Source organism: Porphyrobacter sp. AAP60 (assembly GCF_001296025.1).
Lineage (GTDB): Bacteria > Pseudomonadota > Alphaproteobacteria > Sphingomonadales > Sphingomonadaceae > Erythrobacter.
In genome coordinates this window covers 1-196,233 of sequence record NZ_LJHV01000011.1, presented here as the reverse complement: position 1 = coordinate 196,233, position 196,233 = coordinate 1, and the positions used below count along the sequence as shown (strand labels likewise).

Below are 196,233 nucleotides of genomic sequence, written 5' to 3'. Positions count from 1 at the left end.
CCCCAGCCATTATCGGCGGGGATCGCGAAATAATGGTCGGAGACATTGGCCCCGCCGGTCATCACGCGGGTATCGTCAGCGATCGCGATCTTCTGGTGGTTGCGGACAAGATAGCGCCGGGTCAGCCGGGGTGAGAAAATCGCAAAGCTGCCACCGGCCTGTGTCAGCGGCTCGAAGAACTCTTCTCCGGCATCATTGCCGAAATCATCGACCATCAGTTCAACCGCGACCCCGCGCTGCGCTGCCTCCACCAGGGCATCACGCACAGCGGTGCCCGCTGTGTCGCTGTCGAACAGGTAATAGAACACCTTGAGGCTGGTCTGCGCCGATCCGATCAGATCGATCAGCGCCTTCAGCCTGTCCCGCCCGTGCGGGTAGAAATCGAAACTGTGCCCCGCTGCCTCGACGGTAAAAGGATCGAGATCGGCGTAATCCGGCGCGTTGTCTTTTGCCGGGTCATCGGCGGGGGCGGGGTTTCGGGCGGCGTCCATGGCGCTTCTTAGCGCGAAGCAGGCCTCCCGCGAAAGGGCTTCGCGGCGAATAGCGGCCGACTGCGACAAACCGCAGCGGTCAGACCGCTTTGGCGGGTATGGTCAATTGCCTCCGAACGAAGCCAGCGATGCGGAATCGAGATGCTGGAGAATGCGTTCCAGCGCTGCAATGTTGCTTGCGTCTTCGGCAGTATCAAGCGCGTCATGCAGCACCGCGCGGATATCGTCAGCCTCGACCAGCTCCATTTCCCAACCCGGATACAAACGTTCCCGCTCTTCGATGCCCATGTCCAGCGAGACGACATCATGGTGCCGCGCATCGCCGTGAAGGCTCGCGATCAGTTTCTTCACTTCGGCCGGCGGGCCCTCGATCCATTGGAAGAAGACACCGCTGCTGAACACCAGCACCCCGGTGATGCCGCGCGCAACGTTGCGGCGTTGAGAAAACGCGACGATGCGCCCGACCGCGAGATCGTCGACACCTTCAGCGGCCCGGCTGCAGTACACAAAATGCTGAAGCGTGATTGCAGCATCTTCCAGGTCAGGTGCACCGGGAAAGCCGGGTTCGTCAAACATCGGTAAACTCGATTTGTATTTGCCGGGCAGGGAGTGCCCTTGGCCGAATGAAAAGCAAGTTAGAGCATCTGCCGCGACATTGTAAGGCAGGGTCGGGGTAAGGCAGGGTCGGGCAAGGAAGATGCGCGCTGCGCCGCAATCCTTGACTTTCCGCCCCCCCGTGCGTAGCTGCGCGCTTCCCTTTCATAGTGATTCCCGAAAAGGCCGCCCATGGCACGCGTTACCGTTGAAGATTGCGTCGACAAGGTTCCCAACCGGTTCGACCTCGTGCTGCTCGCGGCGCAGCGTGCGCGCGAGATTTCGGGTGGCAGCGAACTGACCATTGATCGCGATCGGGACAAGAACCCGGTCGTGGCCCTGCGCGAAATCGCGGAAGAAACCGTCAGCCCGGTCTCGCTGCACGAATCCGTTGTGGTCGGCCTGCAGAAAATCCTGCCCGATGACGAAGACGAGGCCGATGAAATCGGCTCGCTCAGCCAGTCGGCCGAAGCGCTGCGGATCACCGCATCGGCGCCCGCCCGTACCACTTCGCTGGGCAGCGATTACGACGGCTGAGTATTCGGTTCACGAATTCGGCCTGATTCAAGGGGCGGTCCAGACCGGCGTTTGCCGGCTCCAGACCGCCCCTTGATCGTTCCAGCCCCCTGCTTGACCGGTTCTTGACCCCGCCTTGCCTGCGCTTGCCAACGCACAGAGGTCCGCTATCCCAGAGGCTGTAACGTTACGGTCACATGAAAAGCGGCACGGCGAATGGCATCGATTGCGGTCTACAGCGTCAAGGGCGGGGTCGGAAAAACCACGCTGGCGGTCAACCTCGCGTGGTGTTCGGCCAGCATCTCGCGCCGCAAAACCCTGCTGTGGGATCTGGACGCGGCCAATGGTTCGGGCTTCCTCCTCGGGATCGATCCGAAGCGGAAACATAGCGCGGACAGTGTCTTCGGCGACGGGGGGGATCCGGGCAAGCTGATCCAGACCACAGCCTATGCCGGCCTCGACCTGCTGCCGGCCGACGAAAGCATCCGCGCCATCGACCGCACGCTTGACCGGTTGGGCAAGAAGAAACGACTGGCGAAACTGACTGCGGCGCTCAACAAGGATTACGACCGGATCATCTTTGATTGTCCGCCGGTTCTCAACGAGTTAAGTACCCAGATCATTCGCGCTGCCGACCTGGTGATCGTCCCCCTGCCCCCCTCCCCGCTATCGGCTCGCGCGTTTGAAGTCGTGGTCGAAGAAGTGCGCGGGACCGGCAAAGGGCACCCCCCGATCCTGCCCGTGCTCGCCATGCTTGATTTGCGAAGGGGCCTGCACAAACAGGTGCGCGAGGCGAACCCGACGTGGCCGGTCATCCCGCTCGCCAGCGCGGTCGAACAGTGTGCGGTGGAACGCAAACCTGTGGGTGCCTTTGCGCCGCGATCCCCCGCAGCGCGGGCGATTGCCCAATTGTGGACGGCGATCGAACGCAAACTCGCGGCGAAATAAGCTGCTTTTGCAGCTGCGAAGAAACCGCTTATACTCGCGATTGAGACGAGGCATCGGGGGCGCATGCGATGAACGGGTTCGGCGAAAGCATCGGCACAGCAATCGAAGGCGGCTTGCTTGGCCGCGCGGTAGAGCCCGGCGCGGGCGAGGCTGATGGTCACGCCAAGGGCCCTGTCAGCTGCGCCAATTGCAGCACCCAATTTGTGGGCCACTATTGCCCGGAATGCGGCCAGAAGGCCCACCTCCACCGCAGCATGGCCGCGATCGGCCACGATATCATGCATGGTGTGCTGCACCTTGATGGCAAGCTGTGGGAGACGCTGCCACTGCTGGCGTTCAAGCCGGGCAAGCTGACCCGCCGCTATATCGACGGAGAGCGCGCCAGGTTTGTCAGCCCGATGTCGATGTTCCTGTTTACCGTGTTTGCGATGTTCGCGGTGTTTCAGCTGGTTGGCCTGTCAGCGCCAACCGATCTCGCGTCCGACTACTTTGCGCAGGGCGACGAAAATCCTTTCGAGACCGACGTGCGCAAGCAGATAGAGACACTCGAGAAGGAGCAGGCCTACCTGCCCGCCAACAGCGCGCGACGCACCGAGATCGAGAACGAGCTCAAGGGGCTCAATTTCGTCCTGACACAGGCGGGCAGCACATCGGGTCAGTCCGACAATCGCATCAACATCCAGGGTGGCGATCACTGGATCGACAAATATGTCCTTGCAAAATGGAAGAACAACCCGGGCCTGATGCTCTACAAGTTGCAGGCCAACGGTTACAAATTCAGTTGGTTGCTGATCCCGCTATCGGTGCCCTTCCTATGGCTGATGTTCGCGTGGAGGCGGCAGTACAAGGCCTATGACCACGCAGTGTTCGTGACCTATTCGCTGAGTTTCATGTCACTGCTGTTCATCGTGATGTCGATCCTCAGCACGATTCCGGGTGGCGGCGGCTGGGCAGCAATGCTGTTCATGATCGCTGCCCCCCTGCACCTCTATAAACAGCTGCGTTATGCCTATGGCCTGACACGCTTTTCCGCGATGTGGCGGTTTTTTGTCCTGCAGGTCTGCATCATGATCGTGCTGATGCTGTTCTTGCAGGCGTTGCTGGTGCTCGGCGCATTCTAGACTTTCCGGCGCACAAGAAGGGGCGCCGGAATTGCTCCCGACGCCCTTTCTTAATGCATGGCAGCGTCGTTAGGCGCCTTGTGGCGCTTCATCGCCCCCGGAACCTGTGGCCGAGCCGCCGAAACGCTTGCCCGCCTTGGGGATCGACGATCCCTGCACCGGCTGCGTCAGCACCGGGCCGCGCGGAGTATCAGCACGATCAATCTTGCCGCTTTCGAGCAAGGTCTTGATTTCGTCACCCGTCAGCGTCTCGTATTCGAGCAGCGCCTGCGCGAGCAGGTGGAGCTGATCCTCGTTGGTCTTGAGGATATCGGTTGCGCGGGCATGCGCGCCTTCGACCAAGCCCTTGATCTCGTTATCGATCAACTCGTTGGTCTGGCCCGAACGGAACGTCCGTTGTGACGCGCCCATGCCGAGATAGCCTTCCGACTGTTCCTCGTACTGAAGCGGGCCAAGCTTTTCCGACATGCCCCACTGCGTCACCATGCTGCGCGCCAGACTGGTGGCATACTGGATATCCGACGATGCGCCGGAACTGACCTTGTCGTGGCCGAAGATGATCTCTTCCGCCACACGCCCACCCATGCTGACCGAGAGGTTCGCGTGCATCTTATCGCGGTGGTAGGAATAGCTGTCCCGTTCCGGCAGGCGCATCACCATGCCCAGCGCGCGGCCGCGCGGGATGATGGTGGCCTTGTGGATCGGATCGGACGCCTCTTCGTGCACCGAGACGATCGCATGGCCGGCCTCGTGATAGGCGGTCATCTTCTTCTCGTCGTCGGTCATCACCATGGAGCGGCGTTCCGCGCCCATCATGACCTTGTCCTTGGCGTCTTCGAATTCCTGCATCGCCACCAACCGCTTGTTACGGCGGGCTGCAAGCAAGGCGGCTTCGTTGACGAGGTTGGCAAGGTCTGCACCCGAGAAGCCCGGTGTACCGCGTGCAATAACCCGCGGGTTCACATCAGGGGCCAGCGGCACCTTCTTCATGTGCACGCCGAGGATCTTCTCGCGCCCGTCGATATCGGGGATCGGCACGACCACCTGACGATCGAACCGGCCCGGACGCAGCAACGCCGGATCAAGCACATCGGGGCGGTTGGTGGCGGCGATGATGATGATGCCTTCGTTGGCTTCAAACCCATCCATTTCAACCAGCAACTGGTTCAGCGTCTGTTCGCGTTCGTCGTTCGAATTGCCCAGTCCATTACCGCGCGAACGGCCCACGGCATCGATTTCGTCGATGAAGACGATGCACGGCGCATTTTTCTTGGCCTGTTCGAACATGTCGCGCACGCGGCTGGCGCCGACGCCGACAAACATTTCGACAAAGTCAGAGCCTGAGATGGTGAAGAAGGGCACGCCAGCTTCACCCGCAATGGCGCGGGCCAGCAGGGTCTTGCCGGTACCGGGCGAACCCACCAGTAGCGCGCCCTTGGGAATCTGCCCGCCAAGCTTGGAAAAGCGCTGCGGATCGCGCAGGAATTCTACGATTTCCTGCAATTCCTCGCGCGCCTCGTCGATCCCGGCGACATCATCGAATGTGACCTTGCCCGAACGTTCGGTCAGCAGCTTGGCCTTGGACTTGCCGAAGCCCATCGCGCCGCCGCCGCCGCCCTTCTGCATCTGGCGCAGCGCGAAAAAGGCAATACCGAGGATCAGCAGGAACGGCAGCGAATTGAGCAGGATGAACAGGAACACGTTCTGCCCTTCGCGCTGCTTGCCGGTGAAGCGCACGTCGTTGTCTTCCATCAGCTTGGTGATGTCGGTGTCGTTGGGCACTGGCACCGTGCTGAAGGCATCGCCGTTCTTCATCGTCCCGGTGATCAGCTCATCGCTCATCTGCACCTCCTGCACCTGGCCCTCGGCCACGGCAGTGCGGAAATCGGAATAGCGGATTCCGGCGCCAGTGGTCTGGCCCGCATTGCTGAACATGGTGACGACCAGCAGGAGCGCGAGAAAAATCCCGCCCCAGATCATCAGCTGCTTGACCCAGGGGTTGGGGCCATCGCCCGGCTGTTGGGGATCGTTCTGCTCGCTCATCGCACAAGATTCCTTTCGTCAGGCGTCAATGTAGGGCGGCGAGGATGAATCGCAAGATAATGCACGGCTTTCGCCATACTGGCATTTTTCGAACAGCATGATGCGAATTATCGATCCTTCGCAGCCATGGCAGGCGAGCCATAGGCGGCAAGGAACACATCCACCGCGCCGTGGATACGATGGCGGCTTTGCTCTGGCGTGACCACTGCGCCAAAGCGGCGTTCGAGATCGCCCATGCCCTTGCACATCGAAACGAACTGTTCGGCGGCCAACATCGGATCGTCGATCACCAGATCGCCATTTTGAGTCGCCGCCGCCAGCCACGCACCAAAACCCTGCTTCATCCGCCAAGGCCCGGCTTCAAGGAATGCGACGCCGACGGCAGGCTCGATCTCGGTTTCGGCCGCGATGCGGCGCTCGAACTGGATCATTTCCGGCCGGAACAGGAACGCGAAAATCGCCTCACCAATCGCGGTGAGGCGTTCGCGAATCGTGCCCTGCGGCATCGCTTCCAGCGAAAAATGTCCGCGCATCTTTTCGCATTCACATTCGACCGCAGCAGCAAACAACGCACGTTTGTCACCAAACTGGTTATAGATCGTTACCTTGGACACGCCTGCATCGGCGGCGACCTGTTCGATCGCCGTGGCGGCATAGCCATTGAGGAAAAACAGGTGCGCGGCGGTTTCGACAATCGCCTGCCGCTTGGCCGCATCAAGCGGACGGCCCGCCTTGCGGACGGCCGGACTTTTTTTCTTGCTGGCGGATGAACCGCATATTGACAAAGTGAACGGCTCCGTTCAATTAAACGCTACCGTTCAATATTGGGCTGCTCTGGCGCTTTTTGCAACCCTGCCCGCGTGCAAAGGTAACTCATCCGTGATCTGGATTGCCATCAGGATGCTCACCGGCGATGCCCAGAAGTTCTACGGGCTGTTGTTCGGCATCGGCTTTTCCACCCTCCTGATCACGCAACAGATGACGATCTTCGTCAATCTGGTCGAGCGCGGGGCGAGCGGCGTCTATAACGCGCCCGAGGCCGAAGTGTGGGTAATGGACCCGGTCAGCCGCACCACCGATGTGAGCTACGCCATGCCCGGCACCGCACTCGACAAGGTGCGAGCGGTCGAAGGCGTGGAATGGGCCGTGCCGCACCTGCGTGCACAGGCCACGGTGCGCACCAAGGAAGGCGATCTGGAGGGTGTTGGCGTGATCGGCGTTGATGATGCGACTCTGATCGGCTTGCCCGCTCGTATGGCACAGGGCGACAAAGCAGTGCTGTTTGCGCCCGATGCAGTGGTGGTGGACGATACGGGCGCGCTGCGTTTCTTCCCGCCAGAGGTCAACCCGATCGGCGAGCGGCTGGAACTGAACGATCAGCGCGCCGTCGTGCGCGGCATTGCCGATGCGATCCCCAGCTTCACCAGCACCGTGGTGCTATACACCCGTTATTCCAACGCGCTGAACTTTGTGCCGGGCACGCGCAACCGCCTGTCCTTCGTGCTCGTTGGCGTGGCCGATGGCCAGACGCCCGAAGACGTGGCTGACAGGATCGAGGCTGAAACCGGGCTGAAGGCCGAAACCCGCGAGCAATTCGCGCGCGCCGGCGTCGATTTCATCATCGAGAACACCGGCATCCCTACCAATTTCGGGATCACCGTGTTGCTGGGTTTTGTCGTAGGCATCGCGATTGTCGGGCTGACTTTCAGCTTGTTTCTGCGTGACAACATCAAGCAATTCGGCGCCTTGAAGGCGATTGGCGTGACCAATGCCAAGATCGTGCAGATGGTCGGCGCGCAGGCAGGGATGGTTGGCCTGATCGGCTATGCGCTTGGCGTGATCGGCACGGTTGCCTTTATCAAGGGCTTCGGCGCCAATCCGTTCTTCAAGGGCTTTTACATCCCCTGGCAGATCCCGCTGATCAGCTTCGCCGCCGTGGTGATCATTCTGTCCATCACCGGTCTGATCGCGATCCGCAGCGTGCTGAAGACCGAACCTGCATCGGTGTTCAGATGAGCGAGAGAACCATCATGGACACCAAGGCCATCGGCGGCTGCGCGCCCGAAGCGGCGATCTGCGCGCGCGGCATCGCCCGCGATTTCGAAGCCGGGCAAAGCACCATCCGCGTGCTCCACGGGATCGATACAGATATTCGCTCCGGCGAGATGACTTATGTCGTGGGCGAAAGCGGATCGGGCAAGACCACGCTGATCTCGATCATGTGCGGCATCCTGTGGCCGACCGAAGGCGAGGTAAAGGTGTTCGGCACCGATATCTACAAGCTGTCGGACACGGATCTGGTCAACTTCCGGCTCAACAACATCGGCTTCATTTTCCAGCAGTATAACCTCATCCCCTCGATCGATGTCGCCAGCAACGCCGCCGTGCCGCTGATCGCGCAAGGCGTTCCGCGCGAGGAAGCGCGCGAGCGGGCCAAGGTGCTGCTCGACAAGCTGAACATCGGCAATCAGGCAGACAAGCTGCCGCGCCAGCTTTCGGGCGGGCAGCAGCAGCGTGTCGCCATCGCCCGCGCGCTGGTGCACGAACCGCGCCTTGTGGTGTGCGACGAACCCACCGCAGCGCTCGATGCCTCGTCGGGCCGCCGGGTAATGGATCTGCTGCGCGAAGTTGCAGTGGCGCCAGATCGCGCCTGCATCATCGTGACCCACGATAACCGCATCTTCGATCTGGCTGACCGGATCATCGTGCTGGAAGATGGCCGCGTGACCCATGACGGCAAGGAAATGCCCGATGATCACTGACGCCCCCTCCCACTACCCTTCCCTCCCGAAAAGTCCGAGGACACCATGCTGCGCAATCTAAGCTTTGCCCGCCAGATCCTGCCGGTCGCCGCGCTGATCGGCGTAGCCCTTGGCGCTTGGCTGATATTCTTCGGCCTGCCTGATCGCTCCACTTCAGAGCCTGCCGAACAACCGCCCAAGGCGGTCGGCAAGCTGGCCGAAGGGCCGCGCGTGGCGGGTGCCGGTATTGTCGAACCATCCAGCGAGGTGATCGACATCGGCTCGGCGCTGTCGGGCCTCGTCACCGATGTGCGGGTCCAGCCCGGCGACAGGGTGGGCAAAGGCGAGGTGTTGTTCACCGTCGATGCCCGCGCCGCGCGTGCCAGCCTTGATCAGGCGGGCGCCGCTATCGGCGAAGCCCGCGCCGCGATAGCCGAGGCGAACGCGGCGCAATCCACCGCGCGCCAGCAGCTGGCGCTCTATCGCAATCTCGACGACCCGGCCGCTGTCAGCCGCGCCGAAGTGATCCGGGCCGAGGGTGAGGAAGCCGCCGCGACTAGTCGCCTCGGCCTTGCCCGTGCGCGCCTCGCCGCGGCGCAATCCGCTGCTGCTGCCGCCCGCACCGAGATTGAACGGTTGGTAATCCGCGCGCCGATTGCGGGCGAAATCCTCGCCGTGAACATCCGCCCAGGCGAATTCGTCGCCACGCAAGGGGGCGGCAACAGCCAACCCTTCATCCAAATGGGCGAAACCAATCCGCTGCACGTGCGCGTGGATATCGACGAGAACGAAGTCGCCCGCGTGGCACTGGGCGAACCAGCAGTGATTTCACCGCGCGGCGCCGCCGAACTCCACGTCAACGCCACCTTCGTCCGCGCCGAACCGCAGGTGGTGCCCAAGCGATCGCTCACCAATTCTGCTGCCGAACGCGTCGATGTGCGGGTTTTGCAGCTGATTTATGCCCTGCCGCAAAGCGATGCCTTCCGCGTCGGCCAGCAGATCGATGCCTTCATCCCCGCCAAGGCAGCGGCTGCCAAGAAGGGGGGCTGAGGCCATGCGCCGTCCGCTTCTCATCACTTCGCTGCTGGCGCTCACGCTTGGCGCCTGCTCCGCCAACCCCGCGCCGGATATCGCCACGCCTGCGCCGCCCGTGCCCGACGCGTTCTTTTTCGCGCCTGACACAGGAACGCAGTCCAGCCTCGCCGCGCTGATGCCCGCAAGTGATCCGGCCTACCTTTCCTTATCGCAAGCCGCCATCGCGGACGCGCCAAGCCTTGCCGAAGCTGCCGCCCGGATCGAGGCCGCTCGCGCCGGTGCCCGCCGCGCCGGGGCCGAACGCCTGCCCAACATCACCGCCGATACCAGCATTCGCCAGAACCGCATCAACACCGCGCAATTCGGTGCAGCGGGCGCGCAGGGTTTCATCCCCGAAGAGCAGACATCTTACGGCGCGAACATCACTGCCAGCTGGGATCCCGACATCTTCGGGCGGCTGAGGGCGCAGGAACGCGCCGCAATTGCCCGGATTGATGCCGCGTCCACACAGGCGCAGGGCGTGCGGCTGGCGCTGCTGGCGGAGATCGCCGCCAGCGTAACCGATTGGCGCGTGATCGAGGCGCGCTCTGCCGCGATCAACGATGATGCCGCCGCCGCGCAGGAACTCGCCAGGCTTGCCCGGTCGCGGGAGGATGCGGGCATCGCCCCCGGCTTCGACCGCGTACGGGCCGAAGCGACCGCCAGTTCTTCGCAGGTGCGCCTTGCCGCGCTGGAAAGCGAACGGGCGCGCTTGATCGGGCGTCTGGTCACGCTGACCGCGCAGGATGCCGCGACTGTGCGCACCGCGCTCGCTGCGGCAGCGCCGAAGCTGGCTCCCGCTGCCGCGCCCCCTTCGCTGCCTTCCGAACTGCTCGCCAACCGGCCCGACGTGGCCGCTGCGGCCGCAAACCTTGCCGCCAGCGATGCCGATCTGGCCGCCGCCGCCCGCGCCCGCTTCCCGCGCATTACCCTGTCGGGTGTGATCGGGCTGCTGGCATTCAGCCCCGGCGATTTCTTCGATACGGATTCTATCGTCGGCACGCTGACTGCCGGGATCGCCGGGCCACTGCTCGATTTCGGACGGGTGGGCGCTGGCATCGATGCCGCAGCGGCAGACAAGCGCGCCGCCTTTGCCACATATCGCGGCGCGGTATTCCAGGCGCTGGGCGATGCCGAGGCGGCTTATGGCGTGGTCAACGCTGCCGACCGGGAAGCGCAGCTTTCCGTCAACGAGCGCGACCTGTTGCAGCGCGCCGCCAGCCTTGCCGATACACGTTACCGCGCAGGCCTCGCCAGTTTCCTCGAAGTGCTCGAAGCGCGCCGCGCTGCCGATGCCAGCGGTGAACGCGCCGCCGCCGCACTGGGCCGCGCCAGCCGCGCGCGGATCGTGCTGTGGCAGGCGCTGGGCGGCGAGGTCAGCTCAGGCGCGGCGCTGGATCAGGGCTGACCGTTCACACCGGCACACGACTTCATCGCGCTGGTTCCACATTTCGTGAACCCAGGTGACAATCCCCGCATCGGGGCGCGATTTGCTTTCCCGCAGTTCCTTGACCTCGGAATAAGCGCGCAGGGTGTCACCGATGAACACCGGCTTGGGCGTCACTACCTTGTCAAAGCCGAGGTTGGCGACCAGCGTACCCAATGTAGTGTCCCCGACCGAAAGCCCGACCAGCAGGCTGAAGGTGAAGGTGGAATTGACCAGAATCTGCCCGAAGCCGCTGGCCTTGGCTGCCTCGACATCCAGATGCAGCGGCTGCGGATTGTGGGTCATGGTTGAAAACAGCAGGTTGTCGGTCTCGGTCACGGTGCGGCGGATTTCGTGTTCGATCCGCTCACCCACCACCCATTCATCGAAGAACTTGCCAGCCATTATGCCTCCTCGGCCCAGCGCGCGACCACATCTGCGCCATCATCCGCGCCGGAACGCACCGCACCGGGCGTGCGGCTGAACCGCGGAGCAGGTGCGGTGTGCCATATCCCGTCATGCTCCACATAGGCGCCCCGCGCCTTCATATGCGGGTGATCGCGCGCCTCCTCGATCCCCAGCACGGGGGCGAAACAGGCATCGGTGCCTTCGAGCAGATCGCACCATTCGGCTTGAGTTTTCGTGATGAACAGCGCAGCGAGTTTCGCGGCGTGGTCATCCCAGTTGGCGGGGTTCATCTGCCCCTGCGCCAGTTCGGCAGGAGCGCCGGTTTTCGCCAACAGTTCGGCATAGAACTGCGGCTCGATCGACCCCAGCGAGATTTCCTTGCCGTCCGCGCAGGTGAAGCAGCGGTAGAAATGCGCCGCCCCGCCCAGCATCCCCTTGCCGCGGTCGGTGGAAAGGTGCGGCATATTGCGCACCCCGAAGAAGAAGCTCATCAGGCTGGTTGCCCCGTCGACGATTGCAGCATCGACCACCTGACCCTTGCCCGACTTTTCGCGCTCATACAGCGCCGCCATGATCCCGAAAGCGCAATACATCGATCCGCCCCCGAAATCGCCGACAAGGTTCTGCGGCGGCGTAGCGGGCTCGCCCGGCTTGCCCACTGCAGCCAGCGCGCCAGTGATGGCGATATAGTTGATGTCGTGGCCTGCTGCGTGCGCGAGCGGGCCTTCCTGTCCCCACCCGGTCATGCGGGCATAGACAAGGCGCGGGTTGGCACCGAGGAGTTCTTCCGGCCCCAGCCCCAGCCGCTCCATAACACCGGGGCGGAACCCTTCAATCAGCACGTCAGCGTTCGCAGCAGCGGCGCGCACGGCGGTTTTGCCTTCGTCGCTTTTGAGATCAACCGCCAGCCGGTGCCGCGCGCGTTCGACCACCGGGTTGCTTGACACCGCACCCGGGCGGTCAATCCGCACTACTTCAGCGCCCAGATCCGCCAGCAGCATGGCGACGTGCGGCCCCGGCCCGATCCCGCTGAACTCCAGAACCCTGAGGCCGGCGAGCGGCCCGTTTAAGTTGGTCATGCGTCTCTCCCTTTGCCCCACGCTTTATGCGCGGGCGCGGCGGACTGGCAAGGGGCGGCAGACTGTCGATTCTGCGGCTCGCTTCAGGCCGAACGGGGCGTTGCGAGGACGATTGTGCATTGCACCAATAGGGGGTGCTTGCTAGGCGATTTCCCTTACCGTGGGGTCGCTCCACTGGGGGATTTTCGTGAAAGTTGCCATTTTCGGACTGGGTTACGTCGGCTCTACCGCCGCAGGTTGCATCGCCAGCCAAGGGCATACGATCATCGGGGTCGATGTCAGCGACGCCAAGGTCGCTGCCCTCAATGAAGGGCGTGCGCCGGTGTATGAACCTGGGCTCGACGATCTGATCGCCGCCGCCCACGCCGATGGCCGGGTCAAAGCCGTGACCAAACTGACCGACGAGCTTGACGATGCCGACATCGCCATCGTCTGCGTCGGCACGCCAAGCGGCGTCGATGGCGCGCACAACATGAGCTATATTGCGCAGGTCACGCGATCGATTGCCGCCGCCATCAAGCCTGGCCGCAAGGTGCCGCTGACGCTGGCCTACCGCTCGACCATGCGGCCCGGCAGCTGCGAAAACATCATCTGGCCGATCATCCAGAGCCATCTGGGCGATGCGGCAGAAAGCGCCGTCGAGCTGGTGTACAATCCCGAATTCCTGCGCGAAGCCAGCGCCATCGAGGACTTCTTCAACCCGCCCAAGATCGTGATCGGCACGCTGGGCGGGCGGCCTTCGGCCAACATGGCGAAGCTCAACGAAGGGATCGAGGCTCCGGTATTCGAAGTGGGCCTGCGCGAGGCGGAGATCACCAAATTCGTCGATAACTCCTGGCACGCGGTCAAGGTCGCCTTTGCCAATGAAATCGGACGCGTGTGCCAGAACCTGGGCATTTCCGCGAAAGAAGTGCACGCGATCTTCAAGAGCGACACCAAGCTCAATCTCAGCGCCTATTATACCCGTCCCGGCGGTGCGTTCGGCGGGAGCTGTCTGCCCAAGGATGTGCGTGCGCTGCAATACATCGCCGCTGACACGGGCTCTGCCACACACCTCGTGGACTCGCTGATCCGCTCCAACGAGGCGCACAAGCACCACCAGTTCCTCTCTGCCACTAACGGGCTGGAGCCTGGTGCCAAGGTGCTGCTCGTCGGCCTTGCCTTCAAGCTGGAGACCGATGATCTGCGCGAAAGCCCCGCGGTCGATATGGCGCGCAAGCTGCTCGAAGCAGGATACGATCTCGACATCTACGACCCCAAGGTCGCGCCCGACAATCTGGTCGGCCAGAACCTCGGCTATGCCTATTCGGTGCTGCCGCGGATCGACGGGCTGATGGTGACCAAAGAGACCGCCGAAAGCCGTGATTATTCCCGCATTATCGCCACCAACCGCCTGATCGACGCGCTCGGCGTCGATGCGGCCAAGGTCGTCGACACCAGCACCATAGCCTGAGGATGAACGCCGCGCTCGCCGCCACCATCACCGCCGAAGAAGGCATCCCAGCGGTCATCGAAGGTGAACCGCTGAAGGGTCGCCATGTTCTGATTGTGGTAGAAAACCTGCCCCTGCCGTTCGATCGGCGGGTGTGGCAGGAAGCGCGCACGCTGAAGGCGGCAGGCGCGCATGTTTCGATCATCTGCCCCACCGGCAAGGGGTACGAGAGCCGTTTCGAGGTGATCGACGGCATCGAGATCCACCGCCACCCCCTGCCGCTGGAGGCCAAGGGTGCGATCGGTTTTCTCGCCGAATATGGCGCGGCGCTGTTCTGGGAAACGCTGCTGGCGTGGCGCATCCACCGCAAACGCCGGATCGATGTGATCCAGGGCTGCAATCCGCCCGATCTGATCTTCCTTGTGGCCCTGCCCTTCAAACTGTTTGGCGTGCGCTACATCTTTGATCACCACGACATCAATCCCGAGCTTTACGAAGCCAAGTTCAACAAGCGCGGGTTCTTCTGGTGGCTGATGGTGCTGTTCGAAAAGCTGACCTTCATGGCGGCGGATGTGTCGATCGCAACCAACCATTCCTATCGCAAGATTGCCATCGAACGCGGCGGCATGGCGCCTGATCGGGTGCATGTCGTGCGCTCTGGCCCTGATCTTTCGAAGCTGAAACGCGTGCCTCCCGCAGAAAACTGGAAGAACGGCCGCGCCCACATGGTCGGCTATGTCGGGGTGATGGGCGAGCAGGAGGGGATCGACCTGCTGATCGACGCGGTGGAGCATCTGGTGCGCAACACAGGCCGGGAGGATATCCAGTTCGTGCTAGTGGGCGGCGGGCCCGCGCTGGCGGATCTGAAGGCGCTCACCGAAGCTCGGGGCCTCGCGGACTTCATCACCTTCACCGGCCGTGCGCCCGATGCCGATCTGTTCGAGGTGCTGTCGACCATGGATCTCGGCGTGAACCCCGACCGGGTCAACGCGATGAACGACAAGTCGACCATGAACAAGATCATGGAGTATATGAGCCTCGGCAAGGCGATGGTGCAGTTCGATGTCACCGAAGGGCGGTTTTCGGCGCAGGACGCCTCGCTCTATGCCCAAGCCAACAATCCGGTCGATCTGGCCGAAAAAATCGCGGCGCTGGTGGATGATCCCCAAGCGCGCGAAGCAATGGGTGCCTTTGGCCGCGAACGCGTTATCAATGAACTCAACTGGCAGCACCAGATCACTCCGCTGCTGGCCGCCTACACGCAGGCGCTGGCACGCTAACCGCCCGCAAACAGGCTGGTTATGGTAAAAAACATGACAAGCCTAACGCGATTTTAAGGCTCTGCCGCCAATGTCCCGTCTGCGATGAGCGGGACAATCACTTCATGAACGCACCTTTCGATGCCAGTACGGCGCTTGGTAAAGACGCCCTCGGCAATCCTGCGCCAGATCATCAGGTCGCGGTAATCGGGCTCGGCTATATCGGCCTTCCGACCGCCGCACTGCTCGCCTCTTATGGCTGGAGCGTTTGCGGCGTCGACGTATCACAGCGCGTCGTGGATACCGTAAACGCGGGCGGAGTGCATATCGAGGAACGCGATCTCGACAAGCTGGTGCATGACGCCATCACCGCACAAACGCTGGTCGCCTCCACCGAGGTGCCGACCGCCAGTTTCTACATGATCGCTGTGCCCACCCCGCTGGGGCCGGATAATGCGCCCGACATTTCCTATGTCGAAGCCGCCGCCCGCGCGATTGCACCCAAGATTCTTCCCGGCGCCTGCGTCATCGTGGAGAGCACCTCGCCGGTTGGCACCACCGAAAGGGTTGCCGCAATCATCTCTGAATTGCGCCCGGACCTTGCGGTGCCGCGCGATGGTTGCGCGGACGATGCTGACATCGCGCTCGCCTATTGCCCCGAACGGGTGTTGCCGGGCCGGATCGTCAACGAACTGGTTCACAATGATCGCGTGATCGGCGGCGTGACACCCGCCTGCGCCGAGCGCGCGGCAGTGCTTTATACCAGCTTCGTGCGCGGCGATTGCCTGTATACCACAGCCCGCGTGGCCGAGACCGTCAAGCTGGTTGAAAACAGCTTCCGCGATGTGAACATCGCATTTGCCAACGAACTTTCGATGATCGCCGATATCATCGATGTCGATGTGTGGGACGTGATCCGGCTCGCCAACCGCCACCCGCGCGTCAACATCCTGCAACCCGGCCCTGGCGTGGGTGGGCATTGCATCGCTGTCGATCCCTGGTTTCTGGTGGCGGGCGCACCGGACACCGCACGGCTGGTGCGCACCGCGCGCGAGGTCAATGATCACAAGGCGGTGCATACCGAAGGCAAGGTACGCGCGCTGCTGGAAGCCGCGCCCGAAGGCAAGGTCGCGCTGCTCGGTCTCGCCTTCAAACCCGATATCGACGATTTCCGCGAAAGCCCCGCGCTGGAGATTGCCGAAGCGCTATCCCGCACTCACGGCAATCGCATGCTGGTGGTGGAACCCTTTACCGAAGACCTACCCAGGGGGTTTGCAGGATCCGGCGCACAACTGGTCACGCTTGACGCGGCGCTGCGTCAGGCCGAAATTGTCGTGGTGCTGGTCGATCACACTGCTTTCAAACACCTCTCGCCTGCCGATCTGGCGGGCAAGCTGGTGTTCGATACACGCGGCATGCTGCGGCGATGAGCAAAGCGGGCGCGCAGCCGCGCATCCTCATCACATTCGGCACCCGGCCCGAAGCGATCAAGATGTTCCCGCTGGTGGCTGCATTGCAAGACACTGGGCGGTTTGATGTAAAAGTGGTCGTGACCGCCCAACATCGCGAATTGCTCGATTCGGTTCTGGCACTAGCCTCGCTCAGACCCGATCTAGACCTCGACCTGATGCAGCCCAGCCAGTCGCTTGATGCGCTGTCGGCCCGCATTCTGACGCGGTTTGGCGAGGCTTTGGACGCTTTGAAGCCTGATCGGGTGCTGGTTCATGGCGATACGCTCACCACCATGATGGCGACCCTGGCATGCTATTTCCGGCGGATTCCGGTCGGTCATGTCGAAGCCGGTTTGCGCAGCGGCGACATCTATTCGCCTTGGCCGGAGGAAGTGAATCGCAAGGTAACCGGCGCGGTCGCCGATCTGCATTTCGCTCCGACCGAGACCGCAGCGGCGGCATTGCGTGCTGAAAACGTTGATGAAAGTGCGATCCATGTGACGGGCAACACCGTGATCGATGCGCTCCTGTTCGCGCGCAACCGGATTGCCGCAGACCCAGGCTTGGCGCCGACGATTTTGTCTTTGAAAAAACGCTTCGCGGGCAAACGGATCATTGCAGTCACTGCTCACCGGCGCGAGAATTTCGGCGAAGGGATGCGCCAGATCGCCGCTGCCCTGGCCACTCTGGCTGAACGCGAGGATGTGGCGATCATCTATCCACTTCATCCCAACCCCTCTGTCGCGCAGGTGATGCGGCCGGCGCTGGAGGGCAAGCCCAACATCGCTCTGATCGAACCGCTCGATTACCTCAATTTCGTCGCGATGATGGAGGCGAGCACTTTGATGCTGACCGATTCTGGCGGCATCCAGGAGGAGGCTCCCAGTCATCAATTACGGACTACCCGCTCAGGAACCAGACGATGCTCGCCTTTGCAGGCCTCGCGCTGCTGCTCCTCGCCCGCATCGCAAGCGATGGCAGGAGAGCGCAACAATGATCGCACGCCTGGTCTGGTTCATCGCCTTGGCGGCTCTGGCCGTAATTACGACAGCACTGCAAATCGACAAACAGTCGGACATTACGCCCTCGCTCGCAGCGACCGTGCCGCCGCCCCTGCGCAATTACGCCCAGACCCGTGTCACATTGGCGGCGCTGGAAGCGGGCGATCCGGCAATAGCACTGGCAGAGGCAGAGGTGCTGGTGCAGCGCCGCCCTGTTCCGGCTGAATATCTAAGCCTGCTGGCCATCGCACAGGCGCGCGCCGGGCAGGCAGAACGGGCCGCGCTCACCATCCAGATTGCCGGACAACGCGGCTGGCGTGAGCCGCTTGCACAGGAATCCGTATTGCGGCTTGCGCTGGCAGCTGGAGATAAGCCCGAGGCCGCCCGGCGGTACGCAGCGCTGATGCTTCACAGCGCCGCGTCCAATGACGTACTGCAGGAACTGGGAGAGCAAGTGCTTGACGAGGCAGGAGGCCCCGGGCGCCAGACGATGATCGATATCGTCAGCGCGGCAGAACGTTGGCAGTCCCGGTTTCTGCGGCGCGGGCAAGTGGTGATCAAACCCGATGCCTTTGCGGAAATCATCGCTGGAAGTGTTGCGCAGGGGAAAGCCTTCGATTGTCCGGCGCTGGAGCAGGCAGTCAGGGCGCTCGCTCGGCGCGATCAGGAAGCGGCGCGCTCCCTTGCACCGACAATCGAAAATTGTCGGCGAAACTAAAGGGTGCGGATCACTCCCGAGAAGTCCAACGCTGCATTTTCCTTGGCAAAGGCTTCATAGATAGCGCGGGCGTGTTCGCCCAGTTCAACCTTCGCGCCCGCTTTCGACGCTGCTTCCATCGCCAGCCGCAGGTCTTTCAGCATCAGTCCGGCGGCGAAGCCGCCCTGATAGGCGTTGTCGGCGGGTGTGGTCGGGCCGACACCGGGAACCGGGCAATAGGATGTCATTGACCAGTTCTGCCCGCTTGAGACGCTGGAAATGTCGTAAAATGTCTGCGCGTCCAGCCCCAGCTTCTCGGCCATGGCGAAAGCCTCGCAGGTGCCGATCATGTGGACTGCCAGCAGCATGTTGTTGCAGATCTTGGCGGCCTGACCGTTGCCTGCATCGCCTGCGTGGATCACCGCCTTGCCCATTGCTGCAAGGATTGGCTGCGCGCGGGCAAAAGCTTCAGCGGTGCCGCCGACCATGAAGGTGAGTGTGCCACCATTGGCCGCTGCGATCCCGCCAGATACAGGGGCATCGACCATCTGATAGCCGTGCGCCTCGGTCACTTCGATCACTTCGCGCGCGGTGGCGACGTCGATGGTCGAGCAATCGAGCAGGATCGCGCCTTCGGGCGCATGGCCGATCACGTCGTCCCAGTAGACCTGTTTGACGATCGCGCCATTGGGCAGCATCGAGACGACCGCTTCGGCGATGGCACAGGCTTCCTTGGCAGTAGCGAAGGTCTCGCAGCCAGCCTCGCGCGCTGCGGCGAGCGCGGGTTCGGAAAGGTCGAAGGCGCGGACTTCGTGGCCAGCCTTGACCAGGTTGGCAGCCATCCCGCCGCCCATGTTGCCGAGCCCGATAAAGGCGATTTTCATGTTACTCTCCGTTCATCATCGCGACCGGCCGAAGGTCGCGTGGCAATCCATGGCGCTTGGTTATCTATCTGTCGTACCATGGATTGCGCCGTCACTGCGTTCCTCGCAATGACGAGTTTTGGCAGGCCTACCGCCCCTTCCACTGCCCTTCCCGCTTTTCAATGAAGGCGGCCATGCCCTCGGCCTTATCCTCGCTCGCGGTGAGGATCTGGAAGATCCGGCGCTCGACGATCAGCCCTTGATCCAGCGTCATTTCAAACGCCGAATTCACCATTTCCTTGTTCGCAATCACGGCCATCGGCGGCATCCCCGCAATAGTTGCGGCGGCCTTGAGCGTTTCGGCAATCAGCTCCTCATGCGGCACCACGCGGGCGACGAGATTGCTGCGCTCGGCTTCGTCCGCCGCCATCATCCGCCCGGTCAGGCACATTTCCATCGACTTCGACTTGCCGATCGCGCGGGTCAGCCGCTGCGATCCGCCCATGCCCGGCGCGACGCCCAGCTTGATTTCGGGCTGGCCGAATTTCGCCTTGTCGGACGCGATGATGAAATCCGCCATCATCGCCAATTCGCACCCCCCGCCCAGCGCAAAGCCGTTGACCGCCGCGATCCACGGCTTGCGGGTCTTCTTGACGATCTCGGCCGTCCACGGGCTGAAGAAATCGTCGAGGAAGAAATCGGCGGCCGCTTTCTCGCTCATTTCCTTGATGTCGGCCCCGGCGGCAAACGCCTTGTCGCCGCTGCCGGTCAAGATCGCGCAAAGCTGCGAGCCGTCCGCCTGATAGGCGGCGAAAGCGTGGATCAACTCCTCCAGCACCTTGGAATTCAAGGCGTTCAACGCCTGCGGACGGTTGATCGTCAGCAGCGTGACGCCCCTATGCCCTTGCGCATTGGCTTCAGCGGTGATGGTTTCGTAAGTCATAGGGGCTTCCATTCCTCATCAGCGGGCAAGGGCGCGAAGATCGCGTCGAGCAAATTTTCGGTCACCTCCTCGGGCGAGGCCGGGTTCCATTTGGGATCGCCAGTCTTGTCAGTGATCACCGCGCGCACGCCTTCGGCAAAGTCCGGGCGGGTCAACACGCGGCTGGCGATGCGGTATTCCATCCGCATATTGTCGGCAAAGTCGCTCAGTACCGCGCTCTCGGCGAGCTGCCGCAGTGCTACCTTGCAGGTTTGCGGGCTCTTGGTGCCAAGGGTGTCGCGTTCCTTCGCCGCCCAATCGTCGCCCCCATCCGCAGCCGCTTCGAGGCTGGCGAGGATGTCTTCATAAGCGTCCGAGGCGAAATGCTTCGCAACCTTGTCAGCATTGGCTTCGATCCGCGCCTTGGGCGGGGTGCCGACCGGTTCGCTGAGGATGCCGGCGATCCGGTCCGGGTGATCGTGGATCCGCGCCTTGATGTCTTCGAGTATTTCGTGCGGCACGTAATGCGTGGCGAGACCCGTCCACAGGCACTCCGCCCCATCGAGCCGGGCACCTGTCAGCGCCAGGAACTGCCCAAGCCTGCGCCCCAACCGCGACAAGTACCAACCGCCGCCGACATCGGGGAACAGGCCAATCCCGGTTTCCGGCATGGCGAACCGGGTGTTCTCGGTCGCCACACGGTATTTGGCGGGCTGCGAGATGCCCACGCCGCCGCCCATCGTGATACCATCCATGAAAGCCACAATCGGCTTTGCATAGCTGAACATCTGGTGGTTGAGCTGGTATTCGTCGTGGAAGAACTTGCGGCCCGACACGCCGTCATCATTCAGTGCCGAATCGCGTAGGAAGGCGATGTCTCCCCCCGCGCAGAAGCCGCGCCCTTCGTTGTGATCGAGGATCACCGCCTTGATGGCGTCGTCCTGCGCCCATTCGGTCAGCGCCGCGCTCATCGCATGGCACATGTCGAGTGTGAGCGCATGCAGCGCCTTGGGCCGGTTGAGGCTGATATGGCCAATCGGGCCGTTGGTGGAAATCAGGACGTCGTCAGTCATTGTGCTTTCCTTGGCCGCCGTCACTGTCGCAGCAGGTCGCGGCCGACCACCATGCGCATGATCTGGTTGGTGCCTTCAAGGATAGAATGCACCCTCAAGTCACGCCAGAAGCGTTCGATCGGGTAGTCCTGCAAATAGCCGTAACCGCCGAACAATTGCAGCGCGCGGTCGACCACGGCGCTGCCATTATCGGTCGCCAGCCGCTTTGCCATGGCGGAGAAACGCGTTTTGTCAGGCGCGTTATCGGTCACCTTCGCCGCCGCCAGATAAAGCAGCGCGCGCGCCGCCTCCAGATCGGTGGCCATGTCAGCAAGCATGAACTGGGTGTTCTGGAATTCGGCGACGGCTTGGCCGAACTGCTTGCGATCCTTGGTATATTGGATCGCTTCATCAAGGCACCGTTGTGCGCCGCCCAGCGAACACGCGCCGATGTTCAGCCGCCCGCCATCCAGCCCCATCATCGCAATGCGGAAACCTTCGCCCTCACCGCCGACGAGGTTTTCTACCGGCACGCGCACATCTTCAAGGATCAGCTGTGCGGTCGGCTGGGAATGCCAGCCAAGCTTCTTCTCGTTCGCGCCGAAGCTGACGCCGGGCATGTCCTTTTCGATCACCACGCAGGAAATGCCTTTCGGGCCATCCTCGCCAGTGCGCACCATCACTGCGTAAATCTCGTTCGCGCCCGCGCCGGAGATGAATTGCTTGGTACCGTTGATCACGAAGTGATCGCCGTCGCGCCGCGCTGTGGTGCGCAGCGCCGAGGCGTCCGAACCACTCGACGGTTCGGTCAGGCAATAGCTGGCGATGTGCTCCATCGTGATCAGTTGCGGCAGGTATTTCGCCTTTACTGCATCGCCGCCAAAGCGGTCGATCATCCATGCGGCCATGTTATGGATCGAGATGAAGGCGCTGGTGGAAGGGCAGCCATAGGCCATCGCCTCCATGATCAGCGCTGCTTCGAGCCGCCCCAATCCGATTCCGCCCGATTCTTCGGAGACATAGATTGCGCCAAAGCCGAGTTCGGCGCTGCGCTGGATCGTATCGCGCGGGAAGATATGTTTCTCGTCCCATTCCGCCGCATGGGGCGTGATCTGGTCGGTGGTGAACCGCTGGGCGACCTCCTGGATCGCGAGCTGATCGTCGGTAAGCTGAAATTGTCCTTGCATGGCGACGTGCTCTAGCGGGTGTGGCGGGGTTGGAAAAGGGCGGCGCGCACCGATCGTCTATGGAATATTGCTAGTGCGGCTGCCAGCTGCGAAACCAAACGGGCCATCCGGATCGTATCTGCCCACATGGAACGCCGCATGCCGACGCTGATTTTCGTTTATAACGCCGATGGTGGCCCGCTGAATGCGCTGCGTGACATGGTGCATAAAATCATCTCGCCAGCGACCTACCCCTGTTCGCTTTGTGCGCTCACCTACGGCCCCTTTGCGATGCGGCGGGGGTGGCGCAACTTTCTGGACTCGCTGGGTTGCGCAAAGCTGTTTCTCTACCGCGATGAGATGCGTGACCTGCCTCACATAGACGATCTCGCATTGCCCGTAATCCTGCTGGCGCGCGGGCCGGGACAGCCAGAGGTGCTGGTTGATGCAGACGAACTGAGCGGGCTGGACGATTGCGATGCTCTGATAGCGTTCGTGGAGCATAGGCTGGAAGTAGTGTGCTTCGCCTGATCCGGGACGCAGGCAGATGCCCCGTCAGCGGGTAATCACGGCTTCCGCCTCGATCTCGACACGCCATTCAGGTCGTGCGAGCCATGCGACGCCGGCCATGGTGGAGGCAGGCCGGGCCACCCCGAAAAAGCGGGCATGCACTGCCCCGACCGCGTCCTGATCATCGGGATCGGTCAGCAACATCCGGGTGCGCACGACATCGCCAGCGCTGCCGCCAAGTTCTTCAATTGCCGCAAGGATGATCTTGCAACACCGGATCGCCTGCGCGGCTGCGTCGCCGGGCGTGGTGGTGCCGTCAGGTTCGACCGGGCCGGTGCCCGCCACGATAATGCGATCACCGTGACGCACCGCGCGGGCAAAGCCGAAGGTCGCCTCGAAAGGCGAACCCGAAGTCGCCCGCGCCTTGTCGTTCATCCGCAGGTTATCTCGATAATTTTCATGCCCGCGTCATAGCGGACGTTTACCCGATCTTCGCGGTAATCCATCGTCCAGGCCGAATTGGGCGGACCCCACCTCAAGGTGCGCGCACCGCTGTCCTTCAGCACCGCAGTGCCCATCGCCTGCGTGGCATCGTGGCCGATATGGTATTGGGCCGGGGCTGCATCGCAGGTCATCGCCATCGGCGGCGCACCCGTCTGACCGGGGCCGGCATTTTCCCCCGTCGTGGCGCATCCAGCCAGCCCGACGGCCGCTGCAGCAGCAATTGCGTGCTTCATGGCATCCTCCTTCATTCACACCGATGTTCGGCGACATGGATCAAGGTATCAGGCAGCCGCGCTGCGTCCAGCCCTGTCAGCCGCCGTGCTTGTCAAGCTCGTCGCCGGTGACAGTCACGACATGCAGCAGATTGGTCGCACCCGGTGTGCCAAACGGCACTCCTGCCAGCACGATCAGTTTGGCCCCGCCCTGCGCAAAACCATGGCGCAGCGCCATGCGGCGGCCCTTGCCGATCATCTCTTCAAAGCTGCCGATATCCTTGGTGGTCACGGCGTGTGCGCCCCACAACAATGCCACCCGCCGCGCCGTGCGGACCGACGGGGTGAGCACCATCATCGGCGTGGCCGGCCGTTCGCGGGCAACCCGCCGCGCGGTCGAACCGCTGGCGGTGAACACGGTGATCGCGCTGATCGGCACGGTATCGGCAATGGTCATGCAGGCATGCGCCAGTGCGTCGGAGGTTGTGGCATCGGGCGGGGTTTCAAGGAACCGCACCCGCGCCTTGTAGCCTTCGTCGCGCTCTACCTGCACCGCGATCCGGTCCATCATGGCGACCGATTCTTCCGGCCACGCGCCCGCCGCGCTTTCGGCTGACAGCATGACCGCGTCCGCGCCGTCATACACCGCGTTGGCGACGTCGGAGACTTCGGCGCGGGTCGGACTGGGGCTGTCGATCATCGACTCGAGCATCTGCGTCGCCACGATCACCGGCTTGCCCGCCCTGCGCGCGGCATTGACGATGCGCTTCTGCAGCGGCGGCACTTCGTAAGGTTCAAGTTCGACACCCAGATCGCCGCGCGCCACCATGATCCCGTCGGCCAGTTCGATGATCTCATCCAGGCGGTGGACCGCCTGCGGCTTTTCGATCTTGGCACAAATCGCCACCTCGCGGTTGCTGATCAGCTTGCGCGCTTCGGCAATGTCCTCTGGCCGCTGCACGAAGCTGAGCGCGATCCAGTCCGCCCCGTGTTCGGTGGCGAAGGCGAGATCGCGGCGGTCTTTTTCAGTCAGCGCGGGGATCGGCACCTCGGCATCAGGAACGTTCACGCCCTTGCGGTCGGAAATCACCCCGCCTACCTCGGCGCTGCACAGGATGCGGGCATCATCCGCCTCCAGCACTTTCAGGCGGATCTTGCCGTCATTGATCAGCAACCGCTGCCCGCGTTCCAGAATGCCGAACAATTCGGGGTGTGGCAGGCACACGCGGTTTTCATCGCCCGGCGTCTCGTCACGGTCGAGCACGAAGTGGCCTGAATGGCGAATCACCGCCTGCCCTTGCGCAAAGGTGCCGACACGCAGCTTTGGCCCCTGCAAATCGGCGAGGATCGCGATCGGCCGCCCGAACTGCTTTTCCAGCGCGCGGATCGCGTGGATCGCCGCCTCGTGATCGGCATGCGCGCCGTGGCTCATGTTGAGGCGGAAGGCATCCGCGCCCGCACGCACCAACCGATCCAGCATCTCGGGCGAGCGGCTGGCGGGGCCGATGGTGGCGAGAATTTTGACCTTGCGGCCGCGCGGGTCGATCCTTGACTGGTCGCGTCGTGACATTTGTGGCTATCCCTGATTGGCTTGGCCTATGGCACAGCCGGATTTCAACTCAAGGAAAAGCCGTGATGAATAGCAATGCCGATCCGCTCGATTCGCTTGATGATGCTCAGGCTGCCGCCGCTTTCCGCCGGCTGGTGCGGCATTTGCGCCACCGACACGATGCGCAGAACATCGAATTGATGGGCCTCGCCGGCTTCTGCCGCAACTGCCTGGCCGACTGGATCCGCGATGCAGGCTACGAAGGCGACAAGGAGGCGGCGCGCGAAGTGATCCACGGAATGCCGAGCGGCGAATGGAAGGCGACCCGCCAGAGCACCGCATCTGAGGAACAGCTTGCCCGGATGGAAGCGAGTGTCGCGAAGAACGCACAGGAATAATTTTCGCAGGCGGTTCTATCGGACGGCATGGCTGGCTATCGCACCCGCCAACCGATTCTGATTCCCGATGGAGACCCCCGATGAGCGAAGATACAAACGCAACCGATGACCGCCTGCGCCTGCTGATCGAGCGGATCGAGCGTCTTGAAGAGGAAAAGAAGGGCATCGCCGACGACATCCGCGATGTTTACATGGAAGCCAAGGCGGTCGGTTACGATCCCAAAATCATGCGCCAGATCGTGCGCCTGCGCAAAATGAAGCCCGATGACCGCAGCGAACAGGACATGCTGCTGGATACCTACAAGAACGCGCTCGGCATGGCGTAACCACCCGGGCCGCGCGCCTGTCATTGAAATATCATCCGGCTGTGTTATCTTACTAACACAGTAGCAGGAGAACACCCATGGCATCCCCTTGGAAAGACGCGCGCGGCGTTATTGTCACCACTACGCCCACGATCGAAGGCCGCCCGATCCAGGATTATCTCGGCATCGTCACTGGCGAGGTGATCGTTGGGGCCAACATCTTTCGCGACATGTTTGCCAATATCCGCGACATCGTTGGCGGGCGTTCGGGATCGTATGAACGGATTCTCGCTGACGCGCGCAAGCAGGCGATCGAGGAATTGCAGGCCGAAGCCGCAGCGCTGGGCGGCAATGCGGTGGTGGGCATCGATCTCGATTACGAAGTGATCGGCCCCAACGGATCGATGCTGATGGTCAGCGCCAGCGGCACGGCGGTAAAGGCCTAGGCCCTCACCACCAGCCGTAATCGCTCGCCAGAAACAGCGCATTGTAGGCCGCATGGTGCGCCATCGCTGCGCCCAGCCCCAATCGGGTGCGGGTATAGGCCAGTAGCAGCCCTCCGATGGTCTGCGGCAGCACCGCCAGCAGACCGAGCGGGTGGGTAAGCGGTTCGTAATTACCCAGATGGATCAGGCCGAACGCCAGCGACGATCCCCACACGAACCAGTGAAAACGGCGCGTGAACCACGCAGGGACGGCCGTATCGGTATCGCGGGTGCACAGCCAATGGATCATCCCGGCAAAGGCCAGCACGATCCCCGCCAGCGTCAGCGGCATGGTGTATTCTGCTGCGGCGAACACACTCGCCGTCAGCAACCCCATCGCCGCCATCCCATAGGCGCCGAACCTGAGCGCAGCCAACCGCCCGGTCAGCCAGCCCCGGAACGCCAGTTCTTCCATGATCGGCGCAAAGATCAGGAAATCGATCAAGTCTTCGGCCAGAGTCGATTCGTATTCGATCGGATCGGGCAGGAATGCGGCGCTTTCGTCCCAAGCTCCGATCAGGGCGTAAGCCAAGGTGTCGATAGCCATGTCGAGCGCAAACAACGCCAGCAGCACAAGCGCGGCAGGCCGCCCCCACGCCATCGGCTGGATCACATAGGATGGGCGCATGGCAAAGCGGGCGATGTCGGCCAACCGCTCGCGCAGGCCCATTACGCCCACACGCGCCCTTGCATCGTCCGCGCCCATCGGAGTAAGGCGCGCGCCTGTATTTCCAACATTTCCGGTGAAGTCGTCCAATGGCAGGCCATTCCAAGTTCAAGAACATCATGCACCGCAAGGGTGCGCAGGACAAGAAACGCTCGGCTATGTTCTCCAAGCTGAGCCGCGAAATTACCGTGGCGGCCAAGATGGGCATGCCCGATCCCGACATGAACCCGCGCCTGCGCCTCGCGGTCAACGCTGCCAAGGCGCAGTCGATGCCCAAGGACAATATCCAGCGGGCAATCGACAAGGCGAGCATGGCGGGCGGCGAGGATTACGCCGAAATCCGCTACGAAGGCTATGGCCCCGGCGGGGTCGCGCTGATTGTCGAGGCGCTGACCGATAACCGCAACCGCACCGCCACCAATGTGCGCACCGCCTTCAGCAAAAACGGCGGGAACCTTGGCTCCGAAGGGTCGGTCAGCCACGGGTTCGAACGGCGCGGGTTGATCGAATATCCCGCTTCGGCTGGCGACGAGGAAGCGATGCTCGAAGCCGCGATCGAAGCCGGCGCGGATGATGTGGAATCCTCCGAAGATGGCCACACCATCTGGACCGCTGACGATGCGCTGCATGGGGTCGCGACCGCGCTCGAGGTGACACTCGGCGAAGCGGAAAACGTCAAGCTGGCGTGGAAGCCGGTACTGACGGTCGATGTCGATGAAGACACCGCCGGCACGCTGATGAAGCTGATCGATGCGCTCGACGATGATGACGATGTGCAGACCGTGTGGGGCAATTACGAAATCTCCGACGAAGTCATGGAGAAGCTCGGCTGAAAAAGCGCGAATGGCTGCTGGCACTGATGCTCGGGGCTGCGTTCCTGATCGCGATGCTGTGGCGGTTCGGGTTCAGGATCGGGCTGTGATCGAATGATCATCCTCGGCCTTGATCCCTCGCTGTCCTGCACCGGCTGGGGCGTGATCCGAAGCGAAGGTGCGCGGATCAGCCATGTGGCCAACGGCCAGATCAAGACCGACGCGGTTGCGCCGATGGCGGCTCGGCTGGCGGCATTGCAGATTGGGCTGGCCGCCGTGATCGCCGCCCACCGGCCTGACCGCGCAGCGGCAGAGGAAATCTTCGTCAACAAGAACCCCCAATCCACCCTGAAGCTGGCGCAAGCCCGCGGCGCAGTGCTGGCGGCGTGCGGGGCGGCGGGGCTAAGCGTCAACGAACACGCGGCGCGGCTGGTCAAAAAAGCCGTCACCGGCACAGGCGCGGCGGAAAAGGCGCAGGTCGCCGCGATGGTAAAGGTGCTGATGCCGGGCGTAGCGATTGCTGGAAGCGACGCTGCCGATGCACTGGCGGTGGCGATTGCCGACGCACACCTTGCACCCTGGAGTTGAACGGAGATTAGTGTGATCCACCTCTACGGCATCCCCAATTGCGACACGGTGAAGAAGGCGCGGGTCTGGCTTGATGCACAGGGCCACGCCTACACCTTCCACGATTACAAGAAGGAAGGTGCCGATCCGGCGAAAGTCGCCGCCTGGATTGCTGCCGCCGGGCTTGATGTGGTGGTCAACCGCAAGGGCACCACCTATCGCAAGCTGTCTGACGCAGACAAAGCGCTGGCGACTGATAGTCACACCGCTGTCGCTTTGCTCGTTCAGCAACCGAGCATTATCAAGCGGCCAATCGTCGAATTTTCCGGTGGCATTCTGGTCGGTTTCAAGGAAGACGAATGGTCCGCAGTCTTGCTCTGATCGCGCTTATGGCGCTGGTGACAACTCCGGTGGCGGCACAGGAAAGCGGCATGCTGATCATCGCTCACCGCGGCGCGAGTGCAGAGCGGCCCGAACACACACTCGCCGCCTATGAATTGGCGATCGATCATGGGGCGGATTACATCGAGCCCGATCTGGTCGCGACCAAGGATCTCGTGCTGGTTGCGCGCCACGAAAACGAACTTTCCGGCACCACCGATGTGGCGAGTCGCGAGGAATTCGAAGACCGCCGCCGCGACAAGACGATTGATGGGCAGAAGGTGGCAGGCTGGTTCGCCGAGGACTTTACCCTGGCCGAACTGCGCACCCTGCGCGCCAAGGAACGCATTCCGTCGCTGCGGCCCGCCAATGCGCGCTACGACGGGCTGTATCAGGTGCCGACCTTGGCGGAAATAGTGAAGCTGGTGCGCGCCAAAGAAGCGGCGACGGCGCGCAAGATCGGGCTTTATCCCGAACTCAAGCACCCAGAATTCCTGTTGCAGAACGCCGGGATCGACATGGTCGATCTGCTGCTGCGGGAATTGCGTACACTCGGCATCACGCCAACCGATCCGGTATTCATCCAGAGCTTCGAGATCGCGCCGCTCCAGCGTTTGAAGCAACGCGGCGGAGGGTTCAGGCTGGTGCAGCTGGTCGCCCCTATCGGCGGCCCGGCGGACGAACCGGCGATGCGCTATGCCGAGATGGTGACGCCGACCGGGCTGGCGGAGATCGCGAAATATGCCGATGCGGTCGGGGCACATACCGCACTGGTTCTCACACCAGAAGGGGCACCCACGGCACTGGTGGCAGACGCGAAAGCGGCAGGGCTAGCAGTGCACGCATGGACAGTGCGACCGGAGAACGAATTCCTGCCGGTGGCCTTGCGCACGGGCGAAGACCCCAAGGGCAAGGGCTGCGGCGATGTGAAACTGGCGCAGATGCTGATGGCCGCAGGTGTGGCCGGAGTGTTCAGTGACGGGCCGCTGAAGGGGCGGAGCTGTCTCTAAACCCGCCGCGCGCTCAGAATATAATTCAGCGCCATGTCATCCGACAGGTGCAAGCCCTTGCCCGGTCGCCATGCGATCCCGCGCTTGGCCGTCACCGCCAGCCCCGCATCTCCCAGCAGCGCTTCCAATTCGTCGGGCGTAATGAAATCCTCCCAATGATGCGTGCCCTTGGGGACATAGCCGACTGCTTCTGCCGCGCCGACCAGAAGCACACGCGAAGCCGCAGTGCGGTTGGGTGTCGACATGACCAGCAAGCCATCCGGCGCCAGCCGCGCCGCCACATCCCTTAGGAAAGCAGGCTTGTCGGCCACGTGTTCGATCACTTCGACAGTGGTGACCAGATCGAAGGTGCCGATATCCAGTCCGGCAACCTCGCCCGCCATGTATCGGATATCGAGCCCCACGCCCTCCGCATGAGCGGCCGCCGCCGCCACATTTTCTGCCGCCGCATCAACACCCGTCACGCTCGCACCCAGCCGCGCCAATGGCTCGCACACCAGCCCTGCCCCGCAGCCAATGTCGAGCGCGCTCTTGCCCGCCAACGGCTTCGCTGAAGCACCAGCGCCCGTCCAATGCGCGTCTATCGCTTCCCGGATAAACGCCATCCGCACCGGGTTCACCTGATGCAAGCTCGCCATCGGCCCTTTCGGATTCCACCAGTCGCGTGCCAGCTTTGCGAAAAAATCTGCCTCTTCGGGGCGAATTGTAACATTCGGAATGTTTGCGTTTCCCATGAACCCCTCCTAACAGCCGCCGCGAACACTCACCAGCAGGAGCTGCATCTTGGCCCGCATTGTGATGAAATTCGGCGGCACATCGATGGCCGGGACGGAGCGTATCCGCCGGGTGGCCAATATTGTGCGCGCACAGGCCGCACCCAAACCCGACGGCACTCGGGATTCCGTCGCGGTGGTGGTCAGCGCGATGGCGGGCGAGACGGACCGGCTCGTGAATTTCTGCCGCGAAGCGAACCCGCTCTATGATCCGGCCGAATATGACGTGGTCGTCGCCAGCGGCGAACAGGTCACCAGCGGGCTGCTGGCGCTCACGCTTCAGGCGCTGGGCTGCAAGGCGCGCAGCTGGCTGGGCTGGCAATTGCCGATCCAGACCATCGAAGCCCACGCCAAGGCCAGGATCGACGTGATTGACGCGCCTGCGCTGATCGCCTCGCTTGAAGCGGGCGAGATTGCAGTGATCCCCGGCTTTCAGGGCATTTCTGACGATGGCCGTATCACCACACTGGGGCGCGGCGGTTCGGATACCTCGGCGGTGGCGGTGGCAGCAGCGATCAAGGCAGACCGGTGCGACATCTACACCGATGTCGACGGCGTCTATACCACCGATCCCCGCATTGTCGCCAAGGCGCGCAAGCAGAAGGCGGTGACTTACGAGGAAATGCTCGAACTTGCATCGGTGGGCGCCAAGGTGCTCCAGACCCGCTCTGTCGGCCTTGCCATGAAGGAAAAGGTGCGGGTGCAGGTGCTTTCGAGTTTTATCGGCGAAGGCGCACCGCCTGCCGATGATCTGCCGGGGACGATGATCGTCTCGGAACAGGAAATGGACGAATTGGTGGAGAACGGCCTGATGGAACGCCAGCTTGTAACCGGCATCGCGCATGACAAGAACGAAGCCAAGGTGATCCTCACCCGCGTGCCCGACCGGCCCGGCGCGGTGGCGAACATCTTCGAACCGCTCGCCGCGGCCAGCATCAATGTCGACATGATCATCCAGAACGTGGGCCGCGACAAGGGTGAGACCGACGTGACCTTCACCGTGCCGCAATCCGATCTTGCCCGCGCGCAGGCTCTGCTGGAAGATCGCCGCGATGCCATCGGCTTCAACCGCATCATCACCGACAGCAAGATTGCCAAGATCAGCGTCGTGGGCGTCGGCATGAAGAGCCACGCCGGTGTGGCCAGCACGATGTTCCGCGCGCTTTCGGATCGCGGCATCAACATTCAGGCGATCTCGACCAGCGAGATCAAGGTCAGCGTGATGATCGACGAGGACGAGACCGAACTCGCCGTGCGGGTGCTGCACACGGCTTACGGGCTGGATGCGGTTAGCTGAAAAGTAGCCCGCTTCGCCGGTATTAACCATTTCCGGTGACGCGGGCTTAACCTTTGGAGCCAGACTGTGCGTGCTCTCATCCACGAGAGCGAAAGGCGCAGATCATGGCCATAAAGGCCCACCTCGGCTCCCCGGCTGCAAGCGATAGCCAGCGTGCCACCCCCCGCCGCGCCCTGCGGCTGGAGGCCAGCGGGCTGGGCCCGGACGGCGCAGAAGCCAATGTCACTATCCACAATATCTCGGCCGCCGGGTTGCTGCTGGAAACCGGGCTGGCGTTGAACACCGGCGAACAGCTGGCGATCGACCTGCCCGAAGCCGGGATCGTGACAGCAGTGATCGTGTGGCGGAGCGAGCGGTTGTTTGGCTGCGCGTTCGAACAGGCGCTTGGCCCGGCAGCACTGGCCGCGGCGCAGCTTCAGGGGCTGGCGCCTTCCAGTCCCGGCCATGCCGCATTGCGCGGCGCAGGAACGCACGAGGCGCTTGGCCCCAAGCTCAACCGGCTGCGGCGCGAGGCCGGATTGACGCTAGCCGATGTCGCGGCGGCGCTGGGCGTCAGCAAGCCAACGGTGTGGGCGTGGGAAAAGGGCAAGGCGCGCCCCCTGCCGGAACGGCTGGAAGCCATCGCCGCCGCGCTCGGCAGCGCGCCCGAACAGCTTGCCGAATCTACCAGCGCCGCCGGCGATGCGAGCACCGTGATCGAGGAATGTCGCAGCCGGATCGCCGCAGCGTGCGGCACTCCGGCGGCTTCTGTGAAGATAATGATCGAACTGTAACATCAATCCAACACCTAGCTGAATATGCAAACCATCGCCCAAAAAGCACCACTAATCGCGCTGCGATCATCGGATTTATGGTAAACGAAGCCTTAGTTGATTCGTTTTTTAGTCTTGTTAGTTAAGTTGCTTTACTCAAAACCTCACAAATATCCGCAGAAATTCGGGAATTTTCCTGTATTGTTGCGGCTGAGTTAGTCGGCAACTTATAGCGACGCGAAATGGATGGACACCATGCGGGACGGTTCGGGGCACGATCAGTATGAAATTGGGTTTGAGCGACGTTGAAGGCCGCGTTTTGAACGGCCTGCTGGAAGAAGCTTCGGGTGACATTGTAGTGCGGCTGGATCGGCGTGGTTTCATCGTCCACGCATCTGCCAATATCGCGGAACTGGGTCTGGATTTTTCCGAAGCTCTGCTGCTCCCGCACATTACCGATCTGGCCGGGCGTGATCATGCCGCGTTCGTAGCCGAACATGTCACCGCCACGCTGGGCGGGCGCACGCAGGGCGGCTGGATCGAGTTTCCGGTAATCACCCACCATGATCACGAAGCTGGCCGGGAAAGCCCTTGCCAGCGCTGGTATGCGCTCAGCCTGCGCCCGATGTTTGACGCGGGCGGCGCGGCGGAAGGCGCGCTATGCCTGCTGCGATCAGTGCAGCAATTGCGCAGTCTCGAAGGCGAATTGCACGCCCGCGCAGTCACCGATCCGCTGACCGGGCTTGCCAACCGTCAGGCCTTCTGCGCCAGCCTCAGGCGGCAACTTGCAACCGGCGGCGGACAGATGGTGGCCGTCATGGCGGTGGACGGGATGCGGGCGCTGATGCTGCGTTATGGCCAGCGCACTGCGGACGAAGTGATGTGGGGGTTCGCCAAGTTCCTCGAAACCATGGCCCAGACACTGACAACGCCGGGGCACGAAGTCGCGCAGCTCGATGGCGAACGCTTTGGCGTGCTGCTGCCCGATATGACATCGCGCCACGCCCGCGAATGGGCCGAGGATGTGGTGGCAACCTTTTCCGCGTTGGCCGCGCCCGTATCGGCCAAGTCCCAGCAGCTCACTGCCAGCGCCGGGCTGGCGCGGGTGGAATGCACCGTCGACTGGACTCTGCGCGAGGCGGAGCTGGGCCTTGTCATGGCGCGGGCAGGCGGCGGGCGACAGGTTGCGGTGTCCACCCACCGGCGCGCAGCATAACACGCCGGTAGACTTGGCTCGCGGGGCAGCTAAACCGCTCCCATGAGCCACATTGCCACCATCCTGCTGCTCGGTTCGGGCGAGCTGGGCCGCGAATTCGTCATCTCCGCCAAGCGCCTCGGCGCGCGGGTGATTGCCTGTGATAGCTATGACAACGCCCCCGCGATGCAGGTGGCCGATGGCCGCGAGGTGTTCTCCATGCTCGACGGCGACGCGTTGCGGGCGGCGGCGGAAAAGCATCGCCCCGATCTGATCGTCCCCGAAATCGAAGCGATCCGCACCGAGGTTCTGGCCGATCTGGAGGTTGAAGGTTTCACCATCGTGCCATCTGCCCGCGCCGCGCAACTGACCATGAACCGCGATGCGATCCGCGATCTGGCGGCGGGTGAATTGGGTCTCGTCACTTCGCAATATGGCTATGCGACAAGTTTTGCCGAGGCGCAGGAAGTGGCCGCGCGCATCGGCTATCCGCTGGTGATGAAGCCGGTCATGTCCTCATCGGGCAAGGGCCAGAGCAAGGTTGACGATGCCGAGGCTTTGGAGGCGGCGTGGGAATATGCCGTTGCCAATATGCGCGGCGACCGGGCGCGGGTGATCTGCGAACAGTTCATCGCCTTCGACTATGAAATCACCCTGCTGACCGTTCGCCATGCTGCCAAAGACGGGGGCGGCATCAGCTTCTGCCCGCCGATCGGCCACCGGCAGGAACGCGGCGATTACCGCGAAAGCTGGCAGCCTGCCGCGATGTCCAACGCCGCGCTCGCCGCCGCGCAGGATATGGCCGCCAAGGTCGTCATGGCGCTGCAAGGCGAAGGGCGCGGCTGGGGGCTCTACGGCGTGGAGTTCTTCGTGAAGGGGGACGAAGTGATCTTCTCCGAACTTTCCCCCCGCCCGCATGATACCGGCATGGTAACGCTGGCGTCGCAAGACCTCACCGAGTTCGATCTTCACGCCCGCGCCATCCTTGGACTGCCGGTGCCGGGCAGCATCACCGCCCGGCCCGCCGCGTCAGCCGTGATCCTCGCCGACCGCGACAGCGAAAGCTTCTCCTTCGAAGGCCTGGCCGATGCTCTAGCCTTTTCGCCTGATGTCGATGTGCGGATTTTCGGCAAGCCCGTTACCCGTCCTTACCGCCGCATGGGCGTGGCGTTGGCCCGCTCTGCTGACGCATCTGCTGCCGTCGCGCTCGCCAAACAGGCAGCCGACGCTGTGCGGATTGTCTATTCGCCCGGTTCGGACTAAGCGCCGCCGCCATGACCCATTATCCCAACACCGCTGCCATGATGCAGCGCGGCACTGATTTCCTCGGCTGCGACACCGCGATTTTGTGCGGCGCGATGAGCTGGGTGAGCGAGCGCAATCTGGTTGCCGCGATTTCCAATGCAGGTGGTTTCGGCGTGATTGCCTGCGGGGCGATGACGCCCGAACTGCTCGACACCGAAATCGCCGCGACCAAGGCGCTTACGTCGAAGCCCTTCGGCGTGAACCTCATCACCATGCACCCCGCGCTGTTCGACCTGATTGCGGTGTGCCGCAAGCATGGCGTAACCCATGTTGTGCTGGCTGGCGGGATTCCGCCCAAGGGTTCGGTCGAAGCCATTAAAGATGGCGGCGATACCAGGGTGATCTGCTTTGCCCCCACCCTCGCGCTCGCCAAGAAGCTGCTGCGGTCCGGCGCGGATGCCATGGTGATCGAAGGGATGGAAGCAGGCGGCCATATCGGCCCGGTCTCGACGTCAGTCCTGGCGCAGGAAATTCTGCCAGAATTGGCAAGCGAACACCTGATCTTCGTCGCCGGCGGGATTGGCCGGGGCGAGGCGATTGCCAGTTATCTGGAAATGGGCGCGGCGGGTGTGCAGCTTGGCACGCGCTTCGCCTGCGCGACCGAAAGCATCGCCCACCCCGATTTCAAGAAAGCCTTCTTCCGCGCTTCGGCCCGCGAGGCCATTGCATCAGTGCAGGTCGATCCGCGCCTGCCGGTGATCCCGGTGCGCGCCCTGAAGAACAAGGGCACCGAAGAGTTCACCGCGAAGCAGCGCGAAGTCGCCGCGCTGCTCGATGCGGGCGAAGTCGACATGCTTGAGGCGCAATTGCAGATCGAACATTACTGGGCAGGCGCGCTGCGCCGTGCGGTGATCGAAGGCGACGTTGAAAACGGCAGTGTGATGGCCGGGCAATCGGTCGGCATGGTCAAGGCCGAGGAACCCGCCGCGAAGATCATTGCCGAGTTGATGGGCCAGTGCGAGGCGGCGCTCGCCAAGTAAGATGGCCGCACCGCTGATCCTTACGCTCGCCTGCGCCGACCGGCCCGGTATCACGGCGCGGGTCACCGGCTTCCTGTTCGAGCGCAATTGCAATATCCTTGACGCGCAGCAGTTCAATGATCGGGCTGAAGCGGGGGGAACCGACCGGTTCTTCATGCGCGTGGTGTTCGATCCCGATGGCTCGACCGCCGAAGGCTTGCGCACCGATTTTGCCGCGCTGGCGGATGACTATGCGTTTGAATGGAAGATGGTGCGCGAAGATCGCCCGCGTCGCACTATCATCCTAGTCAGCAAGTTCGATCATTGTCTGGTCGATCTGCTGTACCGCTGCCGCACGGGCGAGTTGCCGATCGATCCGGTGGCGATAGTCTCGAACCACCCGCGTGACGCTGCGATAAGGGTGGATATTGGCGATGTCCCGTTCCACCACATTCCGGTGACGCCAGACACCAAGCCGCAGGCCGAGGCGGCCTTCCGCGCTTTGGCGGCAGAGACCGACGCCGAACTGATCGTTCTCGCACGATACATGCAGGTGTTCTCGGACGAACAATCCGCCCATTTTGCGGGGCGCTGCATCAATATCCACCACTCCTTCCTGCCCGGTTTCAAGGGTGCGCGTCCTTACCATCAGGCGCACGAACGCGGGGTCAAGATCATTGGCGCGACTGCGCATTTCGTCACCGCCGATCTCGATGAAGGCCCGATCATCCATCAGGATGTGGAACGCATCACCCACGCCGATAGCCCGGCCGATCTGGTGCGCAAGGGCCGCGACATCGAACGCCGCGTGCTCGCGGAAGCGGTGCGCCTGTTCGCGCAGGAGCGAGTATTGATGAACGGCACGCGGACGGTTGTGTTCAGGGGTTAATTCAGGCGGGAGACGGCGCATGATCAAGGCTTTTGCAGGGGCGGCGCTGGCGGTGCTGGCGGTGCCCGCAGCGGCGCAGGATACAGTCGCCTATGAGCCTGATTGCGCCACTATCGGCGCCTTCCTCGATAGTGCTGTTGCTCAGGGCCGCACGGTCGGCGCTTCGGCGCTGGTGTGGAAAGATGGGGCCGAACGCTGTTTCGAAAACGCAGGCGATGCCGACCGCGAGGCAGCACGCCCGATTGCGCGCGACACGCTGTTCCAGATTTTCTCGATGACCAAGCCGGTAACCGGCGTGGCGCTGATGCAATTGTGGGAACAGGGCAAATTCGGGCTCGATGATCCTCTCGAATGGCACCTGCCCGAATATGCTGCCTTGAAGGTCGCCGATGGTGCAAATCCCGATGGTACGCCGATCCTGCGTGATCCAAGCCGCAAGGTGACGGTGCGCGATGTGCTGCGCCACACGGCGGGTTTCACCTATGGCGCGGATGGCGAGCCCGAAAACACCGCTGACCGGATTTGGGCGGAACTGCAGCCGCTGTCGTCCACCAACACGCTGGCGCAGTTCTCGCAAAAAATGGCGCAGGTGCCGCTGCTGTTCGACCCCGGCACGCATTGGAACTACAGTGCCGGGGTGGATGTTCAGGCGCGGCTGGTCGAGGTCTTGTCGGGGCAGCCGTTCGCCGAATATGTCGCGCAGCATATCTTCCAGCCGCTGGGCATGGCCGACACGGGCTGGAAGCGCAGCGCCGCGGATCGCCTGCGTTTGGCGCGCATCTACGAAGGCGAGAATGGCGCGCTGGCACCGTGGCCGGAGGACAAGCTGATCGATGCCAATTTCATGGGCCGCCCGATGACAATGGGCGGATCGGGCATCGTCACCACAGTCGATGATTACATGAAATTCGCGCGGATGCTGCTGGGGGAAGGTTCGCTGGACGGCACCCGCATCCTCAAGCCTTCGACCATCCGGCTGATGGCGACTGACCAGCTCGATCCGCGCATCGCGCCCGCCAACCGGTCATGGCTGGTGGGCAAGGGCAGCGGCGGGTTCGGCTTCGATGTCTTCGTGCGCACGGGCAAACCGCAGACGCCGCAAGAGAACCGCGGCAGCGTTGGGGAGTTCTACTGGGACGGGTTCCCCTCGATGCTGTTCTGGGTCGATCCGGCGCAGGACATGGCGGTAATCCTCGCCACCCAGAAAGTGCCATTCGACAATGATCTGCACCGCGATTTCCGCATCGCTGTTTACGGCGCGGATTATGTCGGTCCGCAAGGGGACTGAGGGGAGGGCGCGGTTACCGCAGCGCCACCTTTTTCGCCCCTTCGATCGCCTTGTCTTCATTGGCACGCTTGATCACGTAGGCGCGGATCGCTTCGATCTCGTCTTTCGACAGCGAGCCTGCAAAGCTCGCCATGCCGTTGTCCTTCAGCATCCCGCCTTCGACCACCGCATTCCAAGCGCTCGCGCTTTCGAGAGATCCGGCACGGCGCAGATCGGGCAGCACGGTGGAACCCACCGCACCAGGCGCATGGCACACCGCGCAATAGCGGCCATATTTGGCCTGACCCACCGCGATCACCTCGGCCGCAGCCGTGCTTGGCGGCGGATCGAGCGGGAGCTTTTCCACCACCACTTCATCGGGCAGCTTGGCCGTGCCGCCCAGCTTGAAAACCAGCAACCGGCTGACATTGCGCACCGGCGCCTTGCGGTTGATGAGATCGCCATCGACGCTGAGCGCATAGGCCCCGCCCCAGCCCGCCAACACCGCGACATATTGCTCCCCGCCCACGGTATAGGTGACCGGCGGCGCGACCACCCCGGTCTGCGCGGCAAAGCTCCACAGCTTCTTGCCTGTGCCTGCGTCATAGGCGTTGAATTCGCTGCCGGTGGTGCCCTGGAACACAAGGCCGCCGCCCGTGGCCAGCAAACCGCCATTCCACGGGCCGGGATGCTCGACCGTCCAGCGCGCCTTCTGCGCCACCGGATCCCACGCCACCAACATGCCCTTCAGGGTGCCAGCCACTTGCTTGCGGAAGCCTTCGTCCGCAGGGACATCGCCCGCACCCAGATCAAACCCGACATTGAAACCGCGCGCGGTATCGGGCTTCCAGCCGGCTTCCGGTGCGTAGAGCATTCCGGCCTCGAACGCAGGGATGTAGACCAGCCCCTCGCCGGGGTGGAACGCCATCGGGTGCCAGTTATGCCCGCCCAACGCGCCCGGAGTGACCAGCGCAGGCTTGCCGGTCTTGTCCACCCGCGTTTCGGAATTTTCGATCGGACGGCCTGTTACCGGATCAATGCCGGTGGCCCAGTTGACGCTGACATAGGGCTTGGCGCTGATGAACTTGCCGGTTTCCCGGTCGATCACATAGAAGAACCCGTTCTTGGGCGCCTGCATCAGCACCTTGCGCACCGCGCCATCGATTTCCATGTCGGCCAGCATGATGTGCTGGGTGGCGGTGAAATCCCACGTTTCGCCCGGTGTGGTCTGGTAATGCCAGACATATTCGCCGGTAGATGGCCGCACTGCGACGATGCTGGAAAGGTAAAGGTTATCGCCCTCGCCCGTGCCATCAGCACCGGGCGAACGATAGGCGCGGTTCCATGGAGAGCCATTGCCCACCCCGATATACAGCAGATCGAGATCGGGATCATAGGCCATCGAATCCCACACCGTCCCGCCGCCGCCAATCGCATCGGATGCGCCCAGCACATCCATGTTCCAGGTTTCGGCGGCTTTTTGCAGATAGGCGGGCGCGTCTTTCGGATCGCCGCCTTCGGGCACAGTGTACAACTTCCACAGCTGCTCGCCGCTGTTCGCGTCATAGGCCGCAACGAACCCGCGCACCCCGAACTCCGCCCCGCCATTGCCGATGATCACCTTGCCATCGATCACCCGCGGCGCGCCGGTGATGGTGTAGCTTTTAGACTGATCGACGGTGACTTTTTCCCATGCAACCGCGCCGCTGTCCCGGTCGAGCGCAATCAACCGCCCGTCCAGCGTGCCGAGGAACAGCTTGTCATCCCACGCCGCCAGCCCGCGATTGACGGTATCGCAGCAAGCCTTGACCGCAGTTTCGCCGGGCACCTTGGGATCATATTCCCATAAGGCTGTGCCGGTGGCGGCATCAAAAGCCTTCACCTTGCTCCACGCGGTCGTGATATACAGCTTGCCGTCCATCACCAGCGGGGTCGCTTCCTGCCCGCGTGCGGTGTCCATATCGGCAAACCACGCAAGGCCGAGATCGCCCACGGTCTGGGTGTTTACCGCATCAAGCGGGGAATAGCGTTGTTCGGAATAGGTTCGCCCGTGGCTGATCCAGTTGGCGCTATCGCCATCTGCCCCCACCAGCATCGCGGCGGTAATCCCTTCTCCGCCCGCGCCCGAATCGCCGAAAATCTGGCTGCAATTCGCCAGCATCCCGGCCGAAAGCAAAAGGGCAGCACTGCCCACCCACCGCGTAAGGTCCATTGATCCCGCTCTCCCCGTTTTGTTTTGCGGGCATGTTGGCGTGTCATTCGCCGCTTGTCCATGCCTCCCGGTCATGGCTATCTGTGTGCTGCGGTAGGGGCCGACAGGAGAGTATCAAATGTGCGATGAGAGCAAATTGGCCGATTGGGCCCGCCAGACCATCAACCGCCGCCAGTTTGGCGCGCTGTCAGGCGTTGCTGCCCTTGCTGCCTGCGCGCCGGGTGAAAGCACCGGTAGCGCGCGGGCCGCAACCGCAGGCCTCAAGGAACGGGGGGTCAATTTCGCTACCGCAGACGGTACGCTCGACGGGTTCTTCGTCCAGCCTGAAACCGGCAGCCACGCCGCCGTGATCCTGTGGCCCGATATCGCCAGCATCCGCGAGGCAAAGCGCAACATCGCCCGCAAGCTCGCGGGCGCAGGCTATGCCGTGCTGGTGGTGAACCCCTATTACCGCGACGTGACCGGCGAACAGTTTGCCGATTTCGCCGCCTTCATTGCGGATGGCGGGTTCCAGAAAGTCGGCCCGTGGCGCGGCAAGCTGGATGCCGAAGCGATCATGCGCGACACGACCGCAATCGTCGACTGGCTTGACCGGCAGGAAGGCGTCAGCCAGGCGATGGGGATCGGCACGCAGGGCTATTGCATGGGCGGGCCGTTCACCATCTGGGCAGCAGCGGCAAAGCCTGCGCGCGTCAAGGCGGCGGCCAGCTTCCACGGCGGCGGGCTGGTGCGGGCCGATAACCCGATGAGCCCGCACGCGCTGCTGGGCAAGGTCGATGCCAGCCTGCTGATCGCTGTGGCACAGGATGATGATGCCAAGGCACCGGCAGACAAGACGACCTTTGCCGCTGCGGCCAAGGCAGCCGATGTTCCCGCAACCGTCACCGTCTATCCCGGCGACCACGGCTGGATGGTGCCCGATAGCCCGGCCTATGATGCCACCGCCGCCGCTCGCGGCGAGGCCGATCTGAAGGCGCTTTACGCCGCCGCGCTGGCTTAGCTCTCACGACCGCCGCCGAGCGGGCCGCCATTACGAACACAATGGAGGTCCGGTTCTGGGCCGATGCAGTGGTGCTTTGAATGGCCGAAAGTGGGTTGATTCCCTCCGCGCGCGCAGCGTTAGTCCCATCAAACTGTTGCCCAGCACATGATTCATCGGCATTCCGCGCTGATGAAGCTGATGCGTAATCCGATCCGGCTGGTTCCGAGTCTGTTTCTGCTCGCAATCGCCATCGGAACAGTGCTGCTAAGCCTGCCGATCGCGACCGCTGACGGCACCCGCGCATCTGTTCTCACCGCTCTCTTCACAGCCACTTCTGCCGTTGCGGTGACGGGGTTGGTGGTGGTCGATACCGGCAGCTACTGGTCGCCGTTCGGGCAAGTGGCGATCCTGCTGATGTTCCAGATCGGCGGGTTGGGGATCATGACAGCGGCGACCCTGTTCGGCCTTATCGCGGGGCGCGGCTTCGGCCTGCATGACCGTATGGCGACACAGGTTGAACGCGGGCGGCTGGAGACCGGCGACGCGCTGTCAGTGCTCAAACTGGTATTCGCCATCACGATTGCAGTGGAGGCGGTGGTTGCAACTATCCTCGCGCTGCGGATGATGACGAGCTACGACATGAGTGCAGGCACCGCCCTGTGGCACGGCGTGTTTCATGCGGTCAGCGCGTTCAACAATGCCGGCTTTTCCACCCACTCCGACAGCGTCATGGGGTATCAGTCCGATCCGGTCATTCTGGTGCCGATCATGCTGGCCGTGATTCTGACGGCATTGGGCTTTCCGGTGATGCAGGATTTGCGCGACAAGCGGTTCGCGTGGAAGCGCTGGTCGCTGCATTCCAAGGTTACGGTCTACGGCACCGTCGCTCTGCTCGCACTGGGGTTCGTCGCGATCCTAGCGATGGAGTGGACGAACGCCGGAACGCTCGGCCCGATGAGCGTAGGCAGCAAACTGCTCAATGCCGCGTTCCATTCTGTGATGCCGCGCACCGCGGGGTTCAACAGCGTGGATGTGGGCGCGTTCCATGATCAGACGCTGATGATGAATTACCTGCTGATGTTCATCGGCGGCGGCAGCGCGGGCACGGCGGGCGGGATCAAAGTGACCACCTTTATCGTGCTGTTCGCGATTGTGCTGTCCGAAGTGCTTGGCCGCCGCGATGCCGGGTTGTTCGACCGCCGCTTCGGCAGCGAGGTCGAACGGCAGGCGCTGACAGTCACGGTGTTGGCCGCCAGCCTGATCTTCGCAGCGACAACCTATATTGCGTCGATTACGTCGCTGGCCCTGCCGAAAATCCTGTTCGAGTGCATTTCCGCTTTTTCTACTGTGGGCCTTTCCACCGGCATCACCGCCGACCTGCCCCCATCCGCGCAGGTGGTGATCGTGCTGCTGATGTTCATCGGCCGGGTGGGAACCATCACCGTTGCCACCGCGCTTGCTGTAGGACGGCCAGCGCGGCCTTATCGCTATGCCAAGGAGAACCTCATTGTCGGCTGACAAGCGCAAACCCGTTCTGGTTGTCGGATTGGGCCGTTTCGGCGGCGCAGTCGCTCGCACGCTCACCAGCATGGGCAGTGAAGTGCTGGGAGTCGATAGCAACCCGGCGCTGGTGCAGGAATATGCGGCCGACCTGACCAAGGTGGTCGAAGCCGATTGCACCGATGGCGATGTGCTGCGCCAGCTGGGCGTGGCTGATTTCGAGGCGGCAGTGGTCGCCATAGGCAGCGATATCGAAGCCAGCGTGCTCACGGTGCTGGCACTGGCCGATCTGGGCCTCACCAATATCTGGGCCAAGGCGAGCAATGCGAAGCACGCCCGCATCCTCGAACGTATCGGCGCAACGCATGTGGTGTTCCCTGAACAGCGGATGGGCGAACGGGTCGCGCATCTGCTCAATGAACGGCTGCTTGATTTCATCGCCTTCGACGACGAATTCGCGATCGCGCGCTTATGTGCGCCCGATCCAATTGTCGGCCTGCCCTTGGTGACCAGTGCGTGCCGCAAGAAATACGATGTAACCGTCGTCGGTGTGAAGCGGACGGGCGAGGCGTTCATACACGCCGTCCCCGACACGATCATCTTCCCCGACGATGAATTGGTCGTGTCAGGCCGGATCAAGGATATCGAGCGGTTTTCGGCGATCTGATCCGGCATGGGCGGCTGTGTCGCAAGACACTTTCGCCAATGTCTGGTTCGGGCTCGATAGCCGAAGCGCCACTTTCGGCGGCGTGTTCGGCAAAGCTGCCGCTTACGGCCGGGCGCACGGACGAATCAGCGCGGGCTACGCCTTACGCGCTTTGGCCCGTTCATTCTCGGCGCCAAACCGCCCGTGCTTGCGATAGCGCAGCATCCACTTGTCGAGAAACAGGCCCAGCGGCTTGGGCTCGATCCCCAGCTCGGCAAAGCCCTGTGCGCCGGGTGCCACTGTGCTGCCGGGCTTAAGCAGCGCCCATTGGTCGCGGCTCATCGGGGTTCCGGGCATGGCCGCAAAAGCCGCGCTGAGGCCATCGGGCATGGCGATGAACCGCCGGCTGCGCCCTTGCGCCTGCGCGATACGCTCGTGAATATCCATCATCGAAAGCTGTTCCGGGCCGCCCAGTTCATAGGTGTGCCCGCCGTGCTTTTCAGGGTGCTCCAGCGCGGTAGCGACCGCTTCAGCCACATCGTCGGCATAGACCAGCTGCAGTTTCGCCTCAGGCCCGAACACCGGCAGCACCGGCAATGTTGCAATCATCCCGCCAAACAGGTTGAGGAAATTGTCATCCTTGCCGAACACTATCGAAGGCCGCAGGATCGTCGCCTTGGCAAAGCCTTCGCGCACGCGGCTCTCGCCCAGCGCCTTGGACTTGGCATAGGGAATCGGCGATGCGGCATCGGCCCCGATCGCACTGATGTGCACCAGCGCGGCAACACCTGCAGCGGCGGCGAGGCGGGCGATGGTGCCGGGGGCCTCGCCCATCACGGCATTCAGATCGCCATCAAAGGCACCGACCAGATTGACCACGTGGCTCGCCCCGTCCAGCGCCGCGGCGACATGCGCCTCATTCGTGATGTCGCACGGCAGGAATTGCAGCTGACCGAGATTGGCAAGCGGTTTGAGCCCTTGCGCCTTGTAGGGAGCCCTGCTCGCCAGCCGCAGCCGCGCGCCGCGCTCCAACAGGGCTTGCGCGACATAGTTGCCGATATAGCCACTGCCGCCAAACAGGGTGACAAGCTGGCCGGAAAGCGGGGAGGATCTGGGCATGGGTTCGGGTGCTCTTGATGGCTGTCTCAGTGCGGGCAAAGTGCTGGCCGCGCTTTGCGGCAATGCGCGCGGACAGGCAAGAGGGGCGATGCAGTCCGGCAACGGCAGCGCGTGGTTTGGCGGGCATGGGACGATGATTTTGCCGGTGTTGGAGGATAATCTTCGCTGGCCTGACGCAGATGTCGCCCAGACCCCTGCCAGACCCTGCTAGCCCCCCTCTAAACCCCCTCTAGACCCCTGCCAGGCCCAATCCAGACTGGCTCCTGACTCCCATTTTGATCGGGTCGCAATTCGTCGCAAGGTAGTGATTGACAGCGCCCCCTCCCCCCCGCTATTGGCCCGCCCCTACCCAGCTTCCGGCAGCGATGACCGGTTGCACCGTGCCCAGATGGCGGAATTGGTAGACGCACCAGCTTCAGGTGCTGGCGCTCGCAAGGGCGTGGAGGTTCGAGTCCTCTTCTGGGCACCAGTTACCCAACCGCGAACGTTCGCTAAAGGTTGGAAAAATAGCAGAAATCTGGTAAAAGCGAGCCACGGGACACCGCCGTGGTTCGCCCTTGTTCGCCAGAAATCGGGCGCTTCTGGGGGCCACGTTGGGGGCCAAGCGCAGACCCTCAAAAAAGTGGCCCCCAGCTATGCCTCTTTCCGACGTTAAGATCCGAGCAGCCAAGCCTGGCGACAAGCCCAAGAAGCTTGGCGATTCTGGTGGTCTCTTCTTGTTGGTGCAGCCGTCGGGAGGAAAGCTCTGGCGCTTTAAGTATCGCTTCGACGGCAAGGAGAAGAAGCTCAGCTTCGGCCGCTATCCCGACGTGTCGCTGCAGGAAACTCGTAAACGGAGGGACGAAGCGCGCGTCATTCTTGCGAACGGTAGTGATCCTACAGAAGCGAGAAAAGATGCTGAGCGCGAGGCGATTGAGCGTAGCGCCAACAGCTTTGAACATGTCGCCGAAGAGTATCTCGAAAAAATTGCTGCAGAGGGCCGTGAGGCGGTCACGATCAAAAAAAGCCGCTGGCTGTTGTCGCTACTGATCCCAACGATTGGAGCGATGCCGATCTCAGAAATTAAGCCAGCACAGCTCCTAGCGGCCCTGAAGACAGTCGAAGCCAAGGGGCACTACGAGACGGCCATGGGTTTGAACAACCATTTGTAAGCTGCGAAGCCACGGACAGACAAAATCTGGTCGAAAGCCGGATCGATCCTCCGAAAGGTCGAACGCACCCGAGCTACGTAAACTGCGACAGACTGATCAAATACTTCGCCATCAAGCCAATCTGCAAGGTGCGCGCGTGTCAAAGCCCTGCCCTTCGCCACCACCAATGCGTGCACGATCTGGTGCTGGACTCTTGGCAGCGTCATTGCCGTTCTTTCAAAAACGAGCACGCCCTTGTCTTCAAGAGTGACATTTCCGAAACTGATCGGATGATCTTGAAACGACGATATGCCACAATGCGGGCATTTCTGAACTATCATCACATCTTCTCCTCAGAGCAGCCGAAGCCATCAACTGTGGCACATCAACGCATTTTCCTGTCGCGGCACTCTAAGCCCAATTGCGCGACCTAGTTGGCAGACGTGGGCAAGGAACGTCCCGGCGCTTGAGCGATGGAGGCGCAAAGCAGAATGACCAAAGTCGCCTACCTGTGCCTACGTCACCGGCGCAAGCTGCGCAGCGCCGAGGATGCGCTCAGCCGTCGGTTGAGCGCTAGGGACTGGTGCCGGTTTTTCGAGCGAGATTGCGATCACGCTTCCGGCGGCAATGTCTTTGCGCATCTTGTCGGTAATCTCGACCACGAAGACCGAGCCTCCAATACCCTGCCCCAGCGAGCGCGGATCTCCGTCAGGACCGATCACCCACAATTCAGGCACGAGGCCTTGGTCCGCAATCTCTGCAATGCGCGCGGTAAGCTTTCCGTCTTGCCCCTGGTAGATCACGCTCAGCAGGGGGGCGCCGTCCGCCTGGCTTACCTGTGCCACGCGAATGGCCGATGTGGCCACCTCGGCTTGTGCCTGAACCAAAGCGAGCCTCTCGCTGAATTCCTGCACCCGGCCCCGTTCGCTTATGTAGAGCCCGCCAAGCACCACCGCCGCCAATGATGCGGCCATCGTGCCAAGTCGCCACCCGGAAGCTGGCCGGAATGCGGATGCAGGCGCGCCGGCATCATTGGCAGGCAAAGGGAGGACGCGCGCTTCGCGCTCGCCTGGAAAAGTGGCCTCCATCCGGTGCCACAGGTCTTCCGGCGACCAGCCCTTGTCCGCGGGAGCCGTGCTGGCCCAGTCATGGCCAACCGCCTCCCACCGTGCCACGCGGGCTGCAAAATCCCTATCAATGGCGATGCGCGCTTCGGCCGCTGCGTGCGCATCGGCGTCCAGCAAGCCGAGAGCATATTCGGCCGCCAGCGTCTCCGGATCGTTCCCAGCGTCAGCGTCGTCAGTCATGGATCATTCTTTCACGCATGATGCGAAGCCCCCTGCGAATCCGCGTCTTGACCGTACCCAGCGGCAAACCTGTCGAATTTGCCACTTCGGAATAGGTCATCCCACGCAAATAAGCGCTGCGGATCAGATTGGCATCGGCTGTCGCCAGATTCTCCACCTGCTGTCTGGCAATATCCGATTGTTCTACCCGGATCAGCATTTCTTCTGCAGTCTCACTTTGGTCAGCGACGAAGATGAGTTCGTCGTCACCGGTTGTCCGTCGGCGCCTCTGGGCTCTGATCCAGTCGATTGCGCTGTTGCGCGCAATCCTGGTCAGCCACGCCATCGGTGTACCTCTTGTCTGATCGTAACTGGCCGCCCGGTTCCAGGCTTTTAGATAGACTTCATGCACTACGTCTTCGCTGGCTTCCCGGTTTTGAATAAAACTGAAACAGAGAGAATAAAGCTCACGTGACGTCCGCACGTATAGCTTATGCATGGCAGCTTTATCACCCCCAGCCATCGCAAGAAGGATGTGAACTAGTTCACTATTTTGTGGATCGTTGGCCATGCGCGCCGTCATTCTCCAGCTTCGGCAGACCGCGATCTAGGAAGGCGGTAGCAACTTAAGCAAGTTCAAAAAAATATTTCAACCAACCCAAAACCGGACGCGATCCGCGAGCGTAGGGCCTCGGCACAGTAACGTGCACCGCCGCTCTATCGATGCATTGCGCAAGGAGAATTCGGGTGAAAATGAAACACGCACTGCCCCTGACTGCAGGGGTCATGATGGCGTTGGCAGGGGGCGCGTTCTATATGACCGGCGCCGGTCTTACCGCTGCTGACCACCTTGATCCGCCCGGGCGCACAAATCCGGCAAACGACACAACGCCTGACAAGGCAGCAGATATCGCCGACGTCTTCGCTTGGCATACTGCAACCGATATCAACCTCGTGCTGACCTTCGCGGGCCCGCAGGCGACGGATCTGCCGGCGGTTTATGATCCCGATGTGCTCTACACGATCAATGTGTCGAATGCCGCACCGCGCACAACGCCCAACATTCCCGTCGAGGTCCGCTTCGGCCGGGGTTCCGGCAGCAATACCTTCGGCGTTCAGGTCAGCGGCCTTCCCGGCGTGACCGGAACAATCGAAGGGGCGGTGGAAACCAATCTCGTCAAGGACGGCGTAACTGTGCGGGCCGGCCTGTTCGACGATCCGTTCTTTTTCGATCTTCAGGGCTTCCGCGACACGCTTTCTACCGGAACTTTGAGCTTCAACAACCAGCGCGATTTCTTCGCCGGACAGAACCTGACGGCAATCGTCATCACGATCCCGCGTGACCGGATCGAAAACGGATCAAACCTGGTGGACGTATGGGCCACCACTGCGCGTTTTGGAGGCCAATTGTGATGACGACGAACTTTTCAGCATCGCTGCGCAAAAAGCTGGCAACTGCCCCTCTGATCGTGACGCTCGGCTTACTTGCGGCTTGCGGGAACGACGAGAAGACTCCGCCCCCTGTTTCAGAGGCACCGGCCCCGATGCCAAGCCCGACGCCGAGCCCAGCGCCCTCGCCGACCAGCTTTGACGTCGGGCCTTGCCTCAATCAGGTTGTGCCGGGCACCGGCGGGGTCACGGTAGCAGGCGCAGTGGTTCCCGATACCTTGACGCTCAACCTTGCTGCCAACGCAGGGTTCCCCAATGGTCGGCGGTTGCCCGATCCGGTTATCGATGTGACCTTGGCGGTGATTTTCCTTGATCTCAGCACGAACGGCCCGGGCACATTGGCCGGTTTGCCGCTGAACCCGGCGCGCAATGATGTGCCGTTTCCGGCAGGCTTCCCCTTCCTTGCACCCGCGCAAGGAACGCAGGTGTTGACCTCGCCGGGTTCGGGCTTCGCGTTCCGCAGCGACGCGGCCAGCGCCTACACGCGGGTCGATCGCATGGGGATGCCGGCGGTTTCGACCGCGCTGATCGGTTCGGCCCAAAAGAACGCCTATAATGATGCCAATCCGGCCGACGATGCCAACGGCGATTTCGTGCCGGAATTGAGCGCGCAGTTGACCGGGCTGACCAACGCTCTGGCGGACGATCTGGTCGGGGCCGGGCTGACACCCTGTGCCCGCCCCCTGTAAAAGTCCGTCCGGTGTAAAAAATAGCCGGGGGAGCCCCCTTTCCCGGCAGCTGGGCAGGCCTGACAACGTTGGGCCTGCCCGGCTCTCATGAATGCAGCAAGGACGACATGACCAGACTGCTTCGTTGGCCGTTTATCGCAATGCTGGCCCTGCTGGCGGTTACGCTGCTGCAATGGATGATCCAGCGCGGCAACGGCGTCCCAGCGGCCGTTTTTGCCATGGAGCGGCCAGCCTACGGCCCGGCGACCTACACCGACCTGCTGACCGTTGCGGATCAGCGCCTCGCTCTGTCGCAGGCTCGCGTCGAACGCACCCCGAATGAATGGCTGCCTCGCGCAGGCGCGGGCGGGGCAGCACTTTCGCTGTTTCGCCTGACGGGCGAGATTGCCTATCTCGACATGGCCGAGCAGGAGATCACCGCGGTGCGGGATCTTGCCAAACCGCCCTCCGGCGTGCCCGAATTGCGGGCCGAAGTTGCGCTGGCGCAACACGATCTGGTTGGCGCGGCGCGTGAGCTCGACATCCTTTCGCGCGCCGCCGTGAAGCCCGAGAAGCCGACCCTGTCGGAAGCCGCTGCCATGCGCGGCGATCTGGCACTTTACGCAGGCGATCATGCTCATGCCGCACGCCTTTATCACGAGGCAGCACAGATCGATCCGCATGTCAGCGTCGCACTGCGTATCGCCAACCTTCAGCGCGTCTCCGGCGAATTCGAAGCCGCAATCGCTACGCTGGCTGAAGCCACGCGGACCGAGAAACACACTCCTGTTGTACTGTCCGGCATCGCACTCCAGACCGGGATGATCGCAAGCGCCCGTGGTGATTATGATGGGGCGAAAGACTGGTACGACCGCGCGGAGGCGCTGTTTCCGGGACACTGGCTCACCGCGCTCTACCGCGCCGAGGCGCGCCTTGCCAATGGCCACACGGACAGCGCCATTGCCGAGCTTGAAAGAGTGGCGCGCGATCATGACCGACCCGAAGCTATGGACATGCTTGCGCTTGTCTGGCGGGTTCGCGGAGATATCGCGCAAAGCCGCGCCTGGACGGAAAAATCGGGTGCAATCTGGCAGGCGTGGGTTGGCAAATACCCCGCGGCCTTCGCTGCCCATGCCGCAGAGCATGAACTGGTTTTCGGCAATGCCGCAGAGGCCCTGCGTTTGGCCCGGATTAATACCCAGGCCCGTCCCTACGGAGAGGCACGGCTGCTGCTCGCCCGGGCGCTTATGGCGAATGATCAGGCTCGCGCGGCGCTGAAAGAGATCGGCCTTGCCGAGCGGTCCGGCTGGCGATCCGCGCAGCTCTTCGCCGTCAAGGCGCAAGCGCTCATGATCCTTGGCGAAACGCAAGCGTCTGAAGTTGCCGACAAACAGGCGCGCGCGATCAACCCCAGAATCGATGACCCGATAACGAGGCTGATATGGCTCGCGCACGGCTGATCATGATCGTCACGGCATGGCTGCTCGCTGCTGTCGCGCTGACCGGCGCGGCAAGGGCGCATCAGGCACCGAACAGCGAGGCCTATCTTGATTTTCAGACCGACCACGTCGAACTTGAGGTCGTAATCCCCGCGGCCGAATATGCCTATGCCAGCGGCAACCGTGTCGCGGATGATGACGCTGCATGGGCACAGGCGCGGCGCTATCTCGGCGAAACCGTCTCGGCCAGCAGCGCAGCGGGCGGCTGGCGCACGCAGGTGAACAGCGTCACGTTCGTTAATAGCGACGCCACCACGGACCTTGTCGCGACGCTCTCCCTGATGCCGCAACAGGCCTCGGACCTCAGCGACTTCACGCTTCGCTGGCGCGCCGTCATCGGGGTGGTGCCCGACCATTTCGTGCTTGTCATGCTACGCCGCGATCCGGCGAGCAAGCTGGGCGATGAGCCCGACGTCGTCGGCACCCTTCGTGGAGATCGCAATGCATTGGCGATCAATCGCGGCGCCGCGCGCAGCTGGATGCCTTTTGCCAACGCGGTCAGCCTCGGCGCCGGGCATATCCTTGGCGGGATCGATCACCTCGCATTCTTGCTTGCCTTGCTGCTTCCCTTGCCGCTGGTGGCGCGCGGCGGGCGCTGGCGCGAAGCGCGCAAGGCCAAACCGGCCATTCGATCGGCGGCGATCCTGATTTCGGGCTTCACGCTGGGGCACAGCGCCACCCTGATCGCGGCAACGCTGGGCGGGCTGACCCTACCCGGCGCGCTGGTCGAAACGCTGATTGCGGTCTCTGTGTTGATTGCTGCGATCCACGCGATCCGCCCGATCTTCCCGCGCCGAGAGGCTCTGTTCGCCACGCTGTTCGGGCTGATCCATGGCCTGGGTTTTGCCGGGTTCCTGAGTTCGACCGATCTGTCCGTCGCGCGCAATATCGTCACGCTGCTCGGCTTCAATATCGGGATTGAGCTGGTCCAGATCGCCATCGCGCTCCTGATCGTCCCGGCGCTGGTCACCATCGCCGCCACACCCGCCTATCAGCGGCTGCGTGCCGGATTGGCACTGCTTTGTTGCGTCATCGCGGCGGTCTGGGTTGCCGACCGCTATGTCGGCCTCGATGAGCAATTTGTGGCACCGTTCGAAGCCGTCGTCGAAGCAGGCCTGATGCTGGTGTTTTTTACCGTGCTCGTCGCCGGATTGGGTCTGTTCGCGCGTCGCTCCTTTGTGCCGAAAATCCGCCCGGCCTGACCCTATTTCCCCCTTTCGCAGAGGATATTCCATGCCTGCAAACACCGCACCGGCACATGCCCGACATCTGGCAATTGGGCTGGCTGGGACAGCGCTGTGCACGTTCGCCTCTGCCGCAGCAGCACAAACCGCACCCGAGCCCGAACCCGCAGACAAGCAGAGCGGTGAGCCCCAACAGATCATCGTCTACGGCCGCGGGCTGGAGGAAATCGGCATTGCCCGGTCCGGATCGCAGGGCACGGTCGGCTATGCCGATTTCGACGCGATCCCGATTTCCCGGGTCGGCGAATTGCTGGAAAACGTGCCCGGCCTGATCGCCACGCAGCATTCTGGCAGCGGCAAGGCCAACCAGTTCTTCCTGCGCGGATTCAATCTCGATCACGGCACGGATTTTGCCGGTTTTGTCGATAGTGTGCCGATCAACATGCGCTCGCACGGTCACGGGCAAGGCTATCTCGATTTCAACTTTCTGATTCCCGAAACGGTCGAGCGGATTGATTTCCGCAAGGGGCCCTATTTCGCGGATGTCGGCGATTTCAGCGCGGCCGGCACCGCCGCCTTCAAGACCGCCGACACCTTGCGCCCCTTCGCCGAGGTACAGGCGGGCGAATTCGGCTTTGTCCGGGGTGTCGCAGGCGGCAGCACCGAACTTGCGGGCGGCGACCTGCTCATCGTGGGCGATGCGCAATTTTATGATGGCCCTTGGGTGCTCGACGAAAATCTCGAGCGTTTCGCTGGCTTGGTAAAGTATTCCTTCGGCGGCGAGGCGAGCCGCTTTTCGCTCCAGGTCAACGCCTATGATGCGCGCTGGACCTCAACCGATCAGGTGCCGGAACGCGCGGTAGCCAGCGGGCTTATCGACCGCTTCGGCAATATCGACGATGATCTTGGCGGAAGCACCACCCGCCTCGGCTTTGTGTTCGGCGGGGCAGTCGGCGACACTTCATTTTCGGCCTATGCCACGCGGTACGAATTCGCGCTGGTGTCCAACTTCACCTACTTACTCGAAGACCCGGTGCGCGGTGACGAATTCGTCCAGCGCGACAAACGCTGGGTGCTTGGCGGCGGGGTGTCGCACAAGATCGAACGCGGGCCGGTCGCCATCAATATCGGCGCCGATCTACGCCATGACGCAATTGACGAGGTCGGGCTGTTCCGCAGTGTTGATGCGGTCCCGGTAGAGACCGTGCGGCTCGACGCGATCGACCAGACCGGGCTGGGCGTCTATGTCGATAGCCAGATCGCGATTGCGCCGGGTGTACGCGGCTTTGCCGGCCTCAGATTTGACTACCAGACTGTCGACGTGCGGTCTGATCTCGCCGCCAATTCGGGCAACGCCGACGATGACCTTTTCGCCCCGAAGTTCGGACTGGCATGGCAGGCATCCAAGATCATCGAGCTTTACGCCAACTATGGTCAGTCCTTCCATTCCAATGACGCACGCGGGGCGACCATCGCGGTCGATCCGGTCAGTGGCGGTCCGGCGGAGCGGGTGCCGTTGCTGGTCAGGGCCGAGGGAGCCGAATTGGGCGCACGACTGGAGACCGCGACGCTTGATGCTACGGTGGTCGGCTTCTGGCTCGAACTCGATTCCGAACTGGTCTTCATCGGTGATGGCGGCACGACTGAGCCCAATGACGGATCGCGGCGCTACGGGGTCGAGGCCAATCTGTTCTGGCGCCCTGTGCCCGGCGTGGTGATCGATGCCGCCTATTCCTATACCGATGCCAAATTCGTCGGGCAGGGGGCGGGCGCCGATGCCATTCCCGGCGCGGTTCCGGACGTTATCGCGGCAGGGATCGCAGTGAGCCCCACGCCCGACCTCACCGTTACCGCCCGCCTGCGCCATTTCGGTAACGCGCCGCTGATCGAGGACCGATCGGTCAGCTCGGATGCGACCACGCTGGTCAATCTGGCAGGCTATTACGATCTCGGCGCGATGCGATTGGGGGTCGAAGTTTTCAATCTGTTCGATAGCCGAGACGCCGACATCACCTATTTTTATGAATCCCGCCTCCCAGGCGAAGCGAACGGCATTGAAGATCGCCATTTCCACCCGGTCGAACCGCGTCAGGTCCGGGCGAGCCTGAGATACACTTTTTAATTTGGCTTTCCGCAGTCTCCACAAGCTTCAAATAATAATTGCCAAGCGGAATGTGTCGGTGCCTGAGAGCCTTCATGACCCTCAGGGCTTCCTATCTATTGAATCCACTTGACGGTTGTTTATCGAGAGAGGGCGGGTTTCAGGAAAAGCGGCCATTTGCGTCCCATCGGACGAACGGCGATTTGTGGGTCGAGAGCTGCCGTTGCTGAATGGTTGATCGAACGGCTGCTTTCCGCCTTTCGCCACTTGGAAACCGCCGCTCAGTAACCTGCCTAATTGAAGTCATGCCGGCACCGTTTTCAGAGGGCCGACAAAGCAATCCGCCACATGTTTTGGTTCCCATCTTCGGACTCGAAGGGGCACCACTTTCCGATCCATGACGGGCCATTTCCGGTCAAAAGCTGCAGTGGTGAGGGATGGGATAGATCCGCCTACCCCTCGATCAGCACGAACGGCGCCCAGATGGCGGGATTGGCGCCCTCAGGCACATTTGCAATTCCACCGATTAGCGCCATTTGCGCCTGACGCAGAGAATCCGCAGGCGGGACGCCAGCCAGCACGCCCTCGACGGTCGCGGTACTGAGGTGGGTCGCTGCATCATCGCGCACCCGCCAGTGCGAAAGCATGAGTTCGCGCGCGCCGCTTCCCAGAAATGCATTGGCAAGACCGGTATAGGCTGGCGCAGTTTCATTGCTGCCCGCAGCGCTGTTGCAGGCTGAAAGGATCACGAAATCTGCACGCAATCCCATCGCGCCAATCTCGCTGGCCAGTAAAAGCCCGTCATTGTCGGAGTTTTCGATCTCTGATGGCGGCGTGAGCACCAGTGCCGGTTCGTTCAGCCCGGCTATCTCGCCGTCCATGACGCCATGCGTTGCAAACAGCAAAACGCCATAGCGATCGGCACTGGCTTGCCGCACCCGCAATTCCGTGGCCTCGTCCCCGACCAGCGCCAGACTGCTGGAAAAAGCCCCGAATGCCGCCACCCGGGCAACCTCTTCGACAGAGCCCGGCAAGGGGCCAAGTGATCGCAAGCTGTCGATGGCGACTGCACCGCTGCGAAACAGGCTGACAGATCCACCGGCAGGGTCTGCCACACCGCTGAGCGTAGGGGCGCCGACCCCCAGAAATCCCCGCGCCGTGGCTGGAGCGCCGCGCGTTTTAAAGGCGGTGGACGGGGTGAGCGCAATGGAAAAGGCATGGCGCCGGACCAGCCAGTCCATATCCTTGTAATCCGCCTGTTCGGGAGGAGGTGCGTCAGGCAACAGCACAGCGAAGGGCAGGCGCGACAAGGCGTCGCTCGTTACCACCGTGACCCGGCTCCGTCCGGCCAATGCCGCAGCAGCGCCTGGGGGAAGCACGATGCCGTGAAGCGCGGCGGCATTGCGCGCAAATCTTGCCGGATCGGCAGGCGCCCTTCCATCGAGAACAGATCTCAGTTCGGACACAAGGCCACGCACTTGCGGGCGGCCGCTTGTGCTTGAAGCCATGACAGCGGCATCAGCCGTGATCACCATCGTAAAGGTACGACTGCGGCTCGGCATCGTGATGAGGATCGCCTCATCCGCTTGCAATTGCTCCTGCATTTCGGCCACCGTCGGCGCGGAGGGGCGGACCCACTGGCCAAAATCGGGGATCGCGGACACCAGCTCGCCCCGCAACTGCGTGAGCGAGGCGGAAAGCCGGGCAATGTCGTCTGCGCGCTCTGCTGCCGCTTCGATCCGGTCGCTCGCCAGCAGGGCGGCGCGTTCGCGGTAAAAGATGCGAAGCTGCTTGCTGCCAAGTCCAAATTCTTCGACCTTGGCCTTCAGTCCGGGGGCGTCATCGACACTGTCCTTCAGAGCCAGCAACTGGCGCGCGCGCGCATTGACGCCCCATCCGGCCAGCTCGAAAGCGCGCAGCGCGTCATCGGGCCGATCAGCCTCGAACGCGGCTTCGACCATGTGCATGACGGATTCGTAATAACTGGCTAGATCCGGACCCAGCTCGAACCGTTCGGAATCGGCGACCAGTTCGGCTTCCAGCGAAGCGGCCGCCATCGACGCTGTGGCCCAGCCCCTGTCCAGCTGCCCCGCCTTGATCGCAAACAGCCCGCGTTGAAGTTCCAGCACATTGTCCGGCATTGCGTCGCCAGCTTTGGCACGGCGGGCGACGATCATATCCAGCGTGGCCAATGCAGCAGGGTGATCGCCAGCCTCGTCCTGCCGCAGCGCCAACACGGTCAGACCTTTGGACGCGCGGCTATCTTCATCTGGAAGCGATGCGGCCAATTCTGCAGCGCGCCGGGCAAGGTCGAGCGCGCGCGGCGCCATGCCTGCCTCATGGGCTGAATTGGATGCACTCACGAGCTGATTGATGGCGTTACCGGGATCGGTTGCCCGCAACTCGTCATGGCTCGACATATTGAGCGCGATGGCTTCCTCAAACCGGCCAAGCCGCGCCAGAATGACACCGAGATTGTGCACGGCAACACCGGTAGTGCGGTTGGTGGGGCCGAGCCTTGTGGCCAGAATGTCCACCGCCCGGCGCGCAGGCTCCTCGGCCTCGGCAAATCGGTCTGATTGCAACAGAACCTTGGCAAGGGTGCCGTGGGCGAAACCGATGAAGGGATGGTTTTCCGGTAGTAAGCGGATCGCGGTGGAAACCCCGCGCTGCGCCAACTCCAGCGCCTCGCTTTGGCGTCCCGCATCGGACAGCATGTTCGCACCGCTCGACATGGCGACGAACAGCGTGGCATCCCGCAATTCGCCAGTCACCAGCCCGTCGATCGAGGGCCCAACCAGATCGGCGGCCTCATTGAAACGTCCCGCAGTGTACAATGCATTGGCGTAATTGAGATACCCCAAACCCAGCAACTTCGCCTGTTCGGGCGGCAGCCCGGCAGGATCGGCGCCATACAACCGCTTGCGGATGGCCAGCGACTGTTCCTGCAAGGGCAGTTCCAGATCCCACTGCCCTAGCGCGCCCTGAAAGGTGGCGATGTTGGCCAGCGTATCGGCCATCGCTTCACCGTCCAGTTCGCCTGCCGCCTCCAGCCGGCGCCGCGCATCCAGCGAGGCATCAAGCGCGCCCTGCATATCCTGCCGGTAATAGCGGGTATCACCGATGCGGTTGAGCGCCTGTGCCTGGTCGGTAACCTGGCCACCTGTTGCTTCAAGCGCAGCAAGATAGGCCTGCCACGCCGCTTCGGCCTCGGCTGCCTTGGCCAGTGGGTCGATTGCTTCGGCGGCAGCGCGCAATGAAGCAGGATCGGCCAGATTTGCGGTCGCCTCTGCCTGCTGGGCATGGCTGGTGCCGACCATCGCCATCTGCCCGGCGAGACATGACAGCACGACCAGTCCGGTTTTCAAGTTCATGAAGAAAATCCCCCCGCTTGCGCAAGCTTAGGGATTGGTCATTCGATCACAAGATAGAAACGCGCAGACTGTTGGCCGGGGTTGGTGAGGCGGATCGTGTGTCGCTGGGTGAATATCGGAATCCATTGGCAGCTGACTGTCGCTGCGCGATCGGTGCAGACCGGTTTTGCGGAACTATCGGTTACCTGCAAAAGCAGCGCTGAACCGGCAGGCGCGGTCAGGGCGATCGAGGCTTTCTGACCCGAAAGGAATGACTGTTCAAGGCTAAGTCCCTCGCCAGCCGCCAGCACTCCCTGGCGGTATCCGGGCCCCAGCGTGCGCCCCCGCATCGGTGGCGGCACAGGGCTTTGGCTTTGCCATTGTGCCAGCTGTGCAGCGCTCGAGGCGTCCAGCGGACGGGCGCCCAGAGCGGCGATTGTGGCAAGGGACTGCGCAAGGCCTGCCGCGTTGCGCGTCTCGGCTGCGATATCGGCCTGCGCCAGCGCCTCAGCCAGCTGCACGGAAGCGGCGGCGCCGGCCGGAGGCGCAGGGCGCAGGGGTGTGAGCGCTCCGGGCGTATTGGTGCAGGCCGACACTGCGAAAACCACCACCAAGGCAAGCATCCCGATGCGCATCAACCCTCCTCCGGCAGCAGTATGAAATGCGCGCCCGGTTCACTTGGCAACAATTTGAGAACAAGGCCATGGCGCTGCGCAATCGCCTGCGCCAGGGCAAGCCCCAGCCCTGCCCCCGGCTGGTCGCCGCCCGTCACTGCGTTTCCGCGGTAGAACCGCTCGAACACGCGCGTGCGGTCTGCTGGTGCAATGCCGGGGCCGTTATCGGCGATGCTCAGCCGGGGCCCCGGTTCAAGCACCACTCGGATCGTTCCGCCGGGGCGATTGTACTTGAAAGCATTGTCGAGCAGGTTGGTCACCACCCTGCCCAATTGCGCCTCGTCTCCGGGTAAAGTGATATCCGGAGCAATATCCCAGCTGAAGGCATATCCTGCATCCTCGGCGGTATCCTGATACAATTCGCAAATTCCGCGGGTCAGCGCGCTGAGGTCAACCGGTCGCAATCCCTTGCGCTGGCCGCGATGCGCCTTGCTGGCGGCGATATCCAGCAACGCCTCCAGCGTGCCGACCAGCCGCCTGATATCGCCGCGCGCTGCAACCAGATGATCGCCCGCCTGCCGGTTGTTGCTGGCTGCCAGCGCCTTCACCAGCCGCGCATCAAGGTGCGAGAGGGGCGTGCGGATTTCATGGGCGACCTGCTCGGACGTTTCGCGATATGCTGTCATCAGCTGCCGGTCCCGCTCCAGCGCGAGCGCCGCCTGACGCGCGATCTCGTCGATCTCGTCCTTGCGTTCGGCGGTCGCCAGCGCGGCGAGCGCCTGATCGTCGCCATTGCGGAACGCGGCCCCTACGCTCGCCACCCGGTGGCGCACACGCGCGCCCGCGACCTGCGCAAACAGGGCGATGCAAGCAACAAACACCGCCCCGCCCAGCACGAACACCAGTCCGACCCGTGACAGCAATGCCCCCCGCCCCACCGGTTCATGCGCAACCAGCAGGCGCAGATTGCCCGCCAGCATGGTCGCGCGCGCTTCGGCCCTGGTTTGTTGGCCAATGCGGATCGGGCCGCGCTCCGAAATCGCCGGGTCGAGATCGGGCCAGGCGGCAAGATCGCCAGCTATGCGTACGCCTTCGCCATCAATCAGCAGGTAATGCGCGCGCGCGCCGTCTTTCGGCATGACGGCGAGGCGATCATCAATGCGGCGGGCCAATTCGTCTGCGCCGCCGCTCGCGTGGATATCGACAAGCCCGGCCAGATCGACATCGACCCCTTCAGCCAGCGATGCCGCGATGGTTTCGTCGATCGTCCGGTCGGTCACCCACCACAGGCCCAGCAGCAGTGCGGCCGACAACGCTGCGGAAAGCACAGTGATGTGAGTGAAGATCGAACGGCGCAATATCAGGGCGCCTGATCTTCGGTCCGCGGCTCGGCCCGGCCTTCGAGCAGCCGGTAACCCGATCCCCACACCGTTTCCAGCGCCGGGCTATCGAAGCCCTCTTCCAGCTTGCGCCGCAGCCGCCCGATATTCACGTCTACCACATTGGTTTGCGGGTCGAACGCCATATTCCAGACATCGAACAACAGCATTTCGCGGGTTATCACTTCGCCTGCATTTTCCATGAAATAGCGAAACAGTTCAAACTCGCGCGGGGACAATGCGAGGTGCCGGTTGCTGCGGAATGCGGTGCGCGCCTTCACGTGGCACTCGAAAGCGCCGTACAGGATCACCGCACTGTGTTCGCGCCCCGATGCGCGGCGATGCAGCGCGCGAATGCGAGCCAGCAGTTCCAGAGCCTCGAACGGTTTGGCAAGGTAATCGTCCGCGCCGGCCTCAAGCCCCTCGGCCCGGTCGCTGGTGCGTCCCAGTGCGCTCAGCATCAGTACCGGCGTGCTCACCCCGCTATCGCGTAGCCGGGCGACCAGCGCGAGGCCGTCGCTATCGCCCAGCATCCGGTCCATGATAATCACGTCGAAGGCTTCGATCCCGGCTCGGCGCAATCCACTCTGCCCGTCGGTCTCGACCGCGATGATATCGCCCTGCTGCCAGCCCAGCTCACATAGCTCGGCCGCAGCGCGTGGATCGTCCTCGATGTACAGAACTTTCATGACGGATCGGATCGCACCTCTGATTGCCGGTCGGGCGGCCATTAATGTCTGAAGGTGCGCAACGCGCGCCGCAAGTCCTTAACAATGGTCATAACAGGCATTGTCATCATTCTGACGGCGATTGTTGCTGGATCGGGTGTTAGCCGGGTGGGATCATGACACAGGCGGCCTGCCGGTCTGCAACGACGAAGGACAAAAATGATGCGCGAACACCTGCCGTTGCTTGCCGCCTTGCTGATCGCGGCACCGGCCGGTGCGGCAGATAGTGCAGCATCGGGCCTCACCTTACCCGAACAGGAATTCAACCCCGCACTGGTCTGCCCCGATGGCAGCCCGGGCGCGTGTGACAGCGAGGATATTCTGAACGCTGTCGAATTCGGCGCCAACTATGCCGCGGCCATGGAAACCCGGTGTTTCTTTATGACCCAGGCGCCCTGTCGTCCGATTTCCGCAGGGCGGATTTTCGGCGCGCGGCAGGGAGAGCCCGTGATCTGGCAATACATGGAATTGTCGCCTTCCGATGGCCCGCTCACCCACATGCTGGTGATTGCCGAAGATAGCGGCGCGGGCGAACCCTATGTGCTTGCCGCGCGCCAGACCGTTGGATCCTATGCGCCGCCGATGCTGGTGGAAAACGGCACCGAAGGTCTGATCATTCACGCACGCGGCCGCAGCGCGGGCGGGACTGACGGGCGCAGCGATCTCATTCTGTCGCGCCATGCGGCGGGTTGGACCGCCTTCAACATTCACGATCTGCTGGACGAGGCGCAGCGCATGATGCCGCAGGGCTTCACGCTGACGCCATCGGCTGACATGGATTTTTCCGCGATGATCCTTACCGTCGCCGTCAGCCGCGAGGGCGATGATCCCTGCTGTCCGGCCGGCGGGACAGCCCTGATCGTGCTCGACATGCCCGAAGGCAACCTGATCCGCGTCAGCCGGATCGTGTTGAGGGAAACCCGCCCGGTCGCCGCCCACTCGCTGACGCCAGACGGCACGGCTGATGCGGAGCGAGATTAACGGAATTTGGGCGCCTTGCTGTAGGTTATGGCAGCACGGAAGACCGCCGGATCGAACTGGATCGGGCGTGTCGAAGTGCCGCGGTCGCTTCTCTTGCGCCCCTGATATTCGTATTCCTCTTCCCACGCCTTCACTTCGCCGGTGCCGGTCACGAAGCTCACATAGAAGGTCGATCCCGGCTTCTGCGGCGACAGCACGGCGCTGCTCGCCTTCGCATCGAGCAGGAAGACCTTAGGATATCGCGGATCGAGCGAAGGCGCGGCCTTGGCCTCGAACCTTGTCGCACCCAGATTTATCAATGCTGATGTCACGTTTGCAGCGCTCGCGCCCGCCGGGATCATCACCGCAAGGCGGCCATCGCGCAGCACGCCGATCCGGCCCGCCGCATATTTTTCGCAGGTTCCCGCCAGCACCCCGTTCTTGACGATCTGCGCCAAGGGATCGCGGTAGCCGACCACGGTTGTGGACGCATCCGGATTGGCCCCGGTCAAGTCCATCTCGCCGCCATAGCCCTTTGGCTTGGCATAGGCGGCTTCGATCGAAGACGCCATTGTCGCCGACAGAAGCGAGCGTGCGCGATTCCCCGGGCTGGAGGGATTGCACTGGGTGGCAATCATCGCTGCTTCCTGTTGCATTGCTGCCTGCTGCAAACGCGGGTCGTTGCTACCCGCAAGCGCCTTCCACTGCGCGGCGGCGCGTTGCCGGAACACAGGTGTGTTGGCGGCACGGCATGGGGCATCCGGGCTCAGAAAATGATGGGCCGCCAGCATCCGTGCGCCCTCGGCGTTGAAGTAATCGACCACCCGGACAGCGGCGGGATTGGCGGCGAGCGCCGCGCATTCGCCCGCAAAACCCGGTGCCTGCCCGTTCGAGATGCTTTCGAACAACGGCTGGTTGAACGTGTTCAGCAGGCGCAGTTTCATTTCCCGATAGGTGTATTGGCCTTCAAGCGTGAAGGCATCGCACTTGCGTTCGATATGTTCGGCCTGCGCAATGAGGGTCATCACCTGCACTTCGGGTGATGGGGCCGCGCTCTGGGCGATGGCAGGCGCGGCAGCCGGACTGGCGGAAAGTGCAAGTACCCCCGCCAGCGCCGTTATCTGGCGGCGAATACGCACACGGCTTGGCATCATCTGTCTGATCCTTTTGCGTCAATATACATGGTTCGGCCCACTGGTTTGGTTTCATCGAAAGCGATGCGGTCGACAGTCAGCCCGCCTCCCTGTCCGAGTGCGAAATCGATCTGGACCACGCCGCCCGTGGCGCAGCAATTGCCATCATCGGTGCGCCAGACAGGGGAACTGGCGTGCATCTCGCGGAAATTGAAATTGACGCGGCTGCGGATTTCAAACCCGTCAGGCAGCATCGCGTTCACCGCGTCGTACCACGACTCCAAATCCGGCTTGGCCCAACCGCCGCGGGTTCGCAGCACCAGAACATCGGCATTGCCCGCACCGTTACCGCCGGTCACACCCGGCACATGGATCAGCACGCCATCATCGCTGTTCTGCACGATGTCGGGCGGGCCGAACCAGCCTTCGGTCTGCGCTGCTGCAATCAATGCCGGGCGGGGCGATCCGCCAAGTTCAAACAGCGCGATCATCTGCACCGCAGGCCCATCAATCGGGGACAACAGCGTCAGTTGCCAGACAACCGGGCGGCCTCGTTCGAGGCTGGAAATCGTCCCGCTTGCCTGCACCCAGCAACGCGCCTCTGTTTCGAAAAGGCATTGCTTCGACAGCAGCACCATGGCGGCAGGCGTGCGGGCAATGGCTGCCTCCATTTCGGCCACAGTGCATCCGCTTTCATAGGCCCCGTTGGGGCACACGGACACAGTGGGCGGGCCAGTCTCGACCTCGGCCCGCTCCGGCGCGGGCTGCACCGCAGCGGCAGGGCTCAACGCCGGCACAAAGGCAAGAACCAGAGAAAGGGTTCCGGCGGTCAGTTCAATCATCCGGTGCAGGAAAATGCTCATTTGCAAATCCCCAGCGACATCAGAAAATCATGCGCGGCGTCCGGCTGGCTGGTGATGAAGGCGGCGTATTGCGCGTCAGCGTATGCCTCTCCCTCCGCCGTCAGGGCAGGCAAATCGTCGACATCATCCCAGCGTTTGGCGAGAGCGCGGGCTTTCTGGCGCAGTTTTGCCGCCTGTTTGCGGGCGGCAGGCGCGGATAAGGCCTTGCCGATGCCGCGCTTCAAATCAGGGGTGTTGGCGCTGAGCATGAAATATTCCCAGCGGTCCCACATCGCCGCGCAACTCAGATATTCGCCCGGGGTCTGGGGCGTAACCCCGGTGGCGCGGCCTTCCTCGAAGCTCGCTCTGGCGGTCGCCGCGTCGAGCGGCTCCGCCGCCGCGGAAGATGCCGTGCAGCACATGATCACCGCCGGAGCGAAGACGGAAACGAACCGAATTGAAGAGCCAATTTTCATCGTTTACTCCTTGCCGACATCTGCGGCCGGGCTATTCACCCATGCCAGTGCGGTCCGTATGTCGACCATGCGGAGTGGCTCCGCGGCCTGATTGCGTGTGAGGGCGGCAAAACTGGCCCAACGCCGCTCATTGTCCTGATATTGCAGACCGATCTGGGTCGAGGCCTTCAACCTATCCAGCAAAGCGCGGTTCGCGTCCGACAATTCAAACACGTAAGCCGTAGGCTCGCCCGCCACCGGTTTTGGCATCACCCGATCAAACGGCACAAACTGGCCGCCCCCCATATCCAGGCTCAGCACGCGAACGTCCCTATCAAGACGCGCAGACCATTTGCCCTGTTTGCTGATAAACAGGAAACCAGCAGGCGCCCCGGCAGAAAGCGGCACGATCACGGCGGAAATCGCTTTCTTGTCGCCCTTCCCGGATATCCGGTAGACCCCGAAATTGACCGGCGTTTCCGAAGCCACAAAGTCACCGCGCCGCGAACGCCAGAAGAAATGTTCTTCGGGGATCGGCACGGCTCCCGGTCCCAGAACAATCGTCTGGTCGGCGGGCATATGCGGCGCGTAGAAATTGCGCATGATAATGCCTTGATCGATCTGACGGATAAAATCGAAAGCCGCCTGCATGATGATGGAGTGGCGCCTGCCGTAAGCGCATTCATCATCCACCTGCCCGGCAAAGTAGCTTTGCAGCGCCTCGAATTCGGCGTGACGGGCAGACGATCGATATTCTGCCGCCTTCACGTCAGCCGCGATCTGCCAGACCTTGCGATCATATGCACGCCCCTCTCCCTCGATTTCGCAGGTCGCAGGATCACGGGACATCATCGCCGGGGCCGCAATCAGCGCGCTGGCGAGAATTTTTGCATTATGGATGTGGCGCCACGCATCGGGAGCGGCAGCCTTCGTTGGGCAGCCTTTCCACTCTTCAAAACCACTAGAGTACCGGTTTACCCGATCACTGGTTCCCGGCCCTGCGTCCACTTCCAGCGCTTCGCCGGTCGCCCGGGCGAGAACATCAAGCGCGCGCAGTTCGCCCTGTTTGAACAAGTCACACGTGTCGTTGGCTCCCAAGGCATAGGTGCTCGCAGCGTGCATTCCGGCGAGCCGCCTGAGTTCAGGGTCGATCGCCGCCTGCGCCAAAGCGGGCGTCGCTGCGACCAGACACGCAGCGATAATCACGGCGCTGACGCTCCTCACAAACCCGCTCATTTCCCGGTGGCTGCCAATTTGTCGAGACCGGCGCAGCCATTCGGGTAGCCGCCCTCACACCCCCGAGCGAGATATTCGCGCGCCTTGTCCAGATCCTGCCGAACGCCCAATTGGCCTTCGAGATACATGTATCCGTAATTGGTGCAGGCCTGGCCATGGCCGAGATTGCAGGCAAACGAAACGTAGCTTTGCCATTCGGCGAAATCCTGCGGCACACCTTCGCCGCGCAAATGCATGACACCGGCGGTGTAACAGCCATTGGCATTGCGCAACTTGCAGGCTTTTTCAGCGAAAATCAGAGCCTGCGCGTAAGATTTCTCAGGCCCGTTGCCATGGTAATAGGCCGTGGCCAGATTGCTGCACCCTTCGGGGCTGCCGATCTCGCAGGCTTGGGCAAAGGCCTTGCTGGCAAGGACGAAGTAGGCGGGCTTGTCAGGCTCGGCCATGGCCTGATCGGCCCAGGTGAGGCCGAGGTCGTTGCACGCGGTTTCAATGCCGCCATTGCAGGCGATGGTGAACAGCCGCCGTGCCTCTGCAATGTCAGCCTCGGTCCCGCGCCCGTCGCGCGTCAGAATGCCGAGATTGGCGCAACCGGCCGCATTGCCGCCCTCGCAGCCCATCTGGTTGTATTTCACGCCCTGAACCAGATCGACCGGCCCGCCGCGCCCGTCAACAAATGCAGCGCCGGCATTGGTGCAGGTGGGTATATCTCCAGCTTCACAGATGGCGACGACCTCTGCTCGTGGCAGCCGCCCTTTTTGGGCGAGCAAAGGGCCAGACGAAAGGAAAGCTGCAAGCAAGACGGCACAGATGCAAGCAACCTTTGTGGCGGCCGAGACGCGGGCAAAGCTGCCAATGATCGTCAGGGCGGGCCGAAGCGCCGGTGTGTGCGTCATCCGGGCAGTCCTAATTCTTCAACGCTTGCGCTTCATTGCACCCGGCCTGCTCTCCGAGCTTGCAGGCATTGCCGAAATATCTGGCCGCTGCTGCGGCGTCACGCGTGCCCCCCGTACCGTCACGCGCCATCATCCCGGCGTTCATGCAGCCGCCAAGCGACCCGGCATTGCAGGCGCGGGCAAAGCTTGACCGGGCACCTGCAGCATCTTCCGCCATGCCTTCAGCGCTGATCTGCGCAACACCGTAATTCAGGCACCCGTCGGCATAGCCGAGTTCGCAAGCCTTGCCGAAAGCTCTCGCTGCTCCGACAAGATCTATTGCGGCGGCGCCTTCGGCCTTCTGCTTCGCCAGGCCGGCGGCATAGCATCCCGGCGCATATTGGCGGTCACACGACAGATCGAAATATCTGCGCGCGATTGCCAGATCACTTTTGCCCAGCAAGGCGGCAAAATGGATATAGCCCGCATTGTAGCACGCGCCGCCATAGGTGCTGTCGCATGCAATCCCCAGCGGCCCGAGCGAACCTGCAATGTCCTTCGGCCCGCCTTCGCCCGACTTCAGCATTGCACCATAGACTTCGCAGGATGCGGCGATCTTGGCAGCGCAGGCCCGGCTGTAGAGGCGCCGCGCAAGCGGCAGGTCCTTGGTCACATGCGTACCGTCATAGGCCATGGAGCCAGCGTTGTTGCACGCGACGTAAACATCCCCGCTCAGACAAGCGAAGGTGAACTTATCGAACGCGGTTTTCAGATCGCCGCGGTTCTGCGCTTCCTGTCCGTCCAGCGCCGCCTGCTGATACACCGAAGGCGTGCCCTGCGCGCTTGCCGTGTTGGCGATACAAATCAATGCCACGGCGAATGTCGATTTAAAGATTGTGCTCAGCATATTGCATCTCCGGCAGGGGCGGTGGCCCTTGTTGCGATGGTTGCGGGAACGCCTGACGCCTTACTGGCAGGCATAGCGATTGGCGTTGTTGGTCATGGTGCAATGCGCGCTGCGGTACTTCTCGCGCGTCTGCTGGCGCGCTTCTGCGCTGCTCAATCCGTATTTCACTTCGGGAGCCGACGATGATGGCGGCCGGTACCCGCTGCTGCTGCGTCCGCCATTTGCTGCGGCCCATCGCGCAGACGATGCGCCGGGCGTGTTGGTGCAATTATAGATCCCGCAATCATTGCCCTTTGATCGGCGTGCAATTTCGGCGTTGACGATCTGGTTGAGATTACCGGACGCTATCCAGTTATCGAGAATGTAGAGATGTTCGAGGTAAACACTGCCGATCGCACCGCCCCTGATCGTGGCAGAAAGAGCGTATTCGGCATCCGAGACGGTGCGTGCGTGGTAGATCGCGGCGTATATTGCACCGTCGTAATCGCCCTTGCGCAGAAACAGATCCACCATGCCGCGCCTGTTGGCACGTTCGGCCTGCTGGGCCGCCTGCTGGCGAGCACTCGCCTGCGCTTCGGCTTCCTCCAGCTTGATCCGCCGCGATGCGAGCGCACCGGCCAGATCGCAGATTTCCTTGCGATCGGGGCCTGTGGAGCCTGCCGCGCCACACGAACGTGCGGCGATTTGTTCGGCGTTACGATAATCGCCGAGATTATAAATGATGCGCGCCAGCTGCGAACACGATTCCCAGCGGCCAAAATTGCAATTCACCTTACGAAAGCGAAGCGCTCTTGCGGCATCGAAAAAGGATGAATTGCTGTCAGCGAAGATGGCTTCTGCCACATCGCAGCCGTCACGGTCGTTCTTGCTGCAGGCATCTTGCGAAAACTTGGCCGCCGCGCTCCAGTCCCGCTCTACATCGCCTTCGCCGTCAAAATAGATCAGGGCCAGCCTGCCGCACGCCGCCCCATCCAAGGCAAAACAAGCCTTTTGAAGGAATCGTAGACTGGTGAAGCTATCGTAATCGGCGCTCTCAGGGTCGGAATACAGCAGACCGGCGCGGGAGCAGGCGGCAATGTTACCCCCATCGCAAGACGCAGCATCTTGACTAAGCGATTGGCCCTGCGCCTGTGCGGCTGCGGGGAGAGCCAATGCCGGAACGGCGAGTAAGAGAAATGCCAACGATCGCCAGATCGCGAAAGGCCGCCCGCCGTTCCCCGGCCCGGCTGCTGTCGACGGTACAGCATTGGTTTGCCCATGCGCCTCGCCGGGGGTTGGTCCAGCTTTTTGCACGATTCCCCCCTTCGACACCGAATGGAGCGGGCATAGCTGGCTGGCAAAATCGCCTCAAATTACAAAGGCTGTTACACTTCAAGAATATTGGATGGTCTGGTTTCTCGCTGCCAGCCACGCGAGCGCGGGGGATTATGCGATTGCCTTTGCCAGTCGCGCCCTTGCCTCTTGTTCTCCGATCAGAGGCAGGAGTTCGCCCATATCGGGGCCGTGATCCATCCCGGTCAACGCCTGACGCAGCGGCAGGAACAGCGGCTTGCCCTTTCGCCCGGTCGCTTCTTTCAGAGCGGTGGTGAGGGCCGCCCAGGGATTTTCGCCCCACACCAGCAACCGCGCAGCCTCGGCAAGAAACTCTTTGTCGTCCTTCGAGAACTCGGGCTGGTCAATCGGACCGGTCACCAACCGCCACCAGTCCACCGCCTCGCCGACATGGGCAAGATTAGGGCGGACGGCGTGCCAACCGGCAGCATCCATCCCCTTCGGCAGGCGCGATGCGACCGCTTCGAAGGGCAGTTGATGGACGATCCCGGCATTGAGCCGTTCAAGGTCTTTCTCATCAAACTTCGCCGGCGCGCGCCCGAAGGTGGAGAGGTCGAAGCTTTCGACCAGTGCCGCACGGTCAGCCACGGGCTCGACCGGTTGCGAGGTGCCGAGCCGAGCCAGCAGCGAGATGATCGCTTCCGGTTCGATCCCGCGTTCACGAAAAGCATCGCAGCCCAAGGAGCCCAGTCGTTTCGAAAGCTTGCCCTCCCGCCCCACCAGCAGCGCCTCATGCGCAAATTCCGGCAATGTTTTTGCTGCACTTCCGGTTGCAGCAAAACCCGCAGCATAAAGCGCGGTAAATATCTGAATTTGCACCGCAGTGTTGGAAACATGATCTTCGCCGCGCAGCACTTGGGTTACGCCCATGTCAATATCGTCCACCGCGCTCGGCATCATGTAGAGCCATGATCCGTCTGCACGGCGGATCACTGGATCGGATAGCTGGGCGGCATCAAATTTCTGGGTACCGCGGATCCCGTCCTCCCACACGATCGGTTCTGCATGATCGAGCAGGAAGCGCCAATGCGGCGCGACGCCCTCACCTTCCTTGGCAGCCCGCTCGGCATCAGTCAGCTTCAGAGACCCGCGATCGTAGATAGGCGGCAACCCGCGCCCCAGCGCAATCTTGCGCTTCACGTCCAGTTCCTGCGCGGTTTCATAACAGGGATAGATGCGCCCTGCTGCTTTCAGCGCGGCAAAGGCTGCTTCGTAGCGATCCAACCGCGCAGACTGGCGCTCCTCCTGATCCCAATCGAGGCCCAGCCAGACCAGATCCATGCGGATCGCGTCGACATATTCCTCAAGACTGCGCGCCGCATCGGTATCATCGATCCGCAGAATGAAAGTTCCGCCATTGCGCCGCGCCAACATCCAGTTGTGCAGAGCGGTGCGGATATTGCCGACGTGAAGGCGGCCGGTGGGTGAAGGGGCAAAGCGGGTGATGGCGGGCGCGGTGGTCATGGCCGGTGCGGTAAAGCGCGCACGCCTTGCCCGCAAGGCCTCAGGCGGCGCGCAGCTCTGCCGCTGTCAAGGCAAGCGCGCCCTCCCACAGGCGGTGCATACGTTCGGGCCGGATCAGACCGGCAAGCGCGTCTTCAAAACCGGCCCTGTTGCCATGAAAGGCAGCATCGATGAAAGCACCGATGGTCGCCTCGTCATGGCTGAGCAAGCGGCAGCAGAAGCGCGAAACGTGGATGTTTTCCGGCCAGGCCGCGGAGATGGTCTGCGCCAGGATCAGCGCCTTGGCCGCGATCGCCACACTGCCCAGCCGTATCGCCAGTTCCGGCACCGGATCGCGGCCCATGCGCTCGTGCAGCGCGATCAGCCGCAAGGCGTGGAGAAAACGCCCCGCAACCGGCCCCAGCGTCTCGATCCGCGGCGGCACAGCCAAAGCGGCGATGATGTTTCTCGTAGTGGCGGAAGATGGGCGGTGCTGCGGCATGAAACCTCGCTTTTGCTGGGCCAGTGGCATGATCACAGACCTATCCTTGATGCGAGTGATTTGCAATAGCGTATTCTTGTGCGTCCGGACAAAGAAAAGCCCCGCCGCGGCCCAAAGGCTGCGGCGGGGCAATCCGTGGTCTGAAAAATAGGTGGCGGAGCTTATTCCTCGCCGGCATCCTCGACATCGGTTGCAGGCGCTGCGGCTGCCATGGCAGCCATCGCAGCCTTCATCTTCTCTTCCGAGCCGACAGCATCGGCCGCCGGTTCGGCTTCGCGTTGACCGGACGCGGCAAGCGCATCCTGCTGCTTCTTCCACGCCGCCTTCAGCGAGGCGTCACGGCTGTTGGCGGTCACGCGCAGACGGTTCATGCCCGCGCCGGTACCGGCAGGGATGAGACGACCGACGATCACGTTTTCCTTCAGACCGATCAACGTGTCCTTTTTCCCTTCGACCGCCGCCTGCGTCAGCACGCGGGTGGTTTCCTGGAACGAGGCCGCCGAGATGAAGCTGCGGGTTTGCAGCGACGCCTTGGTGATGCCGAGCAGCACCGGCTTGCCTTCCGCGGGCTGTTTGCCCTTGGCCAGCTTGCCGTTGATCTCGAGCATTTCTGCCAGATCGACCTGTTCGCCGGGCAGCAGGGTGGTGTCCCCGCCTTCGGTGATCTCGACCTTTTGCAGCATCTGGCGAACGATCACTTCGATGTGCTTGTCGTTGATCTTCACGCCCTGCAAGCGATAGACTTCCTGGATCTCGTCAACCAGATATTCGGCCAACGCTTCCACGCCCATCACTTCAAGGATGTCGTGCGGGTTGGGTGATCCGGAAACAAGGGTGTCACCCTTCTTCACGTAATCGCCTTCCTGCACGTCAATCACCTTGGTCTTGGCGATCAGGTATTCCACTGCTTCGCCTTCCTCGGGGATGATCGCGATCTTGCGCTTCGCCTTGTATTCGCGGACGAATTCGATCCGGCCGGAAATCTTGGCGATGACCGATACGTCCTTTGGCATACGCGCCTCGAACAGTTCGGCCACGCGCGGCAAACCGCCGGTGATGTCACGGGTCTTGGCGGCTTCGCGGCTGGCGCGGGCGAGAATATCGCCGGCTTCAACCGTCTGGCCATCCTCGACCGACAGGGTGGTGCCTGGAGCGAGCATGTAACGTGCCGCTTCGATGTCACCGCTGCCCTCGGCCAGAAGGGTCATACGTGGACGCAGATCTTCCTTCTTCTTGCGGCCGGTTGCACGGTTTTCGGTCACGACGCGCTGCGCGATACCGGTTGCATCATCCATCTGTTCTTCGAGCGTAATGCCCTCGACCAGATCCTGATACTTCACCACACCCGATTGTTCGGTGATGATCGGCAGGGTGAACGGATCCCATTCGGCAATCCGGTCGCCGATCTTCACCTGATCGCCATCCTTGAACATCAGCACGGTACCATAGGGCACCTTGTGCATTTCGCGCTCGCGCCCTTCGGCATCGATCACCGCAATCTCGCCGTTGCGGGCAAGGCTGAGGATACGACCACGCTTGTCGCTGATGGTCGGCATGTCACGCAGTTCGATCCGGCCATCCGAGATCGCCTCGAGGTGGCTGGTTTCATTGAGCTGCGCCGCGCCGCCGATGTGGAAGGTCCGCATCGTCAGCTGGGTGCCGGGCTCGCCGATCGACTGCGCGGCAATAACGCCAACAGCTTCACCGATGTTCACCGGAGTCCCGCGGGCAAGGTCACGGCCGTAGCAGGTGCCGCATACGCCCATGTCGGCTTCGCAGATCAGCGGCGAGCGGATCTTGGCCGACTGCACTTCAGCCGCCTCGATATCCTTCACCATCGCTTCGTCGAGCAAGGTGCCCGCAGGAACGATCACTTCGCCGGTTGCCGCGTTGAGAATGTCCTCGGCCACAGTGCGGCCCAGAATACGCTCGCCGAGCGAGGCAATTACGGAACCGCCCTGCACGATGGCGCGCATTTCGAGCGCGTTCTGCGTGCCGCAATCTTCTTCGACGATGACGCAATCCTGCGACACGTCGACCAGACGGCGGGTCAGGTAACCGGAGTTTGCGGTCTTCAACGCGGTATCCGCAAGGCCCTTACGGGCACCGTGGGTCGAGTTGAAGTATTCAAGAACGGTCAGACCTTCCTTGAAGTTCGAGATGATCGGCGTTTCGATGATCTCGCCCGAAGGCTTGGCCATCAGCCCGCGCATCCCGGCCAACTGCTTCATCTGTGCCGGGCTACCACGGGCGCCGGAGTGGCTCATCATGTAGATCGAGTTGATCTGGGCTTCCTTGCCCGTTTCCGCATCGATCGGAGTCGCCTTGATCTCCGCCATCATCGCGTCGGAGACCATGTCACCGCACTTCGACCAGGCGTCGATCACCTTGTTGTACTTTTCCTGCTGGGTGATCAGGCCGTCCTGGTACTGCTGCTCGTATCCGGCCACCAGATCCTTGGTCTCGTCGACCAGTTTGATCTTGGCGTCGGGGATGATCATGTCATCCTTGCCGAAGCTGATGCCAGCCTTGAACGCATGGCGGAAGCCAAGGCTCATGATCGCATCGGCGAACAGCACCGTGTCTTTCTGGCCGGTGTGACGATAGACCTGATCGATCACGTCACCGATCTCACGCTTGGTGAGCAGGCGGTTCACGATGTCGAACGGCACCTTGTGGTTCTTGGGCAGGCACTCGCCGATCAGCATCCGGCCCGGCGTGGTGACGAAGCGCGTCATTGCCACCTTGCCGCTTTCATCGGCCTGCGGAACGCGGGCGATGATCTTGGTGTGCAGCGTGACGGCCTTGGCCTCGAGTGCCTGGTGCACTTCGGCCATGTCCGAAAAGCGGGGGAGCCTTTCGACCTTGGTGCCATCGGCGTTGTCGATGAATTCCGGGTGCTTTTCCTGCCGCTCCATCGAGAGGTAGTAGATCCCCAGAACCATGTCCTGCGAAGGCACGATGATCGGCTTGCCGTTGGCGGGCGAGAGGATGTTGTTGGTCGACATCATCAGCACGCGCGCTTCAAGCTGGGCTTCCAGCGAAAGCGGAACGTGGACAGCCATCTGGTCACCGTCGAAGTCGGCATTGAAGGCCGAACAGACGAGCGGGTGCAGCTGGATCGCCTTGCCTTCGATCAGCACGGGCTCGAACGCCTGGATGCCAAGACGGTGAAGCGTCGGCGCACGGTTGAGCAGCACGGGGTGTTCGCGGATCACTTCGTCAAGGATGTCCCAGACTTCCTTGCGTTCCTTTTCCACCCACTTCTTGGCCTGCTTCAGAGTCATCGAAAGACCCTTGGCGTCCAGACGGGCGTAGATGAACGGCTTGAACAGTTCGAGCGCCATCTTCTTTGGCAGGCCGCACTGGTGCAGCTTCAATTCCGGCCCGGTCACAATCACCGAACGGCCCGAATAATCGACGCGCTTGCCGAGCAGGTTCTGACGGAAGCGGCCCTGCTTGCCCTTGAGCATGTCGGACAGCGACTTCAGCGGACGCTTGTTGGCACCGGTGATAACGCGGCCACGGCGGCCATTGTCGAACAGCGCGTCAACGGCTTCCTGCAACATGCGCTTTTCGTTGCGGACAATGATGTCCGGCGCGCGCAGCTCGATCAGGCGCTTCAGACGGTTGTTGCGGTTGATCACGCGGCGATAGAGATCGTTGAGATCGGACGTCGCAAAGCGGCCACCATCCAGCGGCACCAGCGGGCGCAGCTCGGGCGGGATCACGGGGATCACTTCAAGGATCATCCATTCCGGGCGGTTGCCCGAGTCGATGAAGCTTTCCACGACCTTCAGCCGTTTGATGATCTTCTTGGGCTTGAGCAGCGACTTGGTGGTCGCCAGCTCTTCCATCAGCACATCGCGCTCGTTTTCGAGGTCGAGCTGCATCAGCATGGTACGCACGGCTTCCGCGCCGATATCGGCGGTGAAGGCGTCCTCGCCATATTCGTCCTGCGCTTCGAGCAGTTCGTCTTCGGTCATCAGCTGGAATTTCTCCAGCGGGGTGAGGCCCGGTTCTGTGACGATGTAGCTTTCGAAATACAGCACGCGCTCAAGCTGCTTCAACTGCATGTCGAGCAGCAGGCCGATGCGTGACGGCAGCGACTTCAGGAACCAGATATGCGCGACCGGGGCGGCCAGTTCGATGTGGCCCATGCGCTCGCGGCGCACCTTGGTGACGGTGACTTCGACGCCGCACTTTTCGCAAACGACGCCCTTGTACTTCATGCGCTTGTACTTGCCGCACAGGCACTCGTAATCCTTCACGGGGCCGAAGATGCGCGCACAGAACAACCCGTCACGTTCGGGCTTGAACGTGCGGTAGTTGATGGTTTCGGGCTTCTTGATCTCGCCGTACGACCACGAGCGGATACGCTCGGGTGAAGCGATGCCGATCTGGATCTGGTCGAAGGTTTCGGGCTTCGCCAGCTGGTTGGTGAATTTGCTGAGTTCGTTCATTGCTGTGTTCCCTTTAGGGGATGAAACTTAAAGGCGCGGTTGGCGGGGGCCGGTGCGCAAACACCCGGCCCCTCGCCCGCTTAATCCGCTGCAATCGCGCTGTAGTCGGTCTGGTCGGCGTCTTCCTCGTCGAGGATCGACTTCAGTTCGACGTTCAGACCCAGAGAGCGCATTTCCTTGACGAGCACGTTGAAGCTCTCCGGGATGCCGGCCTCGAAGGTGTCGTCACCCTTGACGATCGCTTCATAGACCTTGGTGCGGCCGACCACGTCATCGGACTTCACCGTCAGCATTTCCTGCAAGGTGTAAGCCGCGCCGTAAGCCTGCAGCGCCCAGACTTCCATTTCCCCGAAGCGCTGGCCGCCGAACTGCGCCTTACCGCCCAGCGGCTGCTGGGTGACGAGGCTGTAGGGGCCGATCGAACGCGCGTGGATTTTGTCGTCGACCAAGTGGTGCAGCTTGAGCATGTAGATGATGCCCACGGTGACCTTGCGGTCAAACGCTTCGCCGGTGCGGCCATCATACAGCGTGGACTGACCCGAAGAATCGATCCCCGCCTTGATCAGCATGTCCGAAACGTCGGCTTCGCGTGCGCCATCGAACACCGGGGTACCCATCGGCACGCCTGCTGCAAGATTGCCCGCCAGTTCGACGATATCGGCCGTGGTGCGGCTGTTGAGATCGTCGAAATACTGGTCGCCATAAATGTCCTTCAACCGGTCCACCACCGCTTCGGGCGGCTTGATGCCGGCGAAGTCTTCGGCAGCGTTCGGGTGCTGGGCACGCCACTGGTCAAGCATATCCTTGATTTCGTGGCCGAGCGCACGGGCCGCAAAGCCCAGGTGCGTTTCGAAGATCTGCCCGACGTTCATGCGTGAAGGCACGCCCAGCGGGTTCAGCACCAGATCAACCGGCGTGCCGTCTTCAAGGAACGGCATGTCTTCGGCCGGCAGAATGCGGCTGATGACACCCTTGTTCCCGTGGCGACCAGCCATCTTGTCGCCCGGCTGCAGCTTGCGCTTCACCGCCACGAACACCTTGACCATCTTGAGCACGCCCGGCGCGAGTTCATCGCCGCGTTCCAGCTTTTCCTTGCGGTCCTGGAACTTGGCATCGATCACCGCGACGGCTTCGTCGTACTGCGTCTTCACCGCTTCGATCTGCGCCTGACGACCATCTTCGGCCACCGCGAACTTGAACCATTCGTGGCGATCGATTTCCTCGAGCATGGCCTCGGTAATGGCCTCGCCCTTCTTCCCGCCCTTGGGAGCAGCCGATGCGGTCTGGCCGATCAGCATGTCACGCAGGCGGTTATAGGTCGCGCGGTTGAGGATGTTGCGTTCATCGGCAGCGTCCTTGCGGAGACGTTCGATTTCCTCGTTCTGGATCGCACGGGTACGGTCATCGATCTCGATCCCGTGGCGGTTGAACACCCGGACTTCGACGATGGTGCCCGCAACGCCCGGCGGCAGACGCAGCGAAGTGTCACGCACATCGCTTGCCTTTTCGCCGAAGATCGCGCGCAGCAGCTTTTCTTCCGGCGTCATCGGCGATTCACCCTTGGGGGTGATCTTGCCGACCAGAATGTCACCGGGGTGAACTTCCGCACCGATGTAGACGATACCCGCTTCGTCGAGGTTGCGCAGAGCTTCCTCGCCAACGTTGGGAATGTCGCGGGTGATGTCTTCCGGCCCGAGCTTGGTATCGCGCGCCATGACTTCGAATTCCTCGATATGGATCGAGGTGAAGACGTCGTCCTTCACGATGCGTTCGGAGATGAGGATACTATCCTCGTAGTTGTAGCCGTTCCACGGCATGAACGCGACGAGGCTGTTCTTGCCGAGCGCGAGTTCGCCCAGATCGGTCGAGGGGCCATCGGCAATGATGTCACCCTGTTCGATCACATCGCCCACCTTCACCAGCGGACGCTGGTTGATGCAGGTGTTCTGGTTCGAACGCTGGAACTTCTGCAACGTGTAGATGTCCACGCCCGACTGACCGGGTTCGACATCGCCGATGGCGCGGATAACGATACGGGTCGCATCGACCTGATCGACAATCCCGCCGCGGCGGGCAGCAATCGCGGCGCCCGAATCGCGCGCCACGGTTTCTTCCATGCCGGTGCCGACCCACGGCGCTTCGGCCTTGACGAGCGGCACCGCCTGGCGCTGCATGTTCGAGCCCATCAGGGCACGGTTGGCGTCATCGTTTTCCAGGAACGGGATCAGCGATGCCGCAACCGAAACGAGCTGCTTCGGGCTGACGTCCATCAGCGTCACGTGTTCACGCATCGCCATCAGGTTATCGCCGTTGTGACGCGCCGACACCAGTTCTTCGACGAACGAGCCGTCTTCGTTCAGCTCGGCCGAAGCCTGCGCGACGGTGTGCTTTTGCTCTTCCATTGCGGAAAGATAGATCACGTCGGCGGTCACCTTGCCGTCGATCACCTTGCGGTACGGGGTTTCGATGAACCCGTACTTGTTGACGCGGCTGAAGCTGGCGAGGCTGTTGATCAGACCGATGTTCGGGCCTTCCGGCGTTTCGATCGGGCAGATACGGCCATAGTGGGTCGGGTGAACGTCGCGGACTTCGAAGCCCGCGCGCTCACGGGTAAGACCACCCGGGCCCAAGGCCGAAACGCGGCGCTTGTGGGTGACTTCCGACAGCGGGTTGGTCTGATCCATGAACTGCGACAGCTGCGAAGAGCCGAAGAATTCACGCACTGCGGCCACCGCGGGCTTTGCGTTGATCAAATCGTTCGGCATCACGGTGCTGACATCGACCGACGACATGCGCTCCTTCACGGCGCGCTCCATGCGCAGCAGGCCGACGCGGTACTGGTTTTCCAGCAGCTCGCCCACCGAACGCACGCGGCGGTTGCCGAGGTTGTCGATATCATCGACTTCGCCCTTGCCGTCCTTCAGGCCGACAAGTTCCTTGACCACGGCAAGAATGTCTTCCTTGCGCAGCGTGGTCACGGTGTCTTCGGCATCAAGGCCGAGACGCATGTTGAGCTTCACACGGCCCACAGCCGAAAGGTCATAGCGTTCGGCATCGAAGAACAGGCCTTCGAACAGCGCCTCGGCGGTTTCCTTCGTCGGCGGTTCGCCCGGACGCATGACCTTGTAGATGGCTTCCAAGCCTTCATCACGGTTTTCGGCCTTGTCGGCCTTCAGCGTGTTGCGGATCCACGGACCGGTGTTGATTTCGTCGATGTCGAGCAGTTCGAGCTGATCGATCCCGGCCTTATCGAAAGCTTCGATATGCTCGAGCGTCAGCTCGTCACCCGCTTCGATGTGGATGCGGCCGGTGCTTTCATCGATCATGTCACGCGCGGCATAGCGGCTGACGACTTCTTCGGTCGGCAGCAGCAGATTGGCGAGACCATCCTTGGCGGCCTTGTTGGCGGCGCGCGGGCTGATCTTCTGGCCGGCGGGGAACACTTCCTCGCCGGTGGCAGCGTCGATCAGCGGGAAAGTCGGCTTGGACCCGCGCCATTGCTCGGGCACGAACGGGATCTTCCAGCCATCCTTGGCACGGTCCCACACCACGGTGTTGTAGAAGTGCGAGAGGATGCCCTCGGCATCGAGGCCGAGCGAATAGAGCAGCGCGGTGACCGGCAGCTTGCGCTTGCGGTCGATGCGGACGTTGACGATGTCCTTGGCGTCGAATTCGAAATCGAGCCACGAGCCGCGGTACGGAATCACGCGGGCAGCGAACAGCAGCTTGCCCGACGAGTGGGTCTTGCCGCGATCGTGATCGAACAGCACGCCCGGCGAACGGTGCATCTGCGACACGATAACACGCTCGGTGCCGTTGATGATGAAGGTGCCGTTGTCGGTCATGAGCGGCATGTCGCCCATGTAAACGTCCTGCTCCTTGATATCGAGGACGCTGCGGGTTTCGGTTTCCTGATCCACCTCGAAGACGATGAGACGCAGTGTCACCTTCATCGGGGCGGCATAGGTAATGCCGCGCTGACGGCACTCGGTGGTGTCGTACTTGGGCTCTTCGAGTTCGTAATGGACGAAATCGAGCTCGGCGGTGCCGGCGAAATCGCGGATCGGGAAGACCGAGCGCAGGGTCTTTTCGAGGCCCGAGACATAGCCGGTCGCCTTGTCCGAACGCAGGAACTGCTCGTAGCTTTCGCGCTGAACCTCGATCAGGTTCGGCATCTGCACCACTTCGTGGATGTCGCCGAAGATCTTGCGGATGCGCCGCTTTGCGGTGCCCTGCGCCGTGCGGCTGCGGGTGACGGGCGACTTGGCCTTGGTTGCCATGGAGGAGTGTGCCTCTTTAGTTGTGCCGCGCGGAGGATGTCCGCACCGGCTAGGAAATTCGCTGTGTCCGTCGCGATCGGGGTGCCATTCGGAAACGCGCATAAGCCGCTCGCCTAGCCCCGACCATGGCCGGCGCTGGCAGCAGCAATGATTATGTGCGTCGCGAAACTGGCAGGCGCTGCTTCCTTCCCGGACCGATCCACCGCGTATGAATCAGTCTTGCTCGAAGCAAACGCGAGGGGCGCATGTAGGATTGCCCTTTACCAGTGTCAACGGCGATCGGGCGCTCAATGGGCCTTCAGCTTACCCCATTTTCTGCAATCGCCGACAATCATATCGTTTTTCAATATTATTGATTGACGATAAGAAATTTACGATTTATTGTTTTTCAATAACACCAACGGGACGAATGATCCATGCTCCGCTTTGCCCACTCCTTTCTTGGCCTGCTCAATGTGCTTAATTGGGCTGTCGGCGTGCCGATGCTGGTATTGTTCGCTATTGCCGCGATCGATTCCTCGGCCTTTTCAGACCAAATGCGGAGCGAGTTCAGCCCCCAGGAAACGGCTGCACTCGTAGAGTGGCTGCGCGTTGCTGCGGCCGCAACTCTGGTCACGATACCGCTGGCGCACATCATCTTCACACGGCTGCGCGCGATGATCCGTGATGCGCAATCGGGCCTTGTTTTCTCTCTGGCCAGCATTGCACGATTGCGCACGGTTGCCTTTTGCCTGCTCGGCGTCTGCATAGTTGATCTCGTCTTCGGCATCGCTTCGATCAACGTGAGCGAGAAGACCGGCGAATATCTTGGGTGGTCGCCCTCGCTCACCCCGTGGCTGGTGGCGGGGCTTCTGTTTGTGCTTGCCCGGATTTTCTCCGAGGGCGTCACCATGCGCGAAGAGCTTGAGGGGACGGTCTGATGGCCGGGGGAGATTCAATCACCGTTCGCCTTGATACACTGCTCGAGGCGCGGGGCATGACCCTGACCGAGCTTGCAAACCGCATTGATCTCACGTTGGCCAACCTGTCGATCCTCAAGACCGGCAAGGCCAAAGCGATCCGCTTTTCCACCCTCGCTGCGATCTGCCGCGAATTGAACTGCCAGCCGGGCGATCTGCTCGGCTACGAAGGGAAGTAGAACATGAAAGCGCTGCTATCCGATACCAAGGCGATCTATCGCCACGCTGCCGCCTTTGCCGTGGCCTGCCCGCTGCTGTTTCTGATCCCGGTGTTGGTGGAGATGGCACAGCACATTATCGAATTGCGCGGCGGAATGTATGTAGACGAAGCTGGCGCGATGGCGGCCGAAACCGATCCGCTGCGGTTGCAATTCGGCTTCGTCAAGACGCTGGCGCTGTATTTGCCGGGATACTGGTTCGTCCGTTTCGTTCTGCTGCGCGACCCATCGCGCGCGTCGCGGATCGAGTGGCCGGCATTCGGGCTGTGGCTGGTGGTTTTCGCCTTTGGTGCCATTCAGATGTGGTGGGGATTGTTCGGCCCTTCACTGACGGAACTAGCCGGACTTGAAGGCCAGGGCGCGACGATCGCTTCGTTCGCGCTGAGTATCGGCTCAATGGTTCTGGCGCTCTATCTCGCCGCATGGAGCGCGGGCTGGGCGGTTGGAAACCGGGCCATCACACCGCTGCGGTCGTTCGCGATCATGCACAAGGGATTCTGGCACGCCGCCGGTCTGATGGTAACTGGTATGATGCCGCTGATGGTGCTGCATTACGCGCTAGCCATCGCGGCGGTGGTCTTCTTGCCTTCGGCACTCGACTGGGCGGCAATGGTGCTGGATTCAATCGTCGTCGGCTTTCTTGCGCTGACCTTGACGGGATCATCAGTAATGGCAGCTATCCATGCGACGCGGCGCGCGGGCGTGGAATTGGTGCCTGCCGGCGACCCATCTGTGCCGCGGATCGGGTCGCTTGCAGTTGGTCAGAGTACTTGACTCTGTGAGGCATTGGCTTAATGGCCCGCGTCGATCACCTCCGGGTGGTCATCCGTCCGAGACAGTTGGTGAAGGCAATATGGCCTTCTTAATTTCCAGCCTAGACGGGGAAACGAGATTCCGCAGGCGACCCCGGTTGCTTGCTTGCGTGCCTGCCATGATGCCGGCGCACACCCTCCTTCCCTTTCGACGGACTCGCCCGTGACGGAGCCCCGGCTTCGCCATGGACAAACGTAGCCGGTCGTTCGGGCAGCCGCCCGTCCGGCCATTAGTGAAGGAGTATGGCATGGATCGTTCGCAGAAAGCCGACGCGGTTGCCCAGCTCAATGCGGTCTTCTCCGAAGTTGCAGTGGTGGTTGTCACCCGTAACCTCGGCATGACGGTGGCCCAGTCCACCGCCCTGCGCCTGAAGATGCGCGATGCTGGCGCCACCTACAAGGTTGCGAAGAACCGTCTCGCCAATCTCGCTCTTGAAAACACCGACTATGTCGGGCTCAGTGACATGCTCACTGGCCCGGTCGGGCTGGCCTGGTCGACTGACCCGGTCGCGGCTGCAAAGGCCGCTGTCGAATTCGCCAAGACGAACGACAAGCTTGAAATCGTCGGCGGTTCGATGGGTTCGGTCGTTCTCGACGAAGCCGGAATCAAGGCGCTTGCCTCGATGCCCAGCCTCGACGAACTGCGCGCCAAGCTTATCGGTCTGGTCAACGCACCTGCGACGAAAATCGCCCAGGTCGTTACCGCGCCCGCCGCGAAGGTCGCCCGTGTGTTTGCCGCTTACGCGGACAAGGCAGCCTAAGAGACGTTTTTCGCCAGACGAAACAATCTTGGGGTTTTGGACATGGTGTCCGACCCCGCCACAATTTGGAGTGAACCATCATGGCCGATATTGCCAAGCTTGTTGAAGAACTTTCGAAGCTGACCGTGCTCGAAGCAGCCGATCTCGCCAAGGCCCTCGAAGAAGCATGGGGCGTTAGCGCCGCTGCTGCTGTCGCGGTTGCTGCCGGCCCGGCCGCTGCTGCCGAAGCTGTCGAAGAGCAGACCGAATTCGATGTCATCCTGACCGGCGACGGCGGGAAGAAGATCCAAGTCATCAAGGAAGTCCGTGGCATCACCGGCCTCGGTCTGACCGAAGCCAAGACCCTCGTTGAATCGGCTCCCAAGGCCATCAAGGAAGGCGTCAACAAGGCTGAAGCCGAAGACATCAAGGCCAAGATCGAAGCAGCCGGCGGCACCGTCGAGCTCAAGTAATCTTGACCACAAGTTTTGCGGGTGTCTTGAAGCACTCGCAGATGGGAGGGCGGCGTCAGCAATGGCGCCGCCCTTTTTGGTGTGCTGCTGTAACCGGCTGAAAACCACGATCTCGTAGCGACATTTAGCCGTCCGCATTACCATAAGGGCATTTGCGCTTTCCCCGAATCGCCCCTGCCCCTATCCGGGCCGGCTCGCTTTGCAGCGGGCGCTGGAACAATGATGCAACAGGCTGCCAATCCCGATACGCCCGGCTGGGGGCAGGAACTGCGCGCGACGCTTGGTCTCGCGGGGCCGCTGGCGGCTGCCAACCTGTTGCAAATGCTGACCTATGCGGTCGACGTGATCTTCATCGCCCGGCTGGGCGAACAGCAGCTTGCCGCATCGGCGCTGGCGGTGTCGTTGTTCGGGCTGGTGCTGTGGGCGCTGACCGGCCTGACGGGCGCGGTCGCCCCGCTGATTGCCGAAGCTGTCGGCGCGCGCGCACCCGCACTGCGTCCGGTGCGGCGATCAGTGCGGATGGCGTTATGGCTGGCGGTTATTTCCGGCGCGGGCGGAATGGGGCTTTGCTTGCTGCTCGATCCGATCATGCAGGTTTCCGGCCAGCAGCCGGGCATCATCGCCCTCGCCAACCAGTATAACAACGTTATCATCTTCTCGATGGTGCCGATGCTGTTGGCGGCGGTGCTGCGCAATTTCGTGTCGGCGCTGGGCCGCCCGATCTTCGCCACGGCGATCACGGGCCTTGGTATCTTTGTGAATGCGCTGGCCAATTACGCCTTTATTTTCGGCAACCTTGGCGCGCCGGAGATGGGACTGGCAGGCGCGGCGATTGCCACGATCATCACCGCCTTCTTCACGCTGGGCGCCTATGTGCTGGCGATCAGGCTCGACCGGCGGCTGCACCGTTACCATGTGTTCGGCCGCTTCTGGGCGCCAGACTGGACGCGGTTCAGGCAGATTATCGTTATCGGCACACCCATTGCGCTGACCATCACCGCAGAGGCAGGCATCTTCGGTGCGGCGGCGTTCCTGATGGGGCGGTTTGGCGCGGCAGAGTTGGCGGGACACACGGTTGCGCTGCAATTGGCGGCGCTGGCGTTTCAGGTGCCATTCGGCGTTGGACAGGCCGCCGCGATCCGGGTGGGTTACTTTTACGGCGCGCGCGACCCGATAGGCGCGGCGCGGGCGGGCTGGGTGGCGATAGGGATCGGCACCGGATTCATGGCCATCACCGCGCTCGCCATGGTGTTGTTCCCCGAACTGCTGCTGCGGATTTACGTCGATCCCGATGCGCCCGCCAATGCCGCACTGGTCGGGTTCGCGCTGCAATATCTGGTGCTGGCCGCCATCTTCCAGCTGGCCGACGGGGTGCAGGCTGTCGCCGCCGGAGCGCTGCGCGGTTTGCAGGACACCCGCGTGCCGATGTGGATCGCGATCTTCAGTTACTGGGTGCCGGGTATAGGGGTGTCGATCGGTCTGGGCTTCTTCACCCCGCTTCAAGGCACGGGCGTGTGGATCGGCCTGGCAACCGGGCTATTTTTCGCCGCTGTCCTGCTTATTTGGCGCTGGCATCGCCGGGAGGCGTTGAATCTGACGCGGGGGCCGGTGGCGGCGTAAGCGCCTTCGCCTTTTTCTCCTCCTGCGTCACCTGGGTGATATGATGCACTTCCTGCTGCGGATAGGGGATCGAAATGCCCTTTTCATCAAAGCGGGACTTGGCCGCTTCTGTCAGCGCCCAGGTAAGGCCGAGGTAATCTTCGGTCTTGCACCACACCCGCATCCCGATGGTAACCGCGCTATCCGCCAGCTCCGCCACGAACACCACGGGCGCAGGTTCATCCAGCACGCGGATTTCGGCATCCGCCAGCTGCAGCAGTTCCTTGCGTGCCAGTTCGATGTCGTCGCTGTAGCCGATCCCGACCAACAGCTCGAAACGGCGGGTCGGCATGCGGTGGAAATTGATGATCGGCTTGTTCCACAGCTCGTTATTGGGAACCATCACGTAGAGCCCGTCGAATTGCAGCAGTTCGGTGGTGAACAGGCCGATCGCCTGCACGGTGCCGGTCACCTGCCCTGCGTTGATCGCCTCACCCACACGGAACGGGCGCTGGATCAGGATCATCACGCCTGCCGCGACATTCGACAGTGTGCCTTGCAGCGCGAGACCCACCGCCAGCGCCAGACCACCCAGCGCCGCGATGATGCTGGTGGTCTGCACCCCGAACTGGGTCAGCACGGTAACGCCAACCACCACCCACAGCGCGTATTTGATGATATTGCCGAGGAACTTGGCAACCGTCGGCTCGATCCGGCCCGAACGGGTCAGCGCGCGGTCTGCCCCCTTGGACAGCAGCCGCGCCAGAATTACCCCGATCACCAGCACCGCAAATGCACCCGCGATCTGCGGGATGCTTTCACGCAGCCACACCCATGCCTGCGTAGCCATGTCAAATTCGGGGCCGAAACGCGCGAGTTCGGGCGGGAGCTTGGGAGAAGACATCAGATCAGGGCTTTCATGGTCAGGGGCGGGCCTGTGGGGCACAAAACGGGCCAGATAACCGACGATCCGGCCCCTGGCCACCCCTCCGGAAAAATCACCGCTGCGACATTTTTTGCGAGATCGACCCTTGATTCATCACGCCCTCACGACCAAATGCACCCCGTTGGCACTCTCAGGTGGAGAGTGCCAAGCACACTCAACCCATTTTGGAAAGGTCATCACAATGGCATTTCGTCCGCTGCACGACCGTGTCGTCGTCCGCCGCATTGAAGCCGACCAGAAGACCGCTGGCGGCATTATCATCCCTGACAGCGCGCAGGAAAAGCCCAGCGAAGGCGAAGTCATCGCTGTCGGCGAAGGCAACCGCGATGAAGACGGCGATCGCATCCCGCTCGACGTCAAGCCCGGCGACCGCGTATTGTTCGGCAAGTGGTCGGGCACCGAAGTCAAGATCGACGGGGAAGACCTGCTGATCATGAAGGAAAGCGACATCATGGGGATCATCGGCTGATAGCCTGATCTCTTTCGCGTTCCTTTACCCAAACAACGAATCTCAGGAGAAACAATCATGGCAGCCAAGGACGTAAAGTTCGGCCGCGAAGCCCGCGAAGGTATTCTGCGCGGCGTCGATATCCTCGCCAATGCCGTCAAGGTCACGCTCGGCCCCAAGGGCCGCAACGTCGTGATCGACAAGAGCTTCGGTGCGCCCCGCATCACCAAGGACGGCGTCACCGTCGCCAAGGAAATCGAACTGAAGGACAAGTTCGAAAACATGGGCGCCCAGATGCTGCGCGAAGTCGCCAGCAAGGCGAATGACAGCGCCGGCGATGGCACCACCACCGCCACCGTGCTGGCCCAGGCCATCGTCACCGAAGGCATGAAGTCGGTTGCCGCCGGCATGAACCCGATGGACCTGAAGCGCGGGATCGATCAGGCCGTCCTCGCCGTGGTCGAAAACCTCAAGAGCCGTTCGAAGGACGTTTCGGGCTCGGAAGAAATCGCCCAGGTCGGCATCATTTCGGCCAACGGCGACCGTGAAGTCGGCGAGAAGATCGCCGAAGCCATGGACAAGGTCGGCAAGGAAGGCGTGATCACCGTCGAAGAAGCCAAGGGCCTCGAGTTCGAACTTGATGTCGTGGAAGGCATGCAGTTCGACCGCGGTTACCTGTCGCCCTACTTCATCACCAACCCCGACAAGATGACTGTGGAACTGGATAACCCCTATATCCTGATCCACGAAAAGAAGCTGTCGAACCTGCAGGCAATGCTGCCGATCCTCGAAGCCGTGGTGCAGTCGGGCCGTCCGCTGCTGATCATCGCTGAAGACATCGAAGGCGAAGCGCTGGCCACCCTCGTGGTCAACAAGCTGCGCGGCGGCCTCAAGGTTGCTGCGGTCAAGGCCCCCGGCTTTGGTGATCGCCGCAAGGCGATGCTGCAGGATATCGCGATCCTGACCAAGGGCGAGATGATTTCCGAAGACCTCGGCATCAAGCTCGAAAACGTCACCGTGGGCATGCTCGGCGAAGCCAAGAAGGTTTCGATCGACAAGGACAACACCACCATCGTCGATGGCGCCGGCTCGGCCGACGACATCAAGGCGCGCGTGGCCGAAATCCGCACCCAGATCGACAACACCAGCAGCGACTACGATCGTGAAAAGCTGCAGGAACGTCTGGCCAAGCTGGCTGGCGGCGTTGCCGTGATCAAGGTTGGCGGCGCGACCGAAGTCGAAGTGAAGGAGCGCAAGGATCGCGTTGATGACGCGCTTCATGCAACCCGCGCTGCGGTTGAAGAAGGCATCGTTCCGGGCGGCGGCACGGCTCTGCTTTACGCCACCAAGGCTCTGGAAGGCCTCACCGGCGCGAACGAAGACCAGACCCGCGGCATCGACATCATCCGCAAGGCGATCACCGCCCCGGTCAAGCAGATCGCCCAGAACGCCGGCCATGATGGCGCGGTCGTTGCAGGCAACCTGCTGCGCGAGAATGACGAAACGCAGGGCTTCAACGCCGCAACCGACACCTACGAAAACCTGGTGAAGGCCGGCGTGATCGATCCGACCAAGGTGGTGCGCACTGCACTGCAGGATGCAGCTTCGGTTGCCGGCCTGCTGATCACCACCGAAGCGGCCATCGTCGAGCGTCCCGAAGACAAGGGCTCCGCGCCTGCCATGCCCGACATGGGCGGCATGGGCGGCATGGGCTTCTGATCGGTTAGCGGCCCGGCCAGCCTTGCTGGCCGGTGCCCGCGCCGATCCGGCCAGCGGGGCGCAGCTCCGACTGACGATCCGGGTTTTGCCCGAGTCCGCCCAAGGCCAGAACATGAAACCCCGGTGGAGCGATCCGCCGGGGTTTTTTGCTGTGCCCTAGATGAGCGGCGAGAGCTTTTTAACATATCCGCGCTACGATCCCCCCTCATGAAAGCGCCGGTCATCCTCCCGTGAACATGATTGCAGCCCGTCCCGCCTGCACGCCCGTGTCCGCCGCGGACGTTGGCGGCGCATTGGAAAACCAGGTCGAGGAACTTTCGCAGCGATATTTCCTGCAGAACATCGTGCGGTGGCAATCGGTCAATCTGGTGCCGCTGCTGCTGATTGGCCTGTGCAGCATGTCTCTGGCCGACTGGCGGACGACCGCTGTGTTGATCGTCCTGAATCTCGCCTGCCTTGTCGCCATGTTTGCGGTGGCGCGGCGGCTGCGCAGCGCGGCCCATCCGCCGTCGGAAACCGGCCTGTGGCGCGGCTACAATATCCTCAGCTTCGGCCTCGGCGCCCTGTGGGCGGGCCTGATGCTGCCGGTCGCGCCGACTTTGGGCGAGAATATCGCATCGACCTTTGTATGTGTCATCATCATCGCTTCGGTCGCTGTCACCAGCATGGTGATCGCAACGCGGTGGTCGGCCTTTCTCCACTTTCTCGCCGGCCTTGTGTTGTGCCTGCTGCCGCAGACGATCATTTTCATCGATGCCATCGGGCCGATCCCGCTGGTGGCGACCATCGGACTGGTGCCGGGATTCTGGGCGATGGCCAGCGCAGTGCGCCAGCAGGATCGCACCCTGATCCGCACACAGCTGGAAAAAGAGCATCTGGCGCAGGAACTCGCGCTGGCGCTGGAGCGGGCAGAGTTTCTTGCCAACCGCGACAGCCTGACCGGATTGTTCAACCGCCGTGCCTTCGAAGCCCTTGCCAACAGCCTCAGGAAAAAGGCCGGCGATGCCCCGCTCAGCCTGATCCTGATCGATCTCGATCACTTCAAGACGATCAATGACCGGCATGGCCACGCCACCGGCGACAGCGTGCTGCAACGGTCGGCCAGGCTGATCCTCGATAGCGTCAGCCCCGGCGATGTGCTGGGACGCGGCGATGGTGCGGTGGCGCGCTGGGGCGGCGAGGAATTCCTGCTGCTGCTGCCCGATTGCCCGCTGCCGCGCGCGATGCATATTGCCGAACACCTACGGCAGGGCCTTGTGCGCATGGCCGATCCGCAATGGCCTGAAAGCCTGATCGTGTCAGGATCCTTCGGCGTCGCAAGCTGGAGCCCTGATGCGGCTCTGCACCAATGTATCAGCGATGCCGATGCGGCGATGTACCGTGCCAAGCAGGCGGGGCGAAACCGGGTCGAGGGGCATGATCCTGGCCGTGATGCGCAGGAACGGATCGCGCAGGCCGGCTGATCCGGCTCTGGGTCGCTTACCGGGCGGCCTACTGAGAGGGGCGCAGCATTCCCCAGAACTTCGGGCCGCCCGGTACCTGCCATTCCCGCTCGACCGCGAAGCCCAGCGCGCGGTAGATCGCCAGATTGCCTTCGTCTGCCGTCTCCAGCCACGCGGCAGTGCCCTGCGCATCCGCCAGTGCCAGCCCCGCGCGGATCGCCGCGCCGCCATAGCCTTTGCCGCGATGGTGCGAATGGCATCCGGCGTAATGCAGATACCAGCACCCTTCCGGCGGCAGGTTCGCCTTGATCAGCGCTGCGACTTCGGCGGCGCGGCCGATCGCGGGGCCGAAAGCCAGCAGAAACGGCAGGCGCGTGCGGATCGCCTCCCACGTGCCTTCGCGCATCTGCGCCGGGCTGCGCCATGCGGTGACGGCTTCGGCATCGGGGGTCATCATCAGGCACCCCGCCTTGATGTCCTCGTCAAACACGATCCTGAAGGTGCGCTGCAAGGCCCGGCGGCGGGCAGCGGGATCGGGGACGATCCACGAAAAGGCCGGTTCATGCTGGAATGCCTCGGCCAAGGCGGCGACCACGGAAGCGCGGTCTGCGCGCGTGGCGGGGCGGCACGGGATCGCTTGTTCGCGGTGGTCTGACATGGGCATGGTCCATTCTCGCCGCGGCGGGTTGACAGTGTCAACAATTTGCCGGATTTGTTGACACTGTCAACCAAAGGCACAACTGATGATCCACTTGCAGGTTCGGGTGCAGCCATGATGGCCCGCAGCGCAGCACATGCCGGGCTTGATCTGCGCGAGGCGTGCCTTGCCGAAGCGCTGGCGATCATCAGCACCGCCGGGGCCGAAAAGCTCAGCCTGCGCGAAGTCGCTCGGCGGCTCGGCGTGTCGCATCAGGCACCCTATCGCCACTTTGCCAGCCGCGATCATCTGCTGGCAGAGATTGTGCGCGGCGCCTTTGCCGATTTCGCCGCCGCGCTGCGCAGCCCGCCGCACACCGATGCTCCGGCCAGCGATCTGCTGGTGATGGGCATGGCCTATGTCGGATTCGCTACCGCCAAGCCGCTGCAATACCGCCTGATGTTCGGCGGCACCCTGCCCGATCCGCGCCAGCACCCCGAAATGATGCAGGGCGCGCGCGACGCCTTCGATGTGCTGCGCGAAGGGATCGAAAGAATGCTGGCGGGCCGCAGCGAGCCGCACCCACGGGACGTAGTGGACCGCAATGCGCTGTTTGCATGGTCGAGCCTGCACGGCGTTGTCAGCCTGTTGCAAACCGATGCGATCGGCACGCTTGATCTGGCGCCGCAGACCCGCGCCGAGTTCACTCTGCTGGCCTTGCAGAAAGTCGGCGCGGCGCTCGGGATCGATACAGGTAATCAAGAAATCGGGGGAGACACGCAGTGAGCCGGATCATGCAAGGCCGCTGGACAGCCCAGCCGGACGACGGATTCGTCGTGTTCATCATCGGAATGCGCATCAACCGCCCATGGATGGTGCACCGCTGGCTACCTCTGATCCGGGCGATGGGCGGCATGATCCGCGAGCTTTCCGCCCAGCCGGAACTCGGCTTCATGGGCGGCAAAGCGTGGTTCGGGCGCACCATCGTGCTGATCCAGTACTGGCAATCCTTCGAACAGCTTGAGGCCTACGCCAAGGCGGTAAACCTCAGCCACGTTACCGCTTGGGCGGAATTCAACCGCAAGATCGGCGATGACGGCACGGTCGGCATCTATCACGAAACCTACCGTATCAGCCCGGGCCAGTTCGAAAACGTGTTCGTCAACATGCCGCCAACCCTGCTTGGCAACTGCGCGACACTGATCGAAGCGAAAGGCGGCTATGCCTCGGCCCGCGGGCGGATGGGGGGTGGCTGACTTGCGCCTTCAACCCCGCCCGTCCAGCCAGGCACGGCTGGTGCGAGCGACCTGACGGGCGCGTTCCGCGAGATCGGGGAAGGCATCGCGCAACGCGGCTGACCGTTCCTCGATCGCCAACGGAAGATGATCGGGCAAGGCATCGACCATCGCAGCGAGAGCCAAGCCGCCATGCCCCAGCGGCATCCGGCGGTTGATCGCATCATCGATGATCGCATCGAAATCGGCCGTGTCGGGCGGGTCGGCAGGCGCATCGCAAGGCTGGCAGTAACTCAGCCATTCCCGCGGGATCGCGGCCAAATCCGCAGCCGTCCCGCCCGAACGCGACCAGTGCAGCGTATCGACCAGCAGCGCCTTGGCCTCGCCCTCGACAGCGTCAAGGATGGTGCGCGCCATGTGGATGGTTTTCACCTCGGTGAAGATCCCGAATTCGAGATTGACGCGCACCCCGGTGCCCTTCGCCCGGTCAACCAGCGCCTGGAACTTGGCGGTGGTGGCGGCGATGTCGGGATCGCTGGAAACGCACAGCAGGTTGCGCGCACCCAGTTCCGCCGCGATGTCTACCAGCTCGGTCAGCCACGGATCGGGCGCACCCGGCATGATCCACGCGACTTCCAGATCAAGCAGCTCCACACCAGCATCCGCTGCCTGCGCACGGATGGCGCGGGTGGTGGCCGGCGTCCATGTATCGCGTTCGGCCCACATGCCGCCGAAGTCGAAACCGGACGCGGCGGCGCATTCGATCAGCTGCGCAGGCGTGGCTTCAGGCATGATCCCGGCTGCGAGCGAGATCAGCCGTCTGGTCAAAGCGTTTGACCATCATCCAGCACAAAGTCCGTGCCGGTGACAAACTCGCAAGCATCCGAACACAGGAACAGCATCATCGCATCCAGCGCCTCTTCGCCGATCAGCCGCCGCTTGGGGAACTTCGCGATCTGCCTCTTGCCCGGCTCGGTATCGAACCACGCATCGTTGATCGCGGTGCGTATATAGCCGGGGGAGACGGTGTTGACGTTGATCCCGCTGCGCGCCCATTCCCGCGCCAGCGTCTTGCCCGCCTGCACCACGCCCGCCTTGGACGCGGCATAGGCGACAAGGCCGGGCGAAGGTTCGAACGCGGTGATCGAGGCGATCAGCACGATCCGGCCATTGGTGACGCCCTGCGCCATCATCCGCTTTGCGCCTTCGCGGGCGGTCAGGATCGCACCTTTCAGGTTGATGGCAAGGGTGTGTTCGATCTCTTCTTCGGAGATAGCGGTGGCCATGCCCGCGCCATCGACGCCTGCATTGGCGATGACGGTATCGACCTTGCCGAAGATCGCGTCAGCTTCGTCAAACCCGGCGATGATATCGGCCTCGCGGGCGACATCCATCCGGATCGCCGCCGCTTTCGGGCCGATTTCAGCGGCAAGCGCTGCCAGCCGGTCGGCCCGCCGTGCCCCCAGCGCGACATTCGCGCCGCTGGCTGCAAGAATGCGCGCAAAGCGGGTGCCAAGGCCCGAAGACGCGCCAGTGATCAGCGCGGTGCGCCCGGTGAGATCGAAGGAGAAGGTCATTGGGTTCTCATGTCTCGTCATTGCGAGCCGCAGGCGAAGCAATCCATGGGCTGACTGTCGCTCTTGGCGCGAGGGTGTTCCATGGATTGCCGCGTCGCTGCGCTCCTCGCAATGACGAAAGGGCCTACGTCGACGCCGGCAATTCCCCGTCGATATATTTTTTCAGGGTAGTCTGGAAATGCCGCACCCGGCTGTCCTGATAATGGCCCAGCTCCATCAGGCCGTCTTTCATGGTCTTCATGCCTTCCTGCACGAACGGCAGATTGGCCATGTCCTGATCGAACACATTGGCAAGCTGCGGCCCCATGATGTCGTTGGCCCAGGCGAAGGGTTCGTCATCGGGAATATAGGTCGGCGCGACGCTACGCGGGCGTTCCTGACCCTTGGGCGTGGGGAACAGCAGGCGGATTTCCATGATGCACCAATCGGGCGTGTCGCCCGGCAGCCAGCGGTACACCAGCGTCGGCAGGAACCCGATCCACGGGGCGAAATTGGGGAAGATATTATAGGTGAAATTGTCAAGAATCTCGGTGTCCGAGGCATCGGAATAATCATGTCCGTAATTCTCGGCAAAGCCCTTGCGTCCGGCATCGGCCAGCACCTTGCGCGCGCCGAGCGGATCATTGGCGTCATAGCCTTCAACCGCCCCTTCGCCAGCGTTGAAACGCCGGTTGGTCTTGGCATCATCGCCGCCCGAAAACTCGTTCATTTTTTCGAGCACGTAATCCGAATTCTTGCCCTTCATATGCGGGCTAAGCACACCCGAAGGCGTAATCGCACGATTGAAGTGATCACCGATCAGATCGTACCGCGTATTGGCATCGCCCAGAAAGGCGAGCAATTGCGGGTGCGTGGTGATCGAATGCCAGGCTTCCATGAAAGCTTCAGCCGTGGCCTTCCAGTTGGCCGGAATCTTCTTCTGCACCCACATGCCGGTGTAGCGATCGGCGAAGTTGTAGCGCTCGTAATGCGAGGCCGCCGGGCCGAGCCACGTTTTGAAATCGGGCAGCGCGTGGTTCTCGGTCAGCATGACGAAACCCTGCCACAGCTCCACGCGGGCTTCGGGCAGGTCCATGTCCTTGCCTTCGAGATGCTTGAAATCCCACGCACAGGGGATTTCCTTCAAGCTGCCGTCATTGCGCCAGGTAAAGCCGTGGAACGGGCAACGCAGTTGCACCGAATTGCCGCTTTCGGTGCGCAGCTTGCGCCCGCGGTGGAGGCAGGCGTTGTAGAAGGCGCGCACGCCGCCATCCTTCTGGCGGATCAGCAGAAAGCTTTTGCCCGCGATATCGAACACCACGGTATCGCCCGCATCGGGCATTTCATCCTCGCGCGCGGCGAACAGCCAGACGTTGGGCCACATCTTCTCGCGTTCGAGTGCGGCGAATTCTTCCGAGATGTATGGCGCGACCGATAGCGGTTCATCGCCCATGTCGATGGTGGTTTCTTCGAACAGGTAATCTGGCGGACGGCGGGTGTCGCCGTTGAGCATGTCGGTATAGCTGAGCCCCGGGCAGCGGTCAGCGCGGGCGATATCCTTGATCTCGTTCATCGGGCCTTGCGTCCTTTCGGGTGATCCCCGTCTTCGTCCTCGCACTTTGTGCAGTGTCTCGTCAGGAGAATATCACACAGGTTCCGGCACGGGGCACACTATCGGATTGGAGAGGAAGATGGCTTTACCGGGCAAGATTGCCGCCTTGGGCGACATGATGCAGCTGGCATTCGTGCCGGAGGATTTCGACGCGGCGGTAAAGCACTGGACCCAAACGATGGGCGTGGGGCCGTTCTTCATCATCGAAGGCATCCATCTGGACGGCATGAAATATCGCGGCCAGCCTACGCAAGCGGTGTTCGATCTGGCGCTGGCCTATTGGGGCGATATCCAGATCGAGCTGATCCGTCCGCGGGATGATCACCCGTCAATCTATCGCGGCGAATATGGCTCCACCGGCAACGGGCTGCACCACGTGTGCATTCTGGTCGATGACATTGCCGAGGCGCGGCGGGTGTGTGCCGAGGCCAATGCGGAGGTTGTGATCGAGGGCACCTTCGGCACGAGCGAGGTGATCTATGTCGATGCCGGCGCCAAGAATGGTTGTGGGGGCCCGGGGACGCTGGTGGAGATATTGCAACAGGCGAAGGACGGACCGGACCTGTTCGGGATGATCAAGGCGGCTGGCGTGGGTTGGGATGGTAGCGAGCCGCTGAGGAAGCTGGGTTAGCTTCGTCATTGCGAGGAGCCGAAGGCGACGAAGCAATCCATGGACCAAGTGCCCGAGGCAAGGTCAGACCATGGATTGCCGCGCGGCTGCGCCGCTCGCAATGACGAACATAAAGGACTGAACCGGGCCGCAGGCCCGCAAGGCCGACCGGCCGCCCGCAGGTGCCCCGTAGCGCAGCGGAGGGAACAGCACCGAGGAGGAACGCGCGGAGGCGCGTTCCCTAATCAGACGCCCCCAGGTAACCCAGCTGCCCGGCCTTGAAGATCGTCTGCGCGCGGTTCACGCTGTCCAGCTTCTCGCCCGCGCGGTGGATGTGATAGCGGATCGTGGCGTGCGACCGGTTGAGGATCATGCTGATTTCCTTGTCGGTCTTGCCGATCGCCGCCCAGCGCAGGCATTCCACCTCGCGCTTGGACAGCACGCAGTCCGAAGGAATGCGCCGCTTGGTGCGGATCGCCTGCACATAGCCTGCCACAAAACAGCGCGTGACCATCGCGAACAGCGCGCCATATTCGGCGAACTCGGCCGAAAGGTCTTCCTTCTCGCGGTCCATGCTGATGAAGCTGCTGGCGGAAATCTGGCCGAATGGCAGATGCACCGGCACCACGATCGCCGCCTTGCACAGGGCGCGCTTTTCGAAGTCGTTGAGATCGATTTCGGCAAGGTAGTGGTTGCGCCAGCGGGTGTTGAAGCCCTTGGCGTTGATCCAGAACGGCTCGCTTTCATAGCGGCAGGCGCGCGGCAGGGGCGAATGCAGCGCCAGCCGGTGATCTTCCCACCAGCGCGCGCCATCATCCAGCCAGCGGAAGATATCGGCATTGAGGATCGTGCCATCGGCATCGACCATCGGTTCTTTCGAGGAGATATCGTCGCACACCGCGATCTGCATCCCGCGTTCCTGCGCGATCCGCGCAAGGTTCACGGCGGCATCGTGAATATCTTCGGGGCAGGTGATGGTGACGGATTCGAGCAACCGATCCAGCGACTCGCGACCTTGCGGCGTGCGCAGTTCGACAACATTCGTAGCCATAACAGCCTCTCATCCTCTCATTGAAGCCTCCGAGTCGGGAGACTAACGCAATCTTTTCGATTGTCCTCATCATTTACGTAGGGGAAGCGGGCGCTCAGGGGGGCTAGCGAAAGTGACAAGGAGCGACGAACCGATGGTGTTTGCAGGTGCGAATTTCGGGGTGGTGTTGAAAGCACTGGCAAGCGCGATACCGGCGGATCGCCCGGCCCTGATCCACGGCACGCGGGTGGTGAGCTGGGGCGAACTTGATGCCATCACCGACAGGATCGCCGCAGGGCTTACCTCACGCGGGCTGAAACCGGGCGACATTGCCGGGCAAATGCTGCGCAACACGCCCGAATATCTGCTCGCCTATTTCGGCTGCATCAAGGCCGGGCTGGTACCGGTCAATGTGAACTACCATTACAAGGCGCGGGAGCTGGAGGACATCTTCAGCCGCTTTGGCCTGAAGGCGCTGTTCACGACAAGTGATTTTGCCGACGCCGCTACGGAAGCCATGCCGGAGGGCGCGCTGACGGTGGATGTCGGCAGCGGCGAATGGGCTGCGCTGTGCGATACGGCCCTGCCGGCAGATTTCGCCATCCACAATGATCCCCAGGCGCTGTTTCTCACCGCGACAGGCGGCACCACAGGGATGCCCAAGGCGGTGATGTGGCCGATGGATCAGGCGTGGGGCGCATTCAACATCGGGGTGTGGCAACGCCCGCCCGGCACCCCGCCGCTGGTTACCGCTTCGGTGGAGGAACAGGCCGCAGAGGCAGCGCGGATCGGGCCGGATCATCCCGCCAGCAACTCCCCCATGCTGCTGCTGAGCCCGCTGATGCACGGCGCGGGGCAATTCACTGCGGTGATCCACCTGCTGAAGGGCGGCACGCTGGCGCTGCTGCCTGCGGACAAGTTCGATGCCGATCTTGCGCTGAACGAGGTCGCGCGGATCGGCGCACGCGGCCTATTCATCGTCGGCGATGCCTTCGCCCTGCCGCTGGCCGACCGGCTGGATGCGCGCGGAGACGGGGCGCAGGTTCTGGCCTCGCTCCGCACAATCACATCGTCAGGCGCGGTGTTCTCGCCCGCGCTCAAGGCACGCCTGATCGCCCATCACCCCGCCCTCATGATCATCGACGCGCTGGGATCATCGGAAAGTTCGGGCACCGGCATCGTCATCACCACGGCAGCGGGATCGAGCGGGGGTGGCAAGTTCCAGCCCCTGCCGGGGCGCGAGACCAAGCTGTTTGACGAACACCTCAAGGAAATCCCGCCCGGCAGCGACGGGGTCGGCATCGTTGCCCGCACCGGTCCGCTGCCGCTCGGCTATCTGGGCGAGGATGCAAAGAACGCCGCGACCTTCCCCGTCATCGGCGGCCAGCGCTGGCTGATGACCGGCGACCGCGCGCGCTGGTCGGCAGACGGCACGCTCGAATTCATCGGGCGCGACAACATGTGCATCAACACCGGAGGCGAAAAGGTCTTCCCCGAGGAGGTGGAGGCGGTGCTGCTCGATCATCCGGCGGTCAAGGACGCGCGGGTTGTCAGCCTGCCCGATCCGCGCTTTGGCCGGAAGGTTGTGGCGGTGGTCGAGCCCGAAGGCGCGGCACCGGAAGGCTTGCAGGCGGCGCTCGATGCCCATGCCCGTGCGGGCCTTGCCGGATACAAGATCCCGCGCCTCTACGTGATCACCGAAAGTTCGCTGCGGCTGAACAATGGCAAGCCCGATTACAAGACCGCGCAGGCGCTGGCAGAAGCTGCCGGAGAGGACATCAGGCAGGGATCGGAATTCTGACCTGAACCACCGGGCCATGCGTGTCCCAATCGGTGGTAATGGTGCCGCGGTGCACGTCGACCATCATCTCGATCAGATCCAGCCCCTGCCCGCCGGGCCGGGACTTTGCCGCGACTGGCTGCAAGGACACCTCGTTCCAGGACAGCAAAAGCGTGCCATCGCGTTCCTGTGCGCCGATAGCGATTGTTCCGCCATGGGTCAGCGCCCCATGCTTGGCCGAGTTCATCGCCAGTTCGCCCACGATCAGGGCAATCGCATCAGCTATGCTGCGCGACACCAGCACGCGTTCTATCCGCTGCATACAGACATCGCAGGCGGGCGAGATGAATGGATGCATCAGCGCCGGGACCAGATGCGCCACTTCGCGCGGCACATCGGGCGCCATGAAGAAGGATTGCGCCGTGCTGAGTGCCATCAGCCGGGTGTTCATCTGCCGGGCGAAGGCTTCGGTCTCCGCGTTTCCGATCGCAAGGCTGTTCAGCAGGCCGGAAACCATCGCATAGGTGTTCTTCAGGCGGTGGCGCAGTTCATCGGCGCCGATAGCCAGCGCGCGCCGCTGCGTTTCGGCTTCGGTCACATCGCGGGAGATCGAAAGAAAGCCGATAGCCTCCCCGTCGGGCGCGGTGACGCCGGAAACGGTCACGTTCCACCACCGCGATGATCCCTTGGCAGTCGGGCAAAAAGCCTCGAACCGGACTGTCTCGCCCCTTTGGGCTGCGGTCAGCGAATCGGCGACCAGGCTGCGGTTTTCTTCGGGCCACAGTTCTGCCCACTGCCTGCCGTAGACAGCTTCGCAATCGTCGATTTCCATCGCGCACAGGCCGTTGGAATTCATCCACAGCACATCACCCGCGATATTGAGAAGTTTGACGCAATCGACGCTCTGGTCGATCACGTTCGCAAGGGCGTCAGCGGAGATGGCAGCGGTTTTCAGCACGTGATTGATCGCCTTTACGTTCTGGAAACCAGACGGAACGCCAATTAAGCACCTATCTGTTGGCGATCAAGAAATAGCAGCAGGCCGGCAATCGGGCGGAGCGGTTGCCAGAAGTGGCCGGCTTGCAAAGGATAGTAATCAACGCACCGTTCGAGTGACGAGCATCGCCCCGCGAAGATCGCCAGCGGCAAATCCGGTGGCCCGGTCATCGGGATAGCTGGCAACAATCGCGGCCTTTACATCCGCGGCAATCTTGGTGCCGTGGCAGACCGCGCAAGGCTGATCCTTCATCGGCAGCGCCCGCATGAACACCGCGCGGTTTTGAACCACACCGGTCACGACATGCGGCTTGCCTTCGCGCAGGGGCTCGCGTTCAAGCTGCTGGTAAAGTGCTTCGAGTTCGGCCGGCACCGCATTGCCAGGATTGCGGTTGCGGCGCGCAATCCGGCTGACGGCGAGATCGCCTTTGCCCGACATGTCGGCGGCGATGGCAGGCGCGGCAGACTGGCACACCCCGATTGCGCCCACCGGCCCGACCTGCTTCAGCGCGTCGGAAAGTTCGGCCTGAAGCGATGCTTGATAGGCATCCGCCAGCAGCGCCGCGCTCTGGACAAAGGCAGGCTCCGGCACGGCGGCCTCCTCCCTCGCGCAAGCGGTGGCCGACAGGGCAAGCCCGGCGAGAATCATGATCCGTTGCATCAGCCGGCGCTCCTGCTGCGGTCGCCGGTCTGGTGAACAGCAAGACTGGCGGGACAGAAAAAGAAAAGTGCACCGCCGGACGGGGGAGTGTCCGGCGATGCAAAGGGAAGAGAGTGTCAGGCGATTTCGACCATCCGCAGATAGGGCTTGATGGTGGTGAAGCCCTGCGGGAAGCGTTCATGCGCCGTGGCATCATCGACCGACGGCGGGATGATCACCTTGTCGCCGGGACGCCAATCGGCAGGCGTGGCGATCTTGCAGCGGTCTGCCAGTTGCAGGCTATCGATCACCCGCAGGATCTCGTCGAAATTGCGGCCCACGCTCATCGGGTAGGTCATGGTCAGGCGGATTTTCCTGGCCGGATCAATGATGAATACCGAACGCACCGCTGCCGTTTCGCTCTGATCAGGGTGGATCATGTCGTAAAGCATGGCAATTTCCAGATCGGGATCGGCCACAATCGGGAAGGCAAGCGTGACACCCTGCGTTTCGTCTACATCCTTGACCCAGGCGAGGTGTTCTTCAACCGTATCGGTCGACAGGCCGAGCGGTTTGCAATTGCGCTTGTCAAACTCGGCGGCGAGCTTTGCCGTCATGCCCATTTCTGTGGTGCACACAGGCGTGAAATCGGCCGGATGGCTGAAGAAGAACACCCAGGCATCGCCTGCCCAATCGTGCAGGCTGATCGGGCCGGTGGTGGTGTCCACGGTAAAATCGGGGGCGGTATCGCCGATGTGCAGGCTCATGAGGTTTGCTCCTTGGGTTGGTGCAACCGCTCTAACACGGCGACCGATTCGGGCCTAATTCAATTACTCGCTTTATGAAATCTACTTTATCATTTGTCGATTTAAACTGGATTTTGCCCCTCCTCGGCGGAATTACGTTGTGATTGCCAGGTCGGTTAACATTTATCTGTAAATAAAGGTCGGGTGGCGTGATCCCGCCGCGAAATCATTGGAATTCGCGATGATCAGCATGACAAGCGCAGGTCGCATGATTAGAGCGCCAAGCGGATGAAGCTGCTGCGCACCCTCTCATCGGCCCATCACCGCGTGCTGCTGGCATTTGTGCTGGCGGCGCTCGGGATGCAGGCGCTGATCCCGGCCGGGCTGATGGTTGCACCGTCAGCAGGGCACGGGGCGCAGATCATCCTTTGCCCGCAGACCCATCCGCTCGCCCGCGCCGCCGCCTCACGCTCTGATGCCGATGCCGATGCCGGGATGGCTGCGATCCATGCCGCAATGGGTCATGGCCCCGTGGATCACACTGCGATGGGCCACGCGCCCGCCGCGCCTGACGAACCCGTGCCCGCCCCTTCCGCAGCGCCGGCATCATCGGCCTGCGCCTTTGCCGGAGCGGGCGCTCTTGCCGCTCTGCTGCCGGAGCGCGGCGATGCCCCTGCGGCCCTGCTGGAACCACCCGCACTGCCGCCCGCAATGCTGCAACCCTTGCAGCTTGCTGCCTCGCCCCGGTTGAGGCCGCCCTTGCGCGGGCCCCCTGCACTGACCTGACCCGTCAAGACAATCCGGCACCCGACCGGCGGAAGCGTTCGCGCGTCCGCCCTGCGCGACGTGTCGGCCATCCCTTTGATACAGGACGGTATGCAATGAAACTCACCCGTTTGATCCGGGCAAGCCTGCTTGCCGGATACCCCCTTGTGGCCGCCAGCCCCGCGCTGGCCGAACACGCCACCACCCCGCAATCGCGCGAAGATGCGCTGACCGACACCATCATCGTCACCGCCAGACGCAGCAATAGTATCGCCAGCGATGCAGTTGCCGCTCCGCGCCAGATCGCCCTTCCCGCTGACGCCGCTGCGATTGCTGCGCGCGTGGCCGGCGGCGACATCTTCGGCAATGGCGCACTGTCCGGCCAGCTGTCCTACCGCGGCCTTGCCGGAGAGCGCGTGCTCGGCCGCGTCAACGGCCAGCGCTTCGCCAGTGGCGGCCCCAATGCGATGGACCCGCCGCTGCACTATGCGCCTTCGGTCCTGGTCGAGCGGATCGATATTGCCCGCGGGGTTGCCCCGGTCGCCGAAGGTCCGTCGCTGGGCGGCGCGATCAATGCGCAGCTGGTGCAGGCGCAATTCACCGACGGCGAAGCCCTCGCCCCGCAGGCACGCATGGCAAGCCAGTATCGCAGCGTCGATGATAGCTACGCCGTGGGCGGCCTCGCCGCGCTTGCCAATGACAGCTGGCGCATCGGCCTGATTGCCAGCCGCGAACAGGGCGAGGATTACCGCTTCCCCGGCGGCACTGCGGTCGGCACCTCGTTCGAACGCAACCTCTACGGCGTCCACGCAGGTTACCGCACCGCCTCGGGCGAGCTGTTTGTCGAATATCGCCGCAGCGAAACCGATCCTTCGGGCAACCCGCCCTTCGCGCTCGACATGGTCTTTTTCAACACCGATTTCGTGCAGGGCGGCTTTCGCGGCCAGGTTGCCGAGGATGTCGGACTGACCGTGCGATTGGGCCACGTCGCGGTGCGGCACCTGATGGATAACCAGACCCTGCGGCAACCGGCGGCACCACCGATGCAGGCGCGCGCGACCTTTGCCGATGCCGATACCATGACGGCAGAGGCCGCGCTTCGCTTCGGGCAATCGCGCAGTCATATCGAGCTTGGCGCGGATGCCGAGATCACCGATCGCTTTGTCACGATCACCAACCCGGCAAACCCTGCATTCTTCATCGATTCCCAGCCCGATATCCGGGCCGAGCGTTTCGGTGCCTATCTGCAATGGCGCGGCGGGCTTGGCGCGGTGCAGTTTGAAATTGGCGGACGGATCGACCGGACCGAGCAAACGGCGGGGGTGCCGCAACTGGGCAATGCTGTTCCCATGGGGCCAAGGGGGCTGGCAGCGGCCTTCATCGCTTCGGGCCGGAACGCTTCCGACACCACCTTCGATGGCGTTGCCCGGTTATGGATCGGAGGCGAAGCGCTCACCCCGCGCCTCACGCTCGCGCGCAAGACCCGCGTGCCAAGCGTGCTCGAACGTTTTGCCTGGCTGCCGACAGAGGCCAGCTTCGGTCTTGCCGACGGGAATATCTATGTCGGCAACCAGGCGCTGGAACCTGAAGTCGCGTGGATTGCCGAAGCCGGGTTCGACCTTGAAAACGACTGGCTGACGCTGCGCCCTACGGTCTATTACCGCCGGGTCGACGGCTTCATTCAGGGCACGCCCTTCGATGACACCCCCGGCATCGTGAACAGCCCGGTGGAGATGGTTGCCAGCATGGGCGGCGATCCCACTCCGCTGCGGTTCCGCAATACGGACGCAGAGCTTTACGGCGCGGACCTCGATTTTGTGGTGCGGCCTGTGCGGCAGATCGAACTGGCGGGCACCGCCAGCGTCGTGCGCGGGCAAAGGCGCGACATTGCCGATGACCTCTACCGCATTCCGCCCGCCAATCTGCGCCTGTCAGCGACCTGGGCGACCGACCGGCTGGCACTGGGCGCGGAACTGTTTGCTGCCGCCGATCAGAACCGCGTGTCGCAGACCAACAGCGAATTGCCGGGCGATGGCTATGCCACCATCGGGTTGTTCGCGCGGCTCAGCTTCGATGAACGGCTTGCCTTCGAGGCAGGGGTGGAAAACCTGCTGGACGAGGATTACGCCCCGCACCTTGCCGGACGCAGCCGGGTGGGGGCATCGGATGTGCCGCTGCTAGAACGCCTCCCCGGCCCGGGCCGCGGCATCTGGGCAAGGCTGACCGCGCAGTTCTGAAACGGGCGCGGATCGTGACAGTCAGGGGGGCGGCACTGCGCCGCCCCCCTCACCTTTTCGCTTATCCGCCCTTGCGGCTGGCTTCGGCCGCTTCGATCACGTCCTTGTCCCACGTCACGCGGGTCTGGGTCTGCGGGTTGAACAGGCCACCTTCGTAGGTTGCGGCCTTGGCTGCGGCGATTTCGGCCTCGGTCAGGAACTCGCTCGGCTCCAGCGCGAAAACATCGACCCCGCGGGTGATCTCGGTGCCGTAGATGTGACCGTTATACCAATAGGTCGACCAGTAACCGCCCACCACCAACTGCTTGGTATCGATCGGCCCGCGATCGAAATAGGCGATTTCCTTGGGGTTGGCGCTGTCGGTGAAATCCATCACCGAAAGGCCGCCCTGATACCACGCCTGCGCGAACAGATCGCGGCCCGGCACCGGAATGATCGACCCGTTATGCGCGACGCAGTTTTCCTTGTCGGTCTGGGGGGCGGGCATCTTGTAATGGGCGCGGAACACCAGCTTGCCATCGACGATGTCGTAGATCGCATTGGCACCCCAGGTCTTGGGATCGGATGCCTTGCAGCGCGGACGCCCGCCGCCGCCCCATTCATCGGTGAAGATCACCTTGGTGCCATCATTGTTGAAGGTGGCCGAATGCCAATAGGCAAAGGTGGTATCGGTCACCGCATCGATCCGCTTGGGGTTCATCGGATCGGAAATGTCGAACAGGATGCCGTTGCCCGAACACGCCCCTGCCGCCAGCTTCAGTGCCGGAAACACGGTAATGTCGTGGCAGTGATCGGTCGGCGCGGTGCGCTGGGTGTTGTCACCGTGATCGCCGCCGCGCCACAGGCCTGCGATCTCGCCGGTTTCGGTATCGGCAAACACGCGCGGGCTTTTGACGATGCGCGCGCTCGCCGGATCAGCCACGGGGATTTCGATCACATCGACCGAGAACAGCGCGGTGCGGGTATCGCCCGTGCGCGCGCCGATGCAGCCCGCCAGTTCTTCTTCTTCGCGGATGCCTGCGGTGCCGGAGTTGTACACGATCAGGCGCGTGTCATCGGCGCTGACGATCGAGTGTGTGTGGCTGCCGCGGCAGGTCTGCACCCCGCCCACCTGCACCGGACGGGTGATGTCGGAAATGTCGAAGATGCGCAGGCCGCGGAAGCGTTCTTCGCTGACCTTGCCCGGCGCGCCGTCCAGCCCGCAATCGATCCGACCACGCGTCTGTTCGACGCTCATGATCAGCAGGTTGCCGGCGACCGAGACATCGCCCTGCCCGCCGGGGCAGACGACCGAGGTGATCAGGCCGGGCATGCCATCTGCGCCCAGCTTGTAGATGTTGAAGCCGTGGTACGAGCCTGCGACCATGACATCATCGAAGAAGGCAATGTCGGTATTGGCAAAATCGAGCAGCGGGGAACGCTCGGCGAACTTGGTGAGGCTGTCCTCCTCTTCGCGCTCGGGTGTTGCTCCGGGTGTTGCTTCGGCGGTTGCTTCGGCGACCTGGGTTGCAGCTTCAGCCGGTGCGGCTTCGGGCTTGGCCTCCGGCTCGGCATCCTTCTTGGCTTCGTCCTTGGCCTTCTTGGGGGCCGCGGGCAGGCGCAGATCGGCCGGATTGGTCGGATCGTAGAAACCGGCAGGCTTGGCCAGCGTGGCCACCTTGGTGAGGTTCCAGATTGCCTCTCCGGCAGTGTCGAACCCGGCGGCAAGGCCGCTGCGCGGGTCTTTTGAAAGGCCCGCCAGCAGCTTGTCCATCCGTTCGATCTCGCCGGTCTGCTCGCTTTCGATATCGCCGATGAAACGGAACAATACCGGATCAGCGGCTGTGCCATCTTCATCCAGCAGCGTCTTGACCATCTTCACCGCACCTTCGTGGTGGGCGATCATCAGGGTCAGGAACTGGCGATCGAAATCGACGCCCTTGGCCGCTGCCAGCGCTTTCATGTCTTCGGGCGAAGCCATGCCGGCCATCATGTGGTGCATGTGCGCGCCGTGGCCCTTCAGCTTGGGGTCCGCCGCCGGTTCGCCGCGTTCGGCCAGCCAGTTGGTCATGAAGGCGATCTCGTCGGCCTGACTCGATTCGATCCGGCCTGCGATCGACACCAGTTCTTCGGTGTTGGTGCGGTCTTTCACCAGCACCGCCATGTCGAGCGCCTGTTGGTGATGCACGATCATGTGCTGCATGAAGGTGACGTCTTCGGGCGTATGGCTGGCCTGCGCCAGCTTGGTCGCCTGATCGGCGGTCAGCACCTTGCTGGCCTGACCCGGCGCACCGGGCTGCACGATCGGCGCGCTCTGTGCAAAGGCGATGCCCGATGCTGACAGCAGCAAAACGGAAAACACAGCGCGCGAGGCGCGCAGCGAGGCGGATTTGGTCATGATGTCCCCTTGAGCGAAAGCTTGACCGCCAGACTGCCGTGATCGGCGCGCCAGTCAACCCTGCGCGGGCATTGGCAAGCCGCCAATCGACGAACTGCAACTCCCGTCGAGGAAGGGCGGGGTAACGCCATCTGCCCCCGGTCTTCCTTGCGCCTCCGTTCACCGCACGCGGCCGAATGAGGCCTTGTCGCGGCGAATCGCACGTGACTAGTATGTGTCGTTAAGCTCACCGAAACCCTGATGGAGTAGCTTGTCAGCATGGCACGCCAACGCTTTCTCGCAGTAATTTCCGGTCTCGCCGCCTCGCTGGCGCTTGCTGCCAGCCCCGCATCTGCGAACGCCAACGAATTGCAGTCGACCTTTGACAGCACGTTCGGCACCGAAGCGCGCCAACCGCAAAGTTTCGAGGCGATCTATGCCTCGGGTTTCGAACAGCGCATTGCTGAACTCGCCAATCCGGCGCAGGGCCGCATCGGTGTTGCCGCGATCGACCTTGCCACGGGCGAGGAAGTAATGGTGCTGGGCGATCAGCTGTTCCCGATGGCATCGACCAGCAAGATTGCCGTGGCCGCCGCCTATCTCGAAATGGTCGAACAGGGGCGCTATTCGCTCACTTCGGAATTTCCGCTGATGCTGCCGGTGGCTTCGGCCAAGTATTCCTCCGCCAAGGCGCCGGTGCGCGCGGGGCAGTATATGCCCGCAATCGATCTGATCGAGATCATGATTACCCGCTCCAGCAATCCGGCCACCGATGCGCTGCTGGCAGCAGTGGGCGGGCCTGCCAATGTGAACAGCTGGATGCGCCGTCAGGGCATCCATGATTTCAGCATCAACCGCGATATCGCCACGCTGGTGCGCGATGATGGCGAATATAATCCGGCCAATCACATTGATACCCGCGATGCCGCAACGCCGCGCGCGATGGCGCAGCTGCTGGCGGGCCTTTATCGCGGCGAATACCTGTCCGATCAGAGCCGCAGCGTGATTCTGAGCGCGATGAGCCGCACAGTGACCGGCAAGCGCCGCATTCCGGCCCATATCCCGATGGAAGCGCGGGTCAGCCACAAGACCGGATCGCTCAACAACACCTCCAGCGATGTCGGCCTGATCGAATGCCCGGATGGCCGCACGATTGCGGTTGCAATCTATGTCACGGGGCAAGGCACCAGGGCAGCACGCGAAGCACGCATCGCCGCGATTGCCCGCGCATTGTATGATGGCTTTGCCGTCAAAGCCCAGCAGAACCCGGTGCGCAACTGGGCCACCGCTCCCTACGGCACAGGCGGATAAGGGGCCGGTTCCTGCAATTCCCGCCTGATTAATCGGGCGGTCAGGCATAGAAAAAGGGCGGCGCCTTGCGGCACCGCCCTTTTCTGTTGGACCCCAGCCGCCGGAGCGGCGCGGATCACATCCGATTACTCGGCAGCAGCAGCAGTCGCAGCGTCGGCAGCTTCGGCAGCGGCGTCAGCAGCTTCGGTTGCGGTTGCAGCAGCTTCGTCAGCAGCTTCGGCAGTCGCGTCAGCGGTTGCTTCGGTTGCTTCAGCAGCAGCGTCGACAGCGGCGTCGGCGTTGGCTTCGGCGTCAGCAGCCATCGCGTCGGTTGCTTCTTCGGTTTCGGTGGCGGTTTCGCCCGAGCAAGCGGCGAGGCCGAGAGCCGAGGTGGCGATGGCGGCAGCGAGGATGATCTTGCGCATAATGAGAATTCCTTGTGCAGAAGAAAGTCACGCATCCCGGAAAGGGAGAGCGTCGAGACCGGTTCTGATCCCCGGTTCGATGTTTCAAATAGTGGCAAGAATGGGGCAGCGCAAGCGGAATTAAGGCACCGCGCCCAAATTCTGCCTTTTTCCTGCCATATTTCACCCACCGCCCGCGCTGCGATCCCCCTACCCGCGGGGCTTGCCGGGTGCTAGCAGGCGCCATGGCCGAACCGCACAATCCCACCAAGCAGCACCTCTATCTCGTCGATGGATCGTCCTATATCTTCCGGGCCTATCACCGGCTGCCGCCGCTCACCAATCCGGAAGGCACGCCGGTGGGGGCGGTTTACGGCTACACCACCATGCTGTGGAAGCTGGCAGCCGATCTCGATCTGGCCGACGGGCCAACCCATTTGGCCGTGATCCTCGATGCCGGATCCGTCAGTTTCCGCAACGATATCTATGCCGATTACAAGGCCAACCGCCCCGAACCGCCCGAAGATCTTGTGCCGCAATTCCCGCTGATCCGTGATGCCACCCGCGCCTTCAGCCTGCCCTGCATCGAAGTGCCGGGGCTGGAGGCGGACGATCTGATCGCAACCTATGCCCGCCGCGCACAGGAACAGGGCTGGGATGTTACCATCGTCAGTTCCGACAAGGATCTGATGCAGCTGATCGGCGAGGTCGATGGCCCCCACGGCCCGGCCCGCATCGACATGCTCGATACGATGAAGAACCAGCGCATCTATCTGGAAGAGGTCGAGGAAAAATTCGGCGTGCCGCCCGAACTGGTTGGCGATGTGCTGGCGCTGATGGGTGACAGCGTCGATAATGTGCCCGGCATTTTCGGAATCGGCCCGAAAACCGCATCCAAGCTGATCGCCGAACACGGATCGCTCACCGCCGCGCTCGATTCGGCCCCGGCGATGAAGGCATCCAAGCTGAAAGACCGGCTGATCGAAAGCCGCGCCGATGCGGAACTTTCAAAGGTGCTGGTAACGCTGAAAGAGGATTGCGATCTGCCGCAACCCATTGGCGATATGGCGCTCGGCCCGATCCCGCCCGAACCGCTGGCGGCGTTTCTGGAACACCACGGTTTCACCTCGCTGCTGCGGCGTCTGGATGCCGGGCGCGGCAGCCCTTCGCGCACCACCGATCTCAACCCGCCCAAGCCCAGCACCGTCGCCGAAACCGCCAGCGCCGACGCGAATCGCCAGCCCCTGCCTGAAATGCCGCCGGTCGATCACAGCGCCTACGAAACGGTGCAGACGCTGGAGCGGCTGGAACACTGGATCGCCCGCGCACGTGCCGCCCGGCTGGTGGCAGTGGACACCGAGACGACCGCGCTCGATCCGATCCGCGCCGATCTGGTCGGAGTCAGCCTGGCACTGGGCCCGAACGATGCTTGCTACATCCCCCTCGGCCACGGCGGGAGCGACATGTTCGCCGAAAAGCCTGAGCAGGTGCCGATGAAGGACGCGATCGCCGCGCTGAAGCCGCTGCTGGAGGACGAGGCTGTCCTCAAGATCTTCCAGAACGGCAAGTATGACCTTAACGTGCTGGCGCGGCAGGGAATCATGGTCAGCCCTATCGACGATACCATGGTGATCAGCTTCGATCTCGACGCCGGGCGCGGCGATGAAGGCATCGGGGGCGGCCACGGGATGGACGAACTCAGCCAGCGCCACCTCGGCCACACCCCGATCCCGTTCAAGGACCTGTGCGGCACAGGCAAGAAGGCAATCGGATTCAACGAAGTGCCATTGGACCGCGCCACCGCCTACGCTGCCGAGGATGCGGACGTGACCTGGCGGCTCCATGCGCTCCTGAAGCCGCGCCTCGCGGTTGAGGGCGGCAGCAAGATCTATGAGCGGGTCGACCGCCCGCTGATTCCGGTGGTCGCCGCGATGGAGCGCGAAGGCATCAGGGTGGACCGCGCGCGGCTGGCGAAACTGTCGGAGGAATTCGCCATCGAGATCGAGCGGCTCGAAGGCGAGATTCACGCCATCGCCGGGCAGGAATTCACGGTCGGCAGCCCCAAGCAATTGGGCGACATCCTGTTCGACAAGATGGGCTTCAAGGGCGGCAAGAAGGGCAAGAGCGGGCAATACTCGACAGACCAGTCGGTGCTCGAAAACCTCGCCAAGGACGAGGCCGCCAAGCCCATCGCCAACAAGGTGCTGGAATGGCGGCAGCTATCGAAGCTGAAATCAACCTATACCGATGCCTTGCAGGCAGCGATCAACCCCGACACCGAACGGGTGCATACCAGTTACAGCCTTGTCGGCGCGCAGACCGGGCGGCTGTCATCGACCGATCCCAACTTGCAGAACATTCCGATTCGCACAGCCATCGGCAGGCAGATCCGCGAAGCCTTCGTGCCAGAGGCAGGCAATGTGCTGCTGGCCGCGGACTATTCGCAGATCGAATTGCGGTTGGCGGCGCACATGGCCGGGGTCGACACGCTTAAGGAGGCCTTTGCTGAAGGCGAGGATATTCACGCCCGCACAGCGAGGGAAATGTTTGGCGAGGTCACCCGCGATACCCGCGCCAAGGCAAAAACAATCAATTTTGCAATACTTTACGGCATCAGCCGCTGGGGGCTGGCAGGCCGGTTGGAAGTCTCTGCGGAAGAAGCGCAGGCGATGATCGATACCTATTTCCAGCGCTTCCCCGGCATCCAGCGCTATATCCACGAAACGCTCGAAAGCGTTCGGGCCTGCGGGTATTCCGAAACGCTGTTTGGCCGCAAGACGTGGTTCCCGCGGATCAATTCGAAGAATCAGGCCGAACGGCAGGGCAGCGAGCGCGCCGCGATCAATGCGCCGATCCAGGGCACCAGCGCCGATATCATCAAACGGGCGATGGCGCGGATGCTGCCAGCGTTGGCCGATGCCGGGTTGCACGATGTGCGGATGCTGTTGCAGGTGCATGATGAACTGGTGTTCGAACTGCCCGAAGACCGCGTGGAAGCGGCCACTCCGATCATCCGGCAGGTAATGGCCGAAGCGGCCTTGCCCGCGGTCGAACTCAGTGTGCCGCTGGGCGTGGATATCGGCACCGGCAAATCGTGGGATGCCGCGCATTGAGGCAGCGGGCGCTGCTGATCGCGGCAATCGTTGCATGGGCGGCGGCAGGTGCCAGCGCCTTTATCTGGTTCGAGCGCCGCGGCCTTCCCTACAACGCGCAAGGCCGGTATTTCGACGAAAGCACGGCAACCGTTTTGCACGAACAATCGGTCACCGTCCTCGCGGTTCTTGCTGTGTCGCTTTTCCTGCTCGGCGGTCTTTTGTTCGCTGTGCGGCGGCGTTTCCAAGCCGGTTTAGACGCTGACTAGACCCCCTTTAGACCCTTCTTGACCCCCTCTTGCTGCACGTAGAGGGGGCGAAGCCAGTGTCCGCCCAATGTTTCACGTGAAACATTTTGCGAGCACTGCACCTGCCTAATCGTGTTTCTTCTCGCGTGTCGGGGTCAGCATGTCGGGCGAAAGAAAGCCGATCGGCTGCACCGCGGCAGCGCGCTTTTTCAACTCGCCGCGCATCTTCTTGTACTCGTCCTCCATCTGCGGCGTGACGGTGGCGCGGGAATCCTTCAGCGCGGAATCGAAATCCTGCGCTTCCACTTTTTCCACCTCTCCGCCGGCCCGCCGCAGCGCGCCAAGCCCCGCGCGCCGCACCACATCTTCCAGATCCGCACCGGTAAACCGCTCGGTCTGCGCCGCAATCTTGCCAAGCTCGACGTCATCCGCCAGCGGCATTTTCGCCGTGTGAATGCCCAGAATGTGCTCGCGGCCTTCCTTATCGGGGGTGCCCACGTAAACCAGTTCGTCGAACCGGCCGGGCCGCAGCAGCGCCGGATCGACCAGCGCCGGGCGGTTGGTCGCGCCGATGACGATCACCGATTGCAGCTCTTCCAGCCCGTCCATTTCGGCAAGGATGGTGTTGACGACGCGGCCCGTAACCTGCGGTTCGCCCTGCCCGCTGCCGCGTGCCGGAACGAGGCTATCGATTTCGTCGATGAACACCACGCAGGGCGCAACCGCGCGGGCGCGGGCAAACAGCTTGGCGATCTGCTGTTCGCTTTCGCCGTACCATTTCGACAGCAGATCGGAGGATTTCATCGAGATGAAATTGGCCTCCGCCTCCTTGGCGACCGCCTTGGCCAGCAGGGTCTTGCCGGTGCCCGGCGGGCCATAGAGTAGGAAGCCCTTGGCCGGGCGGATGCCGAGCCGCCGGAACGCCTCGGCATTCTTCAGGGGCAGTTCGATCCCCTCTTTCAGCTTGTCGATGGCATCGCCGACACCGCCGATATCGTCCCAGCCGACATTGGGCATCTGCACCATAACTTCGCGCATCGCCGAAGGCTGGACGCGCTTCAATGCAGCGAGGAAATCGTCACGCGATACGCACAGGTCTTCCAGCACTTCGGGCGGGATCGTGCGTTCATCCAGATCGAGCCGCGGCATGATCCGCCGCACTGCCTCGATCGCAGCCTCGCGGGCAAGCGCGGCAATGTCCGCGCCGACATAGCCGTGAGTGACGCGGGCGAGCTCATCCAGATCGACGGCGCTTTCCAGCGGCATCCCGCGGGTGTGAATCGCCAGAACCTCGCGGCGGCCGCGCTGATCGGGCACGCCGATCACGATTTCGCGGTCGAACCGGCCGGGGCGGCGCAGCGCCTCGTCAATCGCGTCGGGCCGGTTGGTGGCGGCGATAACGACCACGTTGGCGCGCTTTTCCAGTCCGTCCATCAGGGTAAGCAATTGGGCAACAAGACGCTTTTCCGCCTCGCCGGGCACCTGCGTGCGCTTTGGCGCGATTGAGTCGATCTCGTCGATGAAGATGATTGCGGGGGCTGCGCGGCTTGCCTCCTCGAACACTTCGCGCAGGCGCTTTTCGGATTCGCCATAACCCGAACCCATGATTTCCGGGCCGTTGATGGTGAAGAATTCCGCGTCGCTTTCATTTGCCACCGCTTGCGCAAGACGGGTCTTGCCAGTGCCCGGCGGGCCGTGCAGCAGCACGCCCTTGGGCGGTTCCACACCCAGACGAATGAAAAGTTCGGGATAGCGCAGCGGCAGTTCGACCATCTCGCGCAAAGCCCGGATGGTTTCCTCCATCCCGCCGACGTCGTCGTAATTGACCACCGCGCGGCCATCGCGCGCCTCTTCGAATTCGGCGCGCAGTTCGACCTCGGTATTCTCGTCGATATGGACGATTCCCTTGGGGCTGGTCGAAGCTACGGTGAGCCTGATCTGGGTCAAAGCATAGGCTGGCGCGCGCAACAGCTGGCGAACATCGGCCGGCATGTTCTGCACCGGCTGCTGCCCGGTGGTGGCGACCAGATCGCCAGCCACCAGCGGGCGGCGGAAGAAATTGCGCTTCAACGCCTGGGTTGGCCCCTGCAATCGCATCTCGCGCTGGGCGGGAGCGAAGACGACGCGGGTCGCTGGGCGCGATTCGGCGCGGGTGATTTCGACATGCTCGCCCGATCCTGCCTCGGCATTGCCGCGTTGCAAGCCATCCAGCCGCACCACATCCAGCGCATCGTCTTCAGGATAGGCCGCCATGGCGATTGCAGCCGTGGTGCGCTTGCCCTTGATCTCGACCACGTCGCCTTCGGTTATGCCGAGCTTCTGAAACGCGGATCGCGGCATGCGAGCGATGCCCTGCCCCGATTCCTCCTGCCGGGCGGGCGCGACCTGAAGGCGCGCGCTGCGGCTGGGAGTGACAGTTTCGGCGTCGGCCATGGGCAATTCCTGTGTTGCGGACAGTCGTTTGATGAGACCGATAGCTAGGAACCGGGAATTGCGAATGCAATCTCTGCGCGGCAAGGCGTTGCCACTACCATACACGCTCGCCGCTCTCTCCCTCCAGAAACTGCCCGCTGGCGGCGCAATCCGGGCCGGACAAGAAAAAAGCCCGGCACGAGTGCCGGGCTTGAAAGTTTGGGAGAGGATGCCTGAAAGGCACTTCGCATATGCAGCACTGCAAACCTTTGTGCAAGTGCGAAAGCTACATATTGAGTTGCATAACATGCAATCTATGGCAGTTTGCGACAGATTTTATGCAAAACATTGCACAGAACTGCCCAATTTATCGGCACTGCACCAGGTTTTGGGCAAAAATTCGGCAAATTTTTCCTGCCGCGCTGCAACATGAATGGCAATTCACCTTTGCGACTCGCAAGGCGTGACAGCGCGCTCCGAAGTCACTAATCAGCCTTCGTGACATTCCGCAGACGGCATGGACTTGCCGGACGAGTGAGCGAGCAGGCCCTAACTATGACGAAAATCTACCCCGATGCCACCAGCGCGCTTAATGGTGTTCTGACGAACGATATGCTCATCGCAGCAGGCGGTTTTGGCCTGTGCGGCCTTCCGGAACGGCTGCTTGATGCGATCCGCGACAGCGGGGTCACCGGCCTCACCTTTGCCAGCAACAATGCCGGGATCGACAATGAAGGCATCGGCAAGCTGCTGCGCACCCGCCAGGTGAAAAAAATGATCAGTTCCTATGTCGGGGAGAACAAGGAGTTCGAACGGCAGTATCTTTCCGGCGAACTCGAAGTCGAATTCTGCCCGCAGGGCACGCTGGCCGAGCGGATGCGCGCAGGCGGTGCGGGCATCCCCGGCTTCTACACCCGCACCGGGGTGGGCACCGAAGTTGCCAAGGGCAAGGAACATAAACAGTTTACCGACCGCGACGGGGTGATGCAGACCTACATCCTCGAAGAGGGCATTTTTGCCGATCTGGCCATCATCAAGGCGTGGAAGGCCGACGAGACCGGCAACCTTGTGTTCCGCAAAACGGCGCGCAACTTCAACCTCCCCGCTGCGACCTGCGGCCGAATCTGCGTTGCCGAGGTGGAGGAAGTGGTGCCCGCGGGCGCGCTCGATCCCGATCAGATACACCTTGCCGGCGTGTTCGTGAATCGCATTGTGCCCGGCGCTCCTTATGACAAGAAGATCGAGTTCAGGACGGTACGCGAGAGGGAAGTCGTATGATCAATCGCAGGCTTGCACTTTTGCCCTTGCTGGCACTGGCAGGGACATCCCTTTCCGGCTGTGTCGCAGTGGCCATTCCGGCGTTGGCCGGATCAGCGATTGTCGGCAGCCGGGTCGACGGCAAGGACGGGTCCGTGAACCCGGATGCGGCCCTCGTGTCCGCCTCTGCATCGCAACCGGCAGTAGCGGTGGCACCTTCGCCCCCCTCCCCCACCATCGAACCGCCCGCCAGCCCAGCATCGACCGTTCAGGTTCCGGCGATCCCAGCTGTCGCATCTGCGGTGACGACGCCTGCACCCGTAGTTGCTGCCGCACCGACAGTGCTGCCGCCTCCGCCAGCCCCCGCACCCGCCACACCCCCGGCCGCAGCGGCGGCTCCGAACGCTGCCCCGCCCATTTCGCCCACCGCTTCACAGCAAACGGGCTTTGCCCAATTCGTGCGGTATGGGCGCAACCTTGCGAGTGGAACAACGTCCGACAAGGGTGCGCTTTCGGCGATGCTGGCCGATCCGATCGAGCTTGATGGCAAGCGCCGCCAGTGCGCGGCGGGCGAACAACCGGTTGCGCTGATCGACCTCGACCCGGCGGGAGGCGTCTTCGATCCGCCTGCCAATCCGGAAAAGCAGCCCGGTCTGGCGCTGGGCCTTGCGGTGATGCGTGAGGCCGGAGTGGTGATTGCATGGCTTTCCGACCTGTCGGTTAACCGGTCCGGCGGACTGCGCACCGCGCTGGAGCAATCAGGGCTCGACCCGCGGGGTGAGGACATCATCTCGCTCAGCCGCGACGGCACTGATCGCAAACAGCTACGCATGGAGAACCTCGCCGGTATCACCTGCATCATCGCCATCGCAGGTGACGAACGCGCCGATTTCGACGAGCGTTACAAGTATCTGCGCAATCCCGAAGCAGGCGCCGGACTTGAAAATGTGATCGGTGACGGCTGGTTCCTGATCGACCAAGTGTTTCCTGACAACAAGGGCGAAGGCCAATGAGCACGCTTCCCGCCGGCTGGACTCGCGATGAAATGGCCGCCCGTGCGGCGAGCGAGTTGCAGGATGGATATTACGTCAATCTCGGCATCGGCATCCCGACGTTGGTGGCCAACCACATCCCCGAAGGCATGATGGTGACCCTGCAAAGCGAAAACGGCATGCTGGGCATCGGCCCGTTCCCCTATGATGACGAGGTGGATGCCGATCTGATCAATGCCGGCAAGCAGACCATCAGTGAACTGCCGCACAGCGCCTACTTCGACAGTGCGACCAGTTTCGCGATGATCCGAGGGGGGCATATCGACCTGACCGTGCTGGGCGCGATGGAAGTGGCCGAGAACGGCGACATCGCCAACTGGATGATCCCCGGCAAGATGATCAAGGGCATGGGCGGGGCAATGGATCTGGTTGCGGGCGTGAAAAAGATCATCGTCGTGATGGATCACACCGCCAAGGACGGCAGCCCCAAGTTCATCCCGGCCTGCACTCTGCCGCTGACCGGCGCAGGGGTTGTGGACATGGTGATCACCAATCTTGCGGTGTTCGCCCGGCCCGATCACGCCAGCCCGTTCAGCCTGATCGAAATGGCGCCGGGTGTAACAGAGGCCGACATCGCCGCCACCACCACCGCGCATTACGCGGCGTGATGAAGCGTGGAATTGCGGTCGCCGCGCTGGCGCTTGTTCTCGTGATCGGCGGCATCCTCGCCTTTACCTCGCCCCCGCGCCTGCTGTCGGTCTATGACCGGGTATCGGGCGGCGGTGCAGGCGCGCGGCAGTTGGCCGAAGGGCTGGCGTTCGGTGCTCACGGGCAAACGCTCGATATCTGGGCGCCGGAGAACCCATCTGCTGGCGCCCTGCCAGTGGTTATCTTCTGGTACGGCGGCGGCTGGGCCAAGGGGGACCGTGCCGCCTATGCCTTTGCCGGGCGTGCGCTGGCGCGCGAGGGGTTTCTTGTGGTGATCCCCGATTACCGCAAGGTGCCGGATGTGCTGTTTCCCGCCTTCCTTGATGATGGTGCGGAGGCGGTCGCATGGGTGCAGGCCAATATCGCAGAGAATGGCGGTGATCCGGCGCGGGTAGCGGTGATGGGGCATTCCGCGGGTGCCTATCAGGCGGTGATGCTGGCGCTCGATTCGCAGCGGCTGGAAGCTGCCGGGGTCGATCCGGGCTTCATCAAGGCGGGCGTCGGCCTGTCCGGGCCCTATGACTTCTACCCCTTCGACAGCCCGCGATCAATTGCAGCGTTCAGCCAGTGGCCGCAGCCCGAAGCGACACAGCCGATCACCTTCGCCCGTAAGGATGCCCCGGCATTGTTGCTGGTGACATCCGAGGGTGACGAGACGGTGCGCCCACGGAACGCCAATAACCTCGGTGCAAAGCTGCGCGAAATGGACGCGCCGGTGGAGGTCAAGAACTACGGGCCGCTGGATCACGAAGAAGTTGTGATGGCGCTTTCCAAACCCTTCCGCAGCAAGGGGCCGGTACTTGCCGACAGTGTGGCATTCCTGCGGCAGCATCTGGGCGAATAGCGATGTGGCTGGCCGAACCGCGCAACCCCGACGCGCCGCTGGCGGGTCTCAAGGTGGTGGAACTGGCGCGCGTGCTGGCCGGGCCGTTCTGCGGACAGATTCTTGCCGATCTTGGCGCGGATGTGATCAAGGTGGAAAGCCCCGAAGGGGATGGCACCCGGCTGTGGGGGCCGCCGTGGGTCGAGCGCACCGACGCACAGGGCACAGTCCACCGCGAGGCCGCCTATTATCACGCCTGCAATCGCGGCAAACGCTCGGTCATCGCCGACTTTGGCGATCCGGACGATCTTGCGCGGGTGAAAGCGCTGTGCGCCGACGCCGACGTGCTGATCGAGAATTTCAAGACCGGCAGCCTCGCCAAATTCGGGCTCGACTACGCAAGTCTTGCGGCGGCCAATCCTGCCCTCGTCTATTGCTCCATCACCGGCTTCGGCCAGACCGGGCCGAGAGCGCATGAGGCGGGGTACGACTTTGTTGCACAGGGCATGAGCGGGCTGATGTCGCTGACCGGCGAGCCTGATGGCCATCCGGTCAAGATGGGGGTTTCGATCAGCGACATCACCACTGGCATCTGGGCCGCCAACGGCGTGCAGGCCGCGCTGCTGATGCGGGCGCGGACAGGACGGGGCCAGCAGGTCGATATGAGCCTGCTCGATTGTTCGGTCGGGCTGCTCGCCAATCAGGCGACCTATATGTTCACCACTGGCGAAAATCCGCCGCGCATGGGCAATGCCCACGCGCAGGTTGCGCCTTACGGGGTGTTTGCGGTGAGCGATGGTCACGTCATCCTAGCCCCTGCCAATGACAGGCTGTTCCGCAAGCTGATGGACGTGCTGGGGTTAGTGCATCTGGCCAACGACCCGCGCTTCATCACCAATGGTGACCGGACGGCCAATGCCCAGGCTCTCGATGCCGAAATCGCGGCCGCCACGATCGGCTTTACAAAGCAGGGCCTGCTGGATGCGTGCCATGCGGCAGGCGTTCCAGCGGGGCCAATCAACCGGCTGGACGAGGTTTTTGCCGATCCGCAGGTGATCGCCCGCGGGATGCGGGTGGAGCTTGGCGGGATGGCGGGGGTGCGCAGCCCGTTCACATTCTCCGACGCTGAACTGGCGTTTGACCGTCCTTCTCCAATCCACGGAGAAGACGGTTAGGACAGGGCTTTAGCCCCTGTGCGCCACGCCCGTTCGACCGGGCCCTGGCCGACGTGGCTGACCCATGGCAGCGACCACCCCAACATCGCGGCGACCGGAACCAACCCAAGCGCGAAGGCCTGCCACCGGGTGACTTCGCCAAACAGCCCCAGCCCCCAGCCAGCGAAGATCCCGGCAAGGATCAGACTGGTCATCAGATAGTTGGTCAGCGACAACCTGCCGACCGCAGCCAGCGTGCGGGTTAGCAAGGTTGCACGTGAAACAAACGCCATCACCAGCGCGGCATAGCTCAGCCCCAGCAACGTATCGAACGGGGCCGAGAGCACCAGCGCAACCGGCCCGACCAGCGCTGCGGGAAAGCCCTCTGCCACCAGCGATGCCGCCAGCAACAGCAATCCTGGCAGCGCCACCAGCGCACTGCCCGCAGCCAGCCGTTGCAGCAGGAAAGCACGCCATTGCCCCTTCAGCATCCCCGCCTTCCACAGCCCCATGCCCAGCGTCATGGCTGCAAGGTTCAGCGGCAGCGAGGCTACCAGCACTCGCAACTGTGCCGGAATACCATTCGAGCGGCGGGCGATCCGCTCTCCCAACCCCTCACGCCCCTGTTCCAGCAGCATGGTGATCGCCGCCGGATCACGGCCGAACTGCCGCTCTGCCCACAACAGCGCATCCGTGCCGGAATGTTTCATGTGAAAATCGGCCAAGGGCGCACCAAGGACGGCCAAGCCCAGGGCAAGATGGACCAGGATGAGACCAATCGCGACAGAAACCAGCGCCCGCGCCGATAATCCCGCCAGCAGCGGCAGCGCCAATCCGGCCAGCGCATAAGCCCGCAGAACATCATTGCTGGCCAGCAAAATGGCATGGACAAGGCCGATCACGAACAGCACCGCCATCCGCGCATAGTGCGCGCGCCACGGACGCACACCGCCCTTTTCCAGCAGGATCAGACAGCCGACGCCGAACAGCATCGCAAACAGCGTGCGGAACTTGTCTTCGATGAAAACGAAGCTGCCAAGCCATACCCAGTAATCCACCGGGCCGGTGCCACCATAGGACAAAGGGTTGTAGTATGCCGGCCCCGGCAGGGCGAAAGCGTGGACATTCATGCCCACGATCCCGATCACTGCAATCCCCCGCAGCACATCAAGCGCAAGGACGCGCTGATGCACGTGGGGCAGATCGGCGGGCGTCACCATCGATGACGCCCTAGCCGAAAAATCAGCCGAGCGCTGCCTTCAGATCGTCAACCAGATCAAGCCGTTCCCACGGGAAGGTATCGCCTTCCGGCTTGCGCCCGAAATGACCATAGGCGGCAGTCTTCTGGTAGATCGGCTTGTTGAGGCCAAGGTGCGTGCGAATGCTGCGCGGGGTCAGCCCGCCCAGCTTGGCGATGCCGAGCAGCGCCTGTTCGATTTTGTCATCACCCACCGTGCCCGTTTCATGCGTATCGACATAAAGCGACAGCGGCTCGGACACGCCGATGGCATAGGCGATCTGGATCGTGCAACGCGTGGCAAGGCCTGCCGCGACGACATTCTTCGCCAGATAGCGGGTGATGTAGGCCGCCGAACGGTCAACCTTGGTCGGATCTTTCCCGCTGAATGCGCCGCCGCCATGCGGGGCCGCGCCGCCATAGGTGTCGACGATGATCTTGCGCCCGGTCAGGCCCGCATCACCATCCGGCCCGCCGATTTCGAACGCGCCTGTCGGGTTGATGTAATACTTCGTCCCGCGCAGCAGCACCGGGGGGATCACCTCGGAAATGATGCGCTTCACATAGGATTCCAGCTCGCGGTACTTGGCCGGATCGGCGTGCTGCCCAGTGAGGCAGTAACCCTGCTTGTGCTGGGTCGAAACCACCACCGCAGTCGCCGCGACGGGGAGCGATTCCTCGTAACGAAGCGTCACCTGGCTCTTGGCGTCGGGTTCGAGGAAGGGGGCCGCGCCGGAATGACGGTCTGCCGCCATGCGTTCGAGGATCTTGTGGCTGTAATACAGGGTCGCGGGCATCAGATCGGGGGTTTCGTCGGTCGCGTAACCGAACATGATGCCCTGATCGCCTGCACCTTCATCCTTGTTATCGCCCGCGTCCACACCCTGCGCGATTTCCGCGGACTGGCCGTGGAGGTTGTTTTCAAAGCGGAAGGTTTCCCAGTGGAAGCCATCCTGTTCGTAACCGATGCGCTTCACCGTTTCGCGCACGGTCTTTTCGATCTCTGCTTCGGCGCCGGGTGCCCATTCGTTATTTTCGAACACGCCCTTGCAGCGGATTTCGCCCGCCAGAACCACCAGCTGGGTGGTGGTCAACGTTTCGCAGGCGATGCGCGCTTCCGGGTCTTTCGACAGGAACAGATCCACAATCGCATCGGAAATCTGGTCGGACACCTTGTCGGGGTGGCCTTCGGAAACGCTTTCCGAGGTGAAGAGATATTCGGTGCGCATGGATCCTCCGGAAGGGGCTGAAGTGCTGCGGTTCTGCGCCGGATTGGCACCTTATAGAGATATAAGGAAACCTTTATGTCCGGCTTTGCTTGTGTTCGCCCTAGCCGCGCGCGCGGGTCAGCGCAAGCACTCTCGGAACAGCGATTCCCAGCGCGATCAGCACCAGCGCCCAGCCCAGCGTCAGCCAATGGCCCAGTCGCGCAAACAGCGTCGGGGCATGGGCGGGCGGCACAAAACCTTCAAGCTTGTCTGCCTTGCCCCGGGCGATGCTGCCGCGCACGATCCCGTTCGCATCGATCACGGCGCTGATCCCGGTGGTGGTTGAACGCAGCACCGGCAGCCCTTCCTCCAGCGCGCGCATTCGCGCCTGCGCCAGATGCTGCGGCGGGCCCCACGTGCCGAACCAGCCATCATTGGATGGATTGAAGATGTAATCCGGCCGATCCGCCTTGTCCGCGACCGCGCCGGAGAACACGATTTCATAGCAGATCTGGATACCCGCCTTGCCGTGAACGCCAAGATCTAGCGTGCGCGGCCCCGGGCCAGGCTCGTAATCGATCGCGCCCGCCACCAGCCGCGACAGGCCGAGCGGTTCGAGGATGGTGCGCATCGGCAGATATTCGCCATAAGGCACCAGATGCGCCTTGGCGTATTGGTGCTCGATTTCGCCCTCGCCGTTCAACGCGATGACCGAATTGCGTGCGCTGACAGCACCCAGGCTGCCATCCTCGCGGGTGCCGATGTTCAGATTGACCACGCCGCTGAGCAAGGTCGATTGCGGGCCGATGATCCCGCCGATACGTTTGCGCGCGAACTCCGGATCGGCCCCGACGGTCATCTGCTGGTAGAAGCGTTCGGGATAGCCGTCTTCGAGATAGTCCGGGATCGCGCTTTCGGGCCACAGCACGATCCGCGAGACGTCACGCCCGGGGTTAGTGAGTGCGGCGATCCGGGCGAAATGTTCTTCAAACTTCGATGGATCGTTGATTTCGGATTGCGGAAGGTAGGGCTGGACGAGGGTGAAGCGCAGCTCACTATCAGTGCTGGGCGTAACGGGGACAAGCATGATCGCAGCCAGCGGCACCAACGGTACGATCAAATCAGTCGCGCGTCTGCGAGTGATCGCGACGAGCACTCCGCAACCCAACAGCACCGCCACGCCAGACAGCGCATAAGTGCCCATCCAAGGCAGCAATCGCGCCAGCCCCGGCGTATCCCAGCTCCCCAGCAGTATCAGCCCCAGCGGCGGCCAGGGGTAGCCGGTGAACACCCAGCCGCGCAGCCATTCGGTGACGATCCACGCGCCTGCCAGCACGAAGCCGAACGCCCACAGCGGTTGACGGCGGGCGACAAGATGCGCGGCCAACGCCGCCAGCGCGGGGTAGAGCGCAAGATAGATGCACAGCAGCGGCACCGCCGCCCAGCCCAGCACTTCAGGCATTTTGGCCTGATGGGTGAAGGCGGTGGCGATCCAGTTATTGGCGAGCGTCAGATGCGCCCAGCCGAACCACCAGCCGCGCCACAATGCGCTCCGCCATGTGGGCGCGGTGTGCAGCAGCCATACGAAACCTGCCAATGCGGCAAGCCCCAGCGGCCACAGGTGCAGCGGCGGGTAGGCGCAGGCGGCCGACAGCCCCAGCGCAACTGCGGCAAACGCCGGGCGGCGCTGCATCAGCGCCGCAACCGCAGCCAGCCGCTCCATCACCGCAATCAGCCGACTGTTTCGAGCGTGCCGTCGCTATCGCCGGAACTACCGCCTGAATCGTCGCTGCGGATCGAGGGGGGGAGAATCGAGGAATCAATGCCCCCTACATCCTTGGCGCGGCCATCCTCGGCCGGCTTGCGCGGCTTGCGAGCGCGGGGCGCGGGCTTGGCTTCGGCCTGTTCGGCGCGCTTCTCGCTGCGTTCGGGGCGCTCGGCACGTTCCGGACGGGCGGCGCGCTCGGGACGGGCAGCATCACGATCACCATCACGCGGTTTGCGTTGCTGGCGGCGCGCGGCCTGGGGGCGCGGCTGCTGATCGGAACGATCCCTGCCGCCTTCGCTGCCGCGATCATCATCGCGACCTTCCGAAAGGAAAGATTCGCCTTCCTGTCCCTGCTCGCCCTCGTCCTGATCGGAGCGCGAGGCACTGTCCTGCTGTTCGTGGCGCGAACGGGTCGGCTGTTCATTGCGGCGGCCGGAACCGAAATCGATATCGTCATCGCCGAATTCTTCGGCAGAATCGCGCTCGTCATTGCGGCGCGGCGCTCCGCGCTGTTCATCTACCCGCGCCTTGTTATCAGCGATCACGCGGAAATAGTGGTCAGCAAACTGGAGATAATACTCCATCTGCACCCGGTCCCCGTTGTGATGGGCGTCCTGCGCAAGCTTCTTGTACTTGTCGAGCATCTGCGGCGCATTGCCACGCGCCCGGCTGTCGATCCGGTTGAGTTGGGCGCCGTTGCCGCCCTGATTACGGTTGCCGCGTCCACGACGACGGTTATTCCGGTTATTATTGTTGTTATTCAAGGAAGTTGTTCCTTATCAGCGACCTGCTGCGAGAAATGTCCCATGCGCGGTCAACAGACCCCTTGCTCTCGCGTCACGCATGGCCGAGGCGATGGCCTGGCCAAAGCATACCGCGCGCTCCGCGCTGCCGCAGCCGGGGGCTTGCCCTGACGGCGGTATCAGCTGAGTTTAGGAGCTTGGCCCAGCGACTTGCGCCCTTCGCAGGTCGTCTGGCCTTTCATCGACGTAGCGATGCAAAACAGGTTTGCCAAGCCCTGCCGCGCTTTTCTCATCGCAGGATCAGCGCCCGCGGTCGTCCGGCGAGGTCGCGGCGCAATTCTGCCTCGAAGCCAGCCACAGCGGCGATGGCGCTGACCGCATCGGCCTGATTCGCACCAATTTCGAGGATGGCGACTGCGCCTGGCATAAACAGCTTGCCAAGCTGCGGGATCAGAACCCGATAATCGTCAAGCCCTTCAGGCCCGGCGAACAGCGCGCTGGCAGGTTCATGATCGCGCACCTGCCGGTCAAGCGCGGCGTCCTGCTCAACATAGGGCGGATTGCACAGGATCAGATCAAAAGTGCCGAGATCGTCGGCCCAGCCGGGGGTGTGCCAATCCCTGACGTGCCACCTGCTTCGCTCCGCCAGCCCCAGCCCGGCTGCATTGCCTTCCGCCACCGCCAAAGCGCCCGGCGAGGCGTCGATTCCCGCACCGTGCCAACCAGCGCGATTCGCAAGCAGGGCAAGCAGCAGCGCCCCGGTGCCCGTACCCAGATCGACCGCACGGCCAGCCGCGCCCGCGTGTTCGAGCGCGGCCTCCACCAGCGTTTCGCTATCCCCGCGCGGGATCAGCGTGGCGGGCGTGACGGTAAGAGCAAGGCCGTAGAACTCGGCGGTGCCGGTGATGTAGGCGACCGGCTCGTGCTCCGCACGGCGTTCCACCAGCACGGCGAACGCTGCTGGCGCAGCATCACGCATAGCCCGCAGCAACATGTCCGAACGCGAGAGGCCGAGCGCATGTGCCATCAGCAATTCGGCATCGAGCCGCGCGGTGTCGCTGACGGAGGCGAGCGTTTCGGCGGCGGCGCGGATGGCTTCGGCTACGGTCATGAAAAACCCCGTTCGTGCTGAGCTTGTCGAAGCACCGTTCTTCCTTCTTCTACCCAGCCAAAGGAAAAGTGCAGCCCTTCGACAAGCTCAGCGCGAACGGAACTGAATTATTCGCTCAGCGCTGCCAGCCGCTTGCCCTCGTCCTCGGAAATCAGCGCCGCGACCAACTCGCCCAGGCCCGGCCCGGCGAGAACTTCGTCAAGCTTGTGCAGGGTCAGTCCGATGCGGTGATCGGTCACGCGGCCCTGCGGGAAATTATAGGTGCGGATGCGTTCCGAACGATCGCCGCTGCCAACCATCGCCTTGCGCGCCTCCGCCTCGGCGCCCTGGGTCGCCTCGCGCTGGGCATCATACAGGCGAGTGCGCAGCACCTGCATTGCCTTTTCCTTGTTCTTGTGCTGGCTGCGCCCGTCCTGACAGGTGACCACGGTGCCGGTCGGCAGGTGGGTGATGCGCACCGCCGAATCGGTGGTGTTGACGTGCTGGCCCCCGGCGCCGCTGGCCCGGTAGACGTCGATCTTGAGGTCTTTCTCCTCGACCGAAACGTCCACCTCGTCAGGCTCCGGCAGTACCGCCACGGTCGCCGCGCTGGTGTGGATGCGTCCGCCGCTTTCGGTGGCGGGCACGCGCTGCACGCGGTGGACACCGCTTTCGAACTTCAGCTTGGCGAAGACGCCGGTGCCGGTGACGTTGGCGATCACTTCCTTAAATCCGCCGATGTCGGACGCGTTGATGCTGACCGCTTCGACCTTCCAGCCCTGTTCGGCGGCGTAGCGTTCGTACATCCGGTAAAGATCGGCGGCGAACAGCGCGGCTTCATCGCCTCCCGTACCGGCGCGGATTTCGAGCATCGCAGGCTTGGCATCCGCAGAGTCGCGCGGCAGCAGCGCGATGGCGAGGCGGCGTTCGAGATCGGGGAGGGTCGCCTTGATCTCAGCCAGTTCTTCCTCGGCCATCGCCTTCATTTCGGGGTCGGCGAGCATTTCGGAAAGCCCCGCCATTTCCTCGCGCGCGGATTTCACCTCGGCAGCGATTTTCGCCACCGGTTCAAGCTCGGCATAGTCGCGGGAGGCACGAACGAAGGCCTCACCCTCCAGCGTGCCGGACGCCATGCGCGCTTCCAGCTCCGCAAAGCGGTGCGCGATCTGGTCAAGGCGCTCGGGGGGGATAGTCATTTGGGCCGCGGGCCGTCGGCTATGCCATCATCGGCAAGGAAATCGTCGCCGAGATCCTCGGATTCAAACCCGCCATCCGGGGAAACGTATCCCGCAGCCTCTGCAATCCGCATCCAGTGGGCGTTTTGCGCCTGCGCCACCGTGTCGGGCAGGTCATTGGGCGGCATCCGTAGCTGTTCGCCACCGTGCAAATCCTTCACGGTGACCTCTCCAGCTGCCAGTTCATCCTCGCCAATCAGGATCGCCAGCAAGGCGCCGCTCTCATTGGCGCGGCTCATGCGCTTTTTCATCTTGCCCGTGGCCATGATTTCGACGCTGTTCGACTGGTCGCGCAATTGCCGCGCGATCCGGTTGGCCTGATCCAATGCGGCATCGCCCATCGGGATGATCGCCACATCGAGGCCGTGACTGGGCACATTGACTCCCACCAGCATCGCCAACCGCTCGATCCCCGCAGCCCAACCCACCGCAGGCGTGGCTGCACCGCCGAGCGATTCCATCAGCCCGTCATAACGCCCACCGCCCAGCACCGTGCTTTGGCTCCCCAGAGCCGCCGCCGAGGCGCTGCCCTCGTCGGGGATGAATTCAAACGCCGTGTGCCGGTAATAGTCGAGGCCCCGCACAAGGCTTTCCGCCCGCACCCACTTCACCCCAGCCGCGTCCAGTCCGCTGGTTACCGCAGCGAAGAACGTCGAAGCCTCCTCCGACAGAAACGCATCGATCTTCGGCGCATCGGCCAGAAACGGCTTATCGCGCGCATCCTTCGAATCCAGAATCCGCAGCGGGTTCTTCTCCAGCCGCTCCTGCGATTCTTCTGACAGTTGGTCCTTCACCGCTAGGAAGTATTCGACCAAAGCCGCCCGCCACGCCTCGCGGCTTTCGCCGTCGCCGAGCGTGTTGAGGTGCAGCGTTACATCGTTGATGCCTAGCTCGCGCAGCAGTTGATCAGCCATCGCCAGCAGCTCGACGTCCGCTTGCGGCTCGCCTGCGCCGATCACTTCGGCGTCGATCTGGTGGAACTGGCGGTAGCGGCCCTTTTGCGGGCGCTCGTAGCGGAACAGCGGGCCGTGGGTTGCCACCTTCAAGGGTGCATATTGTTGCCAGCCGTTGGTGAGGAAAGCGCGCGCAATCCCCGCCGTGAATTCGGGCCGCAGGGTCAGGCTCTCGCCGCCCCGGTCGTCGAAGGAATACATTTCCTTCGACACCACATCGGTCGTTTCGCCCAAGGACCGCGCAAACACCTCGGTCTTCTCGAACACCGGCATTTCCACCCGGCGGAACCGATACAGGCGGCGCACACGCTCGAAGGTTTCGACCACGAAGGCGAAAGCTTCGGCATCGGCGCCGAAAATGTCCTGGGTGCCTCTGATCGCTTGCGGTGTTTTCTTGCTCATAGGGAGTCCTTGAAGGGAAGGGGGCGATTAAGGCCACGCGGGGTCTTTCGCAATGCCGCGACACGCTTTAAGGGCCGCCGCACAATCATTCAGCCTCTCAAATCGCAAAAGAGACAACCCATGCGCATCGACAAGATCCCCACCGGCGTGAACCCGCCCGACGATCTCAACGTCATCATCGAGGTGCCCACCGGGGGCGAGCCGGTGAAGTATGAATTCGACAAAGAAAGCGGCGCGCTGTTCGTTGATCGCATCCTGCACACGCCGATGCGCTATCCCGCGAATTACGGCTTCGTGCCGCACACGCTCAGCCCCGATGGCGATCCGCTGGATGCGCTGGTGATTGCGCGTTCGCCCTTCATTCCGGGCTGCGTGGTGCGCGCCCGCCCGATCGGCGTGCTGAACCTTGAGGACGAGCAGGGCGGCGATGAAAAGCTGATCTGCGTGCCGGTGAAAGAGACATTCCCGTACTACGCCGACGTGGTCGAAACCAGCGACCTGCCTTCGATCATCTTCCAGCAGATCGAACACTTCTTCACCCACTACAAGGATCTGGAAGCCGAAAAGTGGGTGCGCGTGGGCAAGTGGGGCGATGCCGCCGAAGCGCGTCAGATCACCATCGAGGCGATCGAGCGTTACGAGGCGGCCAAGACCGCCTGATTGCGCGGCCGGGTCATTCGATCGGGCGGTCGGGGTCGAGAAGATCGTCCCTCCGCCCGGTCTTCGGCCCGCGCTCGTTCTCGATCATTTCCGCAATTTCGCGTTCGGGGGCAACGTCGTGCGCCGCTTCGGGCGCTGGCTTGCGAAGTTTCGCGGACGGCGCATTGGTGCCGGACCGGCCGATCGGCAGCGGATCGGTGCGACCGTCGAAACGCAGCCGGTAGATGGGCTCGGGCAGCTGGAAACCGGCTGCTTCCAAGGCATCCTTGACCGCTGCGATGGCGAGGCTGCGGGACTTGAGCCAGTCGGCCTCGCGCTGGTCGATCCAGCCGAAAAACTGCAACGTGATATTCGAATCGCCGACAAGCCGGATATGAGCCTTGGGCTCGGGCTCGCCAAGCAGGAAAGGTAACGCTTGCAGGGCCCCGATTCCGCACTTCATTGCCGGGCGCGGGTCGTCGTCGGAATCGATACCCAGCTCGAAATCGAAGCGTCGCTGCGGGTTGGTGCTGTAGTTGAGGATCACCGCCTTGAAGACCTGCGAATTGGGGATGCGCAGGTGGTTGCCTTCCAGCGTCATCAGGATCGTTGCGCGGCTGGTGAGGCGGATCACCCGGCCTTCGTAACTGTCGATCAGCACGTGATCCTTGGGGCGGAACGGCTGGCGCAGACTGAGCATCAACGAGGCGACATAGTTCTCGATCATGTCGCGCATCGCAAAGCCCAGCGCGATGCCGAGCACCCCGGCGCCGCCCAGCACCGCGCCCAGCAGCGCGCCCGCCCCCAGCATATCGAGCGCGATCACCAGCCCGAAGATCACAAACAGGAAACGGATGGCGCTGCGGATAAGTTCGGCAAGGAAAGCATTGGGCGCGATCCGGTCCCATACCGAGCCGGCCCCTGCGATCGCATAGCCGAGCGCGCCGATCACCAGCGCCACCAGCGCGGCGAGCCCGAACAGCGGCAGCGCCGCATACGCGCCATCCACGATTTCGGCGATCTGCGAGAAGATCGAGAGGTTTTGCCCGACCGAAAGGTCGCGGGTGATGGCATTTTCCACCGTCACCACGCCGCTCACGCGCGCGGCGATCCCCTCGGCGCGGGCAATCGCTTCGGCTTCGGGGAGTGAACCGGTGAGCCGCACCACCCCTTCGCTGACTTCGACACCGACCGTCTCGAACCCCGGCAGCTCCGCGAAGATACCCTCGATTCTTCGGGCTATGCGCGGGTCCTCGTCGTCCTGCTGGGCCTGCGCGATGGCGGTTTCTGCGGCGGCGGCCTGCGGCGCCTCATCCCCCTCGGCGACAAGACCGGGTAGGGCGGCACTGGCCGACACAGTGAGGGTGAGCGCGAGCACGAACAGAACCAGACGGATCATCGTGCCATAAGACCCGTATTGTGGCCGGATTGCAAATCGCCGCCGGGCGCGGCGATGCGCATCCGGCCGTCAGGTGAATGCGAGGAGCATCTTGAAGATCAACGTCAGACCGAAGGGCAGGCCCACCGCCATCGCCCACAGCGCCGCGACATCGCGACGGAAGGCGGGAGCATGGGCCGGGTTAATCGCCTCGGCATCGCTCAGCACAGCCCAACGTTTCTCGAACCAGCGGCACACCGGGATGATACCGGCTACCAGCACTATCAGCGCCAGATAGGGAAGAAGACCGGAAGACCCGTCCGCCAACGCCTTGACGGTCACGAAAATCTGCAAAGCGGTGTAGACCAACAGGCCATAGGCAACGTGATCGCTCATCGCCTTGCGCCAGTCCCGTGTCCGGTCCTTGGTCAGCGCCTGCGCCTTGGCGCGATTGTCTGCATTTACCATTCGTGCCGCTCCCCAACGGTTTCAAGTCTGTGACACACTATCGCAAAGCTGTCGCAGAGTTGCAAGAAGGCGCGGAATTCTGCCATTTTGTTGCGTCAAACGCATCAGGCACGGTCCAACTCACGAGAATTGCACAGGCTTTGCTGGCGGGGCGGGATTGCCGGCGGGGTTAAGCAAAAATCCTGCCAAACGCCTTCGGACCCTTTCCTGCTGCTTCAAGGCTGCTAAAGACCTTTGGCAATGAACACGTCCACTCTTCCCGATCAGGCTGCCGAAGCCGCACCTGCCCAGCCGCTTGGCAGCGGGCTTGAAGTGATCTCGATCGCCAAAAGCTATGACAAGCGCGCGGTGCTGACCGATATTTCGTTCGAAGTGGCCAAGGGCGAAGTGTTCGGCCTGCTTGGCCCCAACGGCGCGGGCAAGACCACCTGTTTCTATTCGATCATGGGTCTGGTGAAGCCTGATTCGGGCCGCATCCTGATGGACGGCGAGGATGTGACCAAGCTGCCGATGTATCGCCGCGCGATCCTGGGGCTGGGCTATCTACCGCAGGAAACCAGCATCTTTCGCGGACTGACGGTGGAACAGAACATCGCCAGCGTGCTCGAACTGGTCGAGCCCGATAGAGAGACGCGCGCTGGCGAACTTGAACGGCTGCTCGATGAGTTCGGCCTCGCCCGTTTGCGCGCATCGCCCGCCATGGCGCTTTCGGGCGGTGAGCGGCGACGCTGCGAAATCGCCCGCGCGCTGGCGGCCAAGCCTTCGATCATGCTGCTGGATGAACCCTTTGCCGGGATCGACCCGCTGTCGATCAGCGATATCCGCGATCTGGTGAAGGATCTGAAGCAGCGCGGCATCGGCGTGCTGATCACCGATCACAACGTGCGCGAAACGCTCGACATCGTCGACCGCGCCTGCATCATCTATGGCGGACAGGTGCTGTTTGCAGGCTCCCCGCAGGAACTGGTCGCCGATGAAAACGTGCGGCGGCTCTATCTCGGCGAGAGCTTTACGCTCTAGACATGGCACTTGGCCCCCGCCTTGATCTGAGGCAGTCGCAATCGCTGGTAATGACGCCGCAATTGCAGCAGGCGATCAAGCTGCTGGCAGCATCGAACCTCGAAATCGAAACCTTCATTGCCGAGGCGATGGAAGCCAATCCGCTGCTAGACACCGGTGCCCCCGCGGCGGATGAACCGGAACGCGGAGAGTTGGTGGCAACGCTGCCCGAAGATGCACCCGCCGACCAGTTGATGGCACTGGGCGGCGGCGAGGGCGATGCGCCGCTCGATCTCGCCTCGGTCGATCGTGACTGGGACACTGGCGACGGCGATGCGCGGGGCGCGCGCGACGCCGAATGGGGCGCAGCAGCCACGGGCGGTTCGGGCGGCGATTTTGACGAGATGCCCGATTGGGAACAGCTGCGCGCCGCAGATGTGACGCTGGCTGAACACCTCGAAGGCCAGATCGGCACACTCACCAGTGATCCGCGCACCGCCTTTGTTGCACGCCACATCATCGGGCTGCTGGACGATGCGGGCTATCTGGCCACACCGGTCGACGAGATCGCGACCGATCTCGGCGTTGCGCTGTACGAGGCCGAAACCGCACTGAATCTGGTGCAGTCGCTTGATCCATCAGGCGTGGGCGCGCGCAATCTGGCCGAATGCATCGCAATTCAGGCGCGCGAGGCGGATCGTTATGATCCATGCATGGCCGCGCTGATCGCCAATCTCGAACTGGTGGCGCGCGGTGAGGTGGAGCGGTTGAAACGCCTGTGCCGCGTGGATGACGAGGATTTCGCCGATATGCTGCGCGAACTGCGCAGCTACAATCCGCGCCCCGGCCTTGCCTTTGCATCATCTGCTACCAGCACCGTGGTGCCCGACATTCTGCTGGCGGACAACGGCAAGGGCGGATGGGATATCGCGCTGAACGAAGACACCCTGCCCAAGCTGATCGTCAACCGTGGCTATTTTGTCGAACTCAATGCCGGGGCGGCCGACAAGCAATCGCAAGGCTGGCTCAAGGAAAAGCTGGCCGATGCGCACTGGCTGATTCGTGCGCTGGATCAGCGACAGAAAACGATTCTCAAGACCGCCGCCGAGATCGTGCGCCAGCAGGACGGGTTCTTCCGCCGCGGTGTTGCCGAACTGCGCCCGCTGACCTTGCGCGAAGTGGCCGAGAAGATCGAGATGCACGAAAGCACGGTCAGCCGCGTCACCAGCAACAAATACCTCGCCTGCGCGCGCGGGACGTTCGAACTGAAATACTTCTTCACCAGCGGAGTAGCGTCTGCCGATGGCGAGGGCGCTTCCTCCGCCGCAATCAAGGCGCGGATCAAGGCGCTGATCGATGCAGAGACCGCCAAGAACATCCTGTCCGACCAGCAATTGGCCGAAATGCTGCAAAAAGAAGGCTTCGACCTCGCGCGGCGCACGGTCGCCAAATATCGCGAGGCGATCGGCCTGGGATCGAGTGCAGAACGGCGCAGGGCTAAAAAACTCGCAGGCGCATCTTAGGATTTTTCCGCAGAAGACAGCACTTTCCTAACGCCCTAGTCGCGCGACAGGTGCCACGCACCGAGTGTGACTCGAAAGACTCACTGCAAAAAGTTAACGCCCTAAACTTCTTATTAACCTTTTTTGGTGAGAAGTGGCGTGGTTAACAGACGGAAACCTCTCCTAAGCGAGGGTTACCAGGGGCAAGGATAGGGGACTGCAATGCGCGTTCTGCTGATCGAAGACGAACCGACCACCGCCAAGGCGATCGAGCTGATGCTCACCACCGAAGGCTTCAATGTCTATTCGACCGACCTCGGCGAAGAGGGTTTGGATCTGGGCAAGCTGTATGATTACGACATCATCCTGCTCGACCTGAACCTGCCCGACATGCACGGCTATGACGTGCTGAAAAAGCTGCGCGTCGCCAAGGTGCAGACCCCGGTGCTGATCCTCTCGGGCATTTCGGAAATGGATTCGAAGATCCGCAGCTTCGGCTTCGGCGCTGATGATTATGTGACCAAGCCGTTCCACCGCGAAGAACTGGTCGCCCGCATCTATGCCGTGGTGCGCCGTTCCAAGGGCCATTCGCAGTCGGTCATTCGCACCGGCAAGCTGGCCGTGAACCTTGATGCCAAGACGGTCGAAGTCGATGGCAGCCGCGTGCATCTGACCGGCAAGGAATATGCGATGCTGGAACTCCTGAGCTTGCGCAAGGGCACCACGCTAACCAAGGAAATGTTCCTCAACCACCTCTATGGCGGGATGGACGAGCCGGAACTCAAGATCATCGATGTGTTCATCTGCAAGCTGCGCAAGAAGCTGTCGCTGGCTTGCGGCGGCGAGAACTACATCGAAACCGTGTGGGGCCGCGGCTATGTGCTGCGCGATGACGAAACGGTGGTCGAAGCGGCGTAATCTGATTTTCGCTCGCCCCTCCGGGCGAGCGTCCTCGGCGCGTTTCGATCCCTGCGGGATCGAGCGCCTGCGGGCGGCCGGTCGGCCTTGCGGCATTTCAGGCCGTTTGGCCTACCCTTCCAGCAGCCGCTCAACGCTGACCGGAGTTACATCCGGTCGCCTGTCGTCAGGCTTCCGAAATCGACCCCCGATGGCTCCTGGAATAAGCGCAGGTGGAACTCGGGCAGGATCGACAGCATGTGGTCGAAAATGTCCGACTGGACGCCCTCGTATTCAGCCCAGACCGTTGTATCGGCAAAGCAGTAAAGCTCCATCGGCAGGCCCTGCGCGCCGGGCGCCAGCTGGCGCACCATGACCGTGAAGCCGTCGTTTATGCGCGGATGCTGCGCGAGATAGGCGAGCGCATAGGCGCGGAACATGCCGAGATTGGTGAACCGCCGCCGGTTGACCGGGTTTTCCTCGCCCGCCATCTCGCGCGCGTTCCACTCGGCGATTTCGGCCTCCTTTTCGGCCAGATAGGGCCGCAGCAGCCGGAACTGGTGGAGCGCGGCCACTTCCTCCTCGGACAGGAAACGGATGGTGCTCTGGTCGATGGGCAGCGCGCGCTTGATCCGCCGCGCACCTGCGTCATTCATCCCTCTCCAGTTGCGATAGCTGTCGGACACCAGCCGATGCGTCGGGATAGTGGTGATGGTCTTGTCGAAATTCTGCACCTTGACCGTATGCAGCGAGATGTCGACCACGTCGCCATCGGCGCCCATGCTCTCCATCACGATCCAGTCGCCCACCCGCAGCATGTCATTGGTGGACAATTGAACGCTGGCGACAAGACTCAGGATCGTGTCCTTGAACACCAGCAGCAGGACGGCGGTAATCGCGCCCAACCCGGAAAGCAGCAGCAGCGGCGACTGGTCGATCAGGATTGATATCACGATCAGCGCCGCGCCGCAGAGCACGATGATCTTGACCACCTGCAAAAAGCCCTTGATCGGGCGATTGCGCGATTGCGGCAGGCGCTCGTACAATTCGTTGAGGTAGGTCAGCGTCTTCACGATAGCGAGCGAGATCGACAGCACGATCAGCGTCTGCGCGACATTCGCCACCACCTCGCGCGCCCGATCGGCGAGGAACGGCACGAGGTGGATGCCGTTCGCCACGACCAGCAGCGGGATCACCGTCACCAGCCAGCCAACCGCCTTGTCGATCGTCTTGCTCTTGCGATCAAGCCACGGGGCTGCCGCGCGCAGGATCACATGCTTGAGCAGATAGTTCGCCGCCAGCGCGGCAAGCGCCAGCAGTGTCACTCCGATCAGCGATTGCAGCCACGGCGGCTGACCTGCCAGAAGTTGCGTCAACTCATCCATAAACCGCGCCGATAGCGGCAATTGCCCGGCCCCTGCAAGGCAAGTGGGGTGCAGCAGGACTGGACAAGCAGGCGTCGGCACGCCTAGCGGCTGCGGCCATGACAGCGTTCAAGGAAGGCGATCCGACCACTATCGCGCGGCTTTATGGTCGTTCGGTCGGCAAAAAGTTGCGTAACCGGCAACAGGGGTTGGTCGACAACCTCCTGCCGCAGATCGCTGTGCCCGCTGAAGGGCCGGTCACTTCGGAGATCCTGTTCGGCGATTCGCGTCCGCTGCACTTCGAGATCGGCTTCGGCGGGGGCGAGCATCTCGCCTACCGCGCCGACCTGCTGCCCGACCACGGGTTCATCGGAGCCGAGCCGTTCCTCAACGGAGTGGCGCAGGCACTGACCCATATCGAGGACCAGCGGCTCGCGAACATCCGGTTGCATCATGGTGACGCGCTGGAGGTACTGGCCCGCATTCCCGATGGCGCGCTGACGATGGCCTATCTGCTCCACCCCGATCCCTGGCCCAAGGCCCGCCATGCCAAGCGGCGGATGGTGAATGACGGCCCGATCAAGCTTCTCGCCAGCAAGCTGAAGCCAGGCGGCGAGTTCCGGTTCGGCACTGATCACGATATCTACCTGCGCCACGCGCTGATGGTAATGCAGCGCCACACCGACCTGTTCGAATGGGTGGTCGATAAGCCATCCGATTGGCAGGCGCGCCCCTCAGGCTGGCCCGAGACGCGTTACGAACACAAGGCGCGCACGGTCTATGGCCACGAGGTCTGGTATTTCCGCTTCCGGCGGCGCTGAAAGCCGGCCCGGTCCGCGCCCTAGCGCCATCTATCGCAGCGGTCTCGCACCTCGTCGTGTTAAGGCGCCGTGGGCGTTTAGCGATGGAACATGTCGTGGGCCATGCCCTTATCCTGACAGATTGAACACAATCCAAGCAGGAGATTAAGACATGACGATCGCAACCCTCGAAGATCTGTATATCGACCAGCTTCAGGACATTTACAGCGCCAACAAGCAATCGCTCGCCGCGACCAAGAAGCTGCATGAAAAGGCGACTTCGGACGCGCTGAAGACAGCACTGAAGAACGGCGTCGATGGTATCGGCGAAGGGATCGAACAGGTCGGCAAGCTGATCAAGAGCCATGATGCCGAACCCACCGGCGAATTCTGCAAGGGCATGGAAGGCCTTGTGAAGGAAGTGAAGGCTCACGCGCTTGAGGCCGACATTTCGGACAAGGATGTGCTCGATGCTTCGATCATCACGCAGTACCAGCGTATGACCCATTATGGTCTGGCAGGGTACGGCACAGTCGTCGCCTTTGCGAAGCGTCTCGGCCTGAACGACGATGCCAAGGTTCTGCAGACGTGCCTCGACAATACCTATAGCGGTGATCGCACCATGACCGAAATCGCCACGGGCGAAGTCAACAAGGCAGCAGCGTAACATCGGATCGACAAGCAGAGCGGCCAGCGGCTCGCTCTTGGCAAAAGGGGCACGGCCAGTCGGGTCGTGCCCTTTTTGTCGTGCGCGGTACGCTTTACCCGACCACCCCCGCGCCCGCCAAAACGGCCAGTGTCAGAACATCGGGCACGGACGCGGTCATCGGTACAATCTGCACCGGCTTGGACATTCCGATCATCATCGGGCCAATGGTCGCGTTGCTGCCCAGTTCGCGCAGCAACTTGGCCGAAAGGTTGGCCGATTGCAGACCCGGCATGATCAGCACGTTTGCAGGCCCGGACAGGCGGCTGAACGGGTAGAGCGCCATCACCTTGGGGTTCAGCGCCGCGTCTGGCGCCATTTCGCCTTCATATTCGAAGCCGGGCTCTTCGCGGTCAAGGATCGCAACAGCCTCGCGGATCGAGTTCAGCCATTGGCCCGAAGGATTGCCGAAGGTCGAATAGCTGAGGAAGGCGACGCGCGGTTCGTGGCCCATGCGGCGGGCAACAGCAGCCGTTTCCTTGGCAATGTGGGCCAGTTCGGCTGCATTGGGGCGCTCGTTGATCGTGGTATCGGCGAGGAAGGTCGTGTGGTTCTTGCCGATCATCATGTGGATGCCGAACGGCAGTGCGCCTTCCTTGGGATCGAGCACCAGGTTCACCTCGCGCACGGTCTGGGCAAAGGTGCGGGTCATACCGGTGATCATCCCGTCGCCGTGGCCGAGTGCGACCAGCAACGCTGCAAATACGTTGCGTTCCTGATTGACCATGCGGCGCACGTCACGTTCGGTAAAGCCGCGCCGCTGGAGCCGGTTGTAGAGATACTCCACCATCGCCGGCACATGTTCGCTATCGGCCGAGTTCTGGATTTCGAAACTGCCGGGATCGCCGACCGAAAGCTGGTGCAGTTTGTCCAGCACCGCCTTGGTGCGGCCCACAAGGATAGGGGTGCCATAGCCGAAATCGCGGAACTGGATCGCGGCGCGCAGCACCACTTCTTCTTCCGCTTCGGCAAACACCATGCGCTTGGGGTTGGTGCGCGCGACTTCGTAAACGCCCGATAGCACCGATGTTGTCGGATTGAGGCGGCTGCGCAACTGCATCCGGTAGGCGTCGAAATCCTCGATCCGGGCGCGCGCTACGCCCGAATCCATCGCTGCCTTGGCGACTGCCGAGGACACCACCTCGATCAGACGCGGATCGAACGGCGCGGGGATGATGTAATTGGTGCCGAACTTGTGGTTCTGGCCGTAAGCACTCGCCACTTCTTCCGGCACCTGCTGGCGCGCCAGATGGGCAATCGCTTCGGCGGCAGCGACCTTCATTTCTTCGTTGATGGTCGTCGCCTGCACATCCAGCGCGCCGCGGAAGATGAAGGGGAAGCCTAACACGTTGTTGACCTGATTGGGGAAATCACTGCGCCCGGTGGCGATGATCGCATCAGGGCGCACGGCCTTGGCTTCATCGGGCATGATTTCGGGCACGGGATTGGCCATGGCGAAAATGATCGGCTTGTCGGCCATCTTGCGCACCCACTCGGGCTTCAACGCGCCCGCCGCCGAAAGGCCGAGGAAGATGTCAGCGCCAACCAACGCCTCTTCAAGGCTGGTGGCGGTGGTGGCAACCGCATGGGCGCTCTTCCACTGGTCAACGCCTTCGCGGCCCGGAGTGATCGGGCCGGAACGGTCGCACAGAATCACGTTTTCGTGGCGCACGCCCATCGCCTTGATCAGCGCGGTGCAGGCGATCGCAGCAGCGCCAGCACCATTGACCACCACCTTCACGTCCTTGAAATCGCGGCCAGTGATGTGACAGGCGTTGAGCAAACCGGCGGCAGTGATAATCGCGGTGCCGTGCTGGTCATCATGCATTACCGGGATTTTCATGCGTTCGCGCAGCGCGGCTTCGATGATGAAGCATTCGGGCGCCTTGATATCTTCCAGATTGATGCCGCCGAATGTGGGCTCCATCAGCGCCACCGCGTTGATGAAGGCTTCGGGATCTTCGGTGTCGAGTTCGATGTCGATCGAATCCACGTCGGCGAACCGCTTGAACAGCACCGCCTTGCCTTCCATCACCGGCTTGGATGCCAGTGCGCCGAGATTGCCGAGGCCGAGGATCGCGGTGCCGTTGGAAATCACCGCCACAAGGTTCGCCTTGGCGGTGTAACGCGCGGCGAGCGAGGGATCGGCAGCGATGGCTTCAACCGGCACGGCCACACCCGGCGAATAGGCCAGCGAAAGATCGCGCTGCGAGGTCATCGGCTTGGTAGCGACGATCTCCAGCTTACCGGGGCGGATGGTCTCGTGATAGAACAACGCCTCGCGCGCGGTGAAGCCGCCCCTGCCTTCAGTACCGTTCTGTGCGGCGTTTTCGTCGGCCATCGTGGCTGATCCCTTTTTCTAACCTAAGCAAACAGGTGCTCCGCTTAGCGAGGCGCGCGCGCCAGCGATAGGGCGGAAATGACGCAACTTCGGGGAAAGCCGTAAGGGCAGACATTCCGAATCGGCCCCGGCATGGCTAGGCCCGTCGGCATGGCCGCGCCTTCCGATCAAAAACCGACCCCGATGATGGCGCAATACCTCGCATTGCGAGCAGAAGCTGGCGATGCACTGCTGTTCTACCGCATGGGCGATTTCTTCGAGCTGTTCTTCGAAGATGCACGCACTGCGGCGCAAATCCTCGACATCGCCCTCACCACTCGCGGCGAGCATCAGGGACAGCCGATCCCGATGTGCGGGGTGCCGGTGCATTCGGCGGAAAGCTACCTCGCCCGACTGATCCGGGCCGGATGCCGGGTGGCAATTGCCGAGCAGATCGAAACCCCGGATGAAGCCAAGGCGCGGGCCAAACGGGAAGGCACGCCTTCGTCGAAGGCGCTGGTAGGCCGCGCGATCGTGCGGCTGGTTACTGCTGGCACGCTGACCGAAGAAGCTCTGCTGGAGCCACGCCGTGCCAATGTGCTGGTGGCGCTGGCGGAATTGCGCGGCACGATCGGGATCGCCGCTTGCGATGTTTCTACCGGCACGATGGTGCTGGAAGAATGCGTGTCCGAAATGCTTGGCGCAGCGCTGGCACGGCTCTCCCCCAGGGAAGTGGTTGTGCCCGAGGATTGGGCGCACGCTTTTGACTCTGGCCGCGATGAAGCGATTGTCCGCCCGCGCAGCACCTTTGCCAGCGATGCCGGAAACGAGCGGCTCCGCGCCCTGCACGGGGTTGCCACGCTGGACGCCTTCGGTGCGTTCAGCCGCGCCATGCTGGCGGCGGCGGGCGGGCTGATCGCCTATCTCGACCATGTCGGACGCGGATCACTGCCGCTGCTGCTGCCGCCGGTATTGCGCGCTGGCGAAGCGGGCATGGCGATGGACGAGGCAACGCGGGCAAGCCTCGAAATCCTTGAAAGCACAACAGGCGGCCGCGCTGGAAGCCTGATCGGCGCGGTAGATCGCTGCGTCAGCGGCGCAGGATCGCGGCTGCTGGCCGAAGACCTCTCCGCCCCCCTGCTCGACGCCGCTGCGATCGAAGCGCGGCTGGCATTGGTGCAATTCTGGCGCGACCGTCCGATTGAACGCGCGCAGTTGCGCGATGCCTTGCGCGCCATCCCCGATCTTGGCCGTGCGCTTGGGCGGGTTGTAGCAGGGCGCGGCTCTCCCCGTGATCTGGGCCAGTTGCGCGATGGTTTGAGCGAGGCAATGCGGCTGCACCACTGGCTGCGCGGTGCGCCGGATCGCCCTGCACTTCTGGACAACTTGCTTGATCGCCTGACCGGCCACGGAGCGCTGACCGATTGGTTGGCGCGCGCTCTGGTGCCCTCCCCGCCGACCGAGCGCAGCAGTGGCGGCTTCATTGCCGACGGCTATGACGCTGCGCTAGATGAATTGCGCGCCACATCGGGCGATGCGCGCCGCGCAATTGCCGCGATGGAGGCGCGCTATCGTGACGAGACCGGCATCGCCACGCTGAAGATCCGCCACAATGGCGTCCTCGGCTATTTCATCGAGGTTTCCGCGCGCCATGCCGACCGGCTGATGGCTCCCGATAGCGGCTTCACCCACCGTCAGACGATGAAAGATGCGGTGCGCTTCAATTCACTGAAGTTGCACGAGGAAGCGGGACGTATTGCCGAGGCTGGCGGTCATGCTCTCGCCGCGGAAGAAGCGCATTTCGAGGAATTGGTCGCCGAAGTCACTGCCGCGCGCGAAGCAATCGCTGCAACCGCCGCGGCGCTCGCACGGATCGATGTGGCTGCAGCCAATGCTGAACGCGCAGCGGAAGGCGACTGGTGCCGCCCCGAAATCACCGAGGATGCAGGCCTGGCCATAGCAGGCGGGCGGCATCCGGTGGTCGAAGCCGCGCTCGCCAAGACGGGGGATCGGTTCGTTGCCAATGATTGCAATCTTGCTGAGTCCAACCGGCTGTGGCTGATTGGCGGGCCGAACATGGGGGGCAAATCGACCTTCCTGCGTCAGAACGCGCTGATCGTGCTGCTGGCGCAGGCCGGGTGCTTTGTGCCCGCCTCGGCAGCCCGTATCGGCCTCGTCGACCGCTTGTTCAGCCGTGTGGGCGCTGCCGACAATCTGGCGCGCGGGCGATCAACCTTCATGGTCGAGATGGTAGAGACTGCCGCGATCCTGGCACAGGCATCCCCGCGCAGCTTCGTGATTCTTGACGAGGTCGGGCGGGGTACATCGACCTATGACGGCCTGGCGCTCGCCTGGGCGGTGGCCGAAGCGGTGCATTCCACTATCCGCTGCCGCTGCCTGTTCGCCACCCACTATCACGAACTGGCGCGGCTCGCTTCCACTTGCGAGGCATTGTCGCTCCACCATGTGCGAGCACGTGAGTGGCAGGGCGATCTGGTCCTGCTGCATGAACTCGCCGATGGCCCGGCGGATCGATCTTATGGCTTGGCTGTGGCGCGGCTCGCCGGTGTGCCTGCGCCGGTGGTGGCGCGGGCCAAGGCTGTGCTCGCCAAGCTGGAGGCGACCCGCGAACAATCGGGTGGGATTGCCGCAGGCCTGGGTGATCTGCCACTGTTCGCCGCATTACGCCCTGAACCCGCCGCCTCCCCCGAGCAACAGCTTGCGGAACACCTGCGTGCAGCCGATCTCGACGCGCTGACTCCGCGAGAAGCGCTTGATCTTCTGTATGAATGGAAGCGCGGCCTGCCCAAATCGCAGGGTTGAACGCGCTTCCATCACAATCAGGGGTTTTTCGTCAGATGCAGGTCATCGCCTTCGTCGTCGGCGTCGACATCTGGGCCTGCATTGATCGAGTCTTCCCCGCTGTCGCGATAGCGTGACGGCTCGTCATCGTGATCGGCTTCTCCAGCGAAAGCGCCGTTATCGATGATCCCGCTATTTTCCATCTGCCGCATCTTTTCGACCAAGTCGATTTCATTGCCGCCGATATTGTCGACACCGGGCGAGGGCGCCTTGCGGCTCTCGGTCGAACCGGCCTTGTGGCCTTCCGGAGCGCGCGCTTCGGCCGCGACATCCTGAGCCTGCTCGCCGCGCTTATCCTGTTCGGAATTATCGTTCTCGGGTGCCAGTCCTTCGGGACGGCCGCTGGCAGGGGTAGCTTGATTGTGATCGGACATTTTTGTTCTCCTTGGAACGCAAAGTCTCCTCAGCTCCGGATGTTGCAAGCGGAACGGCAGTCCGGTCGCGCATCGGGTCAAGGCGTTTGAACCAAGTTTTAACCGCGCATCGGCTATGGCCTTCAGATATGCACAAGAGTGTCTTTCAGAACAGCAAAATAGCCCTTTTGTTTGCCGGCATGACGATCATCGGCGCAGTGTCGATGGTGGGCACGCCCGAAGACGAAGGCGTGCTTGATCGAACGACGAAAATGTTCGCTGCGCAGCGCAACCCAATTGCCAATGATGCGCAGGCCTATGCAGACATGCAGAGCGTGGGGGATGCGCCGTCGTCCGATTCTGATGCTGGCTGGGGCAGCAGCACGTCAGTTTTCGGTGACTATGCCCCGGGCGCGGCGGGCGCTCCTGCTTCGGGCAACAGGCAGAACTTGCCGACAGGAACGATCATTCCCGGCCCGCAACCGGTCGTGCCTGATAATGAAGGCATTCCTGTGCCCGAAGGCGATAGCGGCCAGCCGGTCATCATCGCCCGCGAGCCGGACATCCAGCCGCACTAGGGCGTTTCAGCGCGTGGGCACGGGTGCCTCGCCCGAATAATCGTAAAATCCACGCCCGGTCTTGCGGCCCAGCCAACCGGCCTCGACATATTTCACCAGCAACGGCGCAGGGCGATATTTGCTGTCGCGGGTGGTCTTATAGAGCACCTTGATGATGTCGAGGCAGGTATCCAGCCCGACAAAATCGGCCAGTTGCAGCGGGCCCATCGGGTGATTGAGACCGAGGCGGCAGCCCTTGTCGATATCCTCGATGCCGGCTGTTGACTGGCCGAGCACGAACACTGCCTCGTTGATCATCGGCAGCAGGATGCGGTTGACGACAAAGCCCGGCTCGTCCTGGCTCAAGACCACTTCCTTGCCGAGGCCGCGCGCAAAGGCCGTGACGCGGTCGGTCGTGGCTTGCGCCGTGGCAAGACCGGGGATCACCTCGATCAGCCCCATCACCGGCACCGGGTTGAAAAAGTGCAGCCCGATAAATCGCGCGGGGTCTGGCGAATGGTTGGCCATACGAGTGATGGGGATCGACGAGGTGTTCGACGCCATGATCGCGCCGGTGTTCAGCACCTTGCCGGCCTTGTCGAAGATCGCGTTCTTGATCTCCTCACGCTCGGTCGCGGCTTCGATGATCAGGTCGGCTCCGGCGAACGGGTCGTAATCGGCGACGGGGGTGATCCGGGCAAGCAGCGCCTCGGCGTCTGCCGCTTCGATCTTGCCGCGGCCCATCAACTTGACGAGCGCCTTCTCGACATTGGCCTTGCCCGCTTCCGCCCGCGCCAGATCGACATCGGCCAGCATCACGGTCATCCCGTTGGCAGCGACAGTCTGGGCGATGCCGGTGCCCATTTGTCCGGCTCCGATGACGGCGATGGTGCGCATGGTGTTGTCCTTCGCAAGTGCAGCAATTTAGTGTGGCCCTAGCGAGGAAGGGTGCGCTTGGCTAGCGGTTGGCGCCTGGAACCCACTTTATGTCCGCCTTGCCATCATTATTGGCAGCCCGGCCAAGAACGAAAAGATAATCGGACAGGCGGTTGATGTATTGCAGCGCCGCCGGATTGGTCGGCGCGGCCTGCGCCAGCGCCGTCATCGCCCGTTCGGCCCGCCTCGTCGCTGTGCGCGCCAGATGCAACCGCGCCGCCGCCTCCGTACCGCCCGGCAGGATGAAACTGGTGAGCGGCTCGAGCACTCCGGTCAAAACATCAATCTGCTGTTCCAGCCAACTGACCTGCGACGCCACGATGCGCAGCACCATCTCTGACGGTGCGAAATCCGCGTCGGCGTCAGATGCCGGAGTCGCAAGGTCGGCGCCGAGATCGAACAGATCGTTCTGAATACGGAACACTGCGTCGGCGGGCTTACCGCTGAGCTTGCGCAAGGCGAAACCTAGCGCCGCATTGGTTTCGTCCACCGCACCGATCGCTTCCATGCGCAAGGCGTGCTTGGGCAGTCGTGACCCATCGACGAGTCCTGTCGTCCCGTCATCACCGGTACGGGTGTAAATACGGTTCAGCTTGACCATCGCGGCGCAAACTCAGCGTGAAGCGGCAAGAATGATCGCGACCACGACAATCGCCAGCGCCTGATACTTGATCCGCGCGAACATCGCCTTGTTCTGGGCAAGCTGCATATCGGTCGCGGTTTCGCCCTCACCCGTTTCCAGATCGATTTTGGTCGTCTTGAGAAACGCGATGATCCCCTTGATCAGCGAAAAGGCCACCAGTCCCATCAGGACGAGCAATACGGGCACGAGGACATAGTTCATGGTGACTAAATGGACGCTTGGCGCTCAGGTTCCAAGTGACAATTGTTGCAACCTGAGTTGCTGCGCAAGCATCCGCCCGTCCTCGCCGCTCTCGCGCCGGTCGGAAAGAGCGGGCGATCCGCGCCGTTTGGAGAGTTTTTGTCCGGTCGCATCGGTCAACAGCGGATGGTGGTGCCAACGCGGAACCGGCAGGCCGAGCAAGGCTTGCAGCGTGCGGTGGACATGACTGGCGGCAAACAGATCGGCCCCGCGTGTTACCAGCGTCACCCCGTCTGCCGCATCATCCAGCGTAACGGCAAGGTGATAGCTCGCGGGCAAATCCTTGCGCATCAGCACAACATCGCCATGAACCGACAGATCGACCGCTTGCTTTCCCGCCAGCGCATCTTCCCATACCAGCGCGCCGGTTTGCGTGCCTGCTTTGTCTGCATCCAGCCGCCATGCCGCCGGGTGCGCGGGATCGGGCGGGTTGCGTTTGCAGGTGCCGGGGTAGATCAGTCCATCGGAGCCTGCCACAGCTCCTGCCGCTTCGATCTGCTTGCGGGTGCAAGCGCAGCGATAAAGCAATCCACGTGCCCGCAAGGCCTCGGCAGCGGCGGCATAGCTTTCAAGCCGGGTGGATTGCGCGGGAACCTCGTCCCATTCCAGCCCCAGCCATTCCAGATCGCGGCGGAAGTCGTCAGCCAGCTCAGCGCGGGAACGCGGCCCGTCAATATCCTCGATCCGCAGCAGAAAACGCCCCCCGCTCGCCCGGGCCAGATCATGGGCGATGATCGCGCTGAGGGCATGGCCAAGGTGCAGCGGCCCATTGGGGCTGGGCGCGAACCGGGTGACGAGAGGCGTGCAATTCTGCATCGCCAGACCCATGCCACAGGACTTATCCTTGCGTCATCCACAGTCTCTCCACAGCCTCTGAACTGTTTGCCCCTGTGGATAGCCGCGCTGTCACGGGTTTGACTCTTTGGTTTGCCACGTCAGGATGCAGGTCAATCAGGGAGGAACGCAAGACCGTGTTCAATGCCGAACTGATCGAAAGAGCAGCCCGTTTTCGCGGCGCGGATGAAGACCCGACGCGCAACCTTTCGGCGTGTCCGGCGCTGGTGCTCAACGCCGATTACACCCCGCTGTCCTATTACCCGCTCAGCCTGTGGCCGTGGCAGACCGCAATCAAGGCGGTGTTCCTTGACCGGGTAGACATTGTCGCCAGCTACGAACGCGAAGTGCATTCGCCCAGCTTTGACATGAAAATCCCCAGCGTGATCGCACTGCGGCAATATGTGAAGCACAGCGAATTTCCCGCCTTCACCCGCTTCAACCTGTTCCTGCGCGATCGCTTCCAGTGCCAGTATTGCGGCAGCACCGATCATCTGACCTTCGATCACGTGATCCCGCGCCGGCTGGGCGGGCGCACCACGTGGGAAAACATCATCACCGCCTGCGCGCCGTGCAACATGAAAAAGGGCGGGCGCACTCCCAAACAGGCAGGCATGCCGGTGCACCGCACCCCGATCCGCCCGACCAGCTGGCAATTGCAGCAGCACGGCAAGCTGTTTCCGCCCAACTTCTTGCACGAAACCTGGCGTGATTGGCTCTATTGGGACATCGAGCTGGAGGCTTGAAAGCTGCCGCTCACTGCCACCAAGGCGTCCACCTGCGATGTTCTCGCTGGTTGCTTGTCAAACCGATCAGGTCGACTCACTCGGGTGCATTGGCGGCAACGAAATCCAGCCAGCCCTGAGGCACGTCTCCGCCAATAGCTGTGATCGAATCAATGGCGCGCCGCATCAGCGCGGTTGCACCAGACGCACCGCTTTCTCTTCGCAGAATGGCGAGATTGGCGACACTCTGCGCATCAGCGTCTTCATCGGCGACATGCTGTTCCAAGCGTTCGACCGCCAATGGCTTGTCACCGCGCTGCAATGCAAGGTCGACGAGTGTTCGCCGGGCTGAGGCTTGTTGAACCTCGTCCAAGACCTTGCTGTCGAGCAGCCTGATCAGTGCTTCTTCCCGTAACGTCTCGTTCCCGGTCGATTTTGCCAGATTATGCAGTTCGGTCCCTCCGGCAAGACGCTCGGCAGGATTGAACTGCTCGGAACTGACAAGGAAACGATAAATATCGGTCGCTTCCGGAATTTCGTTCTGCAAGCGTGCGGCCTGGGCCTGCAGGAGAAGGCAGGAGGCCTGCTTGCCGACATCCTTTGAGCTGCTGGAACAAGACCTGGTTGTTCGCTTGTGAACACGATCGCCGTCGGGCGTCATTCCCGAACCGGGAGTAAGGCCCGCAACGCCGGTTGAGGTAGATACGGAGAGATCCTTGAACAGCGGCTGGCTTGGAATCCGTGATCCTGTCTGGGCGCGAGGCGGCGGGTCATCGCGTCGGCCTTCAACGATGATCGGCGTTCGCGCTGCCGCATCCTCTGGCGACGACATGTTTCCATCGGCAGCTTTGGACCCAGATTCTTGAGCTGCCGCTGCACCCGTCGCCTCTGGCCCGCTAGCGCCTCCGCCTGAAGCGATAGCGCTGCTCGCAATCGCTGCTGCCCAGCAGCCCATGTACCCGAACATTCGCATGAGCTCTCCTCTCAGTTCAGTTTATCAACCTTCACGTCACCGCCGCTCGCGTTTCGAATTCCACCCGCTGCCATTCGCCCGACGCCAGCACCTCGGCCAGATGCCGCGCCGCGGCGGCAATGTCGGCAAAGCTCAGGTAGGCAGGTGCGAAGCCCAGCCGCAGCACGTCGGGATCGCGGAAATCGCCGATCACGCCCCGGGCGATGAGGGCTTGGCATATTGCATAAGCCTGCGGATGCCGAAACGACAGCTGGCTGCCGCGTGCGCCGCTTTCAGGCGGGCTGACCAGATCGAGGTGCACATCCAGCGCCACTAGGCATTCGAGGAAAAACTCCGACAGCGCCTGGGATTTCGCATAAAGCCGCCCCACACCGATTTCCGCGATCAGATCGACGCCCACCTCGAGCGCGGCGAGGCCCAGCACTGGCGAAGTGCCGCACAACAGCCGCTCGATACCCGGCGCGCCCTCGTAATCGTCGGAGAAGGCGAATGGCGCGGCGTGGCCGAACCAACCGGTCAGCGGTTGGGCAAGGTTGGCATGATGCCGCTCGGCGACGTAAGCGAAAGCAGGCGCCCCCGGCCCGCCGCACAGGTATTTATAGCCGCAGCCCACCGCGAAATCCGCACCCACCGCGTTCAGGTCAACCGGCACTGCCCCTGTCGAATGCGACAAATCCCACAGCACCAGCGCGCCTGCTTCGTGCGCGGTCCGGGTTAGCGCCACCATGTCATGCAGTTCGCCGGTCTTGTAATGGGCATGGGTGAGCAGCAGCAGCGCCACATCGCTATCGAGCGCCCTGACCAGCCCTTCGCGCTCCGCCAGCCGCCGTGTTGCAAGCCCCTGCCGCTCCAGCCCTTCGATCATATAGAGATCGGTCGGAAAATTGCCCGGTTCGGACAGGATCACTTTGCGGCCGGGCCGCATGGAAAGCGCCGCGGCGATCAGCTTGAACAGGTTCACAGACGTCGAATCGCACGCAATCACCTCGTGCGGGGCCGCGCCCACCAGCGGAGCGATCTTGCTGCCGATCCGGCTGGCAGCATCGAACCAACCGGCCCCGCCGAAATCCGGGCTGTTCCACGACCGGATCAGCCCCCCGCCCCATTCCTGCTCCACCACCCGCGCCACGGCAGCAGGCGTCGCCTTCGGCAGTGCGCCAAGCGAGTTGCCGTCGAGATAGATGATCCCTTCGGGCAAGGTAAACCGGTCGCGATATCCCGAAAGAGGATCGGCAGCATCGAATTCGCGGGCACGCTGTTCAGGGGTCATGCCCCCACCTCTAGCCTGCCATGACGGCGAGGGAAACTAGCCCTCGATAATGCGCGCTTCGGGGTGGTGCTTGTCGATATGCTTCAGGATCAGCTTGAGGTTCCGGGTGTTCGAACGGAACATCAGATCGGCTGCGTCGCCCACCAGCGGGATCACGCCGAGCACGGTATCGAACACCACGTTCGCGCCCATTCGCGCCAGCTTCCACTTGGACATGCCAAGGTTGCGCGCTTCCCAGACGATGTAAGCGCCCATCGCGGCGGTCAGAACGTCGCCCAGCACCGGCACCAGCCCGACCAGTGCATCAAGCCCCACAGGCACATTGATGCCGGGGATTACCAGGCTGCGTTCCAGCAGCCTTTCCATAATGATCACCCGCGCACGCACCGATGCGGCATCGGTTCCGGTCGGCAGTGTCAGCCCGATGATCGCGGGGTTGGGTCGGCGGTTCGTGTGCGTGTCCATTCCGGTTATGTGGTGGGTTGTGACAGCGGGAACAAGGGGTGCAGCCCCCAAGGATTGGGCAGGTAATTGCGGATCGACCCGCGCACCAGCGACCATCGCACCGGCGCGCCCAGCGGAATGAAGACCTCGCGTTCGATCAGGGCCGCATGGGCTTCGATCAACATCCGTTCGCGCGCTGCCGCGTCGCGCTCGGTCAGGGAACCGCGCACCAGATCATCGGCATCGGGCGAACACAGGCTCGCCTTCAGCTGGCAGTTGAACTGGTTGAGGAACCACCGCGGCGAGGCATAGCGGGCCAGAGTATCGCGCAGTTCCAGATCAGCGCGCTGCCCGGCCTCGGCGCGCTCGACACTGACGCCGACTTGCGCCCATGCCACCGTAAGTTGCCGCAACAGCAGATCGCTGCCGGGGCCGCGCGGCAGCGAAACCCGCACCACAGCATCACCTTCGGTCTCGTCCTTCCATTGCCCGATCCGGTCGGCCGCAATGCGGCGCCTTTCATCGATGGAGACACCATCCCAGCGGCTTTCGGGATAGGGCGCAACCGTGTAAATCTGCGGCGGCACAATCCAGCTGCTTGCGCGCCAGCCGCTCAAACCGAATGCCTGGATCAGGGCATTGCGATCAATCGCCATCGACAGCGCCTCGCGCCGCGCCGGATCGGCGAGCAAGCCTTCTTCAGACCGGAAAGCAAGGCCATAAAGCCCGATTGTCGGATCAACCTGCACTGTGCCGCGTGACAGGGGCCCGGCTTCGGCCAAGGGGAAATCTGCTAGCGTGCCGCCCAGCACCAGATCAACCTCGCCCCGCGAAAAGGCTGCCACTGCCTCACTGGCAGACAGCGCACGCACCCCGACCGGCCTTGCGACTTCCTGCCAGTCTTCACGGGCCGGCAAGCCGCGCGACTCAGGCGGTAGCGCCGCAAGCCGGGCTGTCGCGCTTTGATCATCGCGAGACATGACCATCGGTCCGGCACCGCTGTCATCCCTGACAAAGCCCAGTTCCGGCTGGGCCATCACGCGCAGGAAATCCGGCATCGGCGATGTCAGACGCACTTCGACCACCCGCCCGGTCATCGCCCGCACGTCGCGCACTTTGCCCAGATCGAGCGCCAATGATGTCCCTTTAAGCCGCGCAATCGCCTGACGCAGAAGGTTGCTTACCTCGGCAGCGCTGATCTCTTCGCCATCGGGCCAGGTGCTGTCGCGCAGGCGGAAGATATAGCTCATCCCGTCTTCGGTGACGATCCAGCGCTCGGCAATGGCGGGTACGACCTGGCCTGCGGGATCCAGCGCGACCAGTCCTTCGTTGGTCGTGGCGCGCAAATGCTGCGCGGCGAGCGGCAGGCGAATGCCTTGTTCGAACAGGCTGTCTTCTGCACCGATCACGGCGACCTCGACCGGCCCTCTGCCGCCCGAAGGCCCGCAGGATGATAACGCCAGTGCGGCAAGGAAAGGCAGCCAGAATCGCATCGCGATTGGCCTAGCAGGTTGAAAGCCCGTGGTCAGCTTGCCCGATCCGTTCAGGGCAGAAATGCCACAAACAGCGAGCGGTCAGATCTTGCGCAACAGCTTGGGCTGCGGCGGCGGCGGCGCGCGATGTGCCCGCGACGGCCCGATCGGCCCGAGCAGCACATCTTCGCCACCCTGAAGCGGGCGGCGGGCTTTCTGGGAATCGATTTCTTCGTCGAAGGCGATGCCAAAGCGGTTGTCCTGAACCCAGGCGACCGACCCGGCGACTTCGCCGATATTGCGCAGTTCGATGGTCAGCCGGTGGCCGCGCTGCACGCGCAGGTTGCCTTCGCCCATCATCCCGCCATCAGACAGATTGCGAACGCGGACCCGGTGGGTTTCCGCGTCCTTTTCAACGCGAATTTCGGCCAACAGGAACAGGCTGTCGCGCGCGACGCTGCGTGTCTCAACCCCCGTCATGTCAGGTCTGCCTCCTAAACTGCAAAATAGTCCGTGTGCGCTGGTAGCAGGATTACCCTGCCAAGATGTTGCGCGCTATTGCTGGTGCTGCATTTGCAGTTAACGCGGCGTAAAGATTACCTCTTCACTGCCCGCCGAGTGCCACTGCGTCCCATCGCGGCACAGGTCGCACCGCAAGCCTTTGCGATCAATCGTCGCGGGACACCTTTTCGCGGCGTTCGTGGGCTTCCTGTGCCTCTACCGTCATGGTGGCAACCGGCCGTGCGATCAGGCGGCGCAGGCCAATCGGATCACCCGTAACCTCGCAATAGCCATATTCGCCCGAATCAATTCGCCGCAGAGCGGAATCGATCTTGGACACGAGCTTGCGCTGCCGGTCGCGGGTGCGCAATTCGATCCCCCAGTCGGTTTCGCTGGAGGCCCGGTCAGTCAGATCGGCTTCGCGGATCGGGCCATCCTGCAAGGACTGCAGGGTTTGCCCGGCTGCGGAATGGATCGAACGTTTCCATTCGATCAGCAGCATCCGGAAATAGGCCTGTTGGCGGTCGTTCATGTATTCCTCGTCCTCGCCCGGCACATAGTCCGGTGCGATCAGGCGTTTGGCCTTTTCGAGGATATCGATATCGTCAGAAGCGGCAGTAGGCATCAAGCTCTCTCATCCCGTGAGCTGCTGGGCTGACCATTGCGTCCTGCCGCCTGAATATTTTCATTGGCTCGCCTGGTCCCAGCAAGCTGAAGCAATGCGCGCCCTATAGGCAAGGCCCCCTATGCGCACAAGCGGGTTTGGCAATCAGATGGGGGCAAACCTCACCGCGTCAGAAAGTCATCGCGGCGTTAACCAATTTTTGACCATGTTAGCCGAGTTCTGTTGCCGGGAAGGCCGCTGGATGCGGTCTGGTGACAACGGGGTTAAAGACATGAACATCATTGCAATCAGCACGAATGTTTCACGTGAAACACAGGGCGAAGCAGCGCTTGGGCCATGGCTGGCCGCAGCAGCGCAGGGTCAAGCCGAGGCCTGCTTCGATCTGGGCGTCGCCTTTTCGACCGGCAGCAATGGTGCGCCCTGCGATCTGATCGAAGCGCACAAGTGGTTCAACCTGGCAGCCGTTCGCGGCCATGAAGAAGCCGCGCACTGCCGCGCCGACGTGTCCGACGAAATGACCGCCCGCGAAATCGCCGAAGCCCAGCGCCGCGCGCGCCAGTGGCTCGCCGAAGGTCGCCAGCGCGCTGCCTGATCACTCTTTCCTGAACGGGGTGCGGCTGCCGAGATACATCTGGTCGCTCGCCACGCCTGCACGTTCCTGTTCGAGGAAATCGGCAACCGCGCTGCGGAAGCCCGGATCGGCGATCCAGTGGGCCGACCATGTCTGCACCGGTTCGTACCCGCGTGCCAGCTTGTGCCCGCCCTGCGCGCCCGCTTCCACACGGGCAAGGCCGCGGGCAATCGCGATGTCGATCGCCTGATAATAACACAGTTCGAAATGCAGGAAGCGCACCTCGCGGGTGCAGCCCCAGTACCGGCCATAAAGCGCATCGCTTCCCGCAAAATTGAGCGCGCCCGCAATCGGCGTGTCGCCATCATAGGCGAGGATCAGAATGATCCTGTCCCCCATCCGCTGGCCCAGCAGGCTGAAAGCCTCCCGCGTCAGATAGGGCTGGCCCCATTTGCGTGCGCCCGTATCCTGATAGAACACCCAGAAGGCATCCCAGTGTTCTTCGGTGATATCCGCGCCGGTAAGGTGCCGGATGGTCAGACCCTCCACCGCTGCCGCGCGCTCCTTGCGCAAATCCTTGCGCTTGCGCGATGACAGTGCGGCCAGAAAATCGTCGAAGCTGGCATAGCCGCGGTTGATCCAGTGGAACTGGATGTCCGATCGCGGCAGCCAGCCGCCCGCTTCGAACAGCGGCAATTGATCCGGCGCGATAAAGGTCGCGTGGGCGGAGGACATGGTGTTTTGCAGACACACTGCTTCGGCCCCCTTCAGCAAATGCGGGGCGAGGGCAGGATCACTCAGCAGCAGGCGCGGGCCGGTGGCAGGCGTAAACGGCGCGGCGATCTGGAGCTTGGGGTAATAGCGCCCGCCCGCGCGGTGCCAGGCATCGGCCCAGGCATGATCGAACACATATTCGCCCTGACTGTGCCCCTTGGCGTAGGATGGCATCGCCGCCAGCAATCGGCCCGCATCATCGGTGACGGCAATCGGCGCAGGCTCCCACCCGGTGCCGGGGCCGACAGAACCTGAATCCTCCATCGCGGTCAGGAATTCGTGGCTGACGAAAGGGTTGCGATCCCCGCCCAGCGCATTCCATTCATCGCGGTCGAAAGAACCAACGGATGGGGCGATGCGGACGGTCAGTTCAGGTGCGCTCATGCCAGCCCCGCCCCTTCGGCAATCAGCGCATCGGCATGGATCAGCGCCCGCGCCCGCGTTTCAGGCGAGTTCACCGTCCAGGTCAGCACCGGCATTCCCCTGGCACGCAAACCGGCCACCCAGCGGCTGGGTAATGCAGCGATATGGTATGCAAGAAAATCGGGCTTTGCGATCCACAGCGCCAATCGCCGCTGCCACGCCTTCTGCGTTTGGCCGTGTTCGTCTTCGCGCATCACAAGTCCGCACAGCGTTTGCGGTGCGTGGCGGCGGAACCACCGGGCAACACGCGGATCAAAACTCATCACGGCATGATCGCCCGCATAATCCGCAAGCAGGCGGCTGACATGAACACATGTCGAAACCACATCATAACCGGAACGCGACTTGATCTCGATCAGCAACGGCACCTGTCCCGCCACGAGGCCTAACATGGCGGAAAGCGGGAACGGGTGCTGATCCGTGCCGAGCAGACAAAGCTGTTCAAGCTCGGACGCGGTGCGCTGATCGGTGGCCCCCGCCTCCCCCGTCAACCGCGCCGCATCCCAATCGTGAAACACCATAGGGTGATCATCGCGGCTGCGCTGGATATCGCATTCGATCCCCATGCCTGCCGCAATCGCGCCCTTTGCCGCCGCCAGCGAATTTTCCGGCACAGGCCCCGAACCATCGGCCCGGTGCAACCCGCGATGGGCATATTCGTAACGCGTCAGCCAATCCGGAGCGCGGCGTTCACTCATGCAGTCAGAGCGACCACCGCATCAACCTCGACCGCCGCGCCGCGGGGCAGCGCCGGAACACCAACGGCAGCGCGGGCGTGCTTGCCCGCATCGCCAAACACCTGCTCCATCAGATCGGACGCGCCGTTGGCAACTTCGGGCTGATCGGTGAAATCTGCGGTGCAATTGATGAATGCGCCCATCTTCACGATCCGCTCGACCTTATCGAGCAAGCCTGCTGCATCAAGCTGTGCAATGATCATCAGTGCGCAGGCCCGCGCCGCAGCCTGACCATCGGCGACGCTGACATCATCGCCCAACCGGCCCTTGACCACTGCGCCATCGACGAAGGGCAGCTGGCCGGAGATATGGGCAAAGCCGCCATGCACCACCACCGGCACATAACTGGCAACGGGCGCTGCGGCCTTGGGCAGGGTGATACCGAGTTCGGCGAGTTTGGCGGTGTAGCTCATCATCAGTTCTCCAGTCGTTCCAGCAGCCACGGCAGGGCTTCGTCCCAGCGGTCAATCCGCGCTTCGGCGTGGCCTGCCTTATGGGCGCAATCAATCGCATGAGCGATCATCGGTTCGCCGCACAGGTGCAGGCGTGTGACATGCGGGGTAAGTTCCGCAACCGAGGCGTGATGCTGGGCCAGATCATCGATGAACACCGCGCGGGTGGGCGCATATTCATCCATGATTGCCTTCAGCGCCGGACCTTTCGGCCCCTGATTGGTGAACACGCGGGCGTTGATGCCGACCTTGGCAAGCTGCTGCGCCCGCGCATCGCGGTGGCCATCGACAAGGTTCGTCAGGATCACGACATCGGCCTTTTCGGCCAAGGTATTGATCCCTTCCACCGCGCCCGCAATCGGCAACTGGCTGTCCATCTCGTTATCGAAGAATTCGCGCAGCATCCGCCAGATATCGGCGGGTGCCAGCAGTTCGCCGCCTTCCTGCCAGCGCAGGGCCTCTGCAAAATTGTGGCCTTCGAGATGGAAGCTCACCCCCCGGCTCGCCTCCAGCCAGTCTTTGAACGGGGCGACCATGTGCAGCAGCACTTCGTCGCAATCGGAGATGATCAAAGGGCGGGTCATGTTTGCAAAGCGTCCTTGGCGGCGACAAGTTCCTCTGGCGTGACAGCCAGTGCCTCGGCGGCGCGGATCAGATCGGGTTCGTGGTTGGAAAGAAATTCCAGCGCGGAGGCCAGGATCATCGGATCACCCAGCCCGGCCCGCAATGTATCGGGATCAAGCCCGGTCAATTCAAGGTAGCGCGCGGCGCGATCCTCGCATTCCAGCACCCAGCCGAGCGCCGCCAGCGCCAGCGACTGCGGGTTTACCGGTACCGATGAAGAGTGAAGCGGGATTGTCCTGTCCTTTAACCAAGGTTAGTCGTAGAGCGGGCGAATGCGGGGCGAGCAGTGACAAAGCGGATCATGGTTGTCGAGGATAATGACCTCAACAGGAAATTGTTCTGCGACGTGTTGCGGGCCAACGGGTTTGATGTGGACCCGGTGGCCGATGGCAATCTGGTGCTGCAAACCGCGCGCGACACATCGCCCGATCTCATCATCATGGATATCCAGCTGGGCGGAGTGTCCGGCGTCGATCTGATCGAAGCGGCCAAGGCCGACCGGATGCTCAGCGCGATTCCGGTGCTGGCGGTGACGGCCTTTGCGGCCAAGGGTGATGAAGAACGGATTCGTGCAGCGGGCGCAGCCGGATATTTGTCCAAGCCGGTTTCGATCAGCCCGTTCATGAACGCGGTGCGCGATTTGCTGCCTGCCGCCTAAATCAGGTTCTCTATCAGAAACACTGCCAGAGTCAGGCCCAGCCCGCCCAGAAACAGGCGGTAGGCAAGCGCCAGATAGCGGTATTTGCGATGGTGGAGCACCTGCCCGTTCTGGTAGAGATCGCGCAGCATGATCCGGTACAGCGCTTCGTCAGAGCGAATCCCGTCGAACAGCCCGGCGATCCATTGTTCTTCGGAAATGGTCGAAAAATGGCCGAAGAACAGCGGGTTGAATTGATCTTTCGGCACCACCTTCGCGCGCATCGGCGGGGTAATCGCCAACACGGCGCACATTGCCGATGCAAAGGCTGTCACCGCGAGGCAGATCACCGACCAGTTTACGTTACCGGACAGTGCCTGGGTGATCACCAGCGAAAACACCACAAAGGTCGCGCCGATCAGGATGTTCGCCTTGCCATCGGCCATCTGCGAAAGCGACAGAGTGTTCAATTGCGCGGTGCGGATCAGGTGAACGCTGTTCAAAGACAGCGGCGCCTTCGGCGTATCGTCAGGCTCGTTTCCGTTCACACAGCACCCCCAATTCGCGCCCGCCGGACGCCGAAACCTTGACAAGCTGCATCATCCGCCGCTTTGCAAGCGTATTACCTTGGGCGGTAATGCCCGACAACCAACGCAACGAAAGCTCTTGTCCCATGAATCCCGCCGAAGTCGAAGAGCGCATCCGCACCCTGATCGAACCGTTCAACAAGAAAGGCGTCTCGATCGAACCGGCAACCACCTTTGCCGGCGACCTTGAGTTCGACAGCCTGACGGTGATGGATTTCGTCGCCGCGATCGAAGATGAATTCGACATCATCATCTCGATGAACCAGCAGGCCGAGATCGAAAACTGGGGCCAGCTCGTCACGGCAGTGCACAAGCTGCAGGATAGCTGATAATGGCAACGTCCATGACAGACGCAATCACCGCACCCGCCACGGTTGACCTGCTGGCGAAGTTCGATCCGATCATCCAGACCCGCGAGACCTTGCTGGCCGCCGGGGTGGAAGACCCGTTCAGTCTGGTGATGGAAGAGGTGCTGTCGCCCACCCGCGCGATCTGCAACGGGCGCGACACGATCCTGCTCGGCACCTATAATTACATGGGCATGACCTTCGATCCCGACGTGATTGCAGCCGGGCAGGCAGCAATGCAGGATTTCGGCGCAGGCACCACCGGCAGCCGCGTGCTGAACGGCACCTTCCGCGATCACCGCGATGTCGAAACGGCCTTGCGCGAATTCTACGACATGGATCACGCGATGGTCTTCTCGACCGGGTATCAGGCCAATCTCGGCATCATTTCGACGCTGGCAGGCAAGGGCGATTACATCATCCTCGACATCGATAGCCACGCATCGATCTGGGATGGCTGCGCGATGGGCAACGCCGAAGTTGTGCCGTTCAAACACAATGACGTCGAAGCGCTGGAAAAGCGGCTCAAGCGCGTGCCCGAAGGCGCGGGCAAGCTGGTGGTGCTGGAAGGCGTCTATTCGATGATGGGCGATGTCGCCCCGTTGAAAGAGATGGTACGCGTCTGCAAGGAAAACGGCGCAACCGTGCTGGTCGACGAAGCGCATTCAATGGGCTTCATCGGCGAACACGGCCGCGGCGTAGCCGAAGAGCAGGGCGTGCTGGACGACGTCGATTTCATCATCGGCACCTTTTCCAAAAGTGTCGGCACGGTCGGCGGTTTCTGCGTGTCGAACCACGCCAAATTCGAAGTCCTGCGGCTGGTGTGCCGCCCCTATGTCTTCACTGCCGCACTGCCGCCTTCAGTGATGGCGAGCAGCGCAACATCGATCCGCAAGCTGATGCACGGCGGGAACAAGCGCGCGCATCTGTGGGAGAACAGCCGCACGCTGCATGGCGGGCTGAAGGCTATGGGCTTCAAGCTCGGCACGGAAACCCCGCAAAGCGCGATTATCGCGGTGATAATGCCCGATCTCGAAAAGGGCGCGATGATGTGGGAGGCGCTTTTAAAGGAAGGCCTCTACGTCAACCTCGCCCGCCCGCCTGCCACCCCCGCGGGCATGACCCTGCTGCGCTGCTCGCTGTGCGCAGAGCACTCGGCAGAGCAGGTGCAGACGATCCTCGGGATGTTCGAGCGGGCCGGCAAGGCCATCGGGATTATCTAGACACTCCCAGCTGCAAGATAACCAATATGGTTATTTATCTTGACATCGTGACGCTCTCTGGTTAGAGATAGGCACAGTCGAGAAATAGCGATTCGCCAGCAAGGCGGCCTTCCCAGCGGAAGTGCCGCCTTTCTGCTGTCTGCGCATGGAGTATTGCCGATGGCGAAGCGTGTCCCTGCGCAAAACAACCCTGCTGACCTGACCCAAGCCGCAACAGATCGGCACTGGCGCAACCGGTTTCTGGATCACCTGGCGGAAAGTTCGAATGTCACCCGTTCGGCAGAGCACGCCGGGATCGAAGTCAGCCGGGTTTACCGCCTGCGCCGCGCCCAACCCGATTTCGCACACCAGTGGCAGACCGCGTTGTGCGAAGGCTATTCGCACCTTGAAATGGAAGTGCTGCGCCGCCTGCGCGAAGGCGATTTCAAAACCGGCGATGGCGAAAAGTTCGATTTCGCCAATGCCATTCGTCTGCTTGCCGCGCACCGCGATACGGCCTCGACAGGCCAGAGCCGTGAACCCGATGTCAGCGCAGCCGAAGTGCGCGCTTCGATCGATCGCAAGATCGAGGAAATCCGGCGGCGGCTCGCCAAGAGCAAACCCGACAGCGCAGCGGCCTGATGGGCGCCCCCTTCGAATGGTTGGCGACCGAACCCGCCACGGTCCGCCGGTTGCTGGTTGAACGGATGTCGCAGCGGGAACGCAACGCATTCAAATACCAGTGGGCCTACACTGCGAGGCCCGAACAGCTGCCGCCGCCGGGCGACTGGCGGGTCTGGCTGATCATGGCCGGGCGCGGGTTCGGCAAAACCCGCACCGGCGCGGAATGGGTGCGAATGGTGGCCGATGCCGATCCGGGAGCGCGTATCGCTCTCGTCTCATCCTCGCTGGCAGAGGCGCGCGCGGTGATGGTGGAGGGCGAAAGCGGTCTGTTGTCGCTTTATCCGGTGGATGATCGTCCGCGCTTCGAGCCTTCGCTGCACCGCGTAAGGTTCAGGAATGGCGCGCAGGCGCAGCTGTTTTCCGCAGCCGAGCCGGAGGCTTTGCGCGGCCCCCAGCACAGCCACGCCTGGTGCGATGAAATCGGCAAGTGGCCGCTAAGCCACGAACGGGCGACGCGGTGCTGGGACAATCTGCTGCTTGGCCTCAGACTGGGCACTGATCCGCGCATCACTGTCACCACCACACCGCGCGCGGTGCCGCTGTTGCAGCGGCTTGTGGCGCAGCAACAGGCAGACGGCGATGTGGCGATCAGCCGCGGATCGACGCGGGATAACGCCGCCCATCTGCCGGATCGATTCCTTGCAGCCATCGCCAGCGAATTCGGCGAAACGCAGCTCGCCCGGCAGGAAATCGACGGCGAACTGCTGCTAGATATCCAGGGCGCGCTCTGGACGCGGATGATGCTGGAGGCTGCGCGGGAACCTGTCGCCGCCAGCGAACATCGCCGTGTGGTGGTGGCGGTCGATCCGCCTGCCGGAACCAACGGCGATGAATGCGGGATCATTGTTGCGAGTTTGGGCGAGGACGGGATCGCACGGGTGCTCGCCGATTGTTCGGTAAAGGATGCAGCGCCAGCAGATTGGGCCACCCGCGTTGCCGATGCGGCGCGTGAATGGAACGCAGACCGCGTGGTGGCCGAAGCCAATCAGGGCGGCGCGATGGTCGAAAGCGTGCTGCGCGCCGCCGATCAATCATTGCCGATCAGGCTGGTGCACGCCAGCCGCGGCAAGGTCGCCCGCGCCGAACCTGTCGCCGCGCTCTATGCCGCCGGGCGCGTGCGCCACGCCGGACAATTTGCGCAGCTGGAAGACCAATTGTGCGGATTGCTGGCCGGCGGAACCTACGCCGGCCCCGGCCGCAGCCCCGACCGCGCCGATGCGCTGGTGTGGGGTCTGAGTGAGCTGATGCTGGGGCGGAACCTGCGCCCCAGCGTGCGGCAAATGTGACCCGTCTTACCCGAGACAAAGGAACTCCGATGGCATTGTTCGAAAATTTCCTCTCCGCCTTCAAGGGCGGGGAGCGCGCCCGTGTGCCTTTGGCGCCGGGGTTGATGCAGGGTTGGTATCCGGCCTTCGAAACCGGCCCGGCTCCGCGAAGTTACGAATACAGCCGCGCTGTCACAGAAGGCTTCCTCGCCAATCCGATCGCCCAGCGGTCTGTGCGCATTGCAGCCGAAAGCATCGGTCAGGCACCGCTTGCCTGTGATGATCCGCAACTTACCGCACTCGTCACCGCCACCAGTGCGGGACAATCGCTGGTCGAAACGCTCGCTGCCAACCTGCTGTTGCACGGCAATGGCTATGTCCAGATCCTGAAAGACGCGAGCGGCACGCCAGTGGAACTGTTCGCGCTGCGGCCTGAACGGGTCAAGGTGGTGACCGGGCCGGATGGCTGGCCCTGCGCCTATGATTACACTGTCAGCGGGCGCACCAGCCGGATCGCGCTGGAAGATGAGGATGGCTGGCCGGGGATCATCGCGATCCGGACGATGCATCCGCTCGACGATCACTGCGGCGCTGGCGCTTTGGAGGCGGCCTGGCAGGCAGTGCTGATCCACAATGCCGCGACCAACTGGAACCGCGCTTTGCTGGAGAATGCGGCGCGGCCATCGGGCGCGCTGGTCTATGAAACCGGCGACGGTGCGGCCCTGGCGCAGGAACAGTTCGATCGGCTGAAGCGCGAACTTGATGTTGCCTTTTCGGGCGCAGCCAATGCCGGGCGGCCCATGTTGCTGGATGGCGGGCTGAAATGGCAAAGCATGGCGCTCAGCCCGGCCGACATGGATTTCGCGACGCTCAAAAGCGCTGCGGCACGTGACATCGCGCTGGCGTTCGGCGTGCCGCCGATGCTGCTCGGCCTGCCGGGAGACAACACCTACGCCAATTACCGCGAAGCCAACCGTGCGCTGTGGCGGCTGACGCTGCTGCCGCTGGCGGAAAAGGTATTTGCCGCACTGCGCGAAGGCCTTGCCCCGTGGTTCCCGGCAGCAAGCTTGCGGATCGATTTCGACCGGGTGCCAGCCCTTTCCGAAGACCGCGAACGGTTGTGGTCGCAAGTCTCCGATGCCGAATTCCTCACCCGCGCCGAAAAGCGCCAGATGCTCGGCCTGCCGGTCGAGGAAGCCTCCGGGGAGAATGCCCAATGAACCGCGAAGACATGCTGGCCAGCCTGATGGCGCAGGCCCGCAGCGAAGGGGCTGAACTGGTCACCCTGCGCGCGATTATCGAGGAAGCCAGCGTGCTGGCCGCCGACCGCGTGCTGGATCGGCTCGGCCTCGGCGATCCCCATGCCGAGGATGATCTGGGCGAGCTTCGCGAACTGCTGAAAGCCTGGCGCGATGCCAAGACCAGTGCATGGAAGGCGTTTGTCGACTGGCTGATCCGCGGCGCGCTGGCGTTGCTGCTGATCGGCATCGCAGTGCGGCTTGGCGCGTGGGATTTGCTGTGAACGCGCCGCTTTCTTCCCGCTTCGCCGGATACGCCGCGCTGTTCGACGTGGCCGATGCGGGCCGCGACACCATCCGGCGCGGAGCCTTTGCCCGCACGCTCGCAGAACGCCGCACCCCGCTGCCGCTCTACTGGCAGCACCGGCCCGATCAACCCATCGGCGTGATCGAACATATCGCCGAGGATGCACGCGGTCTGCGCGTGATTGCGCGGATCGACCGGCCCGACAGCCGGGCGGCTGCGATGCTCGCAGCGGGCACCGTCAACGGCCTCAGCTTCGGCTTCCGCACCCGCGCTGCCCGCCAGTCGCCAGCGGGCCGGGAGCTACTGGAAGTTGACCTGTTCGAGGTCAGCCTTGTCACCCACCCGCTCCAGCACGGTGCACGGGTGCATTTCGTGAACTGAGGCGCCCTGCCCCTCCAACCACTTTCCACCGGCCGCCACTGGGGCGGCCTTTTTTCTGCCCAACCGAAAGGCCACTGCCCCATGGAAAATACCACCACTGCCATCGCCCCCACCGATCCGATCGACGCGAGCTTCGACATTGTTGCCCGGCAGGATCAGGCCGATGCTGCCATTGCCGGACTGCGCAGCGATGTTGACGAGGTGAAATCGCGCCTCGACAAGGTGGCACGTGCCGCCGCGCGTCCGGTGATCGGCACCACGCCCGGCACCGATACGGCCGAAGTGAAAGGCTTCGTCGATGGCTACCTGCGCCGCGGCCGCGAAACCGAACTGAAGTCGATCAGTGGGGCGGCGCCGGGTGATGGCGGCTATGCCGTGCCGCGCCAGATCGATGCCATGATCGCATCGACCCTTGCCGACATCAGCCCGATCCGCGCCATCGCCCAGGTGGTGCAGACTGGCACCTCAGGCTATCGCAAGCTGGTCGCCACCGGCGGCGTTGCCTCCGGCTGGGTCAGCGAAGTTGCCCCGCGCCCTGAAACCGGAACGCCGCAGTTTGCCGAAATCGCGCCGCCATCGGGCGATCTCTATGCCAACCCGGCAGCCAGCCAGGGGATGCTGGATGATGCCGCCTTCGATCTGGAAAGCTGGCTCGCCAGCGAAATCGCGCTTGAATTTGCCCGCGCCGAAGGCACCGCCTTCGTTGGCGGCACCGGCGTGGGGCAGCCCGAAGGTTTCCTGACCGCCGCCACCAGCACCGCCGAAGACGGTGTGCGCGCCTTTGGCACGGTGCAGTATATCGGATCGGGCAGTGCGACCGGCTTCAACGCCGCGCCCGATGCCAAGCTGATCGACCTGATCCACTCGCTGAAGTCCGGTCATCGGCAGGGGGCGGTATTCGTGATGAATTCATCCACCTTGGCTGCGGTGCGCAAGCTCAAGACCGCCGATGGCGCGTTCCTGTGGCAGCCGGGGATGGTCGAAGGTCAGCCAAACCGCCTGCTCGGCTATCCGGTGATCGAGGCCGAGGACATGCCCGATGCGGTGGGCGGCGCTTTCCCGATCGCCTTCGGCAACTTCCGCCACGGCTATCTGATTGCCGAAAGCGGCGCGACCCGGATCCTGCGCGACCCCTTCACCAACAAGCCCTTCGTGCACTTCTACGCCACCAAGCGGATTGGCGGCAAGGTGCTCGATTCCAACGCGATCAAGCTGCTGAAGATCGAAGCCTAGGCCGCTGCCAGCGCCTGATGCCTCAGCATCCAAAGGCGCTGGCAAAGCCGCCCTGGCTTCGCTCCCCGGCACGGTCGAGCCCGCCCCTCAGCTCCCGTGCCGGTATCTCGCGCCCGCATCGTCCAAGGCACCTCTCCTGCCTGCCCGGCGATGCGGGCGCACCCTTGTGGGCAATCATTTTCAAGGAGAACCCGCGATGGAGCGGACTATCGTGCAGCCCCCGGTGCCAAGCATCGCTGCCCTGGCGGAGCTGAAGCACTGGCTCGGGATCAGCCGCGCAGATGACGACGCCACCCTTGCCGGGTTGCTTGATGCCAGCCTGTCCCTGTGCGAGGCCTTTACCGGCAAGACTCCGCTGGTGCAGACGGTAGAAGAAGTCATCCCGCTGCGCGCCGGATGGCAGGAACTGGTCTCACGGCCGGTGCGCACCGTCACCGGCGTGGCAGTGATCGCCGCCGATGGCACCCGAACAGCGCTGACGCCGCCGGATGGCGTGATCGAATGGCGCATTGCGGGCAATGCCTGCGTGCAGCTGATCGGCCCAGTAATCAGCACAGTGACAGGGCAAAGCCTTGCCGTGCAACTGGTCACCGGGATCGCCGAGGATTGGGACACACTGCCTGCTCCGCTGCGTCACGGCGTTATCCGCCTTGCCGCGCATCATTACCGCGACCGCGACAATAAGGTGGGCGCCGTGCCGCCTGCCAGCGTCTCTGCCCTGTGGCGGCCATGGCGCAGCCTGAGGCTGACATGATCAGCGCCAACAGCAACGCCGAACGGCTGGTGCTGCGTCTGCGCGCAGCGGCCGAACGGATGGCAGGGCGCCACGCCGCCGCAACGCGCCATGATCGCCGCAGGGGAGGTGTCGATTGGCATTCCGCCAGCGCGCTCTGGCCTGGATTCACCGACGATAGCACGAGGATCTGACCGCCATGGAAAACGACCTGCGCGCCGCCCTCATCGCATGGCTGCGCGGCGATCCTGCTCTCGCCGGGATCAACAGCATCGAAGAAGAGGCACCGCTATCGTCCAGCCCGCCGTGGCTCGGCATTGCTGCCAGCGCTTCGATCGACTGGGGCACCAAAGACCGGCGGGGCCGCGAAACGCGCATCGCGCTCGAACTGGAAACCCGCACTGATCTGGCCGCTGCCGATGTGCCGCTGCTGGCCGCGATCGAACGCCGGGTGCTGAGCCTGCCGCCGTTCCACCCCGGCTTCGAACTCGCATCGATCCGGTTTCTGCGGTCGCGCAGCGAAGCCCGCGCCGACAATCGCCGCGGCGCCCTGATCGAATACCGCTTCCGCATTCTCGAAACTGCTTAAGGAGTAAGCCCTCATGCCTGCACAATCCGGCGCCGCCTTCCTGCTGAAAATCGCTGACGGGGCCACGCCCCCTGCTTACCAGACCGTTGCCGGTTTGCGCACCACGCAGATGTCGATCAATGGCGATACGGTGGTTGTGACCCACAAGGAATCGGGCGGTTGGCGCGATCTGCTCTCGGGCGCGGGCACGCGCTCGGTCTCGGTCAGCGCGACAGGCATCTTCCTTGGCAGCGCGGCCGAAAGCGCGGTGCGGGGTCATGCGCTTGCCGGAACGCTCGATACCTACGAATTGTCGTTTGAAGATGGCGAAAGGCTGCGCGGGCAGTTCCTTGTGCAGCGGCTGGACTACGCCGGCGATTTCAACGGGGAGCGCAATTATACGCTACAGCTCGAAAGCTCCGGACCGGTTGTCCCGGCATGACCGCTGCGGCCAATCCCCTGCGCGGTGAAAGCGGGCTGCAAGTGGCGGGTGTGACCTATGTTCTGCGCCCGACGTTCGAAAGCCTCGTGCTGGCCGAAGCGGAACTGGGATCGCTGTTCGCATTGGTCGAACGTGCGGCACAAGGCGGCTTGACGCTGACCGAGATGATAACCCTGCTGTGGCATAGCCTTCCGGGCGAAACCCGCCCTGATCGCGCTGCGGTTGGTCAGGCACTGCTGGCGATGGGGCTGGTCGCCGCAACCCAGCCGGTGCGCGCGGTGCTGGCGCAGGTGCTGCAAGGCGAGCTGTGACCACCACCTTTGCGGCCTGCGCACCCCGCTGGTGCAGCCTGTCAGCGCGCCTGCTCGGCTGGCGTCCTGCCGAGTTCTGGGGCGCCACCCCGGCCGAATTGCTGATGGCCGTGTCAGAACCCCTCGATCCCTCCACCCCTACCCCACCCAGCCGCGAGCTGATCGCCCGCCTGATGGAGCGTGACACCCATGAATGACACTTTCGACGAACTGGTGATCGACGTGCGCGCCCGCACCGATGGCTTTGCCACTGACCTTGAAACAATGCGCCGGTCGCTCGACACCTCGTTGCTCGACGGGTTCGGGCGGGCAGGCAATGTGCTCGAAAACGGTCTGCTCTCGGCGCTGCGGCGCGGCAGTCTGGGGTTTGACGACCTGAAACGCGTCGCCTTCAGGGCGCTGGACGAGATTGCCGCTCAGGCGCTGCAATCGGGGATCGGCAACCTGTTCGGTGGAGCGAGCGGCGGAGGCGGCGGGCTTGGCGGTCTGATCGGTCAATCGCTCGGCGCGCTGCTGGGCTTGCCGGGCCGCGCAACCGGGGGGCCTGTGTCGCCGGGGCGTGCCTTTCTGGTCGGAGAACGCGGGCCGGAAGTGTTCGTGCCAACCGCATCCGGCCGGATTGAAACCGGCAATCGCGCCGGCAGCAGCGATGTGCGGGTGGCGATCCAGCTGGCGGTGCCCCGCGGAATGGCCGCCCCCACCGCAATGCAACGCTCATCCCGGCAGATAGCTAGCGCCGTGCGCCGCTCTCTGCAACAGGTCTGATCGGGGAATAGACATGGCATTCTGGCTCGCCCGCGAACGCCGCGCGCAGGAAAGCAGCTTTATCCAGCGGTTCGATCCGCGCTTCTGGACGGTCAATTTCCCCCGGCCTGCGATGGCTTCGGTGGTCACCACCGGCCCGGCGTCGATGCGGGTGGATCTTGAGCTTCACAATGCGGGCGAGCTGGTCGGGCTGATCTGGGAAAGTGCCGACACACTCGATCACCCGCTGCTGGCCTACGAGACCGATCGTGATTATTCGCACACCACGCTCAGCTTCCGCTGGCAGTCCGAAGGCGTCATCGCGCTGGATCTGCCCAATGGGCCGACGCTGACGATCGAAGGGCGCGATGCCAGCGGCGCGGCGCGGACATGGTTTGTGCGATTGTGGAACTATGCGCAGGGGACACCAACCGATGCACGGATTGTGTTGCCGTTTTCCCAGCTTCAGGCAGGGTTCGGCCTGCCAGGGGAACCGATCCATCCCGGCGATATCGACCGCATGTTCATCTCGCTGGTTGCGCCCGGTCACATACCCGGCAGCACTGCGCCGCTGGCTGCACGGTTCAACGGTTCGGTCGTCATCTCCGATATGCTGGCCGATGGCGCGCGGGCGATGCTGGAAGTGGGCGACGTGCTGCTGCCGCCGCATGGCGAACGGATGGCGACGGCCTTTGACGATGCCTACAACCAGACCCCGGCCCGGCTGCTGCGGACAGTAATCGGCCTCGGCTACCGCGACGACATTGTCCATTACGTCGGTATGAGCCACTTCATGCGGCTGGCGCGGCAACCTGATGGCGGGCTGAAAGCCTCGGCAGCAGGGCAGTTGTGTACGCCGGCGATGGCGTGGCACCGCAACCTCTTCGAACTGGCTGTGACCAGCGACCTCGAAGTCATCGCCTCGCTGTCTTACGAGTTGTTCGATGCCTATTGCCCGGAAAGCTGGAAGCAGCGCACCGCCAGCGGCAGTCCGGCGCTGACGGGATGGGTACCGCCATCCACACTTCTCTCGCCTGCCAACAATGCGGCGATGACTTGGTTGGCCGATATCGCGTCGATCTTCGTTGGCTTGCTCGACGACGCGGCCCTGCCGGTGCGGTTCCAGATCGGAGAGCCGTGGTGGTGGGTAACGGCAACCGGCGAAATCTGTCTTTATGATGATGCAGCCAAGGCAGCGTTTGGTGGCAACCCGCCCACAATCAACGATGTCGGCGGATCGCTCTCCTCTGCCGAGACGGCACTGCTGGATGCCGCAGGCGCTTTGCTGGCGCAGTCTACCGCAGATCTGACCAGTGCCGTTCGCAATGCCGCATCCGGCGATGCGCAGGTGCTGCTGCTCGCCTTCACACCGACCATTCTCGATCCCGCCCGGCCCGAACTTTACCGTGCCAACATGCCGATCGGCTGGGCTGCTCCGGCGTTCGACCGGCTGCAGCTGGAGGATTACGACTGGCTCACCAGCGGCGCAGATGCAGCGCGGCGGGCAGCCTATACCTTTACCGATGCGTGGCTCGGCTATCCGCTGGCCGATCAGGATTACCTCGCCGGCTTCGTGCTCGATCCTGCGGACGCCGAATTGTACTGGCTGCGGATCGACAACGGGTTGGACGAAGCCGCCGCGCGGACAGTCTCGCGCCGCTATGTCTGGGCGCTGCCGCAGGTCAATCGCGACGGCTACACCCGCCTCGCCCCACCCCCGGAGCAAGCCATGGATTCCTTCGATAACGTGCTTTATCCCTTTGCCCTGGGCCGCAATGCCTCGGTCGCGCCGGAGTTTTCCACGTCGATTGCGGTTACTGCCTCAGGCCATGAACGTCGCAACTCGCTGTGGTCGGATGCAAGGCTGCACTTCGATGTCGGCGCAGGCATCCGGTCAGAAGCGGAACTGTCCGATCTGGTCGCCTTCTTCCGGGCCCGGCGCGGCCCCGCGCGGGGGTTCCGTCTCATGGACCCCTTCGATCACAGCTCGAACGGGATGACGGGCGCGCCGACCATGCTCGATCAGCTGATCGGGACAGGCGACGGCTTGCGCGCGGATTTCCAGCTGACCAAGGCCTATGGCCCGGCCGAACCGCAAATGCGGCCAATCACCCGTCCACGACCTGAAAGCCTGTTAGTCAGTGTGGGCGGTGCGGCCACCACCGCCTGGACGCTGACCGAGAAAGGCGTACTGCGCTTGCTCGCCGCCCCGCCAGCCGGCGCCGAGGTGCGGGCGGGCTTCCTGTTCGATGTTCCGGTGCGCTTTGCCGAAGACCGGCTCGATATCTCGGCTGTCAACTTCGCCGCCGGGGAAGCGCCATCAATCCCGTTGATCGAGCTGCGGGAAACCGCGTGATGCGGGTTTTCTTCGACCGCGAACTCGATAGCGTTGCGACATTCTGGCGGATTTATCGCCGTGACGGCGCTGCGCTGGCGTTTACCAGCCATGACCGCGATCTGGTATTCGGCGGCCTTGCCCACCGCTCCGCACCCGGCATGATCCCTGCCGCCATTCGCCTGACCGCGGAACTCGGCAATGACAGCGCCGAGGCGCAGGGCGCGCTCCACCACGATTCCATCCGGGAAGACGAACTTGCTGCCGGGCTGTTCGATGACGCTGCCATCGAAATCGGGGTGGTCGATTGGGAAACGCTTGATCACCATACCCTTTATACCGGGCAAATAGGCCGGATCGAGGATGACCAGTCGCAATTCGCGGCGGAACTACGATCAAGCAAGACCATGCTGGAGCAGGACCTCGTCCCACGCACCAGCCCGACTTGCCGCGCCGAGTTTTGCGGGCGTGGCTGCGGACTTTCGGCGCCGCGCTTCACATCCACCCGTGCGCTTGCCGAAATTGATCTCGAAGCGAACCGAGTGCGCTTTCCCGGCAGTATGGGCGCAAACTACATTGATGGCCGGGTGCGGTTCCTGGCTGGCCCGCAGACCGGGTTGGCTTTCGGAATCATCGATGTAGTCGATGGATGGCTGTTGCTTGACCGCCCGCTGGCAGAAGGCACAGTGCCAGGCACCCGCGCAGAAGTGCGCGAGGGCTGTGATCATACCGTCGCGACATGCTCGGGACGCTTCGGCAACGCTATCAACTTTCGCGGCGAGCCGTTTCTGCCCGGCAATGACCTGCTCTCGCGATATGGTCAGCCATGAACGACGTGGCCCGGCCTGATAGTGGCGCGAACCTCGCCATGGCTGCCGCTGGCTTCATCGGCTGCCCTTTCCGCCTGCAAGGGCGCGACCCTGCACATGGGCTCGACTGCGTCGGATTGGTGGCTGTTTCGCTGGCTGCGGCCGGAATCAGCCCGAAGTCGCCATCGGGCTACGGTCTGCGCAACCTGTTCGTGGGCCAATGGCTGCATTTTGCAGCGGCATCCGGCCTCGCGCCCTCCCCCGGCCCGATCCGCACAGGCGATGTGGTGTTGATGGCGCTTGGCCACGGCCAGCATCATCTGGTGATCGCGGAATCCGGATCCAGCGTCATTCACGCCCATGCCGGACTGGGGAAGGTCGTGCGGCAACCGCTCGATCCACAATGGCGCGTGGTCGCCAAGTGGCACGCCGCGCCGCAAAAAGGGGATTAACACCATGGCGACTTTGCTGCTTACCGCGATCGGTACTGCCATCGGCGGCCCGATTGGCGGGTCGATAGGTGCCCTGATCGGCCAGCAAGCCGATAGGCAGATTTTTGGCGGCGGAATCCGGCAGGGGCCACGCCTGCGCGAGTTGGCGATCAGCACCTCAAGCTATGGCCAGCCAATCGCCCGCCATTTCGGACGAATGCGTGTTCCCGGCTCGGTTATCTGGTCTACTGACCTGATTGAAAGCAAACGCAAGGACAAGGGGCGCAAGGGCCAGCCTTCGACCGTGGCCTATTCCTATTCGGCGTCCTTCGCGGTGGCGCTTTCCAGCACCCCGCTGGCCCGGCTCGGGCGCATCTGGGCTGATGGCAACCTGCTGCGCGGTGCGCAAGGTGATCTGAAGGTGGGGGGGCGGCTGCGGTTCTATAGCGGCTTTGGTGATGATCCGGTCGATCCGCTGATTGCCGCCGCCAAAGGTGATGCAGCCCCGGCTTTCCGCGATTGCGCTTATGCTGTGTTCGAAAGTCTCGAACTGGCAGACTATGGCAATCGCATTCCCGCGCTGAGTTTCGAAATCTTCGCAGATGGCAGTGACAATGCGGTGTCGCTGGCAGGGTTGGTGCCGGGCGCAGCACCTTCGGCCATTCCGCTGGATTTGCCGCATGCGCTGGGCTTCGCAGACGAGGGCGGGGCGCTGGCCAGCACGCTTGCGGCGATCGATCAGGTGATTCCGCTGGTCTGCACCTCCGGGCCGGATGGGCTGACGATCGCGTCGCGCGCAGCGCCTGCAGGCGTGCCGGTGACCCTGCCTCCGCAACTGGGCAAAAGCGAAGCTGGGTCCGAAGAGCCCCGGCACAAGCAGCGCGCCGGCACCCCCACGCGCAGACCAGCCGCCTTGCGCTATTACGATGACGAGCGGGATTATCAGCCCGGAGTGCAGCGCGCGGTCGGCGCACAAAAATCGGGCCGCGAACTGATGATCGATCTGCCCGCCACCATGTCGGCAAGCGGCGCTCGCAAACTCGCGACAGACACCGCCAATCGCGCGCGCTGGCAGCACGAGACGGTCACCTGGCGTGTGGGTGAGCTTGATCCGCGCCTGAACCCGGGCTGCGTCGTCCGGCTGCCAGCCTCGCCCGGACTCTGGCTGATCATGGGGTGGGAATGGCACGACCGCGGGATCGAACTGGAGCTGGAAAGGCTCGCGCCAAGTGCCAGCGTGCCTCAAATGAGCGATCCGGGCGAATCCTTGCCGCCAACCGATCTTGTCATTCCCGAAACGCGGTTGATCGCCATGGAAATCCCGCCTGACGCCAATGCCAATCCGGCGACCCCGCTTATCTTTGCTGCTGCTTCGGCTGAAAATAGGGCCTGGCGGGGTGCAGCCCTATATGCCCTGCAGAACAATGCACTGGTCGATCTCGGCGAAACCGGATCACGCCGTGCGATCATCGGCACCCTTTCGGAGCCCTTGGCACCTTCGCCTGCCTTGTTGTTCGAAGCCGGGGCGAGTGTCGCGGTTGAACTCGTCGCCGACGATCTCGATCTGTCCGATTCCGACATCACTGGTCTGGCCGCAGGAGCCAACCGGATGATGATTGGCAGCGAGGTGATCCAGTTTGCGCGGGCGGTTCCGCTTGGCGGACGGGTGTGGCAGTTATCAGGGTTGCTGCGAGGGCGTGGCGGCACTGAACAGGCCGCAGCGGCTGGCCACCCGGCACAGACGCCGGCCGTCCTGTTGGACGCAAGTCTGGTCGCGCTTGACCCCGCTCTTGCACCGCCCTTGGCAACAACCCGGATCGCGGCCATCGGAATAAACGACACCGATCCTGTCATCGCGCCCCTTGCGAACGCCGGCCTTTCGCGGCGACCACTGTTTCCGGTACACCCGCGCAAGCGGATCGCGCCCGATGGTGCGGCACTCTTCAGCTGGACACGGCGCGCCCGCGGACAATGGGGCTGGGACGATGCCGTCGATGTCCCGCTGGTGGAAGAGCGCGAGCTCTACCTTGCCGGCTATGGCCCCGAACCGGCCCCCAATGTCACATGGACGCTGTCCGAGCCTAGTCTGCGTCTGACGCAAGCCGAGCTGGAAGCACTTCCGTCAGTGCACGGACCCGGCAACCTCTGGGTCAAACAGATCGGCACCTACGGTCTGTCCCCGGCGCTGAGAATTGCATCGCTTTCATGATCCCCAGGAGATTGCCATGTCAGAACCCACCCCATTTCCCTCTGTCACGCCGAACTTCGGGTTGCCATTGCTGATCGCAGGCCAATCGCAGAAGGAGTTTTTCGTCAATCAGGCCCTGAGTGTGCTTGATGCTCTCTCGTCGCAAGCGGTTGTAGCATCAAAACCGACGCCCCCGGAAGACGCGGCAGAGGGTGAGAGCTTTCGCGTCACCTCGCCCGCCGCGCAAGCTTGGACAGGCTGCGAAGACCATATCGCCATCCGGATTGGTGGTTCTTGGCATTTCGTCCCGCCCAGCGACGGTATGCGTCTGTTTGACCGCACTGCAACTGTCAGCCTGTTCTTCCGGTCGGGCTGGAAGGCTGAATCAAGCCCTGTCGCTCCAACCGGCGGGGCCATCGTGGATGCCGAGGCTCGTGCTGCCCTTGTTCAGTTGATTCAGATGTTAGGAAACATCGGCTTGCTTGGCCCCTCCACGCAATAAGTAGCGAAAAGACCGGGCCTAGCTTACCAAATTGACGTTGCATTTTTCGCTACAGCCGCTTCATAGCGGCATTCTTGCAACACCCCCGAGGCATTGATGGCTTGCCTCATGTATGTGGAAAAGATAGAGACCGACAGTGCTTCAAGTCCAATACAAAGGGGAATATTAGAATGCGCAAACTCGTCATTGGAATGGCGATGGCTTCGACCGCGCTGACCACGCCCGCCATGGCCCGTGAAGGCCAGTGGTACATTCAGGGCGATGGCGGCGTAATGATCGTCGAAGACCAGAACATCGATGTCAATGGTTCGCCCGCAGATGCCACTGCCAACTACAACACAGGCTACGACTTCGGTGGCGCCGTCGGCTACGACTTCGGTGCGTTCCGCCTCGAAGCAGAAGCCAGCTATCGCGCCGCAAAGCTCGATGATGTGGCTGCTGGTGGCCAAGGTCTGCAGATCGACCCTGTCGGTCGGCCTGGTGGTCGCAACGGTCGTTTGACGAACCTTACCGCTCCCGCTCTGGGTGAAGTCAATGCTTTGAGCTTCATGCTCAATGGCTTGTTCGACTTCGGCTCTGACGATGGCTTGCAGGCCTTTGCAGGCGGTGGTGTTGGTGTTGCCCGAGTGGACATGGATGCCACTTTCGACCTGAACGGCCCCGGCGCTTACAACGATTCGGACACTGGCTTCGCATGGCAGCTGCTCGCGGGCGTCCGCGCTCCGCTCAGCGATTCGTGGGATGTCGGGTTGAAGTATCGCTACTTCAACGCGCCGGATGTGAACCTGATCGATACGATTGGCCGTTCGCTCGAAACCAAGCTCAGCACTCACTCGCTGCTTGGCTCGATCACCTATAACTTCGGTGGCGCAGAGCCTGTGGCAGCACCGGTAGTGGCACCTCCGCCGCCGCCCCCGCCTCCGCCGCCTCCGCCGCCTCCGCCGCCGCCCCCGCCTGCTGCACCTTGCAACACGGGTCCGTACATCGTGTTCTTCGACTTTGATAAGTCGGACATCACTTCGGAAGCTGCGACGATCCTCAACAACGCTGTCACTGCCTACGCCAATTGCGGCACGGCAAGTGTCATGCTGGCCGGTCACACCGACCGCGCCGGTAGCGTGAGCTACAACGTGGCTCTCGCTGAGCGTCGCAACGCTTCGGTTCGCAGCTATCTGACCGGTCGCGGCGTCCCGGGCGCCCGCATTACTGGCGAAGCGTTTGGCGAATCGCAGCCGCGCGTTCCCACCGCAGACGGTGTGCGCGAAGCGCAGAACCGCCGCGTGGAAGTAACCTACGGTCCGGGTTCGGGCATGTAAGTTACCCCGCAAAGGGTATTGAAAAGGGGCTGGAGAAATCCGGCCCCTTTTTTATTGTGCTGGTGCAACGTGCTATTTCTGAAGCCGCGGCCACCCCACGTTTTGCCCGTGCAGGCCACTGTATCTCAGGTAATACTCGGGCAGTGGAGGCGTAAGGCACCCAGCCAGCGCCATCTAAGGTGCGTCGGCTTCCCCTATCTCAAGGAAATGGCAGGACTGCAGTTAGCCGCAGACCAAACGTTGATCGTAGTTGTGGCTCAGGTCTGGAAGTGAAACGGCTCTCGGCCTTGTCCTGCCCACTACCGGACTAGTGGCTAAAGACCTAGCCCAGTTTAACCGCTTGCCGCCCCCATAGCATCCAAGGCGCGCTGTTCCATTGTCGCTTCGGCGAGCGGCAATGTACGATAGGCATAGATCAGAAGGACGAGCGAGATCGGCGCGACCCCGATCAACGAAAGAACGCCGATTCTTAGGCTTCCGGTCAAAGCTGAAATCTGCCCCACCATATATGGACCGATCGCCAGACCAACCAGAGTGGTCGCGAGGAAAAACGATGCGGTGGCCGTCCCGCGCATCCGTGGCAACACCAGATCCTGCGTCGTTGCAGCCGCCGCTCCCAGCGCTGTTGCAGCAAACAGACCCGCGAGGAAGTTCATGACGTAAAACAGCGTCCCATCCTCGGTGGTGAAGCCGATCCAGATCGGGATCACCGGACCAAGTATTCCGAACATAATGACGAAAATGCGCCCGGAGGGATTACGCACCCGCAGCCAGTCCGACATTCTTCCGCCGAGGATCACGCCAAGAAAACCGGACACAGCACCGCTGCCGCCGAGAATAAAGGCAAGCTCGGCTTTTGGCAGGTCCAGTACAGTCTCGGCATAGAAGGCTGACCAAAATGCGAGCGCATAGGCGCCGAGCGCGACCAGACCATACCCCAGCGCAGTGCAGACGAATGCCGGCGTTCCCCAGATCAGCCTAAAGGTCGCTGGATCATGACGCCGCAGTGTCGATGCCCACGAAAACACGGCATAATATCCAAACGTCATCGCCGACCATTGTGGCAGGTTGTCCGTCAGCCCGATCATCACCACGGCAAGCATGAACATGGCCGCTGCCACCGCCAGATTGATCGCCAACGCCTTCGGCCCGCGGCGCATGGCGTGGAACACAGTGAAAGGCGGCAGCAGCATCGACAGATCGATAAAGAAATCACGCAGCGGGCTGTTCCCGCTCGCGTTGACCGGTGGCGGACGGGTCGGCTCACGAAGCGACGCCACCCAGAGCGCAAGCAGCAGGCCCGGCAAGCCAACAGCCATGAAAGCGGCCTGCCAACCAACAAATCCACCGATTCCGCCGCCAGGATATGCTGCGTCCCAGACTTGCGAAATCTTCGCGCCAATCAGCAACGAAACACCGCCGCCGAGATAAAGCCCTGAAGAATAAATCGCCAATGCCGTCGCGCGCTGGCGGGAAGGGAAATAATCCGAGATGAGCGAATAGGCCGTCGGGCTAGCGGTTGCTTCACCCACGCCCACGCCCATCCGTGCGAGCGACAATGTGACGTAATTGCGCGCCAGCCCTGAAACCGCGGTCATGGTGGACCAAAGCACCAGCCCGATGGTCAAAAGCCGCACCCGATGCCAACGGTCCGCCAGGCGTCCGAGCGGCACGCCGAACAAGGCATAAAACACTGCGAAGGCAGCCCCGCCCAGAAACCCCAACTGGTCATCGGTAAGATCAAGATCGCGTTTGATATCAACAGCAAGAATCGCAAGGATCTGCCGGTCAATGAAGTTGAGGATGTAGACCACCACCAAGACGCCAAGCACGTACCAGCTGTAGGCTGACGCGGGCTGTTCGCCGCGGTCCTGCGGCGCTGTGGTATCTTCGCTCAATTGCTGATCCCCTCTCCAGGATATTCACTTGATCCGCCCCGAGCCCAGCCGCTCAGGCGTGATAGCGCGTGCTATCGACAATCCCCGCCTCGGCAAAACCCTTTTTCCGCAAGCGGCACGAATCACACAGACCACACGCCAAACCATCGGGCGTCGGATCGTAACACGACCAGCTCCATGCCGGGTCCAAACCAAGCCGTGCGCATTCGCGGGCGATGTCAGCCTTCGTCATATGTTGAAGCGGCGCATGGATGGTAAAGGGCGCACGCTCCACGCCAGCTTTGGTGCCCAGCCGGGCTGTTTCGGCAAAGCTGGCGATGAATTCCGGACGGCAATCGGGATAGCCCGAATAATCCAGCGCGTTGACGCCGATGAAGACATCCCGCGCGCCAGCCGCTTCCGCGCACGCGGTAGTCAGCGCGAGGAACACAAGATTGCGTGCGGGCACATAGGTCACCGGAATATCATCACCCACCCCGCTTTTGGGCACATCGATCGCATCGGTCAGCGCCGATCCGCCGAAAGCCCGCAAATCAAGCGCAATGCTCGTCTGTCGGGCCAGCCCCAGCTGATGTGCGATACGCTCGGCGGATTGCAGCTCAAGCCGGTGCCGTTGGCCGTAATCTACGGTCAGCGCATGCACTGCAAAGCCGCGCTCTTGCGCCAGAGCAGCAGTGACCATCGAATCCAGACCACCTGACAGCAGCACGACCGCAATCGGCAGCGAAGCATTGTGTTCAGAACCAGTCATGGGGCGGCACTATCACGGACAGCGCCAAAGGCAATCGCGTGGGTCAGCAGTTGCCGGTCCGGCGTGCCTCGGCGACCAATTGGAACGGCATGCCATCGTGGATGCCCTGACTTTCCAGCTGCACGAGCGTGCCCGTCTCCCTGCGGATGCTGGTGCGGCCATAGCCATTGCCCTGACAGGTATATTGCACCGTCACGCGCGCGGCTCCGTCCTCCACCACAAATTGGTTGCAGCCATTACCGCGATGCTGGAGCTGAATCAGCTCCGCCCCGGACTTCACGCAGATCTTGCGGTCGGGCACTCCTCCGCGTTCCTTGATTGTCCATTCGCCCTTGGCCAGCGTGCCAAGCATGGCAAGACCGTTACCCTGTGCCACGACCGGCGCGGATAGCCACAACGTGGCAGCGGCGGCAAAACTCCCGATTGCGACTGCGCGCATTAGGCTGATTGATGTGTTGTCCATACTGGAAGTCATGCCTGCTTTTGTTCGGCCCGAATTGCACATTTTAGTCGTTCGGTCGCCGGAGGGCGGATTTTTTCGACGAACTGTCAGATCGACAACGCAAAGGTTCGTGAACAGAACGCGCAATCGACGGCGATGATCCCGTTGTCCCCGCGCATGGCCTCTTGCTCGTCAGCGGGGAAGCGCGCGATGATTGTTGCGTAATGTTCGGCGCTGCACCGGCAGCCGCGCGAAAGCGCCGCGCCCGCTTGCACCAGCACTTCTTGCTCTTCGTGAAACAGCCGCCACGCGATCGCTTCCAGCGAGAGGCGCGGATCGAGCAATTCGTCGTGGCTGATTGATCCGGCTAGCACCGCCACATGTTCCCAATCGGGATGGTCCAGGCGCGTATGCAGCCGCTCGCGACCTTCCTCGCCCTCGGGCAGATGTTGCACGAGCAGCCCGGCGGCCGCGCGGCCGTTGGCGCCGGCCCGGCTGGCGACACGGATCAAGGTCGGAATTTGTTCGGACTGGCTGAAATAGCTCTCACACGCTTCGGCCAGACTGTCGCCCTCGAGCGGCACGACCCCCTGATAGCGCTGCTTGCCTTCGGTTTCGAAGGTAATCGCAAGATATCCCTCGCCGAACAGCGCCTTCAGCGAGGGGTTCGCGCCAAGGCGGGCGAGCCGCTCCCCATCGAAATCGGCATAGCCGCGCACCGCGCCGGCGCGATAATCACACACCAGCAGTTTAACGATGCCGCCATTGGTCTGCGCCTGCATCGTCATCTGGGCAGTTTCGCCCTTCAGCAACCCGCCCATCAAGGTGCCCAGCACCAGCGCCTCACCCAGCAAGTGCAAAATCGGCGCTGGGTAATCATGCGCCGACAGCACCTGATCGAGCACGCATTCCATACGCACCATCCGGCCCCGCGCACTGCGCGCCGGAAGCGTGAAGCCCATCAAGTTGTCAGCAAAGGTTTCGATTGTCTCAGTCATGCGGGCGCATATGGGGATCGCTGACGGTGGGGCCAAGCCCCCCCCTTCTGCCAGACCCCTGCGCTAGTTGCCGCCGACGAGGCCGACACTCCACAACAGCACTGATTTCTGTGCATGGATGCGGTTCTCTGCCTCGTCAAAAACGACAGATTGCGGCCCTTCGAACACGTCCTCGCTGACCTCGTCGCCCACGTGTGCTGGCAGGCAGTGCAGGAACACCGCATCAGGCTTGGCTGTGGCCATCAGCGCGGCGTTGACCTGATAGGGGGCCATCGCCGCAATTTTTTCGGCTGCGTCGGCCTGCCCCATCGAGATCCAGGTATCGGTAACCAGCACGTCCGCCCCGCGCGCAGCCGCTTGGGCATCCTGCGTGATGGTCACCGTGGCACCGCCTTCGCGCGCCATGGCTACGAAAGCCGGATCAGGCTCGTATCCCGCAGGCACTGCCACACGCACGTTGAACTTGAACAACCCTGCCGCTTCGAGGATCGAATGCAGCACGTTGTTGCCATCCCCGAACCACGCCAACTCCAATCCCGGCAGCGCCTTGCCGTGTTCGATCACGGTGAGAAGATCGGCAACAATCTGGCACGGGTGCGATTGATCGGTCAGCCCGTTGATCACCGGCACCGTCGCATGACGCGCCATTTCCTCTATCTTGGCGTGATCATCGGTGCGCAGCATGATGGCATCCACCATCCGGCTGAGCACCCGCGCGGTATCAGCGATGCTCTCTCCCCGTCCCAGCTGGCTCGAGGCGGAATCGAGGATCAGCACGCTGCCGCCCAGCTGCCGCATCGCGATGTCAAAGCTGACGCGGGTGCGGGTGGAATTCTTCTCGAACACCAGTGCCAGCACGCGGCCTGCCAGCGGCGCATCGGCATCGACTGCGCCCTTGGGCTGGCCGCCGCGCGCCGCCTTGCGATCAATCGCGTCGTTGATCATCGCCGCAACATCATCGGCACCCGCATCCCCCAAATCTAGGAAATGCCGCAGCTGCCCCCCGACGGCGGTCATGCTGCTTCCGGCACTTTGAAGCTGGCCGCACCGGCTGACAGCTTGTCAAAGAATTCGTCGATCTCGGCATCACCGATCACCAGCGGCGGGATCACGCGAATGGTGTTGTCGCCTGCCGCCACAGTCAGCAACTGGTGATGATCACGCAGGTGGACGAAGAACGGGCGGCTCTCCATCTTCATCTTGAGGCCGAGCATCAGACCCTTGCCGCGCACCAGTTCGAACAGTTCCGGATAGTTGCCGATGAACTGTTCCAGCCGTGCACGCAGCCGCTCGCCCTTTTCGGCGACAGAGTTCAGGAACTCCTCGTTCGCCACGGCTTCCATCACTGCGGTGCCCGCCGCCATGGCGAGCGGGTTGCCGCCGTAAGTGGAGCCGTGGGTGCCGAAGGTCATCCCGCGCGCGGCCTTTTCGGTGGCGATGCACGCACCCAGCGGAAATCCGCCGCCGATGCCTTTGGCGGTTGCCATGATATCGGGCGTGATGCCGTAGTGTTCATAGGCATAGAGCTTGCCGGTGCGGGCGACACCGCACTGCACCTCGTCAAGGATCAGCATCAGATCACGCTCGTCCGCCAGCGCGCGCAGCCCAGCCATAAATTCTTGCGAGGCCGGACGGATGCCACCCTCGCCCTGAATCGGCTCGACCATGATGCCTGCGGTGCGCGGCCCGATCAGCGCCTTGACTGCCTCCAGATCGTCAAACGGCGCATATTTGAACCCTTCGAGCAGCGGCGAAAAGCCATGGTGCATCTTTGTCTGGTTCGATGCGCTGATGGTCGCCATCGTGCGGCCGTGGAAGGCGTTGTGAAAGGTGATGATCTCGAACCGGTTGGCATCGCCCCCATCACCGGCGTTCTGGTGATAGGCACGCGCGGTCTTGATTGCGGTCTCGCAGGCCTCCGCGCCCGAATTGGTGAAAAACACCGTGTCGCCAAAGGTCGTATCGACCAGCATCTGTGCAAGGCGTTCCCCCTGCGGGCTGCCGTAGAGGTTCGAAACATGCATCAGCGTGGCGGCTTGGCTCTGGATCGCGCCGATCAGTCCTTCGTGCGAATGACCCAGCAGATTCACCGCAATACCGCTGGCGAAATCGAGATAGCGCGTGCCGTTCTCGTCGATCAGGTGGCAATGCTCGCCGCGCACCGGCCGCACGCCGCAGCGCGGATAAACGGGCATGAGCGCAGGTATAGACATGGGCAATTTCCTGAATTGAGAGTGTCTTGGGAGAACAAACGCAAATGGCGGCCCTGAACCAGAGCCGCCATCTGCAATCCGTTAATCTTCCGCTGGGCCCGCGTCAAACCGCGGGAGCGGTTTTGGCCGGGGTCAGCCTTCGATCGGGGCCAGATTGACGGCGGAATGTTTTCCGCGTCGATCGACTTCGAGATCGAATTCGTACTTCTCGCCTTCGTTCAAGGCCGAAAGCCCCGAGCGTTCGACTGCGCTGATGTGCACAAACGCATCCGGCTGGCCATCATCGCGAACGAGGAAGCCGAAGCCCTTCATCGCGTTGAAGAACTTGACCGTACCCGTCACGCGCTCACCGGTCAGTTCGCGCTGCGGGGCAGCCGGCTTGGCCGCCACGGCAATCACATCGCCCACGACCTGCAAATCCTGCGCCGACACTTTGCCGCCGCGATCCACGAGGTTGTACTGAAGCTCCTGCCCTTCGGCGAGGCCTTCGAGGCCGGCGCGTTCAACCGCACTGATGTGAACGAACACATCCTCGCCGCCGCCATCCTGCTGGATGAAGCCGAAGCCTTTCTGGGTGTTGAAGAACTTTACGGTGCCTTTGCCGGTGCCGACGATCTGTGCGGGCATACGGGTAAAACCGCCGCCGCCTGCGCCGCCGCCCGGGCCACCAGGACCACGCGGAGCACCGCCGCCGCCGCCACGCGGGCCGCCGCCACCGAAACGGTCGCCGCCGCCGCCGAAGCGATCACCGCCGCCGCCGCCAAAACGGTCACCGCCACCGCCGAATTCGCGTGGCGGCGAAAAGCCGTCATTGCCGCCGCCGAACGGATCGAAACCATCTTCGCCGAAACCGTCGCGCTTGTCGCGGCCGCGCCGGCGTCCCCTATCGTAACCCATAGATCAGTACGTACCTTGTCACACTGCCCGCCCTCCGATGCGCCGGTGGCGGGGACAGTGAGCCGCACCGGACACAGACGCGCCGAACTTGGAAACCGGTGCGCACGTTGCCTCTGTCATAGCGCACAAAGAGTTGCTTTGCGAACGATTTTACCTGACCGCAGGCAAGGCGCCGCAGCGGCCGCCCACGAACGCTTGTGTGCCGCCGCGCAGGCAGGCATGACGATGGCCGGAAAAATATCTGGGTGCCGGAGGGGTGATGAGCGACTTTCGCAAGATTAACGAAAATATCTATGTCAGTCAGCAGCTTACGCTGGATGACGTGGCGGCCGCTGCCGGCGCAGGGATGGCAATGATCGTCAATAACCGCCCCGACGGCGAGGAGCCGTCCGCGCCGCAGGGCGACGATATTGCCGCCGCCGCCGCCGTCGCCGGCCTCAATTATACCACCATTCCGATCGGCCATTCGGGCTTCAGCGAGCCGCAGGCGGACGCGATGATCGCCGCGATGGAGCAGGCCGAGGGCCCGATTCTCGCCTATTGCCGTTCAGGTACGCGTTCCACCCTGCTGTGGGCATTGGCATCGGCCAAACAGGGCGTTGCGCCTGACGCCATCGCCCGCGCAGCGGCGCAGGCAGGCTATGATGTCAGCCCGATTCGCCCGATGATCGATATGCTCAGCCAGCGTTGAGACGCCGTCTGTGGACGTGCCGCCTTTGCTGATGCAGACCGCAGGCTCACTGGCAGCGATCCTAGCTCTGGCGGGGCTGGCGTGGTGGCTGCGGCTGGGGCCCGCCCCGCCGCTCTCCAATGCGGAGGATGTGCGGCGGATTGCCGCCGAGATCGAGGATGGCTTTGCGCCAACCGCCATCGCCTGCGACCAGAAGGGCGCCGGTGCCCTGGCACGCGATGCACAGGGCCGCATCTTGCTGATTAGGCCGCACGGCAACCGCTTTGTCGGCAGGGTGCTGACAGCGCGCGCTTGCGCCACGCTTGAAGGCCATCCCGGCGAATTCAACATCCTTATCGACAGCGGCGAACGGCGCTTTGGCCGCCTCGGCCTGACCCTCCCCGATCCTGATGCTTGGGCCGCGGCGATCAATGCGCTAAACGATCGCTGCGATGCCTGATTTCAACCCCACCCAATATGCCGTCCCGCTGTTCGTGGTGGCGGTGCTGGCCGAGATGATCTGGGCCAAATTCCGCGCTCCGGAGGCTTACGAGCCCAAGGATACGCTCGTCAGCCTGTCTTTCGGTCTTGGTTCGACCGTCGCCGGTGCGCTTCTGGGCGGCTTTGCCGTTGCAGCGTTTATCGAGGCTTACGAATACCGGGTTTTCGACTTCGGCCCCGAATGGTGGGCAGTGTGGTGGGCCTGGCCGCTGTGCTTCGTGCTCGATGATCTCAAATATTACTGGGTGCACCGCGCCGGACACCGCATACGCTGGATGTGGGCCGCACATGTAAATCACCACTCCTCGCAGCACTACAACCTCTCCACCGCCCTGCGGCAGACGTGGACGGGGCCGCTGACTTTCGGCTTCCTCTTCGCTGTTCCGCTGGTGCTGCTGGGCTTTCATCCGGCGATGATCGCGATCTGCGGCGGGTTCAATCTGATCTACCAGTTCTGGATCCATACCGAGGCGATCAAGCGGATGCCGCGCTGGTTCGAAGCTGTGATGAACACGCCCAGCCACCACCGCGTCCACCACGCCACCAATCCGCGCTATCTCGACCGGAATTACGCAGGTGTGTTCATCGTCTGGGACAAGCTGTTCGGCACCTTCGAACCCGAGGTCGATGACGAGACGATCCGTTACGGCATCGTCAAGCAACTTGGCAGTTTCAATCTGCTTTGGTCGGTGTTCCACGAATGGATCGGGATGCTGGAGGATATCTGGCGTGCGCCGTGGCGGCACAAACTGTCCTATCTGCTGCGCGAACCCGGCTGGAGCCATGATGGCAGCCGCGAAACCAGCGACATGATCCGCACCAGATGGCAATCCCGCACGGGCGCAGGTGTTGCACCCGCCGCAACATCAGTGGCGGATCGAAACCCGATTGCAGCCAGCCGCGAAGCTGCCTAATCTCCCCCCATAAAAGGGAGAGAACATGGAGAGTTTCGATTACATCGTCATTGGCGGTGGCAGCGCGGGCAGTGCGGTTGCGGGCCGTCTTGCGGCAGATGGCACGCGCCGGGTGTGCCTGCTTGAAGCGGGCGGAACCAACGACAATGTCTGGGTCAAGACGCCGGGCTTCATGCCCTTCATCCCCGAAAAGTCGAATTACCGTTATGAAACTGTCCCGCAAAAGGGACTGAACGGGCGCACAGGATACCAGCCGCGCGGGCGCGGCCTTGGCGGGTCATCCGCGATCAACGCGATGGTCTATATCCGCGGGGGCCGCTGGGATTATGACAACTGGGCAGCGATGGGCTGCACGGGCTGGGGCTATGACGACGTGTTGCCCTATTTCAAGCGTGCCGAAGCGAATGAGCGCGGGGCGGATAACTTCCACGGCGCTGGCGGCCCGCTGTTCGTATCCGATCAGACCGCAGCCAACCCCGCCTCTCACGCCTTTGTCGAAGCCGCCGCTGCCTTGCAGCTGCGCACCAATAATGACTTCAACGGCGAACGGCAGGACGGCTTCGGCCTGTACCAGGTCACCCAGCGCAAGGGCGAACGCTGGACCTCGGCCCGCGCCTATGTCGAGCCTATCCGCGATTCCGGCAATTTCACGGTGCGCACCGATACGCTGGTTGAAAAGCTGGTGATTGAAGCGGGGCGCGTTGCCGGCGTCCAGATCCGGCGCGGCGGAGCATCCGAAACCCTGCTTGCCCGGCGCGGCGTGGTGCTGAGCGCGGGCGCCTTCAATTCCCCGCAGATCCTGATGCTATCCGGCATCGGCCCTGCCGATCACTTGATGGCACACGGGATCGACGTTGTGCTGGATCGGCCTGCGGTCGGCAGCAATCTTCAGGATCACATCGACTATGTCTCCGGCTGGGAAACGGACAGCGACGTGCCGATCGGCGGGACGCTGAAAGGCACGCTGCGGATGGCGGCGGCGATTGTCGAACACCGCCGCAAGCGCACCGGCGTGATGACCACGCCCTATGCCGAAGCGGGCGGGTTCTGGACGGTGCTGCCCGATTCGCCTGCGCCAGATGTGCAGTGGCACTTCGTGCCCGCTGTGCTGGAAGATCACGGGCGCGAGAAGGTAAAAGCGCATGGCTTCTCGCTTCACGCCTGTGTGCTGCGCCCCGAAAGCCGCGGAACGGTGCGGCTGGGCAGCGGGGATGCCGCCGCCGCGCCAGTGATTGATCCCAACTTTCTTGATGACGAACGTGACATGGAGGTGTTGCGCGCAGGCGTGCGGCTGTCGCACCGCATTGCCGAGGCTCCGCCGATGCAGGCATTTGGCCCGAAGGATCGCCACCCCGTCGATCTGAACGATGACGCAGCACTCGACGCGATGATCCGTGCACGGGCCGATACCGTCTATCACCCGGTCGGCACCTGCCGCATGGGAAGCGATTCGGACGCAGTTGTCGATTCCACGCTGAAGCTGAACGGGCTCGAGGGCCTGTGGGTGGCAGACGCGAGCGTGATGCCCAAGATCGTCAGCGGCAACACCAACGCGCCCAGCATCATGATCGGCGAGAGGTGCGCAGACTTCGTGATGGCGGCTGAGCGGAACTGACCTCCCAAGTAATTGGAAAGCGCTGTAACGGCCCTCAGGGCTGCAAGCGCGACCGCGCGCCCGCAGGTGCTCGCGCGTAGCGCGAAACGCACCGAGGATGCTCGCCCGGACGGGCGAGCGAAACAAAAAAAGGCCGGAGCGCTTGCGCGGCTCCGGCCATATTCAGTTTGTTCGTTCGCAGGAGGAACGTGGTGAGGCGGGGGGAGAGGAGAGGGAGAGAGAGAGCCTCCCCCCGCCAAGCTTGGTGGAGAAGGTGCCTAGTTGTAGGCGCGCTCCCCATGTTCGGAGATGTCGAGGCCGTTGACTTCGGCTTCTTCATCGACCCGCAGGCCAATGGTCAGCTTGACAAGGAAGCCTGCGATCAGGGTGCCGATACCGGCCCATGCGATGGTCACCAGGACGCTGAAGATCTGCACGCCGAGCTGGTCGCCAAGCGCGGTCGAACCGTCGCCTGGGCCGCCGAGGAACGGCTGGTAGACCACTGCCGTCCCGATCGCGCCGATGATGCCGCCCACGCCGTGGATGCCGAACGCATCGAGCGAGTCGTCATAACCGAACTTGGCCTTCACCTTGGCAACGAAGACATAGCACACCGCCGAAGCGACAATGCCGAGCAGGATCGCGCCGAACGGGCCGGAGTTGCCCGCCGCCGGAGTAACGGCGACCAGACCGGCAATCACGCCCGAGCAGAAGCCCAGTGCCGATCCCTTGTGGCCGGCAGCACGCTCGATCACCATCCAGGTCAGCGCCCCTGCCGCGGTCGCGACGAAGGTGTTGATCATGGCCAAACCGGCAGAACCATCAGCTTCCAGCGCCGAACCAGCGTTGAACCCGAACCAGCCCACCCACAGCAAGCCGGTGCCGATCATGGTCATCACCAGACTGTGCGGAGGCATCGGTTCCGAGGGATAGCCGCGACGCTTGCCCAGCAGATAGGCGAGCACCAGACCGGAGATCCCGGCATTGATGTGCACCACGGTGCCGCCAGCGAAATCGAGCGCGCCGTCTTCGAACAGCAGTCCGCCACCAGCCCACACCATGTGCGCAATCGGGAAATAGACGATCGTCAGCCAGATCGGCACGAAAGCCATCACTGCGCTGAACTTCATCCGTTCTGCCGTCGCGCCGAGGATAAGCGCAGCGGTGATCGCGGCGAAGGTCATCTGGAAGCTGATGAAGACATATTTGCTGATGACTTCATCGGTAAAGGTCGCCGCAGTGCTGCTGGCATCGGTGCCAGACAGGAAATAGCTGCCCCCACTGACGAACAGGCCCAGCGTACCTTCATAAACAGTGTCGCCGAATGCGAGGCTGTAACCCCACATCACCCAGATCAGCATTGCGAGACAGGCTGTGGCGCCGACTTGCGTCATGGTCGACAGCATGTTTTTCGACCGGGTCAGGCCGCCATAGAACAGCGCAAGTCCGGGCAGGATCATCAGCATCACCAGCACGGTCGATGTCATCATCCAGGCATTGTTGCCCGGATTGGGCACGGCTTCGACCGCTTCGGTCACGACTTCGGCAGCTTCAGCCACCGGCGCGGCGAGTGCGGGTGCGGCAAGCAGAACCGCTCCCGTCATCAGCGCTGCAGCATTGAGAAGAATACGCTTCATTGCTTGGCCCCTTTAAAGCGCGGTTTCGCCGGACTCGCCGGTGCGGATGCGGGTGGCGGACGCGAGGTCGAATACGAAGATCTTGCCATCACCGATCGCGCCGGTGTTGGCAGTCGTTTGAATGGTCTCGACCACCTGCGCGGCGATATCGTCGCTGGCAGCGATTTCGAGCTTCACCTTGGGAAGCATGTTGGTGGAGTATTCGGCACCGCGGTAAATTTCGGTCTGACCCTTCTGGCGACCAAAGCCTTTGACCTCGGTCACGGTCATCCCGGCGATGCCGATGCCGCTCAAGGCTTCGCGCACAGTGTCGAGCTTGAACGGTTTGATGATGGCGATGATGAACTTCATCTGTGGCCCCTGTTGCACCGGCTCGTTCCGGCTACGGGAGTCACAGCAACAAGCGTGCCATATTAGTGTAACGCGGTTGACGCAGCGGAATCAGAGCGTTTCTTCGCACCTGAGGGAGAATACCTGCCTATTTTTTAGGCGTGTGATTAACGATTGGGCAATTTTTGCGGCGAGTTGTGGCGTGAGCCGTCAGGCTGTTAGCCCTCGTCGCCCGCAATGTAGCGATCCGTGGGCCGCGTTGGCAGGCCATCGATGCTGCTGGTGCGCATGGCTGTCTTGGCCTCCCACTGCGCGGGATCGGACTGGCGATGCGCCTTTTTCAGCGTGTCGCGCTCGCCCTCCAGCGCCATGAAGGGCACGCCCCAGCCGCACGAGGTCTGCACGCTCTCCACCGCGATGTCGAAAATCTGCCGGGTACCGGGCATCAGGGTGAACTGCGCGGCGAGTGCGTCCCAACCCGCGTCCTGCGGCAAAACCGCGCGCCCGCTCCCGTAGATCCGCAGGATCAGCGCGGGCTGCTGAAAATTGCAGAACATCACCGTAATCCGGCCATCTGCGGCAAGGTGCGCGTGAGTCTCGTTCCCCGATCCGCCCAAGTCGATATAGGCGACCCGGTTGGGCGACAGCACCCGGAACGCGTCATAGCCCTTGGGGCTGAGATTGATTCGTCCTTTTGCCGCTGCCGTGGCAACGAAGAAAACCGATTGCGCGGTGATCATCGCGATGTGCCTGTCATTCAGCGCATCGAAGAACTCCGCCATCGCCAGCCTCCTTCAGATCACAGAAAATCGCGCAAAGTGGCAATGAAGCGGTCAAACTGGTCGTGGTGCAGCCAGTGACCCGCCTTCTCGAACTCGATCACCCGCGCGGTTTTGAAATGGGCAATCCGCCCGTCCTTTTCCGGGTTCGACGCCCAGCTATCGGCCCCGTAAAGCAGCAACGTGGGGCATGTGATCGCGGCCCACAGCGCTTCGACGAACTCGTCGCCAATGTCTTCCACCGGCCAGACATTAAGATGCGGATCGAACTTCCAGCTATAGGTGCCGTCTTCGTTGCGGGTGACGCCGTGGACTGTCAGATGCCGCGCCTGTTCTTCGGTGAGATAGGCGTTTTCCTCAATCATCCGCGCAAAGGCAGCTTCGATGCTGTCATATTTGCGCGGGGTTCGTCCGGCAGCCTTGCGCTTCTTTTCGATAAACTCGGCAAGTCGCTCGGGGTAAGGCACGGCGCGCTGCTTGGCGCGCATTTCGGGCGAAGGCCCCAGCCCTTCGATCGCGACCAGCTTGGTCACCATGTCGGGGAAGGCGCCCGCATAGCGCAGTGCGACATTGCCGCCCATCGAATGCGCCACCATCCGCACCGGGCCAACGCCCAGTTGGTGGATCAGCTGCGCCAGATCATAGACCATGTCAGCGGCAGAATAGACCCCGTCGGACACCCAGTCGCTATCGCCGTGGCCGCGATGATCCATAGCGATGACATGATAATCCGCACTCAGCGCCTCAGCCGTCCAGTCCCACGACCGCGCATGATCGCGCCCGCCATGCACCAGCACCAGCGGCGGTTTGGAATCACGTTCTCTGGGCCCGCCCCATTCGAGGTAGTTCAGGCGAAGGCGCTGCGAAATGAAGGTCTGCGAAGTCGGGCCAGTATCGTGCATGCGTGATGCCATGCCGCGAACCTGCCCGTCCTGCAAGACTACCGTTCCTTGGTCGCCGAGAAGGTCAGCTGCGGGTTCTTTTCGACCTGATAGCTGACGTCCCACGGGCTCTTGGCCATGAACACGTAATCGCCATCACGATCGCGGGCGAGGTTGGCGCGGTTAAACCCGGCGAATTCCTCCAGCGTCTTCTCATCGCCCTTGATCCAGCGTGCGGTGGCGAAGGGCGAAGGTTCGAGCACGGCTTCGACCTTGTATTCAGCCTCCAGCCGCGAAATCAGCACTTCCAGCTGCAATTGCCCGACCACGCCGACGATATGGGCCGAGCCGATGTCCGGGTAAAACACCTGGATCACGCCCTCTTCGGAAAGATCGTCGAGCGCCTTGCGCAACTGCTTGGTCTTGGTCGGATCGCGCAATTGCACGCGGCGCAGGATTTCCGGCGCGAAGTTGGGCAAGCCGGTGAAGCGCACCTGATTGCGTTCGGACAAGGTATCGCCCACGCGCAGGGTGCCGTGGTTGGGGATACCGATAATATCGCCGGCTTCCGCGGTGTCGGCCAACTCGCGGTCCTGCGCGAAGAACAGGATCGGCGAATGCACCGCAATCGGTTTGCCGAGCCCCGACGGAGTCAGCTTCATGCCGCGTTTGAAGGTGCCCGACACCTGCCGCATGAAGGCGATCCGGTCGCGGTGGTTGGGATCCATGTTGGCCTGCACCTTGAAGATGAAGCCGGTGACCTCGTCGCGATCGGGGCTGATCTGCTCCTCGCCCGCAGGCTGTGGGCGCGGCGGCGGGGCATATCGGGCGATGGCGTCGATCAGCTCGCCGACGCCGAAATTCTTCAATGCCGATCCGAAATAGACCGGGGTCAGATCGCCGTGACGGAAGGCTTCGAGGTCGAATTCCGGGTAACCGCCGCGCGCCAGCTCGATCTCGTCGGCGAAGCGCTGCGGGATGGTCGCGGTGTCACGGGTGCCGAGGTATTCGCGGCTCGGGCCTTCGGGGCGCGCCACCGTCTCGGTCTTGAAGTCGAGCAGGCCTTCAAATTCCCCGCCCATGCCGATCGGCCACATCTGTGGGCTGACGTCGAGCGCCAGCATATCGGCGACCTCGTCCAGCGTCTCGAAAGGATCGCGGCCCTCGCGGTCGACCTTGTTGACGAAGGTGATGATCGGAACCGAGCGCAACCGGCAGACCTCGAACAGCTTGCGCGTCTGCGGCTCGATGCCCTTGGCGGCGTCGATCACCATCACCGCCGAATCCACCGCAGTCAGCGTGCGGTAGGTATCCTCCGAAAAATCCTCGTGCCCCGGTGTGTCGAGCAGGTTGAATACGATGCCGTCCTTGAGGAAGGTCATCACGCTCGACGTGACCGAGATCCCGCGCTGCTGCTCGATCTTCATCCAGTCCGACCGCGCCCGCCGCGCCTGCCCCCGCGCCTTGACCTCGCCCGCCAGATGGATTGCGCCGCCTTGCAGCAGTAGCTTTTCGGTGAGCGTCGTCTTCCCCGCATCAGGGTGCGAGATGATGGCGAAGGTGCGGCGCGTCTGTCCAAGGGATGCTGTCATGGGGCCGCGCGCATAGCCCGGTTTGCGCCAAGCGTCCACGGAAACGCGCCTGCAGCCATGTCCGCGCGATTTACGCGGCAGTAAGCTATTCAGTTTATGCAACAAAACGCAGGTGCATCGACAGAGGAGCAACAGTGATGAGTGAATCCGTCCCTCTTGGGCCGATCGTAATGATGCTGGCGGTGCCGCTGGGCGGTGCACTGTGGCTCGGGATGGGCCCGGCAGACGAACATTATGATGTGCCGCCCGTCCAGGTGCTCACGTCACTCAGCAACGCCACGGTTCCGACCCATGTGCTGGGCAGCCACATCAAGGGCAGCAGGGTTACCCGGCCCGATAACAAGACCGTCGTCACCGCCCTGATCGGCGCAGACGGCGCCGAGATGATGCGCTTCGTCACCACGGTCAAAGCCGATGGCGAAGGCTCATCTGTATCGACAGAGATAGAACCACCCGTGGGCAAGAATGCCGAACGTGCGGCCAAAGCGATGCAGTCGCAGGCCTACACCATGGCGCTGATGGAGAAGCTGGCGCAGGAACACGTCGATGCAGCAATCGAGAAGCGCCCGTTCAACTTGCTGGCCCTCAACCCGGCGGGTGACGCAATGATCAACGCCGATCCGCGCATGAAGGAGCAGATCCAGCAGGCCAACGAAGCCGCCGCGATGATGTCTCGAATGGAGCAGGAAGAGTTCCGGAGCGCCGACCAGAGCGGCGGTTGGGGTGCGAACACGCCGAAACGCGATATCGGCTGGGGCACCAACACACCCCGACAGGACAGCGACTGGCCGCAGTAAGGTTCAGTCGCGCGCGACGCGGAAGCCCGCGAAGTCCTGATTGACCGGCATCAGTTCGATCCGGTTGATGTTGAGATGCGGCGGAAGGTTCGCGATCCAGCCGATGGTGTCGGCGATATCCTCGCCCTTCATCGGATTGACCCCGCGATACAGATCGTCCGACGCTTCCTGGCTGCCGGTCCGCACCACGGTGAATTCGGTCTCCACCATGCCCGGCTCGATGCTGGTGACGCGCACGCCGGTGCCGTGCAGATCGGCGCGCAGGGCGAGCGTGAAGTGGTTGGCAAAGGCCTTCGACCCGGCATAAACATTGCCGCCGGGATAGACGTAACTTCCCGCAACCGAACCGATGGCAATGATCGCGCCCTTGCGGATGATCAGGCCGGGCAACAGCTTGCGGGTCAGCACCACCATTGCGGTGATGTTGGTGTCGATCATCGTTTGCCAATCATCGAGATTGGCGTTCTGCGCCGCGGACAGCCCTTGGGCGAGACCGGCGTTGTTCACCAGTAAGTCGATATCGCGGAAGCCCTCGGGCAGGTTCGCCAGCGCAGTGTCGAGCGCGGCGGTGTCACGCACGTCGAAGCAAATCGCGTGGACCTTGTCCGCGCCGAGTTCGGCAACCAGCGCGTCGAGCCGCTCCTGCCGCCGCCCGGTGGCAACGCAGCGCCAGCCGTCCTTGACGAGGCGCCGGACGGTGGCAAGGCCGATCCCGGCGGTGGCGCCGGTGACGAAAGCAAGCTTGCTCATCCGCGCAGCTCCCCGCCCTGCTTGGCCGCAGCGGCGACGATCTTCTCGGCGATGGCCTTGAGATCGGCATCCTTGAAGCTCGCCTCGCCCGGCTGAAGCGTGACTTCGACCGCGATGGACTTGTGGCCTTCGGGCACGCCCTGCCCTTGGAACACGTCGAAGACGCGCACGGCGGTGATCGCTGCCTTGTCCGCACCCTGAACGGCGCGGACGAGATCGCCAGCCGCCAACGCTTCGGGCACAAGGAAGGCGAAATCGCGGGTCACGGCTTGCAGCGCCGGCGGGGTGAAGCCGGGACGGGCGAAGGCGGCACCCTTCTTGGCGGGAATTGCGTCGAGAAACAGCTCGACCGCTGCGATCGGCCCGTCGACATCGAAGGCCTTGAGCGTTGCGGGATGCACCATCCCGAAGCGCGCCAGCACCGTCTTGGGCCCAAGCCGCAAGGTGCCAGATTGGCCGGGGTGGAATTGCGGTCCGGCCTCGCCCATCACCATCAGGTTCGCCACCGGCGCGCCTGCCGCATCGAGCAGCTGGAGCGCCAGCGCCTTGGCGTCGTAAGCATCGAAAGCCTGCGCCTTGCCCGCCTGCCAACCGCGCTGCGTCTTTTCGCCCGCCAGCACGATGCCGAGCGTCGGCTTTTCGTCACTCAACCCATCAGCGGCGCGGAAATAGCGACGACCGATTTCGAACAGCCGCGATGATGCCGCGCCGCGATCCCCATTGCGCTTGGCCGCCATCAGCAAGCCGGGCAGCAGCGCGGGGCGCATCGCCTTGAGGTCTTCGCTGATCGGGTTGGCGAGCACCCATGGCGGCTCGTTACCGGTGGCGAAATGCTGCGCTGCCCATTCGGGCAGGAAGCTCCAGGTGATTGCCTCGTTCAACCCGCTGGCAGCAGCAGCGCGGCGCAATCCGCGTTCCAGCTTCTGCTGCGGCGTTGCGGTCGGCCTTGCCACCCCTTCGGCACGCGGCAGGGCTACGCTTGCCACTGTGTCGAGCCCGTGGATGCGCACGACTTCCTCGACCAGATCGGCCGGGCCTTCGATATCGTGGCGGCGCAGCGGGCAGGTGACCCGCCAGCCCTCACCGACGCTGAAACCAAGGCTTTCGAGGATGCGCTGCTGTTCGGCTTCCGGCACCTCTACCCCGCCCAGACGCAGCGTCAGGCCGGGGTCGAAGGGAATGACCTTGGTATCGCTCGGCGGCGAACCGGCGCGCACCACTTCGCTGGGACTTCCGCCAGCGAGTTCCACGATCAGCCCGGTCAGCAAATCAAGGCCCTGATCCAGAAACGCAGGATCAACCCCGCGTTCAAACCGCGTGCGCGCGTCGGAGGACAGCCCCAGCTTGCGACCTGTCGCGCCGATGCGGGCAGGATCAAAATAGGCGATTTCGAGCAGCACATCGGTGGTCGTCTCGCTCACGCCCGAATGTTGGCCGCCCATGATCCCGGCAATGTCGTGCACCTGCACCTCGTCCGCGATAACCGTCATGCTCGCATCAAGCGTATAGGTTTTCTCGTTGAGCGCCTCGCATTGCTCACCGTCAACCGCCCGCCGCGCCGCCATCGCGCCTTGCAGCTTGGCAAGGTCGTAAACATGCGCCGGACGGCCGTAGCCGAGCATCAGGTAATTCGTAAGATCGACGAGCAACGAAATAGGGCGCTGGCCCGCACTTTTCAGCCGCGCTTGCAGCCAATCAGGCGATGCGCCATTGGTCACGCCGGTGATGACCCGGCCATAAAACGCGGGGCAGCCTTCCGGGTCGTCGGTGCGGATTTCGACCGGGCACGCGCCCGCCGCGCTGAAGGCAGGCATGGCAATCGGCTTCAGCGTTCCCAGCCCCTTGGCCGCCAGATCGCGGGCGATGCCGTAAACGCCCATGCAGTCGGGCCGGTTGGGCGTCACCGCCACTTCGATCACCGGACTGGAGCCGTGGTAATCGGCAAAGCTTTTTCCCACCGGCGCGTCAGCGGGCAATTCGATGATCCCGTCGTGATCCTCACCCAGTTCCAGTTCGCGCACCGAGCACATCATGCCGTTGCTCTCGACGCCGCGGATCGCGCTCTTCTTCAGCACCATGCCGTTCGCCGGAACGACCGCGCCGGGCAAGCCGAGCACGCCTTTCATCCCGGCCCGCGCATTGGGCGCGCCGCACACGACCTGCAACGGATCGCCTTCTCCGGTGTCCACTGTCAGCACTTGCAGCTTGTCGGCATCGGGGTGGCGCGCCGCGGTGAGCACATGGGCGACACGGAATCCCGCCAGCTTCTCGGCCGGGTCTTCGACACCTTCGACCTCAAGGCCGATCGCATTCAGCCCATCGCAGATTTCTGCGACGGTGGCGGAGGTTTCAAGGTGATCCTTGAGCCAGGTGAGCGCAAACTTCATGCTTTCGCTCCCACGCCGGCAGACAGGGTCGGCTGATCGAACGGCGAAAAACCGTAATGCGCCAGCCAGCGGCCATCGCCATCGAAAAAGGCGCGCAAATCGTTCATCCCGTATTTCAGCATCGCAATCCGGTCGATCCCGAGGCCGAAGGCAAAACCCTGATATTCCGCAGGATCAACCCCGGCAAATTCGAGCACGCGGGCGTTGACCATCCCGCTGCCGCCGATTTCCATCCACGCATGGCCCGGCGCATCGCCGTGCCCGCCAACCACACGGCGGCCTCCCTCGGTTGAGTAGCCCACGTCGACTTCGACACTGGGTTCGGTGAAGGGGAAGTAGCTCGGCCGCAGCCGCAGCACGATATCCTCGCGCTCGAAGAAGGCCTTGAAGAAGGTCTCCAGCGTCCATTTGAGGTGGCCGAGGTGAATGTCCCTGTCGATGACGAGGCCTTCGACCTGATGGAACATCGGCGTGTGGGTCGCGTCGCTGTCCGAACGGTAGACGCGGCCCGGCGCGATGATGCGGATCGGCGCGCCCTGATCCAGCATCGAGCGGATCTGGACAGGCGAGGTGTGGGTGCGCAGCAGGATGTCTTTCCCGTCACTGGTTTTGTCGGGGAAATAGAACGTATCGTGCATCGCCCGCGCCGGGTGGGTTTCATCCATGTTGAGCGCGGTGAAATTGTGCCAGTCATCCTCGATCTCGGGCCCGGTCGCGACCGCGAAGCCCAGGTCGGCAAAGATTTCAGCCAACTCGTCCATTACCTGCGACACCGGGTGCACCGATCCCTTGGGCGATGCCGCAGCGGGCAAGGTCAGATCAAGCGTCTCGCGCGCCAACCGGGCTTCCAGCTCGGCCGCTTCCAGCGCCGCCTTGCGGATATCGAGCGCATCGGCAATCGCGGCGCGGGCTGACTGGATCGCAGGCGCAGCCGCAGTGCGCTCTTCCGGGCTCATCCCGCCCAGCGTCTTCAGGGCAAGGCTGACCCAGCCCTTCTTGCCCAGCGCATCGAGCCGCTGTTCTTCCAGCGTTTCAAGACTGGTCGCGGCGCCAATCGCGGCCAGCGCGGCCTGTGTTTGCGAAGTAATGTCGGTCATGGCCTCAGGTGTTCTGCACGCGGGATATCGCGGGCCGTCCGCTAGCGTCAAATGGCGCGTTTTGCAAAGCGCCTGTCAGGTCAGGCTGTTTCCCTCGCTCCGGTCGAAACGCCAATGCTGCCTTCCGGATCATGCAACCCCTGCATTGCATGGCCCGCCGCTGCCATTCGCGCCTGTGTCGCCGCCGCCAGCAGCGGCTTGTCCTTGCGGGCATAGTCGGAAGGGCACATCCCCATAAACCGCTGGAAATCCCGCACGAAATGCGACTGATCATGATAGTGGCAATCCAGCGCGCCCAGCCATGTCAGATCGGGATCGAGCATGAAGCGTTCAAGACTGCGCAGAAACCGCTGGCGGCGCAGCAACAGTTTGGGCGCAAAACCGAATGCCCGGCGCGACAAGCGCTCGACACTGCGCACCGCCACGCCCAGCCGCGCGGCAAGGTCTGCCACCGTCACCGTGTCGGGATCGACCAATGCGGCGTTGAGCGCGGCAATCGCGGGATCAATTGACGGCGCAGCGGCACACAGCCGCGCCATGTGCGATTGGATCATCGCCAATTCGCCAGCATAATCTTCGTTGCTCGCCGCCAGCGCATCGGCGAGCGGGGTGAACAGCGCAAAGGCTGGATCGGCGCGACCGTCCACCGAACGATCGGCATATTCCGCCGCCGACACGCCAGTCAGCAGCGCCCAGCCCGCCGGCATCAGCCCGATACCCCAGCTGCGCCCCGAACCGATGCGAAACCGCATCGCGCGGCTGGTCGGCCCGGTCACCGCAAAATCAGGGCTGGTGCTGACTTCACCCGCCCCGATCACTGTCTGCACCGAAGTCGCATCCAGAAAGCGCAGATTGGCCCATTCTGGCATGAGATAATCCTCCAGCCAGGGCTGCAACATCGAACACTTCACGTCGGTGCAATAAAAGGTTGTAATAAAAGGCCGCAATGCCTCGTCCGGAAGGCTAAAGCGGATAGTGACAGAACTGCCTGTTCTGGCATGCATGGTTCACCCTCCCCCCTGACGGCCACCCCTAGCCGGGTCGTGTTCTTACAATGTGAAGCTTTGGACACATCTTACAATCCCTTTTTGGAGCATTTTGGGGGGTAAACCATGACAAAAACTGTTAGATTTTCATTCGGCATCGCCGCTGCTGCCGTGATCGCAGCGCCGTTGCACGCCAAAGATGACAAGGGCACGCCCGAACTGGTGCGTTGCAGCGAAACCATCGGCTCGATCGCACTGGTCGAAGGCGATCAGGCCGGGTGGACCGAATGGGGGCTGGGTTCGCCTCGCGCTCTGATCAATGCTCTGGCGACTGAAAGCGGCTGCTTCACGATCGACAACCCCAATGACACTGCGCCCGCCCGCTTCCTTGTCACTGCGATTGCCGGCTCTGCCGAGGAAGTCGATCAGGGAATGGAAATGGCCAAGGGCGCCGCGATGGAAGGACTGGTGCGCTCTGGCGCGGCTTCAAGCCTGCTGCGCGGCGTTCCGGGCGGAGGCGCGGTGCTTGGCATGTTCGGCGGGTTGGGCGGCAAGAAGAAAACTGTCGCCGCAGGCCTGCGCGTGGTCAGCCCGGCGAATGGTATGACAGTCGCCATGGGGCAAGGCACGGTCAAGAAATCGTCGATCAATTTCGGCAACGCATCCTACGGGTGGGCGGGCACAGCGGCCAATGCCTCAGGCTATCAGGGTAACAAGAACGGCGAGATGCTGACCGAGGCCTTTGTGCTCGCCTTCAACCAGCTGGTCGCCCAGCGCGAGTTGATGGCGTCTGCGCCCGAGGCCGCCGGAGGAGCGGCGGCGGAGCCATCGGCGGTGGTCGCGGTGGATACCGTGATGCGCTCTGCCGCCGCCGCCGATGCCAGCGCGGTGCGATCCCTGCGGGCCGGTACCGAGCTTGATCCGACAGGCAAGCGTGCTGGCCTGTTCATCGAGGTAAAAGACAATTTCGGCACCACCGGCTGGGTCTCGGTCGAAGACCTGCGTTAAGCCTGCAACCGGGTTCAGCGCGGTGTGTCGAGTGTCTGCACCGCGCTGCCCCACACCCGCGCCCGCGCTTCCATGAAGGATGTCAGGATCGGGTGATCCAGCGCGGCATATTCGCTCGGGTTCATGGTCATGAACTCGCGGAACTCGCGGGTGAATTGCGCCTGGTCGTGATAATGCGCATCCATCGCTTCGGTCCAGCGACTGCCGCGATGCAGCATGAAGGTGGTAAGGCTGCGCATGAAGCGCTGCCGGCGCATCAGCAGCTTGGGCGAAAAGCCGAAATAGCGCGCGCACATCCGCTCCAGCGTGCGGATGCTCATGGCACAGGCATCGGCCAGATCATGCACCGAGGCAAAATCGCCGTTCACCAATTCGTTGTGGACGCGTCGGATGCGAACATCATCGCGGGTGGGCCGCATCGCTCTGGTCATGGCGGTGGTGATTGCCGCAAGCTGTTCTTCGGGGTCGATTTCGGGATTGCACAACATGTCTGTGAGGCCCGCGAATTGGCGGAAGGCCGGGTGCTGCGCGCCGTCGCACACCATATTGACGCAACTGGCCGCATCGGCACTGAAGAACCGCGCCCAGCCGAGCGGGAGAATGCCCACACCCCACATCTGCATCGGCGGAAGGGCAAACCGGCAGGCAAGCGAGCTTGGCCCGGTTCCGATAAAATGCGCTCCGCTAACCTGCGATGTGCCGATCGACGCATCGGGCGCGCCGCCGCAGAAAAACCGCAGATTGGCCCATTCGGGCTGAAGGTAATCATCGAGGCTTTCGCCGCCATCGTCGATTTCCAGCGTCGCGCGGTAGAAGGTGGTGAAGCACCCCTCGAACTGGGGAGGCGGTTCGTGGAACTCGGCCTTGAGCCGGTAGCCTGCAGTTGGCGCAAGGCCGTTTGCGGCAGTCGTGTCCAAATGATCCCCCATGCCCACCGACATGGCGCAACTGACGCGATTCTACAAGATCGGTGACGGTTTTATACAACCGTCACAATGGGCAGGGCGGGCACGAAAAAGGCGGGCCCCCGCAGGAACCCGCCTTGATATTTTCGCCGTGCGAACCGCTTATGCGGGCAGCGCAGCTTTCGCCTGGGCGATCACAGCCTTGAAGGCGCCGCCTTCGTTCATCGCCAGATCGGCCATCGACTTGCGGTCGAGTTCGATGCCGGCCAACTTGATGCCGTGCATGAACTGCGAATAGGTCAGGCCTTCCATGCGGACGGCGGCGTTGATGCGCTGGATCCACAGGGCGCGGAACGTGCGCTTCTTTACCTTGCGGTCGCGGTAGGCATATTGCCCGGCCTTTTCGACCGCCTGACGGGCGACACGGATGGTGTTCTTGCGGCGACCGCGATAGCCCTTGGCCTGGTCGAGAATCCGCTTGTGCTTGGCGCGGGTGGTTACACCCCTTTTGACGCGTGCCATGTAAGTATATCCTTATTTATAAGATGCATAAGGGCCGGGGCCCGGCTCGCATCAATCCAGCCCGTAGGGCGCCCACTTCTTGATCGTCGGCGTATCATGGGCCGACAGGACCGAAGTGCCGCGATTCTGGCGGATATACTTCGCGTTGTGGCTGATCAGACGGTGACGCTTGCCAGCGACGCCGTGCTTGACCTTGCCGGTGGCGGTGATCTTGAAGCGTTTCTTCACACCGCTCTTGGTCTTCAGCTTGGGCATTTTCATCTCCTGATTGAGACACGTCGGAACCGGCCATGGCAGCCCTTGTCGCCAGGCTGGCTGATTGATTCGTGTCAGTGAAGTTGGCGCGCATAGGCGGGAGACGGGCAAAAGGCAAGCGGCCCGGCAGTGCCGTTAAAGCGGCGTGATGTTGCAGCCGTTGCAATGTCGGCATTGCCCGCTGTCACAAATCGCCTAGTAGGGAAAGCGCATGAACACCAGAAAACTCAGCAACCCGTCCGCCCAACGTCCATCGCGCAAGGGCCGGCGCTTTATCGAACAGGCCGCGATCTTCTTTCGCGGCTTCATCGAAAATCCCGGCATGGTGGCCTCGGTCATTCCCTCGTCGCGCAGCACGATCGACGCGATGCTGGCGCGGGTCGACTGGCAGGGCTGCCGCCTGTTCGTAGAGTACGGGCCGGGCGTGGGCACCTTCACCACGCATATTCTCGACCGCCTGCCCGCGGACGGCAAGCTGCTGGCGATCGACACCAACGCGCGATTTGTCGACTATCTCAGAGAGACGATTGACGATCCGCGCCTGGAGGTGGTGCTGGGTTCGGCCGCCGATGTCGAACGCTTCGTGCGCGAGAGCGGCCATGCGGGGGCGGATTACATCATCTCCGGCCTGCCGTTTTCCTCGCTGCCCGCCACCGTGGCCGGAAACATCGCGGATGCGACCTACCGGGTAATGAACGAAGGCGGGGCTTTCATGACCTACCAGTTCAAGCCGGTCGCGCGCGAATTGACGCAGGCACGGTTCGAACAGATCGAGACAGGGCTGGCGCTGATGAATGTGCCGCCATGCCTGCTGACCTGGGGCTGGAAGCACAAAGCCCAGACCGCGCGCGAGGTCGAGTCACGGCCCCTCGCTGCGATCAATGCGCTGAACCGGTAGGCCCTGGCCGCAATGTTTCACGTGAAACATTGCGGCACCGAACGGGCAAGGGCGTCTAGAAGGGGTCTACGCAGGGTCAAGGTGAGGTCAAGACGGGGCAAGCGCCGCTCTGGAAGTGGCTGCTTTCGGATAAGCTGAGGCACTTGCGGCATGGCGGGTAGTGGGTGGATAGGCGAATGGCGACTTTGTGTTGACGACTTTGCAAGGATGT

195 protein-coding genes and 1 tRNA gene are annotated in these 196,233 nt (G+C 62.8%); 102 read left to right on the top strand and 94 right to left on the bottom strand.

Annotated features, from left to right (window positions below; translation table 11 throughout):
• The coding region (locus tag IP79_RS11365) for a phospholipase D-like domain-containing protein (RefSeq protein ID WP_233994182.1) at positions 1 to 491 on the bottom strand (491 nt) is incomplete at its 3' end.
• Between the two features lie 102 nt (positions 492 to 593).
• Positions 594 to 1,067, bottom strand: coding sequence for a BLUF domain-containing protein (locus IP79_RS11360; protein WP_054119414.1), 474 nt, complete (start codon positions 1,065 to 1,067; stop codon positions 594 to 596).
• A 210-nt stretch (positions 1,068 to 1,277) separates the two neighbouring features.
• Between IP79_RS11360 and rpoZ the strand changes: the two genes are divergently transcribed.
• From rpoZ to IP79_RS11345, 3 genes are all read left to right on the top strand, one after another.
• The gene (rpoZ, locus tag IP79_RS11355; protein WP_054119413.1) at positions 1,278 to 1,622 is read left to right on the top strand and encodes a DNA-directed RNA polymerase subunit omega; all 345 of its coding nucleotides are present in this window, start codon (positions 1,278 to 1,280) and stop codon (positions 1,620 to 1,622) included.
• 195 nt (positions 1,623 to 1,817) lie between these two features.
• Positions 1,818 to 2,549 carry a ParA family protein gene (locus IP79_RS11350; protein WP_054119412.1) on the top strand — a complete coding sequence of 244 codons (732 nt, stop codon included), beginning with the start codon at positions 1,818 to 1,820 and terminating at the stop codon, positions 2,547 to 2,549.
• A 68-nt stretch (positions 2,550 to 2,617) separates the two neighbouring features.
• On the top strand, positions 2,618 to 3,670 hold the full coding sequence (locus IP79_RS11345) for a DUF3667 domain-containing protein (RefSeq protein WP_054119411.1): 1,053 nt from the start codon (positions 2,618 to 2,620) through the stop codon (positions 3,668 to 3,670).
• A 69-nt stretch (positions 3,671 to 3,739) separates the two neighbouring features.
• Here IP79_RS11345 and ftsH read toward each other — a convergent pair whose 3' ends face one another.
• Positions 3,740 to 5,713 (bottom strand): ATP-dependent zinc metalloprotease FtsH, encoded by a 1,974-nt coding sequence (gene ftsH, locus IP79_RS11340; protein WP_054119410.1) that lies wholly within the window; start codon positions 5,711 to 5,713, stop codon positions 3,740 to 3,742.
• A gap of 107 nt (positions 5,714 to 5,820) precedes the next feature.
• Positions 5,821 to 6,498, bottom strand: coding sequence for a TetR/AcrR family transcriptional regulator (locus tag IP79_RS11335; RefSeq protein ID WP_233994181.1), 678 nt, complete (start codon positions 6,496 to 6,498; stop codon positions 5,821 to 5,823).
• 94 nt (positions 6,499 to 6,592) lie between these two features.
• On the opposite strand from IP79_RS11335, the gene IP79_RS11330 reads away from it, so the two are divergent.
• Genes IP79_RS11330 through IP79_RS11315 form a run of 4 tightly spaced genes read left to right on the top strand, consistent with a single transcriptional unit; the run spans position 6,593 to position 10,936 of the window.
• Positions 6,593 to 7,729 carry an ABC transporter permease gene (locus IP79_RS11330; RefSeq protein ID WP_054119409.1) on the top strand — a complete coding sequence of 379 codons (1,137 nt, stop codon included), beginning with the start codon at positions 6,593 to 6,595 and terminating at the stop codon, positions 7,727 to 7,729.
• Entirely contained in the window at positions 7,726 to 8,475 is a 750-nt protein-coding gene (locus IP79_RS11325; RefSeq protein ID WP_233994180.1) for an ABC transporter ATP-binding protein, read from the top strand. Before IP79_RS11330 ends, IP79_RS11325 begins: the two co-directional genes overlap by 4 nt.
• Positions 8,476 to 8,520: 45 nt before the next feature.
• Positions 8,521 to 9,504 carry an efflux RND transporter periplasmic adaptor subunit gene (locus IP79_RS11320; RefSeq protein WP_054119407.1) on the top strand — a complete coding sequence of 328 codons (984 nt, stop codon included), beginning with the start codon at positions 8,521 to 8,523 and terminating at the stop codon, positions 9,502 to 9,504.
• 4 nt (positions 9,505 to 9,508) lie between these two features.
• Positions 9,509 to 10,936, top strand: a complete 1,428-nt coding sequence (locus IP79_RS11315; protein ID WP_054119406.1) for an efflux transporter outer membrane subunit — start codon at positions 9,509 to 9,511, stop codon at positions 10,934 to 10,936.
• On the opposite strand, the gene IP79_RS11310 is transcribed toward IP79_RS11315, so the two are convergent.
• The gene (locus IP79_RS11310; RefSeq protein ID WP_054119405.1) at positions 10,910 to 11,359 is read right to left on the bottom strand and encodes a MaoC family dehydratase; all 450 of its coding nucleotides are present in this window, start codon (positions 11,357 to 11,359) and stop codon (positions 10,910 to 10,912) included. The genes IP79_RS11315 and IP79_RS11310 overlap by 27 nt on opposite strands.
• A complete protein-coding gene (locus IP79_RS11305; RefSeq protein WP_054119404.1) occupies positions 11,359 to 12,441 on the bottom strand; it encodes a CaiB/BaiF CoA transferase family protein in 1,083 nt (360 codons plus the stop codon). Before IP79_RS11305 ends, IP79_RS11310 begins: the two co-directional genes overlap by 1 nt.
• Before the next feature lie 187 nt (positions 12,442 to 12,628).
• Between IP79_RS11305 and IP79_RS11300 the strand changes: the two genes are divergently transcribed.
• The 5 genes from IP79_RS11300 (at position 12,629) to IP79_RS15905 (ending at position 18,302) form a co-directional block, all read left to right on the top strand.
• Positions 12,629 to 13,894, top strand: a complete 1,266-nt coding sequence (locus IP79_RS11300) for a nucleotide sugar dehydrogenase (RefSeq protein WP_054119403.1) — start codon at positions 12,629 to 12,631, stop codon at positions 13,892 to 13,894.
• A 2-nt stretch (positions 13,895 to 13,896) separates the two neighbouring features.
• Positions 13,897 to 15,153, top strand: coding sequence for a glycosyltransferase family 4 protein (locus tag IP79_RS11295; RefSeq protein ID WP_054119402.1), 1,257 nt, complete (start codon positions 13,897 to 13,899; stop codon positions 15,151 to 15,153).
• A 104-nt stretch (positions 15,154 to 15,257) separates the two neighbouring features.
• Positions 15,258 to 16,562 carry a UDP-N-acetyl-D-mannosamine dehydrogenase gene (wecC, locus tag IP79_RS11290; RefSeq protein ID WP_054119401.1) on the top strand — a complete coding sequence of 435 codons (1,305 nt, stop codon included), beginning with the start codon at positions 15,258 to 15,260 and terminating at the stop codon, positions 16,560 to 16,562.
• Entirely contained in the window at positions 16,559 to 17,809 is a 1,251-nt protein-coding gene (gene wecB / locus IP79_RS11285; RefSeq protein ID WP_233994179.1) for a non-hydrolyzing UDP-N-acetylglucosamine 2-epimerase, read from the top strand. The genes wecC and wecB overlap by 4 nt, the downstream gene beginning before the upstream one ends.
• Positions 17,727 to 18,302, top strand: coding sequence for a hypothetical protein (locus tag IP79_RS15905; protein WP_420705629.1), 576 nt, complete (start codon positions 17,727 to 17,729; stop codon positions 18,300 to 18,302). The genes wecB and IP79_RS15905 overlap by 83 nt, the downstream gene beginning before the upstream one ends.
• On the opposite strand, the gene mmsB is transcribed toward IP79_RS15905, so the two are convergent.
• From mmsB to IP79_RS11260, 4 genes are all read right to left on the bottom strand, one after another.
• On the bottom strand, positions 18,299 to 19,165 hold the full coding sequence (gene mmsB, locus IP79_RS11275; protein ID WP_054119399.1) for a 3-hydroxyisobutyrate dehydrogenase: 867 nt from the start codon (positions 19,163 to 19,165) through the stop codon (positions 18,299 to 18,301). The two genes, IP79_RS15905 and mmsB, sit on opposite strands and share 4 nt — an antisense overlap.
• A 127-nt stretch (positions 19,166 to 19,292) precedes the next feature.
• On the bottom strand, positions 19,293 to 20,087 hold the full coding sequence (locus tag IP79_RS11270) for an enoyl-CoA hydratase-related protein (protein ID WP_054119398.1): 795 nt from the start codon (positions 20,085 to 20,087) through the stop codon (positions 19,293 to 19,295).
• On the bottom strand, positions 20,084 to 21,139 hold the full coding sequence (locus IP79_RS11265; RefSeq protein WP_054119432.1) for an enoyl-CoA hydratase/isomerase family protein: 1,056 nt from the start codon (positions 21,137 to 21,139) through the stop codon (positions 20,084 to 20,086). The genes IP79_RS11270 and IP79_RS11265 overlap by 4 nt, the downstream gene beginning before the upstream one ends.
• Before the next feature lie 20 nt (positions 21,140 to 21,159).
• A complete protein-coding gene (locus tag IP79_RS11260; protein WP_054119397.1) occupies positions 21,160 to 22,305 on the bottom strand; it encodes an acyl-CoA dehydrogenase family protein in 1,146 nt (381 codons plus the stop codon).
• A gap of 138 nt (positions 22,306 to 22,443) precedes the next feature.
• Here IP79_RS11260 and IP79_RS11255 point away from each other — a divergent pair, with 138 nt between their 5' ends.
• Complete coding sequence (locus IP79_RS11255; RefSeq protein ID WP_054119431.1) at positions 22,444 to 22,815, top strand: hypothetical protein; 372 nt, start codon at positions 22,444 to 22,446, stop codon at positions 22,813 to 22,815.
• A gap of 24 nt (positions 22,816 to 22,839) precedes the next feature.
• Here IP79_RS11255 and IP79_RS11250 read toward each other — a convergent pair whose 3' ends face one another.
• From IP79_RS11250 to pyk, 3 genes are all read right to left on the bottom strand, one after another.
• Positions 22,840 to 23,229 (bottom strand): RidA family protein, encoded by a 390-nt coding sequence (locus IP79_RS11250; protein WP_054119396.1) that lies wholly within the window; start codon positions 23,227 to 23,229, stop codon positions 22,840 to 22,842.
• On the bottom strand, positions 23,226 to 23,531 hold the full coding sequence (locus tag IP79_RS11245) for an I78 family peptidase inhibitor (RefSeq protein ID WP_054119430.1): 306 nt from the start codon (positions 23,529 to 23,531) through the stop codon (positions 23,226 to 23,228). The genes IP79_RS11250 and IP79_RS11245 overlap by 4 nt, the downstream gene beginning before the upstream one ends.
• A 76-nt stretch (positions 23,532 to 23,607) precedes the next feature.
• Positions 23,608 to 25,080, bottom strand: coding sequence for a pyruvate kinase (pyk, locus tag IP79_RS11240; RefSeq protein ID WP_054119395.1), 1,473 nt, complete (start codon positions 25,078 to 25,080; stop codon positions 23,608 to 23,610).
• A gap of 65 nt (positions 25,081 to 25,145) precedes the next feature.
• Between pyk and IP79_RS11235 the strand changes: the two genes are divergently transcribed.
• From IP79_RS11235 to IP79_RS11225, 3 genes are all read left to right on the top strand, one after another.
• Entirely contained in the window at positions 25,146 to 25,457 is a 312-nt protein-coding gene (locus IP79_RS11235) for a DUF1244 domain-containing protein (RefSeq protein WP_054119394.1), read from the top strand.
• Positions 25,458 to 25,537: 80 nt separating this feature from the next.
• Positions 25,538 to 25,783 (top strand): DUF2312 domain-containing protein, encoded by a 246-nt coding sequence (locus IP79_RS11230; protein WP_054119393.1) that lies wholly within the window; start codon positions 25,538 to 25,540, stop codon positions 25,781 to 25,783.
• Between the two features lie 77 nt (positions 25,784 to 25,860).
• Positions 25,861 to 26,208, top strand: a complete 348-nt coding sequence (locus tag IP79_RS11225) for a heavy metal-binding domain-containing protein (protein WP_054119392.1) — start codon at positions 25,861 to 25,863, stop codon at positions 26,206 to 26,208.
• Between the two features lie 4 nt (positions 26,209 to 26,212).
• Here IP79_RS11225 and IP79_RS11220 read toward each other — a convergent pair whose 3' ends face one another.
• A complete protein-coding gene (locus IP79_RS11220; protein WP_054119391.1) occupies positions 26,213 to 26,953 on the bottom strand; it encodes a type II CAAX prenyl endopeptidase Rce1 family protein in 741 nt (246 codons plus the stop codon).
• A gap of 50 nt (positions 26,954 to 27,003) precedes the next feature.
• Here IP79_RS11220 and IP79_RS11215 point away from each other — a divergent pair, with 50 nt between their 5' ends.
• From IP79_RS11215 to IP79_RS11200, 4 genes are all read left to right on the top strand, one after another.
• Positions 27,004 to 27,747 (top strand): YebC/PmpR family DNA-binding transcriptional regulator, encoded by a 744-nt coding sequence (locus IP79_RS11215; protein ID WP_054119390.1) that lies wholly within the window; start codon positions 27,004 to 27,006, stop codon positions 27,745 to 27,747.
• A gap of 93 nt (positions 27,748 to 27,840) precedes the next feature.
• Positions 27,841 to 28,314 carry a crossover junction endodeoxyribonuclease RuvC gene (ruvC, locus tag IP79_RS11210; protein WP_054119389.1) on the top strand — a complete coding sequence of 158 codons (474 nt, stop codon included), beginning with the start codon at positions 27,841 to 27,843 and terminating at the stop codon, positions 28,312 to 28,314.
• A gap of 12 nt (positions 28,315 to 28,326) precedes the next feature.
• Positions 28,327 to 28,674, top strand: a complete 348-nt coding sequence (locus IP79_RS11205) for an arsenate reductase (protein WP_054119388.1) — start codon at positions 28,327 to 28,329, stop codon at positions 28,672 to 28,674.
• Positions 28,653 to 29,684, top strand: coding sequence for a glycerophosphodiester phosphodiesterase family protein (locus tag IP79_RS11200; RefSeq protein WP_082337178.1), 1,032 nt, complete (start codon positions 28,653 to 28,655; stop codon positions 29,682 to 29,684). The genes IP79_RS11205 and IP79_RS11200 overlap by 22 nt, the downstream gene beginning before the upstream one ends.
• Here the strand turns inward: IP79_RS11200 and ubiG are convergent.
• On the bottom strand, positions 29,681 to 30,418 hold the full coding sequence (ubiG, locus tag IP79_RS11195) for a bifunctional 2-polyprenyl-6-hydroxyphenol methylase/3-demethylubiquinol 3-O-methyltransferase UbiG (RefSeq protein WP_054119387.1): 738 nt from the start codon (positions 30,416 to 30,418) through the stop codon (positions 29,681 to 29,683). The genes IP79_RS11200 and ubiG overlap by 4 nt on opposite strands.
• A gap of 49 nt (positions 30,419 to 30,467) precedes the next feature.
• Between ubiG and IP79_RS11190 the strand changes: the two genes are divergently transcribed.
• From IP79_RS11190 to IP79_RS11160, 7 genes are all read left to right on the top strand, one after another.
• The gene (locus IP79_RS11190; protein WP_054119386.1) at positions 30,468 to 31,754 is read left to right on the top strand and encodes an aspartate kinase; all 1,287 of its coding nucleotides are present in this window, start codon (positions 30,468 to 30,470) and stop codon (positions 31,752 to 31,754) included.
• A 104-nt stretch (positions 31,755 to 31,858) separates the two neighbouring features.
• A complete protein-coding gene (locus IP79_RS11185; RefSeq protein ID WP_054119385.1) occupies positions 31,859 to 32,527 on the top strand; it encodes a helix-turn-helix domain-containing protein in 669 nt (222 codons plus the stop codon).
• A 262-nt stretch (positions 32,528 to 32,789) separates the two neighbouring features.
• Positions 32,790 to 33,722: a GGDEF domain-containing protein gene (locus IP79_RS11180; RefSeq protein WP_054119384.1), complete on the top strand. Its 933-nt coding sequence runs from the start codon at positions 32,790 to 32,792 to the stop codon at positions 33,720 to 33,722.
• 42 nt (positions 33,723 to 33,764) lie between these two features.
• Positions 33,765 to 34,964 (top strand): formate-dependent phosphoribosylglycinamide formyltransferase, encoded by a 1,200-nt coding sequence (gene purT / locus IP79_RS11175; protein ID WP_054119383.1) that lies wholly within the window; start codon positions 33,765 to 33,767, stop codon positions 34,962 to 34,964.
• An 11-nt stretch (positions 34,965 to 34,975) separates the two neighbouring features.
• On the top strand, positions 34,976 to 35,986 hold the full coding sequence (locus tag IP79_RS11170) for an NAD(P)H-dependent flavin oxidoreductase (RefSeq protein ID WP_054119382.1): 1,011 nt from the start codon (positions 34,976 to 34,978) through the stop codon (positions 35,984 to 35,986).
• Between the two features lies 1 nt (position 35,987).
• Positions 35,988 to 36,854, top strand: a complete 867-nt coding sequence (gene purU / locus IP79_RS11165) for a formyltetrahydrofolate deformylase (protein ID WP_054119381.1) — start codon at positions 35,988 to 35,990, stop codon at positions 36,852 to 36,854.
• A 19-nt stretch (positions 36,855 to 36,873) separates the two neighbouring features.
• Positions 36,874 to 38,142 (top strand): serine hydrolase domain-containing protein, encoded by a 1,269-nt coding sequence (locus IP79_RS11160; protein ID WP_054119380.1) that lies wholly within the window; start codon positions 36,874 to 36,876, stop codon positions 38,140 to 38,142.
• A gap of 13 nt (positions 38,143 to 38,155) precedes the next feature.
• Here the strand turns inward: IP79_RS11160 and IP79_RS11155 are convergent, their stop codons facing one another.
• A complete protein-coding gene (locus tag IP79_RS11155; RefSeq protein WP_420705628.1) occupies positions 38,156 to 40,333 on the bottom strand; it encodes a PQQ-dependent dehydrogenase, methanol/ethanol family in 2,178 nt (725 codons plus the stop codon).
• 118 nt (positions 40,334 to 40,451) lie between these two features.
• On the opposite strand from IP79_RS11155, the gene IP79_RS11150 reads away from it, so the two are divergent.
• The 3 genes from IP79_RS11150 (at position 40,452) to IP79_RS11140 (ending at position 43,482) form a co-directional block, all read left to right on the top strand.
• Entirely contained in the window at positions 40,452 to 41,333 is an 882-nt protein-coding gene (locus IP79_RS11150) for a dienelactone hydrolase family protein (RefSeq protein WP_054119378.1), read from the top strand.
• A gap of 147 nt (positions 41,334 to 41,480) precedes the next feature.
• Entirely contained in the window at positions 41,481 to 42,833 is a 1,353-nt protein-coding gene (locus IP79_RS11145; protein WP_233994178.1) for a TrkH family potassium uptake protein, read from the top strand.
• Entirely contained in the window at positions 42,823 to 43,482 is a 660-nt protein-coding gene (locus IP79_RS11140) for a potassium channel family protein (protein WP_197273805.1), read from the top strand. Before IP79_RS11145 ends, IP79_RS11140 begins: the two co-directional genes overlap by 11 nt.
• Positions 43,483 to 43,617: 135 nt before the next feature.
• Here IP79_RS11140 and IP79_RS11135 read toward each other — a convergent pair whose 3' ends face one another.
• On the bottom strand, positions 43,618 to 44,580 hold the full coding sequence (locus tag IP79_RS11135; RefSeq protein WP_054119376.1) for a complex I NDUFA9 subunit family protein: 963 nt from the start codon (positions 44,578 to 44,580) through the stop codon (positions 43,618 to 43,620).
• Between IP79_RS11135 and IP79_RS11130 the strand changes: the two genes are divergently transcribed.
• From IP79_RS11130 to IP79_RS11120, 3 genes are all read left to right on the top strand, one after another.
• The gene (locus IP79_RS11130; protein ID WP_054119375.1) at positions 44,579 to 44,791 is read left to right on the top strand and encodes a hypothetical protein; all 213 of its coding nucleotides are present in this window, start codon (positions 44,579 to 44,581) and stop codon (positions 44,789 to 44,791) included. The two genes, IP79_RS11135 and IP79_RS11130, sit on opposite strands and share 2 nt — an antisense overlap.
• Positions 44,792 to 44,962: 171 nt before the next feature.
• A tRNA-Leu gene (locus IP79_RS11125) sits at positions 44,963 to 45,049 on the top strand.
• 166 nt (positions 45,050 to 45,215) lie between these two features.
• Positions 45,216 to 45,731 carry a tyrosine-type recombinase/integrase gene (locus tag IP79_RS11120; protein WP_054119374.1) on the top strand — a complete coding sequence of 172 codons (516 nt, stop codon included), beginning with the start codon at positions 45,216 to 45,218 and terminating at the stop codon, positions 45,729 to 45,731.
• On the opposite strand, the gene IP79_RS15250 is transcribed toward IP79_RS11120, so the two are convergent.
• The 3 genes from IP79_RS15250 to IP79_RS15245 form a co-directional block, all read right to left on the bottom strand.
• Complete coding sequence (locus IP79_RS15250; RefSeq protein WP_082337177.1) at positions 45,695 to 46,051, bottom strand: winged helix-turn-helix domain-containing protein; 357 nt, start codon at positions 46,049 to 46,051, stop codon at positions 45,695 to 45,697. The two genes, IP79_RS11120 and IP79_RS15250, sit on opposite strands and share 37 nt — an antisense overlap.
• Before the next feature lie 174 nt (positions 46,052 to 46,225).
• Positions 46,226 to 47,017 carry an anti-sigma factor domain-containing protein gene (locus tag IP79_RS11115; protein WP_054119373.1) on the bottom strand — a complete coding sequence of 264 codons (792 nt, stop codon included), beginning with the start codon at positions 47,015 to 47,017 and terminating at the stop codon, positions 46,226 to 46,228.
• The gene (locus IP79_RS15245; protein ID WP_197273804.1) at positions 47,010 to 47,567 is read right to left on the bottom strand and encodes an RNA polymerase sigma factor; all 558 of its coding nucleotides are present in this window, start codon (positions 47,565 to 47,567) and stop codon (positions 47,010 to 47,012) included. Before IP79_RS15245 ends, IP79_RS11115 begins: the two co-directional genes overlap by 8 nt.
• 182 nt (positions 47,568 to 47,749) lie before the next feature.
• Between IP79_RS15245 and IP79_RS11105 the strand changes: the two genes are divergently transcribed.
• The 5 genes from IP79_RS11105 to IP79_RS11085 all read left to right on the top strand — a co-directional run bounded on the left by IP79_RS11105 (position 47,750) and on the right by IP79_RS11085 (position 53,918).
• On the top strand, positions 47,750 to 48,409 hold the full coding sequence (locus tag IP79_RS11105) for a DUF4331 family protein (protein ID WP_197273803.1): 660 nt from the start codon (positions 47,750 to 47,752) through the stop codon (positions 48,407 to 48,409).
• Positions 48,409 to 49,134 (top strand): DUF4331 family protein, encoded by a 726-nt coding sequence (locus IP79_RS11100; protein WP_054119370.1) that lies wholly within the window; start codon positions 48,409 to 48,411, stop codon positions 49,132 to 49,134. Before IP79_RS11105 ends, IP79_RS11100 begins: the two co-directional genes overlap by 1 nt.
• Positions 49,135 to 49,241: 107 nt before the next feature.
• Positions 49,242 to 50,573 carry a tetratricopeptide repeat protein gene (locus IP79_RS11095; RefSeq protein WP_054119369.1) on the top strand — a complete coding sequence of 444 codons (1,332 nt, stop codon included), beginning with the start codon at positions 49,242 to 49,244 and terminating at the stop codon, positions 50,571 to 50,573.
• Positions 50,555 to 51,814 carry a HupE/UreJ family protein gene (locus tag IP79_RS11090; RefSeq protein WP_054119368.1) on the top strand — a complete coding sequence of 420 codons (1,260 nt, stop codon included), beginning with the start codon at positions 50,555 to 50,557 and terminating at the stop codon, positions 51,812 to 51,814. The genes IP79_RS11095 and IP79_RS11090 overlap by 19 nt, the downstream gene beginning before the upstream one ends.
• Positions 51,815 to 51,845: 31 nt before the next feature.
• On the top strand, positions 51,846 to 53,918 hold the full coding sequence (locus IP79_RS11085; RefSeq protein ID WP_082337175.1) for a TonB-dependent receptor: 2,073 nt from the start codon (positions 51,846 to 51,848) through the stop codon (positions 53,916 to 53,918).
• Between the two features lie 431 nt (positions 53,919 to 54,349).
• Here the strand turns inward: IP79_RS11085 and IP79_RS11080 are convergent, their stop codons facing one another.
• Genes IP79_RS11080 through IP79_RS11065 form a run of 4 tightly spaced genes read right to left on the bottom strand, consistent with a single transcriptional unit; the run spans position 54,350 to position 59,932 of the window.
• Positions 54,350 to 57,271, bottom strand: a complete 2,922-nt coding sequence (locus tag IP79_RS11080; protein WP_054119367.1) for a CHAT domain-containing tetratricopeptide repeat protein — start codon at positions 57,269 to 57,271, stop codon at positions 54,350 to 54,352.
• Positions 57,272 to 57,309: 38 nt separating this feature from the next.
• Positions 57,310 to 57,885, bottom strand: a complete 576-nt coding sequence (locus tag IP79_RS11075; RefSeq protein ID WP_054119366.1) for a hypothetical protein — start codon at positions 57,883 to 57,885, stop codon at positions 57,310 to 57,312.
• The gene (locus IP79_RS11070) at positions 57,885 to 59,222 is read right to left on the bottom strand and encodes a sensor histidine kinase (protein ID WP_054119365.1); all 1,338 of its coding nucleotides are present in this window, start codon (positions 59,220 to 59,222) and stop codon (positions 57,885 to 57,887) included. Before IP79_RS11070 ends, IP79_RS11075 begins: the two co-directional genes overlap by 1 nt.
• Before the next feature lie 2 nt (positions 59,223 to 59,224).
• Positions 59,225 to 59,932 (bottom strand): response regulator transcription factor, encoded by a 708-nt coding sequence (locus IP79_RS11065; RefSeq protein ID WP_054119364.1) that lies wholly within the window; start codon positions 59,930 to 59,932, stop codon positions 59,225 to 59,227.
• A 198-nt stretch (positions 59,933 to 60,130) separates the two neighbouring features.
• On the opposite strand from IP79_RS11065, the gene IP79_RS11060 reads away from it, so the two are divergent.
• Positions 60,131 to 60,952, top strand: a complete 822-nt coding sequence (locus IP79_RS11060) for a hypothetical protein (protein WP_054119363.1) — start codon at positions 60,131 to 60,133, stop codon at positions 60,950 to 60,952.
• On the opposite strand, the gene IP79_RS11055 is transcribed toward IP79_RS11060, so the two are convergent.
• The 11 genes from IP79_RS11055 to rpoB form a co-directional block, all read right to left on the bottom strand.
• The gene (locus tag IP79_RS11055; RefSeq protein ID WP_054119362.1) at positions 60,949 to 62,085 is read right to left on the bottom strand and encodes a hypothetical protein; all 1,137 of its coding nucleotides are present in this window, start codon (positions 62,083 to 62,085) and stop codon (positions 60,949 to 60,951) included. The two genes, IP79_RS11060 and IP79_RS11055, sit on opposite strands and share 4 nt — an antisense overlap.
• On the bottom strand, positions 62,082 to 62,927 hold the full coding sequence (locus tag IP79_RS11050; protein ID WP_054119361.1) for a hypothetical protein: 846 nt from the start codon (positions 62,925 to 62,927) through the stop codon (positions 62,082 to 62,084). The genes IP79_RS11055 and IP79_RS11050 overlap by 4 nt, the downstream gene beginning before the upstream one ends.
• Complete coding sequence (locus IP79_RS11045; RefSeq protein ID WP_156318312.1) at positions 62,924 to 63,382, bottom strand: hypothetical protein; 459 nt, start codon at positions 63,380 to 63,382, stop codon at positions 62,924 to 62,926. The genes IP79_RS11050 and IP79_RS11045 overlap by 4 nt, the downstream gene beginning before the upstream one ends.
• Positions 63,383 to 63,385: 3 nt before the next feature.
• Entirely contained in the window at positions 63,386 to 64,597 is a 1,212-nt protein-coding gene (locus IP79_RS11040) for a hypothetical protein (protein WP_054119359.1), read from the bottom strand.
• A complete protein-coding gene (locus IP79_RS11035) occupies positions 64,594 to 65,493 on the bottom strand; it encodes a tetratricopeptide repeat protein (protein ID WP_054119358.1) in 900 nt (299 codons plus the stop codon). Before IP79_RS11035 ends, IP79_RS11040 begins: the two co-directional genes overlap by 4 nt.
• Positions 65,494 to 65,503: 10 nt before the next feature.
• A complete protein-coding gene (locus IP79_RS11030; RefSeq protein WP_054119357.1) occupies positions 65,504 to 66,379 on the bottom strand; it encodes a tetratricopeptide repeat protein in 876 nt (291 codons plus the stop codon).
• A gap of 60 nt (positions 66,380 to 66,439) precedes the next feature.
• Positions 66,440 to 67,354 carry a hypothetical protein gene (locus IP79_RS11025; RefSeq protein ID WP_054119356.1) on the bottom strand — a complete coding sequence of 305 codons (915 nt, stop codon included), beginning with the start codon at positions 67,352 to 67,354 and terminating at the stop codon, positions 66,440 to 66,442.
• Between the two features lie 450 nt (positions 67,355 to 67,804).
• A complete protein-coding gene (gene gltX / locus IP79_RS11020) occupies positions 67,805 to 69,175 on the bottom strand; it encodes a glutamate--tRNA ligase (RefSeq protein WP_054119355.1) in 1,371 nt (456 codons plus the stop codon).
• A 40-nt stretch (positions 69,176 to 69,215) separates the two neighbouring features.
• Complete coding sequence (locus tag IP79_RS11015; protein ID WP_233994177.1) at positions 69,216 to 69,686, bottom strand: DNA-directed RNA polymerase subunit beta'; 471 nt, start codon at positions 69,684 to 69,686, stop codon at positions 69,216 to 69,218.
• A gap of 131 nt (positions 69,687 to 69,817) precedes the next feature.
• The gene (gene rpoC / locus IP79_RS11010) at positions 69,818 to 74,119 is read right to left on the bottom strand and encodes a DNA-directed RNA polymerase subunit beta' (protein WP_054119354.1); all 4,302 of its coding nucleotides are present in this window, start codon (positions 74,117 to 74,119) and stop codon (positions 69,818 to 69,820) included.
• Positions 74,120 to 74,199: 80 nt separating this feature from the next.
• Positions 74,200 to 78,399, bottom strand: coding sequence for a DNA-directed RNA polymerase subunit beta (rpoB, locus tag IP79_RS11005; RefSeq protein WP_054119353.1), 4,200 nt, complete (start codon positions 78,397 to 78,399; stop codon positions 74,200 to 74,202).
• Between the two features lie 416 nt (positions 78,400 to 78,815).
• Here rpoB and IP79_RS11000 point away from each other — a divergent pair, with 416 nt between their 5' ends.
• From IP79_RS11000 to IP79_RS10975, 6 genes are all read left to right on the top strand, one after another.
• Complete coding sequence (locus IP79_RS11000) at positions 78,816 to 79,319, top strand: DUF2975 domain-containing protein (protein ID WP_054119352.1); 504 nt, start codon at positions 78,816 to 78,818, stop codon at positions 79,317 to 79,319.
• Positions 79,319 to 79,537: a helix-turn-helix domain-containing protein gene (locus IP79_RS10995; protein WP_054119351.1), complete on the top strand. Its 219-nt coding sequence runs from the start codon at positions 79,319 to 79,321 to the stop codon at positions 79,535 to 79,537. The genes IP79_RS11000 and IP79_RS10995 overlap by 1 nt, the downstream gene beginning before the upstream one ends.
• A gap of 3 nt (positions 79,538 to 79,540) precedes the next feature.
• Positions 79,541 to 80,350 (top strand): hypothetical protein, encoded by an 810-nt coding sequence (locus tag IP79_RS10990; protein ID WP_054119350.1) that lies wholly within the window; start codon positions 79,541 to 79,543, stop codon positions 80,348 to 80,350.
• A gap of 286 nt (positions 80,351 to 80,636) precedes the next feature.
• On the top strand, positions 80,637 to 81,149 hold the full coding sequence (rplJ, locus tag IP79_RS10985) for a 50S ribosomal protein L10 (RefSeq protein WP_054119349.1): 513 nt from the start codon (positions 80,637 to 80,639) through the stop codon (positions 81,147 to 81,149).
• Between the two features lie 80 nt (positions 81,150 to 81,229).
• Positions 81,230 to 81,601: a 50S ribosomal protein L7/L12 gene (gene rplL / locus IP79_RS10980; protein ID WP_054119348.1), complete on the top strand. Its 372-nt coding sequence runs from the start codon at positions 81,230 to 81,232 to the stop codon at positions 81,599 to 81,601.
• Positions 81,602 to 81,823: 222 nt separating this feature from the next.
• Positions 81,824 to 83,221, top strand: a complete 1,398-nt coding sequence (locus IP79_RS10975) for an MATE family efflux transporter (RefSeq protein WP_054119425.1) — start codon at positions 81,824 to 81,826, stop codon at positions 83,219 to 83,221.
• Here IP79_RS10975 and IP79_RS10970 read toward each other — a convergent pair.
• Complete coding sequence (locus tag IP79_RS10970; protein ID WP_082337181.1) at positions 83,160 to 84,104, bottom strand: mechanosensitive ion channel family protein; 945 nt, start codon at positions 84,102 to 84,104, stop codon at positions 83,160 to 83,162. The genes IP79_RS10975 and IP79_RS10970 overlap by 62 nt on opposite strands.
• Before the next feature lie 223 nt (positions 84,105 to 84,327).
• On the opposite strand from IP79_RS10970, the gene groES reads away from it, so the two are divergent.
• The 3 genes from groES to IP79_RS10955 all read left to right on the top strand — a co-directional run bounded on the left by groES (position 84,328) and on the right by IP79_RS10955 (position 87,776).
• On the top strand, positions 84,328 to 84,615 hold the full coding sequence (gene groES, locus IP79_RS10965; protein ID WP_054119347.1) for a co-chaperone GroES: 288 nt from the start codon (positions 84,328 to 84,330) through the stop codon (positions 84,613 to 84,615).
• A 57-nt stretch (positions 84,616 to 84,672) separates the two neighbouring features.
• Complete coding sequence (gene groL / locus IP79_RS10960; RefSeq protein ID WP_054119346.1) at positions 84,673 to 86,313, top strand: chaperonin GroEL; 1,641 nt, start codon at positions 84,673 to 84,675, stop codon at positions 86,311 to 86,313.
• A 266-nt stretch (positions 86,314 to 86,579) separates the two neighbouring features.
• Positions 86,580 to 87,776: a GGDEF domain-containing protein gene (locus tag IP79_RS10955; protein ID WP_197273802.1), complete on the top strand. Its 1,197-nt coding sequence runs from the start codon at positions 86,580 to 86,582 to the stop codon at positions 87,774 to 87,776.
• Between the two features lie 28 nt (positions 87,777 to 87,804).
• On the opposite strand, the gene IP79_RS10950 is transcribed toward IP79_RS10955, so the two are convergent.
• Positions 87,805 to 88,419: a GNAT family N-acetyltransferase gene (locus IP79_RS10950; protein WP_082337174.1), complete on the bottom strand. Its 615-nt coding sequence runs from the start codon at positions 88,417 to 88,419 to the stop codon at positions 87,805 to 87,807.
• A 108-nt stretch (positions 88,420 to 88,527) separates the two neighbouring features.
• Between IP79_RS10950 and IP79_RS10945 the strand changes: the two genes are divergently transcribed.
• A complete protein-coding gene (locus tag IP79_RS10945) occupies positions 88,528 to 89,178 on the top strand; it encodes a TetR/AcrR family transcriptional regulator (RefSeq protein WP_197273801.1) in 651 nt (216 codons plus the stop codon).
• Complete coding sequence (locus tag IP79_RS10940) at positions 89,175 to 89,648, top strand: DUF4188 domain-containing protein (protein WP_054119342.1); 474 nt, start codon at positions 89,175 to 89,177, stop codon at positions 89,646 to 89,648. The genes IP79_RS10945 and IP79_RS10940 overlap by 4 nt, the downstream gene beginning before the upstream one ends.
• A gap of 9 nt (positions 89,649 to 89,657) precedes the next feature.
• On the opposite strand, the gene IP79_RS10935 is transcribed toward IP79_RS10940, so the two are convergent.
• The 3 genes from IP79_RS10935 to IP79_RS10925 form a co-directional block, all read right to left on the bottom strand.
• On the bottom strand, positions 89,658 to 90,419 hold the full coding sequence (locus IP79_RS10935; RefSeq protein ID WP_054119424.1) for a sugar phosphate isomerase/epimerase family protein: 762 nt from the start codon (positions 90,417 to 90,419) through the stop codon (positions 89,658 to 89,660).
• A 32-nt stretch (positions 90,420 to 90,451) separates the two neighbouring features.
• Complete coding sequence (locus IP79_RS10930) at positions 90,452 to 91,204, bottom strand: SDR family NAD(P)-dependent oxidoreductase (protein ID WP_054119341.1); 753 nt, start codon at positions 91,202 to 91,204, stop codon at positions 90,452 to 90,454.
• 124 nt (positions 91,205 to 91,328) lie between these two features.
• Positions 91,329 to 92,756, bottom strand: coding sequence for an aromatic ring-hydroxylating oxygenase subunit alpha (locus IP79_RS10925; RefSeq protein WP_054119340.1), 1,428 nt, complete (start codon positions 92,754 to 92,756; stop codon positions 91,329 to 91,331).
• Positions 92,757 to 92,874: 118 nt separating this feature from the next.
• Between IP79_RS10925 and IP79_RS10920 the strand changes: the two genes are divergently transcribed.
• Positions 92,875 to 93,426 (top strand): VOC family protein, encoded by a 552-nt coding sequence (locus IP79_RS10920; RefSeq protein WP_054119339.1) that lies wholly within the window; start codon positions 92,875 to 92,877, stop codon positions 93,424 to 93,426.
• A 220-nt stretch (positions 93,427 to 93,646) separates the two neighbouring features.
• Here the strand turns inward: IP79_RS10920 and IP79_RS10915 are convergent, their stop codons facing one another.
• Complete coding sequence (locus tag IP79_RS10915; RefSeq protein ID WP_054119338.1) at positions 93,647 to 94,456, bottom strand: helix-turn-helix transcriptional regulator; 810 nt, start codon at positions 94,454 to 94,456, stop codon at positions 93,647 to 93,649.
• A 133-nt stretch (positions 94,457 to 94,589) separates the two neighbouring features.
• Here IP79_RS10915 and IP79_RS10910 point away from each other — a divergent pair, with 133 nt between their 5' ends.
• Positions 94,590 to 96,236 (top strand): AMP-binding protein, encoded by a 1,647-nt coding sequence (locus IP79_RS10910; RefSeq protein WP_054119337.1) that lies wholly within the window; start codon positions 94,590 to 94,592, stop codon positions 96,234 to 96,236.
• Here IP79_RS10910 and IP79_RS10905 read toward each other — a convergent pair.
• The 3 genes from IP79_RS10905 to IP79_RS10895 form a co-directional block, all read right to left on the bottom strand.
• Complete coding sequence (locus IP79_RS10905; RefSeq protein WP_054119336.1) at positions 96,214 to 97,173, bottom strand: sensor histidine kinase; 960 nt, start codon at positions 97,171 to 97,173, stop codon at positions 96,214 to 96,216. The two genes, IP79_RS10910 and IP79_RS10905, sit on opposite strands and share 23 nt — an antisense overlap.
• A gap of 138 nt (positions 97,174 to 97,311) precedes the next feature.
• Complete coding sequence (locus IP79_RS10900; RefSeq protein ID WP_054119335.1) at positions 97,312 to 97,872, bottom strand: c-type heme family protein; 561 nt, start codon at positions 97,870 to 97,872, stop codon at positions 97,312 to 97,314.
• 116 nt (positions 97,873 to 97,988) lie between these two features.
• Complete coding sequence (locus IP79_RS10895; protein WP_054119334.1) at positions 97,989 to 98,618, bottom strand: peroxiredoxin; 630 nt, start codon at positions 98,616 to 98,618, stop codon at positions 97,989 to 97,991.
• A gap of 267 nt (positions 98,619 to 98,885) precedes the next feature.
• Here IP79_RS10895 and IP79_RS10890 point away from each other — a divergent pair, with 267 nt between their 5' ends.
• Both IP79_RS10890 and IP79_RS10885 read left to right on the top strand, forming a co-directional pair.
• Complete coding sequence (locus tag IP79_RS10890; protein WP_054119333.1) at positions 98,886 to 99,383, top strand: hypothetical protein; 498 nt, start codon at positions 98,886 to 98,888, stop codon at positions 99,381 to 99,383.
• Positions 99,384 to 99,478: 95 nt separating this feature from the next.
• Positions 99,479 to 101,599 carry a TonB-dependent receptor gene (locus IP79_RS10885; protein ID WP_054119332.1) on the top strand — a complete coding sequence of 707 codons (2,121 nt, stop codon included), beginning with the start codon at positions 99,479 to 99,481 and terminating at the stop codon, positions 101,597 to 101,599.
• Between the two features lie 61 nt (positions 101,600 to 101,660).
• On the opposite strand, the gene IP79_RS10880 is transcribed toward IP79_RS10885, so the two are convergent.
• Positions 101,661 to 103,976, bottom strand: coding sequence for a DUF305 domain-containing protein (locus tag IP79_RS10880; RefSeq protein ID WP_054119331.1), 2,316 nt, complete (start codon positions 103,974 to 103,976; stop codon positions 101,661 to 101,663).
• Between the two features lie 258 nt (positions 103,977 to 104,234).
• On the opposite strand from IP79_RS10880, the gene IP79_RS10875 reads away from it, so the two are divergent.
• A complete protein-coding gene (locus IP79_RS10875; protein ID WP_054119330.1) occupies positions 104,235 to 105,266 on the top strand; it encodes a serine hydrolase in 1,032 nt (343 codons plus the stop codon).
• Positions 105,267 to 105,391: 125 nt separating this feature from the next.
• On the opposite strand, the gene IP79_RS10870 is transcribed toward IP79_RS10875, so the two are convergent.
• Entirely contained in the window at positions 105,392 to 105,670 is a 279-nt protein-coding gene (locus tag IP79_RS10870) for a hypothetical protein (protein WP_054119329.1), read from the bottom strand.
• 224 nt (positions 105,671 to 105,894) lie between these two features.
• Between IP79_RS10870 and polA the strand changes: the two genes are divergently transcribed.
• Both polA and IP79_RS10860 read left to right on the top strand, forming a co-directional pair.
• Positions 105,895 to 108,762, top strand: coding sequence for a DNA polymerase I (gene polA, locus IP79_RS10865; RefSeq protein ID WP_054119328.1), 2,868 nt, complete (start codon positions 105,895 to 105,897; stop codon positions 108,760 to 108,762).
• Complete coding sequence (locus IP79_RS10860; RefSeq protein ID WP_054119327.1) at positions 108,759 to 109,010, top strand: hypothetical protein; 252 nt, start codon at positions 108,759 to 108,761, stop codon at positions 109,008 to 109,010. The genes polA and IP79_RS10860 overlap by 4 nt, the downstream gene beginning before the upstream one ends.
• A 105-nt stretch (positions 109,011 to 109,115) precedes the next feature.
• Here IP79_RS10860 and IP79_RS10855 read toward each other — a convergent pair whose 3' ends face one another.
• Complete coding sequence (locus IP79_RS10855; RefSeq protein WP_054119326.1) at positions 109,116 to 111,422, bottom strand: CDC48 family AAA ATPase; 2,307 nt, start codon at positions 111,420 to 111,422, stop codon at positions 109,116 to 109,118.
• Positions 111,423 to 111,486: 64 nt separating this feature from the next.
• On the opposite strand from IP79_RS10855, the gene IP79_RS15530 reads away from it, so the two are divergent.
• The 6 genes from IP79_RS15530 to IP79_RS10830 all read left to right on the top strand — a co-directional run bounded on the left by IP79_RS15530 (position 111,487) and on the right by IP79_RS10830 (position 116,356).
• A complete protein-coding gene (locus IP79_RS15530; protein WP_156318301.1) occupies positions 111,487 to 111,834 on the top strand; it encodes a hypothetical protein in 348 nt (115 codons plus the stop codon).
• 122 nt (positions 111,835 to 111,956) lie between these two features.
• Positions 111,957 to 112,679 carry a CoA transferase subunit A gene (locus tag IP79_RS10850; protein ID WP_054119325.1) on the top strand — a complete coding sequence of 241 codons (723 nt, stop codon included), beginning with the start codon at positions 111,957 to 111,959 and terminating at the stop codon, positions 112,677 to 112,679.
• Entirely contained in the window at positions 112,676 to 113,671 is a 996-nt protein-coding gene (locus tag IP79_RS15525; protein ID WP_156318299.1) for a hypothetical protein, read from the top strand. The genes IP79_RS10850 and IP79_RS15525 overlap by 4 nt, the downstream gene beginning before the upstream one ends.
• A complete protein-coding gene (locus tag IP79_RS10840; RefSeq protein ID WP_054119323.1) occupies positions 113,668 to 114,318 on the top strand; it encodes a 3-oxoacid CoA-transferase subunit B in 651 nt (216 codons plus the stop codon). Before IP79_RS15525 ends, IP79_RS10840 begins: the two co-directional genes overlap by 4 nt.
• On the top strand, positions 114,318 to 115,202 hold the full coding sequence (locus IP79_RS10835; protein WP_054119322.1) for an alpha/beta hydrolase: 885 nt from the start codon (positions 114,318 to 114,320) through the stop codon (positions 115,200 to 115,202). The genes IP79_RS10840 and IP79_RS10835 overlap by 1 nt, the downstream gene beginning before the upstream one ends.
• Before the next feature lie 2 nt (positions 115,203 to 115,204).
• Positions 115,205 to 116,356, top strand: a complete 1,152-nt coding sequence (locus IP79_RS10830) for a CaiB/BaiF CoA transferase family protein (RefSeq protein ID WP_054119321.1) — start codon at positions 115,205 to 115,207, stop codon at positions 116,354 to 116,356.
• Here IP79_RS10830 and IP79_RS10825 read toward each other — a convergent pair.
• From IP79_RS10825 to hisS, 7 genes are all read right to left on the bottom strand, one after another.
• Complete coding sequence (locus IP79_RS10825) at positions 116,353 to 117,555, bottom strand: DUF418 domain-containing protein (protein WP_054119320.1); 1,203 nt, start codon at positions 117,553 to 117,555, stop codon at positions 116,353 to 116,355. The two genes, IP79_RS10830 and IP79_RS10825, sit on opposite strands and share 4 nt — an antisense overlap.
• A 22-nt stretch (positions 117,556 to 117,577) precedes the next feature.
• On the bottom strand, positions 117,578 to 118,801 hold the full coding sequence (metK, locus tag IP79_RS10820; RefSeq protein WP_054119319.1) for a methionine adenosyltransferase: 1,224 nt from the start codon (positions 118,799 to 118,801) through the stop codon (positions 117,578 to 117,580).
• Positions 118,802 to 118,901: 100 nt separating this feature from the next.
• A complete protein-coding gene (gene lnt / locus IP79_RS10815; protein ID WP_233994176.1) occupies positions 118,902 to 120,473 on the bottom strand; it encodes an apolipoprotein N-acyltransferase in 1,572 nt (523 codons plus the stop codon).
• 38 nt (positions 120,474 to 120,511) lie between these two features.
• Entirely contained in the window at positions 120,512 to 121,312 is an 801-nt protein-coding gene (locus IP79_RS10810; RefSeq protein WP_054119317.1) for a DUF4167 domain-containing protein, read from the bottom strand.
• Between the two features lie 268 nt (positions 121,313 to 121,580).
• Positions 121,581 to 122,402 carry a peptide chain release factor N(5)-glutamine methyltransferase gene (prmC, locus tag IP79_RS10805; protein WP_054119316.1) on the bottom strand — a complete coding sequence of 274 codons (822 nt, stop codon included), beginning with the start codon at positions 122,400 to 122,402 and terminating at the stop codon, positions 121,581 to 121,583.
• A 107-nt stretch (positions 122,403 to 122,509) separates the two neighbouring features.
• Positions 122,510 to 123,577 (bottom strand): peptide chain release factor 1, encoded by a 1,068-nt coding sequence (gene prfA, locus IP79_RS10800; RefSeq protein ID WP_054119315.1) that lies wholly within the window; start codon positions 123,575 to 123,577, stop codon positions 122,510 to 122,512.
• Positions 123,574 to 124,971: a histidine--tRNA ligase gene (gene hisS / locus IP79_RS10795; RefSeq protein ID WP_082337172.1), complete on the bottom strand. Its 1,398-nt coding sequence runs from the start codon at positions 124,969 to 124,971 to the stop codon at positions 123,574 to 123,576. Before hisS ends, prfA begins: the two co-directional genes overlap by 4 nt.
• Before the next feature lie 120 nt (positions 124,972 to 125,091).
• Here hisS and ppa point away from each other — a divergent pair, with 120 nt between their 5' ends.
• Entirely contained in the window at positions 125,092 to 125,631 is a 540-nt protein-coding gene (gene ppa / locus IP79_RS10790; protein WP_054119314.1) for an inorganic diphosphatase, read from the top strand.
• A gap of 13 nt (positions 125,632 to 125,644) precedes the next feature.
• Here the strand turns inward: ppa and IP79_RS10785 are convergent, their stop codons facing one another.
• Positions 125,645 to 127,009, bottom strand: a complete 1,365-nt coding sequence (locus IP79_RS10785) for a mechanosensitive ion channel domain-containing protein (RefSeq protein ID WP_054119313.1) — start codon at positions 127,007 to 127,009, stop codon at positions 125,645 to 125,647.
• 69 nt (positions 127,010 to 127,078) lie between these two features.
• The gene (locus tag IP79_RS10780) at positions 127,079 to 127,456 is read right to left on the bottom strand and encodes a hypothetical protein (protein WP_054119312.1); all 378 of its coding nucleotides are present in this window, start codon (positions 127,454 to 127,456) and stop codon (positions 127,079 to 127,081) included.
• Between the two features lie 240 nt (positions 127,457 to 127,696).
• Here IP79_RS10780 and lptB point away from each other — a divergent pair, with 240 nt between their 5' ends.
• From lptB to ctrA, 3 genes are all read left to right on the top strand, one after another.
• Positions 127,697 to 128,476 carry an LPS export ABC transporter ATP-binding protein gene (lptB, locus tag IP79_RS10775; RefSeq protein WP_054119311.1) on the top strand — a complete coding sequence of 260 codons (780 nt, stop codon included), beginning with the start codon at positions 127,697 to 127,699 and terminating at the stop codon, positions 128,474 to 128,476.
• Positions 128,477 to 128,478: 2 nt separating this feature from the next.
• Complete coding sequence (gene rpoN, locus IP79_RS10770; RefSeq protein WP_054119310.1) at positions 128,479 to 129,978, top strand: RNA polymerase factor sigma-54; 1,500 nt, start codon at positions 128,479 to 128,481, stop codon at positions 129,976 to 129,978.
• A 201-nt stretch (positions 129,979 to 130,179) separates the two neighbouring features.
• Positions 130,180 to 130,875: a response regulator transcription factor CtrA gene (gene ctrA / locus IP79_RS10765; protein ID WP_054119309.1), complete on the top strand. Its 696-nt coding sequence runs from the start codon at positions 130,180 to 130,182 to the stop codon at positions 130,873 to 130,875.
• 146 nt (positions 130,876 to 131,021) lie between these two features.
• Here ctrA and IP79_RS10760 read toward each other — a convergent pair whose 3' ends face one another.
• Positions 131,022 to 132,239 carry a mechanosensitive ion channel family protein gene (locus IP79_RS10760; RefSeq protein ID WP_054119308.1) on the bottom strand — a complete coding sequence of 406 codons (1,218 nt, stop codon included), beginning with the start codon at positions 132,237 to 132,239 and terminating at the stop codon, positions 131,022 to 131,024.
• 98 nt (positions 132,240 to 132,337) lie between these two features.
• Between IP79_RS10760 and trmB the strand changes: the two genes are divergently transcribed.
• Together trmB and IP79_RS10750 are read left to right on the top strand one after the other, a co-directional pair.
• Positions 132,338 to 133,039: a tRNA (guanine(46)-N(7))-methyltransferase TrmB gene (gene trmB, locus IP79_RS10755; RefSeq protein WP_054119307.1), complete on the top strand. Its 702-nt coding sequence runs from the start codon at positions 132,338 to 132,340 to the stop codon at positions 133,037 to 133,039.
• A 151-nt stretch (positions 133,040 to 133,190) separates the two neighbouring features.
• Positions 133,191 to 133,685 carry a ferritin-like domain-containing protein gene (locus tag IP79_RS10750; RefSeq protein ID WP_054119306.1) on the top strand — a complete coding sequence of 165 codons (495 nt, stop codon included), beginning with the start codon at positions 133,191 to 133,193 and terminating at the stop codon, positions 133,683 to 133,685.
• Between the two features lie 94 nt (positions 133,686 to 133,779).
• Here the strand turns inward: IP79_RS10750 and IP79_RS10745 are convergent, their stop codons facing one another.
• Entirely contained in the window at positions 133,780 to 136,065 is a 2,286-nt protein-coding gene (locus tag IP79_RS10745) for an NADP-dependent malic enzyme (RefSeq protein ID WP_054119305.1), read from the bottom strand.
• Between the two features lie 183 nt (positions 136,066 to 136,248).
• Between IP79_RS10745 and mutS the strand changes: the two genes are divergently transcribed.
• Positions 136,249 to 138,867, top strand: a complete 2,619-nt coding sequence (mutS, locus tag IP79_RS10740) for a DNA mismatch repair protein MutS (protein WP_054119423.1) — start codon at positions 136,249 to 136,251, stop codon at positions 138,865 to 138,867.
• 17 nt (positions 138,868 to 138,884) lie between these two features.
• Here the strand turns inward: mutS and IP79_RS10735 are convergent, their stop codons facing one another.
• A complete protein-coding gene (locus tag IP79_RS10735) occupies positions 138,885 to 139,280 on the bottom strand; it encodes a hypothetical protein (protein WP_054119304.1) in 396 nt (131 codons plus the stop codon).
• Positions 139,281 to 139,459: 179 nt separating this feature from the next.
• Here IP79_RS10735 and IP79_RS10730 point away from each other — a divergent pair, with 179 nt between their 5' ends.
• A complete protein-coding gene (locus IP79_RS10730; RefSeq protein ID WP_156318297.1) occupies positions 139,460 to 139,837 on the top strand; it encodes a hypothetical protein in 378 nt (125 codons plus the stop codon).
• Positions 139,838 to 139,843: 6 nt separating this feature from the next.
• On the opposite strand, the gene IP79_RS10725 is transcribed toward IP79_RS10730, so the two are convergent.
• From IP79_RS10725 to gluQRS, 4 genes are all read right to left on the bottom strand, one after another.
• Complete coding sequence (locus tag IP79_RS10725; protein WP_054119302.1) at positions 139,844 to 140,713, bottom strand: 3-hydroxyacyl-CoA dehydrogenase NAD-binding domain-containing protein; 870 nt, start codon at positions 140,711 to 140,713, stop codon at positions 139,844 to 139,846.
• Between the two features lie 61 nt (positions 140,714 to 140,774).
• Positions 140,775 to 141,353, bottom strand: a complete 579-nt coding sequence (locus IP79_RS10720) for a cob(I)yrinic acid a,c-diamide adenosyltransferase (RefSeq protein ID WP_054119301.1) — start codon at positions 141,351 to 141,353, stop codon at positions 140,775 to 140,777.
• Positions 141,354 to 141,365: 12 nt separating this feature from the next.
• The gene (locus IP79_RS10715; RefSeq protein ID WP_054119300.1) at positions 141,366 to 141,596 is read right to left on the bottom strand and encodes an HIG1 domain-containing protein; all 231 of its coding nucleotides are present in this window, start codon (positions 141,594 to 141,596) and stop codon (positions 141,366 to 141,368) included.
• Positions 141,597 to 141,620: 24 nt separating this feature from the next.
• On the bottom strand, positions 141,621 to 142,463 hold the full coding sequence (gene gluQRS, locus IP79_RS10710) for a tRNA glutamyl-Q(34) synthetase GluQRS (protein ID WP_233994175.1): 843 nt from the start codon (positions 142,461 to 142,463) through the stop codon (positions 141,621 to 141,623).
• Positions 142,464 to 142,606: 143 nt separating this feature from the next.
• On the opposite strand from gluQRS, the gene IP79_RS10705 reads away from it, so the two are divergent.
• Entirely contained in the window at positions 142,607 to 143,215 is a 609-nt protein-coding gene (locus tag IP79_RS10705; protein WP_054119299.1) for an HNH endonuclease, read from the top strand.
• Between the two features lie 76 nt (positions 143,216 to 143,291).
• On the opposite strand, the gene IP79_RS15520 is transcribed toward IP79_RS10705, so the two are convergent.
• The 6 genes from IP79_RS15520 to dksA form a co-directional block, all read right to left on the bottom strand.
• Positions 143,292 to 144,026, bottom strand: a complete 735-nt coding sequence (locus IP79_RS15520) for a tetratricopeptide repeat protein (RefSeq protein WP_156318295.1) — start codon at positions 144,024 to 144,026, stop codon at positions 143,292 to 143,294.
• A 172-nt stretch (positions 144,027 to 144,198) separates the two neighbouring features.
• Positions 144,199 to 145,437 carry a kynureninase gene (gene kynU, locus IP79_RS10695; protein WP_054119297.1) on the bottom strand — a complete coding sequence of 413 codons (1,239 nt, stop codon included), beginning with the start codon at positions 145,435 to 145,437 and terminating at the stop codon, positions 144,199 to 144,201.
• A gap of 36 nt (positions 145,438 to 145,473) precedes the next feature.
• Positions 145,474 to 145,902: a DUF4112 domain-containing protein gene (locus IP79_RS10690; protein ID WP_054119296.1), complete on the bottom strand. Its 429-nt coding sequence runs from the start codon at positions 145,900 to 145,902 to the stop codon at positions 145,474 to 145,476.
• Positions 145,903 to 145,907: 5 nt separating this feature from the next.
• A complete protein-coding gene (locus tag IP79_RS10685) occupies positions 145,908 to 147,374 on the bottom strand; it encodes an ABC transporter substrate-binding protein (RefSeq protein WP_054119295.1) in 1,467 nt (488 codons plus the stop codon).
• 81 nt (positions 147,375 to 147,455) lie between these two features.
• Positions 147,456 to 147,833 (bottom strand): PilZ domain-containing protein, encoded by a 378-nt coding sequence (locus tag IP79_RS10680; RefSeq protein WP_054119294.1) that lies wholly within the window; start codon positions 147,831 to 147,833, stop codon positions 147,456 to 147,458.
• Between the two features lie 187 nt (positions 147,834 to 148,020).
• Positions 148,021 to 148,479 carry an RNA polymerase-binding protein DksA gene (gene dksA, locus IP79_RS10675; RefSeq protein ID WP_054119293.1) on the bottom strand — a complete coding sequence of 153 codons (459 nt, stop codon included), beginning with the start codon at positions 148,477 to 148,479 and terminating at the stop codon, positions 148,021 to 148,023.
• 271 nt (positions 148,480 to 148,750) lie between these two features.
• On the opposite strand from dksA, the gene IP79_RS10670 reads away from it, so the two are divergent.
• A complete protein-coding gene (locus IP79_RS10670) occupies positions 148,751 to 149,071 on the top strand; it encodes a hypothetical protein (RefSeq protein ID WP_054119292.1) in 321 nt (106 codons plus the stop codon).
• Here the strand turns inward: IP79_RS10670 and IP79_RS10665 are convergent, their stop codons facing one another.
• From IP79_RS10665 to IP79_RS10645, 5 genes are read right to left on the bottom strand one after another with little or no spacing between them, the layout of a single operon-like run.
• Entirely contained in the window at positions 149,072 to 150,208 is a 1,137-nt protein-coding gene (locus tag IP79_RS10665; RefSeq protein ID WP_054119291.1) for a GNAT family N-acetyltransferase, read from the bottom strand. It lies immediately after the preceding gene.
• Positions 150,205 to 150,945, bottom strand: coding sequence for a glycerophosphodiester phosphodiesterase family protein (locus IP79_RS10660; protein ID WP_054119290.1), 741 nt, complete (start codon positions 150,943 to 150,945; stop codon positions 150,205 to 150,207). The genes IP79_RS10665 and IP79_RS10660 overlap by 4 nt, the downstream gene beginning before the upstream one ends.
• Positions 150,942 to 151,397, bottom strand: a complete 456-nt coding sequence (locus IP79_RS10655) for a RidA family protein (protein WP_054119289.1) — start codon at positions 151,395 to 151,397, stop codon at positions 150,942 to 150,944. The genes IP79_RS10660 and IP79_RS10655 overlap by 4 nt, the downstream gene beginning before the upstream one ends.
• Before the next feature lie 2 nt (positions 151,398 to 151,399).
• On the bottom strand, positions 151,400 to 152,020 hold the full coding sequence (locus IP79_RS10650) for a hypothetical protein (protein ID WP_054119288.1): 621 nt from the start codon (positions 152,018 to 152,020) through the stop codon (positions 151,400 to 151,402).
• Complete coding sequence (locus IP79_RS10645) at positions 152,017 to 152,250, bottom strand: DUF3572 family protein (protein WP_082337171.1); 234 nt, start codon at positions 152,248 to 152,250, stop codon at positions 152,017 to 152,019. Before IP79_RS10645 ends, IP79_RS10650 begins: the two co-directional genes overlap by 4 nt.
• A gap of 96 nt (positions 152,251 to 152,346) precedes the next feature.
• Here IP79_RS10645 and IP79_RS10640 point away from each other — a divergent pair, with 96 nt between their 5' ends.
• Positions 152,347 to 152,718 carry a response regulator gene (locus IP79_RS10640; RefSeq protein ID WP_054119286.1) on the top strand — a complete coding sequence of 124 codons (372 nt, stop codon included), beginning with the start codon at positions 152,347 to 152,349 and terminating at the stop codon, positions 152,716 to 152,718.
• Here the strand turns inward: IP79_RS10640 and IP79_RS10635 are convergent.
• The gene (locus IP79_RS10635; protein ID WP_233994174.1) at positions 152,715 to 153,200 is read right to left on the bottom strand and encodes a Pycsar system effector family protein; all 486 of its coding nucleotides are present in this window, start codon (positions 153,198 to 153,200) and stop codon (positions 152,715 to 152,717) included. The genes IP79_RS10640 and IP79_RS10635 overlap by 4 nt on opposite strands.
• A 170-nt stretch (positions 153,201 to 153,370) precedes the next feature.
• Here IP79_RS10635 and IP79_RS10630 point away from each other — a divergent pair, with 170 nt between their 5' ends.
• The 21 genes from IP79_RS10630 to IP79_RS10535 all read left to right on the top strand — a co-directional run bounded on the left by IP79_RS10630 (position 153,371) and on the right by IP79_RS10535 (position 170,320).
• Positions 153,371 to 153,613, top strand: a complete 243-nt coding sequence (locus tag IP79_RS10630; protein ID WP_054119421.1) for an acyl carrier protein — start codon at positions 153,371 to 153,373, stop codon at positions 153,611 to 153,613.
• 14 nt (positions 153,614 to 153,627) lie between these two features.
• Positions 153,628 to 154,854, top strand: coding sequence for a serine palmitoyltransferase (gene spt / locus IP79_RS10625; protein WP_054119420.1), 1,227 nt, complete (start codon positions 153,628 to 153,630; stop codon positions 154,852 to 154,854).
• Between the two features lie 159 nt (positions 154,855 to 155,013).
• Positions 155,014 to 155,475, top strand: coding sequence for a hypothetical protein (locus IP79_RS10620; RefSeq protein WP_054119284.1), 462 nt, complete (start codon positions 155,014 to 155,016; stop codon positions 155,473 to 155,475).
• Positions 155,475 to 156,803 carry a DNA-packaging protein gene (locus IP79_RS10615; protein WP_054119283.1) on the top strand — a complete coding sequence of 443 codons (1,329 nt, stop codon included), beginning with the start codon at positions 155,475 to 155,477 and terminating at the stop codon, positions 156,801 to 156,803. Before IP79_RS10620 ends, IP79_RS10615 begins: the two co-directional genes overlap by 1 nt.
• A 29-nt stretch (positions 156,804 to 156,832) precedes the next feature.
• Positions 156,833 to 158,002, top strand: a complete 1,170-nt coding sequence (locus tag IP79_RS10610) for a phage portal protein (protein WP_054119282.1) — start codon at positions 156,833 to 156,835, stop codon at positions 158,000 to 158,002.
• Entirely contained in the window at positions 157,999 to 158,304 is a 306-nt protein-coding gene (locus tag IP79_RS10605) for a DUF6127 family protein (RefSeq protein WP_054119281.1), read from the top strand. Before IP79_RS10610 ends, IP79_RS10605 begins: the two co-directional genes overlap by 4 nt.
• Positions 158,301 to 158,708, top strand: a complete 408-nt coding sequence (locus IP79_RS10600) for an HK97 family phage prohead protease (protein ID WP_054119280.1) — start codon at positions 158,301 to 158,303, stop codon at positions 158,706 to 158,708. The genes IP79_RS10605 and IP79_RS10600 overlap by 4 nt, the downstream gene beginning before the upstream one ends.
• Positions 158,709 to 158,789: 81 nt before the next feature.
• Positions 158,790 to 159,941, top strand: a complete 1,152-nt coding sequence (locus IP79_RS10595; RefSeq protein WP_054119279.1) for a phage major capsid protein — start codon at positions 158,790 to 158,792, stop codon at positions 159,939 to 159,941.
• Positions 159,942 to 160,137: 196 nt separating this feature from the next.
• Complete coding sequence (locus tag IP79_RS10590) at positions 160,138 to 160,695, top strand: head-tail connector protein (RefSeq protein WP_054119278.1); 558 nt, start codon at positions 160,138 to 160,140, stop codon at positions 160,693 to 160,695.
• Entirely contained in the window at positions 160,692 to 160,868 is a 177-nt protein-coding gene (locus IP79_RS15515; RefSeq protein WP_156318293.1) for a hypothetical protein, read from the top strand. Before IP79_RS10590 ends, IP79_RS15515 begins: the two co-directional genes overlap by 4 nt.
• Positions 160,869 to 160,873: 5 nt before the next feature.
• Positions 160,874 to 161,263: a DUF3168 domain-containing protein gene (locus IP79_RS10585; RefSeq protein WP_054119277.1), complete on the top strand. Its 390-nt coding sequence runs from the start codon at positions 160,874 to 160,876 to the stop codon at positions 161,261 to 161,263.
• Positions 161,264 to 161,276: 13 nt separating this feature from the next.
• Positions 161,277 to 161,684, top strand: a complete 408-nt coding sequence (locus IP79_RS10580) for a phage major tail protein, TP901-1 family (protein WP_054119276.1) — start codon at positions 161,277 to 161,279, stop codon at positions 161,682 to 161,684.
• A complete protein-coding gene (locus IP79_RS10575) occupies positions 161,681 to 161,995 on the top strand; it encodes a GTA-gp10 family protein (protein ID WP_054119275.1) in 315 nt (104 codons plus the stop codon). The genes IP79_RS10580 and IP79_RS10575 overlap by 4 nt, the downstream gene beginning before the upstream one ends.
• The gene (locus tag IP79_RS10570; RefSeq protein WP_054119274.1) at positions 161,992 to 162,192 is read left to right on the top strand and encodes a phage tail assembly chaperone; all 201 of its coding nucleotides are present in this window, start codon (positions 161,992 to 161,994) and stop codon (positions 162,190 to 162,192) included. The genes IP79_RS10575 and IP79_RS10570 overlap by 4 nt, the downstream gene beginning before the upstream one ends.
• Entirely contained in the window at positions 162,185 to 162,760 is a 576-nt protein-coding gene (locus IP79_RS10565) for a hypothetical protein (RefSeq protein ID WP_054119273.1), read from the top strand. Before IP79_RS10570 ends, IP79_RS10565 begins: the two co-directional genes overlap by 8 nt.
• Before the next feature lie 13 nt (positions 162,761 to 162,773).
• Positions 162,774 to 165,095, top strand: coding sequence for a DUF2460 domain-containing protein (locus IP79_RS10560; protein WP_054119272.1), 2,322 nt, complete (start codon positions 162,774 to 162,776; stop codon positions 165,093 to 165,095).
• On the top strand, positions 165,095 to 165,904 hold the full coding sequence (locus IP79_RS10555) for a DUF2163 domain-containing protein (RefSeq protein ID WP_082337169.1): 810 nt from the start codon (positions 165,095 to 165,097) through the stop codon (positions 165,902 to 165,904). The genes IP79_RS10560 and IP79_RS10555 overlap by 1 nt, the downstream gene beginning before the upstream one ends.
• A complete protein-coding gene (locus tag IP79_RS10550) occupies positions 165,901 to 166,335 on the top strand; it encodes an NlpC/P60 family protein (RefSeq protein WP_054119270.1) in 435 nt (144 codons plus the stop codon). The genes IP79_RS10555 and IP79_RS10550 overlap by 4 nt, the downstream gene beginning before the upstream one ends.
• A 4-nt stretch (positions 166,336 to 166,339) precedes the next feature.
• Positions 166,340 to 168,523, top strand: coding sequence for a phage tail protein (locus IP79_RS10545; protein ID WP_054119269.1), 2,184 nt, complete (start codon positions 166,340 to 166,342; stop codon positions 168,521 to 168,523).
• A 16-nt stretch (positions 168,524 to 168,539) separates the two neighbouring features.
• On the top strand, positions 168,540 to 169,004 hold the full coding sequence (locus IP79_RS10540; RefSeq protein ID WP_054119268.1) for a DUF2793 domain-containing protein: 465 nt from the start codon (positions 168,540 to 168,542) through the stop codon (positions 169,002 to 169,004).
• Positions 169,005 to 169,174: 170 nt separating this feature from the next.
• A complete protein-coding gene (locus IP79_RS10535; RefSeq protein ID WP_054119267.1) occupies positions 169,175 to 170,320 on the top strand; it encodes an OmpA family protein in 1,146 nt (381 codons plus the stop codon).
• A 332-nt stretch (positions 170,321 to 170,652) separates the two neighbouring features.
• On the opposite strand, the gene IP79_RS10530 is transcribed toward IP79_RS10535, so the two are convergent.
• The 7 genes from IP79_RS10530 to IP79_RS15895 all read right to left on the bottom strand — a co-directional run bounded on the left by IP79_RS10530 (position 170,653) and on the right by IP79_RS15895 (position 177,519).
• Positions 170,653 to 172,218 (bottom strand): spinster family MFS transporter, encoded by a 1,566-nt coding sequence (locus tag IP79_RS10530; RefSeq protein WP_054119266.1) that lies wholly within the window; start codon positions 172,216 to 172,218, stop codon positions 170,653 to 170,655.
• 52 nt (positions 172,219 to 172,270) lie between these two features.
• On the bottom strand, positions 172,271 to 172,969 hold the full coding sequence (queC, locus tag IP79_RS10525; RefSeq protein WP_054119265.1) for a 7-cyano-7-deazaguanine synthase QueC: 699 nt from the start codon (positions 172,967 to 172,969) through the stop codon (positions 172,271 to 172,273).
• Between the two features lie 43 nt (positions 172,970 to 173,012).
• Entirely contained in the window at positions 173,013 to 173,408 is a 396-nt protein-coding gene (locus tag IP79_RS10520) for a DUF3617 domain-containing protein (protein ID WP_054119419.1), read from the bottom strand.
• A 110-nt stretch (positions 173,409 to 173,518) separates the two neighbouring features.
• The gene (locus tag IP79_RS10515; RefSeq protein ID WP_054119264.1) at positions 173,519 to 174,409 is read right to left on the bottom strand and encodes an Hsp33 family molecular chaperone HslO; all 891 of its coding nucleotides are present in this window, start codon (positions 174,407 to 174,409) and stop codon (positions 173,519 to 173,521) included.
• 63 nt (positions 174,410 to 174,472) lie between these two features.
• On the bottom strand, positions 174,473 to 175,426 hold the full coding sequence (gene argF, locus IP79_RS10510) for an ornithine carbamoyltransferase (RefSeq protein ID WP_054119263.1): 954 nt from the start codon (positions 175,424 to 175,426) through the stop codon (positions 174,473 to 174,475).
• Positions 175,423 to 176,622 carry an aspartate aminotransferase family protein gene (locus IP79_RS10505; protein ID WP_054119262.1) on the bottom strand — a complete coding sequence of 400 codons (1,200 nt, stop codon included), beginning with the start codon at positions 176,620 to 176,622 and terminating at the stop codon, positions 175,423 to 175,425. The genes argF and IP79_RS10505 overlap by 4 nt, the downstream gene beginning before the upstream one ends.
• A gap of 132 nt (positions 176,623 to 176,754) precedes the next feature.
• Positions 176,755 to 177,519, bottom strand: a complete 765-nt coding sequence (locus tag IP79_RS15895; protein ID WP_054119261.1) for a cold-shock protein — start codon at positions 177,517 to 177,519, stop codon at positions 176,755 to 176,757.
• A 259-nt stretch (positions 177,520 to 177,778) separates the two neighbouring features.
• Here IP79_RS15895 and IP79_RS10495 point away from each other — a divergent pair, with 259 nt between their 5' ends.
• The 4 genes from IP79_RS10495 to IP79_RS10480 are packed head-to-tail and all read left to right on the top strand — an operon-like array spanning position 177,779 to position 181,219.
• Complete coding sequence (locus IP79_RS10495) at positions 177,779 to 178,210, top strand: TIGR01244 family sulfur transferase (protein ID WP_054119260.1); 432 nt, start codon at positions 177,779 to 177,781, stop codon at positions 178,208 to 178,210.
• A gap of 31 nt (positions 178,211 to 178,241) precedes the next feature.
• Positions 178,242 to 178,649, top strand: coding sequence for a hypothetical protein (locus IP79_RS10490; protein WP_156318290.1), 408 nt, complete (start codon positions 178,242 to 178,244; stop codon positions 178,647 to 178,649).
• Positions 178,642 to 179,604: a sterol desaturase family protein gene (locus tag IP79_RS10485; protein WP_054119258.1), complete on the top strand. Its 963-nt coding sequence runs from the start codon at positions 178,642 to 178,644 to the stop codon at positions 179,602 to 179,604. Before IP79_RS10490 ends, IP79_RS10485 begins: the two co-directional genes overlap by 8 nt.
• A 25-nt stretch (positions 179,605 to 179,629) precedes the next feature.
• Positions 179,630 to 181,219 (top strand): GMC family oxidoreductase, encoded by a 1,590-nt coding sequence (locus IP79_RS10480; protein ID WP_054119257.1) that lies wholly within the window; start codon positions 179,630 to 179,632, stop codon positions 181,217 to 181,219.
• 257 nt (positions 181,220 to 181,476) lie between these two features.
• Here IP79_RS10480 and IP79_RS10475 read toward each other — a convergent pair whose 3' ends face one another.
• The 5 genes from IP79_RS10475 to IP79_RS10455 all read right to left on the bottom strand — a co-directional run bounded on the left by IP79_RS10475 (position 181,477) and on the right by IP79_RS10455 (position 186,417).
• A complete protein-coding gene (locus IP79_RS10475; protein ID WP_054119256.1) occupies positions 181,477 to 182,835 on the bottom strand; it encodes an ammonium transporter in 1,359 nt (452 codons plus the stop codon).
• Between the two features lie 12 nt (positions 182,836 to 182,847).
• Positions 182,848 to 183,186 carry a P-II family nitrogen regulator gene (locus tag IP79_RS10470; protein ID WP_054119255.1) on the bottom strand — a complete coding sequence of 113 codons (339 nt, stop codon included), beginning with the start codon at positions 183,184 to 183,186 and terminating at the stop codon, positions 182,848 to 182,850.
• Between the two features lie 197 nt (positions 183,187 to 183,383).
• Positions 183,384 to 183,947 (bottom strand): pyridoxamine 5'-phosphate oxidase family protein, encoded by a 564-nt coding sequence (locus tag IP79_RS10465; RefSeq protein ID WP_054119254.1) that lies wholly within the window; start codon positions 183,945 to 183,947, stop codon positions 183,384 to 183,386.
• Between the two features lie 17 nt (positions 183,948 to 183,964).
• On the bottom strand, positions 183,965 to 184,846 hold the full coding sequence (locus IP79_RS10460; RefSeq protein WP_054119253.1) for an alpha/beta fold hydrolase: 882 nt from the start codon (positions 184,844 to 184,846) through the stop codon (positions 183,965 to 183,967).
• 38 nt (positions 184,847 to 184,884) lie between these two features.
• Positions 184,885 to 186,417 (bottom strand): peptide chain release factor 3, encoded by a 1,533-nt coding sequence (locus IP79_RS10455; RefSeq protein WP_054119418.1) that lies wholly within the window; start codon positions 186,415 to 186,417, stop codon positions 184,885 to 184,887.
• A gap of 137 nt (positions 186,418 to 186,554) precedes the next feature.
• Between IP79_RS10455 and IP79_RS10450 the strand changes: the two genes are divergently transcribed.
• On the top strand, positions 186,555 to 187,214 hold the full coding sequence (locus tag IP79_RS10450) for a hypothetical protein (protein ID WP_156318288.1): 660 nt from the start codon (positions 186,555 to 186,557) through the stop codon (positions 187,212 to 187,214).
• A gap of 3 nt (positions 187,215 to 187,217) precedes the next feature.
• On the opposite strand, the gene IP79_RS10445 is transcribed toward IP79_RS10450, so the two are convergent.
• The 4 genes from IP79_RS10445 to IP79_RS10430 form a co-directional block, all read right to left on the bottom strand.
• Entirely contained in the window at positions 187,218 to 187,964 is a 747-nt protein-coding gene (locus IP79_RS10445; RefSeq protein WP_054119251.1) for an SDR family NAD(P)-dependent oxidoreductase, read from the bottom strand.
• Positions 187,961 to 190,351: a phenylalanine--tRNA ligase subunit beta gene (gene pheT, locus IP79_RS10440; RefSeq protein ID WP_054119250.1), complete on the bottom strand. Its 2,391-nt coding sequence runs from the start codon at positions 190,349 to 190,351 to the stop codon at positions 187,961 to 187,963. The genes IP79_RS10445 and pheT overlap by 4 nt, the downstream gene beginning before the upstream one ends.
• Complete coding sequence (pheS, locus tag IP79_RS10435) at positions 190,348 to 191,448, bottom strand: phenylalanine--tRNA ligase subunit alpha (RefSeq protein WP_054119249.1); 1,101 nt, start codon at positions 191,446 to 191,448, stop codon at positions 190,348 to 190,350. Before pheS ends, pheT begins: the two co-directional genes overlap by 4 nt.
• Before the next feature lie 80 nt (positions 191,449 to 191,528).
• The gene (locus IP79_RS10430) at positions 191,529 to 192,359 is read right to left on the bottom strand and encodes a helix-turn-helix domain-containing protein (RefSeq protein WP_233994173.1); all 831 of its coding nucleotides are present in this window, start codon (positions 192,357 to 192,359) and stop codon (positions 191,529 to 191,531) included.
• 201 nt (positions 192,360 to 192,560) lie between these two features.
• Here IP79_RS10430 and IP79_RS10425 point away from each other — a divergent pair, with 201 nt between their 5' ends.
• A complete protein-coding gene (locus tag IP79_RS10425; protein WP_054119248.1) occupies positions 192,561 to 193,442 on the top strand; it encodes an SH3 domain-containing protein in 882 nt (293 codons plus the stop codon).
• Positions 193,443 to 193,456: 14 nt separating this feature from the next.
• On the opposite strand, the gene IP79_RS10420 is transcribed toward IP79_RS10425, so the two are convergent.
• The 3 genes from IP79_RS10420 to rpmI form a co-directional block, all read right to left on the bottom strand.
• Complete coding sequence (locus IP79_RS10420; RefSeq protein WP_054119416.1) at positions 193,457 to 194,371, bottom strand: helix-turn-helix domain-containing protein; 915 nt, start codon at positions 194,369 to 194,371, stop codon at positions 193,457 to 193,459.
• A 138-nt stretch (positions 194,372 to 194,509) separates the two neighbouring features.
• Positions 194,510 to 194,869 carry a 50S ribosomal protein L20 gene (gene rplT, locus IP79_RS10415; RefSeq protein ID WP_054119247.1) on the bottom strand — a complete coding sequence of 120 codons (360 nt, stop codon included), beginning with the start codon at positions 194,867 to 194,869 and terminating at the stop codon, positions 194,510 to 194,512.
• A 51-nt stretch (positions 194,870 to 194,920) separates the two neighbouring features.
• Complete coding sequence (rpmI, locus tag IP79_RS10410) at positions 194,921 to 195,124, bottom strand: 50S ribosomal protein L35 (protein WP_054119415.1); 204 nt, start codon at positions 195,122 to 195,124, stop codon at positions 194,921 to 194,923.
• A gap of 211 nt (positions 195,125 to 195,335) precedes the next feature.
• Between rpmI and IP79_RS10405 the strand changes: the two genes are divergently transcribed.
• The gene (locus IP79_RS10405; protein WP_054119246.1) at positions 195,336 to 196,022 is read left to right on the top strand and encodes a class I SAM-dependent methyltransferase; all 687 of its coding nucleotides are present in this window, start codon (positions 195,336 to 195,338) and stop codon (positions 196,020 to 196,022) included.
• Positions 196,023 to 196,233: the final 211 nt, after the last annotated feature.

What these genes read in the sequence shown, in the direction of transcription:
- IP79_RS11360 (WP_054119414.1), bottom strand. Translation starts at nt 1,067, where the DNA reads ATGTTTGACGAACCCGGCTTTCCCGGTGCACCTGACCTGGAAGATGCT.
- rpoZ (WP_054119413.1), top strand. Translation starts at nt 1,278, where the DNA reads ATGGCACGCGTTACCGTTGAAGATTGCGTCGACAAGGTTCCCAACCGG.
- IP79_RS11350 (WP_054119412.1), top strand. Translation starts at nt 1,818, where the DNA reads ATGGCATCGATTGCGGTCTACAGCGTCAAGGGCGGGGTCGGAAAAACC.
- IP79_RS11345 (WP_054119411.1), top strand. Translation starts at nt 2,618, where the DNA reads ATGAACGGGTTCGGCGAAAGCATCGGCACAGCAATCGAAGGCGGCTTG.
- ftsH (WP_054119410.1), bottom strand. Translation starts at nt 5,713, where the DNA reads ATGAGCGAGCAGAACGATCCCCAACAGCCGGGCGATGGCCCCAACCCC.
- IP79_RS11325 (WP_233994180.1), top strand. Translation starts at nt 7,726, where the DNA reads ATGAGCGAGAGAACCATCATGGACACCAAGGCCATCGGCGGCTGCGCG.
- IP79_RS11320 (WP_054119407.1), top strand. Translation starts at nt 8,521, where the DNA reads ATGCTGCGCAATCTAAGCTTTGCCCGCCAGATCCTGCCGGTCGCCGCG.
- IP79_RS11315 (WP_054119406.1), top strand. Translation starts at nt 9,509, where the DNA reads ATGCGCCGTCCGCTTCTCATCACTTCGCTGCTGGCGCTCACGCTTGGC.
- IP79_RS11310 (WP_054119405.1), bottom strand. Translation starts at nt 11,359, where the DNA reads ATGGCTGGCAAGTTCTTCGATGAATGGGTGGTGGGTGAGCGGATCGAA.
- IP79_RS11305 (WP_054119404.1), bottom strand. Translation starts at nt 12,441, where the DNA reads ATGACCAACTTAAACGGGCCGCTCGCCGGCCTCAGGGTTCTGGAGTTC.
- IP79_RS11295 (WP_054119402.1), top strand. Translation starts at nt 13,897, where the DNA reads ATGAACGCCGCGCTCGCCGCCACCATCACCGCCGAAGAAGGCATCCCA.
- wecC (WP_054119401.1), top strand. Translation starts at nt 15,258, where the DNA reads ATGAACGCACCTTTCGATGCCAGTACGGCGCTTGGTAAAGACGCCCTC.
- wecB (WP_233994179.1), top strand. Translation starts at nt 16,559, where the DNA reads ATGAGCAAAGCGGGCGCGCAGCCGCGCATCCTCATCACATTCGGCACC.
- mmsB (WP_054119399.1), bottom strand. Translation starts at nt 19,165, where the DNA reads ATGAAAATCGCCTTTATCGGGCTCGGCAACATGGGCGGCGGGATGGCT.
- IP79_RS11270 (WP_054119398.1), bottom strand. Translation starts at nt 20,087, where the DNA reads ATGACTTACGAAACCATCACCGCTGAAGCCAATGCGCAAGGGCATAGG.
- IP79_RS11265 (WP_054119432.1), bottom strand. Translation starts at nt 21,139, where the DNA reads ATGACTGACGACGTCCTGATTTCCACCAACGGCCCGATTGGCCATATC.
- IP79_RS11260 (WP_054119397.1), bottom strand. Translation starts at nt 22,305, where the DNA reads ATGCAAGGACAATTTCAGCTTACCGACGATCAGCTCGCGATCCAGGAG.
- IP79_RS11255 (WP_054119431.1), top strand. Translation starts at nt 22,444, where the DNA reads ATGCCGACGCTGATTTTCGTTTATAACGCCGATGGTGGCCCGCTGAAT.
- IP79_RS11250 (WP_054119396.1), bottom strand. Translation starts at nt 23,229, where the DNA reads ATGAACGACAAGGCGCGGGCGACTTCGGGTTCGCCTTTCGAGGCGACC.
- IP79_RS11245 (WP_054119430.1), bottom strand. Translation starts at nt 23,531, where the DNA reads ATGAAGCACGCAATTGCTGCTGCAGCGGCCGTCGGGCTGGCTGGATGC.
- pyk (WP_054119395.1), bottom strand. Translation starts at nt 25,080, where the DNA reads ATGTCACGACGCGACCAGTCAAGGATCGACCCGCGCGGCCGCAAGGTC.
- IP79_RS11235 (WP_054119394.1), top strand. Translation starts at nt 25,146, where the DNA reads ATGAATAGCAATGCCGATCCGCTCGATTCGCTTGATGATGCTCAGGCT.
- IP79_RS11230 (WP_054119393.1), top strand. Translation starts at nt 25,538, where the DNA reads ATGAGCGAAGATACAAACGCAACCGATGACCGCCTGCGCCTGCTGATC.
- IP79_RS11225 (WP_054119392.1), top strand. Translation starts at nt 25,861, where the DNA reads ATGGCATCCCCTTGGAAAGACGCGCGCGGCGTTATTGTCACCACTACG.
- IP79_RS11220 (WP_054119391.1), bottom strand. Translation starts at nt 26,953, where the DNA reads ATGGGCGCGGACGATGCAAGGGCGCGTGTGGGCGTAATGGGCCTGCGC.
- IP79_RS11215 (WP_054119390.1), top strand. Translation starts at nt 27,004, where the DNA reads ATGGCAGGCCATTCCAAGTTCAAGAACATCATGCACCGCAAGGGTGCG.
- ruvC (WP_054119389.1), top strand. Translation starts at nt 27,841, where the DNA reads ATGATCATCCTCGGCCTTGATCCCTCGCTGTCCTGCACCGGCTGGGGC.
- IP79_RS11200 (WP_082337178.1), top strand. Translation starts at nt 28,653, where the DNA reads ATGGTCCGCAGTCTTGCTCTGATCGCGCTTATGGCGCTGGTGACAACT.
- ubiG (WP_054119387.1), bottom strand. Translation starts at nt 30,418, where the DNA reads ATGGGAAACGCAAACATTCCGAATGTTACAATTCGCCCCGAAGAGGCA.
- IP79_RS11185 (WP_054119385.1), top strand. Translation starts at nt 31,859, where the DNA reads ATGGCCATAAAGGCCCACCTCGGCTCCCCGGCTGCAAGCGATAGCCAG.
- IP79_RS11180 (WP_054119384.1), top strand. Translation starts at nt 32,790, where the DNA reads ATGAAATTGGGTTTGAGCGACGTTGAAGGCCGCGTTTTGAACGGCCTG.
- purT (WP_054119383.1), top strand. Translation starts at nt 33,765, where the DNA reads ATGAGCCACATTGCCACCATCCTGCTGCTCGGTTCGGGCGAGCTGGGC.
- IP79_RS11170 (WP_054119382.1), top strand. Translation starts at nt 34,976, where the DNA reads ATGACCCATTATCCCAACACCGCTGCCATGATGCAGCGCGGCACTGAT.
- purU (WP_054119381.1), top strand. Translation starts at nt 35,988, where the DNA reads ATGGCCGCACCGCTGATCCTTACGCTCGCCTGCGCCGACCGGCCCGGT.
- IP79_RS11160 (WP_054119380.1), top strand. Translation starts at nt 36,874, where the DNA reads ATGATCAAGGCTTTTGCAGGGGCGGCGCTGGCGGTGCTGGCGGTGCCC.
- IP79_RS11155 (WP_420705628.1), bottom strand. Translation starts at nt 40,333, where the DNA reads ATGGACCTTACGCGGTGGGTGGGCAGTGCTGCCCTTTTGCTTTCGGCC.
- IP79_RS11150 (WP_054119378.1), top strand. Translation starts at nt 40,452, where the DNA reads ATGTGCGATGAGAGCAAATTGGCCGATTGGGCCCGCCAGACCATCAAC.
- IP79_RS11145 (WP_233994178.1), top strand. Translation starts at nt 41,481, where the DNA reads ATGATTCATCGGCATTCCGCGCTGATGAAGCTGATGCGTAATCCGATC.
- IP79_RS11130 (WP_054119375.1), top strand. Translation starts at nt 44,579, where the DNA reads ATGGGTTCGGGTGCTCTTGATGGCTGTCTCAGTGCGGGCAAAGTGCTG.
- IP79_RS11135 (WP_054119376.1), bottom strand. Translation starts at nt 44,580, where the DNA reads ATGCCCAGATCCTCCCCGCTTTCCGGCCAGCTTGTCACCCTGTTTGGC.
- IP79_RS11120 (WP_054119374.1), top strand. Translation starts at nt 45,216, where the DNA reads ATGCCTCTTTCCGACGTTAAGATCCGAGCAGCCAAGCCTGGCGACAAG.
- IP79_RS15250 (WP_082337177.1), bottom strand. Translation starts at nt 46,051, where the DNA reads ATGATAGTTCAGAAATGCCCGCATTGTGGCATATCGTCGTTTCAAGAT.
- IP79_RS11115 (WP_054119373.1), bottom strand. Translation starts at nt 47,017, where the DNA reads ATGACTGACGACGCTGACGCTGGGAACGATCCGGAGACGCTGGCGGCC.
- IP79_RS15245 (WP_197273804.1), bottom strand. Translation starts at nt 47,567, where the DNA reads ATGGCCAACGATCCACAAAATAGTGAACTAGTTCACATCCTTCTTGCG.
- IP79_RS11105 (WP_197273803.1), top strand. Translation starts at nt 47,750, where the DNA reads ATGAAACACGCACTGCCCCTGACTGCAGGGGTCATGATGGCGTTGGCA.
- IP79_RS11100 (WP_054119370.1), top strand. Translation starts at nt 48,409, where the DNA reads ATGACGACGAACTTTTCAGCATCGCTGCGCAAAAAGCTGGCAACTGCC.
- IP79_RS11095 (WP_054119369.1), top strand. Translation starts at nt 49,242, where the DNA reads ATGACCAGACTGCTTCGTTGGCCGTTTATCGCAATGCTGGCCCTGCTG.
- IP79_RS11090 (WP_054119368.1), top strand. Translation starts at nt 50,555, where the DNA reads ATGGCTCGCGCACGGCTGATCATGATCGTCACGGCATGGCTGCTCGCT.
- IP79_RS11085 (WP_082337175.1), top strand. Translation starts at nt 51,846, where the DNA reads ATGCCTGCAAACACCGCACCGGCACATGCCCGACATCTGGCAATTGGG.
- IP79_RS11080 (WP_054119367.1), bottom strand. Translation starts at nt 57,271, where the DNA reads ATGAACTTGAAAACCGGACTGGTCGTGCTGTCATGTCTCGCCGGGCAG.
- IP79_RS11075 (WP_054119366.1), bottom strand. Translation starts at nt 57,885, where the DNA reads ATGCGCATCGGGATGCTTGCCTTGGTGGTGGTTTTCGCAGTGTCGGCC.
- IP79_RS11065 (WP_054119364.1), bottom strand. Translation starts at nt 59,932, where the DNA reads ATGAAAGTTCTGTACATCGAGGACGATCCACGCGCTGCGGCCGAGCTA.
- IP79_RS11060 (WP_054119363.1), top strand. Translation starts at nt 60,131, where the DNA reads ATGATGCGCGAACACCTGCCGTTGCTTGCCGCCTTGCTGATCGCGGCA.
- IP79_RS11055 (WP_054119362.1), bottom strand. Translation starts at nt 62,085, where the DNA reads ATGATGCCAAGCCGTGTGCGTATTCGCCGCCAGATAACGGCGCTGGCG.
- IP79_RS11050 (WP_054119361.1), bottom strand. Translation starts at nt 62,927, where the DNA reads ATGAGCATTTTCCTGCACCGGATGATTGAACTGACCGCCGGAACCCTT.
- IP79_RS11045 (WP_156318312.1), bottom strand. Translation starts at nt 63,382, where the DNA reads ATGAAAATTGGCTCTTCAATTCGGTTCGTTTCCGTCTTCGCTCCGGCG.
- IP79_RS11040 (WP_054119359.1), bottom strand. Translation starts at nt 64,597, where the DNA reads ATGAGCGGGTTTGTGAGGAGCGTCAGCGCCGTGATTATCGCTGCGTGT.
- IP79_RS11035 (WP_054119358.1), bottom strand. Translation starts at nt 65,493, where the DNA reads ATGACGCACACACCGGCGCTTCGGCCCGCCCTGACGATCATTGGCAGC.
- IP79_RS11030 (WP_054119357.1), bottom strand. Translation starts at nt 66,379, where the DNA reads ATGCTGAGCACAATCTTTAAATCGACATTCGCCGTGGCATTGATTTGT.
- gltX (WP_054119355.1), bottom strand. Translation starts at nt 69,175, where the DNA reads ATGACCACCGCGCCCGCCATCACCCGCTTTGCCCCTTCACCCACCGGC.
- IP79_RS11015 (WP_233994177.1), bottom strand. Translation starts at nt 69,686, where the DNA reads ATGCCACTGGCCCAGCAAAAGCGAGGTTTCATGCCGCAGCACCGCCCA.
- rpoC (WP_054119354.1), bottom strand. Translation starts at nt 74,119, where the DNA reads ATGAACGAACTCAGCAAATTCACCAACCAGCTGGCGAAGCCCGAAACC.
- rpoB (WP_054119353.1), bottom strand. Translation starts at nt 78,399, where the DNA reads ATGGCAACCAAGGCCAAGTCGCCCGTCACCCGCAGCCGCACGGCGCAG.
- IP79_RS11000 (WP_054119352.1), top strand. Translation starts at nt 78,816, where the DNA reads ATGCTCCGCTTTGCCCACTCCTTTCTTGGCCTGCTCAATGTGCTTAAT.
- IP79_RS10995 (WP_054119351.1), top strand. Translation starts at nt 79,319, where the DNA reads ATGGCCGGGGGAGATTCAATCACCGTTCGCCTTGATACACTGCTCGAG.
- IP79_RS10990 (WP_054119350.1), top strand. Translation starts at nt 79,541, where the DNA reads ATGAAAGCGCTGCTATCCGATACCAAGGCGATCTATCGCCACGCTGCC.
- rplJ (WP_054119349.1), top strand. Translation starts at nt 80,637, where the DNA reads ATGGATCGTTCGCAGAAAGCCGACGCGGTTGCCCAGCTCAATGCGGTC.
- rplL (WP_054119348.1), top strand. Translation starts at nt 81,230, where the DNA reads ATGGCCGATATTGCCAAGCTTGTTGAAGAACTTTCGAAGCTGACCGTG.
- IP79_RS10975 (WP_054119425.1), top strand. Translation starts at nt 81,824, where the DNA reads ATGCAACAGGCTGCCAATCCCGATACGCCCGGCTGGGGGCAGGAACTG.
- IP79_RS10970 (WP_082337181.1), bottom strand. Translation starts at nt 84,104, where the DNA reads ATGTCTTCTCCCAAGCTCCCGCCCGAACTCGCGCGTTTCGGCCCCGAA.
- groES (WP_054119347.1), top strand. Translation starts at nt 84,328, where the DNA reads ATGGCATTTCGTCCGCTGCACGACCGTGTCGTCGTCCGCCGCATTGAA.
- groL (WP_054119346.1), top strand. Translation starts at nt 84,673, where the DNA reads ATGGCAGCCAAGGACGTAAAGTTCGGCCGCGAAGCCCGCGAAGGTATT.
- IP79_RS10950 (WP_082337174.1), bottom strand. Translation starts at nt 88,419, where the DNA reads ATGCCCATGTCAGACCACCGCGAACAAGCGATCCCGTGCCGCCCCGCC.
- IP79_RS10945 (WP_197273801.1), top strand. Translation starts at nt 88,528, where the DNA reads ATGATGGCCCGCAGCGCAGCACATGCCGGGCTTGATCTGCGCGAGGCG.
- IP79_RS10935 (WP_054119424.1), bottom strand. Translation starts at nt 90,419, where the DNA reads ATGCCTGAAGCCACGCCTGCGCAGCTGATCGAATGCGCCGCCGCGTCC.
- IP79_RS10930 (WP_054119341.1), bottom strand. Translation starts at nt 91,204, where the DNA reads ATGACCTTCTCCTTCGATCTCACCGGGCGCACCGCGCTGATCACTGGC.
- IP79_RS10925 (WP_054119340.1), bottom strand. Translation starts at nt 92,756, where the DNA reads ATGAACGAGATCAAGGATATCGCCCGCGCTGACCGCTGCCCGGGGCTC.
- IP79_RS10920 (WP_054119339.1), top strand. Translation starts at nt 92,875, where the DNA reads ATGGCTTTACCGGGCAAGATTGCCGCCTTGGGCGACATGATGCAGCTG.
- IP79_RS10915 (WP_054119338.1), bottom strand. Translation starts at nt 94,456, where the DNA reads ATGGCTACGAATGTTGTCGAACTGCGCACGCCGCAAGGTCGCGAGTCG.
- IP79_RS10910 (WP_054119337.1), top strand. Translation starts at nt 94,590, where the DNA reads ATGGTGTTTGCAGGTGCGAATTTCGGGGTGGTGTTGAAAGCACTGGCA.
- IP79_RS10900 (WP_054119335.1), bottom strand. Translation starts at nt 97,872, where the DNA reads ATGCAACGGATCATGATTCTCGCCGGGCTTGCCCTGTCGGCCACCGCT.
- IP79_RS10895 (WP_054119334.1), bottom strand. Translation starts at nt 98,618, where the DNA reads ATGAGCCTGCACATCGGCGATACCGCCCCCGATTTTACCGTGGACACC.
- IP79_RS10890 (WP_054119333.1), top strand. Translation starts at nt 98,886, where the DNA reads ATGAAGCTGCTGCGCACCCTCTCATCGGCCCATCACCGCGTGCTGCTG.
- IP79_RS10885 (WP_054119332.1), top strand. Translation starts at nt 99,479, where the DNA reads ATGAAACTCACCCGTTTGATCCGGGCAAGCCTGCTTGCCGGATACCCC.
- IP79_RS10880 (WP_054119331.1), bottom strand. Translation starts at nt 103,976, where the DNA reads ATGACCAAATCCGCCTCGCTGCGCGCCTCGCGCGCTGTGTTTTCCGTT.
- IP79_RS10875 (WP_054119330.1), top strand. Translation starts at nt 104,235, where the DNA reads ATGGCACGCCAACGCTTTCTCGCAGTAATTTCCGGTCTCGCCGCCTCG.
- IP79_RS10870 (WP_054119329.1), bottom strand. Translation starts at nt 105,670, where the DNA reads ATGCGCAAGATCATCCTCGCTGCCGCCATCGCCACCTCGGCTCTCGGC.
- polA (WP_054119328.1), top strand. Translation starts at nt 105,895, where the DNA reads ATGGCCGAACCGCACAATCCCACCAAGCAGCACCTCTATCTCGTCGAT.
- IP79_RS10855 (WP_054119326.1), bottom strand. Translation starts at nt 111,422, where the DNA reads ATGGCCGACGCCGAAACTGTCACTCCCAGCCGCAGCGCGCGCCTTCAG.
- IP79_RS15530 (WP_156318301.1), top strand. Translation starts at nt 111,487, where the DNA reads ATGCAATCTCTGCGCGGCAAGGCGTTGCCACTACCATACACGCTCGCC.
- IP79_RS10850 (WP_054119325.1), top strand. Translation starts at nt 111,957, where the DNA reads ATGACGAAAATCTACCCCGATGCCACCAGCGCGCTTAATGGTGTTCTG.
- IP79_RS15525 (WP_156318299.1), top strand. Translation starts at nt 112,676, where the DNA reads ATGATCAATCGCAGGCTTGCACTTTTGCCCTTGCTGGCACTGGCAGGG.
- IP79_RS10840 (WP_054119323.1), top strand. Translation starts at nt 113,668, where the DNA reads ATGAGCACGCTTCCCGCCGGCTGGACTCGCGATGAAATGGCCGCCCGT.
- IP79_RS10835 (WP_054119322.1), top strand. Translation starts at nt 114,318, where the DNA reads ATGAAGCGTGGAATTGCGGTCGCCGCGCTGGCGCTTGTTCTCGTGATC.
- IP79_RS10830 (WP_054119321.1), top strand. Translation starts at nt 115,205, where the DNA reads ATGTGGCTGGCCGAACCGCGCAACCCCGACGCGCCGCTGGCGGGTCTC.
- IP79_RS10825 (WP_054119320.1), bottom strand. Translation starts at nt 117,555, where the DNA reads ATGGTGACGCCCGCCGATCTGCCCCACGTGCATCAGCGCGTCCTTGCG.
- metK (WP_054119319.1), bottom strand. Translation starts at nt 118,801, where the DNA reads ATGCGCACCGAATATCTCTTCACCTCGGAAAGCGTTTCCGAAGGCCAC.
- lnt (WP_233994176.1), bottom strand. Translation starts at nt 120,473, where the DNA reads ATGCAGCGCCGCCCGGCGTTTGCCGCAGTTGCGCTGGGGCTGTCGGCC.
- prmC (WP_054119316.1), bottom strand. Translation starts at nt 122,402, where the DNA reads ATGACCGTAGCCGAAGCCATCCGCGCCGCCGCCGAAACGCTCGCCTCC.
- prfA (WP_054119315.1), bottom strand. Translation starts at nt 123,577, where the DNA reads ATGACTATCCCCCCCGAGCGCCTTGACCAGATCGCGCACCGCTTTGCG.
- hisS (WP_082337172.1), bottom strand. Translation starts at nt 124,971, where the DNA reads ATGAGCAAGAAAACACCGCAAGCGATCAGAGGCACCCAGGACATTTTC.
- ppa (WP_054119314.1), top strand. Translation starts at nt 125,092, where the DNA reads ATGCGCATCGACAAGATCCCCACCGGCGTGAACCCGCCCGACGATCTC.
- IP79_RS10785 (WP_054119313.1), bottom strand. Translation starts at nt 127,009, where the DNA reads ATGATCCGTCTGGTTCTGTTCGTGCTCGCGCTCACCCTCACTGTGTCG.
- IP79_RS10780 (WP_054119312.1), bottom strand. Translation starts at nt 127,456, where the DNA reads ATGGTAAATGCAGACAATCGCGCCAAGGCGCAGGCGCTGACCAAGGAC.
- lptB (WP_054119311.1), top strand. Translation starts at nt 127,697, where the DNA reads ATGAACACGTCCACTCTTCCCGATCAGGCTGCCGAAGCCGCACCTGCC.
- rpoN (WP_054119310.1), top strand. Translation starts at nt 128,479, where the DNA reads ATGGCACTTGGCCCCCGCCTTGATCTGAGGCAGTCGCAATCGCTGGTA.
- ctrA (WP_054119309.1), top strand. Translation starts at nt 130,180, where the DNA reads ATGCGCGTTCTGCTGATCGAAGACGAACCGACCACCGCCAAGGCGATC.
- IP79_RS10760 (WP_054119308.1), bottom strand. Translation starts at nt 132,239, where the DNA reads ATGGATGAGTTGACGCAACTTCTGGCAGGTCAGCCGCCGTGGCTGCAA.
- trmB (WP_054119307.1), top strand. Translation starts at nt 132,338, where the DNA reads ATGACAGCGTTCAAGGAAGGCGATCCGACCACTATCGCGCGGCTTTAT.
- IP79_RS10750 (WP_054119306.1), top strand. Translation starts at nt 133,191, where the DNA reads ATGACGATCGCAACCCTCGAAGATCTGTATATCGACCAGCTTCAGGAC.
- IP79_RS10745 (WP_054119305.1), bottom strand. Translation starts at nt 136,065, where the DNA reads ATGGCCGACGAAAACGCCGCACAGAACGGTACTGAAGGCAGGGGCGGC.
- mutS (WP_054119423.1), top strand. Translation starts at nt 136,249, where the DNA reads ATGATGGCGCAATACCTCGCATTGCGAGCAGAAGCTGGCGATGCACTG.
- IP79_RS10735 (WP_054119304.1), bottom strand. Translation starts at nt 139,280, where the DNA reads ATGTCCGATCACAATCAAGCTACCCCTGCCAGCGGCCGTCCCGAAGGA.
- IP79_RS10730 (WP_156318297.1), top strand. Translation starts at nt 139,460, where the DNA reads ATGACGATCATCGGCGCAGTGTCGATGGTGGGCACGCCCGAAGACGAA.
- IP79_RS10725 (WP_054119302.1), bottom strand. Translation starts at nt 140,713, where the DNA reads ATGCGCACCATCGCCGTCATCGGAGCCGGACAAATGGGCACCGGCATC.
- IP79_RS10720 (WP_054119301.1), bottom strand. Translation starts at nt 141,353, where the DNA reads ATGGTCAAGCTGAACCGTATTTACACCCGTACCGGTGATGACGGGACG.
- IP79_RS10715 (WP_054119300.1), bottom strand. Translation starts at nt 141,596, where the DNA reads ATGAACTATGTCCTCGTGCCCGTATTGCTCGTCCTGATGGGACTGGTG.
- gluQRS (WP_233994175.1), bottom strand. Translation starts at nt 142,463, where the DNA reads ATGGGTCTGGCGATGCAGAATTGCACGCCTCTCGTCACCCGGTTCGCG.
- IP79_RS15520 (WP_156318295.1), bottom strand. Translation starts at nt 144,026, where the DNA reads ATGTCGTCGCCAGAGGATGCGGCAGCGCGAACGCCGATCATCGTTGAA.
- kynU (WP_054119297.1), bottom strand. Translation starts at nt 145,437, where the DNA reads ATGACCCCTGAACAGCGTGCCCGCGAATTCGATGCTGCCGATCCTCTT.
- IP79_RS10690 (WP_054119296.1), bottom strand. Translation starts at nt 145,902, where the DNA reads ATGGACACGCACACGAACCGCCGACCCAACCCCGCGATCATCGGGCTG.
- IP79_RS10685 (WP_054119295.1), bottom strand. Translation starts at nt 147,374, where the DNA reads ATGCGATTCTGGCTGCCTTTCCTTGCCGCACTGGCGTTATCATCCTGC.
- IP79_RS10680 (WP_054119294.1), bottom strand. Translation starts at nt 147,833, where the DNA reads ATGACGGGGGTTGAGACACGCAGCGTCGCGCGCGACAGCCTGTTCCTG.
- dksA (WP_054119293.1), bottom strand. Translation starts at nt 148,479, where the DNA reads ATGCCTACTGCCGCTTCTGACGATATCGATATCCTCGAAAAGGCCAAA.
- IP79_RS10670 (WP_054119292.1), top strand. Translation starts at nt 148,751, where the DNA reads ATGAACATCATTGCAATCAGCACGAATGTTTCACGTGAAACACAGGGC.
- IP79_RS10665 (WP_054119291.1), bottom strand. Translation starts at nt 150,208, where the DNA reads ATGAGCGCACCTGAACTGACCGTCCGCATCGCCCCATCCGTTGGTTCT.
- IP79_RS10660 (WP_054119290.1), bottom strand. Translation starts at nt 150,945, where the DNA reads ATGAGTGAACGCCGCGCTCCGGATTGGCTGACGCGTTACGAATATGCC.
- IP79_RS10655 (WP_054119289.1), bottom strand. Translation starts at nt 151,397, where the DNA reads ATGAGCTACACCGCCAAACTCGCCGAACTCGGTATCACCCTGCCCAAG.
- IP79_RS10650 (WP_054119288.1), bottom strand. Translation starts at nt 152,020, where the DNA reads ATGACCCGCCCTTTGATCATCTCCGATTGCGACGAAGTGCTGCTGCAC.
- IP79_RS10630 (WP_054119421.1), top strand. Translation starts at nt 153,371, where the DNA reads ATGAATCCCGCCGAAGTCGAAGAGCGCATCCGCACCCTGATCGAACCG.
- spt (WP_054119420.1), top strand. Translation starts at nt 153,628, where the DNA reads ATGACAGACGCAATCACCGCACCCGCCACGGTTGACCTGCTGGCGAAG.
- IP79_RS10620 (WP_054119284.1), top strand. Translation starts at nt 155,014, where the DNA reads ATGGCGAAGCGTGTCCCTGCGCAAAACAACCCTGCTGACCTGACCCAA.
- IP79_RS10615 (WP_054119283.1), top strand. Translation starts at nt 155,475, where the DNA reads ATGGGCGCCCCCTTCGAATGGTTGGCGACCGAACCCGCCACGGTCCGC.
- IP79_RS10610 (WP_054119282.1), top strand. Translation starts at nt 156,833, where the DNA reads ATGGCATTGTTCGAAAATTTCCTCTCCGCCTTCAAGGGCGGGGAGCGC.
- IP79_RS10605 (WP_054119281.1), top strand. Translation starts at nt 157,999, where the DNA reads ATGAACCGCGAAGACATGCTGGCCAGCCTGATGGCGCAGGCCCGCAGC.
- IP79_RS10595 (WP_054119279.1), top strand. Translation starts at nt 158,790, where the DNA reads ATGGAAAATACCACCACTGCCATCGCCCCCACCGATCCGATCGACGCG.
- IP79_RS10590 (WP_054119278.1), top strand. Translation starts at nt 160,138, where the DNA reads ATGGAGCGGACTATCGTGCAGCCCCCGGTGCCAAGCATCGCTGCCCTG.
- IP79_RS15515 (WP_156318293.1), top strand. Translation starts at nt 160,692, where the DNA reads ATGATCAGCGCCAACAGCAACGCCGAACGGCTGGTGCTGCGTCTGCGC.
- IP79_RS10585 (WP_054119277.1), top strand. Translation starts at nt 160,874, where the DNA reads ATGGAAAACGACCTGCGCGCCGCCCTCATCGCATGGCTGCGCGGCGAT.
- IP79_RS10580 (WP_054119276.1), top strand. Translation starts at nt 161,277, where the DNA reads ATGCCTGCACAATCCGGCGCCGCCTTCCTGCTGAAAATCGCTGACGGG.
- IP79_RS10575 (WP_054119275.1), top strand. Translation starts at nt 161,681, where the DNA reads ATGACCGCTGCGGCCAATCCCCTGCGCGGTGAAAGCGGGCTGCAAGTG.
- IP79_RS10565 (WP_054119273.1), top strand. Translation starts at nt 162,185, where the DNA reads ATGAATGACACTTTCGACGAACTGGTGATCGACGTGCGCGCCCGCACC.
- IP79_RS10560 (WP_054119272.1), top strand. Translation starts at nt 162,774, where the DNA reads ATGGCATTCTGGCTCGCCCGCGAACGCCGCGCGCAGGAAAGCAGCTTT.
- IP79_RS10555 (WP_082337169.1), top strand. Translation starts at nt 165,095, where the DNA reads ATGCGGGTTTTCTTCGACCGCGAACTCGATAGCGTTGCGACATTCTGG.
- IP79_RS10550 (WP_054119270.1), top strand. Translation starts at nt 165,901, where the DNA reads ATGAACGACGTGGCCCGGCCTGATAGTGGCGCGAACCTCGCCATGGCT.
- IP79_RS10545 (WP_054119269.1), top strand. Translation starts at nt 166,340, where the DNA reads ATGGCGACTTTGCTGCTTACCGCGATCGGTACTGCCATCGGCGGCCCG.
- IP79_RS10540 (WP_054119268.1), top strand. Translation starts at nt 168,540, where the DNA reads ATGTCAGAACCCACCCCATTTCCCTCTGTCACGCCGAACTTCGGGTTG.
- IP79_RS10535 (WP_054119267.1), top strand. Translation starts at nt 169,175, where the DNA reads ATGCGCAAACTCGTCATTGGAATGGCGATGGCTTCGACCGCGCTGACC.
- queC (WP_054119265.1), bottom strand. Translation starts at nt 172,969, where the DNA reads ATGACTGGTTCTGAACACAATGCTTCGCTGCCGATTGCGGTCGTGCTG.
- IP79_RS10520 (WP_054119419.1), bottom strand. Translation starts at nt 173,408, where the DNA reads ATGCGCGCAGTCGCAATCGGGAGTTTTGCCGCCGCTGCCACGTTGTGG.
- IP79_RS10515 (WP_054119264.1), bottom strand. Translation starts at nt 174,409, where the DNA reads ATGACTGAGACAATCGAAACCTTTGCTGACAACTTGATGGGCTTCACG.
- argF (WP_054119263.1), bottom strand. Translation starts at nt 175,426, where the DNA reads ATGACCGCCGTCGGGGGGCAGCTGCGGCATTTCCTAGATTTGGGGGAT.
- IP79_RS10505 (WP_054119262.1), bottom strand. Translation starts at nt 176,622, where the DNA reads ATGTCTATACCTGCGCTCATGCCCGTTTATCCGCGCTGCGGCGTGCGG.
- IP79_RS15895 (WP_054119261.1), bottom strand. Translation starts at nt 177,519, where the DNA reads ATGGGTTACGATAGGGGACGCCGGCGCGGCCGCGACAAGCGCGACGGT.
- IP79_RS10495 (WP_054119260.1), top strand. Translation starts at nt 177,779, where the DNA reads ATGAGCGACTTTCGCAAGATTAACGAAAATATCTATGTCAGTCAGCAG.
- IP79_RS10490 (WP_156318290.1), top strand. Translation starts at nt 178,242, where the DNA reads ATGCAGACCGCAGGCTCACTGGCAGCGATCCTAGCTCTGGCGGGGCTG.
- IP79_RS10485 (WP_054119258.1), top strand. Translation starts at nt 178,642, where the DNA reads ATGCCTGATTTCAACCCCACCCAATATGCCGTCCCGCTGTTCGTGGTG.
- IP79_RS10480 (WP_054119257.1), top strand. Translation starts at nt 179,630, where the DNA reads ATGGAGAGTTTCGATTACATCGTCATTGGCGGTGGCAGCGCGGGCAGT.
- IP79_RS10475 (WP_054119256.1), bottom strand. Translation starts at nt 182,835, where the DNA reads ATGAAGCGTATTCTTCTCAATGCTGCAGCGCTGATGACGGGAGCGGTT.
- IP79_RS10470 (WP_054119255.1), bottom strand. Translation starts at nt 183,186, where the DNA reads ATGAAGTTCATCATCGCCATCATCAAACCGTTCAAGCTCGACACTGTG.
- IP79_RS10465 (WP_054119254.1), bottom strand. Translation starts at nt 183,947, where the DNA reads ATGGCGGAGTTCTTCGATGCGCTGAATGACAGGCACATCGCGATGATC.
- IP79_RS10460 (WP_054119253.1), bottom strand. Translation starts at nt 184,846, where the DNA reads ATGCACGATACTGGCCCGACTTCGCAGACCTTCATTTCGCAGCGCCTT.
- IP79_RS10455 (WP_054119418.1), bottom strand. Translation starts at nt 186,417, where the DNA reads ATGACAGCATCCCTTGGACAGACGCGCCGCACCTTCGCCATCATCTCG.
- IP79_RS10450 (WP_156318288.1), top strand. Translation starts at nt 186,555, where the DNA reads ATGAGTGAATCCGTCCCTCTTGGGCCGATCGTAATGATGCTGGCGGTG.
- IP79_RS10445 (WP_054119251.1), bottom strand. Translation starts at nt 187,964, where the DNA reads ATGAGCAAGCTTGCTTTCGTCACCGGCGCCACCGCCGGGATCGGCCTT.
- pheT (WP_054119250.1), bottom strand. Translation starts at nt 190,351, where the DNA reads ATGAAGTTTGCGCTCACCTGGCTCAAGGATCACCTTGAAACCTCCGCC.
- pheS (WP_054119249.1), bottom strand. Translation starts at nt 191,448, where the DNA reads ATGACCGACATTACTTCGCAAACACAGGCCGCGCTGGCCGCGATTGGC.
- IP79_RS10425 (WP_054119248.1), top strand. Translation starts at nt 192,561, where the DNA reads ATGACAAAAACTGTTAGATTTTCATTCGGCATCGCCGCTGCTGCCGTG.
- IP79_RS10420 (WP_054119416.1), bottom strand. Translation starts at nt 194,371, where the DNA reads ATGGGGGATCATTTGGACACGACTGCCGCAAACGGCCTTGCGCCAACT.
- rplT (WP_054119247.1), bottom strand. Translation starts at nt 194,869, where the DNA reads ATGGCACGCGTCAAAAGGGGTGTAACCACCCGCGCCAAGCACAAGCGG.
- rpmI (WP_054119415.1), bottom strand. Translation starts at nt 195,124, where the DNA reads ATGCCCAAGCTGAAGACCAAGAGCGGTGTGAAGAAACGCTTCAAGATC.
- IP79_RS10405 (WP_054119246.1), top strand. Translation starts at nt 195,336, where the DNA reads ATGAACACCAGAAAACTCAGCAACCCGTCCGCCCAACGTCCATCGCGC.